The sequence below is a fragment of the Roseivirga sp. AWQ4_251 genome (genome assembly GCF_056158225.1).
The window spans coordinates 1,726,180-1,956,865 of record NZ_JBSWSW010000001.1 but is presented as its reverse complement, the minus strand read 5'-3'; the positions used below and the strand labels follow the sequence as shown (position 1 = coordinate 1,956,865).

At 39.1% G+C, this 230,686-nt stretch carries 183 protein-coding genes and 1 pseudogene (1 of these 184 cut by a window edge); 113 read left to right on the top strand and 71 right to left on the bottom strand.

The annotated features are described in order from the left end of the window. The 7 genes from ACXACJ_RS08535 to ACXACJ_RS08505 form a co-directional block, all read right to left on the bottom strand. A protein-coding gene (locus tag ACXACJ_RS08535) for an acyltransferase family protein (protein WP_475133936.1) crosses the window boundary here: on the bottom strand, positions 1–443 show its 5' portion. 727 nt of this gene lie to the left of the window's left edge; 443 of the gene's 1,170 nt are visible here — the first part of the coding sequence; the start codon lies at positions 441–443; the stop codon falls past the left edge of the window. A 3-nt stretch (positions 444–446) separates the two neighbouring features. After that, entirely contained in the window at positions 447–1,208 is a 762-nt protein-coding gene (locus ACXACJ_RS08530; protein WP_475133935.1) for a sugar transferase, read from the bottom strand. 159 nt (positions 1,209–1,367) lie between these two features. Next, positions 1,368–1,820 carry a DoxX family protein gene (locus ACXACJ_RS08525; protein WP_475133934.1) on the bottom strand — a complete coding sequence of 151 codons (453 nt, stop codon included), beginning with the start codon at positions 1,818–1,820 and terminating at the stop codon, positions 1,368–1,370. Between the two features lie 53 nt (positions 1,821–1,873). Further along, complete coding sequence (locus ACXACJ_RS08520; protein ID WP_475133933.1) at positions 1,874–2,440, bottom strand: Crp/Fnr family transcriptional regulator; 567 nt, start codon at positions 2,438–2,440, stop codon at positions 1,874–1,876. Between the two features lie 223 nt (positions 2,441–2,663). After that, positions 2,664–3,005 (bottom strand): hypothetical protein, encoded by a 342-nt coding sequence (locus tag ACXACJ_RS08515; RefSeq protein ID WP_475133932.1) that lies wholly within the window; start codon positions 3,003–3,005, stop codon positions 2,664–2,666. A gap of 149 nt (positions 3,006–3,154) precedes the next feature. Next, positions 3,155–5,221, bottom strand: coding sequence for an LruC domain-containing protein (locus ACXACJ_RS08510; RefSeq protein ID WP_475133931.1), 2,067 nt, complete (start codon positions 5,219–5,221; stop codon positions 3,155–3,157). 12 nt (positions 5,222–5,233) lie between these two features. Further along, positions 5,234–5,629, bottom strand: a complete 396-nt coding sequence (locus ACXACJ_RS08505; protein ID WP_475133930.1) for a response regulator — start codon at positions 5,627–5,629, stop codon at positions 5,234–5,236. 136 nt (positions 5,630–5,765) lie between these two features. Here ACXACJ_RS08505 and ACXACJ_RS08500 point away from each other — a divergent pair, with 136 nt between their 5' ends. From ACXACJ_RS08500 to ACXACJ_RS08475, 6 genes are all read left to right on the top strand, one after another. After that, a complete protein-coding gene (locus tag ACXACJ_RS08500) occupies positions 5,766–6,383 on the top strand; it encodes a nucleotidyltransferase family protein (protein ID WP_475133929.1) in 618 nt (205 codons plus the stop codon). Further along, on the top strand, positions 6,376–7,518 hold the full coding sequence (gene moeB, locus ACXACJ_RS08495; RefSeq protein WP_475133928.1) for a molybdopterin-synthase adenylyltransferase MoeB: 1,143 nt from the start codon (positions 6,376–6,378) through the stop codon (positions 7,516–7,518). The genes ACXACJ_RS08500 and moeB overlap by 8 nt, the downstream gene beginning before the upstream one ends. 4 nt (positions 7,519–7,522) lie before the next feature. Beyond that, complete coding sequence (locus ACXACJ_RS08490) at positions 7,523–8,284, top strand: sulfite exporter TauE/SafE family protein (RefSeq protein WP_475133927.1); 762 nt, start codon at positions 7,523–7,525, stop codon at positions 8,282–8,284. 9 nt (positions 8,285–8,293) lie between these two features. After that, positions 8,294–8,536 carry a MoaD/ThiS family protein gene (locus tag ACXACJ_RS08485; protein WP_475133926.1) on the top strand — a complete coding sequence of 81 codons (243 nt, stop codon included), beginning with the start codon at positions 8,294–8,296 and terminating at the stop codon, positions 8,534–8,536. After that, positions 8,533–8,952 (top strand): molybdenum cofactor biosynthesis protein MoaE, encoded by a 420-nt coding sequence (locus ACXACJ_RS08480; RefSeq protein WP_475133925.1) that lies wholly within the window; start codon positions 8,533–8,535, stop codon positions 8,950–8,952. The genes ACXACJ_RS08485 and ACXACJ_RS08480 overlap by 4 nt, the downstream gene beginning before the upstream one ends. A gap of 121 nt (positions 8,953–9,073) precedes the next feature. Then, positions 9,074–11,515 carry a glycoside hydrolase family 2 TIM barrel-domain containing protein gene (locus ACXACJ_RS08475; RefSeq protein WP_475133924.1) on the top strand — a complete coding sequence of 814 codons (2,442 nt, stop codon included), beginning with the start codon at positions 9,074–9,076 and terminating at the stop codon, positions 11,513–11,515. Between the two features lie 2 nt (positions 11,516–11,517). Here ACXACJ_RS08475 and ACXACJ_RS08470 read toward each other — a convergent pair whose 3' ends face one another. The 7 genes from ACXACJ_RS08470 to ACXACJ_RS08440 all read right to left on the bottom strand — a co-directional run bounded on the left by ACXACJ_RS08470 (position 11,518) and on the right by ACXACJ_RS08440 (position 17,407). Beyond that, positions 11,518–12,063 carry a hypothetical protein gene (locus ACXACJ_RS08470; protein WP_475133923.1) on the bottom strand — a complete coding sequence of 182 codons (546 nt, stop codon included), beginning with the start codon at positions 12,061–12,063 and terminating at the stop codon, positions 11,518–11,520. Between the two features lie 38 nt (positions 12,064–12,101). Then, positions 12,102–12,623 carry an acyl-CoA thioesterase gene (locus ACXACJ_RS08465; protein ID WP_475133922.1) on the bottom strand — a complete coding sequence of 174 codons (522 nt, stop codon included), beginning with the start codon at positions 12,621–12,623 and terminating at the stop codon, positions 12,102–12,104. A gap of 114 nt (positions 12,624–12,737) precedes the next feature. Next, positions 12,738–13,388: a protein-L-isoaspartate(D-aspartate) O-methyltransferase gene (locus ACXACJ_RS08460; RefSeq protein ID WP_475133921.1), complete on the bottom strand. Its 651-nt coding sequence runs from the start codon at positions 13,386–13,388 to the stop codon at positions 12,738–12,740. Between the two features lie 112 nt (positions 13,389–13,500). Continuing rightward, positions 13,501–14,787 (bottom strand): tyrosine--tRNA ligase, encoded by a 1,287-nt coding sequence (tyrS, locus tag ACXACJ_RS08455; protein ID WP_475133920.1) that lies wholly within the window; start codon positions 14,785–14,787, stop codon positions 13,501–13,503. 76 nt (positions 14,788–14,863) lie between these two features. Beyond that, positions 14,864–15,313 carry a bactofilin family protein gene (locus ACXACJ_RS08450; RefSeq protein ID WP_475133919.1) on the bottom strand — a complete coding sequence of 150 codons (450 nt, stop codon included), beginning with the start codon at positions 15,311–15,313 and terminating at the stop codon, positions 14,864–14,866. 24 nt (positions 15,314–15,337) lie between these two features. Then, positions 15,338–16,393, bottom strand: coding sequence for a ParM/StbA family protein (locus ACXACJ_RS08445; protein ID WP_475133918.1), 1,056 nt, complete (start codon positions 16,391–16,393; stop codon positions 15,338–15,340). Positions 16,394–16,534: 141 nt separating this feature from the next. After that, positions 16,535–17,407, bottom strand: a complete 873-nt coding sequence (locus ACXACJ_RS08440; RefSeq protein ID WP_475133917.1) for a TolB family protein — start codon at positions 17,405–17,407, stop codon at positions 16,535–16,537. A gap of 96 nt (positions 17,408–17,503) precedes the next feature. On the opposite strand from ACXACJ_RS08440, the gene ACXACJ_RS08435 reads away from it, so the two are divergent. Further along, complete coding sequence (locus ACXACJ_RS08435; RefSeq protein ID WP_475133916.1) at positions 17,504–18,574, top strand: oxygenase MpaB family protein; 1,071 nt, start codon at positions 17,504–17,506, stop codon at positions 18,572–18,574. A 69-nt stretch (positions 18,575–18,643) separates the two neighbouring features. Here ACXACJ_RS08435 and ACXACJ_RS08430 read toward each other — a convergent pair whose 3' ends face one another. Continuing rightward, positions 18,644–19,054 carry a hypothetical protein gene (locus ACXACJ_RS08430; RefSeq protein ID WP_475133915.1) on the bottom strand — a complete coding sequence of 137 codons (411 nt, stop codon included), beginning with the start codon at positions 19,052–19,054 and terminating at the stop codon, positions 18,644–18,646. Positions 19,055–19,253: 199 nt separating this feature from the next. Here ACXACJ_RS08430 and ACXACJ_RS08425 point away from each other — a divergent pair, with 199 nt between their 5' ends. From ACXACJ_RS08425 to ACXACJ_RS08410, 4 genes are all read left to right on the top strand, one after another. Next, positions 19,254–21,791 carry a PIG-L family deacetylase gene (locus tag ACXACJ_RS08425; RefSeq protein ID WP_475133914.1) on the top strand — a complete coding sequence of 846 codons (2,538 nt, stop codon included), beginning with the start codon at positions 19,254–19,256 and terminating at the stop codon, positions 21,789–21,791. 133 nt (positions 21,792–21,924) lie between these two features. Beyond that, positions 21,925–23,640 carry a sodium:solute symporter family protein gene (locus ACXACJ_RS08420; protein WP_475133913.1) on the top strand — a complete coding sequence of 572 codons (1,716 nt, stop codon included), beginning with the start codon at positions 21,925–21,927 and terminating at the stop codon, positions 23,638–23,640. Between the two features lie 102 nt (positions 23,641–23,742). Next, positions 23,743–26,982, top strand: a complete 3,240-nt coding sequence (locus tag ACXACJ_RS08415; protein ID WP_475133912.1) for a PAS domain S-box protein — start codon at positions 23,743–23,745, stop codon at positions 26,980–26,982. A 57-nt stretch (positions 26,983–27,039) separates the two neighbouring features. Then, the gene (locus ACXACJ_RS08410; protein WP_475133911.1) at positions 27,040–27,768 is read left to right on the top strand and encodes a LytR/AlgR family response regulator transcription factor; all 729 of its coding nucleotides are present in this window, start codon (positions 27,040–27,042) and stop codon (positions 27,766–27,768) included. Positions 27,769–27,859: 91 nt separating this feature from the next. On the opposite strand, the gene ACXACJ_RS08405 is transcribed toward ACXACJ_RS08410, so the two are convergent. Then, a complete protein-coding gene (locus ACXACJ_RS08405; protein WP_475133910.1) occupies positions 27,860–29,011 on the bottom strand; it encodes a glycosyltransferase family 2 protein in 1,152 nt (383 codons plus the stop codon). A 238-nt stretch (positions 29,012–29,249) separates the two neighbouring features. Between ACXACJ_RS08405 and ACXACJ_RS08400 the strand changes: the two genes are divergently transcribed. Together ACXACJ_RS08400 and ACXACJ_RS08395 are read left to right on the top strand one after the other, a co-directional pair. Continuing rightward, positions 29,250–29,666 (top strand): hypothetical protein, encoded by a 417-nt coding sequence (locus ACXACJ_RS08400; protein WP_475133909.1) that lies wholly within the window; start codon positions 29,250–29,252, stop codon positions 29,664–29,666. 93 nt (positions 29,667–29,759) lie between these two features. After that, on the top strand, positions 29,760–30,548 hold the full coding sequence (locus tag ACXACJ_RS08395) for a TIGR00266 family protein (protein WP_475133908.1): 789 nt from the start codon (positions 29,760–29,762) through the stop codon (positions 30,546–30,548). An 80-nt stretch (positions 30,549–30,628) separates the two neighbouring features. Here the strand turns inward: ACXACJ_RS08395 and ACXACJ_RS08390 are convergent, their stop codons facing one another. Next, complete coding sequence (locus ACXACJ_RS08390; RefSeq protein WP_475133907.1) at positions 30,629–31,165, bottom strand: YceI family protein; 537 nt, start codon at positions 31,163–31,165, stop codon at positions 30,629–30,631. 114 nt (positions 31,166–31,279) lie between these two features. Beyond that, entirely contained in the window at positions 31,280–34,201 is a 2,922-nt protein-coding gene (locus tag ACXACJ_RS08385; RefSeq protein WP_475133906.1) for a triple tyrosine motif-containing protein, read from the bottom strand. 325 nt (positions 34,202–34,526) lie between these two features. On the opposite strand from ACXACJ_RS08385, the gene ACXACJ_RS08380 reads away from it, so the two are divergent. The 10 genes from ACXACJ_RS08380 (at position 34,527) to ACXACJ_RS08335 (ending at position 49,058) form a co-directional block, all read left to right on the top strand. After that, positions 34,527–37,634: a SusC/RagA family TonB-linked outer membrane protein gene (locus ACXACJ_RS08380; RefSeq protein WP_475133905.1), complete on the top strand. Its 3,108-nt coding sequence runs from the start codon at positions 34,527–34,529 to the stop codon at positions 37,632–37,634. A 37-nt stretch (positions 37,635–37,671) separates the two neighbouring features. Continuing rightward, positions 37,672–39,204, top strand: coding sequence for a RagB/SusD family nutrient uptake outer membrane protein (locus ACXACJ_RS08375; RefSeq protein ID WP_475133904.1), 1,533 nt, complete (start codon positions 37,672–37,674; stop codon positions 39,202–39,204). A 26-nt stretch (positions 39,205–39,230) separates the two neighbouring features. After that, positions 39,231–40,079 (top strand): hypothetical protein, encoded by an 849-nt coding sequence (locus ACXACJ_RS08370; RefSeq protein ID WP_475133903.1) that lies wholly within the window; start codon positions 39,231–39,233, stop codon positions 40,077–40,079. A 128-nt stretch (positions 40,080–40,207) separates the two neighbouring features. Continuing rightward, positions 40,208–42,025: a cellulase family glycosylhydrolase gene (locus tag ACXACJ_RS08365; RefSeq protein ID WP_475133902.1), complete on the top strand. Its 1,818-nt coding sequence runs from the start codon at positions 40,208–40,210 to the stop codon at positions 42,023–42,025. Between the two features lie 95 nt (positions 42,026–42,120). Next, complete coding sequence (locus tag ACXACJ_RS08360; protein WP_475133901.1) at positions 42,121–42,972, top strand: carbohydrate-binding protein; 852 nt, start codon at positions 42,121–42,123, stop codon at positions 42,970–42,972. Between the two features lie 16 nt (positions 42,973–42,988). After that, positions 42,989–44,419, top strand: a complete 1,431-nt coding sequence (locus tag ACXACJ_RS08355; RefSeq protein ID WP_475133900.1) for a glycoside hydrolase family 30 protein — start codon at positions 42,989–42,991, stop codon at positions 44,417–44,419. A gap of 14 nt (positions 44,420–44,433) precedes the next feature. Further along, a complete protein-coding gene (locus tag ACXACJ_RS08350) occupies positions 44,434–46,737 on the top strand; it encodes a glycoside hydrolase family 3 N-terminal domain-containing protein (protein WP_475133899.1) in 2,304 nt (767 codons plus the stop codon). A 201-nt stretch (positions 46,738–46,938) separates the two neighbouring features. Then, positions 46,939–48,558, top strand: a complete 1,620-nt coding sequence (locus ACXACJ_RS08345) for a DUF6734 family protein (RefSeq protein ID WP_475133898.1) — start codon at positions 46,939–46,941, stop codon at positions 48,556–48,558. Between the two features lie 118 nt (positions 48,559–48,676). Continuing rightward, positions 48,677–48,850, top strand: coding sequence for a hypothetical protein (locus tag ACXACJ_RS08340; RefSeq protein WP_475133897.1), 174 nt, complete (start codon positions 48,677–48,679; stop codon positions 48,848–48,850). Between the two features lie 31 nt (positions 48,851–48,881). Next, the gene (locus ACXACJ_RS08335) at positions 48,882–49,058 is read left to right on the top strand and encodes a hypothetical protein (RefSeq protein WP_475133896.1); all 177 of its coding nucleotides are present in this window, start codon (positions 48,882–48,884) and stop codon (positions 49,056–49,058) included. A gap of 47 nt (positions 49,059–49,105) precedes the next feature. On the opposite strand, the gene ACXACJ_RS08330 is transcribed toward ACXACJ_RS08335, so the two are convergent. The 3 genes from ACXACJ_RS08330 to ACXACJ_RS08320 are packed head-to-tail and all read right to left on the bottom strand — an operon-like array spanning position 49,106 to position 53,413. Continuing rightward, positions 49,106–49,600 carry a hypothetical protein gene (locus ACXACJ_RS08330; protein WP_475133895.1) on the bottom strand — a complete coding sequence of 165 codons (495 nt, stop codon included), beginning with the start codon at positions 49,598–49,600 and terminating at the stop codon, positions 49,106–49,108. Then, positions 49,590–51,800: a peptidase domain-containing ABC transporter gene (locus ACXACJ_RS08325; RefSeq protein ID WP_475133894.1), complete on the bottom strand. Its 2,211-nt coding sequence runs from the start codon at positions 51,798–51,800 to the stop codon at positions 49,590–49,592. Before ACXACJ_RS08325 ends, ACXACJ_RS08330 begins: the two co-directional genes overlap by 11 nt. A gap of 11 nt (positions 51,801–51,811) precedes the next feature. Next, entirely contained in the window at positions 51,812–53,413 is a 1,602-nt protein-coding gene (locus ACXACJ_RS08320) for a thioredoxin domain-containing protein (protein ID WP_475133893.1), read from the bottom strand. A 262-nt stretch (positions 53,414–53,675) separates the two neighbouring features. On the opposite strand from ACXACJ_RS08320, the gene ACXACJ_RS08315 reads away from it, so the two are divergent. The 5 genes from ACXACJ_RS08315 to arfB all read left to right on the top strand — a co-directional run bounded on the left by ACXACJ_RS08315 (position 53,676) and on the right by arfB (position 57,232). Beyond that, positions 53,676–54,413, top strand: coding sequence for a ThuA domain-containing protein (locus tag ACXACJ_RS08315; protein ID WP_475133892.1), 738 nt, complete (start codon positions 53,676–53,678; stop codon positions 54,411–54,413). An 80-nt stretch (positions 54,414–54,493) separates the two neighbouring features. Continuing rightward, on the top strand, positions 54,494–55,162 hold the full coding sequence (locus ACXACJ_RS08310; RefSeq protein WP_475133891.1) for a GOLPH3/VPS74 family protein: 669 nt from the start codon (positions 54,494–54,496) through the stop codon (positions 55,160–55,162). 5 nt (positions 55,163–55,167) lie between these two features. Next, positions 55,168–56,376 carry an aminotransferase class V-fold PLP-dependent enzyme gene (locus ACXACJ_RS08305; RefSeq protein WP_475133890.1) on the top strand — a complete coding sequence of 403 codons (1,209 nt, stop codon included), beginning with the start codon at positions 55,168–55,170 and terminating at the stop codon, positions 56,374–56,376. Beyond that, on the top strand, positions 56,373–56,798 hold the full coding sequence (gene sufU, locus ACXACJ_RS08300; RefSeq protein ID WP_475133889.1) for a Fe-S cluster assembly sulfur transfer protein SufU: 426 nt from the start codon (positions 56,373–56,375) through the stop codon (positions 56,796–56,798). The genes ACXACJ_RS08305 and sufU overlap by 4 nt, the downstream gene beginning before the upstream one ends. Positions 56,799–56,812: 14 nt before the next feature. Further along, the gene (arfB, locus tag ACXACJ_RS08295) at positions 56,813–57,232 is read left to right on the top strand and encodes an alternative ribosome rescue aminoacyl-tRNA hydrolase ArfB (RefSeq protein ID WP_475133888.1); all 420 of its coding nucleotides are present in this window, start codon (positions 56,813–56,815) and stop codon (positions 57,230–57,232) included. 79 nt (positions 57,233–57,311) lie between these two features. Here arfB and ACXACJ_RS08290 read toward each other — a convergent pair whose 3' ends face one another. Further along, the gene (locus tag ACXACJ_RS08290; protein WP_475133887.1) at positions 57,312–58,865 is read right to left on the bottom strand and encodes a M20/M25/M40 family metallo-hydrolase; all 1,554 of its coding nucleotides are present in this window, start codon (positions 58,863–58,865) and stop codon (positions 57,312–57,314) included. A 92-nt stretch (positions 58,866–58,957) separates the two neighbouring features. Continuing rightward, the gene (locus ACXACJ_RS08285; RefSeq protein ID WP_475133886.1) at positions 58,958–60,502 is read right to left on the bottom strand and encodes a hypothetical protein; all 1,545 of its coding nucleotides are present in this window, start codon (positions 60,500–60,502) and stop codon (positions 58,958–58,960) included. A gap of 168 nt (positions 60,503–60,670) precedes the next feature. Between ACXACJ_RS08285 and ACXACJ_RS08280 the strand changes: the two genes are divergently transcribed. The 4 genes from ACXACJ_RS08280 (at position 60,671) to leuB (ending at position 64,996) form a co-directional block, all read left to right on the top strand. Continuing rightward, positions 60,671–61,834, top strand: a complete 1,164-nt coding sequence (locus ACXACJ_RS08280) for a 2-isopropylmalate synthase (RefSeq protein WP_475133885.1) — start codon at positions 60,671–60,673, stop codon at positions 61,832–61,834. A 4-nt stretch (positions 61,835–61,838) separates the two neighbouring features. Then, positions 61,839–63,233: a 3-isopropylmalate dehydratase large subunit gene (gene leuC / locus ACXACJ_RS08275; RefSeq protein WP_475133884.1), complete on the top strand. Its 1,395-nt coding sequence runs from the start codon at positions 61,839–61,841 to the stop codon at positions 63,231–63,233. 1 nt (position 63,234) lies between these two features. After that, a complete protein-coding gene (gene leuD, locus ACXACJ_RS08270; protein WP_475133883.1) occupies positions 63,235–63,822 on the top strand; it encodes a 3-isopropylmalate dehydratase small subunit in 588 nt (195 codons plus the stop codon). A 61-nt stretch (positions 63,823–63,883) separates the two neighbouring features. Next, the gene (gene leuB, locus ACXACJ_RS08265) at positions 63,884–64,996 is read left to right on the top strand and encodes a 3-isopropylmalate dehydrogenase (protein ID WP_475133882.1); all 1,113 of its coding nucleotides are present in this window, start codon (positions 63,884–63,886) and stop codon (positions 64,994–64,996) included. A 96-nt stretch (positions 64,997–65,092) separates the two neighbouring features. On the opposite strand, the gene ACXACJ_RS08260 is transcribed toward leuB, so the two are convergent. Continuing rightward, positions 65,093–66,280 (bottom strand): redoxin domain-containing protein, encoded by a 1,188-nt coding sequence (locus ACXACJ_RS08260; protein ID WP_475133881.1) that lies wholly within the window; start codon positions 66,278–66,280, stop codon positions 65,093–65,095. A 117-nt stretch (positions 66,281–66,397) separates the two neighbouring features. On the opposite strand from ACXACJ_RS08260, the gene ACXACJ_RS08255 reads away from it, so the two are divergent. From ACXACJ_RS08255 to ACXACJ_RS08235, 5 genes are all read left to right on the top strand, one after another. Further along, a complete protein-coding gene (locus ACXACJ_RS08255; RefSeq protein WP_475133880.1) occupies positions 66,398–67,867 on the top strand; it encodes a sensor histidine kinase in 1,470 nt (489 codons plus the stop codon). Beyond that, the gene (locus ACXACJ_RS08250) at positions 67,860–68,552 is read left to right on the top strand and encodes a response regulator transcription factor (protein ID WP_475133879.1); all 693 of its coding nucleotides are present in this window, start codon (positions 67,860–67,862) and stop codon (positions 68,550–68,552) included. The genes ACXACJ_RS08255 and ACXACJ_RS08250 overlap by 8 nt, the downstream gene beginning before the upstream one ends. Before the next feature lie 134 nt (positions 68,553–68,686). Further along, positions 68,687–69,412, top strand: coding sequence for a YebC/PmpR family DNA-binding transcriptional regulator (locus ACXACJ_RS08245; protein WP_475133878.1), 726 nt, complete (start codon positions 68,687–68,689; stop codon positions 69,410–69,412). A 167-nt stretch (positions 69,413–69,579) separates the two neighbouring features. Continuing rightward, positions 69,580–72,333: a S9 family peptidase gene (locus ACXACJ_RS08240; protein ID WP_475133877.1), complete on the top strand. Its 2,754-nt coding sequence runs from the start codon at positions 69,580–69,582 to the stop codon at positions 72,331–72,333. Between the two features lie 131 nt (positions 72,334–72,464). Then, the gene (locus tag ACXACJ_RS08235) at positions 72,465–72,872 is read left to right on the top strand and encodes a hypothetical protein (protein ID WP_475133875.1); all 408 of its coding nucleotides are present in this window, start codon (positions 72,465–72,467) and stop codon (positions 72,870–72,872) included. 64 nt (positions 72,873–72,936) lie between these two features. Here the strand turns inward: ACXACJ_RS08235 and ACXACJ_RS08230 are convergent, their stop codons facing one another. Then, positions 72,937–73,449 (bottom strand): TlpA family protein disulfide reductase, encoded by a 513-nt coding sequence (locus ACXACJ_RS08230; protein WP_475133874.1) that lies wholly within the window; start codon positions 73,447–73,449, stop codon positions 72,937–72,939. A 208-nt stretch (positions 73,450–73,657) separates the two neighbouring features. Here ACXACJ_RS08230 and ACXACJ_RS08225 point away from each other — a divergent pair, with 208 nt between their 5' ends. The 5 genes from ACXACJ_RS08225 (at position 73,658) to ACXACJ_RS08205 (ending at position 78,844) form a co-directional block, all read left to right on the top strand. After that, on the top strand, positions 73,658–74,695 hold the full coding sequence (locus ACXACJ_RS08225) for a sensor histidine kinase (protein ID WP_475133873.1): 1,038 nt from the start codon (positions 73,658–73,660) through the stop codon (positions 74,693–74,695). Then, positions 74,692–75,402, top strand: coding sequence for a LytR/AlgR family response regulator transcription factor (locus ACXACJ_RS08220; RefSeq protein ID WP_475133872.1), 711 nt, complete (start codon positions 74,692–74,694; stop codon positions 75,400–75,402). The genes ACXACJ_RS08225 and ACXACJ_RS08220 overlap by 4 nt, the downstream gene beginning before the upstream one ends. Before the next feature lie 58 nt (positions 75,403–75,460). Continuing rightward, complete coding sequence (locus ACXACJ_RS08215; protein WP_475133871.1) at positions 75,461–75,733, top strand: MoaD/ThiS family protein; 273 nt, start codon at positions 75,461–75,463, stop codon at positions 75,731–75,733. Positions 75,734–75,800: 67 nt separating this feature from the next. Then, positions 75,801–76,892: a WD40/YVTN/BNR-like repeat-containing protein gene (locus tag ACXACJ_RS08210; RefSeq protein WP_475133870.1), complete on the top strand. Its 1,092-nt coding sequence runs from the start codon at positions 75,801–75,803 to the stop codon at positions 76,890–76,892. A 224-nt stretch (positions 76,893–77,116) separates the two neighbouring features. Next, complete coding sequence (locus ACXACJ_RS08205; protein ID WP_475133869.1) at positions 77,117–78,844, top strand: DEAD/DEAH box helicase; 1,728 nt, start codon at positions 77,117–77,119, stop codon at positions 78,842–78,844. Positions 78,845–78,891: 47 nt separating this feature from the next. On the opposite strand, the gene ACXACJ_RS08200 is transcribed toward ACXACJ_RS08205, so the two are convergent. Further along, positions 78,892–79,440, bottom strand: coding sequence for a hypothetical protein (locus ACXACJ_RS08200; RefSeq protein WP_475133868.1), 549 nt, complete (start codon positions 79,438–79,440; stop codon positions 78,892–78,894). Between the two features lie 122 nt (positions 79,441–79,562). On the opposite strand from ACXACJ_RS08200, the gene nhaC reads away from it, so the two are divergent. The 9 genes from nhaC (at position 79,563) to ACXACJ_RS08155 (ending at position 99,685) form a co-directional block, all read left to right on the top strand. Further along, positions 79,563–81,017 (top strand): Na+/H+ antiporter NhaC, encoded by a 1,455-nt coding sequence (gene nhaC, locus ACXACJ_RS08195; RefSeq protein ID WP_475133867.1) that lies wholly within the window; start codon positions 79,563–79,565, stop codon positions 81,015–81,017. After that, the gene (locus ACXACJ_RS08190; protein ID WP_475133866.1) at positions 81,010–82,194 is read left to right on the top strand and encodes a trans-sulfuration enzyme family protein; all 1,185 of its coding nucleotides are present in this window, start codon (positions 81,010–81,012) and stop codon (positions 82,192–82,194) included. Before nhaC ends, ACXACJ_RS08190 begins: the two co-directional genes overlap by 8 nt. Positions 82,195–82,349: 155 nt before the next feature. Continuing rightward, positions 82,350–86,414 (top strand): hybrid sensor histidine kinase/response regulator transcription factor, encoded by a 4,065-nt coding sequence (locus tag ACXACJ_RS08185; RefSeq protein ID WP_475133865.1) that lies wholly within the window; start codon positions 82,350–82,352, stop codon positions 86,412–86,414. A 215-nt stretch (positions 86,415–86,629) separates the two neighbouring features. Then, a complete protein-coding gene (locus ACXACJ_RS08180) occupies positions 86,630–89,704 on the top strand; it encodes a SusC/RagA family TonB-linked outer membrane protein (RefSeq protein ID WP_475133864.1) in 3,075 nt (1,024 codons plus the stop codon). Positions 89,705–89,709: 5 nt separating this feature from the next. Continuing rightward, positions 89,710–91,314, top strand: a complete 1,605-nt coding sequence (locus ACXACJ_RS08175; protein ID WP_475133863.1) for a RagB/SusD family nutrient uptake outer membrane protein — start codon at positions 89,710–89,712, stop codon at positions 91,312–91,314. Between the two features lie 23 nt (positions 91,315–91,337). Then, positions 91,338–93,209, top strand: a complete 1,872-nt coding sequence (locus ACXACJ_RS08170) for a hypothetical protein (RefSeq protein ID WP_475133862.1) — start codon at positions 91,338–91,340, stop codon at positions 93,207–93,209. A gap of 90 nt (positions 93,210–93,299) precedes the next feature. After that, positions 93,300–94,799, top strand: coding sequence for a cellulase family glycosylhydrolase (locus ACXACJ_RS08165; protein ID WP_475133861.1), 1,500 nt, complete (start codon positions 93,300–93,302; stop codon positions 94,797–94,799). A gap of 21 nt (positions 94,800–94,820) precedes the next feature. Then, complete coding sequence (galB, locus tag ACXACJ_RS08160; protein ID WP_475133860.1) at positions 94,821–97,250, top strand: beta-galactosidase GalB; 2,430 nt, start codon at positions 94,821–94,823, stop codon at positions 97,248–97,250. Between the two features lie 26 nt (positions 97,251–97,276). After that, positions 97,277–99,685 carry a glycoside hydrolase family 31 protein gene (locus ACXACJ_RS08155; RefSeq protein WP_475133859.1) on the top strand — a complete coding sequence of 803 codons (2,409 nt, stop codon included), beginning with the start codon at positions 97,277–97,279 and terminating at the stop codon, positions 99,683–99,685. 190 nt (positions 99,686–99,875) lie between these two features. Here the strand turns inward: ACXACJ_RS08155 and ACXACJ_RS08150 are convergent, their stop codons facing one another. Beyond that, positions 99,876–100,676, bottom strand: a complete 801-nt coding sequence (locus ACXACJ_RS08150; RefSeq protein ID WP_475133858.1) for a helix-turn-helix domain-containing protein — start codon at positions 100,674–100,676, stop codon at positions 99,876–99,878. Between the two features lie 95 nt (positions 100,677–100,771). On the opposite strand from ACXACJ_RS08150, the gene ACXACJ_RS08145 reads away from it, so the two are divergent. From ACXACJ_RS08145 to ACXACJ_RS08120, 6 genes and pseudogenes are all read left to right on the top strand, one after another. After that, a complete protein-coding gene (locus ACXACJ_RS08145) occupies positions 100,772–101,398 on the top strand; it encodes a 3-keto-disaccharide hydrolase (protein WP_475133857.1) in 627 nt (208 codons plus the stop codon). Further along, entirely contained in the window at positions 101,395–102,339 is a 945-nt protein-coding gene (locus ACXACJ_RS08140) for a carbohydrate kinase family protein (protein WP_475133856.1), read from the top strand. The genes ACXACJ_RS08145 and ACXACJ_RS08140 overlap by 4 nt, the downstream gene beginning before the upstream one ends. A 25-nt stretch (positions 102,340–102,364) precedes the next feature. Next, positions 102,365–104,055 (top strand): annotated as a pseudogene (locus ACXACJ_RS08135) (GMC oxidoreductase). A 17-nt stretch (positions 104,056–104,072) separates the two neighbouring features. Then, on the top strand, positions 104,073–105,152 hold the full coding sequence (locus ACXACJ_RS08130) for a Gfo/Idh/MocA family protein (protein ID WP_475133855.1): 1,080 nt from the start codon (positions 104,073–104,075) through the stop codon (positions 105,150–105,152). 33 nt (positions 105,153–105,185) lie between these two features. Next, positions 105,186–105,737, top strand: a complete 552-nt coding sequence (locus ACXACJ_RS08125) for a gluconate 2-dehydrogenase subunit 3 family protein (RefSeq protein ID WP_475133854.1) — start codon at positions 105,186–105,188, stop codon at positions 105,735–105,737. Next, positions 105,737–106,444, top strand: a complete 708-nt coding sequence (locus ACXACJ_RS08120; protein WP_475133853.1) for a galactosamine-6-phosphate isomerase — start codon at positions 105,737–105,739, stop codon at positions 106,442–106,444. The genes ACXACJ_RS08125 and ACXACJ_RS08120 overlap by 1 nt, the downstream gene beginning before the upstream one ends. Positions 106,445–106,609: 165 nt before the next feature. On the opposite strand, the gene ACXACJ_RS08115 is transcribed toward ACXACJ_RS08120, so the two are convergent. Further along, positions 106,610–108,301: an FAD-binding oxidoreductase gene (locus ACXACJ_RS08115; protein WP_475133852.1), complete on the bottom strand. Its 1,692-nt coding sequence runs from the start codon at positions 108,299–108,301 to the stop codon at positions 106,610–106,612. Between the two features lie 292 nt (positions 108,302–108,593). Between ACXACJ_RS08115 and ACXACJ_RS08110 the strand changes: the two genes are divergently transcribed. The 13 genes from ACXACJ_RS08110 (at position 108,594) to ACXACJ_RS08050 (ending at position 127,951) form a co-directional block, all read left to right on the top strand. Beyond that, positions 108,594–109,337: an RHS repeat domain-containing protein gene (locus tag ACXACJ_RS08110; protein ID WP_475133851.1), complete on the top strand. Its 744-nt coding sequence runs from the start codon at positions 108,594–108,596 to the stop codon at positions 109,335–109,337. Next, positions 109,337–109,489, top strand: a complete 153-nt coding sequence (locus tag ACXACJ_RS08105) for a hypothetical protein (RefSeq protein WP_475133850.1) — start codon at positions 109,337–109,339, stop codon at positions 109,487–109,489. The genes ACXACJ_RS08110 and ACXACJ_RS08105 overlap by 1 nt, the downstream gene beginning before the upstream one ends. After that, positions 109,486–109,686 carry a hypothetical protein gene (locus ACXACJ_RS08100; protein WP_475133849.1) on the top strand — a complete coding sequence of 67 codons (201 nt, stop codon included), beginning with the start codon at positions 109,486–109,488 and terminating at the stop codon, positions 109,684–109,686. Before ACXACJ_RS08105 ends, ACXACJ_RS08100 begins: the two co-directional genes overlap by 4 nt. Continuing rightward, a complete protein-coding gene (locus ACXACJ_RS08095) occupies positions 109,679–110,047 on the top strand; it encodes an energy transducer TonB (RefSeq protein ID WP_475133848.1) in 369 nt (122 codons plus the stop codon). The genes ACXACJ_RS08100 and ACXACJ_RS08095 overlap by 8 nt, the downstream gene beginning before the upstream one ends. A gap of 247 nt (positions 110,048–110,294) precedes the next feature. Next, positions 110,295–111,002: a toxin-antitoxin system YwqK family antitoxin gene (locus ACXACJ_RS08090; protein WP_475133847.1), complete on the top strand. Its 708-nt coding sequence runs from the start codon at positions 110,295–110,297 to the stop codon at positions 111,000–111,002. A gap of 312 nt (positions 111,003–111,314) precedes the next feature. After that, positions 111,315–112,187: an RHS repeat domain-containing protein gene (locus tag ACXACJ_RS08085; protein ID WP_475133846.1), complete on the top strand. Its 873-nt coding sequence runs from the start codon at positions 111,315–111,317 to the stop codon at positions 112,185–112,187. A 1,064-nt stretch (positions 112,188–113,251) separates the two neighbouring features. Further along, positions 113,252–114,196 carry a leucine-rich repeat domain-containing protein gene (locus ACXACJ_RS08080; RefSeq protein WP_475133845.1) on the top strand — a complete coding sequence of 315 codons (945 nt, stop codon included), beginning with the start codon at positions 113,252–113,254 and terminating at the stop codon, positions 114,194–114,196. A gap of 165 nt (positions 114,197–114,361) precedes the next feature. Further along, positions 114,362–115,105, top strand: a complete 744-nt coding sequence (locus ACXACJ_RS08075; RefSeq protein WP_475133844.1) for a M90 family metallopeptidase — start codon at positions 114,362–114,364, stop codon at positions 115,103–115,105. A 15-nt stretch (positions 115,106–115,120) separates the two neighbouring features. After that, positions 115,121–115,234: an SEC-C metal-binding domain-containing protein gene (locus tag ACXACJ_RS08070; protein WP_475133843.1), complete on the top strand. Its 114-nt coding sequence runs from the start codon at positions 115,121–115,123 to the stop codon at positions 115,232–115,234. 218 nt (positions 115,235–115,452) lie between these two features. Then, positions 115,453–118,587, top strand: coding sequence for a hypothetical protein (locus tag ACXACJ_RS08065; protein ID WP_475133842.1), 3,135 nt, complete (start codon positions 115,453–115,455; stop codon positions 118,585–118,587). A 21-nt stretch (positions 118,588–118,608) separates the two neighbouring features. After that, the gene (locus tag ACXACJ_RS08060) at positions 118,609–125,808 is read left to right on the top strand and encodes a DUF6443 domain-containing protein (protein ID WP_475133841.1); all 7,200 of its coding nucleotides are present in this window, start codon (positions 118,609–118,611) and stop codon (positions 125,806–125,808) included. Further along, on the top strand, positions 125,801–126,337 hold the full coding sequence (locus ACXACJ_RS08055) for a hypothetical protein (RefSeq protein ID WP_475133840.1): 537 nt from the start codon (positions 125,801–125,803) through the stop codon (positions 126,335–126,337). The genes ACXACJ_RS08060 and ACXACJ_RS08055 overlap by 8 nt, the downstream gene beginning before the upstream one ends. A 327-nt stretch (positions 126,338–126,664) precedes the next feature. Then, positions 126,665–127,951 carry a hypothetical protein gene (locus ACXACJ_RS08050; protein ID WP_475133839.1) on the top strand — a complete coding sequence of 429 codons (1,287 nt, stop codon included), beginning with the start codon at positions 126,665–126,667 and terminating at the stop codon, positions 127,949–127,951. A gap of 53 nt (positions 127,952–128,004) precedes the next feature. On the opposite strand, the gene ACXACJ_RS08045 is transcribed toward ACXACJ_RS08050, so the two are convergent. Both ACXACJ_RS08045 and ACXACJ_RS08040 read right to left on the bottom strand, forming a co-directional pair. Further along, complete coding sequence (locus tag ACXACJ_RS08045; RefSeq protein ID WP_475133838.1) at positions 128,005–128,781, bottom strand: S1/P1 nuclease; 777 nt, start codon at positions 128,779–128,781, stop codon at positions 128,005–128,007. A 152-nt stretch (positions 128,782–128,933) separates the two neighbouring features. Next, on the bottom strand, positions 128,934–130,037 hold the full coding sequence (locus tag ACXACJ_RS08040; RefSeq protein ID WP_475133837.1) for an MBL fold metallo-hydrolase: 1,104 nt from the start codon (positions 130,035–130,037) through the stop codon (positions 128,934–128,936). Positions 130,038–130,299: 262 nt separating this feature from the next. Between ACXACJ_RS08040 and ACXACJ_RS08035 the strand changes: the two genes are divergently transcribed. The 7 genes from ACXACJ_RS08035 to ACXACJ_RS08005 are packed head-to-tail and all read left to right on the top strand — an operon-like array spanning position 130,300 to position 139,147. Beyond that, entirely contained in the window at positions 130,300–132,903 is a 2,604-nt protein-coding gene (locus tag ACXACJ_RS08035; protein WP_475133836.1) for an SLBB domain-containing protein, read from the top strand. Then, on the top strand, positions 132,903–133,970 hold the full coding sequence (locus tag ACXACJ_RS08030; RefSeq protein ID WP_475133835.1) for a Wzz/FepE/Etk N-terminal domain-containing protein: 1,068 nt from the start codon (positions 132,903–132,905) through the stop codon (positions 133,968–133,970). The genes ACXACJ_RS08035 and ACXACJ_RS08030 overlap by 1 nt, the downstream gene beginning before the upstream one ends. Positions 133,971–134,015: 45 nt before the next feature. Then, a complete protein-coding gene (locus ACXACJ_RS08025; protein ID WP_475133834.1) occupies positions 134,016–135,314 on the top strand; it encodes an O-antigen ligase family protein in 1,299 nt (432 codons plus the stop codon). Further along, positions 135,277–136,260, top strand: coding sequence for a glycosyltransferase family 4 protein (locus ACXACJ_RS08020; RefSeq protein ID WP_475133833.1), 984 nt, complete (start codon positions 135,277–135,279; stop codon positions 136,258–136,260). Before ACXACJ_RS08025 ends, ACXACJ_RS08020 begins: the two co-directional genes overlap by 38 nt. 37 nt (positions 136,261–136,297) lie before the next feature. After that, positions 136,298–137,227, top strand: a complete 930-nt coding sequence (locus tag ACXACJ_RS08015) for a glycosyltransferase family 4 protein (RefSeq protein WP_475133832.1) — start codon at positions 136,298–136,300, stop codon at positions 137,225–137,227. Next, positions 137,224–138,162, top strand: coding sequence for a hypothetical protein (locus tag ACXACJ_RS08010; protein WP_475133831.1), 939 nt, complete (start codon positions 137,224–137,226; stop codon positions 138,160–138,162). Before ACXACJ_RS08015 ends, ACXACJ_RS08010 begins: the two co-directional genes overlap by 4 nt. A 13-nt stretch (positions 138,163–138,175) precedes the next feature. After that, positions 138,176–139,147 carry an NAD-dependent epimerase/dehydratase family protein gene (locus tag ACXACJ_RS08005; RefSeq protein WP_475133830.1) on the top strand — a complete coding sequence of 324 codons (972 nt, stop codon included), beginning with the start codon at positions 138,176–138,178 and terminating at the stop codon, positions 139,145–139,147. A gap of 218 nt (positions 139,148–139,365) precedes the next feature. Here ACXACJ_RS08005 and ACXACJ_RS08000 read toward each other — a convergent pair whose 3' ends face one another. The 6 genes from ACXACJ_RS08000 to ACXACJ_RS07975 all read right to left on the bottom strand — a co-directional run bounded on the left by ACXACJ_RS08000 (position 139,366) and on the right by ACXACJ_RS07975 (position 145,226). Then, positions 139,366–140,598 (bottom strand): lipopolysaccharide biosynthesis protein, encoded by a 1,233-nt coding sequence (locus ACXACJ_RS08000; RefSeq protein WP_475133829.1) that lies wholly within the window; start codon positions 140,596–140,598, stop codon positions 139,366–139,368. A 55-nt stretch (positions 140,599–140,653) separates the two neighbouring features. Then, positions 140,654–141,505, bottom strand: coding sequence for a TauD/TfdA family dioxygenase (locus tag ACXACJ_RS07995; RefSeq protein ID WP_475133828.1), 852 nt, complete (start codon positions 141,503–141,505; stop codon positions 140,654–140,656). Between the two features lie 11 nt (positions 141,506–141,516). After that, positions 141,517–142,527: a glycosyltransferase family 2 protein gene (locus ACXACJ_RS07990; protein WP_475133827.1), complete on the bottom strand. Its 1,011-nt coding sequence runs from the start codon at positions 142,525–142,527 to the stop codon at positions 141,517–141,519. A gap of 10 nt (positions 142,528–142,537) precedes the next feature. Next, positions 142,538–143,281, bottom strand: coding sequence for a WbqC family protein (locus tag ACXACJ_RS07985; protein ID WP_475133826.1), 744 nt, complete (start codon positions 143,279–143,281; stop codon positions 142,538–142,540). A gap of 2 nt (positions 143,282–143,283) precedes the next feature. Next, complete coding sequence (locus tag ACXACJ_RS07980) at positions 143,284–144,387, bottom strand: DegT/DnrJ/EryC1/StrS family aminotransferase (RefSeq protein WP_475133825.1); 1,104 nt, start codon at positions 144,385–144,387, stop codon at positions 143,284–143,286. 164 nt (positions 144,388–144,551) lie between these two features. Next, positions 144,552–145,226 (bottom strand): sulfotransferase, encoded by a 675-nt coding sequence (locus ACXACJ_RS07975; protein WP_475133824.1) that lies wholly within the window; start codon positions 145,224–145,226, stop codon positions 144,552–144,554. Positions 145,227–145,275: 49 nt separating this feature from the next. Between ACXACJ_RS07975 and ACXACJ_RS07970 the strand changes: the two genes are divergently transcribed. Beyond that, positions 145,276–146,028 carry a YciI family protein gene (locus tag ACXACJ_RS07970; protein WP_475133823.1) on the top strand — a complete coding sequence of 251 codons (753 nt, stop codon included), beginning with the start codon at positions 145,276–145,278 and terminating at the stop codon, positions 146,026–146,028. 6 nt (positions 146,029–146,034) lie between these two features. Here the strand turns inward: ACXACJ_RS07970 and ACXACJ_RS07965 are convergent, their stop codons facing one another. The 4 genes from ACXACJ_RS07965 to ACXACJ_RS07950 are packed head-to-tail and all read right to left on the bottom strand — an operon-like array spanning position 146,035 to position 147,408. Continuing rightward, the gene (locus ACXACJ_RS07965; protein ID WP_475133822.1) at positions 146,035–146,358 is read right to left on the bottom strand and encodes a type II toxin-antitoxin system PemK/MazF family toxin; all 324 of its coding nucleotides are present in this window, start codon (positions 146,356–146,358) and stop codon (positions 146,035–146,037) included. Next, positions 146,355–146,597 (bottom strand): AbrB/MazE/SpoVT family DNA-binding domain-containing protein, encoded by a 243-nt coding sequence (locus ACXACJ_RS07960; protein ID WP_475133821.1) that lies wholly within the window; start codon positions 146,595–146,597, stop codon positions 146,355–146,357. The genes ACXACJ_RS07965 and ACXACJ_RS07960 overlap by 4 nt, the downstream gene beginning before the upstream one ends. A 32-nt stretch (positions 146,598–146,629) precedes the next feature. Beyond that, a complete protein-coding gene (locus ACXACJ_RS07955; RefSeq protein WP_475133820.1) occupies positions 146,630–146,836 on the bottom strand; it encodes a hypothetical protein in 207 nt (68 codons plus the stop codon). A 56-nt stretch (positions 146,837–146,892) separates the two neighbouring features. Next, positions 146,893–147,408, bottom strand: a complete 516-nt coding sequence (locus ACXACJ_RS07950) for a hypothetical protein (protein ID WP_475133819.1) — start codon at positions 147,406–147,408, stop codon at positions 146,893–146,895. A 609-nt stretch (positions 147,409–148,017) separates the two neighbouring features. On the opposite strand from ACXACJ_RS07950, the gene ACXACJ_RS07945 reads away from it, so the two are divergent. The 10 genes from ACXACJ_RS07945 (at position 148,018) to ACXACJ_RS07900 (ending at position 160,227) form a co-directional block, all read left to right on the top strand. Beyond that, positions 148,018–148,908 carry a branched-chain amino acid transaminase gene (locus tag ACXACJ_RS07945; protein WP_475133818.1) on the top strand — a complete coding sequence of 297 codons (891 nt, stop codon included), beginning with the start codon at positions 148,018–148,020 and terminating at the stop codon, positions 148,906–148,908. Then, positions 148,908–150,581 (top strand): dihydroxy-acid dehydratase, encoded by a 1,674-nt coding sequence (gene ilvD, locus ACXACJ_RS07940; protein WP_475133817.1) that lies wholly within the window; start codon positions 148,908–148,910, stop codon positions 150,579–150,581. The genes ACXACJ_RS07945 and ilvD overlap by 1 nt, the downstream gene beginning before the upstream one ends. A 1-nt stretch (position 150,582) precedes the next feature. Beyond that, entirely contained in the window at positions 150,583–152,310 is a 1,728-nt protein-coding gene (ilvB, locus tag ACXACJ_RS07935; protein WP_475133816.1) for a biosynthetic-type acetolactate synthase large subunit, read from the top strand. 1 nt (position 152,311) lies between these two features. Next, a complete protein-coding gene (gene ilvN / locus ACXACJ_RS07930) occupies positions 152,312–152,818 on the top strand; it encodes an acetolactate synthase small subunit (protein ID WP_475133815.1) in 507 nt (168 codons plus the stop codon). A 51-nt stretch (positions 152,819–152,869) separates the two neighbouring features. Next, positions 152,870–153,943, top strand: coding sequence for a ketol-acid reductoisomerase (gene ilvC / locus ACXACJ_RS07925; protein WP_475133814.1), 1,074 nt, complete (start codon positions 152,870–152,872; stop codon positions 153,941–153,943). Positions 153,944–154,057: 114 nt separating this feature from the next. Next, positions 154,058–155,329 (top strand): threonine ammonia-lyase, encoded by a 1,272-nt coding sequence (ilvA, locus tag ACXACJ_RS07920; protein WP_475133813.1) that lies wholly within the window; start codon positions 154,058–154,060, stop codon positions 155,327–155,329. A 138-nt stretch (positions 155,330–155,467) separates the two neighbouring features. Next, a complete protein-coding gene (thrA, locus tag ACXACJ_RS07915; RefSeq protein WP_475133812.1) occupies positions 155,468–157,900 on the top strand; it encodes a bifunctional aspartate kinase/homoserine dehydrogenase I in 2,433 nt (810 codons plus the stop codon). 72 nt (positions 157,901–157,972) lie between these two features. Beyond that, positions 157,973–158,896, top strand: coding sequence for a homoserine kinase (locus ACXACJ_RS07910; protein WP_475133811.1), 924 nt, complete (start codon positions 157,973–157,975; stop codon positions 158,894–158,896). A 40-nt stretch (positions 158,897–158,936) separates the two neighbouring features. Beyond that, a complete protein-coding gene (locus ACXACJ_RS07905) occupies positions 158,937–159,491 on the top strand; it encodes a PALP domain-containing protein (protein WP_475133810.1) in 555 nt (184 codons plus the stop codon). Further along, positions 159,430–160,227 (top strand): pyridoxal-phosphate dependent enzyme, encoded by a 798-nt coding sequence (locus tag ACXACJ_RS07900; protein WP_475133809.1) that lies wholly within the window; start codon positions 159,430–159,432, stop codon positions 160,225–160,227. Before ACXACJ_RS07905 ends, ACXACJ_RS07900 begins: the two co-directional genes overlap by 62 nt. On the opposite strand, the gene ACXACJ_RS07895 is transcribed toward ACXACJ_RS07900, so the two are convergent. From ACXACJ_RS07895 to hppD, 5 genes are all read right to left on the bottom strand, one after another. Further along, complete coding sequence (locus ACXACJ_RS07895; protein ID WP_475133808.1) at positions 160,224–160,550, bottom strand: hypothetical protein; 327 nt, start codon at positions 160,548–160,550, stop codon at positions 160,224–160,226. The two genes, ACXACJ_RS07900 and ACXACJ_RS07895, sit on opposite strands and share 4 nt — an antisense overlap. A 251-nt stretch (positions 160,551–160,801) precedes the next feature. Beyond that, positions 160,802–161,815, bottom strand: a complete 1,014-nt coding sequence (gene murB, locus ACXACJ_RS07890) for a UDP-N-acetylmuramate dehydrogenase (RefSeq protein ID WP_475135077.1) — start codon at positions 161,813–161,815, stop codon at positions 160,802–160,804. Then, positions 161,815–162,270, bottom strand: a complete 456-nt coding sequence (locus ACXACJ_RS07885) for a DinB family protein (protein WP_475133807.1) — start codon at positions 162,268–162,270, stop codon at positions 161,815–161,817. The genes murB and ACXACJ_RS07885 overlap by 1 nt, the downstream gene beginning before the upstream one ends. Continuing rightward, complete coding sequence (locus tag ACXACJ_RS07880; RefSeq protein ID WP_475133806.1) at positions 162,267–163,982, bottom strand: phospho-sugar mutase; 1,716 nt, start codon at positions 163,980–163,982, stop codon at positions 162,267–162,269. Before ACXACJ_RS07880 ends, ACXACJ_RS07885 begins: the two co-directional genes overlap by 4 nt. A 77-nt stretch (positions 163,983–164,059) precedes the next feature. After that, positions 164,060–165,154: a 4-hydroxyphenylpyruvate dioxygenase gene (gene hppD / locus ACXACJ_RS07875; RefSeq protein WP_475133804.1), complete on the bottom strand. Its 1,095-nt coding sequence runs from the start codon at positions 165,152–165,154 to the stop codon at positions 164,060–164,062. Positions 165,155–165,318: 164 nt separating this feature from the next. Between hppD and ACXACJ_RS07870 the strand changes: the two genes are divergently transcribed. Beyond that, positions 165,319–165,741 carry a hypothetical protein gene (locus ACXACJ_RS07870; RefSeq protein ID WP_475133803.1) on the top strand — a complete coding sequence of 141 codons (423 nt, stop codon included), beginning with the start codon at positions 165,319–165,321 and terminating at the stop codon, positions 165,739–165,741. A 193-nt stretch (positions 165,742–165,934) separates the two neighbouring features. Here the strand turns inward: ACXACJ_RS07870 and ACXACJ_RS07865 are convergent, their stop codons facing one another. The 11 genes from ACXACJ_RS07865 to ACXACJ_RS07815 form a co-directional block, all read right to left on the bottom strand. Beyond that, entirely contained in the window at positions 165,935–166,270 is a 336-nt protein-coding gene (locus tag ACXACJ_RS07865) for a hypothetical protein (RefSeq protein WP_475133802.1), read from the bottom strand. A gap of 268 nt (positions 166,271–166,538) precedes the next feature. Beyond that, a complete protein-coding gene (locus ACXACJ_RS07860) occupies positions 166,539–166,832 on the bottom strand; it encodes a hypothetical protein (protein WP_475133801.1) in 294 nt (97 codons plus the stop codon). A 95-nt stretch (positions 166,833–166,927) separates the two neighbouring features. After that, on the bottom strand, positions 166,928–167,572 hold the full coding sequence (locus ACXACJ_RS07855; RefSeq protein WP_475133800.1) for a hypothetical protein: 645 nt from the start codon (positions 167,570–167,572) through the stop codon (positions 166,928–166,930). Between the two features lie 141 nt (positions 167,573–167,713). Further along, positions 167,714–168,145, bottom strand: a complete 432-nt coding sequence (locus ACXACJ_RS07850; RefSeq protein WP_475133799.1) for a hypothetical protein — start codon at positions 168,143–168,145, stop codon at positions 167,714–167,716. Between the two features lie 220 nt (positions 168,146–168,365). Then, positions 168,366–169,154 (bottom strand): hypothetical protein, encoded by a 789-nt coding sequence (locus tag ACXACJ_RS07845; protein ID WP_475133797.1) that lies wholly within the window; start codon positions 169,152–169,154, stop codon positions 168,366–168,368. Positions 169,155–169,469: 315 nt separating this feature from the next. Further along, a complete protein-coding gene (locus ACXACJ_RS07840; RefSeq protein ID WP_475133796.1) occupies positions 169,470–169,724 on the bottom strand; it encodes a hypothetical protein in 255 nt (84 codons plus the stop codon). After that, positions 169,691–170,158, bottom strand: coding sequence for a hypothetical protein (locus ACXACJ_RS07835; protein WP_475133795.1), 468 nt, complete (start codon positions 170,156–170,158; stop codon positions 169,691–169,693). Before ACXACJ_RS07835 ends, ACXACJ_RS07840 begins: the two co-directional genes overlap by 34 nt. 393 nt (positions 170,159–170,551) lie before the next feature. Continuing rightward, positions 170,552–171,310 carry a LytR/AlgR family response regulator transcription factor gene (locus ACXACJ_RS07830; RefSeq protein WP_475133794.1) on the bottom strand — a complete coding sequence of 253 codons (759 nt, stop codon included), beginning with the start codon at positions 171,308–171,310 and terminating at the stop codon, positions 170,552–170,554. Next, a complete protein-coding gene (locus ACXACJ_RS07825; protein ID WP_475133793.1) occupies positions 171,300–172,430 on the bottom strand; it encodes a sensor histidine kinase in 1,131 nt (376 codons plus the stop codon). The genes ACXACJ_RS07830 and ACXACJ_RS07825 overlap by 11 nt, the downstream gene beginning before the upstream one ends. A gap of 86 nt (positions 172,431–172,516) precedes the next feature. Beyond that, positions 172,517–173,317, bottom strand: coding sequence for a nuclear transport factor 2 family protein (locus ACXACJ_RS07820; protein WP_475133792.1), 801 nt, complete (start codon positions 173,315–173,317; stop codon positions 172,517–172,519). A 131-nt stretch (positions 173,318–173,448) separates the two neighbouring features. Continuing rightward, entirely contained in the window at positions 173,449–174,378 is a 930-nt protein-coding gene (locus ACXACJ_RS07815; RefSeq protein WP_475133791.1) for a YybH family protein, read from the bottom strand. A gap of 251 nt (positions 174,379–174,629) precedes the next feature. Here ACXACJ_RS07815 and ACXACJ_RS07810 point away from each other — a divergent pair, with 251 nt between their 5' ends. After that, positions 174,630–174,947: a hypothetical protein gene (locus ACXACJ_RS07810; protein ID WP_475133790.1), complete on the top strand. Its 318-nt coding sequence runs from the start codon at positions 174,630–174,632 to the stop codon at positions 174,945–174,947. Between the two features lie 963 nt (positions 174,948–175,910). On the opposite strand, the gene ACXACJ_RS07805 is transcribed toward ACXACJ_RS07810, so the two are convergent. The 4 genes from ACXACJ_RS07805 to ACXACJ_RS07790 all read right to left on the bottom strand — a co-directional run bounded on the left by ACXACJ_RS07805 (position 175,911) and on the right by ACXACJ_RS07790 (position 178,019). After that, a complete protein-coding gene (locus ACXACJ_RS07805) occupies positions 175,911–176,204 on the bottom strand; it encodes a hypothetical protein (RefSeq protein ID WP_475133789.1) in 294 nt (97 codons plus the stop codon). Positions 176,205–176,274: 70 nt separating this feature from the next. Beyond that, positions 176,275–176,778, bottom strand: coding sequence for a YegJ family protein (locus ACXACJ_RS07800; RefSeq protein ID WP_475133788.1), 504 nt, complete (start codon positions 176,776–176,778; stop codon positions 176,275–176,277). Positions 176,779–176,816: 38 nt separating this feature from the next. Next, positions 176,817–177,053: a hypothetical protein gene (locus ACXACJ_RS07795; RefSeq protein ID WP_475133787.1), complete on the bottom strand. Its 237-nt coding sequence runs from the start codon at positions 177,051–177,053 to the stop codon at positions 176,817–176,819. Positions 177,054–177,350: 297 nt separating this feature from the next. After that, a complete protein-coding gene (locus ACXACJ_RS07790; protein ID WP_475133786.1) occupies positions 177,351–178,019 on the bottom strand; it encodes a hypothetical protein in 669 nt (222 codons plus the stop codon). Positions 178,020–178,169: 150 nt separating this feature from the next. Here ACXACJ_RS07790 and ACXACJ_RS07785 point away from each other — a divergent pair, with 150 nt between their 5' ends. Further along, positions 178,170–179,471 carry a M20/M25/M40 family metallo-hydrolase gene (locus tag ACXACJ_RS07785; RefSeq protein WP_475133785.1) on the top strand — a complete coding sequence of 434 codons (1,302 nt, stop codon included), beginning with the start codon at positions 178,170–178,172 and terminating at the stop codon, positions 179,469–179,471. Positions 179,472–179,631: 160 nt separating this feature from the next. Here the strand turns inward: ACXACJ_RS07785 and ACXACJ_RS07780 are convergent, their stop codons facing one another. Both ACXACJ_RS07780 and ACXACJ_RS07775 read right to left on the bottom strand, forming a co-directional pair. Beyond that, complete coding sequence (locus ACXACJ_RS07780; protein ID WP_475133784.1) at positions 179,632–183,162, bottom strand: hypothetical protein; 3,531 nt, start codon at positions 183,160–183,162, stop codon at positions 179,632–179,634. An 88-nt stretch (positions 183,163–183,250) separates the two neighbouring features. Continuing rightward, on the bottom strand, positions 183,251–183,685 hold the full coding sequence (locus ACXACJ_RS07775) for a hypothetical protein (RefSeq protein WP_475133783.1): 435 nt from the start codon (positions 183,683–183,685) through the stop codon (positions 183,251–183,253). Positions 183,686–184,681: 996 nt separating this feature from the next. On the opposite strand from ACXACJ_RS07775, the gene ACXACJ_RS07770 reads away from it, so the two are divergent. The 7 genes from ACXACJ_RS07770 (at position 184,682) to ACXACJ_RS07740 (ending at position 196,623) form a co-directional block, all read left to right on the top strand. Next, the gene (locus ACXACJ_RS07770) at positions 184,682–184,954 is read left to right on the top strand and encodes a DUF6471 domain-containing protein (protein WP_475133782.1); all 273 of its coding nucleotides are present in this window, start codon (positions 184,682–184,684) and stop codon (positions 184,952–184,954) included. Between the two features lie 2 nt (positions 184,955–184,956). Then, positions 184,957–186,702: a DNA cytosine methyltransferase gene (locus ACXACJ_RS07765; protein WP_475133781.1), complete on the top strand. Its 1,746-nt coding sequence runs from the start codon at positions 184,957–184,959 to the stop codon at positions 186,700–186,702. Continuing rightward, positions 186,695–188,134 carry a hypothetical protein gene (locus ACXACJ_RS07760; RefSeq protein ID WP_475133780.1) on the top strand — a complete coding sequence of 480 codons (1,440 nt, stop codon included), beginning with the start codon at positions 186,695–186,697 and terminating at the stop codon, positions 188,132–188,134. The genes ACXACJ_RS07765 and ACXACJ_RS07760 overlap by 8 nt, the downstream gene beginning before the upstream one ends. Beyond that, positions 188,134–190,122 carry a DEAD/DEAH box helicase gene (locus ACXACJ_RS07755; RefSeq protein WP_475133779.1) on the top strand — a complete coding sequence of 663 codons (1,989 nt, stop codon included), beginning with the start codon at positions 188,134–188,136 and terminating at the stop codon, positions 190,120–190,122. Before ACXACJ_RS07760 ends, ACXACJ_RS07755 begins: the two co-directional genes overlap by 1 nt. Beyond that, positions 190,106–191,083, top strand: coding sequence for a protein NO VEIN domain-containing protein (locus ACXACJ_RS07750; protein ID WP_475133778.1), 978 nt, complete (start codon positions 190,106–190,108; stop codon positions 191,081–191,083). Before ACXACJ_RS07755 ends, ACXACJ_RS07750 begins: the two co-directional genes overlap by 17 nt. Before the next feature lie 144 nt (positions 191,084–191,227). Then, entirely contained in the window at positions 191,228–193,966 is a 2,739-nt protein-coding gene (locus ACXACJ_RS07745; protein WP_475133777.1) for a S9 family peptidase, read from the top strand. 263 nt (positions 193,967–194,229) lie between these two features. Then, positions 194,230–196,623 (top strand): ABC transporter permease, encoded by a 2,394-nt coding sequence (locus ACXACJ_RS07740; protein WP_475133776.1) that lies wholly within the window; start codon positions 194,230–194,232, stop codon positions 196,621–196,623. 258 nt (positions 196,624–196,881) lie between these two features. Here ACXACJ_RS07740 and ACXACJ_RS07735 read toward each other — a convergent pair whose 3' ends face one another. The 3 genes from ACXACJ_RS07735 to ACXACJ_RS07725 all read right to left on the bottom strand — a co-directional run bounded on the left by ACXACJ_RS07735 (position 196,882) and on the right by ACXACJ_RS07725 (position 200,322). Beyond that, positions 196,882–198,078 (bottom strand): FG-GAP repeat domain-containing protein, encoded by a 1,197-nt coding sequence (locus ACXACJ_RS07735; protein WP_475133775.1) that lies wholly within the window; start codon positions 198,076–198,078, stop codon positions 196,882–196,884. 110 nt (positions 198,079–198,188) lie between these two features. Next, on the bottom strand, positions 198,189–199,421 hold the full coding sequence (locus ACXACJ_RS07730) for a hypothetical protein (protein ID WP_475133774.1): 1,233 nt from the start codon (positions 199,419–199,421) through the stop codon (positions 198,189–198,191). A gap of 10 nt (positions 199,422–199,431) precedes the next feature. After that, on the bottom strand, positions 199,432–200,322 hold the full coding sequence (locus ACXACJ_RS07725) for a phytanoyl-CoA dioxygenase family protein (protein ID WP_475133773.1): 891 nt from the start codon (positions 200,320–200,322) through the stop codon (positions 199,432–199,434). A gap of 320 nt (positions 200,323–200,642) precedes the next feature. On the opposite strand from ACXACJ_RS07725, the gene ACXACJ_RS07720 reads away from it, so the two are divergent. From ACXACJ_RS07720 to ACXACJ_RS07690, 7 genes are all read left to right on the top strand, one after another. After that, on the top strand, positions 200,643–202,553 hold the full coding sequence (locus ACXACJ_RS07720) for a hypothetical protein (protein ID WP_475133772.1): 1,911 nt from the start codon (positions 200,643–200,645) through the stop codon (positions 202,551–202,553). 172 nt (positions 202,554–202,725) lie between these two features. Next, positions 202,726–204,612 (top strand): asparagine synthase-related protein, encoded by a 1,887-nt coding sequence (locus ACXACJ_RS07715; RefSeq protein ID WP_475133771.1) that lies wholly within the window; start codon positions 202,726–202,728, stop codon positions 204,610–204,612. A 423-nt stretch (positions 204,613–205,035) separates the two neighbouring features. Further along, complete coding sequence (locus ACXACJ_RS07710; RefSeq protein WP_475133770.1) at positions 205,036–205,662, top strand: hypothetical protein; 627 nt, start codon at positions 205,036–205,038, stop codon at positions 205,660–205,662. Further along, positions 205,619–206,041: a hypothetical protein gene (locus tag ACXACJ_RS07705; RefSeq protein WP_475133769.1), complete on the top strand. Its 423-nt coding sequence runs from the start codon at positions 205,619–205,621 to the stop codon at positions 206,039–206,041. Before ACXACJ_RS07710 ends, ACXACJ_RS07705 begins: the two co-directional genes overlap by 44 nt. 62 nt (positions 206,042–206,103) lie before the next feature. Continuing rightward, on the top strand, positions 206,104–207,177 hold the full coding sequence (locus tag ACXACJ_RS07700; protein ID WP_475133768.1) for a glycosyltransferase: 1,074 nt from the start codon (positions 206,104–206,106) through the stop codon (positions 207,175–207,177). 19 nt (positions 207,178–207,196) lie between these two features. Beyond that, positions 207,197–208,801 (top strand): GMC oxidoreductase, encoded by a 1,605-nt coding sequence (locus tag ACXACJ_RS07695; RefSeq protein WP_475133767.1) that lies wholly within the window; start codon positions 207,197–207,199, stop codon positions 208,799–208,801. Between the two features lie 14 nt (positions 208,802–208,815). Further along, the gene (locus ACXACJ_RS07690; protein WP_475133766.1) at positions 208,816–210,450 is read left to right on the top strand and encodes a twitch domain-containing radical SAM protein; all 1,635 of its coding nucleotides are present in this window, start codon (positions 208,816–208,818) and stop codon (positions 210,448–210,450) included. A 7-nt stretch (positions 210,451–210,457) separates the two neighbouring features. Here ACXACJ_RS07690 and ACXACJ_RS07685 read toward each other — a convergent pair whose 3' ends face one another. Continuing rightward, positions 210,458–211,402, bottom strand: a complete 945-nt coding sequence (locus ACXACJ_RS07685; protein ID WP_475133765.1) for an aminoglycoside phosphotransferase family protein — start codon at positions 211,400–211,402, stop codon at positions 210,458–210,460. A gap of 96 nt (positions 211,403–211,498) precedes the next feature. Between ACXACJ_RS07685 and ACXACJ_RS07680 the strand changes: the two genes are divergently transcribed. Beyond that, positions 211,499–212,893, top strand: a complete 1,395-nt coding sequence (locus tag ACXACJ_RS07680; RefSeq protein WP_475133764.1) for a glycosyltransferase family 2 protein — start codon at positions 211,499–211,501, stop codon at positions 212,891–212,893. Here ACXACJ_RS07680 and ACXACJ_RS07675 read toward each other — a convergent pair. Further along, positions 212,833–214,128, bottom strand: coding sequence for a hypothetical protein (locus ACXACJ_RS07675; protein WP_475133763.1), 1,296 nt, complete (start codon positions 214,126–214,128; stop codon positions 212,833–212,835). The genes ACXACJ_RS07680 and ACXACJ_RS07675 overlap by 61 nt on opposite strands. A 12-nt stretch (positions 214,129–214,140) precedes the next feature. Beyond that, positions 214,141–215,196, bottom strand: a complete 1,056-nt coding sequence (locus ACXACJ_RS07670) for a TylF/MycF family methyltransferase (protein ID WP_475133762.1) — start codon at positions 215,194–215,196, stop codon at positions 214,141–214,143. Between the two features lie 430 nt (positions 215,197–215,626). Here ACXACJ_RS07670 and ACXACJ_RS07665 point away from each other — a divergent pair, with 430 nt between their 5' ends. Further along, on the top strand, positions 215,627–216,685 hold the full coding sequence (locus ACXACJ_RS07665; protein ID WP_475133761.1) for a hypothetical protein: 1,059 nt from the start codon (positions 215,627–215,629) through the stop codon (positions 216,683–216,685). Between the two features lie 30 nt (positions 216,686–216,715). Here the strand turns inward: ACXACJ_RS07665 and ACXACJ_RS07660 are convergent, their stop codons facing one another. Further along, on the bottom strand, positions 216,716–216,868 hold the full coding sequence (locus ACXACJ_RS07660) for a hypothetical protein (RefSeq protein WP_475133760.1): 153 nt from the start codon (positions 216,866–216,868) through the stop codon (positions 216,716–216,718). A 345-nt stretch (positions 216,869–217,213) separates the two neighbouring features. Here ACXACJ_RS07660 and ACXACJ_RS07655 point away from each other — a divergent pair, with 345 nt between their 5' ends. From ACXACJ_RS07655 to ACXACJ_RS07640, 4 genes are read left to right on the top strand one after another with little or no spacing between them, the layout of a single operon-like run. Continuing rightward, positions 217,214–217,795, top strand: a complete 582-nt coding sequence (locus tag ACXACJ_RS07655) for a hypothetical protein (RefSeq protein WP_475133759.1) — start codon at positions 217,214–217,216, stop codon at positions 217,793–217,795. Further along, positions 217,788–219,356 carry an ImmA/IrrE family metallo-endopeptidase gene (locus ACXACJ_RS07650; protein ID WP_475133758.1) on the top strand — a complete coding sequence of 523 codons (1,569 nt, stop codon included), beginning with the start codon at positions 217,788–217,790 and terminating at the stop codon, positions 219,354–219,356. Before ACXACJ_RS07655 ends, ACXACJ_RS07650 begins: the two co-directional genes overlap by 8 nt. After that, positions 219,346–220,995 (top strand): adenylosuccinate synthetase, encoded by a 1,650-nt coding sequence (locus ACXACJ_RS07645; protein WP_475133757.1) that lies wholly within the window; start codon positions 219,346–219,348, stop codon positions 220,993–220,995. The genes ACXACJ_RS07650 and ACXACJ_RS07645 overlap by 11 nt, the downstream gene beginning before the upstream one ends. A gap of 4 nt (positions 220,996–220,999) precedes the next feature. Beyond that, positions 221,000–221,635, top strand: coding sequence for a DUF7002 family protein (locus tag ACXACJ_RS07640; protein WP_475133756.1), 636 nt, complete (start codon positions 221,000–221,002; stop codon positions 221,633–221,635). Positions 221,636–221,845: 210 nt separating this feature from the next. Here ACXACJ_RS07640 and ACXACJ_RS07635 read toward each other — a convergent pair whose 3' ends face one another. Further along, the gene (locus ACXACJ_RS07635) at positions 221,846–224,230 is read right to left on the bottom strand and encodes a hypothetical protein (RefSeq protein ID WP_475133755.1); all 2,385 of its coding nucleotides are present in this window, start codon (positions 224,228–224,230) and stop codon (positions 221,846–221,848) included. 354 nt (positions 224,231–224,584) lie between these two features. Between ACXACJ_RS07635 and ACXACJ_RS07630 the strand changes: the two genes are divergently transcribed. Both ACXACJ_RS07630 and ACXACJ_RS07625 read left to right on the top strand, forming a co-directional pair. Next, the gene (locus tag ACXACJ_RS07630) at positions 224,585–226,651 is read left to right on the top strand and encodes a BspA family leucine-rich repeat surface protein (RefSeq protein ID WP_475133754.1); all 2,067 of its coding nucleotides are present in this window, start codon (positions 224,585–224,587) and stop codon (positions 226,649–226,651) included. A 367-nt stretch (positions 226,652–227,018) separates the two neighbouring features. Beyond that, a complete protein-coding gene (locus tag ACXACJ_RS07625; RefSeq protein ID WP_475133753.1) occupies positions 227,019–229,634 on the top strand; it encodes a BspA family leucine-rich repeat surface protein in 2,616 nt (871 codons plus the stop codon). Between the two features lie 163 nt (positions 229,635–229,797). Here the strand turns inward: ACXACJ_RS07625 and ACXACJ_RS07620 are convergent, their stop codons facing one another. Next, positions 229,798–230,346 carry a helix-turn-helix transcriptional regulator gene (locus ACXACJ_RS07620; protein ID WP_475135076.1) on the bottom strand — a complete coding sequence of 183 codons (549 nt, stop codon included), beginning with the start codon at positions 230,344–230,346 and terminating at the stop codon, positions 229,798–229,800. Positions 230,347–230,686: the final 340 nt, after the last annotated feature.

Genomic DNA, 230,686 nt, shown 5'->3' with positions numbered 1-230,686 from the left:
ACAATGCTGTGTGAATAGGTTATTGTAGCCAAATAGTGTTTAAATATTTCACCGAGCCCCAAATTACCTTGCAGTATGAGCACAAATGCAAAGCAACTCATCCAGAAGATAAAAGGAGGCTCGATGCGGGTAAGTCTTCTACCCAAATACTTTTTATAGCTAAAGTTTTGTGTGCCTTTAGCAAATGGTAAACTCAACACAAATCCGCTTAGGGCAAAGAATATGAATACCCCAATTGTACCTCGACTAATCAAAAACGAAAGCTGCTCTTCAAAGAAAGAAGCCGTTTGAACATGCGGGTTGTACTTAAACAACCTTTCATTGGCATGTTGAAAGATTACAGGCATAATGGCTAAAAAGCGAAGTCCGTCTACAAAAGGAATAAATCTACCTGAAGCTGGATTGCGCTCTAGCGAACGGATAAGTGTTTTAATTTTTTTCATGGCCTAAACATTTTCGTGTTGAAGGGCAGCGAGTGGAGTTTTGATCAGGATTTTCAAATCCAACCAGAAATTGTGTTTCTGGGCATACTCAATGTCGAGTTGGCAACGGCTTTCGGCATCCATTCCAGCCTTGCCGCGCTCTGTTACTTGCCATAAACCAGTTAAGCCTGCAGGTACTAAAAAGCGGCCAACGGTTTCATCAGTCGTGAGCTTTTCGGCTTCATACAAAGGCAAAGGTCTGTTGCCTACCAATGACATATCGCCTTTTAAAATATTAAAGAGCTGAGGCAGTTCGTCAATACTTGTATTTCTGATGAACTTGCCTACTTTGGTTATTCTTGGGTCGTTTTGAAACTTCACAAAGGCTTTGTCTTTTTCGCTCTCTTTGTATCTTTCATATTCTTCTTCCTGAATAAGCTCACCATCTTTTACCAACACGTTTTGCATGCTGCCATGCGCAATGGTGGTTCTTGTAAGTGGAGAAGATTTCAGTTCATCACCAGAAGATTGGCCATACTGACTTAGGTGCTTCATTTGATCTACCATTTGATCCGCATCGGTGCGCATGGATCTGAACTTGTAGAACTTGAAGATTTTGTAACCCATGCCCACTCTATAAGAGAAATAGAAGATTGGGCCTTTTGATTCTAAGCGGATTAAAAAGGCCACAATGAGCCAAAGTGGCGTTAGGCAGAGTATTAGAAAAGAGGAAACGAGAATGTCGATCGCTCTTTTATAAACTGGTACTTTTAATGAAGGTCTCATAGCTTTGCATTTTTCTTATTACAAAGCTATTCTTCTTCTTTGCTGAAGCTTTTTGATTTAGACGACTGTCAGTTTTTGTAAGATGACTGTCAAGGAATCAGCGATTTATAAAAAATGAAGTCCTAGGTTTTTAGAGAAGAAATAAATGAACAAAAGCGCTTATTTTTTTAACGTTGAAAGAAAAACCCAAGCGATAAATAGCGCTTGTAAGGGTATTCTGAACCATAAATAGGATAGACCTGGCCCGTTTAATTCACCTGTTTGATAGTTGATTTGTTCCATGGCAGCTTTGATATTGGCAGGCAAAATCAATAAGAAGAAAACTATCAATAGCCAGCCTGTTAGAGTTTTAAGTTGAGGAATTAAAAGCCCTATTCCGAAGATGATTTCCAAGAATCCCGTAGCCCAAACCATTTCAACTTTAAATGGAATAAAGGAAGGAACCATAGCCGTCATTCCCTTTGCAAAGGCAAAATGACCAATGGCAGTAAAGGTGAGCATAATGGCCATGGCTACTCGAGCCGCTAATCGATAGTCAACTTCCTTATGGATAAATAATAACACCAGAGAAGTAAGCACAAAGGAACCGAGTAAAACGTAAAGAGGTTTCATTTCTTTTTTCTCCAAAGTTCGATGGATTGAGGAAGCCAGACAATGAACCTAAGTTAAGTAATGCGTTTGCGGATTCGGCTTAGCGCTTGCGGAGTTATGCCAATATAAGAAGCGATATATTTCAATGGGATTTGGCGAACTACCTCTGGGCGTTCTGCAAAAAGCTTGAGGTAGCGTTCTTCAGCAGTTTCATTTAATAGAGAAAGTTCTCGTTTCGATTTGATTAAAAACAATTGTTCGCTGGCTTTTCTACCAATGAGGTTTCCTATTAAAGTATTTTCATAAATGGATTGAAGATCAGGATATGAGATTTGCCAGAGCTCAGTTTCAGTGAGTGTTTCAATGCCATATTGAGATGGCGTTTGGGTGATAAATAAGTCGTAAGCGCTCATAAATGAATTGGTGAAACCAAAGCCAAAGGTAAAGTCGTAATCTTCCTTTGGTATGAACATTCGCACCATACCGCTTTGTATAAACGATAAGTATTTTTCGGTTTCTCCAGGCCGAATAAGCGGAGCTTTTTTAGGAAGGTGCTTGAAAACCAGTTTCGATGAAAATGCTTCCCAATCTTTATCGGACATGTTTGCCCATTGCGATAAGGCCGTTCTAATTTGCTTCATGTAGCTAAAGTTCAAATGTAATTAAGCCTTCTAAAGCCTTTGTGATTAATTCGAAATCATTGGGAATTGGAGATGAGGTAATATCAACATTTTATGTTAAACAAGTATTAGGTCTTGGTTTATGTTTTCTGATTCTGTGCTCTCGTCATGAGTATTGAATTTAACCACTTTGGCATTGAATAAGGGGCTATCATATCCATAAATGATTCCGTTTTCAAAACTGTTAATATCTAAAACTGAAAATGATCTTTTGAATTTCTTTATCACTCCATTTCTTAAGTTCAATATTAAAAGCTTTTGGATGGTGCCATTGAGTTCTTTTATGTTCCCAAATCGGAACAGCAACTAATTCATAATTGGAATCCCAAACGGCAGGTCCCGCTGCCCAATCATGAATTTTAATTTTCTTACCGTTTTGGGTAGTCAAAAAACAATTTCCTCCCAGGGGAGAGCCCATCGCAATTTCATACAAATCACCATATTCAACTTTGAATCTATTGTCTTTAGATTTTAAAGATTTATCAGTATTGTTAAAATCCCATGGGTTCGGATATTTTAAAATCATTTCCTCCATTTTATCGATTAGTGCCTGTAAATTTTCTACTGTTAAAAAAGAAGAAGGTAGAAAGAATCTAATTAAAAATAGAAAAAAATAGCCCCGCGGAAAGCGGGGCTTGAGGCAACTGTACGATCACACTCACACACACTCCATAATCAATTGCCTCGGGAGTAAAGCTTGTTATTGTTTCTGTATCCTGTTTGATTGCGGTACCAGTCCATATAACTGTAACCGTAACTATTAGCCCACTCCGCAAATCTTAAGTGTCCACTTCGGATGTTTTGCTTTTCAAAAGGATAGGCAAAACTTTCTGGAAGATGGATGGCCCATGGCAAACTTGTTTTCGATCTGTAGTAAATTCCTGAAGCTGGGTCCGAACCATCATCACCCGTTCCGAAGAAGCTTTCGTCTACTAAATCGGTAGGAGCATAGCCTGGCAAATGCGCTTCCCTTCCTCTATTCTGAGATATGATAATGAAAGGGTTGTAAGGCACAGAACCTAATTCGGCCAGCGACTTTGGCGAAGTAAGATCAATGGTTAACGTTACCGTGGCAGGATCTACATACGTGGCATCACTTTCAGTATTTACAAAACCTGATACCGAGAAGAGATCGTGCACATTATCGGAAACGATGAACACTGCCTTACTTTGATTGGCTTCCGTTCCGTTCGCATTCTGCTTAATAATTCCTGAATTCAGAATTTGACCTTGAACACTGGCTATAGCGCTTGGAGCAATATCTAAAGAGAAACCAAAACCATTTCTATACCCCGCACCAACAGCTCTCACCACAAATTCAGACTCCATTTCGGTTACCTGATTACTGGCGTTCATTACATGCTTGAATCTGTAATCTACTACCATATCGTTGAAGTCAAAGTCGCCCATTTCAGGCCAATTGTCTTCAAAAGCGAAGGTTCCGTAAGTAGTTGCTGAAGGATAATAGCTATCAAAAGCTTTATTTGGATCGTTCGGATATTCATCAAAAATATCGTTTACGCCATCGTTATCAGCATCTAATGTGTTTGGCTTATCAATAGGGCTTACATTTTCAGTACTGATACCCGTTACCGGATTTGATGTAATAAACATGATTGCATCATTAAAATCCTGGTCGCAACCAAACGGAATATTATCTCTTCTTACATCTTCAAAACCAAGTAAGAACAATTCGTTTTCGGCATCCCACAACAAAACGTTGTGTTGTTTCAAAGTTTCATCTGGTTCTGGATTCAGGTTCTTATCGGCAAAAACCATGTAGCTGTAGCTGCCTATACCTGAACCATCCCATCCGTCAGACACTAATACAATGCCGATAGAAGTTCCTGGTGAAAAACGTCCGATGTTAACTTTATCTCCTGACACAAGTCCACCTCCGCTTCCGCTAAAAGAAAGGTTAGGGAAGGCGATGTTCACTTGATCGATGTCGGCTAATGATTGAGGAGGCGTTCCTGTTTGGTAGGTGTAAAAGCCTACAGAATTTCTCCAACCCGCACCTTCGTGCACAAAGGTTACCCAAACATCAGATTCTTCTACCACATCTATTGTTGTCTTTTTACCATTGGCCAAATACGTTGGGTGATACTGAGGAACTGGCTGACCTTCTGGTAATGAAGCGTTGATATATTCCAGAATGCTGGCAGAAACTACATCTCTTTCAGCTTCTAAATAATCAGGTACACCATTGTTGTCGTAAGAACCCATATAAACAATTGCAGGATCGGCATTTGCTCCGGCTTCAGAACTGGTTCCTGCCGCTGCACTTCTTAAATCCTGAGGTGCCGCTGAAGAGCTTTGTTTAGGCGCTTCCACCACTTGGCTTTCATCTACTTTTCCTTTATAGTCGAAAAGAATGCTTCCGTTTTCTACAGGTAGATAAATGGAATTTGGAATACCTATATAATGAGCTTCGAGCTTCAAAGTCTTGTAGCGATTCGCTAAAGTGAATTGCTCTGAAATTTGGCCCGATTTATTTGTGACAGCTTTAAAAACCGTTTCACCACTTTCGGTATCAAGCAGCTCTACCACCACACTTTTCAATGGATTGCCGCTTAAATCTTCAAAATTCATTTGAACCGCAGTGCTCTGCGTAGTAGAAAAGTCGAAATCTGTAGCGCTTTCCGTTGTCGGGTCTTCAGTTTCAACTTGGGCATCAAAGTCTGGCTCTTTAATACAAGAAGCCAAAATAAGTAGGGGTAAAAGGAAATAAAGCTTTTTCATGTCCACAAATGTTTAAGCTACTGGTCTGTACTTCAATTTTGCTTGTCCGTAATTCACGGCAGAATCCACTCTTAGGCTTAGCTCCACTGGATTGAAAGGCTTGCTTATTGAATCTGAAGCGCCAATTTCCAAGGCATGTATTCTTTGTTCGCTTTTATCATTATCAGTAAGAACTATGAAAGGAATGTTCGTCCAAGCGGTTAGTTCTTTTACCTGGCGAAGTTGATCGTGGGCTTTTGAACCTGGCTTCTGATAGTCTGCAACTACCAAAACAGGCTGATTCATTTTTAACCACTTCAAGGCTTCTTCAGGAGTATCAACAGCTACAACATCATGTTTTTTGCCTAAGTAGTTGGCCAAAAACAGCTTCATCATATTATTGCTCTCAACGATTAAAATCTTTTCCATAACACACATTTTTTTGTTGTCCACGTTTCAAAAGTAGTGGTGTGAACTGGTGATTTTTGAGTGTTTAGATGAATGGAACAATTTCAACGATAATCAGAACCGAATAAAAGATGGCCTTTGAGATAGCGCTTAAAAAATGGTATCATTGGAGAGTAAAATGACACGAATTTCCGCCATAGTTTTAGCCGCGGGGCTTTCTTCCCGAATGAATGGCCCAAATAAAATGCTCTTGCCTTGGGCTCAATCCACGATTTTCGAAACCACACTCCAACAGATTGAAAAATCTAAAGCCGATGAAGTTATTGTGGTTTTAGGGCGCGATGCTGAAGAATTGAAGACCAAAATACTGGCCGACTCTAGAGCTGAAGTGGTGCTTAACCAAGACTTTCAGCAAGGAATGACTTCTTCCATTCAAAAAGGAGTAGAAAAAGCCACTTGCGATTATCTGATGATTTGCTTAACAGACATGCCTTTTTTGAAAACCGAAGATTATAATGCGCTTATCGATCAATTACTACTATTGAAAGAGGCCGAGTCTATTTTGGTTCCTATGTTTAATAAGCAAAAAGGAAATCCCGTCATCTTCTCTCAAAAATATAGAAGTGATATTCTTGAACATACGGAATCCAATGGATGCAGCGCTATTGTAAAGAACAACCGCGCACATGTTTTTTTCTTTGAAACTGGAACCATACGACATACCTTAGATATTGATACTTTGTCGGATTTAGACCAGCTTAAAGATTTTGAATAAAGAAGAACTCGTTCGCTATAATCGCCAAATCATTTTGCCTGATTTTGGTGTAGAAGGTCAAGAAAAGTTGAAGGCTTCCAAAGTGCTGGTGATAGGTGCTGGCGGCTTGGGCATTCCCAATATTTTGTATCTCTCAGCTGCGGGTGTAGGCATGTTGGGCATTGTTGAATTTGATGATATCAGTTTAACTAATCTTCAACGGCAAGTAATTTATACAACCAATCAAACAGGGGAGAGCAAAGGTGAATCGGCTGTTGAAACCGTAAAAGCTTTGAATCCGAATGTGGAAGTTACACTCTACAAAGAGGCTATTACATCTTCCAATGCCATGCAGATTATTGCAAATTATGATTTGGTGGTAGATGGAAGCGATAATTTACCCACACGATATTTGGTAAATGATGCCTGTGTAATGCTTAATAAGCCTTTGATTTACGGAGCTATTTTTAGGTACGAAGGCCAAGTGAGTGTTTTTAACTCGGTCGAGTCAGATGGAAGTCGTGGCCCAAATTACCGAGATATTTTTCCTACTCCGCCACCGCCAGAAATGGTGCCCAGTTGTAGTGAAGGAGGTGTTTTTGGAGCTTTGGCTGGCATTATTGGTGCTATGCAAGCCAATGAAGCCATCAAGCTTTTGGCAGGTTTGGGTGAATCCTTATCAGGCAGACTGTTTATTTACGATAGCTTAGATTTCACCACCCGATTTCTCAACATTAAGAAGAACCCAGAAAATCCAGTTTCTGGAGAAAAACCTACCATTACCAAATTGATCGATTACGAAGCTTTCTGCGGAATTCATTCTGAACTAAGTGAGCAGGAAAATTCAATTTCTGTTCAGGCTTTGAATGCATTAATTCAATCAGGTGACAAACCTTTTATTCTTGATGTACGCGAGAGCTATGAATACGAAATATCGAATTTAAGTGGGGTCAATATTCCTTTGGCTGAACTGGAAGCAAGACTTGATGAGTTGCCTCAGAATGAAGCTATTGTAGTGCACTGCAAAAGTGGAATGCGCAGCAAACAGGCTATGGAAATTCTGCAACAGAAAGGTTTTTCGAATAATGTGCAAAACTTAGAGGGCGGCATTCTGGCGTGGCAAAAACAGATCGACTCAACTTTAACCGTTTACTGAATTAATGGATTACGAACTCATTATTTTCTTCTTTGTAATTGCCTTTTTGTATTCCTCTGTCGGTTTTGGTGGAGGCTCCAGTTATTTGGCAATTCTTTCGCTTTACAGTTTTGAATATCGGCTTTTGCGCACAATCGCGCTGGTTTGCAATCTTATTGTGGTTTCTGGTGGAACTTACTTGTTCGCGAAGCAAGGCCATATTAAATGGAAGAAAACGTTACCTCTGGCTATTCTGAGTGTTCCTTTGGCCTTTCTAGGCGCAAGAATTCCTTTTAGGCAAGAGACTTTCTTTATTCTGTTAGGAGCAACTTTGGTAGTAACAGGAATTATTATGCTGTTGGAAGATTATTTGAAGAAAGCCAGTGAGCGAAGTTCTGCTTCTAAATACAAAGAAAACCCCGTGATGAATGGAGCACTTGGCGGAACCATTGGCTTTGTGGCTGGCTCTGTAGGCATTGGTGGAGGGATTTTTCTTTCGCCACTGTTACACATTCTTCACTGGGACAAAGCTAAGACCATTGCCGGAACTGCGAGTTTCTTTATTCTTATCAATTCGATTTCGGGTTTGGCTGGGCAATTAAGTCAAGGCAATCTCACTTTCGATTATAAAATGATTATTTATTTGGGAATGAGTGTGTTGGTTGGTGGCCAGTTAGGTTCTAGACTAAGCGTTTTTAAACTCTCTCAAAATCGAGTGAAAATGCTGACGGCTTTTTTGGTTCTTTTTGCTGGAGGCCGTCTTTTGTTCAAATATTTGATTGCATAAATTCAACCTATGAAAGTTGAAATCATAGCATTTGGCATTGCTAAAGATATTCTGAAGGGTAAAAAACTGAGTTTGGATTTTAAGGAAGGTGTTTCCATTGCCGAAGTAAAGGCTGAGCTGATATCTCTTTACCCCGATTTTCAAAATTTGGCTTCATTGCAAATTGCAGTAAATGCCGATTACGTGCCAGATGATTATATAATTCAAACCAATGATGAGGTGGTGTTAATTCCACCGGTAAGTGGCGGATGATGGACTTGATTCATATTACAGCAAATAAAATCGACACAAAGGGGTGTATCGATCGCATGACATTTTCGGGCTGTGGCGGTATTGTGAACTTTGTGGGCACGGTACGCAATCAAACAAAGGGTAGAAAAGTTCTTCGACTTGAGTTTGAAGCCTATGAAAAGATGGCTCTCAAGGAAATGCAAAAGATCGCTGATACGGCCAAAAAACAATTTGGAGTTAAAGAAATCTTGATTCATCACAGAACTGGAGTTGTGCCTATTGGCGAAGAGGCTGTAGTAATTGTGGTTGCATCTCCGCATCGGAAAGAAGCATTTCAAGCATGCGAATTCTGCATAGATACTTTAAAACAGACTGTTCCAATCTGGAAAAAGGAGTTTTTTGAAGATGGCGAAGTTTGGGTTTCTGCCCACCCATAAATTCCCTGCGCCTTACATTATTATAAAGTAGCTTATATCAATTCGGGTTGTGTATCAAATGGGTTTTCCTTAATAATGCCCAAAATTTACTTCAGCCTAAAATTTCATACTGAACATATAAATGATAAAGAAAACCATTTTCACCCTTCTGATTTGCCTTTTTGTTCAATCGCTCGTAGCTCAGCAATCCACTACTTTGACGGATTGGGAATTTCAAAAGCAAGAATTGGGAGGGGTTTGGGAAGTTTGGCGCGATCAGCCTCACGAGCAAAGATTGTGGCAACCTGTAACTGTTCCTCATAGTTTTAACGCTTTCGATGCGGTAAATCCCGATGTTGAATATTATCAAGGTGAAGGTTGGTATCGCACTTACCTCAAAATCGACAATCCATATAAAAACGGCAGAACCATTTTGCATTTTGAAGGTTCTGGTCAGAAAACCACGCTTTGGCTTTTCGATAAAAAAATTGGTACTCATGTTGGCGGATATGACGAGTTCAGCTTCGATATTACAGAGGCTGTGGCCGAACTAAAAAATCATCCCGATTTTGAGAAAGTTTGGAAAGGTAAAATTCCAGTAGCCGTTGTGGCGGACAATAGCCGGGATTTAGAAATGATCCCTTCTGATTTAAGCGATTTCTTCGTTTATGGTGGACTTTACAGAAAAGTTCACTTGAAGTACACGCCTCAAATTTCTTTTGAGCAAGTTCATATTGCTAGCGAATTATCGGCCAATTTGAAAACGGCTGAAGTGGTAGTAAAATCCAATTTCAGCAATCCTGATTTTATCAATGAAGAATTGATGCTTCAGTTTGAAATTATTGATCCAACTGGAAAGAGTATAACGACTTTCAAAAAGCAGGTAAATCCAAATGTATTGGATGAAACCTCATTCACTATTAAAAAGCCTGTTCTTTGGACACCAAGCAATCCGAATCTTTACCGCTTAAAAGTTTCTGCCAATTGGAAAGGGGAGGAGTTAAGTTTTTCTGATTATTTCGGTTTGCGAAGTTTTGAATTCGCTCAAAAAGGGCCGTTTTACTTGAATGGAGAAAGGCTTTTGCTTCGAGGTATGCACAGACATGAGGATCATGCAGGTGTAGGGCCAGCTATGGACGATGCCACCATTCGCAAGGAAATGGAAATGATCAAGGGCTTGGGAGCTAATTTTATCCGATTGGGCCATTATCAGCAATCCGAACTGGTTTTGGATTTATGCGATTCCTTAGGCCTTTTGGTTTGGGAAGAAATTCCTTGGTGTAGAGGCGGTTTGGGTGGTCTGCAATATCAGCAACAGGCCAAGGATATGCTTACCAACATGATCAATCAGCATTATAATCATCCATCGATTATTCTCTGGGGCTTGGGGAATGAAAATGATTGGCCTGGGGATTTTGAGACTTTTGATGAAGAAGCCATCAGAACTTTTATGAAAGAACTCAATGCCTTGGCTCATAAGCTTGATAACTCTCGGAAAACAAGTATCCGTAGATGCGAATTCTGTGCAGACATTGTGGATGTATATTCACCTTCCATTTGGGCAGGTTGGTACCGTGGTAATTACACGGATTATAAGAATGTTTCCGAAAGCGAAAGAAAAAAGGTAGATCATTTTTTCCATGCTGAATGGGGCGCTAGCCAACATGCAGAAAGGCACTCCAAGAATCAAGATGAAGGTCTGTTGAATATTGCTTCTAGCAATCAAGCCGATGAACGTGATGGCGATTTTCTGATGACTGGTGGAGATCCGCGAGTTTCTAGAGATGGAAATTGGAGCGAATCTTATGCAGTGAATTTGATTGATTGGCATTTGAAAGAACAGCTCACCATGGATAGTTTAACGGGTGCGGCTTATTGGGCTTTCAAAGATTTTGCAACGCCACTTCGTCCTGAAAACCCAATTCCATTTATGAATCAAAAAGGGATTGTTCAGCGCGATTTAACGCCTAAAGAAGCTTATTATGTTTTTCAATCTTATTGGACGGAGGCACCAATGGTGCGTGTGTATGGCCATAGTTGGAAAATTCGTTCCGGAAAAGAAGGCGAGAAAAACGTGGTAAAAGTTTATTCGAATTGTGAAAAGGTAGAACTCTTCGTAAATGGTGTTTCCTATGGCATTAAGGAAAGGAATCCACAAGATTTTCCCGCTGCCGGATTAAGATGGGCAGTGCCTTTTAATGGTGGCAAAAACACCATCAAGGCTGCTGCCATTCAGAACAAAAAGCAAGTTGAAGACGAAATCGAAATTGAATATCAGACTGAAACTTGGGAAGATCCAGCTCAGATATTTGCAGAAGTTATCGAACGTAATGGCAACGAGGCTCTCGTAAGAGTTCAGCTTTTAGATAAAAATGGCGTTTTATGTTTAGATACTAGAAACCGAGTGCGTTTCTCAATTTCTGGCGATGGTGAGTTAGAAGACAATCTGGGCATCATCAAACACTCCCGATTGGTAGAAGTATCGAATGGTGTCGCCTACATTTATGTAGACACAAAAGGAGGAAATTCTATGCTGGGTGTAGCTTCAGAAGGTTTGAAAACCGTATTCGTGGAAATCGAATAGAATTACAGAAACATCTGTTTTAAACCTGCCCAAAGTGCTTTTTTAAGATCTACAGCCTTTTCAATGGCAAATAGATCATCGCATTTTAGGTAGGTTTTTTTCTGGTTTTCAACCAAAGTGTAAAGTTGAGCATTCGCCAAAATTTCAGGATAAGGCGAACCAAATGATAGCAGTTGTCTGTGGTTGTGCTCGTTGAGAATGGCTTCAATTTGTTCTTTAGAAGCATCTTTTACATTCACCAGAAGCACATCGTCAATACCTCTTTTAACAGAAGCCAATATTTTGAGCAAGAAGGTTTTTTGATCCAAATCCATTTGCTCACTGTCTAACTCAAAGAATATAAGGCAGTGTTTTAGGTTATTACCTTCGGTAGGAAGTGGCTTTAAATATATCGGTTCACTTTCTTCAACGGCTTGAACCGGAACCGTTTCTGTAGCGATTGTTTCTACTGGAGCTGCCACAACCTCTTTTTCCTTTTCAGGAAGTTCTTCCTTAATCAGGTAAACTTCTTCAGTAATGAATTTAGAAAGGAAAGAGAGGTCTGACATGGTTTAAACTATATGTTTCAATCTACAATTTTATTCAACTACTCAGGAAAAAAGATGCTCTTAAGTTCGGTTGCATCTTCTGGTTTCATGCGCTGAGCCAAAACCAATCTTAGTTGTCTTCTTCTTAATGCCCCAGCATAGTGCTCTTTTTCTTCATCCGTTTCTGGTAAAAGTTCTGGCACATCAATAGGTCTTCCACTTTGATCTACCGCCACAAAAGTGAAATAAGCGCTGTTACTTTTGAATTTCTTGCCTGAAGGAATATTCTCTGCCCACACTTCGCAATACACTTCCATAGAAGAATTGAAAGAACGGGTAACTTTTGCGGTAAGCGTAACCACATCGCCAAGGGCTATAGGCTTGCCGAACGAAATATTATCGGCAGAAGCGGTTACTACAATGCGGTTTGAATGTTTTTGAGCAGCAATCGCTGTAGCAATGTCTATCCAGTGCATCAGCTTTCCACCCATCAGATTGTTTAAAGTGTTGGTGTCGTTGGGTAACACCAATTCTGTCATGGTAACACACAACTCTTTACTTGTCTTTTGTTTTACTGCCATAGTTTGAAATTCAATGCAAAGTTAATAGAGCATTGTGGATTTGAAGATGTGAGTGAAAGGAAATTTGAAATGAAGAGGGGAAGAGTTCTGCTTCTATGATTACATATCTAAGAATTACTTCTTCCAACCGTCTTTTCCGAGAAGAGGAACAAATTTGAAATCGTGAAAAACTTCTTTCCTCAATTTGGTTTCGCCTACTCGTGTTAAGCGTAGCATTTGCTGCGTTTTTGCATTTCCCACAGGAATCACTAAACAACCTTCTGGCTTCAGTTGGTCGACCAGAGCGTCAGGAACCATGGGAGCACCAGCCGTTACAATAATCTTATCGTAAGGAGCATATCTTGGCAAACCTAACGATCCATCGCCTTGAAAGAAATTGGCTTGATAACCCATGTCAGGTAGTAGAAAACGGGTTCTGTCGTAGAGCTTTTGTTGATATTCAATGGTGTAAACTTCAGCTCCTAATTCTAACAGTACAATGGCTTGATAGCCAGAACCTGTCCCAATTTCGAGTACTTTATCTCCAGGCTTTACATTCAGTAATTCAGATTGAAAAGCAACCGTATAAGGCTGAGAAATGGTTTGTCCTTCACCAATAGGAAAGGCTTTGTCTTGGTAAGCATGCTCTACAAGGGCATTTTCGAAGAAGAAATGGCGAGGAATTTTACCAATGGCATCTAGAACGCGTTCGTCTTTAATTCCTTTGCTGCGCACTACTTTTACCAATTGCCTGCGCATGCCTTTATGCCTGTAACTGTCTTCCATTAAAAAGTGGACTGAAATGTTTTTGAGAAGTTAGTGAGATTCGTTTTAAAAAAGATAAGCACCCAAATATTTGATGGATTTGGGTGCTTATCAGAATATTTGATCAAGCAAATTAGCTTGCTACCGTAATCAAATAGTAATTTTTCTTTCCTTTTTGAACCAAGAAATATTTGTCTTGAAGCAATTTGATGGAAGGTTTCGTATTCATATCCTCAATTTTTGATTTGTTGATGCTAACACCGCCACCTTGTAACATTCTACGGGCTTCGCCTTTTGAAGCAAATACAACTTCTTTAGTAACTACAGAAAGCAGATCAATTGAGTTTTCGGCTTCATCTAACTCGCTTTGTGTAATTTCCACTTGAGGAACACCTTCAAAAACAGACAATAAAGTGTCTTCGTCAATAGATTCTAGATCTTCAGTAGTTGATTTACCAAAAAGAAGATTAGAAGCTTTAATAGCGGTTTCCAAAGCTTCTTCAGAGTGAACTCTCTTGGTAATGTCTTCAGCTAGCGCCTTTTGAAGAACTCTCAAATGAGGTGCTTCTACATGCTCTTTTTCCAAGGCTTCAATTTCTTCTTGCGAAAGTAAAGTGAATATCCTGATGAAGTTTGAAGCATCTTCGTCAGAAGTATTCAACCAGTATTGGTAGAATTTGTATGGCGAAGTCTTTTTAGGATCCAACCAAACGTTCCCTCCTTCAGATTTACCGAATTTGGTGCCGTCTGCCTTTTTAATCAGAGGAGCCGTCATGGCGAATGCTTCTCCCTGAGCTTTTCTTCTGATCAATTCAGTTCCGGTTACAATGTTTCCCCATTGATCGGAACCGCCCATTTGAATCTTGCAATTATGATTTTGGTAAAGGTGTAAGAAGTCGTAACCTTGAACCAATTGGTATGTGAATTCAGTGAACGACATTCCGCCTTCTAGTCTGTTCTTTACAGAGTCTTTCGACATCATGTAATTTACAGTAATGTGCTTGCCCACATCGCGAATAAAGCCCAAGAAACTGAAGTTCTTAAACCAGTCGTAGTTGTTTACAATTTCAGCGGAGTTATCTCCACAATCGAAGTTGAGAAACTGCTGAAGCTGCTTTTTCTGAGATTCTAGATTGTGATTTAGAATTTCTTCTGAAAGGAGAGGGCGTTCAGCTGATTTTCCTGAAGGGTCGCCCACCATACCAGTAGCTCCACCTACCAAAGCGATTGGTTTATGACCAGCTTTTTGCAAGTGAACTAATAACATAACTGGCACCAAGTTTCCAATATGCAATGAATCGGCAGTAGGGTCGAAGCCTACATAACCGGTGGTCATTTCCTTATCAAGTTGCTCTTCAGTACCGGGCATGATATCGTGGATCATACCTCTCCATTGTAATTCTTTGATTAGTTCACTCATGGTATTTTCAAAAATAGGAGGGCAAATATAGAATTTGAAAAGGGAGAGGAAAAGGAGAAAATAAAAAAGCCTGGATTTACCAGGCTACAGATCCGTAATTATCTTGTTTGTTAGGTATAGATCCCAACTTTCTTGTCCGTTCCTGATTAGATCGGGAAGGAGATGAAGAGCTGAGCTCAGGAATTTCAACCTCTTTACCCACGGTTACTTTTCCATTTAATTCGGCCCCCTTTTCTATAGAAATTTCCTTAGCATAGATTTTTCCATAAAGTCGGGCTGTTTTGGCAATGTGAAGAAGTCCTTTAGACACCACATCCCCATTCACGAAGCCTTCTACTGTAATGTCGCTGCCAGTGAGGTTACCACCAATTTCGCCATGGGCTCCAATGATAATACGCTCATCTGAATGCAGGTCTCCTGTAATATTACCATCTACACGTATACTCTGCTTCGACTTCATGTTGCCCGAAATAATAGAGCCTTGTCGAATTTGAGTGATATGTGTAGATGGAGTTACGTTTGCCATAGATGAAAGTGTGGTTTTGTTTTATTAGTATTCTGAAGGAATAGACGTTTCAATGTTGATATTGTTGTCATCAAACACAGAAACTACGGTAGTTGCGTTTCCAATATCTAATCCTACAGCGGTGCTTTTAACTCCTCCGTTTAATTGAGAAGAATTAATACAATAACCTCGGCTGGCCAATGATTGTGGTTCGTGAGCAACTTCAAGGTCTAGAATGTCCATGAATTCTTCTCTGAAACAATCTACCAAAGTACCGTAAGTAGCGCCACCCCCAGCTAAATACATGGTTTGGCTGGCTGTAAAGTCGTTATCGTTAAAGGCCTTTCTCATTGCTGGAGAAATCACGTCTTCATAGTATTGTTTTAATACTCTGTCGCGCATGCCTTTGATGTCAATTCTTTTTCTATTCAAAAAGATAACTCCCTTTTGGAAGGCAGCATCGATTTGATGTTCTGTTTTAAGCTCTAAATAATATTCTTTGGCCAGTTCTTTCTCAAGAAGATTGATTGCGTAACGCAAACCGTAAGTCGAAAGCGAAGTTCTTTGAACAATACCACCTTCTGTGCTCAATAAACCTTCTAAAGTTCCGTAACCCAAACTCATTACAAAGAAGTTGCCTTTGGCTTGAGTAATCCCTTTTCTGAGGGCGATAGTACAACCAATAACCTCAGGAATTACTTGAACGGCATCAATTTCAACCTGAACGTTCTTCTTAACTCCACCTCCAAATGTTGCTGCATCGTATTCAACAATATGTTGGCCATCGATTAATTTATGGGCAGTTTCCTTATACAATTGAAAAGTTGAGAAAGGGAAACCAGTTGTGATGGTGATGGGGTTACCCAATTTTTGGTTAGCTATTAAAAGGGCTGATTTTAATAAAAGTTGATAATCTAATTCATCCGGAGCACTGTTGATGTTTCTGTGTGGCGAAACACCTTCGGTAAGTGCCAGATTTCCAATTACGTAACCTTCTCCATTATGGAAAATTTTCAATCCATTAATAAGGTCAGGAGATACGTTTTTCAAGTCTGTATTGTTTCCTTCAAAGACACTAGGAAAAGTATATGTTTTGAACATAGTTAATGATTTGGGATGCAAATATTTAGTAGCCTATTAAACAAAAGGCAAGTATACGATTTAATAACGTTGTTACAGCTCAATGAGCCAAAAATTGATTGAATTTGTAAAAATCTTTTTGATTTCAAAACGTGAAAATGTTTACTGGTTAATCACCATGGCGAGCATGCTGTTATCTTCATTCACGGCCATTCTGGTTATCCCTTTTGAACCCAATTCTGACAGTTCAACTACCTCTTGCCATGCATTGTTCTGGTTTGGGTTAAAACTCATAATTTTTGTACCAACGCTTGTTATAAAAGTTCCTTCTTTTGTGATAGTCCAGTCGCTTGCATTTTTAGGTTTTGCAATGATTTTTTCGAAATCACCTGAAGAGGTTTCAAGCTTATAAATACTGGTTTCACCTTCTTCATTTGTTTTTTCGAATACAAAATCGGGTGTTCCTGGAAGAGCCCTCAGGGTTCTACCGATATGATCGGTGATTTTTCTATCGTGACGATTTTTAGCGTTTGTCAGAACTAAAGTGATCGGGTCGCCTAAAATGAAGGTTGCTACATCGGTTCCATTCCAAGCTTGGTAACCTACGGGAGCTAAATCTTCAAAAACCAATTGAGGATCCTTCTTTTTATTTAAATGGAAAAGCCATAATCGCTGAGTTTGGTCCTCTTCCACACGAATGGCTGAAAACGAATCGAAACCAGGTACCATTTCAGGAGAATATTCACTCTCTTTAGAATTGGTAAGATTGGTTTTCTTTTCACTTACCAAATCGAGAATCACAATATCGGTTTGCCCTTTTTGCTCTTCAGTATATAAAAGGTAATCTACACCATGAAAAAACGGCTGATTATCGTACCCTTTATGATTTGTAATATTCTTAGCTTTTCCTAAGCTGATCTTTCCTTTTTTCTCTTTTAGGTCGAATAAGTATATATCTGTGTCAGGAAGGTTTTGTGCTTTTGTATTAAAACTGCAAAAAATAACTAGGATAAACTCAAAAAAATGTATTTTCATATTTTGAATAACGTAGGTTAGAACAAACGTATTAGCCTTAAAAAGTTAGTCAAAAAACAGGAGAGAAGAGATAAAGTTTAAATAAAATTATTTTTCATGGGGTTAGACGAAAACCGATTAAATCATTTTAGAACATATGGAGACAATTTAGCGGATGAAGTAGTAAGTCATTATTTTCCTGATAGAAGAGATGAATTACAACACATATTAGAGAAATTAGAAAGCAACGGAAGTTCGTTGCCACAAGATGTTCACCCTTCCCTAAACAAATTATTCAAAGAAGTTTACCAACCTTTTTCCAAACAAGAAGAACAAACCATTGTTAACGGGCAGGCGATTTTTTCTGAATTCGCTTCGGATTTTATGCTGATGCTCGGATTCTATTCTTTGCCTTATTGTTATGCAGCGGCTAAAGGCGCAGAAGTTTTGGTTCGTTCTAAAAGAATTTTAACTGATCCTGAAGCTAGGCTATTAGAAACTGCCGAATTCGTTTTTGACATTACCAACCCTAAAGCTTTTTCAGAAAAGGGGCAGGGTTTTGTCAGTATTTTGAAGGTCAGGCTAATTCATGCGGTTTCGAGATGGTATATTCTGGATTCGAAAAAATGGTCGTTAAAAAAGTTTGATTTTCCTGTAAATCAAGAGGATATGGTTGGAACAAACCTGTCGTTTTCATTAATTCCGATTCGGGGATTGAGAAAAATTGGTTTGAATATTTTACCGAAACAAGCAGAGGCTTATATCAACTTTTGGAGCTTAATAGGGCAGCGTTTGGGTGTGGATAAAGAATTACTTCCACAAACTAACAAAGAAGCCTATTTACTAGAAAAGAAAATTAGAAAGCGACAGTTTGCTTATTCAAAAGCTGCAGAACAGCTTACAAAAACCCTATTGAGCTATTTCGATGAAATTACTGCGAACACTCCACTGGAAGGTAAAAGCAAAGCCTTTGTTCAATTCTTAGTGGGTGATAGCGTTTCAGAACAAATAGGCATTCAGGTAGATCCGTTTAAGCGCTGGTCGTTTAGGCCGATGCAAGAATTGATGAAGCTAAAGAATATTCTTCTGAATAAAGAAGACAATTACCTGGCTGCTTTTTATCAGTTTAGGGCTCAAAAAAATACACAGTTGGTTGAAAGGGCCGAGCTAAAGCTCCCCAACCCTTAATACAAAAAAACCTGATGTAATTTCTCACATCAGGTTAAACTAACTTACTTAAAAACTAAACTACTATAATTAATTTCCGCCTCCGCGTCTTCTTTGCATTGGAGGGTTGTCTTTTTTCCACGTTTCGTAAGCAGTCCACTGATCGGCAGAAAACACGGCTTTTAATTTTTTGTCTTGATCTTCTTGTAGGTCAGTGATAGCTTTTCTCATGGCTTCTCTATCCATGTTACCGCTCTCTCTGATTTCTTGCATTTTCTTGGTTTGGGCTTCATTTGTAGCTAATAGAATGTCGTAAACCTTTTTGTGCTGGTCGTCAGACAACCCAAACTTCTCTTGCCATTCGTTGGCTCTTTCAGTTGCAGCAACTTTTGGGTCAGGGCGTTGAAATCCTCCGCCACCATTTCCACCACCGCGCTGCGCGAATGATACTGTTGAAATTAACATCAACAACACCATTATCGAGAACAATTTTCCTTTCATAGGTCTTGTGTTTTTTGCTTTGATTTCACCTGCCTGAAAAGGTTTATTGCTGAATGCATAAATTTTTATGGTTTTACTTTTTATTATTTGGGAAAGAACTTACCGAATGATTCCGTTAGTAAAATTGCCTTCCATATAATTGAATATAACCTCATATCTTAGGCTTCGTATTAAACCCAAACTACTGACTTAGCCATTTATGAAATACTTCTGGAGGTTGTCTTCCTTTGCCCTCATTTTAACCTTGGGCCTTACTCAATTAAAAGCTCAAGCACCCAAAAAATTAAATGCAGCAGAAATCAAACAAGCCCTTAATAAGCTTGAAGTTTTGGGTTCAGTTCTTTATTTGGCAGCTCACCCCGATGATGAGAATACCAAGCTGATTGCTTACATGGCCAATGAAAAGAATTTTAGAACTGGTTATTTGGCCATGACTAGAGGTGACGGAGGTCAAAATTTGGTGGGTACTGAAATCCGCGAGTATTTAGGTTTGATTAGAACTCAAGAATTGTTGGCAGCTAGAAGAGAAGATGGTGGAGAACAGTTTTTTACAAGAGCCAATGATTTTGGTTTCTCTAAAAATCCTTTCGAAACTTTCACGGTTTGGGATAAAGACGATGTACTTTCTGATGTGGTTTGGAATATCAGACGTTTCAGACCGGATATCATCATCACTCGATTCGATACCACCTTGGTACCAAGCGGAACCATGCATGGTCATCATACCGCTTCGGCTCGATTGGCCATGGAAGCTTTTGACATAGCTAATGATCCTTCAAAGTTTCCAGAGCAATTGGCTTATGTTAAACCTTGGCAACCGACTTCTTTGTATTGGAACACCTATAATTTTGGTGGTGGCGGAGTTGATTATGGAGGCCAGTCGGGTTACTATTCAATTGATCTTGGTGCCTACAACGAATTGCTTGGCCTTTCATATGATGAGATTTCCGCACTTAGCCGAAGCAATCATAAGTCACAAGGATTTGGCAGCACAGGTAGAAGAGGAGAGAGCAAAGAATTTTTAATGTACTGGAAAGGCCAAAAGCCTTCTGTAGATAACATATTTCAGAACTTCGATTTTACATGGTCGCGTGTAAAAGGAGGAAATGAAATCGGGAAGATTATAGCTAAAGCGAACCAAAACTTTAACCCTGAAAAACCATCTTCAATAGTTTCCGACTTGTTATTGGCTAGAGAGAAAATTTTGTCTTTGGAAGACGATTATTGGAAGGCAGTTAAGCTGAATGAAATTGACCTCATTATCAAATCTGTTTTAGGTCTTTATGTAGAAGCAGTGGCAGATGATGCCATGAAGGTGAGTGGAGATAAAATCAATCTTTCCATTGAAGCGATTAATCGCTCTGCGGCCAATGTAACCCTTAATAGAATCTCTTTTCCTGAATTAAAAGTAAATAAAGCCATTGGTCATAAACTCAATGATAATCAGCTATATAATGAAAGAGTTGAGGCCACTTTGCCACAGTTTGAACCTTCTCAACCTTATTGGCTCAAAGAAGAAGGTTCTGTTGGAATGTATAAAGTAGAAGAGCAAAAGTTGAGAGGTATTCCGGAAAATCCAGCTGTTCTTAATGTTCAATTTGATTTAACGATTGAAGGAAAACCTTACACTTATCAAACGGCTGTTGTATACAAAGAAAATGATAGAGTTGAAGGTGAGGTATATAGACCTTTCGTAATTACGCCTCCGGTTTTTGTAAATATTGCCGAAAGCGTACTCATTTTTGCTAACAATCAGCCTAAAGAGGTCAATGTAGTTGTTAAAGCCGGAAAAGCCGGAGTAAATGGAAATGTGGCATTGGAACTTCCCAATGGATGGAGATCAAATCCAAGTTCTTTCCCATACAACTTGAAAGCAAAAGGAGAAGAAGCCCGATTTAAATTCAGTGTGTTACCTCCTAAAAATCAAGAAGAAGCCTACGTTAAAGCAATCGCCAGCTATAATGGACAGTCTTACGATAATGGCTTAAAAACCATCGACTATAAATACATTCCTTTTCAAACCATTTTTCCTGAAAGTAAGGCCAAAATTGTAAGGCTTAATCTTGAAAAGAAGGGGCAATATGTGGGTTATATCATGGGTTCGGGAGATGCAATTCCAGAGAGTTTAGAACAAATCGGTTACACGGTTTCAATACTTGATCCTCAAACAGTAACTGCAGAAAGTCTTTCCAATTTCGATGCTGTAATTGTTGGTGTGCGTGCTTTTAACACGGAAGAAAGAATGCCTTTTATTCAGCCTGAGCTGATGAAATATGTAAACTCTGGCGGAACCGCGATTGTACAATACAATACGAGCATGAGAGATCAGCCGAATATTGGTCCGTACCCATTCAGTATTTCCCGCGATCGTGTAACGGTGGAAGATGCCCCAGTTGAGATTTTAGCGCCAAATCATCCATTGATTGATGGACCAAACAAAATCACTGCAAAAGACTTTGAAGGTTGGGTTCAAGAAAGAGGCTTGTATTTTCCTAATGAATGGGATGAGCATTATACGCCAATTATTTCAAGTCACGACCCTGGTGATTCGCCAAAGAATGGTGGCTTATTGGTTACTGAATATGGCCAGGGCTATTTTGTTTATACTGGTTATTCTTGGTTTAGAGAGTTGCCTGCTGGCGTTCCTGGTGCATTTAGAATTTTCAGCAATATGATTTCACTTGGAAATCAGAAACCGAAGAATACAAAAATCAATCCTATAGAAAACAAGAATTAATGAGTTCTCCGAAAGAAGAAACAGAGGTTGAAAAGCCTCCATTTTTTAAAAAATGGTCTAGCATGTATTGGCTTTTGATGGTCACACTTGCTGCATTTATTCTTTTGTTTTATTGGTTTACAATCACATTTTCATGAATTGGATTGACTGGGTAGTTCTCTTCGGAACATTGATTTTTATTGTTGCCTATGGGGTTTATAAAACCAAAGGCGAAAAGAATATAGATAGTTATTTAAGGGGAGGAGACGACAATAAATGGTGGGCCATAGGCTTGTCAATTATGGCGACTCAAGCCAGTGCCATTACATTTCTTTCTACTCCAGGTCAGGCTTACACCGATGGAATGCGCTTTGTGCAGTACTATTTTGGCTTACCATTGGCCATGATCATCATTTCGATTTTCTTCTTACCTCTTTATTACAAGGCCAAAGTTTATACGGCTTATGAATATTTAGAATCACGCTTCGATTTAAAAACCCGAATGTTGGCAGCCTTTATTTTCTTGATTCAAAGAGGGCTTGCTGCAGGTATCACCATATATGCGCCTTCCATTATTCTAAGTTCATTGTTAGGTTGGCCGCTTCAGATTACAACTGTCGTAATTGGTGTTTTGGTGATTATTTATACAGTGACCGGAGGAACTAAAGCAGTAACCCAAACTCAGAAGCAGCAAATGGCTGTAATGATGGGGGGAATGATTGTAGCTGGGATTTTAGTAGTGTTCTCTTTGCCAGAAGGTGTAGGCTTTAAAGATGCACTTCATGTCGCTGGAAAAATGGAGAAGTTGAATGTCATTACCTTCGACTTTAATCTGAAAGATCGCTATAATATTTGGTCGGGAATGACAGGTGCGGTGTTTTTGTTCATGTCCTATTTTGGTACAGATCAATCTCAGGTTCAACGCTATCTTTCTGGTAAGTCATTGTCGGAGAGTAGGTTGGGGTTGATGATGAATGGGCTTTTAAAAGTGCCAATGCAGTTTATCATCCTGCTCATTGGAGCGATGGTTTTTGTGTATTATCAATATAACCAGCCTCCAATTTTCTTTAATGATAACCTAAGCGAACGCGTGCTTGAGACTGATTATGCTGACGATTTCAGAGAATTGGAATCGGATTATATGAATGTTTTCAACATCAAAAGAGAGGCTGTTCTTGCCTTAAACGAAGCTGTAGAATTGGAAGATGAAGAACTTATTCGTGATGCCAAAAATGAGCTTAATGAGCTTCAAAAGGAATCGGATGAGATAAGAAGCCAAGCCAAAGAATTGATCGGAGTGGCTTTGCCTGATTCAGAAACCAATGATAAGGATTACATTTTTATGACCTATGTGATGAAAGTTTTGCCAGCTGGAATTGTAGGTTTGTTATTTGCCGTAATTTTTTCAGCTGCCATGTCGTCCACAAGTTCTGAGTTGAGTGCCTTGGGAACCACAAGTACCATCGATTTCTATAAAAGGAAGATTAAACCAGGTCAAACGGACAATCACTACTTAAAAAGTTCGAAGTTATTCACATTGGGTTGGGGAGTTTTGGCTATTATTTTTGCCTCTACTTTAAGCCTTTTCGAAAACCTGATTCAAGCTGTAAATCTAATTGGTTCTCTATTTTACCCGATTGTATTAGGGATATTTGTCGTTGCTTTCTTCTTTAAAAGAATAGGCAGCATGGCTGTTTTCTTAGCGGCCATTATCAGCCAACTATTGGTGATCGGACTTCATCTTTTAAATGCTTATGAAATCGCTGGGCCATTAACCATGGGCTTTCTCTGGTATAATGCCGTAGGATGTATTTTGGTGATTCTTTTTAGCTTTTTATTTCAAGGCTTTCAACCTTCTTCTTCGCGCTAATTTTAAGGTATTTTCCAGTTATCGAAAAATACCGTCAGTTATCGAAGGATCAGGTCTAGTGGTCGAAACGCGATTTTTCTACACAAATAAAGGTGTTGCTTTGTGTTGGAAAACCTTGCACTCTTGAATTTAACGCCAAGATTAATCATAGATCGCCAGGGCATACTGGTAGACAAAAAGTTTGTGCCGAATAGCTGGAAGTCGTTACTCAATTTAGAGAATGGAGTAAAGGTGGCCTCTAGTTTATGGCGCGCCATTAATCCTTTGAATGGCGCCAAAACTGTAAAATTTCCTGTCAAAGAAACAATTTTTCACCTTATAGTTGAACCTTCGGGACATTTGTACCATATTTCATTTGTCTTGAAGACCCAAAAATCATACACCTCCCGATCCCGTTCCATTAACCGCTACCAAATGTTGGTAGAAGCGGCTAGCGACATCATTTACGAATCCGATTTAGAAGGTTTTTTTACCTACGTAAATCCCAAAGCGGTTGAAATTGTAGGCTATTCCAAAGAAGAATTGATTGGAATGAATTACATGGATCTCATTCGGGATGATCATAAAGAAAGGGTTCGCGATTTTTATAGAAATCAGGTTTTTGAAACCACTAAGTCTACCTATTTGGAATTTCCGATGCTTGCATCAAATGGCGAAACCAAATGGATTGGTCAGAATGTGCAAATTCTGGAAGATGAAGAAGGCATAATGGGCTTTATGGCGGTAGCCCGCGACATTACCGATAGGCACTTCTCAGAAAAAGCTTTAAAGCAATCAGAAGAAAAATATAGAGGGATTATTCAGAACATGGAGTTTGGATTGATGGAAGTTGATCTGGACGAGAAAATCATGTTTGTGAATGAAGCCATGTGTGCCATCACTGGTTATAAGCCTGAAGAACTTATGGGGCAGGTTGCTTCCGATGTTTTGGTTCCTGTTCAAACCAAAGAGATTATCAACAGACAACATGAAAAAAGGGAAAAGGGTGTAGCGAGTGTTTATGAGGTTGAACTTTCTCATAAGGATGGATCGAATGTTTGGGCTTTGATTAGCGGTGCTCCCATTTATGATGTAAGCGGACAACGCATTGGTTCTATTGGTATCCACATGGATATTACGGGCCGTAAAAAGGATGAGAACGAACTGCTCCAAACCAAAACTAAGCTAGATAAATACAAACAAGGTTTAACCTTGCTGAATGAGATTACTTCAAGTATTGGTCTTTCTGTTCATGAGCAAATCAGCCAAGGAATGAAGATTGCCGCAAACTATCTGAATCTGCCTTTCGGAATTGTAAGCAGAATTGAGGATTCAAGATATTTTGTTCAGCAAAGTTATTTAGAAGAAGGGGCAGGAGCGAATGGCGAAGAAACCGAGTTTAAACTAGAAGAAACCTATTGCGAAATTCCTTATAAAAGTGGGAATAAACTGGCAGTTAATCATTTTAGCGAATCGGAATATGCTAGTCACAAAGCCCATAAAAAGTTCGGTATAGAGACTTACATTGCTGCACCATATTCTGTAAATGGAGAAATCAGGGGTACGGTTAATTTCACAAGTAGAGACCCTAGAGAAATTCCGTTCGATGCCTACGATTTAGAATTTATTGGCTTATTGGCCCAATTTATTGGGTACATCATCAGTCAAGATGAAAACCTAAAAAGTTTGGCTGAGGAAAGAGAATTGTTGAGTCTTCAGAATAAGAAGCTTTCGGAAAATGAACGCTTTTTGAGTGCAATAAATGGTTTTGTGACCAAGCTCTTGATAAAGGAAGATATCCACGATATTGCTTGGGAACTGGCTGAAAATGTAATTGATGAGTTCGGATTTCAAGACTGCGTGATTTACGTTTGGAACGAAGCCACAAAAATGCTGGATCAAAAGGCAGCTTATGGCCCTAAACTAGCTAAGAATAGAGAACTGGTAAACCCTATCGAGATTTCTCTTGGAGAGGGAATTGTAGGTAGTGTTGCCCAATCAGGTGTAGCGGAAATCGTTTCAGACACTTCTAAAGATTTCCGATATGTGGTGGATGATGCCATTCGTTTTTCAGAAATCACAGTGCCGATTATTGCTGATGGAAAAGTGATTGGGGTGATTGATTCGGAACATCCCGATAAGAATTTCTTCAACAGTGAACACTTAGCCACTTTAACTACTTTGGCCAACTTAACTTCTGCAAGATTGAGAAGTGCCAAAATCAAGAGAAAACAACTCTTGGCTGAGCAAGAACTCAGGGAAAGTGAAACCAAATTACGCACCATTATTAATTCTGCTCTTGATGCCATTATCACAATTGATCAAGAAGGGAAAGTGACTGAATGGAACCCTCAGGCCGAAGCAATTTTTGGATGGAGAGAAGATGAAGTTCTAAACAAGCCACTGACGGATAGCATTATTCCTAAGCAGCACCATAAGGGGCACGATGAAGGAATGAAACATTATATGGCCACCGGTAAAGGACCAGTGTTGAACCAACGTATAGAAATTACTGCTATGCGTAAGTCTGGTGAAGAGTTTCCGATTGAATTGGCCATTATTCCGATTGTGCGAAAAGGAATTCACTCTTTTACTGCTTTTGCTCGAGATATTACGCAAGAGAAAGAGGTGAAAATAGAAATGGAAAAAGCTCTTAATAAGGAAAGAGAGCTTAATGAACTTAAATCTCGCTTCGTTTCCATGACTTCTCATGAATTCAGAACTCCGCTAACAACAATCAAGCAAAATACAGATTTAATCGCTTTTAAACTGGAGAGTAAGCTGCCAGAACATGCAGAAGGTTTTGATAGATATTTGAAAAGAATTGATTCCGAGATTGGCCGTGTAACCATGCTTATGAACGATATTTTGACACTTGGTAAGATCGAAGCTGGACGTATAGAAATTAAAAAGCAGCCAACCAATTTAATTCAATTAGTAAAAACAAATATTCAGCAGCTAGTTCAAACCAGAACTGATGGACGTAAGATTGAAACCGAAGTAGTTGGGGTTCCCTCTCATATAAACATTGATCCGCAGTTGTTCGAGCATATTCTCACCAACTTGTTTACGAACGCTCTTAAATACTCGGATGGCAAAGCAGATCCAGAGGTGAAAATCAATTTTAATCAATTTGATAAAGTTTTGATTTCAGTCAAAGACTATGGAATTGGTATTCCATTGAAGGATCAGAAGGGCTTATTTGCTTCATTCTATAGAGCTACAAATGTGAAAAATATCCAGGGCTCTGGACTTGGATTATCTATCGTAAAAGAGTTTGTAGATATGCATGGAGGTACTATTACTTTAGATAGTGATAAGGACCAAGGATGTGAGTTTACGGTAGAAATTCCGACAGAATAGCCCAAAAGCTTTTTCAATTCCCAATAATTCTTATCTTTCGTATTAAAGAATGTAAATATGGGGCAATTAAAAGTACTAGTTGTAGAAGATGATCCAATGATCGCAGAAAGTCTTCAGGATATTTTGGATTTATTGGAGCATGATGTGGTAGGAGTGGCAGAAAATGCCGATGAAGCCATTGATCTTTGCAACCAAAAAAATCCTCAAATTGCCCTGCTCGACATTCAAATTGGTGGAGACATTGATGGTGTGGATCTTGCAGAACTGATCAGCGATCAATTTGATATTCCCTTTATTTTTACGACAGCCTTTGCCGATAATACTACAGTGGCAAGAGCCAAAGAAAAGGGCCCTTTCGGTTATTTAGTGAAGCCCTATGGTGTAAAGGATATTAATGCTGCAATCGAAGTTGCCATTTCAGCTTTTGACCGATTGAAAACGGCTGAAAAGAAAGGTGGTATGTCTAAAATTGTAGACAACAGCCTCTTTTTAAAAGTGGATTCAAAACTTATTAAAATTAAGGTTGATGATCTACTTTATATTGAAGCGAAAGGTGATTATGCGCTCTTCAAAACTTCCGAAAAAGGGTATATTGTTCATACTACCATGAAGCGCGTTCAAGAAAGATTAGATGACTATAACTTTGTGAAAGTTCATCGTTCTTTTGTGGTTAATTTGGCTAAAATCGTAGATATAGAGGAGTCTAATCTTTTGATAGAAGACAAAGTAATTCCAATTTCAAGAGCCAATAAAGAAGGGCTAATTAAGCGTTTGAACCTTCTTTAATATTTATCTTATTTCCGTTTAAAAAACAAAGACCGGCCAGAGATAAACTCCGAGCCAGTCTTCTTAGCAATCTGCTTTAGTTGTTTTGTTATTAAGCTCTTTTAGCTTTTTCCCAGGTAACTTTTTGCTGACCTGTAAAGTATCTTAGCCATCCTTTTATTACACATAAGTGCATGTATGTAAAGTAATATGGAATGTGCAAAAGCTTATATGAAGTTTTCTGATCACGAATAACGAATCCCAGAAAGGCTAGCAGGTAAAATATGGATTGCAACCTGAAAGCTATGTTGTAAGTCCAGTGCGTTTCGGCTAACCAGAATGTGCTTAAATATGCTGTCAGTAAAGCCAAAGGCATTAAAGTCCACCTCAAAGCTCTATGAGAAATATACTGAAAGGTCAATTTGCCATACTTAATTGGGTTCAATAGGGGCAGAAGTTTGAATACAGCTTGAATGCCTCCCGCGCTAATTCGAATTTTACGTTTAGTTTCTTCAGCAATATTGGCAGAAGCAGTTTCGGAAGCTACCGCATTTGGTTCGTAAGCAACTTTGTAACCGTTAGCCGCTATACGCATAGTCATTACAAAATCTTCTATTAATGTATTTTCTTCTGTAGGCTCAAAAAGGTGCGTTCTTATGGCGAATAATTCACCAGCAGAACCTACAAGGGTATTCCATTCCGCATCCTTTTTCTTTAAATACGATTCGTACTTCCAGTAAAATCCTTCTCCAGAGCCACTTGCATTATCTTCCATTGGGCTAATAATTCTCTTTTCTCCTGAAACTGCTCCTACCAAATTCGATTGAAAATGAGAAACCAATGCCTTTATCGCGTTTGGATTCACCATTACATTGGCATCACTGAAAACAGTAATTGGACTCTTAATGCTTGGCATAACTCTATTAACAGCCGCAATTTTGCCTCTTCTCAAAGGTTTAAAATTCAAACTGAATTCATTATATGATTCTATAATAGCGTTGGTTGAATCTGTACTTCCATCGGTTACAAAAACTACTTTCAGTTTGTCAGAAGGATAGTCAATAGCTTGACAGTTTTGAATTTTTGAAGCAATAATTTCCTCTTCATTATAAGCCGCAATAAGCATTGTAACTTCTGGAAAATCCTCTTCTTCCAATTTGGCGTTTTCCTTCTTCTTTCCTCTGGCCAAAAGGGTGATGAAAACTCCATACCCTAAAAATGTATAGCCTACTATAACTACCGAAATCCAAAATAATGTTTCCATAACTGATTGATTTATAATCAAATGTAGCGATCAGTATTTCTGCTCATGGATCGATTCGATAAGTTGAATCATTTGGTCGGTGAATGGAAAGCTTTTGAACATGAACAGATTTTCTAAGTCCGAATATTTTGAAAATCCTATGCTATAGTTGGTATCTGTTTGTAGCTAAAATAATGAATTATAAATCTGTAAGTATTTGATAATTAAACAATTGATTTGGTTTTGGGTTTTATTAAGTATGTTAGATACAATTCAAAGTGAAATATTGAAGGATGAGCATGGAAGAGTTTTTTTCGAATCACAAGTGATTGAAAGCGAAGATTTGATCTATCTGAATTGGCATGGAAATGTTTCCATCGATAATCTTCAGAAAGGGGTTATGGCCTATTTTCAAATGCTACGCGAAACTGGTGCTCGAAAATTATTAAATGACAACCGTTGGTTCGAAGGTAATTTTGTGGCCTTAAACGATTGGATAACTAAGAACTTCATCCCTCTGGCAATTCATAACGGTCTAAGATATTTTGCACAGGTTTTATCAACGGAATTTAATGCGCGTTTTTCAGCCGTTGATTTGGGTTTAAGAATTAAGCCTGTTCAGTTTAAGGCATTTAAAAATATAACGGAAGCCGAAAATTGGCTTCAATCCAAATAGTCGACCTTTCCCCATAATTAGTTTCTGTTTTTTGAAATGCTGACGTATTTTAAAATCAATAATTTTAAGCATTAACTCAAAATATAGAATTGGATGAGATCTCACGAGATTGATTATGAATTGCATGGAGACGACATGCAAATGGTTGAAATAGAATTAGATCCACAAGAAACGGTAATTGCCGAGGCTGGAGCAATGAACTGGATGGAAGAAAACATTGATTTTCAGGCCAAAATGGGAGACGGTTCTGAGCCTAATAGTGGTTTTATGGGCAAACTAATGAGCGTTGGAAAGCGCGTATTAACAGGTGAATCCATTTTCATGACCCACTTTACTAATATGGGTTACGATAAACGCAGAGTCACTTTTGCAGCGCCTTATCCAGGAAAGATTGTTCCAATTGATCTTGCTCAGGTTGGCCATCAAATCATTTGTCAGAAGGATGCATTTCTTTGTGCTGCTTTAGGAACAAAGGTTTCCATAGCTTTTAACAGAAGATTAGGCGCTGGCTTTTTTGGTGGAGAAGGATTTATACTTCAGAAACTACAAGGAGACGGAATGGCTTTCTTACATGCAGGGGGAACCGTAATCAAAAAGGAATTGAACGGAGAAACACTTCGTGTAGATACGGGATGTATTGTAGGTTTCTCATCAGGCATAGATTATGATATTCAAAGAGCTGGAAATCTTAAATCCATGTTTTTCGGAGGTGAAGGCTTGTTCTTGGCTACATTAAGAGGAACGGGAACTGTTTATCTTCAAAGTCTGCCATTCTCACGTTTAGCAGATCGAATCATCCAACATGCACCTAAAATGGGAGGTTCTTCGAAAGGGGAGGGTTCTATTCTCGGTGGCCTAGGAAGAATGATTGATGGGGATTAAATAATAAAAAACCGAAGAGATAAAAGAAAGGGCTTCCGATGATGAATCGGAAGCCCTTTTCAATGCCTTAAGTCTTAAAATTAGGCTTTTGTAAGCTGAATGTTTAGGTGAAGTTTTACATTGTCACCAACAACTACACCGCCAGCTTCAGTTACCATACTCCAAGTTAAACCAAACTCTTTTCTGTTGATCGTTCCTGTAATTTCGAAACCAGCTTTGGTTTGACCATAACCGTCTACCATTACACCACCGTGCTCAACATTAAGTTCAACTTCTTTAGTAATATCTTTTACGGTTAATGGACCAACAAGCTTGTATTCGTCATCACCAACTTTTTTCAAAGAACCTTTGAAAGCAATGTTTGGGTGATTTTCAGAATCGAAGAACTCAGCACTTTTAAGGTGAGCATCTCTATCGGCTACATTGGTGTCGATACTTGCGGTATTGATGGTGAATGAAGCATCGGCTCCATCAAAATCTTCAGTAGATGATTCTAAAGCGCCATCAAAGGTTTTGAAAGAACCCGTTACAGTTGAGATTACTAAGTGTTTAACTTTGAATTGAACCTCGCTGTGCATAGGATCAACTTTCCATGTGGTTTTTGTTAAAGTTTCCATATTCAAATTGTTTTTAGTTCCTGTTTGAAGTGAAAACTATGTGTATGTACATATAGTTTCATAAACTGAATTTTTTTTCAATTTTTATGAAAACTAATTTGTCACAGTAGCAACCTAATAGCTTGAAGCTGTGTTGGCTCCAACGTTTTCGAGAAATTCGGTCAAGTTTTCTTCGTGTTCCAAGTTCAACTTCTTTCTAATTCTGTATCGAGCAGTTTCAACTCCTCTGACGGAAATATTCAAGAGAGGGGAGATTTCCTTATTAGAAAGATTCATTTTAATAAAGGCGCAAAGCCTCAATTCTCTTTGAGTTAAATCGGGAAACTCGTTTTTAAGGCTTTTGAAAAAATCGTGGTGGACTTGCTCAAAGTTGGTTTCGAAAACATGAAGGTATTCTTCGCCAATGGAATGCTGATTAAGTTTGCTGAAGATGTTTTGCAATTTTCTTCTGGAGATTTCATTCTTAACCAGCTTTCTTACTTCCTTAATATCATCCAGTATTTCGGTGAAAATCTCTTTCTTTTTCACCAACATCATTGTGTAATTGGCCAGCTCTTTACTTTTGTAAATCACGTCTTCTTCCAACATCATTTTGTCCTTGCTGATTTTTTCCTTTTCAGCCTTAAGCTTCAATTGGGTAAGCTCTAATTCTAGCAGCTTTTTCTTCTTTCGTTCTTCTTCTAACGTTTTAATATTTTCCTGCGCTATTCTCTTTTTTACAAGTCTGATAATTAGATAGATAGAAGAGATGGCGAGTAGGATGTAAATGATATATGCCCAGGTAGTTTGATACCAAAGTGGAAGAATTTCGAAACGAAAAATGGCTTCTTCGCCTTCCGTACCAAGCATGCTTCTGCTTTTCACTTTGAACTCATAACTTCCAGGTCGAAGATGAGCATATTCCTTATAGGCATCAAATTGCCAATCGGACCAGTTTTTATCAGCTTTCTCTAACTTATAAGCATATTGAACATCAACACCGTTTTGCATTCCCGGAGCGGAAAAGTTAAATCGCAGCGAGCTTGTTCTATTTCTTAGTGATAACTTTTCTCCATTTGTGATTGGAAGCAATTTGGGGTCTCCATCTTCGGAAGTGTATTTAGCACTAGAAATTATGGTAGGATTTCCCTTGTCGCTATTTCTATAAGTCAAATCGAATAGATAGAGGCCGGTTTTTGTTCCAATCAATACCTTGTCCATACTGATGGGCAGAATACATTCCATACCTCGATTGAAATCGCCTTTAAACTGAAGGAAATAACCTGTTTCTAATTTTGGGTTCTCGCTATTTGTAAGAAAGTAACCCGCTTCATCGTCTTGAACAAACCATGTTTTATCCAGATGTTCCTGAATGGTTCTTGTGTTCTTTGTAGGATCGAGAATGTTGTTGAGCTTCGGGAAAGGGATAAATTCATTAGATGCCCAATCGTAGGTATAAACACCATCGTTAGTAGTGAAAACGGTTTGGTTTTGCCATTTAAAAACATTCACATTATAAGGGAAAGAAAGCCCGTTTTGAGTGGTGAAGTGTTCAAAGGTCATCATCTTAGTGTAATCCTCATCTAGGCGAATTCTGAAAACACCCTTATAACCATGACAAACCCAGAATGTACCAGGTTTGTCTGATTCCATAATATCTCTTGATGACTCCTCAAAACCTTCAATTTGCCTCAGTACTTTCCATTCGCCTGCTTTGCTTCTGCTCACCAGAAATAAACCAGAATAGCTAGCCGCTAAATATTGCCCTTTTCTCTCCTTAATTGGAATTACCTTCCAGATACCATTTAGGTTACCTATCCTTGTACTAACCCCGTCTTTTACTGAGTAAAGCCCTTTGTTATGTCCTACAAGAATATCTCCTTCATATTTTTGAAATGTCCACGCTTGGCCTTCTAAACCTTTAATTTTCTGGAATTCAGGTTTTAACTGGCCAAGATTTTTTGAATAGAAAACGCCTTGGTTGGTAGCTAAGTAAATAGAATTGTCCTCTATTAAAACATCATAAATAGAAGCACCTTCAAAGATGGTGGTAACAGGAGAGGTGAGTGTGATCAGGTCAAGCCCATTATTAAGCAAGGCCCATATATCGCCCTTTTTGGTTTCAAATAGATTCAGAACACTGTTATCTTGTAAATTTTGGAGATTGGAATTGCCCTGAACAACATTCCCCATGTGATCAATCATGATAATCCCATGACCAAGAGTACCTAAGTAAAATATGCCATTTTTTGCCTTTATAGCTGATTCAACCTGGTCGAAGCCTCGCCCGCCAAAAAGGTCTTGAATTACATGGTTTGTCTTATTCTGAAGATCGATTTGAAAAAGTTTTCCTGATTTTGCAATTCCCATAACCTGATGCTTGTTATCTATTGGCAACATGTTTATGAGCTCTTCACGATCTAAATCATTTTTGGAGAATAGCTTATGTAGCTGCATTTCTTCAAGGTCTAACTTGAAAAGTCCTTCTACTTCATCTTGCACATAATACTGATTATCAACAAGAAAGGACTTAATGAAGTAGCTAGAAGAGGGGAGTGCTGTGACTTTGTTACCCCGCATAACAATCAGCTGACTGAAGCTTCTGTAGATTACAGTTTTACCTATGACATGAATTTGCCAAATATTAGCAATCGTAGGGTCGTCAAACTTTAAGGAATCGACCAATGACTTGTATTCATACCTTCCAAAATCATCTTTTTTGATCAACCCGAATTCATCGAAACCTCCGGCATAAATATTACCTACGGAATCGGTTGCCAAACTTCTAATTGATGATCGATTTGGTAAAACAACCTGATGCCACTCTTCTCCATCGAAAATCAGAGCTCCATCGTTATTTCCAAAATAAAGAACTCCGTTTTTATCTTCTGTAACGGTCCAAAACTGCGGATCTGCTTTAAAATCCTGTCTATTGTAGTGTACAATGCCTGGAGTTCCCTTAATTAATGCAGCAGGTTCTTTCAAATCTCCTTCCTGACCCATTAAAAATGAGGGATTCAACAACATCAACAAAGCTAAAAAGCTATACTTCTTCATACATAAATGATATACCACCTACCTCTTATTCTTCAATTTTGTGCAAAATCAACGTAAAAAGCAATCGATTTCGTAAGCACTTTTCTAAAAACTTAGAAATTAGTTTCAAATATATGTATTTATTAAAATACTGAAATACAAAAGATTATATCCTTTGGCGAGTTTTTGACGAGTGGTAAGGCAAATTTGATGTATTTGAAGTGTATTTCTTCTAGCGGCCTTTTTCTCTCAGAAAGATAAGTTGCAATATAAATTTTTGATCACCGCTGCAAACGTTCGCACTAACGATTGCAGTCAAAATTATTAATGCTAAAACCTAATTAATATGAGAGTAAAAAGTTACTTGCTAGTATGTCTCTTATTTTTTTCGAATTGGGCACTCGCCCAATCGGGGACAATCAAGGGCAAGGTTGTCGATGCTGAGACATCGGAACCAATTCCCACAGTTAGTATCCAGATTAAGGGTACTGGTAGGGGAGCAATTTCGGAAGTGGACGGTACATTTTCTGTGCAAGCAGCACCTACAGATGTATTGGTTTTCTCTTTCGTTGGCTATGTGAGCCAAGAGGTTACCGTTGGTAATCAAACAGACATTCAGGTTCTTTTGAGACCTAATGTTGAAACTTTAGATGAAGTAGTTGTAGTAGGTTACGGTACCCAAAAGAAAAAGGTGGTTACCGGAGCTATCACAAGTGTTTCGTCAGATGACCTTAAAACCTTGCCTATCAATAACGTAGGACAAGCGTTGCAAGGTAGAACTTCTGGTTTAACAATCGCTGCCAACTCAGGCCAGCCAGGATCAGGAGCTACAATTCGAGTAAGAGGTATTACTACTTTGAACAACAACGATCCTCTTTGGGTAGTAGATGGGGTTGTGGTTGACAATGGAGGTATTGGTTATTTGAACCAATCTGACATTGAGTTTATCGAAGTATTAAAGGATGCTGCTTCGCAAGCAATTTATGGTGCTCGTGCTGCTGCTGGTGTAATCCTTGTTACTACAAAAAGTGGTTCAAAAGGTAAGTTGACTGTTAACTATAGTGGATACTATGGTATTTCAGCTCCAGCTAGAAAGCTTGATCTTTTGAATGCTACAGAGTATGCTACGCTTAGAAATGAGTTTGCCTTAGCAGCTGGAAAAGGTATTCAATTCCAAAATCCTGCTTCTCTTGGTGAGGGAACAGATTGGCAAGAAACCATTTTCAACGATAATGCTAGAAGACAAAACCATGAGGTTAGCTTAAGCGGTGGAAATGATGTTTCTACTTTCTACCTTTCTTTCGGTTACTTAGATCAAGAAGGTATTGTAGCGACTGATATTTCGCGTTACCAAAGAACCAACGTTCGTTTGAACTCAACTCACAAAATCAACAACTGGTTGAAATTTGGTGAGAACTTGGGTTACACTTACAATAAAAGTGTTGGTTTAGGTAACACTAACAGTGAATTCGGTGGACCTTTGAGTTCTGCAATCAACTTGGATCCAACTACTCCAATTTATGAGACTGATCCAGCTAGATTGAACTCTTTCCCATTCAATCAAGATACTTTGGGCGCTGTTAGAGCTCCAAACGGACAGTATTATGCAATTTCAAGCCAAGTGAACCAAGAGATGGCTAACCCATTGGCTTACATCCAAACAAGATTGGGTAACTATAGCTGGGGTGATAACATTGTTGGTAATGCTTATTTAGAAGCTGAGCCAATCAAAGGTTTGAAATTCAGAACTACTATTGGTACTAAGTTAGCATTCTGGGGTAGCGAGTCATTCACTCCTGTATACTTCTTGAACCCTTCTACTAACACTACTCAAACTTCTTTCAACAGAAGTACTAATAAGAGAAGAGACTGGAACTTGGAGAACACTGTTTCTTATACCAAGTCTATCTCTAATCACAACTTCAGCGTATTGTTAGGTCAAGGTGCTTACCGTGACAACTTTTCTACTGGTGTTAGCTTAACTGTATTTGACATTCCTGTAGACAACTTTGATGATGCTTCTTTGAACTACAATGTTCCTGTTGCTTCTACTGCTCCAGGTGGATACGAAAACGCTCCTCACACTGTAAGTTCATTGTTCGTAAGAGCTAATTACAACTACATGGAGAAATACCTTTTCTCTGCTATTATGAGACGTGACGGTTCTAGCCGTTTTGGTTCTAATAACAAGTATGGTTACTTCCCTTCAGTTTCTTTAGGTTGGGTTACTTCTGGTGAAGATTTCTGGCCAGAAAACAACATCGTTAACTTCTTGAAAATTAGAGGTAGCTACGGTGTGGTAGGTAACGATAACATTGGTGACTTTGCTTATATCTCAACTATCGGTGGTGGTAGAAGCTACACTTTTGGTAACAATAACTACACTATCGGTTATAGCCCAGATGCACCTGCTAACCCTGATTTGAAATGGGAGCAAACTGCTTCAACTGACATCGGTTTCGAAGCTACAGTATTACAAGACTTCAGAGTTACATTCGACTGGTACAAAAAAGTAACTACTGGTATTCTTCAAAACCCACGTATCCCTGGTTATGTAGGTGCTATTGGTAACCCTGCTGCCAACGTTGGTGACATGGAGAACACTGGTATCGAACTTGAAATCGGATGGAATAAGCAACTTGGTGAAGTTAACTTCTCTGCTAATGGTAACATCACTCACTTGAAAAACGAAGTTACTTACCTAGGAGATGGTATTGATTTCAGAGATGGTGGCGTAAGCTTCCAAGCGAGTAGCGCACCTATTACAAGAACTGCAGTAGGTCAGCCTGTAAATGCATTCTATGGTTACCAAAGCTTAGGCATTTTCCAAACTGCTGAAGATGTTCAGAACTATACTAACTCTCAAGGACAAGTAATTCAGCCAAATGCTAAGCCTGGTGATTTCATGTGGGAAGATATGGATGATAATGGTGTAATTGATGAGGACGATCGCAAATTCATCGGTAGCCCAATTCCTGACTGGTCTTTCGGTTTGACCTTGAAAGCTGATTACAAAAACTTTGATGTTACTGTATTTGCTCAAGGTGTTGCTGGAAATCAAATTTTCCAAGGTTTGAGAAGATTGGATATTTCTAACGCTAACTACCAAACTAAAGCTTTGGGAAGATGGACTGGTCCTGGAACTTCAAACACTTACCCTAGACTTATCGATAGCGATCCGAACGGAAACTTTGCGAGACCATCTAATTTCTACTTAGAAGATGGTGATTATGTAAGAATCAAAAACTTCCAAATTGGATATACTCTTCCAGCGGCTACTGCTACTAAAATTGGAATGCAAAGCGCTAGATTCTACATCATGGCTGAGAACCTATTGACATTCACCAAATACACTGGTTACGATCCAGAAATTGGTGGTGGTGTAATGAGTATCGATAGAGGTATCTATCCACAAGCGAGGTCATTCATGTTAGGTGTTAACATCACTTTCTAAAACTTGTGAATTCAGGATTAAAATAAATTCTTAAGAAATGAAAAAATATATCAAATACTTGTCATTCTGTACTTTAGCGTTACTTACGCTAGGTGCTTGCTCTGACGAATTCTTGGAGGTTTCTCCCAAGGGTAGAAGTCTTGAAGACAATTATTATAAAAATGAAGCCGAAGCTTACAATGGTTTGGTTGCTGCTTACGATCCAGTGGGTTGGATTGGTGGTAACTTGATTACCAAAGTATTCGCTACAAACTCAGCTTCTGACGATCATTATGCTGGTGGTGGTAACTCAAATGATATTACTGCTGCTCAAGTATGGTCTAACTACACTGTAAGCCCAGCTACAGGACCTCAGGGTACTTTCTGGGGTAAAGGTTTCTCTGGTATTTTCAGATCAAACACTTTGATGGTGAAACTTCCAGATGTAGACATGGACGAAAACTTGAAAGCCAGATTTATGGCTGAAGCTAAGTTTTTAAGAGCGTTCTATTACTTCGATTTGATCAGATTCTTCGAAAGCATTCCTTTGTTGACTGAGCCTATCGATCCTGCTGAAATGTACAATGTAGAGCAAGCTTCTAGAGAAGAGGTTTACGCTCAAATTGAAGCAGATTTATTGGCTGCTATTCCTGATCTTCCTACTCAAGTAGTTAAGTCTACTGAAGCTGGTAGAGCTTCTGAAGGAACTGCAAGAGCGCTTTTAGGTAAAGTTTATTTACAACAAGAGAAATTCACTCAAGCTGCTGAACAATTTGCATTGGTAAATGGAACCCCAGGTTCAACTAGCCAGTTTGGTTATGCTCTTGTTGACAACTTCGCTGATCTTTTCGATTCAGAGAACAAATTCAATAGCGAAGCTATTTTCGAAGTATCTCACACTTCTCTTTCTAACGGAGGTTGGGGGTGTATCGGATGTACCGAAGGTAACGTGTTGAACATTATGTTGGCTCCTCGTGGATACAGCATTAAAGTTCCTGGTGCTGGTGCTCCTGATTACGTTTCAGGTTGGAGTTTCAATCCAATCACTCAAGGTTTAGTTGACGCATACAAATTACCTGGCGACAAATTCGATCCTCGTTACAAAGCAACTGTTTCAAACATCGATAGCTTAGAGCAAGCTGGTGTTGTTTCTTATGAGAAAGGTTACCAAAACACAGGTTATTTCTTGAAGAAGTTTGCTGGATTACAAAAAGACGTTTCAACTGGTGGTGGTAACTACGAATTGAACTTCTTCCAGGATACTTACGAAATCCGTTTGGCTGATACTTACCTTATGGAAGCTGAAGCTTTAGTAAGAGGTGGTGGTAGTGCCACAAGAGCTCAAGCTTTATTGGATGCTGTTCGTGCTAGAGCTGGTGTTGCTTCTGTTCCTGCGACTTTCGATAACATTATGTTAGAAAGAAGAATTGAATTAGCTGGTGAAGGCCACAGATGGTTCGACCTTGTTCGTACTGGAAGAGCTGCTGCTGCGCTAGGAGATAGAGGTTATGTAGAAGGTAAGCACGATAAGTTGCCTATTCCATTATTGGAGCTTTCTAACACCAAGTTAGTTCAAGATCCTAATTATTAATCGGTAGCGATTTAAATACGAAAACAATGAAATCATTTAAGAAATATTCATATCTAAAGTTAGGTTTATTTGCATTATTGTTAGGTGCTTGTACTCCAGAGGATCCAGACTTAAGTCTGGGTTCTCTACCTAGTGCTTCATTTTCAGTGGAGCCAGCTTCTCAAAACAACAGATACGTTTTAACCAATACTACAGAAGGTTCTTTTGCAACTTACTGGGATACTGGTAATGGTTTTGAAGTAGGAGATGATCAGCAAACCATCTTTTTGCCAGATGCTGGTACTTATGATGTAAGAATGATTGCTGTAGCTGCAGGTGGTGTTGATACTGCTTCAGTACAAACCATTAATGTAGCCACTCCTGATCCGGTTGCTGGTAATTTGGTTATGGGTGCTAGAATGGACGACCCAAGCGCTTGGACCTTTTTGAAAATCAACAATGATGATAACGTTACCTTCTCAATTGCTGATGGTAAAATGTTAGCTTCTGGTGGTAACTGGGGGCATGCTGGAATGTACCAAGCCATTGATGTTGAAGCTGGTAAAACTTACAATTTTGCAGCGAGAGTTTCTGGTGCAGGAGCAACTGATGTTTGGTTAGAAGTTTACTTTGGAAAGGTTGAACCAACTCAATTGCAAGATTACAGCGATGGAGGAAACATGATTGGTCTTAACACTTGGGGCGGTTGTGGAAACAGTGCCTTCAATGGTAATTTGGCCAATATTGGCTGTTCAGGAGCTTTGGTTGGCAAAGGTGGTGAAGTAACTTTTGCTGAATCAGGCACCATTTACTTGGTTATTAAGTCAGGTGGTGGAAACCTTGGTACTGGCGGAATCACAATTGATAACGTAGAACTAAGAGGAACCGCTGGTTAAGCCTTAGTTATATTGATATTAAGAAGTTACATCAGTAATAGCTTGCAAAGCATTTAAGCATGTAACCATCTATTATAGGTGTAACTTCTTTCCTTTTTTTCATCACACCTCATTATAAAATAACCCCAATGAAAAAACTGTTTTCGGTTTTACTCACTACTGTATTGCTTTCACTATTTTTTTCACAGGCCCAAGCTCAAGGATTTTTAAAGGCTGACGGACAGAAAATTGTCGATGAAGGTGGCAATGAAATTATCTGGAGAGGTATTGGCCTTGGTGGGTGGATGCTACAAGAAGGATATATGTTGGGCACTGGTGGTCCACAACACACTATTGAAGCAAGAATTGAAGCTTTGGTAGGAAAAGATAAAAAAGAAGAATTCTACGATGCATGGTTGGCCAACCACATGAGAAAAATTGATGTGGATTCAATGGCTTCTTGGGGTTATAACATGATTAGGCTCCCAATGCATTACAAACTTTTTACCCCTCCAATTGAAGAGGAACCAACTGCAGGTGAAATTACCTGGATTGACAAAGGCTTTGAAATGACTGACGCCCTGTTAGAATGGTGCAAAGCCAATAATATATACTTGATTTTAGACCTTCATGCCGCACCGGGTGGTCAAGGAGAAAATGCAGATATCAGCGACTACGATTCTAGCAAGCCTTCACTTTGGGAAAGTCAAGCCAACAAAGATAAAATGATAGCATTGTGGAAGAAATTGGCCGAAAGATATGCTGATGAGCCGAACATTGCTGCTTACGATATTATAAATGAGCCTAACTGGGGCTTTCAAAATCATGCTAATGATTTAAATGGTTGTGCTGAATCAGCTAACACACCGCTGTGGAATTTGCAAAAGGATATTACCGAAGCTATTCGCTCAGTAGACAAAAAACACATCATTGTTATTGAAGGAAATTGCTGGGGAAACAATTACAATGGTTTGCCAAGCCTTTGGGACAACAACATTGTGATTAGCTACCATAAATACTGGAATGCCAATACGCAAGGCGCTATCCAAGGTATGTTGAACATGAGAGCGGATAGAAATGCTCCAATCTGGTTGGGTGAAACTGGCGAAAATTCGAATACTTGGTTTACCAACGCGGTAAGACTTTTCGAAACCAATGATTTTGGTTGGTCATGGTGGCCTTTGAAGAAATTGGGCGGAAATAATCCTCTTCAAATCAAGAGAAATGCTGGCTACCAAAAGATTCTGAATTTCTGGGGGAATAATGGTGAGAAGCCATCAGTAGATGAAGCTTATCAAGCGCTGATGCAATATGCTGAAGACCTGAAATTAGAAAACAATATTTACCATCCTGATGTGGTTGATGCAGTTATCAGACAACCTCATACAAATGAGATCAAGCCTTTCAAAAAACATGAAATTACTCCTGAAGGCGACAATGTGATTTTCGCTTCAGATTTCGATTTGGGCCCAGTGGGTTTTGCTTACTACGACAAGGTTTCTAGTAACACTACAGGAAATGCCGGAGGAGCTACTTGGAACAGTGGTGGCGCATACCGTAACGATGGAGTAGATATTCAATCTACCGAAGATGAAATTACCAATGGTTACAGTGTCGGCTGGATTGAAGCTGATGAGTGGTTGAAGTTCACCGTAGAAGTTGAGAAAACGGGTACTTATCAAATGAATTTGAGAACCGCTTCTTCGGGTGCTAATGGAAGGGTTTCTCTATTTGTAGATGGAGTTCAGGCCACTGAAATTATTGAGCTTCCAAATACTGGCAGTTTCGACACTTGGGGTACAAAAACGGTTGAAGGAGTTTATTTAGAAGAAGGCACACATGTTCTTCAGCTTTACATGAACAAAGGTACTTTCAACCTTAATTATATGCAGTTCTCTGGGCCAAATGCCACTGCGAGTCAGCCAAAGCTGATCGACAAAAAAGGTACCCACGAAAAAAAAAGATAGAACTAACTTTTAATCAGCCGTTCGAAGAGATTCCTGCCGAGCACGGATTTTCACTAAAAGTAAATGGTGAAGCCGCTACTATTACAGGAGTTTCATTGGCTGAAGATTCGCCTCAAAAAATCATTATAGACTTGGAACACGAGCTTTTCTACCATGATGAAGTTTTACTAAGCTACGCTGGTGAAGGTATCAAGAGCAAAGAAGGAGCTGCACTTGAGCCTTTCACTGACGAAGTGATTGAGGTGAAGTTGGAAGGTGGTGTAATACCAACAGAAGTGCCCGGTAAAATTGAAGCCGAAAGCTTTACCGAAAACAATGGTTTTGAAACGGAAACAACTACCGATTCAGGTGGGGGATTGAATGTGGGGTACACCAATAATGGAGACTATTTAGATTTTATAGTTGACGTAACAAAAACGGGATATTATCAAGTTGACTACCGAGTTTCATCAGAAAGTGCTGGTGGTTCCCTTTCTCTGAAAATAGTGAGTTCTACTGGTGTTACTTCTGATATCAGCGAAGTTTCGTTCAGTGCAACTGGCGGTTGGCAGGCATGGAATACCGTAACCGGAACCATGGCTCAACTGGAAGAAGGACTCGCTACTTTAAGGCTACAAGCTACTTCGAACGACTTCAATATTAACTGGTTTAAACTTTCATTTATTTCTGAAGGGCCTCCAACTTCTATTCCTGAAGACCCTTTCGTAGATAACGTTCTGAAAGTTTACCCTAATCCGAGCGAAGGAAACTTCACTTTGGAGTTCCTGAATGGTTATTCCCCGAAAAAGATCACGCTACTTGATGCTTCTGGCAATCTGGTTTCAAATTTAACTCCTCCTGTAAAGGACAATAGCTTGAAAGTTGAGCAGAATTTGCCTACCGGATTTTATATAGTAGTGATCGAAAATGAGAAACAGAAAAACACCAAGAAAATAATCATTCACTAAACACGACTACAAATTAATGAGCTACTCAGCCATGAAAAGATCTTCATTTACATACGGTTTGGTTTTGTCGCTGTCCTTCAGTTTTTGGGGATGTCAAAGTTCCCAAAAATTTGAAGGCAGCGCCTTTTCTATGATCTCAACTGCCGATCAGACCGAACTTTTAGATGTAAAGAATATTGATAATAATCAACAGATTACCGCCAATGCTCCGGTGATTACTGTCGATCCAAGCAAGCAATTTCAGTCTATCGATGGATTTGGATATACGCTAACTGGAGGCAGCGCCATGCACATATTCAATATGGAGCAATCAGAAAGAACTGCGCTTTTGACAGAACTTTTTGGTGCTGGCAAAGATGATATTTCCGTGAGCTATTTGCGCTTGAGCGTTGGTGCATCAGACCTTGATCCTGCACCTTTTTCATATGATGATTTACCAGAAGGCGAAACAGATGAAGAGTTGAAGCACTTCAGTTTAGATAAGGATCAGCAGTATTTAATTCCTGTTTTGAAAGAAATCCTTTCTATTAATCCAAGGGTGAAGCTAATGGGTTCTCCATGGTCGCCTCCAAAATGGATGAAGGATAACAACGACACGCGAGGTGGTAGTTTGATGCCTAAATATTACGAAGCATATGCTCAATATTTAGTGAAATACATTGAAGGTATGGAGAAAGAAGATATCCATATTAACGCACTTACGGTTCAAAATGAACCACTTCATCCAGGGAATAACCCAAGCTTGTTAATGCTAGCCGAAGATCAAGCTGAGTTTATAAAAAATCATTTAGGGCCAGCTTTTGAAAAAGCAGGAGTTAAAACAAAAATCATTGTGTACGATCATAATGCCGATCGTCCTGATTATCCAATCACAATTCTGAACGATCCTGAAGCTAAAAAATATGTTGATGGTTCTGCTTTCCACCTTTATGGAGGAGAAATAGAGGCATTGTCTGATGTTCATAAAGCACATCCAGATAAGAATTTATATTTCACAGAGCAATGGATTGGTGCGCCAGGTAATTTTCCTGGAGACATTTCTTGGCATACAAAAGAGTTGATTATTGGAGCGACAAGAAACTGGTGCAAGACTGTTTTGGAATGGAACTTGGCGGCCGATTCTAATATGGAACCTCATACGGACAGAGGCGGTTGCGATCGTTGTTTGGGAGCCGTAACGATTGACGGTAATGATTTCGTTCGAAACCCAGCGTATTACATCATTGCTCATGCTTCTAAATACGTGAAGCCAGGTTCAGTTCGCATTGATTCTGATTTGCCAATTGGTTTGCCAAATGTGGCCTTTAAAACTCCTGAAGGAGAAATCGTAGTCATCGTTTTGAATGAAGGAGAAAAGGCACAAGATTTCACCATTTCGGTAAACGGTCAAACTATTCCTGGACAATTACAGTCGGGCTCTGTCGGTACTTTTGTGTGGAAGTCTTAATAAATCGATTATAAATGACCTTGAAAAAAACAATTTTAACCCTCTGTTTGATTCTGATCGGAGGATTTATGGCGAAGGCTCAACAGAGCACCGACCAGAAAATTGAAGCTTTAATCAAGCAGATGACCCTCGAAGAAAAAGTGGGTCAAATGGCACAAATTACATTGGATGTAGTAGGGAAGGGTGACAACCGTTATGCGAGTTATGAGCCTTTGCAACTGGATGCCGATGCACTTAAAAGAGCGCTTGTAGAATACCATATTGGTTCTGTTTTAAACACAGCCAACAACCGTGCGCTTACTCCAGAAAAATGGTTCAGCATTATCAGCGAAATTCAGGAAGTGGCTATGAGTGACACTCGCCTGAAGATTCCGGTAATTTATGGTGTTGATGAAATCCATGGAGCAACCTATACTGCAGGTGCTACAATGTTTCCTCAGCAAATTGCTCAGGCAGCTAGCCGAAATAGAGAATTAGTTAGAAAAGGGGCAGAAATTACAGCTTACGAAACCAGAGCCAGTTCTATTCCTTGGAATTTTTCTCCTGTATTGGATTTAGGAATGGACCCTCGCTTTTCTCGCATGTGGGAATCCTTTGGCGAAGATCCTTATTTGACTACTGAATTGGGAGTTCAAATGATCAATGGCTATGAGGGTGATGACAATAATATTGGCGACCCAACGCATGTGGCTTCTAGCTTGAAACACTTTTTGGGCTACCATGCTACTGTTTCAGGAAAGGATAGAACCCCAGCAACGATTTCGAATACCGCACTGAGAGAATATCATTTGCCTTCTTTCAAAGCTGCTGTTGAAGCAGGAGCTCATACCGTTATGGTGAATTCCGGAATCATTAATGGAATTCCGGTTCACGCGAATTATGATTTGCTTACAAAACTTCTAAAAGAAGAATTAGGCTTTAAAGGTTTAGTCGTTACAGATTGGGCAGATATTGAGAATCTTCAAAGAAGAGATAGAGTTGCAGAAACCAACAAAGAGGCAGTGATGCTGGCTATTAATGCTGGTATTGATATGTCTATGATTCCTTACAACTATGAGCCATTCTGCAATGATTTGGTGGAGTTGGTAAAAGAGGGTAAGGTGAAAATGAGCAGAATTGATGATGCTGTGAGAAGAATTTTGAGAGTAAAATTCGCACTTAATCTATTCGAAAAGCCAACTACCAACATCAAAGATTATCCAAAGTTTGGCAGTAAAGAGTTTGAAAAGGCCTCATACGATATGGCTGCCGAAGCCATTACCTTATTGAAGAACGAGAACAGTGTTCTTCCTCTAAAGAAAAACGCTAAAGTGTTGGTTGCTGGCCCAAATGCTAATTCTATGAGAACCTTGAATGGCGCTTGGACTTACTCTTGGCAAGGTGAAAAAACTCCTGAGTTTGCCGAGCAATACAATACAATTTTAGAAGCCGTTCAGAATAAAGTCGGAAAAACAAACGTGAGTTATGTTCCTGGTGTGAGCTATAAAATGTCGGGTAACTATTACGAAGAATTTGCAGACAAAATGGAAGAGGCAGTAGCCAAAGCCAAGGATGCAGATGTCGTAATTCTTTGTTTAGGAGAAAATACATACACTGAAAAACCAGGAGATTTAAATGATTTGTATATATCCGAATTGCAAACTGAATTAGCTCATAAAATTGCTGCCGTAGGTAAGCCAGTAATTTTAGTGTTGAATGAAGGTCGCCCTAGAGTGATTAGTCGTTTTGAAAGAGAAATGACAGGAATCGTGCAGGCTTACTTACCAGGTAATTTTGGAGGCGATGCGCTAGCCGATGTTTTATATGGGGATGTCAATCCATCAGGAAAATTGCCTTATACCTACCCAAGGTACCCTAATGCAACGATTTCTTACATTCATAAACCTTCTGAAGAGCAGAAAAAGGCTGAAGGGGTTTATAATTATGAGGCGGATTATAACCCTCAATTCCTATTTGGACATGGTTTGAGCTATACAACTTTTGAGTACAGTGATTTAAAACTGGAAAAGCAAAAATATAAGAAGGGAGAAAAAGTTAAGGTTTCTGTTAAAGTGAGCAACACTGGTAAAATGGCAGGTAAAGAAACGGTTCACTTGTTTGTGAGCGATCTTTATGCTAGCAGTGTTACACCAGATGTAAAAAGACTCAGACGATTTGAGAAAATCGATTTGGCTCCAGGAAAGAGCCAAACTTTAACCTTTGAGTTGAGCGATGACGATCTTAGCTATTTCGATAGAAATGCTAAAAAGATTGTTGAAGCAGGAACCTTTGAGATCTTAATTGGCGGTCAGAAAGTGCAATTCGAGCTTGCCAATTAGGCTGTAGTTTTCACAGTCAATCGGCCTTCCTAAGCCCCAGGTTTATTGGCAAGGCAAAATAACGCCCCATTCTACCTCTTCATACAAGGTGGATGGGGCTATTTTTTTAATATCACTTCAGAATCGACTTTTGATTTCATGCTACTGGCTTAATTGAATAAAATATTGATGCTATATTGTTATTTTTAATAAATAATAATTATGAAAATTGTTCAGACTTTCTGGACCGGAAATCATCAAGGTAAACCTTTGGCATTAAGGGCGGGTTGGCTTTCAGCAGAATTACACTGGATGTCTTGGGCTTTAAGCTGCAATCTTTTGAGACGTCATTATGATCGGGTAGAACTCTACACTGATAAGCTTGGAAAACACATTCTCATAGATGTTTTGAAACTTCCATACACTGCAGTTCATTTAGTTTTTGACGACTTTCAAGTACCACATTCCGATTTGTTTTCTTTGGCTAAAATAAAAACGTATAGCCTCCAAACCGAACCTTTCATCCATATAGATGGCGATGTGTTTTTATGGAAAGCCTTGCCCAATCGATTGCTGAGAGCACCATTGATTTCTTCGAATTTGGAGGAAGATTTATACTTCAATGAAAATATTCTGAGAGATATTCAGGAGCACTTTAAAAATGTACCCTCACATCTAATTGACGTATTGAATCAAACGAAAATCCATTCTGCCAATGCTGGAATCATTGGAGGGTATGATTTGGCTTTTATCAAAGAATATACGGGCACTGCTTGGAAGATTGTAAATGAAAATCTGGATTACCTTTCACAGATCAATGTAAAGGAACTGAACTTTCTCATTGAGCAGGTTTCGTTGTTTTATTTGGCAGAAAAGAAAGGAATGACAATTCATTATTTGATGGAAGAGCCAGTAACTCATCCTTTATATGAGGATTATCTGAGGTTTGCCGATGTGCCTGATGTTGAAATGATTCATACGGTAGGAGGGTGCAAGCGAAATGTATTTGTATTGGACCACCTTTTCAATAGACTTAGGTTGGAATTTCCTGGGAGTTATTTTCGAATAATTCAAGAATGTAAAAGGGCGTCTGTTCCTTTGTATGTTAAGCTTTACAAAGCCTTGAATTTGGATGGGGCTGCCGATGAACTAGAAAATAAGCTGAAGACTCCTTCTTTATTTGCTCAAAGTTTTGATTCTGAAAGTGAACTCAAAAGAGAATTAGATTTCAAAAGTGCGTTTTTTAGGTCCATTCGATTGGCAGAAATTCTTTTCTCAGTTCAGGTTACTTGTCTTGATGATTTAATAGACATTGCAAATCATCCTGATTGCTTACCTCAGTTCAAGGAGGTTTTTCTTGTAGAAAATAAAAGAGTGGAATTTTTTAATCTTCAGATGAAATATTTGTCTTCAGGATTCATCTATTCAGATTACATATCGAATTATAAAAGAACGGCTGCTTTGACTTGCTTTGAAGATTTGAAACAATGTACGTTTCAGCAAAGTAGCCAAGCTTCCTTTCTCAATTTGGGATGGGTATGGGCCGATAATACTAAAAGTGTTGAAGAAATATTGAGTGATAATTTAAAAGCAGCACAAAGTGAGATACTTGGCAGCTTTCAGTTTAACCCAGTTTCAGTTTCTATTCAAGAGGCATATCATGATGATCTTGATGCTATAATTCTCAATCACCTTTCCACTAGTAAAACAGCCATGCAATTGGCGGACGAAATTCTTCAATATTTTGAAGGTGAGATTAGTGTTGATAATCCTCAATACCAAGTATTACTGTTCGACACGATTAAAAGATTGTTTTTTGGAGGTATGATAATGTATGTATAGGCATTTATTTTGTATATAAAAATAATTATGATGTTGATTTGATTATAAATTTTGAATTTAAACATTTAGTGTTTAGATTAAATGAAGTTTTTAATCGTTAACCTTAATAATTTTTGCTATGAAAAAGTTAAACCTAGGGAAGGAACTCTCGAAAAATGAACAAAAGAAAGTAATAGGTGGAGTGAAAATCTACTGTGAAAACGGAGATGTCATTACGGCTGGCTCTAGTTGCGATGGCCAATATGCCTATTGCCCAGCTACAGGAAGAGGTGCAACTCTTTATTGCGGCTAATTTTTAAATATCACACTCAAAAATCAATTGTATGAAAAAGTTAAATCTTGGAAAAGAGCTCTCTAAAAACGAGCAGAAAAAAGTGTTAGGTGGTGCCAGAGTAACATGTTCTAATGGCGAAGTTTTCTATATTGGAACAACTTGTGAATCAGTAGCTGGCTATTGTGCAGGAACTGGTAGAGGTTATATGGCTAGTTGTTCCACTTGATAAATTTGCATTAAGATAGAGTATTAAGGGGACTAGAAATAGTCCCTTTATTTTTGTTCCAAACCTTTTGATATATTCAAGTTTCTGCCAATGTCCTCTAGAAGTTTAACGATAAATCTTTCTCTTTTAATTTCGACTTTTAAAACGATCTCTTTATCTGGATTGAAAGATGGAATGAAATCTTTTTCAATAAATATTTGATGGTTATTGTCGATACTCAAGATGACAGAAGGATGATCCTTAAACTCAAAAACCACGGATTTTATTTCTGAACTGGAAAGACCACTAATATTTCCTAGTTCATAGAAATAACCGGACTCTGTCCGATTCAAATCGGATGTATTGAGAGTAATAATTTCTTGTTCAGGGATTCGAACAAACCAGCCGAGTAAGCATAGACCAAGAATACAGCTAATGAGAATAGGTACGGCATAAAAGGAAACAAATTTGTTTCTGTAAGAAACAACCTCTTCATAGGCCACAGATTTTAGTAATGTTCTTTTCGGTTCTTCTTGCAAGCTTTCAGGCATATCAATTTCCAAGTTCAAGTTGGTTTTTCACGAGTTCATAATACCTTCCTTTTATTTCAGTAAGATATTGATGGTTTCCTTCTTCAATAATTTCTCCGTGTTCTAGCACAACAATGTGGTCAGCGTTTCTTACGGTGCTTAGTCGATGAGCTACTACAATTACAGTTCGACCTTCAAAGAAATGATTGAGTTTTTCAACAATGGATTTTTCATTATTAGCATCGAGTGAATTTGTAGCTTCATCAAAGAAGAGGAACTGAGGGTTTTTATAAACAGCCCTAGCGATCAGTATTCGCTGTTTTTGGCCTTGGCTAATGCCTTGACCTTCGGAACCCAATAAAGTATTGAAGCCATTCGGTAATTCATCAATGAATGAAAGAATGTTGGCTATGTCACAAGCATGCCTTAATTGTGCTTCGTTTGGATTTTGCTCTCCAACCGCAATATTTTTCGCTACGGTATCATTGAAAATGAAGCCGTCTTGCATAACCGTTCCGCAATGCCTTCTCCAGAAAGAAGGACTTATTTTATGCAAATTGCTATCGCCAACCTCTATTTTTCCATCGTACTGTTTGTAGAATTTTAGTAAGAGTTTTAACAGGGTAGTCTTGCCGCTTCCGCTAGAACCCACAATTGCGGTAACCTTTCCTTCTTGAATGTTAAGATTGATATTCCTCAAGACAGGATCGTGATTTCCAGGATAGGTGAAAGCTAGGTTCTGAACAGAAATGCTTTTGTTTTCAGGTAAAACTTTAATAGGAGCCAGTGAAGAATCTTCTTCGTCTTGAATAGCATGAACTTCGTTGAGCCTTTCCATGCTGATCTTTGCTTCTTGTCCTTTTTGAATAAAGCTAATTAATTGCTCAATCGGGCTGCTCAGTTGACCTATTATATATTGGATGGCCAACATGGCTCCGAGTGTGAGTTGACCTTCTATGACCAGCTTAGCTACAAAAAATGTGATAAAAACGTCTTTCCCCTGATTTATAAGAGTGGCACCACCTTGCTGTATTTGAGTATATGAAAGGTTTTTGAAACTCAATTTGAAAATTCTGGACTGAATTGCTTCCCATTCCCATCGTTTCAGGTGTTCGGCATTGTTCAGTTTAATTTCCGGCATACCTTCAATCAATTGAAGAGTAGCACTGTTCTCCTTGGAAGACAAATAGAAATTCTGGTAGTTGATTTTTCTCAACACTTTTAAGAATATCTGAATCCACAGAAAGTATAGAGTGCTCCCTGCCATGAAAATGAAAAAGAGCCTATGGCTATACAATGCCAGAATGCAGGCGTAAATCAAGAAATTGAAGATGGAGAAAAACGTGGTCAGAGCAGAACCAGTAAGAAAGTTTTGAATCGTTTTATGATCCCCAATTCTCTGCATAGTATCTCCAACTTGCCCTTTGCTGAAATAGCTAATCGGTAATCTTGTAAGCTTGATCCAAAAATCAGATAGAATTGACAGGTTTAAAATGGAAGAGACCTGCAGCAGTAATCTATTACGAATAAAGTCAGCCGCATTGGTACTTAAAACCAGCATCAGTTGAGCTACTAAAACAATGGATATGAATGATAGATTTTGATTTCTGATTCCAGTATCCACAATGCTTTGGGTAAGAAAAGGAAACGCCAACTGGAGGATGGAAGTAATCAAAAGAAGGAAGAAAACCTGACTGAGTTCCCAAGTGCTTTTCCTTAAATATCTCAAAAGCCACTTCCAACTTAGACCTGTATTCGATTCACTTTTTTGATCGTAGAACTTAGAAGATGGATCCAGAAGTAGGGCAGATCCCACAGGTTCATCGTCAGAACTGTATTGTGTACTGATCCAATGTTCAAGAAATTCCTTCTTTGAAAGTGTTAAAACACCCTTTGCCGGATCGGCTATCTTTATCTTTTTATCGCCTTGAAAAGATACTGCTACTGCATAATGGTTTTGATCCCAATGTAAAATACATGGTAGAATAGCATGTTTTGAAAGTTCCTTATAAGTAAGGTGAGCACCTCGAGTTCTGAACCCTAATTCTTCAGCGGCTTCGCTCAACCCTAAAAGCGTAACCCCTCTTTTCGACTGCCCGGAAAGCTCCTTAATAGTTTCTAAGGTAAAGTGTTTGCCGTAGAATTGTGAAATCATGCGTAAGCATGTTGGCCCACAATCCATGGCGTTTAACTGTTTATAAAAAGGGAATTTCTTAAATAGATTACTTTTCAATGCTCTAAAAATTATTGAGGAACAAGAACGCTTTGCTTTTGGCTTTTCAGAATTTCAATAAAGTCTGAAGCAAATAAAAACAGGTCTTTAAAAGTGTGTGGGTTGGGCATTTCGTACCCATTAATGAAAAACGCTGGGGTTTGCTTGATCTGCATTTGGTTACACCAAATAATGGATTGAGAAATGAGCTGATCGTAAAACTCAGGTGGTCTGAGTTTATTCTTATTGTGCGTGTTCCATTTTTGAATGTCATTTGTTTCAAACCAGTCACTCAAAATCTGGTGTATCCCCATATTTGAATTTGAGGCTAAACAAGCTTTGAGAATTTGTTCTACGGCCTGATGTTTTTTGCTCGCTCGGTCAAAATTTTTCAATCTAAACCTAATTGTAACTCCAATGTCCTCACGGTGCTTGTAAAGAATTTTATCCAGTTCAGCATGAGCAGTTGCACAAGCAGGGCAGTAGGGGTCGCTCACCATCAAGATCTGCAAAATTCCATTAGGGTTTCCATAGGTCAAATCATCATCCCATTTTCTAACATCTATCTTCTTTTCCAAAGGAAGGAGGGCGGCAAACCACTGCGGGTTTTGCCTCCATTTTCTGATTTTTACTCGTTGTGGACGCGAATATCTGGCATCTAGAATAAAGGGCTTTAATAAAAGCCAGCATGAAGAAATTAATACACTCATGCCAAATAATAACAGGGAATTCAAGCTAGGAAAACCGAAGAGTTCACTCTGAAGGGGCAAGGTTTGAAATGCTAAAAATCCCAGTTGTAACCAAATAACCAAGGAAATCATCAAACACATTTTGCACCATGATTTGATTTTTAGTTGGTAGCCGAGAGATACTAAAGACATTGAGGCAGCGACCACGTAAGTGAAACTTAGAATCCCTAAAACTTCCGTTTCAGGAATTGAAGTGCTTAGTAAAAGAAATAGTGTGAGGGAGAAAAAGTATACGCCAGAAAGGTCTGCTAGACCGATATCTCCTGCAACTTTGGCAAGTTTAGAAGAAAGAACTTTGTTGCATCCATCATCATCCACATTGCAAAAAGTATCTGAGATGCTGGTTGTAATGCCTATACTATAAAAGACGATTGATGCCGAAAAAGCTAATCCTAGGAGTGCAAAAATCAGATAAACAAGTTGGTGAGTTGAACTGGCGTTTATTCCTGCTGAAGTTAATACAGTAATGCTCAGAAGTAGCAGAATACCTGAAGTAAGTTTATGAGTGTGTTCTCTTTTTAAATAAGCTGAATGTTCTTCATGATCGATTTTTTGGTTTTCCTCTAGCATCAGAAAAACACCACTCCATTCATTTATAAAAACTGATTTTGGCTCGTCCTTGGGGTGTTCTTTTATGATTTTAAATGCTTCTCCATTTTTGTCATCAAGCATGTGAGCTAAAAAGGGAGGATCAATTTCATTAATTCTCTTTTTGTCGTCTATCTCTGCTGCGTAGTATTCAAGTTGAAATTCATCAAGTAAGTCTGTAAGACTGTTCAGTGCTGGGTAGTTCGGGTGCGATTCCAACCTTTCTCGAACATATACTTTACTGGCCTTAATTCCCGAAGCTTTTAAAAATTGAAACGAAGTGAGGTGAAAGTCCATTTCAGTGCTTTAATATTTGATTTTTCAAATTTTGATTTGTTTGAAGTAGATAAACTAATAATTAAATAAGTGTAAAGCTACTTTTTGCTTTTCTTTTAGTTATTAATTTAAATGTGATTTGCAATCGTATGCGTTTGGAGAGAATTACAAGAAATGAGGTTATTCAATCTTTACATCAGATAAGCTGCGACCATGTAAAAATTGCGTTTAAAACGGGGATGTTTTGGTAATTTAAAATCTAGCCTTTTAGATAATTAGCTCCATGAAAAAACTTTCAATTCTACTATCAGCATTCTTATTAATCACATGTTTTTCTTGCCAAACTGATTCAAAAAGTGGAAAGGAAAAGGTCGTATTGGTTTTTTCAAAAACGGCAGGCTATCATCATCAGTCTATACCAGATGGTATGGAGGCCGTTCAGAAACTGGGAATAGAAAATGGTTTTAAAGTAGACACCACTACCAATGCTGCTTTATTTACTGCGCAAAACCTAGAGAAGTATGATGCAGTCATTTTTTTGAGCACAACGGGAGATGTGCTTAATTCAGAGCAGGAGAAAGCTTTTGAAAACTACATAAAATCAGGAGGCGGCTATGTAGGTGTGCATGCTGCGGCTGATACCGAATATGAATGGCCATGGTATGGCAAGTTGGTTGGAGCTTACTTTCTAAGTCATCCCAAAATTCAAGAAGCCGTGTTTCAGATTAAAGACCATGACTTTGCTGCTACGAGCTTTTTGGAGTCAGATACTTGGGTGAAAAAGGATGAACTTTATAATTATAAAGACATTAACCCAGATATCCACGTGGTAATGACTATAGATGAAAGTTCTTATGAAGGAGGCGAAAATGGAGATTTTCACCCGATGAGTTGGTATCATGCTTACGATGGCGGACGCGCTTTTTATACGGCAATGGGCCACACAAAGGAAAGCTATACAGATGCTGATTTCCTCAAGCATTTCTTAGGGGGAATTCAATACGCAATGGGTGAAAAATAAGGCTCTTGCTTAACTTTCTGCTTTATCTTATTTCGAACTCAGTAAATCTTTCCTAGTTTGGTATTTCTAACAGAAAAATCATGCAGCTCAATCTTATTGAAGAGTTCCTTCTTATAGCCTTAGATGATGATAAAGGTCAGTTTGTAATTGATTCAACACACCTTTATCATGGGTTTGCGGGGGCAATTCTTCTAGAAATGGCCTTGCGTGAAAAGATTGATGTTACAGGAGAAACAGTTAAGCTAATCAATAGCGAATACGAGATTGAGATGGCTATAAATAAGGTCATTGATCAAGTTAAAGATTCAAAGCCGAGGAAAGTAAAGGAGTGGATTGAAGTTTTGGCTAGGCAAGCGGGTGAGCTAAAAGAAGACACACTTTTAAGGTTGATTAACAAAGGGATTCTGCGAAAAGAAGAACACAAAATACTGTGGATCATTCCAAATAATAAATACCCAACTTCGAATATAACACCTGAAAACAAAGTTCGTCAACGATTGAGTGATGTGATGATTCGCGGGGCCAAATCTGAAACACATGACATCATGTTGCTCAGTTTGATTAATGTTTCTGATTTAACCAAAGAGGCTTTTCGAGATAAAGAAGAATACAAGGTGGTGAAGAATAAGATTAAAGAGGTAACGCAAGACATCAAAATTAGCCAAAGCATTAATAAAAGTATTCGTGAAATTCAGGTGGCTATGATGTCTACCATTATTGTCACTACAGCTGCCTCGGGTTCTAATTAATCTCTATGTTGGATGTTCGTGACCAATTCCCAATTTTTCAGAAATCAATAGAGCGCGGAAAACCGCTGATATACTTAGATAACGCATCTACGGTTCAGAAACCGAAAAGGGTAATTGATGCAATTTCAAATTTCTATAGCTGTGAATATGCCAACGTTGGTCGAGGAATGTATTGGCCAGCTACAGCGACAACCCAAAAATATGAAGCTGTTCGAAAGCAAGTTCAAGCATTTATAGGTGCGGCTTCTTCAAAGGAAATCATTTTTACATCGGGAGCTACAGATGGTATAAATAAAGTAGTTCAATCGTGGTTACTGCCTTGGCTTGAAGAGGCTGATGAAGTGATGGTAACCGAAATGGAGCATCATGCAAACTTTGTTCCTTGGCAACAAGCCTGTGATTTGAAAGGAGCCTATTTTAAAGTAATTCCCCTGCTTGCAGATGGATCGCTGGACTTTGAATTCTTTAAAAAGGAAATCAATGCTAAAGTGAAAATTCTGGCGATTTCAGGCCTATCAAATACACTTGGGGTAAGAAATGAGCTAACGGAAATCATTAAAATTTCCCATTCACATGGCGTGAAAATATTGGTCGATGCCTCTCAACTCATATTACATGAGAAACTGAATGTGGTAGATTGGGATGTTGATTTTGTGGCATTTTCAGGTCATAAAATGTTTGGTCCTACTGGTATTGGCATATTGTATGGTAAGGAAGAACTTTTGAAAGAAGCTAGACCTTTTGCTTATGGTGGGGGCATGGTTCAAGATGTTGACTTGAGTAAAACTAAGTTTGCTGACTTGCCAAATAAGCACGAAGCGGGAACTCCCAACATTGCTGGTGTGATTGGTTTGGGAGGAGCTATCACTTTTATTGATTCAATTGGTGTAAATGCGATGAGTTCGCACTGTGCCAAATTGAAACAATATACAGTTGCTCAATTAACTGAAATTGAAGGGATTGAGTTGTATACTCCAAATCACGATTCATCAATCTTATCTTTCAATCTTAAGAATATTCATGCTCACGATGTGGCAGCTTTTTTGGCAAATTCCGGAATTGCCGTTCGAGCGGGGCATCATTGTACTCATCCATTGGTTAAAAAAATGGGTGTTGCGGCAACGGTTCGTATTTCATTTTCCATTTACAATACAATAGAAGAAGTGGATAGGTTAAAGGAAGTTTTGATGGAAGTAAAAGCCTTTTTTGAATGAGTGAAGATATTCAAGCTTTGTATAAGATCCATATTTTGGCTCATGCAAAGAATCCTTTTCACGAAGGGATTTTGGAAGAATATTCACTTGAAATTAGGGCGTACAATCCTATGTGTGGAGACCAATTCGATTTGTACTTACAGCTAAAGGATGAAAAGGTTGTAGATGCATCTTTTAAAGGAATGGGCTGTGTAATTTCCAAGGCTTCTACCTCCGTTTTGGTGAAGCACATTATAGGCAAAACAAAATCTGAAATTGGTGAGTTGGTTGATTTGTTCCTCCAAATAATTGATGAAAACTCTACCGTGAAACCTGAGGAACTGACAGATGATTTAGAGCTTTTGGCCTTTGCAGCAGCTCGTCAATTTCCGGAAAGAAAAACCTGTGCTGATTTGGCATGGCAACAGCTTAAAAATTTATAATTGAGAATTGAACCGTGTTTGACCCCAAAGAAATATCGCAAAGAGACTTTACTCCTGAATTTGAATTTCAAACTTCGAGGAGTTCTGGGCCTGGTGGTCAAAACGTGAATAAGGTAGAAACTCGGGTAAGCCTTAAATTTCATGTAGAAAACTCTCAATTGCTTTCAGATGAAGAGAAGGAGCGTTTATTGAAAAAGTGGGCTTCTAAACTTTCTAATGATGGTTTTCTTTCTATTCATTCTGAAAAACATCGAAGCCAACTTCAGAATAAAGAGGAGACCATTTCGATTTTTCGTGAGTTGATTGAAAAAGCTTTCACAGATCCCAAACCCAGAAAGAAAACAAAACCTTCGAAGGCTCAAGTTCAAAAACGGATTGATGGCAAGAAAAAGTTAGGAGAGAAGAAGGCGATGAGAAAGCCTCCAAAGTTTTAAAGAAAGTGTTGTTTGCGACACATGTTTAAAAAAATCTGAATCTAGTTCAGTGCGAGCACAAACAACACTTTCCTATGTATTAATCCATTCCGCCTTTACGGTTAGCATTTCTTGGAGAAGGCCATTCCATTTGTCTTCCAGAACGTGGATTTACAGGTAATACAGCTTTATCTCTAGGGAAAGTTTGATCGTCTTCGCAAGCCATGTAAACCAAAATTGCAGTTAGGATAGCGTTGCTTTGAACATCGTCAAAAACAATTTTATCATAAGTGTCTTTGTTGGTATGCCAAGTGTAAGTTCCATAATCCCAGCTCGTTGAGCTTAAGCTGAAACCTGGAGCACCAGCAGCTACAAAAGAAGCATAATCAGAACCGCCACCGCCTGGAGCACCAGGGAAGTTAGTATTGATCTGACGAGTGATTTCGCGAGGAACTGCAGACAACCATCTGGTGATGAATTCATAAGAATGCAAGAAACCTTGACCGCTGATGTTTACAACTCTACCAGTTCCGTTATCTTGATTGAAAAGCGCTTGAAGGCCTTTAATAACTTCTGGATGATCTTCCACAAAAGCACTAGAACCGTTTAAACCTTGTTCTTCGCTGCCCCAATGGCCTACCATGATAGTTCTTTTTGGATTTGGATAAACCTTTTTCAAGATTCTCATAGCTTCCATCATTACCAAAGTACCAGTTCCGTTGTCAGTTGCTCCAGTTCCACCGTCCCAAGAATCGAAGTGAGCAGAAAGCATTACGTATTCATCTGGCTTTTCAGTGCCTTTGATTTCAGCAATGGTATTGTAAGTTGGCATTACGTCTAAGTCTTTAGAAGTAACTTTTACCGTGATTTTTGGCTTATCGCCATGCTCAGCCATTCTGAACAAAGTTCCGTAATCTTCTAAACCAATGTCGATGGTTGGCACTTTTGTAGTGTAAGCACTGAAAATCTTGTTCGCACCGAAACCTCTAGACCAGTTTGAAATCAAAACGCCAGCTGCTCCAGCTTCTTCAAGGGCAGGAGGAAGGGTTCTTGTATTCAAACCTGTGTTTCTTACTCTGTCTCTCCAAGCAGCAGTCAATTGGTTTCTTTCCTCTTTCATTTTTTCGAAAGATTCTGGCGTACCGTTTTTCTCCCAGTTGTAATCAGGGCGACCAGTAGGCTGGGCCATATCTACCAATACAAACTTACCTTTGATGGTTTTCAACCAGTCTTTAAATTCAGCTTCATTGGCAACATCGCCTAAAACAACCACTTCGCCAGTTACTTCTTTTCCTTTGGTAGAAGGGCTCCAAGCCAATTGCATAGCTTCAAGAGATTTTATGCGAGGCTCAACCATGTCAACGTGGGTGATTCCGCGTTCCCAGCCTTTCCATTCGCCCCACTTTTCGTTTTCAGCATCAATACCCCAGCTTTTGTATTTAGCTACCGCCCATTGGTTGGCCGTGTTCATTTGTGTGGTTCCTACCAAACGAGGCCCGTTTTTGTCTAAAAGTTCGTAGGCCAATTCTTTCAATTGCGAGTTTTCCGTGGCCTCCTTCACAATTTGATCAACAACAGCTTTATTGTCTTGTGCGTAAGCCGAAAAGCTCAAACAGAAGGCAAAAAGCATCAAAAATGTAGATGTTCTTTTCATTACGATAGTTTTGGATTATGCCCGAAGATATTAACTAAAAGTCAAGCAACACTGACCGATAGTGTAAAGGTTTTGGCAGGAAACCAGGTGACTTACTTCAAGCCCTTAAACTTATCTTGAACTACTTGCTGCACAGGCCTATTTTCAATTTTACTCTGAAGCCAGGAAAGAATGTCGAGATATAAGAAAGGCCTACGTTCGTACAAGTCATCATTGAGCAGCGAAAGTCGATCGTGTAAAAGCTGAAACTCTTGTTTGAGCTCATCAGGTTTGATCTTTCCTGATTTTCTCAAAAACTGAAAGATTTCCTTTTGAACGGCTTGCTGATCGTTCATTTTTCCAATGAATTGAAAAGTGGATTTGATTTGGTATTCCAAATGAAAATCTTGCCCATCTTCAAAGTGAGCGATCAGGTTAAGGATTCTAGCAAAACAGTGAATGTCTTCCCTAAGGCTTAAATCTTTGAAATAGATAATTTTGTTTAAATAGAAGATCGCCTTTCTGTAATTACCGTTTCCAAAATAGAGAGAAGCAATTTTATAATAGAACATCAACACGCGTTCCGCATCGATTTTTCCTTCATAATCATCGAGCTTTTTCAGCAATTTAGGAATCAATTGAACCCCAGCTTCAAAGCTGCCTTCCATAAAATGCTTATTGATTTTAGAAACGTATAAAAACTTGAATATCAATATTTCAGTGTTCAAGTCTTTAACAATGTCTTTGTTTTTGGAAAGCTGTTCTACTTCATTTAAAACTTCGCAGAAAACCGAATAATACTGAAGTTGAAAGAGCGCTGCTAAAAGGTTGCGATAACCTTTGATGAATAGAGCAGGTTGCTTTATCGCCATATTTGGGTTTTGCTTAAAAAGGTCTACCCAAGCTTTTGCATGTTTATACGAATTAGGGAAATTCTGAACGATTTTATTATACCAAACATGACTTTGATGGTAATAGAGTTGCTCATAAAAGCTCAGATTTTCAATGTTTACCTTAGGCAAATTCTGCCGAAAATATGAGCTCACTTCGTTAAAATCGGCTTCGTTTTTTGCGTAACCTTTATGTAAAAATAGGCTATAAAGGTTGAGCGTTAAATTTGAAAGTTTATGTGCTGAAGTAACAATTTCAGCCGTTTCGTTTACCTCATTGGTGAGTTCTTCAGCTCGGTTTTCAAAGCTTCTTGTAATGTATTGAGACTCGATCATTTTCTCGAATTCCATGATTTCGAGCGCAATGGTGAAATGCTTTGCATCCTTCGCCTGATTCTTTGCGCGTTCGAGCAGTTTTAGGGCTTGCTTATAAAAACCCTTGTTATAAAGCACTTTTGCGTGGTCGAGACTTTCACGAAGTTGAATATCTATATTATGTCCAATATGGAAATGGCGTAAACTGCCCAAAATTTGTTTGTAAAGGTTGGCTTTTTGATTGGAGAACTGTTCCTTTTTAATGCTCTTCACTTTTTCCAAAATCGCCTTGTCATCGTAAGCTTTCATGGATTCCATGGCATCGAAAAGTTTTACAAACTTCACATCCTCAGAGCTTCCGCTTCGGTTAACGAACATTCTAAAATGCCTCTTCTCAGATTTCGTCAGCGATTTAATCAGCTCGAAAAGTGGATCGCGTTTTTGATTAGCCATTGTATTTTCTTTCTCCCAATGATTTGACTGTCAGTAATATAAGTCTATTCGAAGCTTTTTGGAAATAGTAGAAGCTTCGCCATAGGTTTTGGCCTCACCTTAGGCCAATCATAATTTCAATAAAGAAAGAAGAAGAATTAAAGATTACGCAAAGAGATCAAATAAACAATGGATCAACAAAAAATACAAATCTTCGATACTACCCTTCGGGATGGTGAGCAGGTACCTGGCTGCAAGCTAAACACAAAGGAAAAGCTTGAAGTAGCGGAAAGACTTGAAGCCCTTGGAGTAGACGTAATTGAAGCCGGTTTTCCTATTTCCAGCCCTGGAGATTTCGAATCGGTAGTTGAAATTGCCAAACTGGTGAAAAATGCAACGGTTTGTGGACTGAGCCGCGCTGTTGAAAAAGATATTATTACAGCTGCTGAGGCTGTAAAACTGGCTAAAAGGCCGCGTATTCATACAGGAATTGGCACTTCTGAATCTCATATAAAATATAAGCTGAATAGTACAAGAGAGAAGATTGTAGAAAGAGCAGTTGCGGCTGTTACTTTAGCCAAAAAGTATGTTGAAGATGTTGAGTTCTATGCAGAAGATGCAGGAAGAACTGATAACGAGTTTTTGGCTTACATCTGCGAACAAGCTGTAAAAGCAGGAGCAACCGTGCTTAATATTCCTGATACAACGGGGTATTGCTTGCCTGAAGAATACGGAGCCAAAATCAAATATTTGAGAGAAAATGTAAAAGGGGTAGAGAATGTTACGCTTTCTACTCATTGTCATAATGATTTAGGTTTGGCTACTGCAAACTCTATTGCCGGAGTGATTAACGGAGCTATGCAAGTAGAATGTACCATCAATGGGATAGGAGAGAGAGCTGGAAATACAGCTTTGGAAGAAGTGGTGATGGTGTTGCGCCAACATCCATATTTGACTAAGACAACCAACATTGATACTAAGCAGCTAACAAAAATTTCGCGCTATGTTTCTGAAACCATGAGAGTTCCAGTTCAGCCAAATAAAGCGATTGTTGGAGCCAATGCTTTTGCACATTCATCTGGCATTCACCAAGATGGCGTAATCAAAAGAAGAGATACTTATGAGATCATCGATCCAAGAGATGTGGGTGTAGATGAATCTTCAATTGTACTTACTGCGCGTAGTGGGCGAGCGGCTTTAGCTTATAGAATGAAGAACATTGGTTACGAACTAACCAGAGACGAGTTGGATATTGTTTATGCTAACTTTTTGAAAGTAGCAGACGCAAAGAAAGAGGTGTTGGATGACGATTTGCACGAATTGGCAACCATAAAGCATAAAATGGCGGTATAAGGGTATGGCAAAAACACTTTTCGATAAAGTTTGGGACGCCCATGTGGTGAAACAACTTGAAGGCGGAATCGATGTGCTTTACATAGATAGACACTTGATTCACGAGGTAACCAGTCCGCAGGCTTTTGCTGAATTAGAGAGCAGAGGCCTTCCTCTTTTTAGGAAAGAGAAAATGGTGGCTACGCCTGATCACAACGTACCTACCAAAGACCAGCATTTGCCGATTAAGGATGCGCTTTCTAAGCATCAGGTAGACACGCTTCTTGCAAATTGCGACAAATTTAATGTAGAACTTTTCGGTCTTGGACACCCTTTTCAAGGGATTGTTCACGTAATAGGGCCTGAATTGGGCATAACATTACCAGGAAGAACTATGGTTTGTGGTGATTCTCACACTTCTACCCACGGAGCTTTTGGAGCCATTGCCTTTGGTATAGGAACCAGCCAAGTAGCACAAGTAATGGCCACTCAGTGTTTGTTGCAAAGCAAGCCAAAAACCATGCGAATCACCATCGATGGTGAATTGAATAAGGGCGTTTTGGCCAAAGATATTATCCTCTACATCATTGCGAAGTTAACCGCTGCAGGCGGAACTGGTTATTTTGTTGAATATGCAGGTTCAGCTATTCGTTCGCTTTCAATGGAAGCCCGAATGACCATTTGTAATATGAGTATTGAAATGGGAGCAAGGGGTGGAATGATTGCGCCTGACGAAACCACTTTCGAATACATCAAAGGAAGAGAATTTGCTCCTAAGGGCGAAGATTTCGAAAAGGCGGTTGACTATTGGAAAACCCTTTATTCTGAAGATGACGCTACTTTTGATTTAGAATATACCTACGAAGCTTCTGATATTGAACCTATGATTACCTACGGAACCAATCCAGGTATGGGAATCAAAATCAAGGGCAATATTCCTGAAAAATCACTATCTGCGAGTGGAGATAGCTTTGCCAAATCTTTGAAATACATGGGCTTTGAAGCAGGAGAAAGCTTGCTTGGCAAACCAATCGACTATGTTTTCATTGGTAGCTGCACCAACTCTAGAATTGAAGACTTGCGCATTGTAGCCGACTATGTAAAGGGCAAAAGAAAGGCAGAGAATGTAAACGCTATGATTGTGCCTGGCTCTAAGCAGGTTGAAAAACAGGCAATTGCAGAAGGCCTTGATGTAATTTTAAAAGAAGCCGGTTTTGAGCTTCGTGAACCTGGTTGTTCCGCTTGCTTAGGCATGAATGAAGACAAAGTACCTGCTGGTGCTTATTGTGTGTCAACTTCTAACAGGAATTTTGAAGGAAGGCAAGGCCCTGGAGCTAGAACATTATTAGCGAGTCCTTTGGTGGCTGCTATTACTGCAGTGGAAGGTAAAATTGTAGACATTACTGATTATTTGAATTGAGATGGAGAAGTTTGAAAAAGTAAAAAGTACGGCAGTGCCTTTAGCGATAGAAGATATCGATACCGATCAGATCATTCCAGCTCGTTTTTTGAAGGCTACTTCTCGCGAAGGTTTCGGAGATAATCTTTTCAGAGACTGGAGATACAATGCTGATAATTCGCCCAAACCAGATTTCGTTTTAAACGACAATACATTCTCAGGTTCTGTGTTGGTAGCGGGTAAAAACTTTGGCTGTGGTTCTTCCAGAGAGCACGCGGCTTGGGCACTTTACGATTATGGCTTTAGGGTAGTTGTATCGAGCTTCTTTGCCGATATTTTTAAAGGAAATGCCCTTAATAATGGTCTATTGCCTGTTCAGGTTAGTGAACCTTTCTTGCAAGAACTTCTTGAAACCGTTAAGCAGAACCCGGAGACTGAAGTAACTGTGGATTTGGTCGATCAACAGATCACTTTTAATGGTAAATCAGAAGAGTTTGAAGTGAATGCTTATAAGAAGGAGTGCCTGATTAATGGCTATGACGATATCGATTATTTAGTAAGTATAAAAGAAGAAATTGAGGCCTTTGAGGCCAACGCTATAACCATATAATTGCCTGATTATAAAACCATTTGTGTTTTAAAGGCTTGTTAATAAAACGAAATAGTAAGAAATGGGAGTTACCAAAAAAATAGGATTGCTTCCTGGCGATGGAATTGGGCCGGAAGTAGTAGCGGAAGGAAAGAAAGTATTAGACGCCATTGCTCAGAAATACAATCACAAATTTGAGTATAAAGAAGCCTTGGTTGGTGCTGTGGCTATTGATAAAACAGGAAATCCTTTACCCGATGAAACATTGGAAGTTTGCGAAAATTCCGATGCGTTTTTATTCGGAGCCATCGGTGATCCAAAATATGACAATGATCCTTCGGCCAAAGTTCGTCCAGAACAAGGGCTGTTAAAGTTGAGAAAATCGCTGGGTTTATTCGCTAATATTCGTCCGGTTACGGCATATGAAAGTCTTTTGCATATGTCTCCGCTAAAAACGGAAAAGATTTCAGGGGTTGACTTTGTAGTTTACAGAGAGCTTACTGGCGGAATTTACTTTGGCGAAAAAGGTAGAACTGAAGATACAGCTTACGATAACTGCACCTATTCTTATGAAGAAATTGAGCGTATTGCACATTTAGCATTCAAAGCGGCTCAAAACAGAAAAGGTAAGCTCACTTTGATTGATAAGGCCAATGTTCTAGAAACATCTAGGCTTTGGAGAGAAAAAGTAACCGCAATGGCTAAGGAATATCCTGACGTTCAATTGGATGCTATGTTTGTAGATAATGCAGCTATGCAATTGATTCAGAATCCAAAGCAATTCGATGTGATTCTTACGGAGAATATGTTTGGCGATATCATTTCCGATGAAGCTTCTGTAATTGGTGGTTCTTTGGGCTTATTGCCTTCAGCTTCTGTAGGTAATAAATCAGCCATGTTTGAACCTATTCATGGTTCTTACCCTCAGGCAGCTGGTAAAAATATTGCTAATCCAATTGCCACCATTCTTTCCGTGGCTATGCTTTTAGATCATTTAGATATGATTGACGAAGCCATTGATGTTCGTCAAGCTGTTAAATCTTCGTTGAGAAATGGAGTGGTGACAGAAGATTTGGCGAAAGAACACGGTTATGGAACTGACAGAGTGGGAGATTTTATTGCGCACCACATTTTAGATGGAGAAGAGTCTGGCTCACAGTCCAATATAGAATTGGGCTTGAGTACTATAATATAAATTCCGCTTATATTTTGTTTAATTATGGTTAGAGCAACCTGCCCCTTAAAGGGCAGGTTGTTCGTTTTTATAGTTTTCCGAAAGGTGATTCTAGGCTTATTTGCTGCCAATTCTAAGTACTTCGATCTTTCGTTTTCCCTTATAAACTTTCAAACCAATAGCTTTAAGTTGGGCTTGAAAATCCCCCTTTTTCTCTGGAGAATACTTTAGGTCAAATTGATAAAAGCCTTGAATATTGGTTTCGTTAACTACCGGAAAACCTACAATACCATGATTTTCGAGATATTTTCTGAAGTCATCCAAGCTGGCTCCTTCACTTTTAAATTCATCTCCTCTGGCCGAAAAATGAGCCTGTTTTTTCGCTTGAGGTAGATTGAAAATGGTTGAATCCGCCCTTTCAAGAATTACGACATCCATTTCGACTGAATCTAAATACACATTGTAATCCAAAGCATTTTCTAACTCCTTCTGCATGATTTGATGAATTTCTCCAGTGTCCTTAGGCGCAATGATGATGTCCAACATAAATCTGTTTTTCGGGTCATTGTAATCGAACTGAGATTCGTCTATGTCATAAATTTGTCGGTAGGAGCTGATTTGAAAGGCTTCTCTGTACATACCAGGCACCGTGGTGTTTAGCATACTAATCCTTCGATCCTTAAAAATCCCTTTTTGATACAAAACAGTAAAGCTTGGTACATCTGGATTGCCCGGCTGAATCACAAAGTATTCTGTTGTGGTGGTATCGCGTTGAAAATAGTCACTGTACATATCAAATTCAGTGTTTTCGGATTTTAGGGGTAAATCAATTTCTTCTCCATTAATAACTTTTTCAATGACTTTATGCGTAAGATTTTCAGGTCGGGTAATGGCGACAACTTTTCCCGTTTTATCTATTAGAACAGTGTGAGGAATGATTCTATGCGGAAAAGCTGAAGCAAATTCTTCGTTTTTATCTATACCTAAGCTAAAGTTTTGAGGGCGGTTTTTTGAGAATCTTTCGATGCGTTCTTTAGTTTCATGACTAAGCGCTAAAACCTTTAGGTCGTCTTTATATTGCTGTTGAAGTGAATCAAGATGGGGCATACCTACTATGCAGGCTCCACACCAAGTTGCCCAAAAATCGATTAGAATGACTTTGTTCTCGAAATCGGCCAATTCTGTTTCGGTTCCATTCACCAATTCAAAATTCAGATTTGAAATTTGATCTCCGATTTTGAGTTCTTGTGCCGAAAGTCTAAAAGTGTAAATCAGTAAGATTAATGCAATGTATTTCCGTTTCATCTTTTTAATTCGAAATTAGATTCTATCAATCCAATGAATAGTTAATTCCATTCTTAAGAAGTGTAAATGTTTGTTAATGGGGTTTTTAGATCGCTTAAAGCCACATACTTTTGATTTATGATGAAGCGACAGAAAGGAACAAATTTCTATATATCGGCTGCTCTGATTTCACTGGTTTTACTTCTGATTTATTACAGTTATAGAGAATACAGGCTGCGAGCTTTAGAGTTTGAAAACCAAGCTAATTTGGCTTTTCAGCTTGCAATAGATAAATCCGAAGCGGATAGGAAACAGCGTGTAAAGGAGTTATGGCTGAAGGATATGGAAGATCCCAATTTGGTAAAAGTAAAGTCTGAGGGTGATGAGACGGGTGGGCTTAGAATCAGTATAATTAATCCTAAGACCAACGAAAAGGAGCTTACATTCCATTTAATGGATATAAAAAATCCTGATACAGTTTCTGCCGACTACATCAGAAAACAACTCAAAGAACTTTTGATTTCTATGGGAGGAGATTATGTCTTTTTTCAGGATACGCTCAATGCACGTTTTCAGGTTTATCAAGATACAGTTCGAACAAGTGAAGAAGAGTTGAAACGGAATTTTGAAGATCAGCTTTCTGCTTTTGGAATTACTTCTGATTTCGAGGTCTATTTTTCCTCAGATAGTGTTTCTACTATTGAAAGCACTGCAAATTCAATTTCGATTGAAACCATCAAAATGAACAAAGAAGATTGGAGCCCTTATGCTTATGCTTATGCTTCATTTTTCAGCCCCAAATGGGAGATTTTTGATGACATAAAACTGATTCTAATCATCAATTTTTTCGTGCTGTTATTCATCATATTGGTATTCTGGCAAATGTTGAAAATCATAAAAAAGCAAAGGCAACTTGTTCAATTGAAAGACGATTTTATCGATAATGTCACACATGAATTATTGACTCCTGTTTCTACATTAACGGTTGGTATAGAAAGCTTAGAAAACTATTTGGAGCAGGGCCAAACCGAGAAGGTTCGCACTTATGTTGCAATTGCAAAACAAGAAGTTTCCCGTATTTCCAATTTAGTAAAAGGAGTGCTTCAGTCTAGCATGGCTTATCAAGGGCAAGTCAAATTGAAAATTGAAGCTTTCGAATTATTGCCAATTCTAGAATCCGTACGCCACTATCATCTGCAAAAATCAACTTCAGCATTGAGTATTACTTTAAAGTGCCCAGAAAATTTGAAGGTGTGCTTAGACAAGCAGCACATTGTGAATGTATTTCACAACCTGATAGACAATGCTTTAAAATACGGAAATGCAAATGAAACTCGAATTGAAATTGAAGCCAAAATGGATGACAAGAACTTAGAAATTTCTATTCGGGATAACGGAAATGGCATTCCAGAAAGTGATTCAGAACGTATTTTCGAGAAGTTTCATAGAGTGAGTCAAAACGATGTTCATAATGTGAAAGGGCTGGGGATTGGGCTATATTATGTGAAAACCATTTTGCAAAGAATGAATGGTAGTATAGTTTTATCTCAATCGTCTTCCGAAGGAAGCACATTCAAAATTTCCATAGATTCAACCAAGAATGCATAACACTAAGATTTTACTGGTGGAAGACGAACCTTCTTTGGCGATGGTTATAAAGGATAGCCTTCAGGAACACCAATTCGAAGTTGAAGTTGCATCGGATGGAGATGATGCGCTTAAAACCTATCATGCTTTTGAACCGCATTTGGTAATCTTGGACGTTATGATTCCAAAGTTGAATGGTTTCAATGTTTCTAAAACCATTCGAAACTTAGATCGAAAGACCCCAATAATATTTCTATCAGCTAAAATTCAGCCTAAAGATGTTGTAAAAGGTTTTGAGTCAGGTGGTAACGATTATCTCCGCAAGCCTTTCAGCATGGATGAGCTCTTGGTGCGAATCAAAGTCTTGCTTAGTAACTCTGGTTTGCTGGAAGAAGTAGGTAAGGCCGATACTTCATTTTTCGAATTTGGAGGCTTTCTTTTCGACTGCAAGCGTTTGGAACTTAAGTTTGGTGATGATGTGCAAAAACTGACTTCTAAAGAAGCAGATTTGCTCCAGCTATTCTGTGAAAACCAAAATCAGTTGCTTACCAAAAAAGCCATTCTGCATGCCATTTGGGGTGACGATTCCTTTTTCAATTCTCGAACCATGGATGTTTTTATTTCGCGCTTGCGCAAATATCTGAGTGGCGATCCGAGCATTACGATCATCAATGTTAGGGGAGTGGGCTACAAGCTTTTAGTGTAAATCGAAATTAGAATGGCTTCTTCTTTGAAAAAAGAGTGGAGCAGATTGATTGTAAATAGCGAATCTTCTTATTTTTGGCACTTATTTTAAATTTCCTCATTCCAATGGGAATTTAAATACGAACTTCAAAAACTATGGGAAGAGCATTTGAATACCGAAAAGCCGCTAAAATGAAGCGTTGGGACAAGATGTCCCGCATATTTCCAAAACTGGCAAAGGCCATCACTATGGCTGCAAAAGAAGGCGGGGGCGATCCTGTTATGAACTCTGCTTTGCGTACTGCCATCCAAAACGCCAAGGCTGAAAACATGCCAAAGGACAACATTGATGCCGCCATTAAAAGAGCGACTAGCAAAGATGTTGAAGCCTATACTGAGCTTAATTATGAAGGAAAAGGCCCTCACGGTGTTTTGGTATTTGTAGAATGCGCTACCGATAATTCTAACAGAACTGTAGCCAATGTGAAGTCATATTTCAATAAAGCTGGTGGCGGTTTAGTACCGAGTGGTTCTTTGGAATTTATGTTCACTCGCAACGCTGTTTTTGAAATTCCGAAGACCGAGGGCATGGACATTGAAGAAATGGAATTGGAATTTATCGATGCAGGTCTTGAGGAAATCGAAGAGGTGACCAATGAAGAAGAGGAAACCATGATCTACATTTATGGCGACTACACCAATTTCGGTTCTATTCAAAAGGCTTTGGAAGAAGCTGGAGTTGAAGTGAAAAGTTCAAGCCTTAAGCGTTATCCAACGAGCCCGGTAGAATTTACTGACGAGCAAATGGAGGAAATCGAAAAGATGCTTGATAAAATTGAAGAGGATGATGATGTTCAAGCGGTTTACACCAATATCGCTTAATATTTATCTTAAAATATTATTTACAGAGGAAGCTCCAACTATGAAAATGGTTGGAGTTTTTTGTTGGAAGAAATCTCAATTGAAACCATTGCACGGACTTCTACACAATCGGTAAATCATTTTATCAAATAGGTTGTAGATTCATGAATTGAACAAAACTCAACAACATGAATTTACTTTTTCCCTCTTTCAAGAGACTTTCATTTTTCCTCCTTTTCATCTTATCACTCAATATTCAGGCTCAAAATGAAGCACTGAAACATTTGGGCGTTGAAGATTATGGCAAATGGGAAACCCTCGGCTATAGCAGTACTTTTTCTCCCGATGGGAAGTGGTTTTTGTATGACATTCGTAGAAATAACGATAAAAACGAAATTCGCCTCCATAACCTGAATGATAACTCAGTAAAAATTTTGGAAGAAGCCAGCAGAGCCCAGTTTTCTTCTGATAACCATTGGCTAGGCTATTTTATCAACCCAACAGCTGAAGCTCGAAAAAAGAGCAAAAAGCCATTAAGAAGTAAGTTTCGATTGCTCAATCTGACAAATAAAGATAGCCTTACCATTGAAGATGTAAATGCCTTCGCTTTTAGTGATGATGGCCAGTTTTTAACGATGAAACACTATGGTGCTTCGGGAAAGAAAAGTGATGGAGCAGATTTGATCGTTCGGAATTTGAAAATCGGAACGGAATTCAACTTTGGAAATATCTCAGATTTTGAATGGCAGGAAGATGGAAACCTTCTAGCAATGATTATTGATGCTGATGGAAAAGCTGGAAACGGAGTGCAACTTTTTAATGCTGAAACAAACGTTATTCAGGTTCTTGATAGTAAAGAAGCTATCTATACCGGGCTTAATTGGAGAGAGAAAAGTGATGATTTATCCGTTTTTCGTTCTTCAAAAAACAAAGAATATGAGGATAGCACCTACCAAATCCTTGCTTGGAAAAAGTTGAGCACTAAAACGCCTACAGCTTCAGTTTTTGATCAAAGTGCCGATGCCAATTTCCCTTCCGATTTCAGAATCGTAAATAACCGCTCTTTACGTTGGTCTAATGATGGCAATTCGCTGTTCTTTAATATCACAGCTTGGGAGAAAAAACCTGTTAAAAACGATTCTACCAAAAGCGACAAAAAGGATTATCAAGACTTAACCGATGAAGCTCCGGCCTTGCAGATTTGGCATAGCACAGATGTACAGGTTATTCCTGAACAAGAGCAATTGGCCAGAAGAAGGAGTGAGGATCAATTCCTTTCGATTTGGCACATTGACAATAATAAGTTCGTTCGTTTGACCGATGACCTTACAGAATCCGTTCGTGTTCAGTCTGATGCTAAAACCTTATTGGCTTTGGATGCATCACCTTATGAGAAGGAGGCTATGTTCGGCAGAGGAAATGTGGATGTCTACACAGTGAACACCGAAACAGGGGCAAAGAAGAAAATTCTTACTAAGTCCAATTATGTTTCGAGTGTAAGTGCCGATGGTCAATTTGTGCCTTATGTTGACGGTAAAAACTGGTTGGTTTTCAACACTAAAACTGGAGAAGCCAAAAATCTAACGGAAGGCGTTGATGCTTCTTTTGTGAATCTAGATGATGATCATCCCACAGCAGATCGTAGACCATACGGTTTTGTTGCTTGGGAAAAGAAAGGCAAGTCCTTCTTCGTGCATTCAAAATTCGACCTTTACCAGCTTTATGTAGACGGGTCAAAACCCAGAAGAATTACAGACGGAAAAGCAGATCAAATTAGACATCGCTACAGCTATTTGGACTTCGAAGATTACATCGATGAAAAGCAGCCAATGTATGTGAGTTTGTTTGGAACGTGGAGCAAAAAATCTGGCTATGGAAAAGTAACTCCTGGAAAAGCGGTGAAACAGCTTGTTTATGAAGATATGGCCATTGGCCGTTTGAATAAAGCCGAAAATTCCGAGAAATATGCTTTCAGCAAAGAGAGCTTCAGCGATTCTCCAGATTTCTTTTTGGCTTCAGCTGATTTAGCCGATGCCAAACAAATCTCTAATACCAATCCTTTTCAGAAGGAGTACTACTGGGGCAAATCTGAGATTATTGAGTACACCAATGCAAATGGTAAAAAACTTCAGGGTGCACTTTTCTACCCAGCGGATTACCAGCCAGGTAAAAAATATCCAATGATTACGTACATCTATGAACTGCTTTCCGATGGTGTACATTCTTATTCGGCTCCTTCTCAACGAAACTATTACAATCAAACCGTATTCAGTTTGGAGGGTTATTTTGTATTGAAACCAGACATCGTTTTTGATGCTGGAAATCCTGGAATCTCATCTGTAAGAACCATGGAGGCCGCAGTAAAAAAGGTTGTTGATATGGGATTGGTCGATGAGAAAAAAGTAGGTTTGGTTGGCCACTCTTGGGGAGGTTACCAAGCGGGTTATGCCGTTACTCAAACCGATATTTTTGCTGCTAGCGTGGCAGGCGCAGGACTTACCAACCTTACCAGTATGTGGGGTATGATTGCTTGGGCTTTCGGAGGAGCTCCGGAAAGCGAGCATTTTGAGGTAAGTCAAGAGCGTATGATGGTTCCTCCATTTAAGGATGTGGAAAGCTATGTTAGAAATTCTTCAGTTTTCAATATCGAAAAGCTGAATACGCCATTACTCTTTGAAGTTGGAGACGCTGATAAAAATGTAGATTGGCGACAAGGAATAGAATATTATAACGCGGCAAGAAGAGCAAGAAAGCAGTTTGTGCTTTTGGTTTATGCCAATGAAGGTCACGGATTGGCACAGGATAAAAACCGAGCAGATTATCAAATGAGAATTTTAAAATGGTTCGGACATTACCTCAAAGGAGAACCTGCTGCACCATGGATAAATCAAGGTATTCCTTACGAAACTCAAATGAAGAACCTAGAAAACTGGAAGAAATAAGTTCTGAAAAGCTTAATGAAATTAAAATAAAGCACTGAATTTCAGTGCTTTATTTTTTTTTGATGGTTTGTGGTTTCATTTTTGGCACGTTTTTGGAAAAACTACTATCAACAACCAAAAACAAGGTCACTATGAAAAAAACTCTACTCGGTCTATTTGCATTACTTCTACTTTCAAGCTGTGATATAATATATGTAGAAGAGCCAATTGATTCTCGTGACGCGTTCACAGGAAGATATAAGATGGAAGAATACAGCGAAACCTACGATGAAACTACGTTTTACAATTTGAGGGTGAGCAAAGAAAACAATCCGTACAGCAGCGTTGTTTTTTTAGAAAACTTCTACGCAGCCAACATCGATGTAATTGCAGAGGTGTATGGAAATGAATTCAAAATACCAAGTCAAGAAGTGAATGGGTATAGAATTCAAGGCGTGGGCCATATAGAATATGGTGATTTGGTAATGACCTATTCAGTTGAAGATATGTACAGCAACGGTTATGTAGACTTCTGCAATACCGTAGCTTATCGAAGATAAATTGTTGTTTTGAGTTTTGATTGGGGTCGGCTTCCATACGGGAAGCCGGCCTTATCTTTTTTAATCAGTTTGCATTTAAAATATCAACGATTACTTTTTCTATGGTTTCCTCTGGTTTTAACCTTTCTATAAACCGACCTATTTCTTTTCCATTTCTATATAAAATTAAAGTCGGTACTCTGGTAACCTGATAAGTGTCTTGTTCATTGTTTGGCCCTTGTTTTCTCAGGTCTAGAGCCCATACAGAAAGATTCCTCTCATTAAAACCTAAAGCATCTAAGCTCTTATAAATCTTAGGGACATTTCTTTTGCTATCAGGGCACCAAGTAGCCATTAATAGTTTTGCAGAAACTCCTTTCAAACTCGTTTTTTCACTCGGAAGAGTAGGAGAGTATGCATCATATCGTGGATTGAACCATTCGCCATAACTGCTATTTTTCAAGCCTTCTCTATTGATTTCGCCATAAAGAAAGGTTCTGCCATTCACTGTAATTTCTTTATTCAATTCGGGTTCAGGTTGAAAAGTTGAACTGAAAAATCCGGATAGAAGAAGTACGGTGTAAAAAAGTGATTTCATAATTCGTTTGGTTTATGAAATCAAGAAATCATGGAAATTTGTACCGAAATAAGATATTCTACTGAAGACCTATAAAGTAAAACCAACCACTTCTGCAAAGCGATTAAGCGTATTTACTTTTTAACAAGGTCGTTGGTATAAACCAAACTGTCGATAGTCGATATGATATTGTCAGTGCGCCAAACTTCAGTATTTTGGTAAACTTTTTATGGCGGTTTCATCCTTTCAAAAAATCATAACCCATCGTGTCAGCTTGAACATTTTGTTTTGGCTAAGTTATTTCATTTACCCTTTTCTTCGATTTCGCTATACTGGCGAGCACACCATTACTTGGCAGGAAGTGGTTTTTTACATTTTGTTCTATGGAGCGATTTTATATGGAAACACACTCTTTTTGCTTCCTAGGTACTTGAAAAGTAGAAAGTTCAAAGAATATGCCTTGATCATCATTCCTATAGTTTTGGCGGCAGCTTTTGTAGAAAGTTATGTCAACAAGACATTACTGAAAACCTGCAGTTGCGAGGGGCCAAATTCTACTTACGCCATTTATAATTTTATCCATTTGGGCAGTTTGTTGGTGATGTTTGCTGCGGTTCACATGTTCCGAACTTACAATTTAAGCCTGAGAGCCTACGAAAAGTCTGAAAATCAAAGGCTCGAAACCGAACTCAAGTTTTTAAAGTCGCAGGTTAATCCTCATTTGTTATTCAACAGCCTCAACAGCATTTATGCTTATGCTCTAGAAAATTCTACACAGGTGCCTGGCATGGTAGTGAAGTTGTCAGAAATTTTAAGGTACATGCTTTATGAATGCGACAAACCCTTTGTAAAGCTGCAAAATGAGATTCAATACATTGAAGATTATATAGCGTTGCAGCAAATGCGATTGGAAGATGTAAATGTTACATTTCAAGTAAATGGGAGCGTAAAACAGCAAGAAATTGCGCCAATGATTTTGATTGCTTTTGTGGAAAATGCTTTCAAATATGCTTCCATTTCCGACAATGAACATCCTCAAATCAATATTCAAATCGACATTCAAGATTCATCTTTAGGTTTCTCCGTAACGAATCCATATAGAGTACAAAATGACCTTGGATATACGATGCCTAGGGAAAATGGAGGTTTGGGTATTAAAAATGCAAAGGCTCTTTTGGGAATCAGCTATCCACAGAAACATGAATTGGAAATTACTGATAGTGAAGGCCTTTTTGCTGTTCATCTGAAACTAAATTTGAGAAAATGAACTGCATAATTATTGAAGATGAAAAGCCCGCTCAGCGTATACTTCAGCAGTTTATTGCTCAGTGTCCTAACTTGAAACTTCAAGGAACGTTTAAAACAGCCATGGAGGCTCAATCAATGTTGAACTCTGGTCAAGTGGATCTTTTATTTCTTGACATCAATCTTCCTTTAATCTCAGGAATTGCTCTTTTGAAGTCCCTTTCCAATCCTCCATTAGTAATTGTTACTACTGCATATTCGGAATTTGCATTGGAGAGTTTTGAGTTAGATGTGGTTGATTACCTGCTAAAGCCATTCGCTTTCGATCGCTTTTTGAAAGCTACAAACAAGGCTTTTCGACTGAAGCAAATTGCACAGAAAACGGAAAGTCCAGTACCTGAATCAACTAGTGAACACCTCATTCTGAATGTGGACAAAATATTGCATAAGGTTTTGCTTTCTGATATTCAATTTGTGGCTTCTGATAAAGATTATGTGCGTTTTGTAACTTCTACCAAAAAGTACATGCTGGTAGGAAGTTTAAAATCTTATGAAGAAAAGTTGAAAGCAAAAGGCTTTGCCAGAATTCACAAGTCCTATTTGGTTAACCTTTCTCAAATTTCAAAAGTGGTGGGTAATACTGTTCAGATTGCCGAAAATGACTTACCGATTGGACGAATGTATCGTTCACAGTTTTTATCGGAATTCACTAATCCTTCAAAAGCTTAAAAATTTCCGTTGTAAGCTCAATTTTGAATTTCTATATTAGAAACACTGAAAACATGAAATGCCAACAATCAAGTTCACATCTAATCTAAAGCGGTTTTATCCAAGTCTTTCAGCCATGGAAGTTCAGGGCAAAACCGTAGCAGAAATTCTGTTAGAAGTAGAGAAAACTCATAATGGTTTGCGAGATTATATAGTGGATGAAAATGGAGCACTGCGTAAGCATGTGAATATTTTTATTGGCAATAACATGGTCAATGATAGGCAAGGGCTAAAGGATGAATTGAGCGAAAAGGACGAGGTGTATATTATGCAGGCCCTTTCTGGCGGTTAGCAGAGTTCATTGATTTTGGGCTGAATTCAAAAATGATAGTCGCAAATCGACTTTTAACAATACACCTATGGCTCAAAACATACTTTTAATGGGAACCAGAAAAGGCTTGGTTACCTATCGACAAAACAACCAGGGCAATTGGGAATATGCTGATACCCAGTTTTTGGGCGTTCCCGTTTCAATTGCTTCTTACGACAAAATTACTGGCACTTATTGGGCTTTATTAGATCATGGCCATTGGGGATGTAAAATTCACAGATCTAAAGATGGAAAGGAATGGGAAGAGCTAGAAGCTCCGAAATATCCTGAAGGGGAAGAAATTAAAGACGGAATCCCTGCCGCAACCAAATTGCTTTGGGCATTTGCCAATGGGGGAGAAGATAGACCGGGAACGATTTACATAGGCACCGAGCCAGGTGGATTATTCAAAAGCACGGACAATGGCAATTCCTTTGAGTTAGTTCGGGGTTTGTGGGATCATTCTTCTCGAAAAACGAATTGGTTTGGCGGAGGTAGAGATCATCCAGGTATTCACTCCATATTGGTTAATCCTAAAAACTCGGATCACATTTATGTAGGAATAAGTTGCGCAGGGGTTTTTGAAACCCTTGACGGAGGTAAAACATGGAATCCTAAAAACCATGGTTTGCAGGCTGAATTTTTACCTGATCCTGCATCGGAAATTGGCCAAGACCCGCATTTGGTCGATTGGTGCAAAGCAAATCCTGATGTAATGTGGCAACAGAATCATTGTGGTATTTACAGAACTGTGGATGGTGGTTCTAATTGGACCGAGATTTCTGAAAAAGAAGGCCCTGCTAATTTTGGCTTTGCAGTGGCTGCCCACGAAACAGATCCAGAAGTAGCTTGGGTTGTTCCCGGAATTAGCGATGTAATGCGCGTGGCTGTAAATCAATCATTATGCGTGTCAAGAACTGAAGATGGCGGAAAAACTTGGAAAGCTCTGCGAGAAGGGCTACCACAAAACACAGCTTTCGATATTACTTATAGACATGCTTTAGATGTTATGGGAGAAACGCTCGCTTTCGGTACAACAACGGGAAATGCCTACCTTTCACACAACAATGGCGATAGCTGGATAACGTTAAACTCAAACCTTCCCATGGTTCACAGTGTAGCATTTGCTCAAGTTGAATAGTGAATATCTAACTCAATATTTAAAAGAAAATTGAATTTTAGAAAGGCCATCTGAATCTATAAAAGGTGGCCTTAATTTTTTCATCAATTGCCTTTGCTGCCACCTGCATGGCAGGAATGCCTTAATTTCTACTTCAAATTTATCCTACCGAGCTAATTTCTAATTAATTAGCCCAGTTTCCGAACTTATTCAACTACCTTTGCGGCTCATTTAACATTTATTGATTGAATAATTTCAGCAAACTAGGACTTTCCCAATCTATTATTGAAGTCCTTGATCAAATTGGGTTCGAAAACCCAACACCAGTACAATCCCAAGCCATTCCGATGTTGTTGAGCAATGACCCAACAGACTTTATTGGATTGGCTCAAACCGGTACGGGTAAAACCGCAGCCTTTGGTCTTCCATTGATCGATTTAATCGATTTGGACGACCCATCTACTCAAGCTATTGTAATGGCGCCAACACGTGAATTGGGCCAACAAACTGGACAACAGCTTGTAAGCTTTTCACAGAATAATAAATCACTTAATGTAGAAGTTGTGTATGGAGGTGCTCCGATTACTTCTCAAATCAGAGCGTTAAAAAGACCAACTCAAATTATAGTAGCAACGCCAGGCCGTTTGATCGATTTGATCAATCGTAAGGCGGTAAACCTTGAGCAAGTTCGTTATGTAGTGCTCGATGAAGCCGATGAAATGTTAAACATGGGCTTCAAAGATGATATCGATGAGATTCTATCTTACACTTCTGGTGAAAGGGTAACTTGGTTGTTTTCAGCCACTATGCCTGCAGAAATAAGAAGGATTGTGAACAAATACATGAACAATCCTTTAGAAGTAGCTGTAAATACCGAACAGAAGAGTAATAAGGACATTTCTCACAAATTCGTTATTACGAAATCTTCCAATAAAATAGCTGCCATTAAGCGTTTCTTGGATATTCAACCAGATATGCGTGGTATCATGTTCTGTAGAACTAAGCGCGAAACGCAAGAGATTGCCGACCAGTTAGGCGATTTGGGTTATGGAGTAGAAGCTTTGCATGGTGACCTTTCTCAAGCGCAAAGAGAGGCCGTAATGAAGCGTTTCAAAACACGTTCAATGCAGCTTTTAATTGCCACTGATGTAGCAGCTCGCGGTATCGATGTGAACGACTTGACGCACGTACTTCACCATAGTTTCCCTGATCAATTAGAGAGCTATACTCATAGAAGTGGTAGAACGGGAAGAGCAGGTAAAAAAGGAGTTTCACTTATCTTCATAAATCCGCGTGAGGGTCGAAAAATCACCGACTTGGAAAGAAGAATAAAGGTGAAATTCGAAAAGATTGAAGTGCCAACGCTTGAAGAATTGAAATCTAGCAGAATCAACAACTGGGCAAACCTAATTGTAGGTACCAAAGTTGACGATCAGGCTGAAGATATTTTGACTGAGTTGAAAGCTAAGTTCGATCATTTAAGTAAAGAAGATTTACTTAAAAGATTGATTACTACGCAATTGGATCATATCATGACACCTCAAGATGAAGAGGCTGATTTGAATGAAACTCACGGTGGAGCAAGAAGAGATAAGAGCGGTTTCAATCGCTATTTTATCAATGTAGGTTCTATCGATGGCATGACCAATGCCGATTTGATTCACTTCTTATCTGATGTTTCAGGAATCAATCGCAAATTCTTTGGAGATTTGTCGCTGCAAAAGAACTGCTCTTACTTTGATGTTGACAATGGTAAAGATGATGGCTTAAGCGATAGCTTTAAAGGTGTTGAGATTGAAGGCAGAAGCATCCGTGTAAACAGAGATGATGAAGGGCGTCCTAAAAGTAGAAGAAGAGATGGCGATTCTTTCTCTAAACCAAAATCAAACTTTGGTCCTAAAGGAGGAGGTCATTCTAGAGGCAAGCGTCCAGATAGAGATAAGGGAGGCAGAGCCAAAAGAAGAAGAAGATAATTTTCAGTTATAAAAAACAGAAACCCGTCTCATTGAGTTGGGTTTTTTTATCTCAATTTACCTAATGATAGACTTAATCCTGGTACATAAATGAAACGTTTGGCGTTTGCTACCAGCTGAAGATTAGTTTCTAAAGCCATCCATTTCAGAGGAGAATATCTTAAGTTGGCTTTTGCGGTAACGCCCATTCTAAACGTTCTATCATTAAAGCCCATTGTTGCTTCGCTTAATCCAGGAACCCAGAAACCAGCCGGCCCTCCTTGATAAATAAAGCTGAATTTTTCTGAATTCAACATAGGAATAGATTTCCCAATAGTTATGGCCAATTGCTCGGAAACAATGTTTTCTGAAGTGAATACAGGATCTGGATCTACGAATGAAGTAAAATCAACAGAGAAAACGGTAGCTCGATTTCTAAATGTAAATGCCAAGCCTGAGTTGTGACCTGTTTGTTCCTTATTCGTGTTGTGTAATCCTACTTTAAAAGACATACTGTATTCATGATCCGATTGAGCGTTCAAACTGAATGAAGTAGAAAATCCTAAAACCAAAAAAATGATCAATAGAAGTGAATGGTTTAAACTAGAGTGTTTCATGTTGAGATGGTTTGGGTTTGCATAAAAGTTATAGAATATAACGAATAATTTACATTTTTATTGAGCATTTTGTTTTTCCAATTCTGGACATCTCTGCCTATATTCTAGCGACTTTTTAGACTATGAAAGAGCAGAAAAACGTAGAAGTTAAATTTTATCATGCCGTATTACCTGTAGCCTTTTTATCACTTTTGATAGGTTATGGGCTTATTCTCAGACCGCAATTCCTTGGACAAGAGCCCTTTCCATTAGAAATGGTTTTTCTTATTGCCTCAGTATTTGCCATTGGTCAGCTTTTAATAATGGGTTTTGAATGGGATGATATTTTAAAAGCTATAGTCAAGAAACTAGGAAAGGGATTACCGGCTATTCTCATTTTATTGGCCATTGGTGTAATTATTGGCTCCTGGATTATCAGCGGAACCATACCTATGTTGATTTACTACGGCATTAAAATGATCAACCCCGATTACATTTATGTGCTTTCATTTTTAATCCCCATCATCTTTTCTACACTCACAGGAACGTCTTGGGGTTCAGTAGGAACTATAGGAGTGGTGTTGATAGGAATGGCAGGCGCAGTAAATGCCGACTTAGCCATTACCGCGGGAGCCATTGTGGGGGGAGCTTATTTTGGAGATAAGATTTCGCCCTTGAGCGATACCACAAATTTAGCGGCCATGGCTGCTGAAACGGATTTATACGCCCATATCCGTTCTATGATGAATACCACGATTCCTTCCGCTTTGATTTCCGCGATTATATTTTTTCTAATGGGCTTTATTCAACCCGTTAGTGATGGCGTAGTGGATTCAAACCAAATAGAAACCACTTTGACTGCGATTGAAAGCATGTTCAATTTCAATGTTTTTCTGTTTATTCCACCGCTAATCGTTCTGTTCGGATCTCTCACTAAGAAAGGAACTTTGCCAACACTTTTAGCCTCATCAATGGTAGCGGCAATTTTAGCATTGATTTTCCAGCGTTTCACAATGTTCGATGTAATCAATACACTAAACAAAGGCTTCGATCCTGCCATGGCGCCTTGGGTCGCTTCAGTGCCTGAAAATGTGGCTGTGTTGTTTACTCGTGGTGGTTTATACGAACTGAGTTTTGCGGTCATTCTATCGTTTGTGATTTTTACGTTCGTGGGAGCTATCGATATGATTGAAGCCATGCCACGTTTGGTAAATCGAATTTTTGCTTTTGCGAAAACACGAGCTTCTGTGATAATTTCTTCCTTATTTGCGGCCGGTTTTACCAATGTCACAACTTCTAACCAAAGTGCTACCAGTTTCATAATCGGAGATGCTTTTGGGAAGAAATATGATCAGTACAAAATTCCGAGAAAAGTGCTTTCAAGGTCAATTGAAGATTATGGCACTATGATCGAAAATATTGTGCCTTGGACCACAACGGGTGTGTTTATGGCGGCTACTTTAGGTGTGCCTGTGGAAGACTATTGGCATTGGCAACTGATGACCCTTTGCAATCTGATTATTGCTCCACTATTGGCAATTACAGGAAGGGGCTGTTTTTACCACGAGATTGATTTGAATAAAGAAGTTAATGAATAAGAAAGCGATTTCAGCTGAAACTTTACTTGCTCATGATGAGCAAAGAAACCCTCATGGAGCAGTAGTTCCTCCAATTTTCCAGAACTCTCTTTTCACTTTTGAAAATTGGGATGCTATAGATGAAGCATTCGACACGCGTTTGGACAGCTTTATTTATGCTCGCGGAAAGAATCCAACGGTAAAATTGGTTGAGCAGAAATTGGCTGCATTAGCCGGAGGCGAAAAAGCCCAACTGTTTCCATCGGGAATGGGCGCTATTTCTGCGGCTGTTTTGCACTGTGTAAAATCAGGCGATCATGTAATTGCGATTAAAAACCTTTATGGCCCAGCAAACAACTTTCTCACTTCTTACTTAAAGCCGAAATTCGGTGTAGAAGTCACTTTTGTAGAAGGGAAGGAGCTGTCGGATTTTCAAACGGCTATTCAGGAGAACACCAGTCTTATTTATTTAGAAAGTCCGTCTTCTGCAGTGTTTTCTCTTCAGGATATTCAAGGGGTTTGCGATTTGGCAAAATCGAAGGGAATCAAAACCATCATCGATAATACATGGGCTACACCTATTTTCCAGCGTCCGATTGCTATGGGAATTGATCTGGAAATTCATTCTTGCTCCAAATACATTGGAGGCCATAGCGATGTGGTGGCAGGTGTGGTAATTGGTAAGGCTGAGGAGATTGATTCTATTTCGCTGAAGGAATATGAATGGATCGGGGCTAAAATGGCTCCATTTGAAGCTTGGTTGCTCTTGAGAAGTTTAAGGACGCTGCCAGTTCGCATGAAACAGCACCAAGAAAATGCACATGCAGTGGCCGAATTTTTAGAGAATCATCCTAAAATCGAACTGCTGAGATATCCAGGATCAAAGACCTTTGATCAAAAGGATTTGGCTCAAAAGCAAATGTCTGGCTTAACAGGTTTGATGAGTTTTAGAGTGCAGTCTGATGATTTGAACAAAGTGAAGGCTTTCGTAAATAATCTCAATCTCTTTCAATTGGGTGTAAGTTGGGGTGGACATGAAAGTCTGATTTATGCTCCTGCCATCAGCTATTTAAAAGAGCTAAGCCCTGAACAGTTTAAAGGAATGGGTATTTCACTGGGAGATATGCGCATTTCTGTAGGGTTAGAAAACAAAGCTGATCTAATTGCTGATCTTGAAAATGCATTGGAATTGGTTTAAAGTTGTTTTTCTCTGCTGAAAATCTAGTTTTTCAGTTTGTCACATAAGCCTGTATACTTCTTTCAATTTTTAATAAATTGGAAATTAGTCATTGAGGTATTATGTGTAAATCAAGATATTTCAGGTTTTTATGGGTTCTTTTAAACTGTGTGGCATTGACTGCTCACGGACAGAAGACCTATAACTTTGAATTGCTCGATGTCACCGATGGCTTAACCCATGGCCAGGTCAACTGTATTTTAAAGGATTCAAAAGGGTTCATTTGGATTGGCACTTCTGCCGGACTGAATTTATACAATGGCTATGCGATCAAAAATTTCACCTATGATCCTCGAGATTCCACTTCAATAAATTCTTCAGAAATACTGAGTTTATTTGAAGATCCTAACGGAAATGTTTGGGTGAATACGACTAGTGGGCTCAATATTTATGATCAAAATCTGCAATCGTTTGCTAATAACTTAGAGCCTTTATATCAACAGTTTAGTTTACCTAATACTTCTGTTGAAAATATTGTAAAAGGGGGAGGTGATGTCTATTGGTTTGTGAGCGATGGACAAGGTCTTACCAGATATGATAAATCAACCAAACAGTCAGTTCATTTTACTTCAAGCAGTAAAAGCAATAAAATCTGGTCCAATTACATTTCTGCTTTACAGCCAGATTTAGCGGGCAATATTTGCGTGGTTTATGATGATGGCACCATTGAAAAAATCGATGGTTCGTCTTTGCAAGTCGTCCAAAAGTGTACCGAATTATCTCAAATTATTGATAACCCAACTCAGGTGTATCGTTTGATAATCGATAGCGATGGGGATTTGTGGATTTACACACCGAATGCCAATCGTGGCGTTTTTTATTATAACGTAGCAGATCGAAAGCTGAGCAACTACACGAAAGATTCACAGGGAATTAGCCTCAATACCGATTTGGTAAGGGGAGTTGTAGAAGGGCCTGACGGTAAAATATGGGTGGGTACCGATCATGGCGGAATAAATCTTATAGATAAAGAAAATGGCAAAGTTGATTTCATCTTACGTCACCCTGAAGTTGAAAACAGTTTAGTTCATAATAGCATCTACTATTTGTATAAGGATAGCGATGGTTTTATTTGGGCTGGCACTTATAAAAATGGGGTCAACTATTTCCATCCAAGTCTGAAGCGTTTCGAGCATTACCTCCACGTTTCTTCTGACGAAAAAAGTCTTCCTTTTGATGATGTAAATGTATTTGTTGAAGATAAAAAAGGGAACCTCTGGATAGGAACAAATGGGGGAGGTTTACTCTATTTCAATCGACAACAAAACACATTTAAACAGTATAAGGCTAACCCAAACAATTCAAAAAGTTTGAGCAGCAATGTGATTGTGAGCCTCTTTCTTTCCGAAGAAAATGAATTATGGGTAGGTACTTATTTGGGCGGTTTAGAAAAGTTCAATGGCAATGACTTCGAGCACTACGTTAATCAGCCATCGAATTCAAATAGCATTTCAGATAATAATGTTTGGGAACTGTTCGAAAACTCACAAAGTAATTTTTGGGTTGGAACTTTAAATGGTGGCCTCGACAGATTTGATAGAACCACCAATAGCTTTGCGCATTATCCTTTAATCCCTAATCAATCGGACAGCACCTTAATGGTAAGCTATATTTTGGCTATTGAGGAAGATCAGCAAGGCAATTTATGGGTGGCTGGAGGTGGCGGAATCGACCTTGTTAACATTCAATCTGGAAAAGTCAGTAGAGCAGATCAAGAAATTTTAGATGCGATCAGCGGTAACAGCATTTTAAGTTTGCATCGTGATTCACAAAACAGAATGTGGATTGGGACGCAAGAAGGTCTTTATGTTTATGCGGATAATGAGGTGAAAGTATTCACCAAAGATGATGGTCTTCCACACAATACGATTCTAACCATTCTGGAAGATGACGCTCACAATCTTTGGTTTAGTACGCCAAATGGTATTTCTAATTTTCAGATTGAACCTAATGCCGAATCTCTTTCAGGAAGTTTTATGAATTATGATGAAACTGACGGATTACAAGGAAAAGTCTTTAATGAGAATGCTGCGCTTAAAACGTCAAATGGTGAGTTGATTTTTGGAGGAGCAAAGGGCTTCAATGTTTTTGATCCACAAAAGCTTCAATCGAATGAAAAACAGCCCCAAATAGTTTTTACAGATTTTCAGCTATTGAATAAAAGCTTAAAAGTAGGCGAAGTTCATAATGGCCGAGCGATACTTACTTCAAACCTAAATCAAATTGATGAAATCACTTTAAAGCACAAGGAAAACGTATTTTCAATTGAGTTTGCCGCTTTGAATTTTCTTCATCCTTCTAAAAATGAATACAAATATATGTTGGAAGGATTCGACCGTGAATGGAGAACGGCCGATCAAACGAGAAGAGCCACTTATACCAATTTGGATGCCGGTCATTACACGTTTAGAGTAAAGGCCTCTAACAATGATGGTGTTTGGAATAATGAGGGGATTTCTTTGAAAATCGTGGTTAAGCCACCTTTCTACGCTTCTTCATGGGCGTATATTGGCTATACCATTCTAATTGCTTTAGCCCTTTACCTTACTAGGCACATTATGTTGGTGCGTGAAAGGGTGAAATATCAAATTGAGCACGAGCGTAGAGCTGCCAGGCAAATGCACGAACTCGATTTGCTCAAAATTCGATTCCTAACCAACATTAGTCACGAATTCCGAACGCCCTTGAGTTTAATTCTGGCCCCTTTAGATAAACTGATTGGTAGTCCTTTTGAAGATGATCAAAAGAAGCAATTCTTAATGATTAAGCGGAATGCAAAGCGTTTATTAAATCTAGTAAATCAGCTTTTAGATTTTAGAAAGTTAGAAGTAGATACAGTCGATTTGAACACTTCTGAAGGCAACATCATCAAATTCATTGAAGAGTCGGTGAACTCGTTTGCAGATTTATCCGAAAACAAGCGAGTTAGGTTGTCCTTTAAAGCAGATAGAGATGAGCTGTACACTTCTTTTGACATGGATAAGCTCGAAAAAATCTTGTTCAATCTATTGTCAAATGCCTTTAAGTTTACGCCTGAAAGTGGTGAAATTCAGGTGATTACTAGGTGCGTTGGAGAAGGAAAAGCAAATGAAAGAACGATAGAAATCAAGGTGAAGGACACTGGAATTGGGATTCCGAAGGAAAAGCAAGCCCGTGTTTTTGAACGTTTTTTTAGAAACGATGTACCAGGCAGTGTTGTAAATCAAGGCAGTGGCATAGGCTTATCCATTACCAAAGAGTTCGTAAAAATTCATGGAGGAACCATTGAACTTGAAAGTGAGCCGGGAGTAGGGTCTTGCTTCACCGTGCGCATACCTGTGAAAGAGCTAAATGCGCCACAACTTTCGGAATTACCGATTGTCAAAGAAGAAGGCAGATTAATGGTAAGTGAACGTCAAACGCACATCATCCATAAAGCCGATACTCCTCGAATACTTTTGGTAGAAGATAGTGAAGACTTCCGTTTCTATTTAAAGGACAATCTGGGTGTCCATTTTAAAGTTGAAGATGCTCGAAATGGAAAAGAAGGCTGGCAAAAATGCCTTTCCCAATTACCAGATTTGGTGGTTAGCGATTTTATGATGCCAGAATTGAATGGTATGGAACTTTGTAAGAAAATCAAAGAGGATAGTCGTACTTCTCATATTCCTGTAGTGCTTCTCACGGCCGATAGCACCGATGATAATAAACTGAAGGGCTTAAATATTGGCGCGGATGATTACATCACCAAACCCTTCAACTTCGAAATATTGCTTTCTCGAATCAATAACTTGATTCAGAAATACCAGACCATGCAGGCTACTTACTCTAAAAAGATTTCCGTAGAGACGAGCCAAATAGAGATCACTTCTTTAAGTGACAAACTTGTTCAGGATGCAATTAGAATTGTAGAAGCTAACATTTCGAATCCTGATTTTTCGGTAGAAATGCTTAGCAAAGAATTGGGGATGAGCCGGGCTCACCTCTACAAAAAAATACTCTCCCTAACGGGAAAAACTCCCGTAGAATTCATTAGAAAGATAAGATTACAACGGGCCGTTCAATTTTTATCTAAAAGTCAGTTAACCGTTTCAGAGGTGGCTTACAAAGTTGGCTTCAATAACCGCAAATATTTTACAAAGTACTTTAAGCAGGAGTATAATATGTTGCCTTCTGTTTATGCTGCCCAACAAAATTCTTAAAAGAATTCCCTCCAAAATGGGCTTATCTAACCAATTGAGCCCACATTTGAAACATTTGATACCCTTCTAGGATTCGTTTTTCCCATACCTTGATCCAGATTTCAAACGTTTGCATTTAATTTTTTTGATCGCTTGAATCTTCTGTCTGTTCCACGTCAGGCTTCTCGGAAGTTTTTTGAGGAATACACAGAGCAGTTCAAATAAACTCAAATTGTATGAAGAAAATCTTACTACTATTAATGCTGTTCGGTACATGCGGAATAGCATATGCACAATTTCCTGTCAAGGGAAGGGTTACGATAGCCCCGGGTGGTGAAGGCCTACCTAATGCGAGTGTCGCGGTAAAAGGCACAGCAGTAGGAACCACCACCGATGCCGATGGTAATTATTCTCTAAATGTTCCTAGCGGAGATGCCATTCTCGTTTATTCCTACATCGGTTTTGTCACTCAAGAAGTTGCTGTGAGTAACAGAAACACTATTAACATCACCATGCAAGAAGACCTTACTGAACTGGGTGAGGTTATTGTAATTGGTTATGGTGTGCAACAAAAGAAGCTTGTAACAGGGGCCACTGTAAAAGTGGATGGAGAAAAGCTGGAATCACTCAGTAACACAAATGCGCTTCAGGCTTTGCAAGGCCAAACGGCTGGAGTAAACATTACTTCCACCTCAGGTCAACCAGGAGCGGGATTCGATGTCGTAATCAGGGGAGTAGGCACCAATAACAATTCAAGTCCACTATATGTGGTAGACGGATTGCCGGTTGGTGATATCAGTTACTTGAACAATGCGGATATCGCTTCTATCGATATTCTAAAAGACGCGGCTTCTTCCGCCATTTATGGTTCTCGAGCAGCGAACGGTATTGTTTTGATTACCACGAAACAAGGCTCATCAGGAAAGGCACAACTTTCATTCGATTCTTATGTAGGCGTTCAGCAAGTAGCCCGAAAGCTCGATTTGTTGAATGCCAAGGAGTATGCTACCATCATGAACGAGCAGGCCATTAACTCTGGAAAACTTCCTTATTATACCAATGCTCAAATAGATGCAATGGGAGCGGGTACCGATTGGTTGGATGAAATTCTAGTTGATAACGCGCTCACTCAAAACTATGCCTTGGGGCTTCAGGGTGGAAGCCAGAATTCGATCTATTCTTCTTCACTTTCATATACACAACAAGAAGGAATTGTTGGTGGCTCTGATTATTCGAATTATGAAAGGTTTGTAGTTCGCCTCAATTCAGAGCACAAACTTTATAATGATGTAATCACTTTAGGCGAGAATTTAACTTTCAGCTACAGAGACCAAATCGGTATTCCTGACGGAGGTCAGTATTACAACAATTTCAGAGGAGCTTTTAACACACATCCTTTAATGCCTGTATATGATAGCGATGGAAATTTCTACAATAATGCACCGCAGAACGGAATGCCAGCTGCATTTATTGATCAAGGTACTCAAGCCAATCCATATGCTTCTTTAGTTTACACCAATCAACGCGAAGGCGGCAATCAAAAATTGGTGGGTAATGTATATTTAGAAGTAGAGCCTATTAAGGATTTGGTTTTCAGAACTAGCATGGGAGTCGAAAATTCTTCTGGCCAAGGAAGAAGCTTCACGCCAGTTTATCAACTCTCACTTTATAGTTTTGCCGATACATCCAGTGTGTCACAATCATTCAGCAAAGATTTAAACTGGAACTGGCAGAATACGGTGAACTATAAGAAGTTCTTCGGAGAACATCAGTTGGACTTTTTAGCAGGTTATTCTGCTCAAAAATGGAAAGGATCTTCCATGTCGGCTACCAATGCTAACCTCGCTTTCAAAGATTTCAAATTTGCCTATTTAGGAAATACGACTTACGCGAATGGCCCTAGAATGAGCGTTAGCGGAAGCGGCTACGTAAGTACGTTGGCTTCTTATTTCGGAAGGGTGCTTTACAACTACCGCGAAAAATATATGTTGAATGCCACTTTTAGGGCAGATGGAACTTCAAATTTTGCCAAAGGAAATCGCTGGGGTTACTTTCCTTCCGTATCAGCGGGTTGGTTACTTTCTAGCGAAGACTTCTTTCAGGCTGGCCCATTAAGCTTCTTCAAATTGAGAGCCAGTTGGGGACAAAACGGAAACAATTTTGTACCTGCATTCAGGTATTTAGCGCCTATTGCCGTAACAAATGCCAATTACACCTTTGGAAATCAAGAGGGACAACTTTACCCAGGAGCCAATCCAAGCAGAATTTCCAATCCAAATTTGCAATGGGAAACTTCGGAACAATTAGACATTGGTTTCGATGCCGAAATGTTCAACGGAAAGCTTTACGCCAACTTCGATTGGTATAAAAAGACGACCAAAGATTGGTTGATTCAACCACCAATTTTGGCAACCTCAGGTGCTGAAGCTCCTTGGGTAAATGGCGGAAATGTGGTTAATACTGGTGTAGAATTGGTTTTAGGATGGCGAGAAAAACGCGGTGAATTCAATTATTCGGTAACTGTAAACGGAGCTCTAAACGACAATGAAGTAAAAGAAATTCCTACCGAAGGAGGTATTATCCATGGTCAATCCAATGAATTATGGAACAACGCTCCTGAATTCTACAGAGCTCAAGAAGGCTTTCCTGTTGGCTACTTCTGGGGGTATCAAACGCTGGGCATTTTCCAAAATGAAGCTGAAGTGAGCGCCTACAGAAATGGTGAAACACTGATTCAACCTGACGCAAAACCAGGAGACCTGATTTTTAAGGATGTAAATGGAGATGGTGCAATTACCAATGATGACAAAACTATGATTGGTAACCCGAACCCTGATTTGGTTTATGGCTTCAACATTACCATGGACTACAAGGGCTTCGATCTATTGATCAACGCGAATGGAGTGGCAGGCAATCAGCTGGTTCAATCTTACAGGGCAGTTACCGATCAGTATTCCAATTATTCAAAAGAGATTTTGGGTAGATGGCATGGTGAAGGTACTTCTAATGACATTCCAAGATTGACCGAGAACGGAAAGAACTACACGGTTTTCTCTGATATATATATAAAGGATGGAGACTTCTTGAGAATCAACAACATCACTGTAGGCTACGACTTGGCTAGAATCATAAACAACAAAAACTTCAATAAAGTGAGGTTTTACATCACAGGTCAGAACCTTTTCACTTTTACCAAATACACGGGTATGGATCCTGAAATTGGTTATGGGCAAACTTTCGCACGCGGTGTTGACATCGGTTATTATCCACGACCAAGAATTTTTATGGCTGGCTTGAACGTAAAATTTTGATTGAGATGAAAAAAATAAAGCATATAAAACTATTCATTCTATCGGCCGCAATTGCCTTTACAGGCTGCAGCGATGAGTTTTTAGATTTGGAACCACTGGGTGAAAAAACTGAATCGAGTTTTTACGCTACCCCGGAAGATGCCGCTTTGGCTGTGATAGGTACCTATGATGGTCTGCAAAGAATTTGGCAAAACTACCCATCATTTCCGTTTGCCACTGCCGTTCTCTCCGACAACTGTTTTGGAGGCACAGGCGCTTCTGACGGGTTTGGCGCTCAAATGATCGATGAATTCGATAAGTCATTATCACCCTCTGATTTGGATTTCTATGGAAATTTCTGGGCTGATTATTATGCCGCCATTTTTAGAGCCAATAAGTTCTTACAGGAAATCGAAAATATCGATTGGGAAGGCTCTGAAGATTTAAGAGCTCAATATGAGTCGGAAGTGAAGTTTATCAGAGCATTCTGTTACTTCGATTTAGTTCGCATGTTCGGTCATATTCCGCTATTGGAAGAACCAACTACCGATAATATTCCGCAAGCTGATCCTGCAGATGTTTACGCATTGATAGCATCGGATCTGAAATTTGCATCGGACAATTTACCTGCTGATGCTTACACACAAAGTTGGGCGGCTTCTAATGATGGCAGAGTTACCAAATGGGCTGCAGAATCCTTATTGGCTAGGGTTTTCTTATACTACACAGGTTATTATGGTTCGGGTGATTTACCAACCAAAGACGGCTCCATTACCTCAACACAAGCTCTTCAATATATAGAGGATGTGGTAGCCAATAGCGGTCACGATTTGGTTCCGAGCTACGCCAGTCTTTGGCCTGCGGCTTCTCTTGATGGCTTTGCTGGTGAAGGCAATGTAGAAACCATTTTCTCTATAAAGTACACATACACCAGTGATTACAATGGAAATACAGATGGAAACCATTGGATGGTAATGCTTGGCATGAGAAACCTCAATGCTTACCCATACGGTCAAGGTTGGGGAGGAGCTACCGTTACTTCAGAACTGTACGATTTATACCCTGATGGTGACAGCCGAAAGCTTGCTTCTATTGTGTCCATTGAAGATGAAGAAATCGATATTGATATTTCTTCTCAGCGGGAATACACGGGCTACTATGTTAAAAAGTATACACCAATGTCTAACGAAGCTAATTCCAGTTTGGCAGTTGCTTTAGGGGGTGTAAACTTCCAAATCGGGCAATTTCAAGACTTCGTCTCTATCCGATTTGCCGATGTGCTTTTAATGGCTGCCGAACTCGGTAGCCCAAATGCGCAGACTTACTATAATCGAGTGCGCCAACGCGCCATGGGCGATAGTTATTCGGAACTCCCTTTAACTTCAGAAAGGCTGATGACGGAAAGAAGACTTGAATTAGCGTTTGAAGGAATCCGCTATTGGGATTTATTGAGACAAGGAATGTCGGTTGCGTCTAATGCTATTGATGTTTCTGGTGTGGAAGTTAAAAACGCTGGCCAATCTGTAAGCAAGAGTGTGACTTTCAATACTTCAACCGAAGGTTTACAGCAAATTCCTTATACACAAATTACGCTTTCCAACGGAACGCTTAAACAAAATACAGGCTGGTAATCACAAAACTTAACATGAATGACATGAAGAAGATTAATTATCTACTGATCATATTTTCGATGTTCTTTGGCGTGATGTCATGCCAAGATGAACTTGCAGAGTTAGGAGAAAGACCTGACAAGGCTGAACTTCAATTTGAAATCACACAAAATCCAAACGACCCCAATATGGTGATTTTGGAGAGTTTGACACCCAATGTAATTCCTCTTTGGACAACACCACTGGGCAGATCTACCCGAGTTAAAGACACCGTACGTTTGGCTTTCGAAGGCTCTTACAAATTCGTTTACAGTGTAAGCGGTCAGGGCGGAATGGCTAGTTCAGACACTGTTACTTTGGAAATAGCCACAAACAACCTTAGCTATGTAAATGATCCATTGTGGGAGAATTTGACAGGTGGCGTAGGAGAAACTAAAACTTGGGTTTTGGATATTGACGCAGAAGGCAATACCAAATACTGGGAAAGCCCATTGTATTTTTCTGGCGATGTTTGGCGCTGGCAAGGAACCTGTAGTGTAGATGATGACCGCTGCTGGATTTGGGAGGCCACTTGGAAAGGCAACGAATGGATTTCGGCCGCTCAAGATTTTGGAACGATGACATTTAGCCTTAAGGGGAATCCCGTAATTACAGTAGATCATAAAAACACACCTGGCAGAGGCATGGAAGAGGGGACTTACTTCCTAGATGTAGATAGTAAAACTTTATCGCTATCCGATGCAGCTCCTTTAATGAATGAGTGGGTAGATGGAGCGAATATTGAAGATTGGAGTATGGGCTATATCATTTCCCTTACTGAAGATGCTATGCAGCTTGGCTACAAAGACAAGGGCAAGACAGAATTCATCATTTTCAATTATATCACTAAGGAATATAGCGACAACTGGGTTCCTGAAGATTTGCCCGATCCGAACCCACCAATTGATTTGGGCGGAGGAACAGTTTCAGGATTAATTTCTGTGAGCTCATCTAAAACATGGTCGTTGAGCCCTGATTCTCCCTTCGATTGGACAGACTTGAATGGTACACTTCTCAACGGATGGACAAGCCCTGATGAATATCCAGATTGGGCTGGTTTCGATGCTGCTGATCAAGCTGCCGTAGCCGGAAATACCATTACCTTCTATGCCGATGGTAAGGTTTCTACCAAAGATTCAAATGGTAATTCATTGGAAGGAACTTACACCACAAACGAATCTACCAATACCATTTCATTCGCTGATATCATTCCAAACTTTACAATGGGCGATTGGGCAGTAGCGACCACTACAGAAGCTAATGAATGGAAAATTGTGAAAACCGCGACCACAGGCTCTACGGTAACCGATATTTGGTTTGGTAAGCGCGATCCTGAAAAACCAGAATACATGGTGTTCCACTTTGTGTTAGGTGCTTCTGGTTTCGATCCAATAGAAGCCAATCGTCAGTTGATCATTGAGTCATTGACGGGTGGAAGTTCAAGAACATTTAAGGTTTCCGATACATGGCATGTCGATTGGCTCAACCCTGATTTATCAGGCGGTTGGACAGGCCCAACAACATTTGCTGACGACTTTACCTCAAATTCTTGGGTATGGACTCAAGCTGTAAAAGACGGCCTGCAAGATCCAACATTGACTTTCACATTAGATGGCGGTGTGGTTACAGCTACTAAGGTACAAGATGGAGCAACCACAAACGCGACTGTAAATATTGACGCAGAAAACAACACCATCAGTATCGATATGGATTTGATAGCCTTTACTGATGCGGCCAATTGGCTGCCTATCTATGGGCCAACATGGTACTTTGCCAAAACCAGTTTAACCAATATCGCTAGCGAAGGAATGTGGCTAGGGGTATTGAACGGAGATGGAACTGAGGTCACAGCAATTCATTATGTCATTGCAGAATAATTAGTTAAACATTGAAGTACATACAATCTGCAGGTGTCGCAAGTTGAAAGGCTTGCAGCCTGTAGATTGTATGTGTTAATCATCCATTCTATGATTAAAAACACCATGCTTTTTATGATTATTAGTTGTCTCTTTGGGCTTTTCGCCTGTAAGGGTGATGATCCTGGTGAGCAACCTATTGTAGTCGAAACCGAGTTGAGTGTAGATGTAAACTCTTTTTCCTTTCAGTCGGAGGGAGGCAGTTCTTCTCTTCAGATTACAAGCAATACCATATGGAAATTTCAGGTACAATCTGATGCTTGGGCGAAGCCATCGATTCAAACGGCTAAAGGTAATGCTACGGTTCAGGTGATTGCTGAAGAGAACGAATCTACTGAAGCCAAAAGTGCAACCCTTGTACTTGTCAGCGAAGGAGTTGATGATATTGCCATCACTATCCAACAGGAAGGCCGAGAACCAGACCCAGTAGAACCTGAAAAGCCAGATTACATCGATCCAGATCAAACAGATATGCGAAATCTGACTTCGGTAGAACTCACAGAGTTAATGGGTATTGGCTGGAATTTGGGGAATTCTCTGGAAGCGATTAATGTAGATGGCGATGTACTTTCTGGAGGAGAAACCTCTTGGGGAAATGCCAAAACCACCAAAACATTGATTGATGCAATTAAAGCAGCCGGTTTCAATACTTTGAGAATTCCCGTTTCATGGTCGCATATGATGGAAGATGATGGTTCATTCTACATCAAATATGAGTGGAAACAGCGGGTGGAGGAGGTAATTAACTATGCTTTGGACAATGACATGTTTGTAATGATCAATGTGCATTGGGATGGCGGTTGGTTAGATCATCCGACTTATGATAAACAAGATGAATTGAATACCAAGTTGGCCGCTATTTGGAAACAATTGGCAAAGTATTTCAGGGATTATGATGATCGACTGCTGTTTGCAGGAACAAACGAGGTACATATAGAAGGCAATTATAATGCGCCTTCAAATGAAAATGCTGAGGTTCAAAATTCATTCAATCAAACTTTTGTGGATGCGGTTAGGGCCACAGGTGGCCGAAATACGTATCGCCATTTGGTGGTTCAAACCTACAATACCAATATAGAGCACGGAGAAAACTATATGGTTATTCCAGAAGATGAAACCGTGAATAGACTTATGGTTGAAGTACATTTTTATGATCCTTATCAATTCACTTTGCAAGAAGATGGCGTAGCACTTTGGGGACAGCAGTACGCTGGCAGTGCAGCGCATGCTGGTTGGGGAGATGAAGATTGGGTGGATGAGATTTTTGGTAGGGTGAAATCCGAATGGGTAGATCAGGGGTACGGAGTGATTTTGGGAGAATACGCGGCCAGTTTGAGAACACAACCTGAAAACACATCATTTGAAACACATGTGGTTGCCAGAAATCATTATCTGAATTATGTCACTAAAGTGGCATTGCAAAACCGAATGGTGCCCGTGTATTGGGACAACGGCCATACTGGAGATATGGGGTCAGGACTTTTCAACCGGGCCACTGGAGCACAAGAACATGCTGATGCTATTGAAGCCATTATTTCAGCTCAAAATTAATTTTCAGAGAACCACAAATTGATGCGTTACTATTTGTACACTTTTTTAACGATTCTGCTGCTTTTTTCTACTTCCTGTGAAAAGAAAGAAGAAGTAGGGAGAAAAGTGATTGACTTTAATCGAGATTGGTATTTCACTTTGGCCGATAGCTCCTTTGTTGCCAGTCAGCCCAATTTCAATCATAGCGAATGGCGCCAACTGAACTTGCCCCACGATTGGAGCATTGAAGGTGAATTCAATGAAAATAATCCAGCTGGAGTAGGAGGCGGAGCTTTGCCAGGTGGAATAGGTTGGTACCGAAAAACATTCACACTTTCTGAAGAAGAAAAGGATCAGAACCTGTTTATCGATTTTGATGGCATTTACATGAACAGCGAAGTCTGGATCAATGGTGAATACCTTGGAAAAAGACCGAACGGCTATATTTCTTTCCGATATGAATTAACGCCTTTTCTAAAATATGGAGAAGAAGAGAACGTAATTGCTGTGAAAGTTGATAACGGCAAACAACCCAATTCAAGATGGTATTCTGGTTCTGGCATTTACAGAAATGTTAGGCTAATCAAGTTGAATGATGTTTTTGTGGATCATTGGGGAACGCAGATTTTAACGCCTGAGGTTTCGCAAAAGGCAGCACAAATCGACCTAAAGCTGAACATCGAAAATCGTTCTGATTTTAACCGCGTAGAAATAACCCACACCCTAATTGACCAAAAAGGAAAGCAATGGGAACAGATTTCAAATCCAGTCGATTTGTCAATGGGTTTGAATGAAATAGCTGCCAACATGAACATTCAAAACCCTGAATTATGGTCGGTGGACAATCCCTTTATGTACAAAGTTATAACCACTATTGAACATGACGGGCAGTTATTGGACCGATATGAAACACCTCTTGGCTTAAGATATTTCAATTTTGATGCTGAAAAAGGGTTTACGCTAAATGGGCAGCAACTCAAAATTTTGGGAGTTTGCAATCATCACGATCTGGGTGCATTGGGCGCTGCGGTAAACACTCGTGCCCTGCAAAGGCAATTGGAAATAATGAAGGATATGGGGGTGAATGGCATCCGAACTGCTCATAATCCGCCAGCTCCTGAGTTACTCCAGTTGTGCGATAGCATGGGTTTTATAGTAATGGACGAGGCTTTCGATATGTGGGCTAAGCCTAAAAGCAAATTCGATTATAGTGTAGAATGGGATGAATGGCACACGCAAGATTTAGAGGATTTGATCAAACGAGATCGAAATCATCCGAGTGTATTCATTTGGAGCATTGGCAATGAAATTCTCGAACAGTGGGACTCTACGGGAATTACAATTGCCAAAGAATTAGCTGATAAAGTACGAGAATTGGACCCCAGTAGACCAATTACATCGGCTCTAAATGATCCACAGCCACACAATAACATTTTCAAATCAGGTGCTTTGGATTTGGTGGGATTCAATTATCACCATGATCAATTTGAGCAGTTTCCAGAGAATTTCCCAGAAGAGGTATTTATGGCAACAGAAACTACTTCAGCTTTAGCAACCAGAGGACATTACGATATGCCTTCGGATACGCTTAAAAGATGGCCAATTCGTTGGGATCTACCCTTTACAGAAGGAAATGCCGATCATACGGTTTCTGCTTACGACCAGGTGAGTACACCTTGGGGTTCTACCCATGAAGAAACTTGGAAGGTGATGAAAAAGCATGATTTTCTTTCAGGAATGTACATTTGGACGGGTTTTGATTATCTGGGAGAACCCACTCCATATGGCTGGCCTTCAAGAAGTTCCTACTTCGGAATTGTAGACTTGGCCGGTTTTCCAAAAGATGCCTACTACATGTATCAGAGCGAATGGACAGATCAACCTGTGTTGCATGTTTTTCCCCATTGGACATGGCAAAAGGGACAGACCGTTGATATCTGGGCTTATTACAATGAAGCCGATGAAGTAGAACTTTTCTTAAACGGAAAAGGCCAAGGCAAGAGAAGCAAGCAAGGTGATGAATTGCATGTGATGTGGCGACTTCAGTTTGAGCCAGGAACATTAAAAGTTGTTTCCAGAAAGAATGGGGAGGAGGTTCTAAGTAAAGAAATACACACAGCTGGGGAAGCTTCTCAAATAATTTTGGAAACGGATAGAGCTAATCTTAAGGCGGATGGCTACGATCTTGCTTTCATTACGGCTAAGGTTTTGGATGCCGATGGAAATCTGGTGCCGAACGCTGATAATCCTATTCACTTTGAAATAGAAGGTGAGGGAGAAATTATTGCTGTAGACAATGGTGATCCAACAAGTATGGAACCTTTTAAAGCCAAGCAGAGAAAGGCCTTTCATGGACTGGCTTTAGCTATAGTTCAATCCACACAGGAAGAAGGCGAACTGAAGATTACTGCAAATTCGGAAGGATTGAAATCCTCTACCATTTCGCTTAAATTAAATTCTTATAAACAATAGATAGTCAGTAGTTTAAATAAACTGATATGAAGAAAAATTTAGCAACTTTAATATTGTTATTGTTCACTTACTCTGGCTTTGCACAGTTGCAAAATTCGGGGGTACTGAATGAGCCGCCAGATATCAGTGGCGATTTTCGTGACATGCGAAATACTTTTTTTGTGGCGGAAAACCTTACTGCTTTTGATCCCAATTCTGGGCAAGGTAAACTACGCTTTGTAAGACACAATCTGGCCACCAAACAGGCTTTCGACAATATGTTGATGGGCTTAAATCCAGCGCCAGCCAACGAATTTCCTACTACTGAATACGAGGCCTCTCCAGAACATCCGTTCTCAATTCAATTTATTTCTGATAGAACCATCCGCATAAAAATGACTTCTGGCCCTCAATTCAATGCGCCAGAAGAATCGCTGATGTTGGTGAATGGAAAAGCGGTGGAAAATCGGTCGGCATGGACTTATTCAAAATCTATCGAAGGACACGAATACAAAAGTGATTTCGGCCGAATTTTAATCACTGAGAAGCCATGGCATATTTTCGTCTATGACGCACAGGGCAAATTACTCACTCAAACCATTCATAAATCTGATGTGAGTAATACTTATACGCCTGTAGTGCCATTCTCTTACATCAGACGGGCTTCAGACTATTCCAGAAGTATGGATGCGGTTTTTAGTTTATCACCAGGGGAAAAAATCTTTGGAACAGGTAAGTCATTTCAATCTTTCAATAAAAGGGGAGAAAAGGTGGTTCTATGGACGGATGATGCCAATGGCGTTCAAAATGAGACCATGTATAAGCCTATTCCTTTTTATATGAGTAGCAGAGGGTATGGCGTTTTTATGCACCATTCTAGCCCAATTACAATTGATTTTGGCAAGTATTTCAGTGGTACCAATAGCATGATGATAGGGGACGATGAACTGGATTTATTTCTGTTTATCGGTGAACCCAAAGATATTTTGGATGAATACACGGATTTAACGGGAAAAGCTCCGATGCCGCCTTTATGGTCCTTTGGATTCTGGATGAGCCGCATTACCTATTTTTCCGAAAAGGATGGAATGGAAGTAGCCGCTAAACTTCGAGAGAACAAGATTCCTTCCGATGTGATCCATTTCGATACAGGTTGGTTTGGTGTGGACTGGCGAAACGACTACACTTTTCCGAAAGATCGTTTTCCTGATCCTAAAAAGATGTTAGCGTCTTTCAAAAACCAAGGTTTTGAAATCTGTTTATGGCAGTTGCCTTATTTTACGCCACGTAATACACTTTTCAATGAGTTGGTGAGCAATAACCTTGTGGTGCGTGATAAAAAGGGGAATATTCCTTATGAAGATGCTGTGCTGGATTTCAGCAATCCTAAAACGGTAGCTTGGTACCAAAAGAAAATTGGAAAGTTATTGAACGATGGAGTTGCTGTAATTAAGGTCGATTTTGGTGAAGCTGCTCCTGCCGATGGCATTTATCATTCTGGGAGAACTGGATTCTATGAACATAATCTTTATCCTTTGCGCTACAATAAAGCTGTGGCCGATATAACCAAAGAAGTTACGGGAGATGCCTTTATTTGGGCCAGAAGTGCTTGGGCTGGAAGCCAGCGTTATCCTGTTCATTGGGGTGGAGATGCTGCAACGTCTAATACCGCAATGGCTGCCACTCTGCGAGGTGGTTTATCATTTGGCTTATCAGGTTTCTCTTTTTGGTCGCATGATATTGGAGGTTTTACGACTGCCGCTCCTGAAGGCTTATATAGCCGCTGGACACCTTTTGGAATGCTTTCATCGCATGTAAGAAGTCATGGAAATCCCCCAACTGAACCGTGGGAATACGGTAAAACCTTTATGGATGGTTTCCGATTGGCCGATAATATGCGATATCAGTTGATGCCGTATATCTATGCCCAGGCAAAGCATTCAAGCGAAAACGGGTTGCCTATGGTTCGCGCTCTATTTGTGGAATATCCTAACGATCCCGGCTCATGGTTAATCGATGATGAATATCTTTTCGGTTCCGATATTCTTGTGGCCCCATTGTTTGAAGATGTTTCTTCCAGAGATGTTTATTTACCGCCAGGCCAATGGATAGATTATCAGACAGGTTTATCATATTCTGGTGGGTGGCATCAAATTGAGGCTGGTAAAATTCCAGTGGTAATGCTAGTGCGCGATGGGGCTGTAATACCTCATATGAAATTGGCGCAATCCACTAAGGATATGGATTGGACAGACTTAGAATTGAAAGTGTTCAGTACAACAAATAATGAAGTAGCAGGTATGGTCTATTTGCCTGGAAGAGATAAAGTTGAATCAATTAATATGAGAAAATCAGGTAGCAAATATACCCTCGTTTCTGACCCATATGCTCAGGAAGTGAAATGGAAAATAAACACTCCAAAACAACCTAAAGCTATCATACAACCAGGAAAATAGGTTTTACATTTTAGTGCGGGTGTTAAAGAATACATCCTGAAATATTCTTTACACAATTTTAACCCAGTAGAAAGTCTCTGCTGGGTTTTTATTTTCTCAAGCTTTTCTTTCTGTATAGCTAATGTCGAAATGATGGTAAAACAGGTTTCTACAAATAGAGTGTAATACCAATTCTAAAATGTCCACTTCACTAACTGCGATTCAGATATTTGTGAAGGTGGCTGGCATCTGTAAATCCCCAATTGATGGCTACGGCTTCTTGGGTAAGTTCGGAGTTTTTGAGTTGAGCGGCAGCTCCTTTTACACGATACTGCAATGCAAATTCAGAAAAAGTAGCGCCCATTAAATCTTTGAATTGCTTTCTGAAATTCGTTACCGACATATGGCAAACAGAAGCGGCTTCTTCAGTAGTGATCAGTCTTCTTTCATCAAAAATGAGCTTTAAAGCCTCATGAATTGACTCTTTTGAAAGACGTTCTTCTTGCTTCTCAGGCACCTTCCAACCTTCCATAAGCAAGAGTAGGATTTGGAACAGATAGAGTTTAGCCCAATCTACTTCTCCGTGCTTGTTCAAATGCTGATTCACCTTGTTTGCCAATTCTAAAACCTCAGCTTTTACCTTTTCAGAAGCTTGTGGTCGATGATTAGGATGTGCCAAAAAAGCGGCCATCACATCTTGATTCAAAAATTGATTATGCGCTAAATACCTTGGGTCAATAACAAAAACCACGACTTCGCAAGGGGCTTCAGAAATTTCAAAACCATGTGGTTCCCACATATTGCAAAGCCAAACCTCGCCAGCACCAATTTCCATTTCATGCCCAAAGAATTCCCGCTTCATTCTGCCTTTGGTGATAACTCCCAGCTCAAGCTCATAATGCATGTCAAACCATCCTTCATCATCTCTTCCGTGTTGATTTACAATGATTTGAATGGGTTTTTGGTCATTCAGTTCAAAATAAAAGCGTTTTAGATCAAGTTGGTTTATCATGCTAGTTCAATACGATCTTACAAGAATTATGGAGGAATTTACAAAAAGAAGCTGATTGTATATGAAGATATTTGATAAGCATCAATATGGAAATTATGAGAGTATTACTTACAAGCCTTTTAATGTCCGTTCTGGTTTGTGCTCAAGCGCAAGAATGGAAACCTCTTTTTAACGGTAAGGATTTTACCAATTGGGAACATGTGGGCGATGGTTCCTTCGAAATTGAGGATGGCATGCTGAAGACTAAAGGAGGCATGGGACTCTTATACTACACGCCCAAAAAGCTCGGAAACGTGCAAATCAAAATTGTTTATAAAGGCGCTGATAAAAATAATGCGGGAGTGTTTATACGCATCCCAGAGAAACCAACTGAAGCCTGGATGCCCGTAAATAAGGGGTATGAAGTGCAGATTGACGATCGTGAAGATGAATACCATAAAACGGGCGTCCTTTATTCTTTAACGAAGGCCAAGGCGGCTCCTGGCAAACCTAACACCTGGAATGAGATGATCATAACCCTAGACGGAAAACGTACAATGGTTACCGTAAATGGGGTTATGGTCACTGATTTTTCTGAAGGTGATGAAGTGCCAGAAAAGAAATTGGACTACGAGCCAGACAGAGGTCCAAGGCCGAAAAAAGGATATTTCGGTTTGCAAAATCACGGTGGTGACGATGTAATTGTTTTCAAAGAAGTAAGCATTAAACCACTGGGTAAATGAAATACGATTTGGCCATAGTTGCCGATCTGTGTATCGATTTACTTGTTTCAGGAAACGAGGCACCAGAATTTGGTCAGGTAGAAAAGTTTGTAGATGACTATCACCTTGGCTTAGGTGGCTCTGCCGCCATATTCGCTTCTCAATTTGCTAAACTGGGAGGGAAACCTGCCTTCTATGGCCTGATTGGAAATGATGCATTTGGTGAAATGCTTCATAATCAGTTACACGAATCAGGGATTGAAACCAATTTCCTTTACAAAGTACCTGATGTAAAAACTTCGCTTGGCCTTGGTTTAATCAAAAATCAAGATCGGGCCATGCTTACTTATGCCGGTGCGATGGAAAGTATAACAATGTCCAGAGTACTTTCTTCGGGAGTTTTCCAGAACGCCAAACACATTCATATCTGTGGGTTTTACTTGCTCAGTCATTTGATTGACGACTGGGCTACGGTGATCAAAGAATTCAAGATGAATGGTGGAACGGTTTCTTTGGATACCAACTGGGCTCCCGAAGGCAACTGGCAGGAGGTGCATCCTATATTACCATTTGTAGACGTTTTCGTGCCTAACGAGCAGGAAGCCATGCATATTTCTGGCCAATCAAGCATAAAAGAAGCAGGGCTTTGGCTCAGCAATCATTGCGATTTAGTAGTGATTAAAATGGGAGAAAAAGGTGCGAAGGTTTTCGATAAAAAGGGTTCAAAACAATACACAATACCGGAAAGACTTTTACACCATTTGGTGATTAAAGATACCACAGGCGCTGGTGATAATTTTTGTGCTGGTTTTGTATTCGGCTGGCTCCAAGGGCAATCTGTGAAGGAATGTATGGAGCTAGCCCTTACCTGCGGAACCTCTAGCTTAAATGCTATGGGAGGAATTGACGGTCAATGGGTTCCGAAGAAAAAAGGAGTGACCAGCTTATCAGAATTGGATTAAGTTTTTTGCTAAAGAAGGAGAAGAAATGGAAAATCAGTTTGACGCCATTGTTATTGGATCGGGAATTTCTGGAGGATGGGCAGCCAAAGAGCTTTGCGAAAAGGGGCTTAAAGCCTTGGTTTTAGAACGAGGAAGAGATGTAAAACACATCAAAGACTACCCAACTGCAATGATGAAACCTTGGGAATTCAAACACCGAGGCCGAATGACCAAAGAATTCTACGATGAAAATCCACTGATATCTAAAGCAGCAGGTTTTGGAGAAGATACCGCTCACTTCTTTATCAAAGATTCCGATCACCCCTATGTTCAAGAAAAACCTTTTGAATGGATCAGAGGCTATCAAGTAGGGGGAAATCCCTGATTTGGGGACGAGCTTGTCAGCGTTGGAGCGATTATGAATTCAAAGCTCCTCAAAAATATGGTTATGGTATTGGCTGGCCAATTGGCTATAATGATGTAGCACCTTGGTACAGCCATGTTGAAAAATTTATTGGGGTTTGTGGAAATAAGGATGGCATAGAAGCCATGCCCGATGGAGAATTCTTGCCTCCTTATGACCTCAACTGCGTGGAACAACACATGCAGGATACCCTAAAGACGCACTTTCCAGACCGCTATTTGGTTCAAGGGCGCTGGGCTCACATCAGCGAACCGAACCAAATACATTTAGACCAAGGTAGGGGCAAATGTCAATGCAGAAATCTATGTATGCGTGGCTGCCCCTACGGAGGCTATTTTAGCTCAAATACTTCCACTTTGCCTTGGGCGGAGAAGACCGGGAACCTTACTGTAAGACCATTTTCAGTTGTGCATTCGATTGTATACGATGAAGCTACAGGTAAAGCTTCTGGTGTAAAAATTATCGATGCAAATACCAAAGAAGAAATCGTTTATAAGGCCCGTATCATTTTCGTAAATGCTTCGGCTTTAAACAGTACTCTAATTCTGCTCAATTCTAAATCCGATCGTTTTCCAAATGGCTTGGGCAACGACCATGATATTTTGGGTAGATATGTCAGCTTTCATATTTATAGAGCGGGAGCAGGAGGAAAGATGCCCGGTTTTCAGGATAAATACTTCTACGGAAGAAATCCTTCTGAATGCATCATCGCTAACTACAGAAATCTAAAAGAGCAAGACACAGATTTTGTGGGAGGCTATACAATTTTCACAGGAGGTTATAGAAACAGAGCCGATCAAGTTGCTGAAAATGAGCCTCAATTGGGTACTGACTTTAAGCATAAATTAAGTAAGCCTGGCGATTGGCGCGTGTATATGTACATGCAGGGAGAAACCATTCCTAAGCCAAGTAACCGCGTTTATTTGAGTCCCGATAAAACTGATGATTGGGGAATTCCATTGCTCGTTACCGATGTAGGATATGACGATAATGATGAGAAAATGATCAAGGATTTCTTACAGGAAAGTCGTAAAATGCTTGAGAAAATGGGCTGTGAAGAGATTGAAACCTACGATAATCATCAGGCACCAGGTTTGGATATTCACGAAATGGGAGGCGCAAGAATGGGTGCTGATCCGGCAACTTCTATGTTGAACGAACATAACCAATTGCATGCCTGTAAGAATGTTTTTGTAACGGATGGTGCCTGCATGGCAAGCACAGGAAATCAAAGTCCTTCAATTCTTTATATGGCCCTAACAGCTCGCGCTGCCAACTATGCGGCTGAGCAATTCAAGAATGGAGTATTGTAATCAAATTGAAAAACACCATGGATAAAAAAGTTGGAGTAGGCCTGATTGGCTCTCAATTCATATCGAGTATTCACGCAGAATCATTAAAGCATGTGGCTGATGCCGAAATATTGGCGGTAATGTCGCCAACCGAAGGTAACGCTCAAAAATTTGCAGAACGCTTCAATATTCCGAATCACTTCACCAACCTTGACGATATGCTGGCCATGCCAGAAATTGATATGGTTGTGATTGGCGCTCCTAATTATTTGCACTGTGATATTACACTAAAAATAGCCAAAGCGGGCAAACACGTAGTGGTGGAAAAGCCGCTATGTATGAATTTGGAAGAAGCTGATTTGATGATTAATGCCTGCAAAGAAGCCAATGTAAAGTTGATGTATGCTGAAGAACTTTGCTTCACGCCAAAGTACGTGCGTTTGAAAGCTCTGCTCGATGAAGGTGCACTAGGAAAACCCGTTCTTTTCAAGCAATCAGAAAAGCATGATGGCCCGCATGCTGATCACTTTTGGGATGTGGAACGTTCAGGCGGTGGCGTAACCATGGATATGGGTTGCCACGGAATTCAATTTTTCAGATGGCTGCATCCGGGCAAGGCCATAAAGTCGGTTTATGCACAAATGATGACGGGTGTTCATGCCGATAAAACCAAAGGAGATGATAACTCCATTGTGATTATCGAATTTGAAGATGGCGTTGTGGCTATGATGGAAGAAAGCTGGACTAAACTGGGAGGAATGGACGATAGAGCCGAAATCCACGGTTCGGAAGGTGTGGCTTATGCAGATGTGCTTCAGGGTAATTCTATTCAAACATATAGCAATAAAGGTGTTGGTTATGCGGTTGAAAAGGCCGGCAACACAATCGGTTGGAGTTATACTATGTATGAGGAAAACTGGAATTATGGTTTCCCTCAAGAGTTCGCACATTTTGTGGACTGCGTTAAAAACGACAAACAACCTTTGGTAACAGGCGAAGACGGAAAAGCAGTCTTGGAAGTTATTTACGCAGCTTATGAGTTGGCCGGAACAGGTAAAAAGGTGATGATGCCTTTCAAGCCAACGGTAGACAAGCCATACAAAGGCTGGAAGAAATAGACATGGTTCTAAATTAAATCAAAGGGAAAGATTATGGAAAGAAGAGAAGCATTAGGTTTAACGGCTACCTTTTTTGGAGCTGCTTTAATCGGCTCGCAAGCCTTTCTTACGGGCTGTTCTCCGGCTCAAAAAGTGCAAAGCTTGAAGATAGAAGATAGTGATGTGGCTTTACTGGACGAAGTGGGCGAAACCATTTTACCAAACTCAGATCTTTCCCCAGGAGCCAAAGCGGCTCATATTGGTGATTTTATGAAAACCATGGTGAACGATTGTTATGATGAAACTGAAGCCAAGATTTTCAAAAACGGAATTGCTGAATTGAACCAAGCTTCCAAAAAAGAATACGACAAAGAGTTTATACAAATATCACCACAACAGAAGTTCGAATTGCTCTCCAAATTCGATCAAGAGGCTAGGGCAGGGCAAAGCTCTGGTCAGCCTCACTTCTATAGAATGATGAAAGAACTGACCATATGGGGTTATTTCACTTCAGAACCTGGAACAACCAAAGCCTTACGCTACAACCCGGTTCCTGGCCGTTACGATGGCTGTTTGCCTTACAACAATGAAAACGCTTGGGCCTAATGCGCATTCAACATTTTGATAGTTATGAAGCCATGAGCCAAACGGCTGCTCAATGGGTTTTGGAAGAAATTGAAAGAAAAAGGGACCTTTTGCTTTGCGCAGCAACAGGCAATTCGCCTACTGGACTTTATGCTTACTTGGCCGAAGCTTATAAAACTCAAAAGCAAACCTTTAGCCAGCTACGCATTCTGAAGTTGGATGAATGGGGAGGCCTTTCTGCTACGCATTCTGGCTCTTGCGAATATTATCTTCAAAAGCATGTAATTGAGCCTTTGGCGATTTCTAACGATCGCTATGAAGGCTTTCAAACAAAGCCTGAAAATGCCGATGAAGAATGTAAAAGGGTTCAGTCCATCATCGATAGCCAAACCATCGACCTTTGTATTTTGGGCCTGGGCAAGAATGGACATATTGGTTTTAACGAACCCGCACAAGCTTTAAAGCTGCATTGCCATGTGGCTGAACTTTCTGAAGCATCGAAACACCATGGTATGGTAGCTGATATGGATGAAAAACCCACTTACGGCATGACTCTCGGCATAAAGGACATTCTTTCGGCCAAACGAATTCTTCTGATTATTTATGGTTCAGGGAAAGAAGAAGCCATTCAAACGCTGCTTTCGGAACAACTTACTACGGAGTTTCCGGTAAGCATGCTTTGGTTACACAATCATGTGGATTGCTTAATAGTAAATCAAAAGCATTAAGGAAATCAAGGGTAAAGAACGCACCCTTGAGATTGTAATAGGTAGATTTTAAAGCCTCAGATAATTCTGGGGCTTTTATTTTTGGGTGATATAGAAGACTGCGAAATAGATAAAAAATAGCCCACACTAAATGCATGGGCTAAGTAATTTGAACTTACGATTACGTTAGATAATACTCTTTCTAATCCTGAAATGGTTTAATGGATCTAGTGAGTATTCCTCTTTAATTTGAATCAACTCTTCATAATTCTGAGCAAAGTAAGTTTTGGTAGGAATAGAACTATCCTTAAAGCTGATAAAAGCGCCAGAGGTTTTTGGAATATCATAATCCCGAGCTACTTCCATCCAGTCTAAAGCCCTATTGGTTCTGTCATTTACAAAACTGTCTTGGCCAATAAGCTTCTGAAAAAGTTCGGTATTCCACCAAGTCTGATATTGTATGGTGTACAGTTTGTCCTTATAAGGGAAAGCACTATCTCCACCCTCAGGGTTGGCCATATAATAATCGCCAACTATTGCGCCTAAGGTTACATAGGTAAACAATCCGAGTTTTCGGTTTCCTTCTAAAATAAGGGGAGAAGTGAGGCTTTCTAATAGTGCTTTATAACCCTCTCCATTTAAACCTTCATGATCAACCAAACGGCTGGTGATTTTGTGTGGTGCTGGATCATCGTAATCAGGAGGAAGTGGTTTTCCTTCCGCAATAAGGTTTGCTCGGTCATCACTCACGGGTAACGATTTGCCCTTTTTATGCAATTCTTCTAAAATCTTGTTGTGCGATTCTCTCGCCCAATTACTCATTAATTTATCACCATAAGGAATGTCGTTATCAGCACCTGTTCCACCATGATTTTCATTAATATCCAACACATAATCGGGCACTTCAGCAAACCATTCCTTTAGGCATTCTACCATCTCATCTTCTTCACCTTCCCAATAGCCATACATTTTCGCATTGTGATACACATGATTCATGTCGAAATCGCCTTTGGCCGGTTGCCCATTTACCTGTAGGTTGGTTCCTATTAATTGGCTGGTTTCTTTGGAGCAAATAACCCGTTCCCATGCTTTTAAAACTTGAATTGTAGGGTAAACGTGGGTGGGGAAATCATCAAAATTATTTTCGTATGGATTCCAAGTAATAGAGAAACGAATCAAAGTCTTTGGCAAATCGAAAGTTTGAATTCTGAACTCTGTAACGAGCCCATAACTCATTCCACCACCACCACGCAAAGCCCATAAAAGGCGGGGTACTTCGCCATTTTCAACATCTACAGACGTTGTTGAGCCATCGCCTAAAACGAGGTCGGCACCAACCAAACGTTCGCAACACATTCCGTATTTACGAGTCCAAGGGCCCCAGCCGCCTCCCATTACAAAACCAGAAATACCAACCGTGGCACAGGTTCCGTGAGGTATCATAACATCCTCTTTTGCTAAATCAGTAGTAAGTTTTTTGAAAATATTACCTGGCTGAATTCTGGCAATTTTTGTTGTAGTGTCTACATCTACATCATCCATTTGAGAAACATCAATCAAAATGGTGTTGGTGCCAGTACATTCAGCTTCGTGATCATGACCACCGGCTTTAATTCTAATGGGAAGGTGATTCTTGATTGCACATTTATAGGTGTTTTGAACATCATCCTGGCTTCTGCAATAAACGATTAGCCATGGCCTTTCTTGAAACCTTCGGTTGAAAACCATACAATGCAGGGTATAGCTGGTTTGAACAGCCCAATCACCGTTTCCGGTTACAATTTGAGATTCAGGTTCTGGGAGCTGCGTTTTTATTTCCTCCGTAAAGTTTAAAAGATTGCGTAACAGTGGGTTAGTAATAAGAATTGGTTTTGACATATCAGAAATTTTTAAAAAATAATTATCCGGTTAATCAGAAAAGTATTTTATCAATTTAAAATATACTATTCAAATAAACTACTGTAATAAAAAAATGTAAAAATAAATTAAGGAAGGTGTTGAATTAGAGTTACTTGGTTTGCTTGTTTCTGGTGGAATTGAATTTTAATAATTGCCAAATTGGGTGTATCTATACATTACAGGCTAGTCGCCCTCTGGCCCTCACTTGGCCACTGCGGTAACCGGTGCTTGCCTGTGGCGAGTACCTAATCAAATGAGATGAATAAAAAGATTGAAGAAAGGAGTGGTAATCAAGAAGATTAATAGTTTGATTTTCGAACAGAAGGAGATATATATGAAGTTTGGTTCTGATATTATAGAAAGTCCAGATGACCAGAGTGATGTGTACGTCTCCAACGAAACGGCCTACGACCTGAACGTGTACTTCGATGATTTTACCATAACCCATACCAAAAGCAAGGTGCTGCAGGAAGATCACAATTATCCATTCGGATTAAACATTTCTGCGCTCAGTTCAACGGCTCCGCTGAGTAAGCCCAATAACTTCCTATATAATGGTAAAGAGCTAAATAAGGAGTTTGATTTAGACTGGTATGACTATGGGGCCAGAATGTATGATCCGACCATAGGCAAATGGAATGGTATTGATATTAAAGCTGATAAATTTGTTACTGTAAGTCCGTATAATTATTCGTTAAATAATCCGATCATTTTTGTTGATCCTGATGGACGAGAAGTTAAACCAGCAAATAGAGCAGCATTAAAAATGATTGCTAATACTCTATCAGCTGAAGATGCTGCGTACGTCCAACTTGATAAAAATGGAATGATTGATAAAAACCTCATTAATCAGCGTAAATCCGAAAGTAGTACGTTTCAAGCTTTGCAAACTTTGGTTAATGATGATCGTACCACTCATATTGAAATACCCGATTCTTATAGTTTAAAGATTCAGAAGGCAATACTCAAACAGAATCATTTAGTGAAATTGATTATAGGAGTGAGTTTGAGCTGATGCTCGAATTTGGTTACATCAAGGAGGAAGCTGAAAAGCTGGATTTAGCAAAGAAAAAGAAGGAGCAGGTATTTTTGGAATTACCATTTTACCAGGAGGAGAAAATGAAGAAGACGGAGATGGAAGGGGTGCAGTTAATGGTGATATTATGATTATTGTCAACCCAAGTGCTACAGATAAGGACAAAGCGAGGTATAACACTCATGAAGCTTATGGTCACGCGCTTTTCTTTATTTTAGGTAAAGACCCTGATCATGGCGGCAGTGATGATAAAGATTTGACAGCCCAAATACTCAACGTGATGGCAGAAGCAGCGAAAAACTATGATGAAAGAGAGAACAATGAATAGATGGTATAAAGCTTTTTTTACCTCGACTATTTTGACGGTTATTCTCTTTGGCTGTGCAAAAGTTGACATAAGTGAGGCAAGTTTCCCATCTGGGAAAGATGGGCTTGATAATTACTTACGAGAAAACTTTAGTTGGAAACAAGGCCAATTATCTATTGAAGGTAAGGTGTATGTGAAGTTTATTGTTGGTAAAGAAGGTGAAATATCAGGTGTAAGTGTAATTAGAGGTTTGTGCGAATCATGTGACAAAGAAGCTATTCGGCTAGTTGAGGATATGCCTAAATGGCTTCCTGCTAACAAACGTGGTAAGCCATTTAGTTCTGAAGTGATTATACCAATAAAGTTCCCTTATGGAATGTGATGTCAACCCACTGGTCTTAGCGTCAGGCTGAGACCAAACAATAGTATAAAACCAACTTCAGCAATGGAGTTGGTTTTTCTACTGGCGCTCACTTGGCCACTGCGGTAACTGGTGCTTGCCTTTGGCGAGTACCTAATCAAATGAGATGAATAAAAGGATTGAAGAAATGAGCGGTATACAATCAGCGTTTTAACGGTAGAAGTAGGAATAACCTAAGGAGAAACAATAAAGCAAGAAAAGGAGGTGGATGATGAAAAGGATATGTGTGTTGGTTTTATTGTTGTTGTCGCATTTTTTGTCCAATGCTCAGAATAAAAAAACGTCCGAAATCATCATTGGGTCGGACACTTTTAAAGTGTACCCTATTATTCTTCCAAAAGAAGAGCCGATAGATTATTCTGGGATGGACTTTTTGTTTTTTCCTGACTCTTTAAGTGATGGTAATTGGGTTCAGTTTTATATAGGAGAGGATAGCTTAGTCGCCAAAAAAGGAAAGTACTCGAACTTTGTTAAGCATGGTGATTTTCTTAGTTATGATATATCAGGGAATCTTTTTGAATCTGCCAGTTATGAACAAGGGAGATTGAGGCAAAAGAGTACTTATTACCGCAATGGCGTTTTGCGGACAAGAGAAGAGTATTCAGAGGAAGGAGGGTTTTTAGTTTACGAGGCTTGGTCTGAAAACAGGCTTATCAAGGTTAGGAGAATACCAGGCTTATATCAGGAATGGTATGAGAATGGTCAAAAGCGAGTTGAAAGACCTTCCGTAAATCGAGAGCTAGATGGGGAGGTTACTATTTGGTTTTCTAACGGAGATATAATGTACCAGGCTGAATGGGATGAAGGAAAGCAGGTAGGTAAAGCACAATATAGCAAACGGCCAGGTGGTAAGTACAAGTACCTGACTTACAAAAAGTTGCCTGATAAGGTTTTAAAACAGCTTAAAGGCTACTAATATTTAAAAACCCTGGGTTTACAGTCAGGATCTTTTATTGCTGGATGATGTTCTGTAGGCTTTCTTTCATGCGCTTGTTGGAGATGGCCAGGGCAAGGTAAGTGAATATTGAAACCTTTTGCTATTTGGTGAGCCCATTCACTAAAGCAACCCACTGGTGCCCCCCTGGTCTTAGCGTCAGGCTGAGACCAAACAATAGTATAAAACCAACTTCAGCAATGGAGTTGGTTTTATACTGGTGCTCACTTTTCCGCTACTGAAACTGGAGCTTGCCTTTGGCGAGTACCTAATCAAAGGAGATGAATAAAAAGATTGAAGAAAGGAGTGGTAATCAAGAAGATTAATAGTATAATTTTCGAACAGAAGAAGATATATATGAAGTTTGGTTCTGACGTTATAGAAATTCCATATGACCAGAGGGATGTGTACGTCTCCAACGAAACGGTCTACAACCTGAACGTGTACTTCGATGACTTTACCATAACCCATACCAAAAGCAAGGTGCTAGAGGAAGATCATTACTATCCCTTCGGATTAAACATTTGTGCGCTCAGTTCAACGGCTCCGCTGAGTAAGCCCAATAACTTCCTATATAATGGTAAAGAGCTAAATAAGGAGTTTGATTTAGACTGGTATGACTATGGGGCCAGAATGTATGATCCGACCATAGGCAAATGGAATGGTATAGAAAGAAAAGCAGAAGATTATTATTCACTAAGTCCTTATAATTACGTATCCAATAATCCTGTGATTTTTATTGATCCGAATGGCGAATTTATTGGGACCTTAATAGGTGGTATAGTTGGAGGGGTTAAAACTGCAATTAAAGGGGAAAGTATTGCCAGAGGGGCAGTTGAAGGAGCTATTACAGGAGGAATAACTGGAGCAGCAATTGATTTAACCGTTGCAACTGGTGGAACTGCAGGAGCAGTAATACTTGCGGGAGCAGCAGGTGGTGGACTTGATGGGGCTTTAGGAGATTTGGCTGGTCAAGTTACTGAGAATTTAATGGCTGGTCAGGGTTTAGAGAAAGCAGTAACTAATGTTAATTTTGATAACACCTTGGATAAAGCCGCTGATGGAGCAATGGCCGGTGCAATAGGTGGTCCTGCTGGGGTTGTTGTTGCTAAAGTAGGTCACCAAATAGAACATAAGATTAAAGCTCCATCAGGAATACTGAAATAATGAAATACTTAATCAAGTATGTTTCAATTGCAGGAATTATTTTTTCAATTGGAATAATATTTTACTCTTTGTATCAACACCTTATGTTTAATGCTTACACTCAATATTTTATATATGAGTGTGTTGAAGTGAGTGACATCAATGTAATTGAGTTATAGAATGATAACTTGAAAGTTCAGTATACTTTTAAAAATAATGGAATTTAATATTCAAATAGGTATATAATTTATAAAGATATTTACTTCGATAACAATCCAAAAATGGCTTGTTTTAATCTCTCCAATCCTGAGTTTAACTATCTAGATGGTATTAGCATTAATAGGAGGATAAATAATGTTCAATTAGTTGTTGGACTATTTATTTTATTGATGGCTTTGTTACTTCGTTCTATTCCAAATGATAAAGTGGAGAGATATGAGAAAAAGCTTGTGAGGTAATGATATCAATTATCTGCTAAAACATAAAACCCTCTTCGGAGGGTTTTTTTTGGTTGTTAACCAGTAAATCCTTCACACTTATCTTCAAAAATCTGCAATCCCCTCTAGCACTCACTTGGCTACTGTGATAACTGGTGCTTGCCTGTGGCGAGTAACTATATTCTTCAGGACATGTTGTGCTAATAATTAGAATTAGGTCAGTCAGCGCTACAAGTATTAACAAGTACGCCATATTAAAACGTTTTCGTATTTATTGGTATTCTTTACCAACAAACAATCCCAAGCATTCTTTCCCTAAAAGGTGATGGGATTTGCAAAAATTTACCATAAGAGGCTCATTGGTGAAAAATATCCAATAATAAAGGAACTGCCTTCAAAGCTGCGTCAACGAGTACTTTATCAGGTTCAATAGAAGAAATCATAGAACTCGATATTTTTAAAGGAGTCAAATTCTTTCCCCAGCAGAATTCATACGCCCATTCAATTGATCTACCTTTTTTCCTCCATTTGCAACTTTTCCTCTTTCCATATCGACTACTAATAAGGTTTAAGGAGGTGATGGTCATAAAAGGTCAACCTCTTTGTTAATTAAAGCCCAATTGGGTATTGGTACAAAAACACAGATTAATGAAACAACAACACAAAACAACTGGTCAATTTTACACTTCAAATTCAAAATACATTAAAACTGGACTCCTGAGTTTGGCTTTGACTCTCCTCGGTTTGTCATCATGTTCAAACGATGACCCTGAACCAAGCAATTTATTTGTAGAGATTCCTGATGAACACTTCGAATCTATTTTAATAGAGCATGGCATCGATTCGGATGGTATTGTAAATCAACAAATTTCCGTGTCGGATGCTCAAAAAGTAGACCGTCTCGACTTGAATTTTTTCGATAATCACGGAGAAATCTCTGACTTGAGTGGTATCGAAGGCTTTACCAATCTGACCTTCCTTTCTGCTGCCAATCAACAAATTGAGTTGGTTGATTTATCCTTCAATACGAAATTGGACACACTCATCTTTTTTAATAATTACTTAACTGAAATAGACCTGAGTGGGAATTCAAAACTGATTTGGGCCGATCTTAATTTCAATGAACTAAGTTCCATTAGTGGGCTTTCAAATGCAGAAAACTTAAAAATTCTCGATCTGTCAAACAACTTTTTTGAGAGTTTGACCATAGAGAATGGATCAGTTGAAACCCTCTTTTTGATGCAAAATCAGCTGACCGATATCGATGTGAGCGCAGCCGGCAACGTAAAAAGTTTGCTGTTAACCAGTAATCAGCTGACGGAAGTTGATCTTAGTTCTAATATCAAACTCGAAACATTGGTTCTTTCTGATAATCAAATTCAGGATATTAATCTCACACAGAATTCAGCATTGAACTATCTATTCATTTCATCAAATTCACTGACAGGCTTGGACATTAGCCAAAACGCTGAGCTTATTGATTTGAGAGTGGACAGAAACCCCGATTTAAGCTGTATAAAAATCGGTGATGGACAAAATATTCCAACCGTTTCTCTATCTGCTCACCAACAATTAAACACTAACTGTAACTGACTAGTGAGCTTATTATAGTTCTTAAGACCGTTGGCTTTTGATAAAGATCAATAAGACTCTTTGCCTTGAGAAGTAACAGAAGCGGAGATTATAGTCAGGAATAAAATTTCTCTTTCTTAAACTCCACAATTAGGCGTATCTATACAGGCTAATTACTCGCATAATATGATTTTCAGCATTCTCTTGGTGGCCATTGTACTGGTGATCATTTTGTACTACAAGAAAGAAAGAGTCACAGTTGACTTCTCCCAAACTCCAGAAAAATGGAGAAAAATACTGATCGAAAAGGTCAATTTTTACAGAAACCTAAATGAGACCGACCGAAAGCGGTTTGAGACTGAAGTGCAGGGTTTTCTATCGCATGTGAAAATCACGGGTGTTCAAACGGAAGTTGATTTAGAAGATCGTATGCTGATTGCCAGCAGTGCTGTGATTCCTCTGTTTGGCTTTCCAAATTTCCATTACAACAATATTGAAGAAGTACTGCTTTACCCTGGTTTATTTGATAGCGAGTACAATATAAATAGTGGCAAGGAACATATTGCAGGAATGGTAGGCACAGGAGTAATGGAAGGGAAAATGATTCTTTCAAAACCTGCGTTGCGAAATGGATTCGAAAATTTTTCCGACAAGCGAAATGTTGGCATTCATGAGTTTGTGCATTTGTTCGACAAAGAGGATGGGAGTGTGGACGGAATTCCTCCCGGTTTTCACGATAAAGCTTATGCTTTGCCTTGGCTGGATTTTGCCAGAAAGGAAATTGCGGCCATAAAAGAGCATCATTCCGATATTGATGAATATGGCGCTACCAACATGCAAGAGTTTTTTGCCGTGGCCAGTGAGTATTTCTTTGAGCGTCCACATTTATTAAAAGAAAAGCATCCTAAACTATATGAGCTTTTGAGTTAGGTTTTCCATCAAGATATGACCAAAGTTATTGACAAGGACTCATTTAAAAAGAAACCAAAGCTTGGCCGTAACTCACCTTGCCCATGCGGAAGCGGCAAAAAATACAAAGAGTGTTGTGGGGACGTTTGATTTGAGATCGGATTTCTAAGATGCTAATCAAACATTAAATTTGCCCTTTATAAAACACCAAAAAAAAATAGTCTTTTTTGGTTTTATAATTTGATTTAAAATCTGTAATTGCTTTTGCTAGTTGAGAACTAGAATTAATCAATTAAAGTATTTTTTATTTTTAAGATAAAGATTTCTTAATTCTTATTTTTTTGAATTCACCATTAAGTCTTTTTCACATGTTTCTTGTAATTCATGATCTAACAGCCAAAATAGGTAGGCTGTTCTGTTTAGCCATTCTTTTTTCAGGCATTAGTCTCGGTAGTTTGGTATCACAAGACCTTCCAGAGCTGATTCCTCCCAATCCAGATCAGGCAGCTATAAATAAGTTTGGTGATATACCTGTGAGTTATAGTTCTGGAATCATAAGTACGGATATTTCAATTTTTAATATTACAGCGAAAAATGGCTTCTCTTTACCAATAAGTTTAAACTATCACGGAGGAGGAGTCAGGGTAGATGAGATAGCGAGTAATGTAGGCCTTGGATGGGCTTTAAGTTTGGGTAATTCTATTTCAGCATCAGTAAGGGGGGCTCCTGATTTTTCTTATAACGGTGTAGCATCATCCTCTATTGACACAACCTTGCCTGATAGAGACTCCTTTAAGCCAAATGGTACAACAGGGCAATATGCTTCACAAGTTTTATTGAGTGATGATTACGATTTAGCAAATAATGCGGCTAAGAATATAGTTGATACTCAATTTGATTTCTACCATATCAATTTTGGAGCTAGGAGCTCTAAATTTGTAATAGATCAATCAAGGAACGCTCAGACCATACCATTTGAACCTATTAGGATCGATGTTTTAACCGATCAAGGGGAAGACTATTTTGTGGTTTATGATGAGAATGGAAATAAATTCACATATGATGTGGTTGAAACCTCAAAAGTAACCAGTAGCTGCGGATCAAAATGGGACTTGTCAGCTGAGATATTTAAGGATATGCCCCAGGTGTGGTACTTGAGGAATATAACTACAACTGACGGGGAGCAAATTAATTTCCACTATACCGAAATGCCATTTTGGTATTCATATGATTTATCTAAAACACAAACTTTCGACCTAGCTATTTCACAATCTCCAGGAGGCTGCTATTCTGATAATTATCGTACCGAATGCGATGCAACAATGGAGATTCGCAAAGGGCAAAGACTTGATAGAATTTCCTTCTCTAATGGAGAAGGTGAGGTTTTGTTTAATTATTCGAGCAGAAGTGATTCAGGTAGTCCTAAAATAAGCTCTATTCAGGTTAATTTCAATAATGAATTAATTAAAGATTATGATCTTACACATACTTATTTTGGTTCATCAAATTCGGATCCAGATGATGATAGACTGAAATTAAATTCCGTAGTAGAAAATGTATCACATCAAAGATGGGAATTCAACTATTATGAGCAATATATTATGCCAAAAAGGTTTTCTACAAGTCAAGATCTGTGGGGCTATTACAATGGAAAATCAAATCTGGGTAAGGGGCTAATTCCTAGTTATTCAAATTCCGTATATAACGTAAGCTACAATGGATCGGATAGGTCCGTGAATGGGAATTATAGCCAGACATATGCCTTGAAATCAATAACTTATCCTACAGGAGGTAGCTCTGCTTTCGAATATGAGCCACACAGCTATTATGGTGAGCATTATTTGACAGGGCAAATGGGAAATCACCAAGTGGGGGGGCTAAGAATAAAAAAAATAACCACTGACCCAGGAGATAATTCTCCAGCAATGATCAAAACTTTTTCTTATGAAAACCCAGACTTAGAACTCCAACGTTCTAGTGGACGGCTAATAGATAAACCTAAGTATGAATCGAGGAAAAGAGAAAGAATCAAGATGTTTATTAATGGAGGTGTTAGTTTTGATACCTATGCATTTTGCGATAAAATCACACTTTCCTCAAGTAGCTATAATACCTTGGGTAGGTCAAATGGCATAGGCGTAATATATGAATACGTTTCTGAATCAATAGGAATAGGAGGTGAAGGGGGGAGGAACCTTTATAAATACAGTACCTTCATAGATTTTGAAAACAATCCTCAGTATAGTGATTTACCCGACCATATCTTGCTATATACAGGCAGTAATTCACTGCCTACAATTTATTACAGTAACTATGATTTAATAGAGCTTTTTAACGAAACAACTTCCTTTTCCTTTAAAAGGGGCTTGCTTTTAGAGAAGAGCGTTTTTAACAGTAGTAATTCTATTCTTTCGAAAGAGGAATATACTTATGACTTTGATTATGATTTAAAAGAGGATGTCTACAATCATCCGGAGGGCAATGACTCTTTTATATTGAATGATATTGTAATTAAGCAATTATACCCTGAGGATCAGGGTATGTATATAGATAATATTTCTGAACAGCCAGCCGTTCGTCTAATCCCTGCTGTATTCCTTTATGTGTATGGTGAAATTACTTCTGCTTGGGTACAACTTACTCAGAAAAAAACCACACAGTATTTCTCCTCTGGTGATCAAATTGTTACTACAAATTATATATATGGCAACAAAACACATCAACAGGTTACCGAACAAAGTTCTGTTGATAGCAAAGGCCAAACGATAATTACAAAAAATTATTTTCCTGATGACATTCAAGGTTCTGGTGGATTGCCTGGTGAATTACTTAATAATGAAGAGCTTACGGCTGTCAATAAAATGAAAGCGACTCTTAATCATCAGATCGCTTCTGCCATTCAAACAGAATCCTATTTAGGTACAAATTTATTAAGTAGACAAAGGAACAATTTCAAAAACTGGACAGGGAATTTTGTTGCTGCCGAATCTATTGAAGCCGCTAAAGGCAACAATGACTTGGAAAGAAAAATCAACTTCCATAGTTACGATAACTATGGAAACCCCACTGAACTTTCAAAAGAAGATGGAATCCACATCTCCTATATTTGGGGATATGAGGGTCGATATCCCGTTCTGCAGGCTTTGGGTCTTTCGGTTTCAAATCTAACGTCAGCAGTTACAACAACAATTGCCGCTGGATGGACTTCTAAACCATCTAATGTTCAGGATTTAGAAGGATTGTTAACTGTTGTAGGTAATATGACTACCTCATTACAGAAGCAGATTTGGAAAGATTTTTTAGGAGAGCTTGAAAGTAATCTTGGTGATGATGTGCAGTTTACAGCTTTGACATACTCTTTGCCTTTTGGAACAACATCCAAAACGGATTCAAACGGAATATCATCTTATTATGAATATGATGAAGCAGGAAGAGTAGTGGTGATAAGGGACAATGATAGCAATATCATTAAGACCTTTGAATATCATTACAAGGAATACTAGTATCTACTTTTCAATTTAGAAATGATGATTTTTTTTAGAAAAAATATTTTTAAATCACTTTTTGTTTTAGCCTTCACTGTGTTCTGTAATACCTTGTTTTCTCAAAGCAGTATTTCAGGTGAGCAGGAGCCTTTGTATGGAGGAATATATACTTATAGCCTATTTGGAGGAAATGGGACTATAGATTGGACTGTTTCTGGTGGTGAAATTATAGGAGGTAACGGAACTAGTTATGTCGATGTGAGATGGACAAGCTGGGGACACCAAACATATTTAAATGCTTCATGGTATGGAGGGTCGGAACAGTTTAATGTCATTGTTGATGCTACTCCAGCCCCACCGCCCAATCCTACAGTAACAGATTTAACTTGCGGGAGAGTGACCGTAACTAAGTATGGAAATCCAATGTCGGGTATTGTTTGGTATTGGCAAACTTCACCTTATGGAATGAGTACATCTTACTCGACCTCCAGTTATTCAAGCAGGCAAATTACAGGGGCTGGACCGAGCTCTTATTACTTAAGAGCTTTTGATACTGACAGATCATTATGGAGTGAAGCGGCTAGTGTTAACTTCACTATTCCGAACCCTTTGTCTGCTGGTTCGATAGGCGGAGCCTCATCTATATGTAGCGGAGGTGATCCTGGTACCATTTCTAATGTACAATTAGCAAGTGGTTGTTCCGATCCTATTCAGTATCAATGGGAATACTCAGATAATTCATCGAGCTGGAGTACAATTTCTGGAGCCACTTCAAGTACTTATAATCCTCCCGCAGGTCTTACAAATAGCCGGTGGTATAGAAGAAAGGCCTACGTTGATGGATTCGAGGAATATACGGCTCCAGTTAAAGTAACAATTTATAGCGATGTTACTGCCGGAAGCATCAGCGGCACCCAGACGGTTTGCTACAACGGAGACCCTAGTACTTTGGGCAGCTCTGTTTCCCCGAGCAACGGTAACGGCAGCTACACCTACCAGTGGCAGGTCTCTTCTAACAACAGCAGCTGGAGCAACATAAGCGGTGCTACATCAAGCACCTACAACCCACCTTCCGGGCTGACATCGGACAAATGGTACCGCAGGGCTGTAAGTTCCTGCAACGAGACTAGGTACACATCTAGCATCAAGGTAACGGTTCGGGCAAGCCTTTTGGCCGGAAGCATCAGCGGTACCCAGACGGTTTGCTACAACGGAGACCCTAGTACTTTGGGCAGCTCTATTTCCCCGAGCAACGGTAACGGCAGCTACACCTACCAGTGGCAGGTCTCTTCTAACAATAGCAGCTGGAGCAACATAAGCGGTGCTACATCAAGCACCTACAACCCACCTTCCGGGCTGACATCGGACAAATGGTACCGCAGGGCTGTAAGTTCCTGCAACGAGACTAAGTATACATCTAGCATCAAGGTAACGGTTCGGGCAAGCCTTTTGGCCGGAAGCATCAGCGGTACCCAGACGGTTTGCTACAACGGAGACCCTGGTACTTTGGGCAGTTCTGTTTCCCCGAGCAACGGTAACGGCAGCTACACCTACCAGTGGCAGGTCTCTTCTAACAACAGCAGCTGGAGCAACATAAGCGGTGCTACATCAAGCACCTACAACCCACCTTCCGGGCTGACATCGGACAAATGGTACCGCAGGGCTGTAAGCTCCTGCAACGAGACTAAGTACACATCTAGCATCAAGGTAACGGTTCGGGCAAGCCTTTTGGCCGGAAGCATCAGCGGTACCCAGACGGTTTGCTACAACGGAGACCCTGGTACTTTGGGCAGCTCTGTTTCCCCGAGCAACGGTAACGGCAGCTACACCTACCAGTGGCAGGTCTCTTCTAACAACAGCAGCTGGAGCAACATAAGCGGTGCTACATCAAGCACCTACAACCCACCTTCCGGGCTGACATCGGACAAATGGTACCGCAGGGCTGTAAGTTCCTGCAACGAGACTAAGTACACATCTAGCATCAAGGTAACGGTTCGGGCAAGCCTTTTGGCCGGAAGCATCAGCGGTACCCAGACGGTTTGCTACAACGGAGACCCTGGTACTTTGGGCAGCTCTGTTTCCCCGAGCAACGGTAACGGCAGCTACACCTACCAGTGGCAGGTCTCTTCTAACAACAGCAGCTGGAGCAACATAAGCGGTGCTACATCAAGCACCTACAACCCACCTTCCGGGCTGACATCGGACAAATGGTACCGCAGGGCTGTAAGTTCCTGCAACGAGACTAAGTACACATCTAGCATCAAGGTGACGGTTCGGGCAAGCCTTTTGGCCGGGAGCCTCAGCGGCACCCAGACGGTTTGCTACAACGGAGACCCTGGTACTTTGGGCAGCTCTGTTTCCCCGAGCAACGGTAACGGCAGCTACACCTACCAGTGGCAGGTCTCTTCTGACAACAGCAGCTGGAGCAACATAAGCGGAGCGACCTTGGAGGCCTACAACCCACCTTCCGGGCTGACATCGGACAAATGGTACCGCAGGGCTGTAAGTTCCTGCAACGAGACTAAGTACACATCTAGCATCAAGGTGACGGTTCGGGCAAGCCTTTTGGCCGGGAGCCTCAGCGGCACCCAGACGGTTTGCTACAACGGAGACCCTGGTACTTTGGGCAGCTCTGTTTCCCCGAGCAACGGTAACGGCAGCTACACCTACCAGTGGCAGGTCTCTTCTGACAACAGCAGCTGGAGCAACATAAGCGGAGCGACCTTGGAGGCCTACAACCCACCTTCCGGGCTGACATCGGACAAATGGTACCGCAGGGCTGTAAGTTCCTGCAACGAGACTAAGTACACATCTAGCATCAAGGTGACGGTTCGGGCAAGCCTTTTGGCCGGGAGCCTCAGCGGTACCCAGACGGTTTGCTACAACGGAGACCCTGGTACTTTGGGCAGCTCTGTTTCCCCGAGCAACGGTAACGGCAGCTACACCTACCAGTGGCAGGTCTCTTCTGACAACAGCAGCTGGAGCAACATAAGCGGAGCGACCTTGGAGGCCTACAACCCACCTTCCGGGCTGACATCGGACAAATGGTACCGCAGGGCTGTAAGTTCCTGCAACGAGACTAAGTACACATCTAGCATCAAGGTGACGGTTCGGGCAAGTGGCGAAATTGATCCGGGTAACGAAAATTATAGCCTTAGTAATACAGTTTTGATCTCAGGTGTTACTCAAGTATCTCAGGTTTCAGGATTAAGTTCGGAAGAAAGAAATGTGGATGTTAGCTTCGCAGATGGACTTGGAAGGGTTATACAAAATATATCCGTTAAAGCCTCTCCAGATTATGGAGATATTGTTCAGCCTATAGTTTATGATGAATTTGGTAGGCAGACAAAAAGCTTCCTTCCTTACGTATCCTATGACAATTGTAATATCCTTGAGGTAAATAGCGTTGGTAGCCTAGCGAATAATTATACTGATTATACATCAAGCCCGCAGTATCTTTTCTACCAGAATACCGCCAATGTAGCTCATGACACCAACCCATTTGCTGAGACTGTATTTGAAGATTCACCGTTAAACAGAGTGTTAAAACAAGGTTCGCCAGGTAGTGATTGGCAGCCAATAACAAACTCCACCACGGACCATGTTCAAAGATTAAGTTATAACGTGAATGAAGCTAGCGATGAAGTGCTTTGGTTCGATATTTCTAACAGTAGCCCTGTATTAAACTCATTAAATTATTATCCAGTAGGAAGTTTGCTGAAGAATGTTTCGGAAGACGAAGAAGGAAATAAAGTGATTCAATTCACTAATAATACTGGTCAAGTTCTTTTGAAAAGAATGGAAACTGGTAATGTAGTGTCCCCATGGGCCGATTCTTATTATGTATATGACGACTATGGTAATTTGAGCTTTGTTTTATCTCCAGAAGCTTCTAAGGAAATATCAAATAATCTGACTACCACTATAGATCAAAGCTTTCTTCAAAAATGGGCTTTTCAATACCGTTATGACGATCGCAACCGCATGGTAGAGAAAAGGGTGCCGGGCTCAGGCTGGGTTTATATGGTCTACGACAAGCTGGACAGGCTGGTACTTACTCAAGATGCCAATCAGCGTATTCTTGATCAATGGACGTTCACTAAATATGATATTTTTGAACGACCTGTCCTTACAGGCTTCTACAATAATACTGTTACAATAGGGCAGGAGAATATGCAAGATTTGTTGGAAGCATTTAGTGGTCCGTCTTATGAAGAGTTTGGAAGTGGTCCTATTCAAGGCTATACAAATCTTGCTTTTCCGAATGTGACGGGACTGAGCAACTATTTGAGCATTACTTTCTACGATGAATATGTGCCTGCCATTCTTAATCTTTACCCATATGTTCAGGAAATAGGACTGCCATCTACTTACTCTACTAAAACAAAGGGAAGAGCGGTGGCTAGCATGACCAAGATTTTGGGAAGTACCAACTGGCTCAAGAACCTTATGTATTATGATGACAAAGGACGTGTTATACAAACACATTCAGATAATCATATTGGTGGAGTAGACAGGACAAGTAGCCTATTTGACTTTGCCGGAAGGGTGCTAGAAACTAAAAGCAGCCATAATGATGGAACCACTACTACAACAATAGCTCAGGAGTTTACTTATGACCATGCCAGTAGGCTTTTACAGATCGATCATCAGGTGAATACGGATGATGCTGTGGTGCTAGTTAAAAACACCTACAATGAACTGGGTGAATTGATAGAAAAAGACCTGCATTCCACCGATGAGGGAACCAGTTTCGAACAGTACGTGGATTATTCCTATAATATTCGTGGCTGGCTAACATCCATCAATGATCCATCACTGACGGACGATCGTGATGACACGGGCTATACCAATGGCGACTACTTTGGGATGGCCTTGGCCTATAATACCGACCTTGATGGCCTGGGCAACCAACACCTTTTCAACGGCAATATTTCCGCTCAGCAATGGAGCTCGTTCGGTATGGGGAACCCGAAAATAAATGCCTACGAGTATGGATATGATGCCATGAACAGGCTGGCAGGTGCCGACTACCAGTTCAAGTCAGGGGCGGCCTGGAGCAATACCAATACCTTTGATGTCAATAACCTTTCCTATGACCTCAACGGCAACATACTCAGCCTAACCCGCTACCATTCGAATGCGAATGCGCCAATGGATCAGCTGGAATACAGCAGCTACAACGGCAACCGGTTGCTGATCGTGGACGATCTTGGGGATATTACTGAGGGCTTTAAGGACGGCAATACCACCAATGATGACTTTGGCTATGATGCCAACGGCAATATGGAATTTGACCGGAACAAGGATATCACTAATATAGATTACAACCATCTCAACCTGCCTACCAAGGTGACCTTCAGCGGTAACCGCGAGATCAGTTACCTGTACGATGCTGCGGGAATAAAACTGGCCAAAACCGTAAATGACAATGGTAATGAAACTACTACCGAATATATAGGTGGGCTTATATATGAGGAAGGAGAGCTGCAGCAGATTGCCACTGCAGAAGGAAGGATAAGGGCAAAGGAAACAGGAGGGTTTGTTTATGACTACTACCTCAAAGACCACCTTGGCAATACCAGGATCACCTTTACCACCGAAAACGAAGAGGTGATTTACCGAGCCACTATGGAAACGGACACCACAGCAAGCGGGGTTGACCTTAAGGCTTACGAGGAGAGCATTTTCCTGAACTTTGAGGATTCACGGGACTCTACAGGCGTGAACCATTACGAGATTGCAGGAATAGCAAACAGTAATGAAGCAGTAAAATTGAACGGTAGTGCCCCAATCAGACGCATTGGGCCTGGTAGAATGCTACAGGTAAGAAGAGGAGATCAGGTCGATATGGAGGTTTTTGCGCGCTATTTAGAGGACATGACAAGCAGCACCCCAAATGGAGAGAATAACCTTGTTAATGCACTGGCTGCGGCCTTCAGCAACGCGGTAGGTGGGCCTACTGGGGAGGGCGCCTTACATGATATGTTCAGCGGAGCCAGGTACGATATGTTGGCCTCCCAACAAGATGGCAACACCGCTAGCAGCACGGTTCCCCATGCTTACATGACCTATGCGCTGTTCGATGAGAACTTTGACCTAGTAGAAGAAGCTACGGGCTACAGGAGTGTGGACATAAGTGCACGCACGGCATGGCAGCAACTGGCCGCCTCGGTTGATATACCGGTGAACGGTTACCTGTACGTGTACGTCTCCAATGAAACGGCCTACGACCTGAACGTGTACTTCGATGACTTTACCATAACCCATACCAAAAGTAAGGTGCTTCAGGAAGATCATTACTATCCTTTTGGGATGAACATTTCTGCGCTTAGTTCCACAGCTCCGTTATCTAAACCAAATAATTACAAATACAATGGCTTCGAGGAACAGGCAGACTTCGATCTAGGTTGGTATGATTATCAGGCAAGGTTCTATGATCCTCAACTTGGAAGGTTTATGCAAGTGGATCCTGCGGCCGACCTGATGAGAAGGCACTCACCTTATAACTATGCTTTTGATAACCCCATTAGGTTTATAGATCCTGATGGTATGATGCCTAGTATGGCTGGTGGTTGCCCTCCTGGAGTGAATTGTCAGGCAATCGAAAGGAAGACACAAGAAATTGTTGATAATGTAAATCGAAAGATTAATAAAGTCTCAGGTTCTATAAAAGAGTTTGGAAATTCAGTAGTACAAGGAGGTGCTAAATTGCGTGAAAAGTTAGGAGCTTGGTTAGATAGAAATAATCCGTTTCCTTCGGAGGGAGAAAATACTCAGCATACTGGAGTTCATTATTTTGTAGGTGATGGTAGTGGTGGCCCTGGTTCTAATACGAATGGCGAAGTAACGGACAGAATAGACGTTACAGGTGTTAGCACACTTCTGTCAGGGGGTAAGAATATGGGCGGGAGCACACCTAAATTCACTTTGGAAGGGGGAGCCGCTACAGCTGGCAAAGTAAAGAAAATCATTGATAAGGCTAATGGTAATGGTTCTGATAAAGATAATCCAACGGGTGATAAAAAGAGCGAAGCACTAACGGTTGAGTTCATAAGGAAAATTGAAAGAACTGATGGTTCGTATATTGATGATACTCTACATTTAAGCCCAAGTGATGTAAAATTCCATACGGATACTATATGGACAAATGAAACACTTATGAAAAAAGGATTAGGATTTAGACCTGGAGGAAATTGGTCAATCCAAGAAGTAGAAAAAAAGAAGAAAAATGAATAAGTCAAAAATTGTTTTATTCTTGATTTTGCTTGGGTTTTGTGAATCCTGCCGTGATCATAATGATAGACCGTTTAAACTTGAAGAAGTTATCAAAGTAATATTAACTGAGGTTACGGACTTGGATAGTTTGAACGGGAAAATGCTATATCTTGACACATTGGGGGACCTCGAATTAGCTGAGCGCTATCTCGATTTATACGAACAGCAGGTAGAAGGCAATGACAGAATGATGGTAGATTTGTTGCTGGAAACTCTTTCATTTGAACAAAACAATTATCTAAGTCCGAAACTGAGGGACTATGTTACTGGGATTAAAATTTCTTGGGATGAGACGGAGTTGGAAGAATTGAATGATGACTTTGTTGGTATGATAAGAGTCTCCCAGCCTGCTATAAATAAAGACTTTGCTTATTTATACTTTAGTATTCTTTGTAGTGAGTTGTGCTCAGGGGCTGGTTATTTTGTTAAGTTGAAAAGAAATTCGAAGGAGTGGAAAATTGAAAAATTAGAAAGGCTTTGGTACAACTAGTACTGTATCAAATTATCCCCCACTGTTCTTAGCGTCACGCTGAGACCAAACAAGGATAACATTAAATCCAACTTCAGCAACGGAGTTGGTTTTTCTACTGGTGCGCAACTGGTGCTTGCCTTTGGCGAGTACCTATCTTCTTCAGTACATTTTGTGCTAATAATTAGAGTTAGGAATAATATCAGTCCGCACTACAAGTGCGAACAAGGATTTATCGCTTGGGTCGAGATGACAGAAACCAATATGGATTTTATTATTAATTTCCTTGTACAGCGGTTATTAAAATGAATTCAGCTATATTTCTACCATATTAAAAACACTATAATTTTGAGCCGATTAATTCTATTTTTTGCTCTACTCAGCTTTCCTTATTTCATTCACGCCCAAGATTCAGATATGGAGAATTTTGAGAAGTTGAACGCTAAAATTGAAAAAGCGAATAAGGCAGTTCAGAAACAAATCAAAAAAGTTGAGAAGAAACTTAGAAAGCTAGACCCTCAAAATGGGGTGGAAAAAGTGGATTCTCTGGTTACTTCTAAAACCTCAAAATTAAAGGAAAGCCTAGCTGCAGATTCCGTTTATCAGCAATTGGAAAAATGGAAACAGAAATTGGCCAAAGATTTAGAGTTAACGCCTCCCAAACTGGATGTTACTGAAAACCTTCAATCTTCAATCAAAGAGTTAGATCAACTCCAAGGTTTATATAGCTCAGTAAAGGCCAAAACCTTAAATCCTGAAAACTTGATGCAGAGTTTTTTAAAGAAATCTCAAATTTCTGGGCTGACATCAAAAATGACAGAGCTGCAAAAATTAACATCAAATTATAAAAACTTCTTTAAGGGCTGGGAGGGTAAGCTTTTAGAAAAGGCCACAAATATTGAAGAAATAAAAGTAATTAAGGATCAGCAGAAGCTGATGGCTAATTACAAGCCTCTGCCGGAAGGTTACCGAAAGAACATGAAGGGTATGCAAACCAATGATTTTGTTAAAAAGCAATTGGAGGCCAAAGCAAAAGAGTTGGAAAAACTTGGAAAGGAAAGTTTGCAGGAAAAATTTGATATGGCTCAAGAAAAGATTGCTGAGGCAAAGGAGAAGTTTCATGATTTAGACAATTTAAAGGATAAACCCAAAAGAGTGCCCAATCCATATCAGGGTACTTCTTTTTTGAAACGGTTAAAATGGGGAGGTAATTTTCAAGTTAATGAGAAAAAGCCATTGGTAATAGATGCAGCTTTGCAAGTTTCTTATCTATTGAATAGGCGATCTCGATTTGGGCTAGGGGGCTCGTATAGGGCTACTTTTGGAGATGTAAAACAGCCTAGCCCCACTATGAAACGAGATGTGATCGGTTCAAGAGCTTTTGTAGATTACACTGTTTTTAAATCTATATTTTTTGAAGGTTCGGGAGAGAGAAATAGCTATAAACCTCTATCTGTTACAGGTGAAAAAATGGACAAGAGGATTTGGAACACAGCAGCTTTGATAGGCGCTGGGAATAGATTCTCAATCACTCCCAAAATCCGAGGGAGCATTACCATTCTTTATAACATTCTCCACAACACAAAAAGTGTATATCCCAAACCTTTTGTGATCAGAGCAGGTTTTGAATTCTAAACAAAAAGAGCCAGCAATTAGCTGGCTCTTTTTGTTTCAGGAAGAACTTTCTTCTATTTATAAATCTCATTGATAACTCCAGCTAAACGAACGCCAGCCTGAGCTACTCTTAACTCAATAATGTCGAAATACTGATAAGAATATTGATAGCTGATACGACCATTTTCAGGCACATCGTAAACTTCATCTCTATATTGCATCGATTCTTTAGCCCAATCACGTACCGTAGCATTTTGCCAATCTTTTACTTGCTGTTTAGTTGGGTGATTTACTAAATCTGCAAACTCGGTGTAACTGTATTGTTTTAAGTCAATCAACTTGCTGTCCCAAACGCTGTGTAAATTTGTATTTCCGCCAAAATATTGAACTTTCACATCGTTTCCACCTTTGTCTTTTCCGTTACCAACATGCAAAGGCTGATGAACATCGCCAACCATATGAACCAAAAACTTAAGGTTGATCGCTTCTTGTTCAGGAGTTAATCCTCCTTCTTTCAATTCTTTGATCACCTTTTCCAAAGCCCAAACTACATCTCCACCTTCTTGTTTTGGAGCAGTTTCGTAAGTCATGCCATCAGGAATGGTGCAATAGTGCCAAGTGTTAGCGTAGTCAAAAGTATGATCCGAACGAACCTCATCCATCCAAGTGCTTACATCTGCTAATGTCTCGTATCCAAGCACTCTTTTTACATTTTTCTGAGCCTTTTTGCTTAACATGCCATCGGCAATATGCCCAATGGCTCTGTGTCCAATTTGGCCCCAAACCACCTCATCCTTCAAATTGTTATGGCCAAAAATGAAAAGGCTGGCCAACAGAATTAATTTCTTCATATCAGTTTAATTATGGAAAAACGAAGATTGATGAAAATGCCTTACAATTTCCGTTCCTTCCCTTAAGTTTTTGTTAATGATCGAAGGCCAAAGTTATGATAAAGTTGTTTTACATCGATGGCGAAGGGCAAGTCAATTCAGTAAAGCTTATTTTACTTCAGCTCACTCCACCAATCTTGGGTTGTAATGGGCTGATTCATGAATATAATTTCTCCCAATTTTGGGGTGCTTAATTGAACTCCCAACCTTTCAGCTTCAACTACACATCTTTCAATAGGATCCTTCCAAGCATGAAGTGCCAAAGGAAAACCAGCCCAGTGAACAGGAGTAACGGTTTTTACATGAGCATCAATAGAAGCCTGAACCGTTTCTTCCGGATACATATGAATGGCGTGCCAAAGCTCATTATACTGACCACATTCCATAAATCCCCAGTCGAATGGTCCCAATTTTTCACCTACGGTTTTAAAATGTTGGTCGTAACCGCTGTCTCCACTCCAATAGATGGAATATTCATCGGTTTTTAAAACATAGCCACCCCAAAGTGATTTAGCACGATCCGTCAATCCACGGCCAGAAAAATGGCGCGTAGGGGTAAAAGTAAGTTGAATGCCTTCAAAAGTAGCAGAATCCCACCAATCCAATTCTGTAATGTTTTGGGAAGGAATACCCCACTTAGTTAAATGCCTTGCAACGCCTAGGGAAACAAACCAGGTATTTACTTTGGCCTTTAGCTTTTTGATGCTCGCTAAATCGAGATGGTCGTAATGATCGTGGGTAAGTAAAATGGCATCTATTAAAGGAAGTTGATCAATAAGTTCTAGTGTATTTTCACTGAACCTTTTGGTAGGAAATGGAGCAATAGGAGCTGTATCTGGCCCAAACATGGGATCGATCAATAAATTTTTGCCATTCAATTGAAGCAGGGCTACGGAATGTCCATACCAAACAAACTTGGGTTGTGTTGGATTTTCATTCCACAATGCTGAATTGAAGGGAACAATCGGAATGGGGCTCTCTGGTATTCTCACCTGTCTATCGGTGAATTGCGCTTTCAACAAACCCGGAAGTGTTTTCAGATTCACATCCATTTCCGTTACCGATTGATTTACGAATTTTTTGCCATCCCACTGTTTTGATTCGGCATATTTTGCCTTGTTATCAGCCGATACTTTTTCCCCAAATTGAGGGTTGAAATTGAGAAATAAGATAAAACCGAGGGCTAAAACAGCCAAGATGCTCAGGGTGATAACCATTTTTTAAAAAAACTTAAAGAATTCAATATGCCCTTAAGGTAAAAACGGGGTAATAAGTTCTGAGAAAGTGCTCAAATTTCAGATTAATTGAAGTAGAAGTCATTTAGATTTAGCTATATCATTAAACAGTAAACTTAATGATGGCGATTAATAAGTGTCAGCGCATCAGATACATGTTAATAACGTCAGTTTATTAAACATTTTTTTATCTTTGCGCCTCATTCTTCATCCGGGCAGTCAAAATAAACAAACAACTCAGTTAATGTTAAAGAACTTTATTGTGCTGATCAGCCGATGCTTGATTTTTTCTCTTTTAATGGGAGCTTTTTTTGCTCAAGCACAAAACTCATCACTCGTAGACGTAAGCGGAATTAATGTCGATCAACTCTCTGATCAACAGGTGATTCAATATTTTCAACAAGCTGAGGCACGGGGCTTTTCTCTTTCTGACTTAGAAAGTTTGGCCATTCAGAGAGGTATGTCTCCAGAGGAGATTGGTAAACTTCGTCAACGCATTTCCTCATTACAATCTGAAAAGAAGATTGTTGCTGGAGAAGCCAAATCTGGATCTATCCAAATAACCGACCAAGATATTTTCGGATTGTTAACCACTTCTACAGATAAACTCAATGCCACAGAAAGTAAGGTTTTTGGCTTATCACTTTTCAGAAAGAATAATTTGTCATTCGCACCTAATTTGAGTTTACCAACCCCCGTAGATTATGTTCTTGGCCCTGGCGATGTTTTAGTACTTGATTTGTGGGGGGCTTCTCAAGAATTATTCAATCTAGAGGTTTCGAATGAAGGGTCGGTAAGACCACAAGGAATTGGTGTTGGGCCAATATATGTTAATGGGTTAACCATAAAACAGGCAGAACAGAAGATTATTGATAGAATAAGCCAAGTTTTTGGAGGCTTGAAGGCTAAGGATGACAAACCTCAGACGGTATTTTATCAAATGAGTTTGGGACAGATTAGGAGTATCAATGTAGAAGTTGTAGGCTCGGTGGAACAAGCTGGACTTTATACGCTACCCTCGTTAGCCACTGTTTATACCGCTTTGCACGCTTCAGGAGGGCCATCCTTTTTAGGTTCTTTCAGAAATATCAAACTTATCAGAAATAACAAGTTAGAAACCACTATCGACATCTATTCCTTCTTGACTTCGGGTATTAGAAATGATGACGAAAGACTTAGGAATGGAGATGTGATTATAGTTCCTTCATTTTCGATCCGTGTAAACTTAACTGGTTTGGTAAAACGCCCTGGTTTTTATGAATTGAAAGAAGACGAAACCTTATCCGATCTAATTGCTTTTGCAGAAGGCTTTAGAGACACTGCTTTTGAAGAAATTATTACAGTGAAAAGAAACGGGGCGGTGGAACAAGAGATTTTTGATGTGACTGCCAGTGAGTTCAATAGCTTTAAATTAAAAAGTGGAGATCAAGTAGAAGTTGGAGCTATTTACAACAGATATGGTAACAGGGTTGTTTTGAATGGTGCAGTTTTCAGACAGGGTGAATACCAATTGACCGATGGACTTTCAGTGAAAACATTGATTGAAAAAGCAGGAGGTTTAAGAGGCGATGCTTATACAGAAAGAGCTAATCTATTCCGATTAGAGACGGATTTTTCTCAGACGATTATTCCTTTAAATATTTCAGCCATAATGGCTGGTACAGAGCCTGATATCACTTTGCAAAAAGAAGATGTAATTAACATCAATTCAGTTTATGATATTCAAGAAGAGCAATATGTTCAAATAGGAGGAGAAGTACTTAAAAATGGTGTTTTCCCTTATTTCGATGAAATGAATCTTCAAGATTTGATTGTGCTTTCTGGTGGTTTAACTCAAGCTGCAAGAGGTTCTTTTATAGAAATATCCAGAAGAAATATGGGAGACCTTCAAAATCAGTTGGCAGAAATCGTTTCATTCAATATTCCTGCTGATGGAGTTTTGGCCAACCAAGATAAAAATTTTACGCTTCAGCCTTTTGATCAGGTCTACATCAGAAAATCTCAGAATTACTCCATCCAAAGCCAGTTAACGATTGAAGGAGAAGTAGTAGCGCCAGGTTCTTACACCATAAGTAGAAAAGATGAGCGTATTTCAGATATTATAGCAAGGGCTAAAGGCCTGACAAGCTATGCATATCCTAAAGGCGCTATTTTAATCCGTAACACAGAGTTTATTAAAGGCGAAAGTGGCGAATTGATAAGTATTGATGAGTTGAACCGACTGAGACAAAAAATTCTGAGAGGTCAATCACAAGTTAAAAATACAGCTGAAAACCAGTTGCTTGAGAGAGTTGATCTTTTAAAAAGTAAACTTGAAATTTCTAATGGTGTAGATGTTGAAGGAAGCAAATTTAAAGGGGGTCTGATAAACAGTCAGATTAAAAGAGATTCTTTAATTGATGATGTAAATCTGCCTAAACAAGAGCCAGTTACTCTTTATTTAGATGAAATCATGAGTCAGCCTGGAAGTAGATATGACATCGTGGTAAAACCAGGTGATATCATTTCAATTCCTGCAAAAACGGAAACGGTAAGAGTTTCAGGCGAGGTGAGTACCCCAATCAATCTCCTGTATAACAAGAATAGCAACTTCAAAGATTACATCGAATTATCTGGTGGTTTCTTACAAACTGCTAAAAAGGGTAGAAGTTTTGTGCAATATCCGAATGGAGAAAGAAGAGGGGTTAAACGTTTTCTCTTCTTGAAGCATTACCCTAAAATTGAGCCGGGCTCATCTATTGTAGTGGCCCGAAAACCTGCTCGAAGACCTGCCAATATTCAGTCTATTTTGGCTGTAACATCATCATTGGCCACAATTGCATTATTAGTGAATAACATCAGTAAGTAATGAGCCAAGACAAAGAAATTTCGATTATTGATCTTCTAAAGCATATTTGGAGGAATCTTCGATTGGTGATCTACATTGCTTTCGGTTGTGTGGTTGTTGGTGCTATAGTGGCTTTTACTACTCCAAAGGAATGGCGAGCAACTACTAAGGTAGTAATGAATTCATCATCTTCTGGTGGCGAGATTAACAGCTCATTGAACAGACTTGCTGGGTTGGCTGGTATCAATTTACCTGACCCGACCTCATCTAGAGTAAATTTGCAGGTTTTAGAGCAAGTAGTGAAAGAAGACGACTTTATCTTCACCTTAATGGATCAAAAGTTCTATTTGACAGAAATTAATGATTCAATTCAGTTTAGGGATTATTGTGCTGAGTATTTAAAGCCTGACCTGATGAAAAGAGTTCTCTCTGTTCCTGGTAAAATTATAGGTTTTTTAAGGGGTGGTGGAGATGATAAAGGCCCTTCAAATACTAATAATGATTACATCTTTGTTAGCCAAGACCAAAGCAAGCTCTTTGAAGCCATAAAGGACAGAATTACTGTTATTCCAGATCCGCAAACCAGTATTACTCAGGTAAATGTAGTGATGCAAGACCCTTTCATCGCGGCTCAAATCACACAATATGTTCGTACTTTCATTGAGAAGTATATTATTGATCTAACCTCAAAAGAGGATAAGAATTTACTTGAATTTGTTGCAGCTCAATTAGCAGAGAAAAAGCTAGAGTTCGAAAAGGCTCAAACGGAGTTGAATAATTTTAGAGATACCAATATTCGTTTGGTTACGAACAGTTCTAAAGCGGAAGAACAAAAAATATTGAACGAATACAATATGGCTTATCAGCTTTTTATTGGTATGGAACAAGCCTATGCTGACGTACAAATCCAGCTTAAGAAAAAGCTTCCGATCTTTCAGGATTTGAGCCGGATTACCGTACCTACAGAGGCTATTAAACCTAAAAAGTTAATCATTCTGGCAGCATCATTTTTTATGGGGATTGTATTTGCTTGCCTTTATCTGATTGTCAGAATGCAATTTGAAAGCGTCAACAATGAAAAAGCCTAGAGAAAAGGCTAATGATAGTCAATTGATGATAAGGGTCTGCCAATAATGAACAGACAGTTTTTTCTTCTGGCTCAAGTTGTTATAACCTCTCTTTTGTTCTTTTCAGTAGAGGCTTATTTGATTGCCTTCTTTGCTGTATTAATCCTTACCCTGGACTTAAAGGACAATAGGTCTTGGATAGTGATGTTGCTTTTTAGCACGAGTTTAGAAGCATTTAGTCTTTTTGGGTTTAAGGTATATGATTTAATTGTTTTAATTGTTCTTTTCTTCAACCTGAAAAAGGGACTTCATAGCAAAGTATATTTTCAGTTTATAGGCTTTTTAATTGTTCTCACCCTTTACATGGTGGTTTCTATTCGAAAAGGAATAGGCTTTTCAGAACTTTATGCAGATTATTTAAGGTATTTCTTCTGCTTCTTTTGGCTGATTGCGGGCTACGATCTAAAAAAAAATGGAGTTAGCCAGAAGCAGTTTGATATACTTATGCTGATTCCATGGGTAATGGTTATCCAAGGCGGCTTTTATTTAATTTCCAATAATTTGAACCTTGGTTTTGCGACCCATTCATTCCTAGTTACATCTGAATTGAGTGGCTCACGAGAAGGTGAAGTTCGTGTTGCGGGGCTTTTTACCGACCCGAATAAATACTATATCACATGGTTTTATCTCTTAGCTATTTTTCTGGTTCTTTTTAAAGGTCGGCTTAGTAATAAGTCCTTATCTGTTTTATTGGCCTTTACGGTGTTGGTTGCTTTTGTTTCATTAAGTAGAACCGCCATTTTGGTCGCGGCATTATTTGTAGTGATTACAATCTTCCTTGATCTCTATTATCGCATTCAATTCAGGGAAACCTTCGTTTTACTTCCTCTAATTTTAGTCAGCTTGATTGCCTTTTTTGTAATCGATTGGAACCAACTTTTTTTTGAAATGACTTATTCGTTGAGAGGAGAAAGGGTGAGCCAATTTAGTGGTTCGCTGGAGTCGGAAAAGCGATTTTTGAATTGGATATTGATTCTGAATGATATGACATTCAGCAATATTTTAATAGGGAATGGATTAGCCACAAAGGATTTTTGGAGTAACAATTTTATGCAGCCACCGCACAACACATTGTTGGGTGTTGCTTATCAATTTGGAGTGATTTTTACGCTATACTTCTTAGGTTTTTTCTGGGTGCTGATCAAAAAATATAAGCGCTTAATCATACCTGTTTTGTTTTTAACAATAGCGCCAATGCTGGTTATCGACTTGTTCGGTTTCCGCTTGCTATGGTTCCTTTTTGCTGTACTCTATTTAACTAACGAGAATGAGGATAATTCTATTTACCAAAAATTTTGGGCCTAGTTTTACAGGAGCTACAAAGCACACTTACACCTTATTAAATCAACTATCTAGATACTTTGATATCATAGTTATTTGTAAGCACGTAAGCTCAGGAATAGAAGAGGCCGATTTCAAAATTGTGAGGTTTACGAATGTATTCTCGGCAATAAGCGCATTGCTTAAAAACTCAAGTAGAAATGACTTATTCTATAATGACGATCATTTAGTCTATCTACTTTCTTTGACCAGAAGAAGGTTTATTCATACCTATCATGGCAATTGGCCAGATTTGATGAAGATTTCTTTTGGTTATTTTATCAAAGGTCTCTATTTCATTCCTTTGTACATCATTGGTTTTTTTGGTAGTAAGAGAGTTGTGCATGTTTCTCGTTATATGTTGAATAAATGGAAATGGGCCAATAGAAATTCACGGGTTATCTATAATGCTACTTATGATGTCACTACCCAATATCAACCTGTGTCCACCAAAAAAACGCTTAAGGTTATTTGCTTGGGAAATGTAATCCCTCGAAAGTATGGCTTGTTGCTGAAGTTGTTAAAAAGTGGCAATTCGAACCTTTTGGATTTCCATATTTTTGGTAATTTAGAGCACTCAATCCTCATTCAAGAGCTTAGGAAATACCCTAATGTTTTTTTACATGGGTTTTCCAATTCCATCAATTTTTCTGATTACGATCTGTTAGCATGCTTTAGTGAAAGTGAAAACATTCCTTTGAGCATTATAGAAGCTATGGCTTCGAATTTACCGGTTGCTTCAACAGGCGTAGGAGGTATTTCAGAGGTAATCAATGATAGTAATGGGGTCATTATAGATCATATCAAGAATTTAAGAGAATTAGAAGCCTTGGTGAGCCAAAGAACTTTTTCATTCAATGATATGGAAGTGATCAATCAATTTGTAAAAGCACACGCATCAAATAAATATGCCGAACTCTTTAAAGGATAAACATTTCATTCTCGCTGGCCCTACCCAAAGAGGTGGTGTGGCATCCTTTAATAGGCGTTTGTATAATGCGTTGTCGGAGGAAGGATTCCAGGTAAGTTTTCTTTCTTTAAAGGGTGGGCAAAATAGCATATCCCTTTCAAAATTGATTTTTTCAAAAAAGAGTGATTTGGTATTTATATCATCGCTTTATACATGCTATCTGCTGCTTTTTTCTTTTTATAAAAAAGTATTCATTCTACATGGATTCAGACCTTTTAATCAGGGAGTGATAAAGGCAATGTTTTCATATTATTCAATGTATTTCGGAGGTAAACGAGCTGAATATGTGATTGCTAACAGTGAACTGACAAGCTCGTTTTACAAACGTTTCATGAATATTGATTCAACTGTGTTTCCATTGATTTTTGACTCCGAAAAGCTGAAAAAAGAAAATGGGCAAGAGAGTATTATAAAAGATATTGATCTGCTTTTTGTTGGGAGATTAGAAAGTCAGAAAAATGTAGATGTCATACTCAAAGCTCTTGCAGAATTTAATCTTCATTCATCACACCCAATCAATTTCCATATAGTAGGTGATGGAGCAGAGCTTAATAAGCTTAAGAAACTTACCAATGATTTAGGGCTTCAAAACTATGTTCATTTTGCAGGCTATTTACCAAGTGATCATGTCGAGAAGTATTATCAAAGGGCAAAATGCTTTGTTAGTCTTGGCCTTCTAGAACCGTATGGTTTGGTATTTGAAGAAGCCATTAATCATGATTTACCTATGATAATTCATAGATACTCTGGCATTTTGGAGTTTTATAAGACTCCAAAATTCTTTCCTGTAGCTTTAAATAAAATCGATATTCTTTCTGCATTACGAGCAGTATTCATAGATAGTTCATACGCGAATTCAGCTAATGATTTGGCATATGATAGCCAGAAAATATATTTCCATAATAACCTTTTAGAATTACTAAAGTGATTTCAATTACCTTCATTTCAGGGCCATCTCGCTGTGGTTCTACTTATTTAGATTACAAATTAGGCCTAATGGAAAATGCGTTTTCTTTAGGTGAATTAAGGCAACTAGTAAAGCGTTCGATCAAGTTAAATGAGAAGTGTGGTTGCAATGTTTATTTTTCAGAGTGCGATACTTGGAATGCCATCCTAAAGAATTTTTCTCAGAATAATGACCTTGAAAGGTTGATGGAATTGGATGCTAAAATGAGGTCGTCTGTCCATTACTTTTTGCCTTTTCTATTTACGAAGGAAAGGTCGGAGTATCGCCAATTGATGAAAGGTCTTATTTATAGTATCCATGAGGTTACTGGTGCCAATCATATCATTGATTCTTCTAAAACTGGTTACTTCGCCAGCTTGGTTTATGACGATCCCGATTATGATGTGAATTACATTATGCTTTATCGCAATCCATTGGGTACAATATCTTCAATGGGAAAAACGAGAGAGAGATTTGAGCATAATCCTAACAATGAAGATAGTCTAAAAACTATGCGCAAAACGGGAGTTTTAGCTTCGGCCTTATTGTGGAATTTGAGATCTTTTGAAAGTATGCTGCACAGTTTTAGCTTTCAAAAGAAGTTTCTTATTCAATATGAAGATATGGGCAGCCCTGAGATGGAAATTTTCTTCCAAAGAAATTATCCACCCAAAAAAACGAATACTGCGGTACATCATTCATTAAGCGGAAACCCCTCTAGGTTTAGTAAAAGTTTCTTGGTGTTTCAACCTGATTTAGGGTACAAGAAAAAGAGCCCTTTATGGAAGCTCACAACACATGTTTTAGTAAGTCCGATAAATATACTCTTAAAGATCTATGCCCTATCAGCCTCTAATCCACAGCATGCATTAAAAGAAGAAATGGAGCAGTCTTCACAAGTTTTTGTTAAATCATAATTCAAGTTTAGAGATGAAAGTTATAATCGGAGGGTCTGGATTTATTGGCACAAAGCTGTCTGACATTTTATCTGAGAATGGAGATTCAAATTTTGTGATTTTAGATAAAGAAGAGGGAAGCAAATACACCAAAAGCACTACTGTAATAAATGTTCTGGATTATGAGGCGCTAAAGAGCTCATTGAAAGGAGCAAAGCAAGTCATCAATCTTGCTGCAGAACATAAGGATAATGTAAGCCCGATTTCGCTTTACTATGATGTGAACGTAACTGGAGCCGAAAATGTGTGTAAAGCCTGCGTTGAAAACAATATTAATAAGATTGTCTTTACGAGTTCAGTAGCCGTTTATGGACTAAATAAACCCAATCCCGATGAAGATTTTCCTGCGGATCCTAGCAACCATTATGGGAAAAGTAAATACGAAGCAGAGCTGGTTTATAAAAAGTGGTATGATGAAGATCCTGAAAATCGCTGCTTAATTATAATTCGCCCTACAGTTTGTTTTGGAGAAGGGAATAGAGGTAATGTATATAATCTCTTCAAACAAATGAGCAGTGGTAAGTTTTTGAGAATAGGGAAGGGAGAGAACAGAAAATCTATGGCTTACGTAGGGAACTTAGCTTCGTTTCTTCATTATTCGGCTGAAAACTTCAATCATGGGCTTCAAATTTATAATTATGTAGACTCGCCTGACCTTACCACTAACAACATTATCAAAGTTTGCGAAGACAGTTTAGGTTTAAATATTTCCAAAGTTAGAATTCCATATAGGTTAGGTTATATGGCAGGATTAGGCTTCGATTTGTTATCAAAAGTGAGTGGAAAAGAATTGCCTATAAGTTCTGTAAGAATTCAAAAATTCTGCGCTACTACTCAATTTAATGCTCAAAAGGCACACGGTACAGGATTTAAAGCCCCATATACCTTATCTGAAGGCATTGCCAATACTTTAAAACATGAGTTTGTAAATTCTACGGAAGACTAACTGGACTTTCTATTCAATAGAAATAGAAAGTACTTTTTGAATTCAAAGAATGAAGGATTTCTGATGAGAAGGTTCAGGGCTAAATAGCAAGCCATCATTAAAATGGAGATTAAAGGGATTTGTATAAAGGCTGAATATTCTGCTAGATAATTCAATATGGCCCATCCCAAAAAAGCTGATATTCCAGCGGTAAGCCAAGTAGGCAACATGTCTTTTAATTAAGTCAGGGTTCCGTATCCAATTAGTTTCTGGCTATAGTAGGTGTTGATGAACAGGGCTATGTAAGAGATTGAAACCATTCCCCAGAGTATAACATATATGCTTGAAAATAAGCCTATAATGATTACTAAAGAGACTAACATCTGTCGAATGAAAGCTAGTTTAAGGTACAAGTCTGTTCTACCAAATACCTTATAAACATTCAAGTTGAAATTATGAATGGGGTAGAGAATTGAAGATAAAGTAAGGATTTGGAAATAAGGAACAGCTGGAAGCCACTTTTCAGTGAATAAAGTAACGAATATGGGTTTGGCTAAAACGCAAAGCACAAACATGATAGGTGTTACCAGAAAAAACAATGACCTAAGAATGGCTCTATATGTATTGGACAAACTTTCTTGGTTGTCTTTTATTTTGGAAAGAAGAGGGTAAGTAACCTTAGATATGATTTGAGAAATAAGATCGGAGGGATAGACATTATAAGTTTTTGCTCTATTATAATGTCCCACCAAGTCAACTGTAAATCGCTTACCAATTACCACTGAATATATTTCATTAAAAATCACATTGAAAACTCCTGCTACCATCAGTTTCGAACCGAAGTTCCAATGGTATTTGATTTTCTCTTTACTATAGTGCCATTTAGGAATCCAATCAGATTTGAGCCAAATGAGTACAGATGTGATGGCCTGTGTGGTCAGTTGTAATGCAATCAAACTCCAGACACCGTAATTATTGTAAGCCATGTAAATCCCAACACTGGAGCCTATAATTACGCCAGGCATACTTAAAAGTGTTAATCGTTTGAACGACAATTCTTTGATTAATATACTCTTCTGAATAGATGAAAAGGCTGTGATCAATATGATGATGCCATACACTCGGAGAATATCTTCAAGAATAGGTTGCTCAAAATAACTAGCTACCAAAGGGGCACTGAAAAAGATAATGGTATAGAGAACTATACTAATTGCTAGGTTGGTATAGAATACGGTGGAGAAGTCCAAAGAATCTGAGTCATTGTCTCTTATAATGGAATTTCCCATGCCGCTGTCCACAAGAACGTTTCCCAAAGAAATGAAAATCATGATCATTCCCACCAAACCAAATTCTTCAGGACTAAGAATTCGGGTCATAAGAATTGCAGTTAAAAACATGCAAAACTTAGTAAAGAAACTATCTATGAGGGTCCAGAGAATACCGTTTCTGGCCTTTGTTTTAAGTGATGTCAAAAGCTCAAATCCAATTTAGACAATAGACACTTGATTTTATAGAGCAATTCTTGGGTCATACGGTTTCAGCCAATTCTGATGAATCAACAATATTCTCTTCCTTTTTAAGATTGAATCGAACTCTTAATAAGTGTCTATTTTCATCCTTAAATTCACTTCTGCCATGAAGCATTGTCAGGTTATTAATGAAAATTAAATCCCTATTCTCCAAGTAAAAATTAAGAGTATTGGCCGAACTCAATATTAATTCTTTCAAAAACTTATAAGCTTCAACTTGTTCTTCAGAGCATAAATCTGGTCGAATATCTAAAGCCTTCTCCAAAGTATCTACTCTAAAACGAATTCTTCCATCTGAAAGAATTGGACCAAAATTAAACTCTACTTCTTCAGCACTTCTTTTGAAAACATTAGGCACAATAAATGGAAAATCAGTTTCTCTAAGCGCCTTTTCAATTCTTATTCCTTCTGGGCTCGACCTTAACTCCATAAGAATATGCTCCATGCTTAGCAGAAAGGATTCTCCACCACCACAGTTGGCCTTTTTAAGTGTAAGCAAAGCAAAGGCTTCTTCTGGGCTATAGCTGTATTGGCTGTCGGTATGCAATTGTGCTTCATGGCTATGCTCTGAATAGGTAACTACACCTTTGTTCATGGCTCCATTCGATTTGATATCCCAAACTATGGAGTTGTTAACATCATGAGAAATTGGATCTCCGATTAGATTGGTAGTTTTCAGGATTAATTCATGAGCAGAAGGAATATCATTAGGATCAAAATCACAATTTCTAATCACCAAATAACCAACCTTGTTCAGTTGATCTTTGATAAACGGAGCTAATTCAAAAATGCTCAATTCACTTTTTGCAAAGTCAAAAATATTGAGTTCTGGAGAAGAGTTTATATTCATGATTTATAATGTTATCCTTTTACTTTTTCTGATAGCCAATACTTAAATATTTGTGGCATAGAAGTTCCACTGCGTTTTGCGTAGTACTTTGATTCTTTTAAAAATTCGAATTTCAAGCGCTTTTCAAATTTTATCATACCGAAGAAGTAACCCATATATTTGAGAGCCAAACTCCTTTCCATACTAATTCTCCTTTCTTCGGTGTCTGCAATATGCGATATGAGGAATTTTCTGGTTTGAAAAGTTAAATTCATACGTTCAGCTAGAGGTAAGGAGCTGTAGCTGCTTGAATCGTGATAGCGGTAAACTGATGGCATTACATCATGGAGGTAACGAGCTTTGCCAAAAAGGCTTAGTCTTGCGCGTAATAACATGTCACCCAAAACCACATTTTCCATTCCTTCTTCAAACTTGTCGAAAAGGTGGTTCTTATATACTATTGAAGCTGTTGGGATGACCCTTTCTATCATTTCTTCTCCTTCCAAAGTTGTGTCCTTATCGTAAGGCAAGAAATTGCTTCCTTCTTCAATATTCTGACCAGGTCTAATACCAATGGCGTCATGAAAACTCATGACATGGTCAGGGTTATTTTCTAAAAAGGTTACCCTCTTTTCTAACGCATAGGGATCTCTCCAGTAATCATCCGCCTCACAAATAGCTATATACTTCGCACTTTGAATCATATAGTTGGTGTAAAAGCTATTAAAGAGGCCCGTTGGCTTATTATTCACTCGAATATTATTCTCTCGAGTGTGTAAATAAAGTCTAATCTTATTCGGATACCGCTCAGCATATTCAATACATAGCTCCCTGGTTCCATCAGAAAACTCATCTTCACCCAAAACAATATCGAAATCGAATGATGTTTTTTGCATCAAAATGGAATCCAAGCAATCTTTTAAGTATTCTATATGATTGTAAGCCAATACCTTAACCGAAACAAGAGGAGTGGAGCTCACCTGATTCGGATATTCTATAACTTCCTTTTTTTGATATTTCTTCTGAAAAGTCTGTAAGTCCATTTTACTCAGATTAAACGAGCTTGTAGTTTTTGATTTTTGATTGTACAGTTGGTATTCCTTGGTGCATCAGCTCATCTATAATTGAGAGATAAGGCACAAAAGGATGTTTGAATTGAGCATATGGATCACTCTGTTTTGAATGAATGAAAAACAGGTTTAAGCCATTATCAATAAATTGTTCTTTGTCGTAAAGCTCAGTTCCCCCAATTGGGTTGATGTAAGTATGCGCTCCTTCTTTTCGGCAAATATCAATTACTCGCTGGGTTTTAACTTCTAATCCCGATTGATGAGCATTGGCTTCCAGATTCACCTCAAGTTCATTAAAAGCCGAGTTTTGGAATGAAATTTCAGTTTTGATCTCAAGAATATTACAGAGCGCAATGATCAATTGAGAATTCAGCCCTTGAATGGTTGTATAAACCTTACATAAATTACTTTCTAAAAGACCGAAGACTTCAGAAAAGTAAGAGGCTCTTTTATAGTCGAAATAGATTCTTTTTAAAAGTTGAGAAGCCCAAGCATTGGAATTGTCAATTTCTATTTCGCTAATCAGTTTGTTTGAACTAGCATCTTGAACGGGCACATTGATAAAATACGGCTCTCCAGTCGAATTATTCAACAGACGATTTCTTGTAATCCAACTTCTCTTTCTAAATGTTACGCGATCATAAATAATAAATTTGTCCACCGAATCGATGAGCTGAAAGTACCCTATGTAAGGGAAGAAATATGCCTGCATGATCCCTAACTTCATTTTTAAGCTTGAACTTGAGCTCGATTTAGTTCACATACATTGTTAACCACTGATGATATTTGTTCAACCGAATCGAGTTGCAAATCAGCAAATAATGGTAAGCAGAGAATTCTTTTAGAAATGGACTCTGAAATAGGCATCACTTGCCCCTTTAGGTACTCAACTGTATTTAGAGAAGGGTAGAAGTAGCGCCTAGGGAAAATTCCTAATGCATTTAAGTCACTTATGGTGTTTAATAGATCTTCTTCTTGATCAAATATTATAGGGTAGTAACTGTAGTTCCATTCTGTATTTTCTCGGATTTTGATTTCGCAGATCGTCTCAAAGTTTAGGCATCTTCGATAATGTTCTACAGCCCGCTTTCTCCCTGATTTTATATGATCAAATTCACCCAAAACTGAAAGCCCCATCGCAGCATGTAACTCACTCATTTTGGCGTTGATGCCTAAACCATGAAAATCATATTGTCCACTATGTCCAAAATTCCCGAGCTGTTTTGATTTTTCGAAAATCTCAGGCGATTGACAGATTAAAGCTCCTCCTTCGCCAGTATGAAATAGTTTGGTAGCATGGAAACTACAAGTGCTGATATCGCCATAGTTAAATATAGATTGGCCTTTGTATTTCACATCAAAAGAATGCGCGGCATCATAAATTACTTTGAGGTTGTGTTTCAAAGCTATGTATTCAATTGCCTCAACATTACAGGGGTTCCCAAAGACATGAGTGGCCAAAATTGCCGTGGTTCTTGGTGTAATAGCTGATTCTATTTTAGATTCATCTATGCTTAGGTATTCTGGATGAATATCTACAAAAACTGGCTTTAATTGCTCCCAAACAATAGCAGCAGATGTGGCAATATAACTAAAGGGTGTGGTGATAATCTCTCCCTCAAGAGCCAAAGCTTTAATCGCAATTTGAATCGGAATGGTCCCATTAGATGTAAGCATTAATTGCTCTACTTTTAAAAAATCAGAAAGTCGATCTTTTAAAAGTATAGATAAGGCACCATGATTCGTTAACCATCCATTTTGCCAAATTTGCTTCACATAATTATTGTAAACCTCTTCTGATGGGAAAAAGGTTTTGGTAACATTAATGATCATATATTCTTATTCAACCTCATAAAAATGAAAAAATCGCATTGATTCTGATATACGATGATTGGATAGACTATTGGATGGGTGATCAAAAATAGACAAAAGCTTTTTAAAAACACAGAAGCAAATATCACTTAATGAAAACAAAATCCTGACTTGTTGGTTGCGGTTTAGGTTTTGTTTTCCCAAGGAATCTCAGTCAGGGTAAAGGGTAAGCTTAAGAACTCGGTAATGAGCTGAGGAGCATCTTTCTGAGACAAGTTTATTACAAGCAATCTTTCTGGGGTTTCTTTAAAATAGGAGATAACTTCTTTATTGTGTCGATTATAGTCACTCACAAGAATTTCTTTATTGTAAATATCATCGTCAGAAACATTGTGAAGATGTTTATATGTTTTCCAAATCCACCCTTTGCCATTATAATCTGCATCCATCAAAACTTCTTTGGTTGGTAATTGTCCATTACCAAAAAATTTTGTGTGAAAGTTGATTAACGAGTTGTACCATATATCACCAGAATCTCTTACCGTTAGAATGAATTTGGCATTGGGAAAGCTTTCCGCCAAAACCTTGTAAGTGTTTGGCCAACTAAAAGGCACATCTTGAAAAGCTTCTCCACCGTACTTTGCGAACTTGATTATTTTATTGAAATCACCGCGAGCCCAATACTCCATTAGGCTTTCTCCGATTGATTGTGAACCCACCTTATAGCCAGCCATTTTAAAGATTTGCTCCATACTTGTAGTACCCGTTTTATTTCTACCAATGCAAAAAATCTTTTGGCTATTTTTATATTCATTTGATAGATATATCCGCTTTAAGGAAGCCTTTAGGTCGCGTATCATTTGAGCACTTTTTAAAAAAATGTTCACAAAATTAATAAGTTAAACTCTCATGAAAACATGGTTTAAAGAAATCTTATTGGAGAATGATAGAGAAAGCTATTTTGTGAGGAAATCCTTCCTGTGTCTAGCCCTATTCCTTTTATGTTCGGTAACATTCGCCCAATATGGCAATGGTCGATACACTTTTGTATTCTTGAATACCAATCCGGATAGGGCAGATCTTCCACAAGCTCAAGTAGATTCGTTGCAAGCTGGCCATATGGCGAACATCAACAGACTGGTGAAAGAGCAAAAGATGATAGCGGCAGGGCCGTTTTATACTGGAGGCGGCATTTTTATTTTCGATACGGACTTGGAAGCAACCCAGGCCGTTTTGGATTCCGATCCTGCCATTGCTGCTGGAAGATTCATTTTGGAAGTTTTCCCAGCAGATGTCATCACAAATAATAAAGGCAATAGAGAATTATGTACACTTTGGCATTTGAATGAAGCCGATGTTGAAATGACTTCCTATTATTTCGTTCACTATAAAACGGACGCAACCAATGAAGATGTAGTCGCTGCTAAAACGAATCGATTTACTGAAGACTTGATTAGCAAAGTGAAGAAAAATAGACCGCCTGATTTTATTGTTGGTGCGCTTAACTTTAATGACAATCAAGGTCAGGTTATCATATACAAAAGTGACAAAGAAGGAGGTCTTGAATCTGAATTTGCCCAACACGACTTGGTAAAAAAAGGATTAATGACCTTTGAACATAAGCGGATCTATTTTCCAAAGGGTGTTTTTTGCGAGAAGTAGAAGGTATTAGTCGACAAATATTTCCTTTATCACAGCCTTTACTTCTGTGATTTCAGTTGAATTGATCTTACCAAGATTTCGGATAATCCTCGCTTTATCGATGGTTCTTATTTGATCAAGAACCACCCAACTATCTTGGTTATTAAGGTAGATTTGAACTCGCGTAGGGTAAGGCTTACTCGTAGAAGTCAATGGAGCAATGGTGACTGTTCTAAGATTGTAGTTGATTTCGTTGGGAGAAATAAGCAAGCAGGGTCTCGTCTTTTTAATTTCGCTGCCTACTGTGGGGGCTAAGTTTACCAGTAATATTTCATATTGGTTAATAATCATTGCTCTTCAAAATTTTCATCTTCGAAGACATCATCAATTAGCAATTGATCATCTCCTGCTTCATGCATTTGCTGAAAAGCTTCATGCCAACCAGCTCTCACCTTTTTGATCGGCTTGATAATTAAAACGTCATCTTCCATCAATAACTCTACTTTATCTTCAATTTGATATTTTTCTAAAACGGTTTTAGAAAGTCTGATACCTTTTGAATTGCCTATTTTAATAATCGGGAGTTCCATATTCGAATATACGAAATGTAATTACAATGTGTTTACATAATCTCAGGAAATTCAACTTCCTCAAGATTCAAACCGTAGGAGTTCTGAGAAGGTTTGGATAAATAATATTTCAAATTTGGATATCTTTTAAAAGTCCGTTTTACCACATTTTCAATGAATCCAGACTCGCTTTTCATACCGAAGATTATACCAACCAATGCTTGATTTGGTATAGTTATTTTTCCTGAATATTCTTTCATAAGCCTTAATTCCTGCTCAACATTCCAGTTTTGTGCCTTTGTATAAAAAAGATGATCTAATATGGTTTGATCTTTTCAAGTTTGAATTTCTTTACTTCAAAATGGTCTACATATCTGACTTGCTTCAAATCCTTAAAGAAATGCGGGGCCTTAGATATATCATACCTTAGGCATAAACCCTTATGAAAATTAGAATAGTGAGACCACATGAGAATGTTAGCGGGATTGACAGTGAAACAGGCTATACCTATTGAGTTTATTATGCGAGAAAAACTTCCATCAATAACTTCCTTAATTTCATTTCCAGTTAGCCTTGCTTCCCTTTCTCTTACCCGCCTTTCCTTTCGATTTAAGCTTTTAAAACGATTTGATATAATTCGTTTATTTATGTCCCTGATATGCTCACTAGACATATCAAAATCAAGAAGTTTTAGATAACAATCGAATGGATCGTTAAGCTGTGTTCTATTAGGGAAATACACATAGGAATTTTCTAATTCATCTAAGGTGAAAGAACTATTATTTCTATACCTGAATAAATATGGTGGATTATGAAAATTATCATCTTTCATAATGAGTGAGTTTGAAGTCTTAATATTCTTATAATTTCTCAAAATTCCCTTTGACCCCAAAAATAAACTTCCTTCCTTTGAAGCAATGAAAATGATCAACACCATTATCACAACCATTATTACTGTCGTGAAAACATGACGGGAGGCTGTGCTATATGTGAAAAATATTAGAAAAGGCCTTCCCGAAACGGAAGGCTTTTTTATTGCGTCATCCTGAACTCGTTTCAGGATCTATGAATTAAAGTCACTTAAATAAGTCCAGGGGACGAATTGTTTAGAAATGAAACTAAATAACAACACCATTACAGTAGTCATTATTACCGGCCCATCGGGGTGAGGGAGCGACTTCTGTATGCATAAATGAAGGCCTTTCTCACTCCGTGGGAAGGGCCTTTTTTGTTGTATCGTTATCCGGAAACTTGGTTCAGGATCTATTCAAGTAAAACAGTAAAAGCGCTAATGTTTAAGTCTTAAAACTGTAATTGAATATTTGTAAATAATTGATTTTTAATCGTTTAAAAAAATAAAACTCGGTTTTAAAAATTGTAGCAAATGTAAAATCTCCCTGTTAAGGGCCATAAGGAAAGTATAAGTTTAAATATCTGAAATATGTATTACGGACAAGAAACCATAGTTTTTTTAGATGGAAAATGGCTAAAAGCCAGCGAAGCAAACGCCAGTTTGTACAGCCAAAGTATGCACTACGGTAGCGGTGTCTTTGAAGGCATCCGCTCTTATGATTGCGATGGAGTTACCGGTGTTTTCAAAGCCGAAGAGCATTACGAAAGGTTACTGCTTTCGGCTGAAAAAATGCACATGCCTTTTAACTATTCAGTCGAACAACTCACCGAAATTACTTACGAATTGCTTGAGAAGAACGGGCTTAAGGATGCTTATATCCGGCCGTTAATTTTTCTTGGGGAAAACATGACCCTCAGCACAGTTGAAGATTCTCATCTTTTTATGTGCGCTTGGGAATGGGGTAAATACTTGGGTGATAAGCAGCTGAATGTAATGGTTTCTTCCTATGAGAGACCAAATCCGCGCGCTGTACCGGTAGAAGCCAAAGTAACTGGTCATTACACCAATTCCATTTTGGCAACTACCGAAGCCAAAAGCAAAGGCTTTGACGAAGCTTTACTGCTAGATGAAAATGGTTCTGTTGCTGAAGCTAGCGGAGCTAACTTTTTCTTCGAAAAAGATAAAGTGCTTTACACGCCACCATTGGGCAATATTCTACCTGGAATTACACGCGCCACAGCGATTGACATTGCCAAAGACTTGGGCTATGAAGTTGTAGAAGCTTATTTCCCTCCAGACAAGGTTCTGGGTGCCGATGGCGCATTCTTTACAGGAACAGCAGCGGAAATTGCGGGTATTAACCAATTAAATGGTGTGTCTTTCAAACTTCCTTGGGAATACACAATCGGATTTCAGATTTCAAAAGAGTATCAAAAAATCATTCATAAACTTTCTGAAAAGAGACTACAAACCGCATAATGGAACTGAATAAATACAGCAAACGACTTACACAAGACGAAACCCAACCGGCTTCGCAGGCCATGCTTTACGGCATTGGCTTAACGGAAGAAGACCTGAAAAAGGCTCAGGTTGGGGTGGTAAGTACGGGCTACGAGGGAAATACCTGTAACATGCACCTTAATGGCTTGGCCGAAAAGGTAAAAGCTAGTGTATGGAAAAACGATTTGGTTGGCTTGATTTATCATACCATTGGTGTCAGCGATGGCATTGCCAATGGTACCGAAGGCATGCGCTATTCATTGGTAAGTCGCGAAATCATTGCCGATTCCATCGAAGCTGTGGCGGGTGCTCATTATTACGATGGCCTTGTAACTGTCGTGGGCTGCGATAAAAACATGCCGGGCGCACTAATTGCCATGGCGCGCTTGAATCGCCCATCGATTATGCTGTATGGAGGAACCATTGCTTCGGGTTGCTACAAAAACAAAAAACTGAATATCGTTTCTTCTTTCGAAGCCTTGGGGCAGAAGTTTGCGGGTGATATTTCGGAAGAAGATTATAAAGGGGTTATCAAAAATAGCTGCCCAGGAGCAGGGGCTTGCGGTGGAATGTACACCGCGAACACTATGTCTTCTGCTATTGAGGCCTTGGGGATGGCTTTGCCATATGGGGCTTCCAATCCAGCTTTAAGCGCAGATAAGCAGCAAGAGTGCGATAATATCGGGGCTGCTATCCGAAATCTCTTGGAAAGGGACATTAAGCCAAGCGATATTCTGAGTAAGAAATCATTTGAAAATGCCATCCGATTGGTAATCGTTTTGGGTGGTTCAACAAATGCTGTAATGCACTTAATCGCGATTGCTCATAGTTGCGACATCGATCTTACCCTTCAGGATTTTCAAAAATTCTCTGACGAAACTCCTTTGCTAGGCGATTTGAAACCCAGCGGAAAATACATGATGGAAGACCTTTTTGAGGTAGGTGGAATTCCAGCAGTAATGAAGTTTATGTTGGAAAATAACATGCTCCATGGCGACTGTTTAACCGTTACTGGCAAAACCGTTGCTGAAAACCTGGCCGAAGTTCCTGCTTTGAAAGAAGGGCAAGATGTAATTCGTCCGTTAGAAAACCCAATCAAATCTCAAGGCCATTTGCAAATGCTTTTCGGGAATTTGGCCGAAGAAGGAGCTGTAGCGAAAATCACAGGGCACGAGGGTGAAAGATTTGAAGGCAAGGCCATTGTTTTCGACAATGAATATGAAGTAATCGGTGGAGTGAGAGAAGGCCGCGTAAAGCCTGGCCATGTGGTGGTGATTCGATATGAAGGCCCGAAAGGCGGACCAGGGATGCCGGAAATGCTAAAACCTACTTCGGCTATTTTCGGAGCTGGTTTGGGTAGTTCCGTAGCTTTGATCACAGATGGTCGTTTTTCAGGCGGAAGCCACGGATTTGTAGTGGGCCATGTGACTCCCGAAGCCCAAGTAGGAGGCACCATTGCCATTGTAAAGGATGGAGACCCTATCACAATTGATGCAGTGAACAATACCATTTCACTGGATATTCCCGAAGAAGAAATTGCAGAAAGAAAAGCCCTTTGGAAAGCTCCTGAGCTTAAAGTAACCAAAGGAGCATTGTATAAATATGCCAAAACGGTGGCTTCGGCTTCCCAAGGCTGTGTAACCGATTTATAATATGTATTTAGAAGCTACACTTACCCAACCTGTTAAGGAAAAACTTAAAACCACTGGCGCTGATGCAGTGATAAGATCTTTGGTTGCAGAAGATGTCGATTTAATTTTCGGTTATCCTGGTGGCGCAATTATGCCGGTTTATGATGCTCTTTTTCATTATCAAGATCAAGTGCATCATGTGCTTTCAAGACACGAACAAGGAGCTATTCATGCTGCTCAGGGCTACGCGCGCGCTACGGGAAAAGTAGGGGTGGTAATGGCAACTTCTGGCCCTGGCGCCACAAACCTTATCACCGGAATTGCCGATGCCATGATTGATTCTACACCTTTGGTTTGTATAACAGGCCAAGTGGGATCAAGTTTGTTGGGCACAGATGCTTTTCAAGAAACAGACATCATCAGTATTTCTATGCCTGCTACCAAATGGAACTATCAGGTAACAAAGGCTGAAGATTTACCAGCAGCTCTGGCGCGTGCCTTCTATATTGCAAGGTCTGGCCGTCCTGGACCCGTTTTGATTGATATTACAAAGGATGCACAGTTTCAAGAACTCGATTTTGAATACAGAAAGTGTGAAGAAATCAGAAGTTACAAACCTGTTCCTGCTATTGACGAAAATCAAATTGAAAAAGCAGCTGCGCTAATCAACTCGGCTAAAAGACCTTTTGTTCTTTTTGGCCAAGGTATCATTTTGGGCAATGCTGAAGAGGAATTCAAAGCCTTTATTGAAAAAACAGGCATTCCTTCAGCTTGGACTTTGCTAGGACTTTCCGCACTTCCAACCGACCATCCTTTGAATGTGGGAATGCTGGGCATGCATGGCAACTACGGTCCAAACAAACTCACCAATGAATGCGATGTGCTCATTTCCATCGGTATGCGCTTTGACGATCGGGTAACTGGCGATCTAAACACTTATGCCAAGCAAGCCAAAATCATCCATTTGGATATTGATCCTGCGGAAATTAATAAAAATGTAAAGGTAGATGTACCAGTGTTGGGTGATTGTAAGGATACGCTTTCAATGCTTACGGCTAAAGTGAAAGTGAATTCGCACCCAGAATGGCTTTCTCGATTCAGAGCGTTTGATAAAATCGAAAAGGAAAAAGTAATAGATGCGGAATTGGCTCCTGAAGACGGTCCCATTACCATGGGCGAAGTGATTAATCAGGTCAACAAGTTGACGAATGGTGATGCCATTTTGGTTACCGATGTAGGACAGCATCAGATGATTGCTTGCCGCTATTCGCACTTTAAAAAGACAAAAAGCAATGTGACTTCTGGCGGATTAGGTACCATGGGATTTTGCTTGCCAGCCGCTTTGGGGGCAAAATTAGGCGCGCCTGAAAGAGAAGTGATTGCTGTGATTGGCGATGGCGGTTTCCAAATGACCATTCAAGAGTTAGGAACCATTTTCCAAACCAAAGCTGCAGTGAAAATCCTGATTCTCAACAACTCATTTTTGGGCATGGTGCGTCAATGGCAACAGCTTTTCTTCGATAAAAGGTATTCTTCTACCGAAATGGAAAACCCTGATTTTGTGACCATCGCTAAAGGTTATGGCATTAAGGGTAAGTCAATTACAGATCGGGAATATCTAGCAGATGCTGTCAAAGAAATGATTGAACATGATGGCAGCTACTTGCTTGAAGTGCATGTGGGCAAGGAAGACAATGTTTTCCCGATGGTGCCTACAGGAGCTTGTGTGTCAGATATAAGATTAGAATAAAATGGAACAAGCATATACCATATCAATATTTTCAGAAAATAGCGTGGGGCTGTTGAATCGGATTACCTCCATTTTCACGAGGAGACATTTGAATATCGACAGCATCAATAGTTCTGAATCGGAGATGCCAGGCATTTACCGTTTCACGATTGTTGCGCATACCACACACGATCAAATTCAGAAGTTGGTGTTACAAATCGAAAAGCAGGTGGAAGTATTGAAGGCTGTTTTTCATGTAGACGAAGACACTGTTTTTCAGGAAATCGCCCTTTATAAGGTTTCTACTAACACAGTGGCTGAAGGCAATTTGGTAGAGAAACTCATTCGGGATAACAATGCCAGAATTCTTTCCATGGAACAGGATTTTATGATCATTGAAAAAACGGGACATAAAGAAGAAACCCAAGAACTACTCGAATTCCTGAGGCCTTATGGCGTGTTGGAATTTGTCAGGTCGGGAAGGGTTTCGGTAATCAAACCTATGAATGAGTTAGAAGAATTGAAATAACCCGTCAGATCGTACGGAAAAGAAATAATTAAATCACTAAAACTAAATAAAATGGCTTTAATCAATTTTGGAGGCGTTGAAGAAAACGTAGTAACCAGAGACGAATTCCCATTAGAAAAAGCACAGGATGTGCTTAAAGACGAAACCATCGCTATTATTGGCTATGGCGTTCAAGGACCAGGACAATCACTTAATCTTAAAGATAATGGCATCAATGTTATTGTAGGGCAAAGACAACCGTCTAAGTCTTGGGACAGAGCCGTTGAAGATGGTTGGGAGCCAGGCGTTAACCTTTTCTCTATTGAAGAGGCGTTGGAAAAAGGAACTATCATCTGCTATTTGCTTTCAGATGCTGCTCAAATTCAGCTTTGGCCAACCGTTAAAGAACATTTGACAGCTGGCAAAATGCTCTATTTCTCTCACGGTTTTGGTGTGGCTTATTCTGACAAAACGGGCATCGTTCCTCCAGCCGATGTAGATGTGGCACTTGTGGCTCCTAAAGGTTCTGGAACTAGTTTGAGAAGACTTTTTGTAGAAGGAAAAGGCTTGAACTCGTCTTTCGCAGTGCACCAAGATGCTACAGGCAAAGCTAGAGATAGAATCCTTGCTTTAGGAATTGGTGTAGGTTCAGGATACCTTTTCGAAACCACATTCATTAAAGAAGTTACTTCTGACCTTACCGGTGAAAGAGGAACTTTGATGGGCGCTATTCAAGGTTTATTCCAAGCGCAATACGAAGTTTTGAGAGCCAACGGACACTCACCTTCAGAAGCATTTAACGAAACAGTGGAAGAAGCAACTCAATCGCTTTATCCTTTGATTGCAGAAAATGGAATGGACTGGATGTATGCCAACTGTTCTACTACAGCCCAGCGCGGTGCCTTGGACTGGAAAGATCCTTTCTACGAAGCAACCAAGCCTGTTTTCGAGAAACTTTATGCTTCAGTTAAAGCGGGAGTAGAAGCTCAAAAATCAATCGATTCAAACTCTCAGGCTGATTACAGAGAAAAGCTTCAGGTAGAATTGGACGAGCTTAAAAACTCAGAGATGTGGCAAGCAGGAAAGGCGGTTCGCGCACTTCGCCCTGAAAATGCCCCAGCTGTTGAGAAGGAAGAGCTAGTTTAGTTTCTGAACTCATAAAATAATTGAACGTCACCCTGAACTTGCTTCAGGGTCTCGTTTTTTTAGCCCTTAGGGTATTTAACCCAAAGCATTGTAACGAAACGATTAAATACAAACATGGAATCAATGCAAACCACAACACATTACATTCCGCAACTGGCAGATATTGAAAAGGCTCAAGAGAGACTTCAAGGAGTTGTTCAAAAAACGCCATTGATGCCGAACCTTTCCTTTTCGGAGAAATACGAAGCGAATATTCAGTTCAAGCGCGAAGACTTACAAGTAGTTAGATCTTATAAAATTCGTGGAGCTTATAACCGAATCAGCCAGTTAAGCGACATTCAAAAAGCGAATGGTGTAGTGTGTGCCAGTGCGGGAAACCATGCGCAAGGAGTGGCTTATTCTTGTCGTTTATTAGAAGTGAATGCAACGATTTTCATGCCTTCTCCAACTCCAAAACAAAAGGTTGATCAGGTCAAATTCTTTGGAAAGAACTGGGTGGACGTGGTTTTGATCGGGGATACCTTTGATGATGCCTATCATCTGGCGATGGAATTCTGTGAGAAGCAAAAAGCAACATTCATCCATCCGTTTGATGATGAAGCTGTTATTGAAGGTCAAGGTACGGTTGGCTTGGAAATTCTTGCCGATGCTGAAGAGCCTATCGATTATTTATTTCTGCCAGTGGGTGGCGGTGGACTTTCCGCTGGTGTTTCTACGGTTTTCAAAAAGTTAAGTCCTAAGACTAAAATCATAGGAGTGGAGCCAGCAGGCGCTCCAGCCATGCTAAAATCCATTGAGGCTGGCGAGAATGTGGTTTTAGAAAGCATCGATAAGTTTGTGGATGGCGCTGCAGTTCAAGGGGTTGGGCAAAAGACTTTTCAGATTTGCCGTCAGTCTTTGGATCAGGTAATCACGGTTCCAGAAGGATTGGTTTGCACCATTATGCTCGAACTCTATAATCGAGAGGCTATTGTGGTTGAGCCAGCAGGAGCGTTGAGCGTTTCAGCCTTGGAGTTGTTCAAAGATGAAATCAAAGAAAAAAACGTGGTTTGTGTGCTTTCTGGAAGTAATAATGATATTTCAAGGACTGAGGAAATCCGTGAGCGATCATTACTTTATGAAGGCTTGAAACACTATTTCATCGTTCGCTTTCCGCAAAGGGCAGGAGCTTTAAGGGATTTCTTGGTAGAAGTGCTCGGGCCAAATGACGACATTGTTCACTTTGAGTATTCAAAGAAAACCGCTCGTGAAAAAGGGCCTGCTTTGATCGGCATTGAGCATTTGAGCAAGGACGATTTTGAGCCGCTTTGGGAGAAAATGAAAACGCGCAATTATCAGGTAGAATATCTCAATGAAAAGCCCAATCTCTTCGGGTTTATCCTCTAATTTTGAACATCAGCCTGTCTCGATTATTTGGGATTGTTTCAGTGGCAGATCCCTTTTCAAAAGACCTTGAAACAAGTTCAAGGTGACGATGAGAAAGAGTTGTAAATAGTTAATTAAATATCATAAATCAGCGAAGCCATGAAGGTTTTGAAATTTGGTGGAACATCCGTAGGAAGTGTAGAAGCAATGAAGAAGGTTGCTGAAATACTTAAAAATGAATCAGTTAATGAACAGTTGGTTGTGGTGGTTTCTGCCATGAGCGGAGTCACGAACACCCTGATTTCAATTTCGGAGAAAGCCGCCAAACGAGACGCTGGATATGAAGCTGATTTACTCGCGCTCGAAGAAAAACATTGTTCCGCTTATCAAGAATTGACTGGTAAATTTACTTGTGAAGAAATCGCGAAACTTTTCGTTCGGTTGACAGAGATTTGTCGTGGAGTGTATTTGCTTCGCGAATTGACACCTCGCACCAGCGATTATGTCCAGTCTTGTGGAGAAAGGCTTTCCAGTTTCATCATCAGCGAGTTTTTGAAGAAAGAAGGCCTTCAAGCAGAATTGTATGACAGTCGCCAATATTTGGTGACGGACAAGAAGTTTGGCGGTGCAAATGTACTTTGGCAGTCCACCAAATCTGCTCTAAATGAACTGAAACCTCAGCTGTCGCCAATCAGTATTTTTCCCGGTTTCATCGCTTCTACCAGCGACAATGAAACGTCTACTTTAGGTCGCGGTGGTTCGGATTACACGGCTGCTGTTCTGGCCAACGTTTTTGGCGGCACAGAACTTCAAATTTGGACGGATGTAAACGGCCTCATGACTGCCGATCCGAGATTGGTTCCTTCTGCACATTTACTTCAGCATGTTTCGTATGAAGAAGCCTTGGAACTGTCGCATTTTGGTGCAAAGGTGCTTTATCCGCCAAGTATTCAACCTGCATTGGATGCTGAAATTCCGATTTGGGTAAAGAATACCTTCGATGCTTCTGGCCCAGCAACTTTGGTTACCAAAGAATGGGATGATGAAAAACAGGCCATTTGTGGTATTTCCAGCATTCAAGATATCGCTTTGGTGAACCTTAGCGGAGCTAGTATGGTGGGAATTCCGAGTTTCTCTTTCAGACTTTTTAAAGCCTTGAGCGAAGCTGGAATTAATGTGATTATGATTACGCAGGCTTCATCGGAGCACTCCATTTGCGTGGGTATTTCAAAAGCTGATGCGGCCAATGCTGCTGAGGCAATCAATTCGGAATTTGAATCAGAGATTTCCATGAAGAAAATTGACGAAGCCGTAATTGAAGAGGACTTGAGCGTGATTGCTTTGGTGGGTTCACATATGAAAAATCAAGTGGGCATTTCAGGTAAAATGTTCAATACTTTAGGCCGAAATGGTATCAGTGTAAAAGCAATTGCCCAAGGTTCTTCCGAAAGAAATATAACCGCAATTATTGCCAAATCAGATTTGAAAAAAGCTCTAAATACGCTTCATGAAAGCTTTTTCCTTTCAGAATTGAAAAAGGTCAACCTTTTTGTGGTAGGCGTTGGAAATGTTGGAAAGGCCTTTTTGAGTCAGGTAAAGCGCCAACAAGCCATGCTGGCCAAGGAATTCAGAGTTGATATTCAAGTGGTTGCTGTAGCGAATTCGAAGAAATCATATTTCGAAGAAGAGGGTATTGATTTAACACATTGGGAAGAACTACTGCAAAATGGAAATCCTTCTACCATAGAAGCTTTTATTGCCCAAATGGAGGAGCTGAATTTACGGAATAGTGTGTTCATAGACATTACGGCTTCTAAATCCATTTCTGAAGTATATCAGCAGTTGCTGGAATTGAGCATTTCTGTGGTGACTCCGAACAAGATTGCGGCTACGAGAGAAATGTCGAAATACTTATCGCTGAAATACGCGACCAAGAAATATGGCAGCCAGTTCCTGTTTGAAACCAATGTAGCCGCTGGGCTTCCTGTGATTTCTACCATGAACGATCTTTTTAAATCGGGAGATAGAATTCATGCAATCCAGGCGGTTTTAAGCGGAACCCTCAACTATCTTTTCAATAATTATGATGGCACCAAACCCTTTTCAAGCATTGTAAAAGACGCCAAAGCTCTAGGACTCACTGAACCTGATCCACGTTTGGATTTATCGGGTGAAGATGTGATGCGCAAGCTCTTGATTCTGATTCGAGAAAGTGGAAGAAAATGGGAAATGGATCAAATTGAGCTGGTTTCTTTCTTACCAGAAGCGTGTGAAAATGCATCGGATTTGGATTCGTTTTATCAGTTGCTAGATGAAAATGAAGATCATTTTAAAGCCATTTATGATGATGCAAAATCTGAAGATGCACAGTTGAGAGTAGTCGCCAGTTTCAAAGATGGAATTGCTAAAGTTGGGCTTGAGAAGGTTCAGAAAAGCCATCCATTCTATTTTCTAGAAGGGAAAGACAACATCGTGTTGTTCTACACCGATCGCTATGAAGAGCAGCCATTGGTGGTGAAGGGAGCAGGAGCAGGAGCTGAGGTTACTGCTTCAGGTATTTTTGCAGATGTATTACGAATTGCTAATCAGTAAATTGGTCAATGGTCATTTGTCAGTAGTGTTTTTCAAATGACCAATTGCCAATGACTAATGTCTAATCCACTAATGACTAAATCAATAACCATTTTCGCTCCAGCTTCGGTATCAAATGTAGGTCCGGGTTTCGATATTCTTGGCTTTGCTTTAGAAGGTATGGGCGATGTTATCACGCTTTCCAAACGAGAAGATCAGGAATATGTGATCGAAGCGATAGGTGCTGACTTACCATTGAACCCTGAGAAGAATGTGGCGACAGTAGCCCTTAGGTCATTTTGTGATGACATTGGCTACAAAGGCGGCTTCACCATTCGAATCGAAAAGAATTTTACGCCAGGAAGCGGTTTGGGTTCTTCAGCTTCGAGTGCGGTCGGAGCCGTTTATGCGGCCAATGCCTTGCTCGAATCGGATTACTCCAAAGAAGAATTGATCAGCTTTGCCTTGGACGGAGAAATGTTGGCTTCGGGAAACCGACATGCCGACAATGTTGCGCCATGTATGTTGGGAGGTTTTGTTGCCGTGAAATCTTGTGATCCATTTGACGGCTTTCAAGTGGCTTATCCAAAGGATTTAAAGGTGCTGATTGTTTTTCCCGATGTGGTGATTAAAACTGCTGACGCACGAAACATTCTACCAAAGGAACTTTCGATGTCAACAGCCATTCAACAAGCCGCAAATATGGCCGGACTAATCAATGGTTTGACAACTTCGAATTACCCGTTAATCACCAATTCACTTCACGATGTGCTTGCCCAGCCTTTTAGAAAAACGCTAATTCCGAATTATGATGAAGTTGAAACGCTTTGTAAAAAGAGAGATTCTATTGGCTTCAATATTTCGGGTTCAGGGCCTAGTATGTTTGCATTTTTCAAAACCGACCAAGATTTAACTGAGTTGAAAAACTCGATTCAGAAGCTTTATGCTGCTCAACAAATCAATTGCAGATTTCATGAATCGGGCGTAAATGGGAGAGGAGTTGAAGTTATTAGCTAAGAATTTTGGATAGAGACTTGAATTGAAACACTGACATCAAATGCATTATTATTCAACCAATAGATCTTCTTCTAAAGCAAGTTTCAAAGAAGCGGTTTTAAACAGTTTGCCAGCCGATAAAGGTTTGTACTTTCCTGAAAGTATTCCTCTGTTGGGTAAGCAAACCATTGAGGAATTGAAAGGCGCGAGTTTGCCTGCGATTGGTTTCGAAATGATGAAGCAGTTTGTGCAACCTGACATTTCTGAAACTCAACTTAAAGACATTTTGGAAGATGCCTTGAGTTTCGAAATTCCATTGGTTCAGGTTGAAGAAAATATCTTCAGTTTAGAGTTGTTTCATGGCCCAACTTATGCCTTTAAAGATGTTGGAGCTAGATTTTTGGCGCGATGCTTGGGCGAATTTGCTAAATCTGAAAAACGCGAAACCACGATTCTGGTGGCTACTTCTGGTGATACAGGGGGAGCTGTGGCGAACGGATTTTATGGTGTAGAGGGAGTGAGGGTGATCATTCTTTATCCATCAGGGAAAGTGAGTGATTTGCAGAGAAAAGCAGCTCACCACCTTAGGCAGAAATATTACTGCTTTAGAAGTTGATGGTGATTTTGATGATTGTCAGGCTTTAGTGAAGCAAGCCTTTCTGGATCAAGACCTTAATGCAAAACTCAACTTGACTTCAGCCAATTCTATCAACATTGCGCGTTGGATGCCACAGTCGATTTATTATGCAAGCATGGCCTTGCAAATGCAGGATTCGGAAGAAGCGCTTATCGCAGTTCCATCGGGGAATTATGGCAATGTAACCGCTGGAATGTTGGCTAAAAAAATGGGTTTTCCCTTGGGTAAATTTCTGGTTTGCTCCAATTCCAATGACATTGTGCCTCGCTATTTGCAAAGTTCAGCATACGAAATTCAACCAACTGTTCCCACTTACGCGAATGCCATGGATGTTAGTAATCCCAGTAACTTTCCGAGAATGCAGGAGCTTTATGATCATTCCTTTGAAACACTGACACAAGATGTTTCTGGCTTCACTTTAAACGATCAGCAAATTCTCGAGACCATTCAAGAGTGCCATGCTAAAATAGGTTATTTACTCGATCCTCACGGAGCAATTGGCTATGCGGGGCTTAAAGAAAAGCTGAAACCTCAGCAGAATGGTGTGTTTTTGGAAACCGCGCATTCCATCAAATTCTCACCTGTAATGGAAAAGGCTTTAGACCAAAAAGTAGAAATGCCTGATTTTGCTCACGAATTGATGAGCCAAACCAAGCATTCCATTATGATGAATTCAGATTTTGAGCGGTTTAAGAATTTCCTGTCGACCTATTAGTGGCTAGCCTGCATTTGATATTCAAGGTCAGCGCCATCGCAAGCTCCCCAGTTATTGTAAAGCCTGTTTTCCTTATAATTAGTAATGAGCTCTTCTATATCCGTAGGACTACAATTCACATTGATATTTTCCCCCGTCTCATAGGTGAGAAGGTACACCGTTTTTCCGTCTTTATTTTCGATAGTATAAGTGCCCGAAGCTTCTAAATATTCAACGTCTGTGGTTCTTTTTTTATCAAATTGGCCGCTGGCATGAAAAACATAATATTCCTGCCACGACATTTTGGAACCAGTAAGCCCATCTCCCGACCAACTAGATGTCATTTTTACAAGTTTCCATACTTGAGGAAATTCGTTGAAATTCAGATCGTTCTTGGAACAGCTGACGAGGCAAAGGCTAATGAATATGACAATAGAAAAAACTGGCTTTAATTTCATGAGTGAGTGTTAATGTTCGTCTCTTTGACACAGACCCGAAAAGAAGCGTTGTAATGTTTTGTTGAAAAATAGTCTTTTTAGCTGAAGTTTAAGCCCTCAACTGATTTTATTAAAACCATTTGAAGGCATAACACTCCTCAAATCATATTCACTTCGGGAGTCAATTCCACTCCGAATTTAGCAGCTACAGAGTCTTTGATTTCGAAAGCTAAGTTTTTAAGGTCTTCACCTTTTCCATTTCCATAGTTGACGAGAACCAAAGGTTGGTTTTTATGAACTCCAATTTCTCCAAACGTTTTCCCTTTCCAACCGGCCTGTTCTATCAGCCAAGCCGCAGGGATTTTTACTTTCTCTCCAGGTTGTTTATAGCCAGGAATTGATGGGAATTCTGCTTTTAAACCTTCGAAATCCAACGCGTCAACCGTTGGGTTTTTAAAGAAACTTCCTGAGTTTCCAATTTCCTTTGGATCGGGTAATTTACTTTGCCTAATACTGATTACAGCATCGCTTATGCTTTTGATAGAGAGTTCTTTAACTCCCATTTCATTAAGTGTTTGCTGAATGGCTCCGTAAGAAGTGTTGAAGACAGGTTCTTTACTTAATTTGAAGACCACAGAAGTAATAATAAACTGACCCTTGAGTGTGGTTTTAAAAACACTTTCTCTATAACCAAAGTCGCATTCTTCTGCTGTGAACTCTTTGTACTTTCCAGTTTCGATTTCTACAGCTTCCAACGAATGGAAAACGTCTTTAATTTCTACGCCATAAGCCCCAATGTTTTGCATAGGAGCAGCCCCAACAGTGCCTGGAATCAAAGATAGATTTTCAACGCCAGCCCAATTATGATCAATGCAATGCATGACAAACTGATGCCAGTTTTCTCCTGCCATGGCTTTGACATAAACATGATTATCGTCTTCTTTAATCACTTCAATGCCCTTCAATTCGTTTTTGAGCACCAAACCCTCAAAATCTTTGGTAAGAAGAATATTACTTCCTCCTCCCAAAATCAAGAGTTCTTGATTTGGTTCTCTCAACTGAAGGGCCTCAAGTAAGCCTTCAATGCTTTGAAAAGTGATAAAATGGCTGGCCAAGGCCTGAATGCCAAATGTGTTGAATGGTTTTAACGAAACGTTCTGTTCTACTTTGATCATTGATCGAGCAGCCTTCTATGGTAATTAATTTGGCCTAAATGATAGTTTAAATGGCCTTGTAAGTGAATTAAGAAAAATACAGTGCTCATATCTTTATCGCCAAATACGCGGATAGGATATGGGTAATTGAGAGATGATTCGGGTAATCTCTGAAGCGTTTCTGTAACTGATTTTTTGGTGGTTTTTACCAATTCCAATAGTTCAGAGCGGCTGATGCCCTTTCCTGAAAATTCAAAATCACGGTTTCTTTCATAACCTGTTTTACCCAAAACAGCGCCTATAAAATGTTGCAAGTTGCCGCAAAGGTGAAGCGCTAAATTGCCTGCTGAATTGGTTATGGCGCCTTGTACTAACCATAATTTGTCTTCAGAAGAATAGGATTCAATTTCGGTTGAAAGTCTATCGAGGTCGCGATCGATAAGTTCTGAAATGGAAAGGGCAGTTATACTCATAGATTTAAATCGGCTTTAATGTTTTCAATTCTGGTTTCAAGCTCGGCTTTAGTGTTTTCAAAATCATCGGTCGAAGCCAAGCTCTTATTAACACTAATGTAAAATTTGATTTTTGGTTCCGTTCCCGAAGGTCTGGCCGATATTTTTGTACCATCTTCTAACACGAATTGTAATACATTTGACTTTGGAAGCTTAATTTCCGAAGTCGCGCCTGTATTCAAGTCTTTGCTTTCTGAGTTTTGATAATCGTAAGACTTCACCACTTTGCTACCCGCAATAGTTGCAGGAGGGTTTTGTCTCAAGTCGATCATCATTTGCTTAATTTCTTCAGCGCCCTTCATTCCTTTTCGGGTCATTGAAGTCAACGATTCCAAATAGAAGCCGTATTCCTGATAAATCTGCTTAAGCAAGTCGAAAACACTTAAGCCCTGATCTTTAGCCCAAGCACACATTTCGGCCAGCATAGCGCAAGAAGCAATGGCGTCTTTATCGCGAACAAAATCGCTGATCATATAACCGTAGCTTTCCTCACCGCCACCGATAAAGGTTTTCTTACCTTCCAATTCTCTAATAAGAGCAGCAATAAATTTGAAACCAGTCAACGTTTCTGGGCAATCAACCTCAAAACTCTCTGCTATTTGGGCAAGCAAATCCGTAGTTACAATGGTTTTCACAATCATCTGATTGCCATCCAGCTTTCCGTTTTCCTTCCATTTTTTCAATAAGAAGTAGATCAACAAAGTAGCAGCTTGGTTTCCATTCAGCAGTTCGAATTCGCCATGAGCGTTTTTAGCAGCGATTCCTACACGGTCAGCATCTGGGTCGGTTGCCATGATCAAATCAGCATCCAATTCCTTAGCTTTATTGAGTGCCAAAGTCATGGCTTCTTTCTCTTCTGGGTTTGGGTAAACCACCGTTGGGAAATCACCATTAGGTTCAGCTTGTTCTTCTACTACAAAAACATTTTCGAAACCCTTTCTTTTCAGAATTTCAGGCACTAAGGTAATTCCAGTACCATGAATAGGGGAGAATACGATTTTTAAATCCTTTTGACGATCAATAGCATCTTGAGCCAAAGTCAAGTTTTCAATTGCAGAAAGGTATTTTTCATCGATTTCAGCGCCAATGGCCGAAATTTTAGATTCGTCTTTATCGAACTTCACAGCTTCAACCCCAGAAATAGCCTGAACCTCAGCAATGATGTTTTTATCGTGAGGAGCAATTACTTGAGCACCATCGTCCCAATAAGCCTTATAGCCGTTATATTCTCTTGGGTTGTGTGAAGCTGTAAGTACCACACCACTTTTACAACCCAATTCGCGGATAGCGAAAGAAAGCTCAGGCGTTGGGCGTAAGGCTTCAAAAAGGTAAACATGAATACCATTGGCAGAAAATACAGCGGCAGTTGTTTCAGCAAAAAAACGGCTATTGTTGCGACTATCGTGAGCTATAGCCACTTTTATATCTTCGCCCGGGAAAGCCTTTAGTAAATAATTGGCCAAACCTTGGGTTGCCATGCCAACAGTGTACTTGTTCATGCGGTTTGAGCCTACACCCATAATTCCGCGAAGCCCACCAGTACCAAACTCTAAATCTTTGTAGAATGAATCGGCAAGATCGTCTGGAGAAAGTGCCTTAATAGCAGCTTTGCTTTCGTCATCTATGGCGCTGTTCAACCATAAATCTACTTTGGCTTGTATTTCTGTATTCATGCTTTGGTTGTATATTCTAATTGTAGGTTTTGAAATTCAGGTTCAAAGCCATAAAGCCTGAACCTGAAAGTTTAATTTTATAGATTTCCTCTTAATTCTTGTTCTCTTTCAATGGCTTCGAACAAGGCCTTGAAATTACCTTTTCCGAATGACTTGGCGCCCTTTCTTTGAATAATTTCGTAGAAAACAGTTGGTCTATCTTGTACTGGTTTGGTGAAAATCTGAAGCAAATAGCCTTCATCGTCTCTATCTACCAGAATGTTAAGGTCTTTTAAAGGCTGAAGATCTTCGTCAATTTCTCCTACACGTTCTAATAAATCATCGTAATAAGTAGTTGGCACGTTTAAGAATTCTACGCCTCTTCTACGCAATTCGCTTACGGTGTGGAGAATGTCATCGGTAGCAATAGCAATATGTTGCACGCCAGCACCTTCATAAAAATCGATGTATTCTTCAATCTGAGATTTCTTCTTTCCTTCAGCGGGTTCGTTAATAGGGAATTTGATGTAGCCATTTCCGTTGCTCACCACTTTGGACATTAAGGCTGAATATTCCGTAGAAATATCACTATCATCGAAAGTGATAAGCAGCTTAAAGCCCATTACATCTTCATAGAATTTTACCCACTTGTTCATTTCTCCCCAGCCTACATTGCCCACGCAATGGTCTACATATTTCAGGCCTATAGGAACAATAGGAATCAGGCTTTCCTTTTTGATATAACCCGGCAAAAATGGGCCGTTGTAATTCTTTCTTTCAACAAAGGTGTGGATGGTTTCTCCATAAGTTTGAATAGAAGCTACTTTCACTTCGCCAAATTCATCATGAAGGGTTTTAGGCGCTTCTACAGCTTCTGCACCTCGGCTGGTGGTTTCTTCAAATGATTTTGTGGCATCGTCTACCCAAAGTGCCAAAACTTTGACGCCATCGCCATGCTTTTTCACATGTTCGGCAATAGGGTGGTCTTCTCTTAAGGCAGAAGTCAAAACCAATCTGATTTTATCTTGCTTCAGCACATATGAGGCGCGGTCTCTTACACCGGTTTCTGGGCCAGCGTAAGCCACCAATTCATATCCGAAACAGGTTTGGTAATACATGGCCGACTGCTTGGCATTACCTACATAAAACTCCACATAGTCGGTGCCCAGCAAAGGCAAAAAGTCTTGTTCCATGGTGATTATTCTTTTCTAGTTTACTTATATAATTTCCACAGGTAAAGTTATGTTTTCTGCTAGCGATAAAAAATGAAAAAAGAACATGGCAAACGTTTTTTCGCAATGCCTTGGATGTTTTATGCGAACTTGCATTCTTTGTGCCACGCCCAGTGATAAAGATTATGAATGTAAACAAACTGAATGAGGATTTTGCGGCCATTGCGGATAAGATCAATGAGCTGGATGATATGGATTATAACGATGAGCGTTATGACGATGTAGAAGAGGAACTTCATGATATGGAAGATGCCTTGATGGAAGAATTTGGTACTGAATTGGAAGAAGCCATTGCTTTGGTACACGATGAGTTTTGCCCAGACAATGACGTTTTGATGCCAATTGCGTATTTCGCCAAAAACTACATCCGCTTGCAAAAAGATAGAGAAGGAAGATTTACGTACGATGTTGAGTATGGAGAAGGTGTTCCTGTAGAAGTGGACGATTTTCCAGATCAGGAAGTGCGTTTGGTGCTTGTGCCTGGCCCTACCCGCCTTTTGGTAACGGTAGGGGAGAGCGCTAAGCAAGAAGCTTGGAGAGCGAAATAATCTTCACCCAGAAATAAAGTTAAAAGGCCCCTTTTGGGGCTTTTTTGGTTTTTGGGTGGTGGGATTGTGGAGAGTGCTAAGTAGAAAGCAGATAAGTTTCCTCAGCGGCTGATTCATGGTGAAGTTTACTCCAAAGCTTGCAAAGAGGCAGTTGGCGCATTCGTGCTAGTGATTGTGGAGTGTAGTCTTTTATTTACCGAATTTCAGTTGGCTTTTGAGTGTTGAATTCTAGTTGCAAATATTTTTCAAACTTGGCTTTCGTTGGAGGTTCAATTGACAAGTTCATTCGATATTCAGCACCACCTTCAGCTACCCAAATAAGTTCGTTCCCTTCAACTTTGTCTGGGAAAATGATTTGACTCGTATAATATCCAAGGTATTCTTGGTTTTCAAAAATCAGCGTTCGGAAGATTCCTGTACAGCTAATCCCAACACCTGATGCTAAATGAATAATAGTAAAACTTGAATCAAGTGTTGTCCCGATCTCCTTAACCGTTTGTTCACAGATTCCTTCTTTCGTAAAAGTCACATCTGGTCAACTCTTTCTTAGAGGTTCTATTAATTCGGTTAGCAGCAGTTCGTTACCAATCAATTTTATCTCATGAGTTGAGCGGTCATAGTCAGATTGTTTGCTTTGTGCAGAGCAAAAAGTTGATAGGAAACAGAGAAATATTGCGATTCGCATGATTACACTCAGCACGTTTATATTCGGAATTTGCCGAAAATTTCTTCAATAACCTACTTTGGTAAAGGATATTGCTCTAGCATTTCATGAATTCATCATGTTTTCCGAGCACTCAATCTCCGAAGGCAATTAACCCAAATTCACTATTCATTGCCTTGTTAATGATTTCTTTGAGTTTAGTAACATCTGAATCTGAATCAATTTGATTTGCTTTAGATTCAATTTGTTTGACAAACTGATTTCCCCACCTAAAATCTGAGTAATAATCAAATCTTGGATCAATTATTCCCTTTCGTATCAAGCGATCAAATACAGCAGATTCTAAACCTCCTGCATAAACAAGTTTTTCCAAATCTGCTGGATTTGGTTTTCCCTCAGAATCTGATATTACATAAAAGTCAAGCATAACCTCCGAGCTAATGACAAATAGTTATTAAGTTAGAAATAGCATAGTCGTGACTTTAAATATAGGGTTTGAAGCAAAGATGTCGGTTAGCATTTTTATTCAATTGCAGCAGAAAATTTCGCACCGTTGGAGGAAAATTTAAGTGTTATTTTAGATTCACTTTCATCAATGTTCACAATAAAGCTATTGTCTCTAAAATTGAGATCGCTTTTCAAATCCAAAAAGTTGATTTTATGAATGGCCTTCTCAAATGGTAAATAGTGGTATTCTCTATATGTCTCAAAAGTATATCTAGTGTCGTCCAAGGTAGGAAAACCAAAGCTATATCTTCTTGTTTGATAGTTCTTGCCATTTGAATCTATGTTATATACTCTATCCGCTTCATAGTCCTGCGACACAACAGCAAACATTAGGATACCGATAGCACCTTGTAGAAAGCCAATAGTTAATATAATTGTCCCAATGACCCTTAAAACTTTGGAATAAAGGGATGTTGACTTATAGAGAAGAGCTGTTGTAGTACATAAAAATAAATACTCCAACGAGAAGACAAAATAGTCTGGATAGTCTCCTTTGATTGAAAAGCCTAGAAAAAATAAAACGTTATGAATTGTAAAGACTATAATGACCCATTTTATAGCCTTTTTACTTTTCTCAATTTCTAGATGCTTAGAAATTACACGACCTAGAATTGGAAATGCTAAGAATGTTAAAAGATATAGTATGTAAGTTAGGTTCATAAATTCCTACTAAAATTTAGCTCTTAGTCACGCTTGATAAATTTAAAACTTATGGCGCACTTTCCTCCCGAAACTTCGGGACTCCGTGAAAATATCCTGACAGATAAAACCCCATTCAATCATAGCATATGCTCTAGGGCGTTATTTTATCTTAACTATTGTTATTCTTAAAGGCTTGTGTTTGAGTTCAATATTAAGATCCTCATTTGTTTGTTCACCAATAAGAGTGTTTTTAACGCCATTCTGCTTGTATGTTACGGTTTTGAAAGGCATTCCAATAGTTGAAGGTGAAATTAGAACCTCATTGTTTGGATATAGTCTAAAAAAATAATTCAAAAAGTCTCTGATTTCTATATTCAGTTTTCTGCTAAAATAAGTAGAGATTGAGTTCAACTTGATTAGTTCGTCAGGAATCAAGCTATCTGCAACATGTAAAGACTCAAAAGTTATTGGTCGAGTTGTGTTCACTGAAAATTCTAGGGTATCACCAGTTCTATTTTCAACAATTAGAACGTTCGGTGGATCACAGGAAACGACTGCAATCAAGCTAAAGATCAGAAGAAGTCTATTCATTGAGTTTTCAATGCGCTACAACGGTTTGGCTATGCGCAGTGCGTGATTCAAAAGCGCTGGTTTTCAATCGAGCACGGACGATAGCCAAAGCTGTAGTTTAAGTTAATTTTCATTTTTGTATATGTCAAAGTGCAAAGTGCAGCTTTGGCTGGAGGTATATAGAGAAACTTCGGTATCACCATTATTAGCGTTGCTTATAGGTTTGTTGGTAGTAGTTAATCTATTCTAAATACTCTATTTTTCTTTTAAAGTGCCTGTTCTTGGTCTTTCTACGATTTTTCAACTTGTAAATAGTTACTGATGTCCAATTACCAAAGTCATCGTACTTCCATTTGTAAGAATATTCAGTAGTTGAAACGAGGTCGCCATATTCGTTGAATAAATCACCCTCTTTGGGAATAGCCATTCTTTTTGAGAAATCAATGATTGAGTTATCTGTTGAAAGTGTTTTGCCATTTCCATTTCTCACCTCAGTGGTTACTTGGTTTTGTTCATAATTATAGATTCCAATTTCTGTTCCAATCAAGCTTCCAGAGCCATCAAAAAGCTCCAGTTTTAAAGGGTGGCCATTTTGGTTATTGGTTAGGATTGCTTGTTGAGTAATTTCTCCATTTGAGTTATAATCGGTCATTTTGATGAGGAAATCATTTGAATCATACTTATAAATACTCATCTTAATACTGTAATTATTTGAATTCCAAATCTCAAACTTTCTTGACAAGATTCTTTTTCCTGTTTCGTCTAATTCTCGAGTCAGTCTTTGTTGAAGCTTTCCTTGTGCATCAAACCTTTCCTCTAGAGTTACCAGATAATTATTATTAACAGATTTATTTACTACTCTTTTTTCAACACCGTTAGAATTGAAAAACGTGTTTGTCTCAGTAATACTCGCAATGTGTTTGTCTTGCCTTACATCTTCTGGTCTATTCAAATGTAGAGCAGTATAAATATTCTGACCGAGAAGCAAGTTTGATGATGATAGAAACCATAATAATAGGAGTGTTTTCATAGCTCGGAGAGATTTATATTGTATTCCTTTTTCAAATCATTTCTTATTGAAAGTACGAAAATGATATTTGTTAAATAGGTAAAAAGTATAACCAGAAAATTCTAAGAATAAGACTTAGTAAAATGCTCTGATGTGTGAAAGGTCACAAGGTCTGGAGAAATTGCAAGCAATGCTGCTCAAAAATTCTGACACCTAAATAAGACACAACTAAGAGGATAAAATATTTTTAAAGCTCTTTATAAAATTTGCCATGTTTGTTAAGTGCTAGTTGTTCTCTTTGGTTTGTATACTTTGCTAAAAGCTGCTTTTCTCTCATCACTGTTTCCGTAATCCTTCATCTCCAATAGTTTTTTTGTCTATCATCAATGTGTCAATCTTATAGTTTTTTACGGTCAAAACTGTTGTATAAATAGCATTAAATGTTCCATTATGCCATAGTCGCACAAATTTGAAGTCATTAATCCCATCTGTGTTGAAGTCAACAACTTCAATTTCAGGTGTCATGATTTCAAAGTCTGTTTTTAGTTTTGTTGAAGTTAATTTTCCGTTCTCATAGTCGTATAAGGCCATATATTAAAGTCAAATACGTTGTCTGCAAATTCTTTCTTTTGATTGTCGTAAAATAAGACTCTACTATTAATTTCACCTGTAGGATAATGCTTTAAAAGGACTAAAAATATAGTCTGAAGACTATCGCGTAGTCGAATCGTGTTTATATAAAAGTCCTTATATGTTTGAGTGCTGTCATAAAATTCAAAGTCTTTCACATAGATTTTGACCGTTTGTTCAATTATAGAATTAATTCCGTCATTCAACTGAATTGAATTGTTGTTATTTTCAAGATTATACTCGTCTAAACGCAATGGTAGATTACCGTCAATTGCTGATATTTCAAAAGCATTTGTAGGCTCGTGATTGTGGTTAATACCTTCGCCCTTTGTCGATTTTCTGTCAGAGCAACCATGCAAAATTGTCAGAAAAAATATTGCTGTTAATGTTCGCATTGTCGTCTGTTTATTGTTGCTTGTAACAAGCTTCTATCCGGAATTTGCCAAAAATTCCCACAATAACCTACTTTGGTAAAGGGTATTGATTCAGTATTTCCTGAATTCTTCATGTTTTTCGAGCACTCAATCTCCGAAGGCAATTAACCCAAATTCCTATCTTTTTAGCCTAGATAGTGCTAGATATTTATTCAAATCTTTGTCAATAGATGGAATAATTCTGTTTTTAGCTCATGGAGTCTTGACATTTGTTGTTCACCTTCAATCCAGTAGTCAACTACAGAACTAGTACCTCCAAGGGATTTGTGTAAATACCTGGAAATAAAGAGATTATGTTTAGTGAACAAGCAACCGGTGGTTGAACCACGTGGAGTGGTCTAACGACTTTTAAATTCAAGAATTCTCTCCAGACTTTGTCCAAAGTTTGCTGTTGACTACTTTTTCCAGAACCTCTGTGCGGTAATTTCTGCCAATTGGGATTTTAGAAGAGCCCACAAAAATTTCATTTCCTTCTATGGCATCAATCTTAGAAATCGAGACAATGTAAGATTTGTGTGTCCTGATAAAGTCTCTTTTACTCAGGTTTTCCTCAACATTCTTAAGGCTCAATAAGGTCATGTACTTCTTTTCTCGTGTGTGAATAGTTACATAATTCTGAAGTCCCTGAATGAAAAGGATGTCTTCGAAGTAGATGCGTTCGTATTTGTATTCACATTTCACGAAGAAATAATCAGAGGCGTCTTTACCCTCGCCCTTTGTTCCAGCTCTTGAACGGCTGAGTAGCTTACTATAATCCTGAGCTTTGGTTGCCGCCTTAAAGAAGCGCTCAAATGTAATGGGCTTCACCAGGTAATCGAGTACATCTAACTGAAAGCCCTCTAAGGCATAATTTGGATAGGCTGTGGTGATAATTACCATTGGAGGATTAGAAACAGACTTTAGGAATTCAATGCCTGTCATGATGGGCATTTGAATATCCAGAAATACCAAATCTACACTCTGTTTATCCAACAGGTTTTTCAATTCCAAGGGATTGGCCCCGGTTCCTACAATTCTCAAAGAATCTAACTCATTGACATAATTGACAATACACTCTCTGGCAAGAGGTTCATCATCGATGATTACGCAATTGAGAGGGGTTTTATGAGACATTGGTTAAAGGTAAAGACATTTGCATTTCTTTATTCCTCAGATTAATACTGAGCATAATCTCGTAAAGATTATTGGTATGCTTGATTTTCAAATCATGATTTTCAGGATACATAAGGTTTAGCCTACGTCTGACATTTTCCAGCCCTAAACCTTTATGCTGGTTATAATCTTTCACAGCATATTCTGGTGAACAGGTATTTACAACTTTGAATCTGAGCTCATCATTCACTTGTGCAAGCGAGATATCTATAGAATTGGGCTGACCTTTTGTTTTAGAAACATGTTTAAAGGCATTTTCAACGAATGGGGTAAGAATGAAGGGGGCTATTCTAAGCTCATTTTGAGGATGTCTCTGTAATTCGATATTGACAGATACAATGTCTTTGTCCAGCCGCAACTGTTCCAATTCAACATATCCTTCCAGATAAGCTAGTTCCTGATTAAGGTCTATTTCATGGTCATTACATTCATATAGTTGATAACGCAGCAAATCTGAAAAACGGGAGAGTGCTTCAGAGGCCATGGCCGGATTCTTCTTGATCAGTACAAAAATGGAATTGATGGTGTTGAACAGAAAGTGTGGATTGATCTGAGCTCTGAGAAATTTCAGTTCGGTTTCAATTTTCTCTTTTTCTAGTTCTCGTTGTCGCTGACGGGCACTGATCCAGTTTTTGGTGAGTTTGATACTCATGGCCAGAGTCATTGCAGCAGCAGTGGAGGGTAAAGCACCGCTTTCGAAAAGAGAATAAAAGTTACTTGGTTCAACTCCCCAGAGTTCCTGAAACGTAGACTCTGAAATGGCTGCACCAAAATAATATCCACTAACGATAGCACAGGCCGTTGCTATAATTGTAGTCAGAAAAAGGAGAGTGTAAGTGATGTATTTGCCCTTCTCCAGAAATCGTGGAATCAGAAAATAGAGGTTGAAATAAACTCCCATCATCTGAAAGAGGAGGTAGGACAGGAATTTCACTCCTGCATGTGGGAGAAATATGCTATTGACTACATCAATCGGGCTGCCAATCCTTAACCACCACCAAACAAAATGGTAGCCGATCCAGAAAGGGATATGGTGTAGCTTGTATTTAAATACCCAATTGAACCTAGATTGATTTGACATGCAGAAGAAATCTATTCAATGTTGAATATAAACATGCCTGATTCTTTTACCTAGCCTAAAGAGGTGTGAATGAAAGAGATTCAGGCCTAATAATCATACATGGCAATTGATCTGAAGAGTTTTAGAGTGTGGTCGGGTTCTCTTCTCCAGATTCTGATATTCTTTCCGAGACCAACACCGCTGGAGTTGCCATTTCTCCAACTGGCAATGTGACTGGCATATTCAATGATAAAGGTCCCTAAATTATCGATTCTGTCGCTGCGGATATCAAGCTCCTGAAATACAGGGAGCTCATTTACATGTGTTTCTATATACTGACTGATTTCTTCTTTCCCTTGGAGCGGGCGATGATAATTGGGGATCAGCATAGCGTCATCGGCATAGTAGCGTGCCCATGCATTGGCATCATGTTCGGTTACCGTGGCATCAAGCAATCTATTGTATGCCGTTAGTTCAAAACTGATGTTGTCAGTAATATTCACATTGGGCAATAAGGCGATATGTACTCCAGGGAGTTGGTCAAATGCCAGATGTGGGTGCAATTCAGCATAATACTCATGGTAATTCCAGCATTGGGTGATCAAACTCAGATTCCCATTTGGTAATTCCTTCCACAGATCAAAGTAGTTGCCTTTTATTTCGAATTTTTGTCCGGAAATCTTCAATCTGAGGGTCATTGAAATTTCTCCTATTTCAAGTATTTGTTCACCCAAATCAGAAATCTCTATTGACGATCTTTTGTAATTCTTTACTTCGAATCTCTCAAGAAATGCTTGGTTATAAGCCGTAGCGTTGACTTTACCTAAGAGTGTTTTTTGCAATTCAGGCATCATTCTCAGGCTGTCTGCATAGAAAGATTCAAGAATTTCCGGTCTTAAGTCGGTCATTGCCGAGATGGTTTTTTCTCTGAAGCCCTTGAGGTACTCCAGGGTCTTGTTGTTTGAGGTTAAAGTACTTTGAGCTAGAAGGTTACTGCTCTCAAAAAATAAGAGCAGACAAATAATCAAGTTGAGCTTTTTCATTTTATATAATTATGAGTTCCAGTTTCCCGATAGAGCTTTAAGGAATGATCGGGCATTCGCTTCCAAAGTCTGATGCCATTTCCCTCAGTTCGGCCTTCATTGTCTGGTGTAGACCACTTTACCTTGAACATGGCATATTCGAGCATGTAACCGTCAAAGTATTGATGGTCATAAGTATAGCAGGAGATTGAATCTATGTTGACCTCACCACCGCTTGAATAATCCATGAGATATGGCCGAAGATTTTCCATACCGGCAACGGGTTCGTGAGCAAATGGCATAAACAGCCCATCTTCAGCGAAGAAATCGGCTCTCAGATTGCCATTTCTTGTTCTGACCCCCTTTTCCATTAAGGCATTGTAAGCCTTCAGTTCAAATGGGATTTCTTTTTGACTTAAGATATCTGATTCATCCGGTTGGGTGAGACACATTTCAACAACCAGCCTTTCAGGGTTCTCAATAGGATGGAAGAAACCGAAAGTTTCGGCTTTGATTTTGTAATCTCCATTGGAATCAATCTCCCAAATCCGACAATATTTACCTCTTTGCTGATGATCAGATCCGTTATCAGAATACTTTTTTTCAAAGGAACCAATCTCCATCAAGGTATTACCCAGATCAATTATTTCCAGTGTGTCACTTTTAAGGAATTCTACGGATTGCCTTAGGAAGATTTCTTTGTAAAAGGCTTTTATTCGATCCTTTCCAACCAGCATGAGTTGAAATTCAGGCATGCTGATAGCGTCATCTTTATAGTAAGAGAGATAGGCTTGAAGGTCATCATTTTTTTCGGCTGTAGATATGGACTGTGATATTTCGTAGATCAGGTTCTTCTGAGTCTTGGCTGTTTCTTCCGATCCTGATTGGCATGAACATGTTATACAAGCGATGAATGCAAAGGCAATAAAGAGGTAAGGATTTTTCACTTTGATCAGTTTTGAATTCATCAAAGATGTTGGTGAAACATGACCAGGGAAAATGAATTTGACGAACTACATGTATAGATAGATAATCATGCGGACTGAATTGACAAGAAGCTAAGCTACGTCTAGTTGTTTAGCCCTTAGGAGGGTATTTCACCTGTTTTTAAAATGGGGTTATTGAGCCTGTATTTTATGTTCTACCAAGGCATAGCTTTACTATAGTTTAAAACAATCACACATAAACAGTTAAAATTATGGCAGCTTATAGAGTTGATTTACAAGAAAATGTCAATTGGCAGAACGCTGATTTTCCAGTGGCCACCGTTTGGGGCAATGGCAATAATGGAGCGGATCTTTGGGGGTGGACGGGCGGAGCACCATTACAGGTTTCGAACCCCGTTTACGATCAAGGTGACAAGGTTTGGTACATTGTGGTAACCTTATCTAATCCTGACCCTACTGAAGAGGAGGTTTTAGGGTTCCTGTCCAGATATGTTTTGGATGATGATAAGGCAACGCCCGGAGTAGTTTGTTCCATGCTGACCCTGAATAATATGATCGAAGCTAAATGAAAGTAGCGAGCTTATGGTTGAGAATCCAAAGTAAGAATTCCATTAGCCCTTCTTACTTTGGATTGCCTATGATAAAATGATTATCTGATACTCTTGAGCTTCTAATGGGTTAGAAATATTCTCTCTCTGAGCAATAGTACTGTTCCCGAAAAGTCATTCAAGGTGTTGACAATAGTATTTTTATTTAATGTCTTTTTGAATATTTAAAAATTGATCTGTTAGTTTAGAGTCAACAATGTCATAGTTTTTAACAAGTCCATTCTTCTGAACATATATTTTATCAAAAGCTTTCCAGAATGGCTTTTTTTGACAGAAAAAGAGCCCAATTCCGCTTTAGAATATTTTAGTTCTTTATTTTTTCCAATTGGGTTAATCAAATACAGAGTTAGATTGTCATTTTAACTGTCGATGGAATAGATATAGGAAGGTCGAAAATGAAAAAGAAAAATCCGGATAAGAGTTCCTAGCCAAATTCCAATAATGACCCCATAATTGTCTGATAGAGGAACTTTAAAGAAAAGATAGACAAACACAGCAATTATGGTTGTAAAAATTGGAGGTGAGAGGTAATATTTTATAAGTTTAAACCTAAACTCCCTCTTTTTCTTATTCAAAAATTCAATTTCCATGTTTTACTAGATATCATTGCCAACGTTCTGGCTATGAGTAGTGTCCCGAAGGGGTATGCGTATAGGTTTTGTTGTGGGCTGGCTTTATTTTATTGTTTTCATTTAAACTCTTAAAAATAGTGTGCATAAGTGACCTTGCTCGAATCACTTAGTCCGTTTTGTTCGGTAAATGATTTCCACTTTTCAGAAATTTTCTTCCAATTCATAGGTTCTCCTTTTTACTTGCACACAACACATTTATATGCGGAATTTGCCGAAAACTTCTGCAATAGCCTACTTTGTTAAATGCTTCTTGCTCTAGCATTTCATGAATTCATTATGTTTTGGAGAGCGCTCAATCTCCGAAAGCAATTAGCCCAAATTTGCTATTTATTGCTTTGTTAATGATTTCTTTGAGTTTAGTAACATCTGAATCAGAATCGAATTGATTTGCTTTAGATCCAATTTGTTTGACCAACTGATTTCCCCACCTAAAATCGGAGTAATAATCAAATCTTGGATCAATTATTCCCTTTCGTACTAAGCGATCAAATACAGCAGATTCTAAACCTCCTGCATAAACAAGTTTTTCCAAATCTGCTGGATTTGGTTTTCCTTCAGAATCTGATATTACATAAAAGTCAAGCATAACCTCCGGGCTAATGACAAATAGTTATTCATTAAAATTCACAGCGTTGACTCACTCTATTAACGGGTTTCTATTCAAAAATAAGCCCGGTTTCAATATCGAATGCTTCACGCTCGGCTGCTGTCATTTCATCTCTTATGGCTCTAATAGTAAAACCGCCTTTTACTACGCCCTTATCAAGATACATCCAATCACTTATTTTATTTTTGTCTATAACTATTGAATCACCCAAGCTCAATCCTGTTATATCGACAGGAATATTAGCTAAAAACCCAAAATATAAAGAGTCACTCAATTCGATTTCTTGAATCCAAATATGCTCTCCGCCTTCAGGGGTATCAAACTTTTGTTTTATTGAAAAAAGTTCGTAATCAGGATTATGACTTGCTAGTGCATTAAAGAACAAGTCAACCGAATTTTTGGCTTTTTCAATTGCACTGTTCATTTTGGCATCTGAATCGGCTACATAATAAATGTCAGGTTCACCCTCTCGTTCCATTTTAGACTTTGATGATTGACCACAAGAGGAAATTAGAAATAATAAAGAGACTGTAAGCAGAGATGTCTTTTTCATGCGTTGAAGAAGGTCTTGATTAGGATGTAAGATTGATATCAATTCAAATTGATTTTTTTGTCTTCAAAATCATACTTCAATTTTAAATCTGGATTTATAATCTCAATTATCTCCCCAAAACCAATTATACGACTACCTTCATAAAATTTAAATTTCATTTTTTCATATAGTCGATTTGCGAAATATTCAGTTCCTAAAATTGAAATTTCCGCTTTCACTTTTTTCCCCATTTCAGCACTTTTTTGCCCTATATAGATCTGTTGCCCTGAAGTCAAATACTCTGGGTAGTTTTCAAATTCTATATGCGGGCGGTAACCAGAATGAGAAGGGCTTTTCCTGCCACTTTTTCTGTGGGTAAAAATTCTAAGTCAGCTATAAAATCGGTCTGTTTCATTATAGTACTTCAATCTATAACATGGTTAGTTTATTGTCGTCACATAACCAAATTCTTTAATCCTTAAGAATTACCTTCAAATTCAAATAAAATTAGAAAGCCCCATTGGGGCTTTAGTAACTATTGTGTGAAAAATAAGAGTAAGAGTGATCGCCACTCCTCAAAACCCAAAACGTTTCTATTTTGTATACACGTAGGTTTTGGAATTGAGCGTAGCGGTTTCGTCTAAAACCAAGGTGAGTTCTGCATCTTTCAAGCCTTTCTTCATGCCGTCAAAATTGACTTTTGAAATTTTAACTGATGGAATTACAAGGTCATCTTGAGGTTTTATATGGAAAACTGTCCCATAAAGTTCATAGATTTTCTCTGCAAGCATAGAGAGTTTCACGCAAGTGCCTTTCCAATACTTTTCGGTTTCCTCTTGCTTGTCAATCACACCCGATTCATAGCAACCCGATTCTCCCTTAAAGTCAAAGGTGTAAATTTTTGTTTTTTCTGATGATAATTCCATTGAAATAGAGAGATCGTTTTTTAAGGCGGCATTCAATTCGTTCAGCACTTTCTGTTTATCACTTAAATCACCGCGATACTCAAAGTCAAATAGAGTTCTTTGTAAAGATTTGGAGTCCAAGATTGTGCCGGCATGTGGGTTGATCAAATGAACGATCTCGGGCAAGGTATATCCTCTTAGTTGAAGTAAACGATCACCACTCGCAAAACCTTTATCCGCACCATTTTGAGCAAATGACACTTTTAAGCCTTCACTTTGAAAAGCAAAAGATGAATGGATAGAAAGGGTAATCAATAGAAAAAGAATGGAGGTTCTGAATAAAAAAAGTTTGTACATAAGAAAATGAGTTAAAGACCAATTATGATACTATTTTAATAAAAAATATTCACATAAAATAAAATCAGTTAAATGATTTAAAGCCTTATTCAATCCGAACCTTAGTTGCCATATTTTTTCTTTCTTTGGTAGCCTTAACAAAATGTAAAAATGCGATCTAAAACACCTTTCATTCTCACTCTTTTGTGCTTCATTTCTTTGAGCACTTTTGCTCAGTTAGACCGAACCGAAAAGAAATTGGTAAAATATGTTGATGAATACAACGAAGAATATTTAACCCTTCTCAAAAAACTGATCAACATTAACAGCGGCACCATGAATTTTGAGGGTGTGAAAAAGGTTGGTTCAGTTCTTATGAAAGAATTTGAAGCTTTGGGCATGGAAACCGAATGGGTTGATGGTTCATCATTCAATAGAGCTGGACATTTGGTAGCAAGAATAGAAGGAGGAAAGGGAAAGAAAATCTTGATGATTGGTCATTTGGATACCGTTTTTGAGTTGGACAGTCCAAACCAAGAATGGAAACAACTAGATGAAAATACGATTCAAGGCCCTGGTATTGCCGATATGAAAGGCGGAGATGTAATTATTCTTCAGGCTTTAGCCGCGCTTAAAAATGCTGGATTATTGGATGAAATGAACATTACCGTGGTGATGACGGGTGATGAAGAACATTCAGGCCATCCGCTTTCCGAGTCGAAAAAGGCTTTGGTAGAAGCCGCTCAATGGGCGGATATTGCTCTAGGTTTTGAAAATGGAGATGGAAATCCTGCAACGGTTACTGTGGCCAGAAGAAGTTCATCTGGCTGGACTTTAAAGGTGACGGGTAATGCTGCTCATTCTTCTCAGATTTTCAAACCTAAAGTAGGTGCTGGCGCTATTTATGAAGCTTCAAGAATCCTTTATCAATTCTATGATCAGCTTTCAGAAGAAGAATTTTTGACTTTTAATCCAGGAATGATCGTAGGGGGAACCGAGATTACACATGCCGATGCTGAAAACTCAGGAACTGCTTTTGGAAAGAGTAATGTAGTTTCGAAAGACGTACTTGTAACGGGAGACATCCGCTGTTTGACGCCTGAGCAGCTAAAGAAAGCGCAGGCTACTATGACCAAGATTGTTTCTGAACATTTGCCTCAAACGCAAGCAACCATTACATTTTCAGAAGGTTATCCACCGTTTGCTCCAAAAGAAGGAAACTATAAGTTGATGGAAACTTTCAGTAAAGTGAGTCAAGATTTAGGTTTTGGAGAAGTGAATCCAGTTAATCCAGCCGATGCGGGAGCTGCTGACATTTCCTTTACCTCAGATTATATCGAAATGGGAATTGATGCGATGGGTATGTCGGGAGCCGATGATCACACTATTAATGAAACAGGAGATGTTAGGGCTTTACCTAAACAATCGAAACGCGCAGCCGTGTTGATTTACAGGTTGTTGAAATCGAAATAGCGAGTTCATTTTGCACTTATATTCATAGTCAAGAAGGGTTCCTTCGCACGGCTCAAGATAGAATTAGGAGCGATGTACTCTTGTTAATTGATAAATTAGAAATATAGAGAAACCAGAAAAGCCCACTCAGTGGGCTTTTCTGGTTTCTAAAAGGAGATTTTTAGCCCTCGCTAAGTTCTGTACCACTGATAACCCAAGCAATCACTTCAAAAAGTAAACTCACAGGAAATTCCTTAGCTTCTAATGCTACGTCTCCTATAAAGTCTATTGTTGGGTGAATGATTTTTAAAGTGTCTTCAGCTTTGTTTTTGGAGAATGCAAAGCCTGCAAAACAAAGAAGTGCAAAAACTCCCTTAATTCCAGTAAGAAGAGCATTACCGTCTTTATCATCTTCCGCAGGAGAAACAAATTCCAACATGCCTTGAACGGCTTCCATTGCAGTTAAAAACCCAGTAACTGCTTTTTCATCGCTGCTCGCATTGGCTAAATCGAAGCTTCCATTGATACAAAACAGAACGAATCCGCCAACTTTAAAACCGTATTGATATTTGCTAGGAGGTGTTTCTTCAACAGAAACTTTTTCCAAAGCAAAAAGTAAATAGCTAAGTATACTATTTGCTAAGCCTGCAATACCGAAACACAGTGCAAGTTCATCCGCGGTAGAATCCGAATCATTATCAGAAGGCGCTTCTGCGAGCATGGTTTCTGGAGTTGTGAAAATGTTACTCGAAACGAAAGGCAACAGTGTAGATATACCTGAGGCATTGCTGTTTCCTTTAAAAAGTGTGGCTATCATTTCATCGAAGGAATTGATAGTACTTAAATCTAGGTCACTAAATGGCGTTTCAACATCTCCCGTTTCAATGGCTTTAATTACACCGTAGATTACAGCTGTAGGAATTGCAAAGATCAAAGAAACTAAGCTGGTGACAGATAGATTATCCCCAACAAGGTCTTCATAAATATCACTTAAAATAGGAATATCGATTTCAGCAGTCAAGGCATCGATCAATTTAGCTATGGCTTCGGCTATGGCTTCAAAAAGATCCAAAATCAATTGATCTAAGTCTTTCAAAAGCGTTTCTAAGTCATTGTCCAATTTGGTAGAAAGCATTTCAACTTGATTGTTGAAATCGTCTAAATTAGTAATGACATTGTAGATACCGTCAATTGCATCTGTCACTGTTTTGATAGCATCTTCTGCAAAATCTAGAGCATCTTCTGCGAGATTGATCTCGATGCCATCATCAGAATTACTTCCTAAAAGCTCTTCAATATGAGAAATGATCCAATTTATAGCCGAACTGCCAAAAAAGGAATTATGAACTCCATCACCCTGTTGGCTCGTTTGAGCATTTGTATTATCAGTACGAAGAGAGTTTGGCATTTGTCCCGTTAAATCAGCGATGAAATTTGCCACATTGGTTTTCATCTGATCAGAAGTTAGATCTGCAGAAAGCTGATTTAGAGAAATAGTAAACACTTTATTGAGCGCCTGGGCGGTAGGTTTAATCGATTTCAAAATATACCAAAGCGCTCCTAAAAAGTTAATGATGTCTTCTACAACATCTTTAAGGGCATCGTACACAAATTTGATAGCCTTCCAAACGTCTTCTACCGTATTGAGAAAAACTTCAACACAGTTTTCAGCAAAATGAACTACCATTTTACCGGCATCGATAACGATATCGGTAATTTTATCGAGGAAATTCTCGGCTGAAGCGCAGAACTTACTCACGTCTTTTGCGAGATCATTCCAGGCTGAAACGAAATCGTCATAAAGGTCATCAAGAATATTATCTCCCAGTAATCTAGGCTGGTGAGCACTACTTAGTTTTAAGGAATCAAATTCTTCCTTAGAAGTACTTACATGAACCCCAGTTTGAAGAAATGAAAAAGCTGTATAAGTGAGACTACTAGGGTTGCCGGCTTTCAAGGTTGAAGAATCCGGTGTAATTGAATTAACCACACTCAATGTGATCAAGTCCTCACCATTATTTTTGTCCTTAATGGTTTGAGCAAGTTGTTGGTTTGCGGTATCTAATTGAGGATTATCGTTGGGCAGTTTTCTGGTGTAGAGGTAATTTTGGGCATTTGCGCGTGTAACTACTTTCAAATAATCGCTGTTGCCTGAAGCTTGAATGTAGAAGTCTTCGCCTTCCAAACCGTTTACTTCCCTGATAATCTTCAAACGCCCTTTTATATCGGTTTGAATGGCTGTTTGATTACCTGGACTTAAGCAGAACGCTTGGCCATTTATTTTTAGATAGGTAAGACTTGAGGCCGTGATGGTTAAATCTATCGGATAGTTCTGTGAATGTGCATCGTTAAAAGTAAAGTTCAGATAGGTTGCTGAAGCATCGAACTTGCGCACTGTGGTTTGGGGCAAACAGATGGATTGAGTATTTAGAGCCTTGGTTTCTGGGTCAATCCAATAATGCGTCATATCATTGGAACCATTGTTAGGAGTCACAAATACACTGGTTACGCCTGAGATTCGGTCACCTAAGTAGAGATAGCGAGAGATAGGAGTGATAGGGAATGGTTTGCTCCATGTACTATTTTCAAACAATGCGTTCATCAAAACTGAATCAGGCAGACCTTTTAAGCTTATGCTTCCCCAAAATTCTAATGAATTCAAATCGTTTTGAACTACTTCTCCAATGTTGAATTGGTTTAGGCTTCCAACCGATGTTGAAAACAATGGCTGAGTGCTGGCGCTTAGGCTATTTGTATCAGGATTGAAATCATAATTTAATTCATAACAAGCATATCCACCCTGATCTAAATTTCCACCAAGATATAATTGAGGAAATCCTTGGTCATCCTGACTGCTGGTTAAACAGGTCGGATTAAATGAATCATCATCTAATTTCAGAGTAAAAGATATTGCCGATTGCCCTGCGTTATCCTTCCTGTTATAAGCCATCAATGACACAATGTTCTTCATGTCACTTTGATCCGTTTTTGAAATAACCTTGAGGATAAAGGCAACAACTAAGTAATCAGTACCTGTTTTGTCTTGGTAATATGAATAGTTGAAATCCTGTACATCGGACAAATAGAAATTTTCAAGTAAATATTGGTTGTTGGATAAAGCAAAATTCTGGGGATCATTATTCTCATCCTGAAAAAAGATTTGAATCAAGCCGTCCCCACCTCCATCTAACCGATTACAATAAGCGGCAGCATAAGTCGGAAAAAAGCCTTTGATAGATTTGATTGGAGGAAGAGTACCCTTTTCAGGGCCTATTTGAAAGGCTGGATAAGCATCTACAGAATTAGAAGATAAAGGATCGGATTTGAAAAATACCTTATGAGAACCATCTGGCTCATCAGAATAAACTATAAGGTGCGTTTGAGGCTCGTCACTCAAAAAAAGTCCTGGGTTTTGAACCACATCAAAACCTCCAACTTGAATGGCCTTTAATACAGGGTCAGTATCAGTGATATCAATCTTATTAAGAGAGTTGATATTGTTATTTTTTTGATTTGGTAGTTCAAATCCAAAAATACTTGTGGCATTTAAATTATCAGTAGAAGCGGAGAAGAGCTGAATACTAGAGTTATTGAGACCAACCGCAGTATGTTCATTGGCTTGGAAAATTTCAGCACTTTCATATTCTTGGAGAAAATCAGAGTTACCAAGAACCGACAAATCTCCAAATTGAATTTTTTCTGAATTGTTCATATTGAATAGTGTTTGGGAGTTGGAAAAAAATAACCCTGCCCATGAAAAATGAAGGAGAGCAGGGTTTTATATAAACTGGAAGTGTGTTCTATTTAGGAACTACAGACAGTTCAAAGTTAATTGTACCTTGAGCCCATTCTTTATCCGAGTTGTTTGAACGAGTAAGTGTTGGAATAATTTCTACTTTTTGATCATTACTCTCAGAAACTAAAGCCGGAGTGTAGCTTTGAATCGAAACCGTTCCATATGGATTTTGCGCACTGGTTGATTTGTCAAAATTCAGGGTAACGGAACCTTTACTTCCTGCAACAGTTGCTTGCGTAGGATTAAAATCGAATTCCCTAAGACCATTGTCGCATAAGGTGCGCACTTCGGCATAATAATAAGTACTCTCATCTCCAGCTCCAAGAGGAGAATCTATACCGCTGATTTCATCAATACAATCGTCTTGATTTGATGGGTCTGACAAGCTGATGGCTTGGTTGGTTTCATTGTTAAATCTAAATTGAAATCCTTGTGACATTTTCTTAAGTGTTTTGTGTTTAAAAAATGATTTAGAGAAGTGGATCCTTGATGGTAGACCTCTTCAAAAGAGCAAGGCAAGAAATCTAAAGGGGAGAAAAGGCTACTATCAGTTTCTGGAAAATTAAAAATGATACTGAAGTCTAAAAAAGTAGCAATGAACAACCGAAGAGACTAGTACTTCTTCAGTTGATCGTATCACCCCAAATGAATTTTCTGCTTTCTCATGATTCAAAGTTGTGGCATTGGCAGTGGCCATTCAAGGTCATTTTTACGCCTTTTTTAACATTAGGTATTTTTACCTATAAGAGGCCTTTCTTGAAAAACGCACCATTCGTCAATCTAAAAATTAGGTTATAAAATGCCCTGTTTGTTTTGAGATATTATAAAGTATCTTTAGAATTATTCCATTTCAGGTATGAAATGGAATTTTAACTGAACTTAGTGTGCATGCAACATGGCAACTCACAAAGCGGCAAAGCAGGAGAGAAGGCCGTTATTGAGGAGTAGGAAGAGTGATGGGGTTTTGATTGAATCATGCTGTCAATGGCAAAGAATCAAAAATGCATGTACAGAATAACTAGATAGGAGTTATTCACCTGAATCATTCTTATTACATTTCATTAATCGATATTGCCCGTCATCAAGACGCTAAAGAACTGATTATATCCTTCAAAACTGGATGTGTTCTCGTAGCATTAATGAATTTCTTGGACTATGGTAAAAATTTTACAATCCTAATTTTAATTCCATCGAATTCGTTGGGTTTAAAAATTAAGCAGGATCAAACAGCTTTAGTCTAACTCCAAAGAGATGCATTCAAGCCATGTAGGCGATAGGTATTATTTCTAAGGCCGGAAGGATGGGGTTTAGGTTTATGCGAGTTTGATCTTTTTCCTATAATTATAAATTATTAGGAATTTAATTTTCATAAATTCATTTTTAATTTCATATATGCTTCATAATTCTCATATTTGAGAATTAAGATTTTAAAGAAATGAATACGTGGAATAGATATGCCAAAAGGTTAATCAAGGCAGAGCTTTTAAAAAGAGAGGTAAGTACCGAAGACTTGATCAAGCTTCTGGAAAATATAGGTATTCATGAAACTAGGTCAAGCATTAACAGCAAAATTAGCAGAGGTACTTTTTCTGCCTCCTTTTTGTTTCAGGTGCTCTCTGTCATTGGATGTAAGAACTTGGAAGTCTTGACACCAATAGACTTGAAGTTATCGAAGGATTTAAAACACCAGATCAAACTTAATCTGTGAATATGAACGATAAAATCAAGCCATTACAATCTAATACACCATCTGTAATTGACTTTTTTTGTGGTGCGGGTGGCTTTTCAGAGGGATTTAGACAGGAGGGATTTAATATAATTAGAGGTTTTGATTATTGGTCTCCGGCAATTGATACATTCAATTTCAATTTTGGCCTCAATGAGAAGCCATTTGATATTTTACAATTTTGGGATGATGTAGATTTAATAGAATCTATTCCAGACTCTGAAATAATTATTGGTAGTCCTCCTTGTATCAGTTTTTCAAATTCTAACAGATCCGGAAAGGCGGACAAATCTCTAGGACTTAAACTAACAGAGGTTTTTCTAAGAATAATTGCTGTTAAGAAATTCAAAGAAGGTTCTATACTTCAAGCTTGGTATATGGAGAATGTTACCAATTCCTTAAATTATCTGGCCAGATCTTACAAATTTAGGGATTTGAACCTGTTTAATTGGGCTAAAGATAATGGATATAGCCCTGATAAAGTAGTAATCACTATTGAGGGAAATAGTGCAATTATTAATTCAGCTGAGTATGGATCCCCACAAGCCAGAAAAAGAGCAATAACTGGGGAGATTATTGCTCGCAACAAGTTTATTGAACCTGCAAAATCACATACAATAAAGCCAGGTAGAGAGTTACCTATGGCGAGAACCCTTGGCTCTATTAAATCGAAACTCCCTAAGCCAAATGTTAAAAATAGTTCTCGTAGAATTTCAGACCCTTCAAACCCGTCTTTGAGTATTCCATTATCTCATTTAACAGATCATTTTTATGACACTGGATTGTATGAAAGTCAATGGAGGAATTCTTATTTCATGAAAAAAAACCACCCTTATATGGGTAGAATGTCTTTTCCAGAAAACCCGGAAAAACCTAGTAGGACATTAACTGCGACTAATATTGGTACTTCTAGAGAGGCAATCATTTATAAATCAGAATATAATCGCAAGGGTCATGGAGAGTATAGAGTGCCAACTGTACGAGAAATGGCTTGCCTGATGGGTTTTCCCATTACATATCAATTTATAGCGAATAGCGAAACTTCTAAATGCAGGTTAGTCGGGAATGCAGTTTGTATATCGGTTAGCAGAGCATTGGCACGAACAGTCAAAGAGAGTCTCCTCCTAAGTAATCAAATGTCATTACCAGATTTCACGAATAATGTGAATTTGAAATCATTACCGAATCTCAATAAGTTCTCAGAAAAAACCTTTAATAAGCCTCCAGTTAAAAAACCTGGGTCAAGATTTAGGAGACATCCTTTCAAGTATGGAAATATTACGGTAACCCTTTCGAACTACGATGTAACCAGTGATTCACCGACTGACAAATGGATGACTTCAGTTCAATACGGTAATGGAGAGGGCTATCCCTCAAAAAACTATGAAGATGGTTTCTACAAGGTTGTTGAGCCTGTTATTCTGTCCTTTGAAGAAGGTGAGAAGTTCGTGCGGTTTATTAATAATGGATTTTCTGAGAAGATTGCAAAATCAAAGGAATTTCAAAAAATGTATGAGCTTCAGAAATCAGAATCAGTCTTTCTTGAGCCTACCAGATTAATAGAAGAGGTTGCTAAGGAAATTGATAAATTCAAGTTCGACATACCGAACTTGAAACAAAAGGGCACTTTGATTTTTGATAAAAAGAAAATTGTACCCAAAAAGCAGATTATGGCATTATATGCAATCAATAAAATTGCCTCTTTAACCAACTCCACAGACAATGAATAAACAGACAAGAATTGAAAAAATTCAGGAGTATCAAGACAATCATAAGCCTATTGGTAGAATTGAAATACCATGGGACGACAAACTTGAACCAATGGATATTTATAAAATCCCGTTGAAGCTTCTGATCTACAATAAGTACAATGGTAGGATATTAAGTCGAACTAAATCGATAGAACGACAGCAGAGACAAATTGATGCAGAGTCAATGGAAGGCTCTAAATTGATTGCAGATTTATTATATGCTTCCAAACCTAAGAAGAATGATGAAACATTGATCAGCCTTGATAAATATGGTCAGGAAAAGGTTGGTATCATAACTAAAGACGGTATTATCATAGATGGTAATAGGAGGGCTATGCTACTAAATAGAATTACAAAATATGATACTTTCAAAACCGTTATACTCCCTATTGAATTTGACGGAGATCCTATAGCAATTGAGAAATTCGAAACAAAATATCAATTAGGTGAAGAAAGGAAACTTGATTACAACCCAACTGAGATTTATTTAAAAATACAGAGGCTTTACCTTCAACTGAGCGGCCAAAGTAGGTTTCCCAATGATACTGATAAGAAAAATGGAATTAGAGTGGATAAGGAAGCCATTAAGAAAATATACGAGTGGGTAGGAAACTATAAGACAATTAGTAGTGAGCGGGACATTGAATACACACTTGAAGTCATGAATGTGATGGAAGAGTATCTTGATTTCACGGAATATAATGGGATTTACACTGCTTTGGATGATAGGGAAGAACAGTTTAGAGATTTGGCCAGTTGGCTAAAAAGTTTCTATGGTGAAAGCTCCGTAAAGCCATTCGATGGATATTCTGATAGTGATGTAGATGATCTCAAATCAGGTGCCTTTGATTTAATCAGGATCAAATTAAAAAATGAAAAGTTTAGGTATTTAGGAAGAGGACAGAGACCAAATCACTTTTTTGGAAATAAAGATTTGTGGAGTAGTTTTTTTAACACTCATTTAGAAATTCTCGCCAGTTATACTGAAAATCCAATTGACCTTAATACTAAGGACATTGAAAAGCATCTGAATGGAAGGGACAATGACTTGAAAGAGTTTATTGGCCAGGAGCTAGTAGATAATGTGGATAACCATTACCAACGACTTAGAAATAGACAGTCGCAGGATGAACCTGTTAAGCTCTTGAACAAGGCGATTGATTCGGTCGACTTAATTAATGTAAATAGTAAAAATTTTAGGAACCCCGAGGCCCAGGATTTGCTGAATAAACTAGGTGAGAAGGTAGAAGCCAATCAAATTCACAAGTCACCATCAAGGCTACTTGATAGAATGGTTAAAATTTTAGAGAAAGTTGAAATTGATCGATTATCCGAAAATGAAGTTGAATTAGTGAGAAATAGCACTAAAAAGATTCAACAAATATGCTATCAGATTCATAAGCATCTGTAATGGCCGAAATTGATATTGAAATAGTCGGACAAGACGGTAATAATTATTATCAAATAAAAGGTCAAATCAACGGCCTATTGGCTAATAGGCGGCTGATGCTTTCACTCAACAGGATGGGAGCGATTAAGAATATGAATGAAATCTTAATCCCTTTTGTTTCAACTAATGAAATTTCTGTTTTTCAAAACCTTCAACAAACATTTAGGAAGTTCCAAATAGTATCAAGCTTATCGGAAGAAGTTGTAGTAAAGGTTGAGAGTTATCATCGAGATGATGAATTATTTGATGAGTTTTCTAAGAAAGCAAGTTTAATAAGAAATGATCAATTTAAGGATAATCCTGAGCTAGTAGAGGATTTCAAGAACTTCAAAAGCGTACTAGAGAAAGAACTTAGTAGGACATTATACCCACTCCAATTGCTTTCTTCCTTTCATATGGCATTTGCTCAGAACGCTTGCAATTTTGCTGTACCTGGAGCGGGAAAAACATCCATTGTCTATGGAGCATATGCTTTCTTGAAAAACTTGCCTGACAATGATCCAAGGAAAGTGGATAAGCTATTGGTTATTGGACCATTATCATCATTTTCTCCTTGGGAAAATGAATATAGATCATGCTTCAATAGAGAAGTTAAAAGTGTTCGTTTGTCAGGTAATTCGGATATTTCCAGAGAGCGAAAAGAAGAAATGCTCTATTCTTCAAATCCGGCCGAATTGACACTCATTTTTCATGGCGGAATAAGTAGCCTTCAGCAAGAAATTTTGGACTTCCTAAAGTCAAATAAAGTAATGGTGGTGGTGGATGAAGCTCACAGGATCAAAAATCCAGATGGGGTATGGGGAAGGAGTGCTGTGGAAATTTCAAGGGAAGCAATTTCGCGTATCATTTTGACAGGAACACCAGTCCCAAATGGATATGAAGATCTGTATAATTTATATCAGTTCATTTATCCATTTAAGTTTAAAGATATACTAGGTTTTCATTATGCCAACTTATGTGATCTAACAAACAATAGTTCGCCAGAGAATGAGAGGGTAAAAAGATTCACAGAAAATATTTCACCCTTTTTTATTAGAATTAAAAAAGAGGATTTGAAACTACCCGGTGTAGAAGAACATGTATTAAATGTTGAAATGAACTATGGACAAAGAGAGATATACGACTTCATAGAATCAAGATACATAAACTTTTTCAAGGAGAATTCTGGAGGAACTGTGAAAGACGTTTTGAATCGAGCTAAACTTATTAGGTTAAGACAGGCATCAACAAACCCAAGTCTACTAGCTCGTCCACTAAAAGAGGCTTTGCTTGATAGTCCCGAGTTTGGCGAATTTGATCCAAACATTGCTTTTACTTACGATTCTGACGAGTACATTGATGACTCTGAGTTTTTCGATAAAATCTGCAATTATTCAGAATTTGAGACACCCCAGAAATTTATTGAAGTAAGGAATATTGTTGAAAAAGATATAATAGCGAAAAGTGGAAAAACACTGATCTGGACAATCTTCATTCAAAATGCAAAGGAACTTCAACAGTATCTTGAAGAGTATGGCATTAGTTCAAGGCTTTTGATCGGTGAGACTATTCAAAGTGAAAGAGAATCAATAATCGAAACCTTTAATGATCCAACCAATAAGGAATTCTCGGTCGTTATCGCCAACCCATTTGCTGTTGCAGAATCTATTTCCTTGCATAAAGGATGTCACAATGCTATCTATCTTGAAAGAGACTACAATTGTTCGAACTTCATTCAATCTAAAGACAGGATACACAGGGTTGGATTAGATGAAGATCAATTGACTACCTATTATTATGTGATATCGATCAACTCAATTGATTCCGTGATCGATAGTAGACTTAGACAAAAGGTAGAGAGAATGGAGGCAATCATTGATGAAGATATCCCATTGTTCAGTCGGATAGATGATAATGATGAAACTGATTTGATTAAGGCTCTGATGATAGATTATGCTAAAAGAACTTAGTCAATTTCAAAATCTTGGCACTCCAAAAGTCCACTATGAAATTCTAACAGTAATAAGTGAATCTGAGGAAATGACTTGGCTCGAATCTGATATAAGAGATAGATTCAGAAACAGGAATATAGATGGTAGAATCCTATTTGACGGTTGTCTCCCTCTGCTTCATAAATTGAATCTTACTCTGACGTTGGAAAATGGAAGCGTTCAAATTGATGATGGCTTTAAGGAGTCATTAAGAAGTGAGAATTTAATGATTGATCGTTTTGTAGAACGTCTCCTATTGAATTTACAGAATGACAATTTTTTTCATGATATTTTTTGTTCAGAATACATCTCATGGGATATTATTTACAATACACTGCAAATTGACAATTCCGCCTTTCCTCTAAAATTTGCTTCGTTCAAGCAACTGTTGATCGATTTTAATGTTATAAGCGACCACCCTACTAGAGAGTTTAACAGGTTTATTATTAATGGTCGTTACAAGAAAATCTTTGATAAGATTGTACTTCCAGAAATTAGAAAAAGGAAAGTCGGAGTACAAGAATTGATGAAGTCTCTAGAACAGAAAAGACTAAACGGAGAAGAAGCCGAGCTATTTGTTCGAGATTTCGAGGAAAGACGATTAAAGGGTCAAAAGGAAGTTGACTGGGTAGCTGAATACTCAGCAGCGGAAGGATACGATATTGCAAGTTTTGACACTGAGCGCTCAAAAAAGCATGACAGGTTCATAGAGGTTAAGTCATATGAAAGTACCCCTTACTTTTATTGGAGCCGAAATGAAATGGATATTGCCAGAATTAAAAAGGGAAATTATTTTCTATATCTAGTTGACAGAAAGAAAATGAATCAAGAAGGCTATGAGCCATTGATGATACAAAACCCCTATTTAAATCTAATTGATAACCAAAATGGACAATGGAGAAGTGAGGTTGATAAAATTAGATTTGACTTTATTGGTTGATGGTAGAGAAGAAATACACTGCTCTAAAATAACACCACTAACACCGCTTAAAACTACTTCAGTATAAAAGGTGCTGAGGCTGTAGCTATTAAATGTATATTGAGTTCCAATCTAGAATACAGATTTACCAATTAACTATTAGCTATGAAATCCTTAACTCAGTTTCAGCGACTCACTTTTTTAGCCGCTCTTTTCTTATTCGCCATTCAGGCCAATGCCCAAGAAAAGAAAGCCTTAACCCTAGATGATTACGGCCAATGGAGCAGTATCAGAAACACAGCCATTTCTCCTAATGGCCAGTGGATGACCTATTCTTATGAACCTAATGATGGAGATGGAAAACTCTTTATCCGCAAAATCGATGGAGACACTGTTCATTCCGTAATCAATGGAAAACGAGTAGCCTTTTCGAACGACAATCAATGGGTTGCCTATCTCAAGGATCTCCCTGAAAAGGAAGCCGAAAAGCTTAAGAAACAGAACAAACCTACCACTAGCACTTTGGAGCTATATAACTTAGAAAACAACAGTGTGGTGAATATTGAAAATGTTAGCTCCTTCGATTTTTCAGATAATTCTGCTTATGTGGCCATCCATAAAAACCCTGCAGATCGTAAGGCAGAACACAAAGGAAGCGACCTTATTCTTAAAGATTTAAAGGGAAATCAAACCTTGAATATCGGTAACGTTTCAAGTTTTGCTTTCAATGATTCTGGCTCCTTATTCGCCTATTTGGTAGATGCAGATGGAGATAGTGGTAATGGAATTTATGTGATAGACTTGAGCAATCACCGTTCTTGGCCATTGCATACGGGGTCGTTTTCATACAGCCAACTTACTTGGAATGAAAAAGGTGACCAATTAGCAGCTCTTTTTGGAAGCACTTCCGAAGAAGAAGTAGAACGAAACAACAGTCTCTATTGGGCGAGTAAACTCGAAGCTGGAATGTCATCTGTCAGTGTACAGAATACTTACGCTCCAGAAGGTGATGCTCAATTTCCTGAGAATATGGTGATCAGTGAATACAGCAGATTGACTTGGAGTGATGATAATTCTCAACTTTTCTTAGGAATCAGGGCTCAGGAAGCCAAATTCGACAAAAAGGATGAGTTGAAAGCGAATGTGGATGTTTGGCATTGGAAAGATGAGCGCGTGCAATCTGTTCAAATGATTCAGGCAGGAAGAGATCGCAGATCGACCTTAACTTCAGTATTGAACCTCGCTGGCAAGAAGTTCTTCCAATTGGAAAATGATGATATGCCAAATGTAAGTTATAGCCAAAAAGGCCCGTGGGCTGTTGGTCAAAACAACACCAAATATAGAGGCGATGTAAGCTTGCCTGGCAATTATGCAGATATATACAGCATCAACACTCAAACTGGAGAACAAAAGTTGATAGCTGAAAACATTTACTGGAAGCTTGGCATTTCTCCCAACGATCAATGGACACTTTATTCAAAAGATGGTGAGGTTTTCGGTTATCAATTCAAAAGTGGGAAAACGACTAACCTAACTGCCAAAACGGGTCAAAAATTCGAAAATCAGGAATTCGACACGCCAGTTGAAAAGCCTACTTATGGTGTGGCAGGCTGGTCTGAAGATGGCAACTGGGTGCTTTTCAACAACAAGTATGACATCTGGGCTGTCGCTCTCAATTCTGATAAAGTTGAAAACTTAACTAAAGGAGTTGGTGATGAAAATGAGATTAGGTTCAGATTGACACAATTAGACCCTGAGGCAGAAGGCTATGATTTGAGCAAAACATTGTTGCTTTCGGCTTATGGCGAATGGACCAAAAAGTCTGGTTACTATTCAGTGAAAATGGGGAAAGCACCGAAAGAGTTGATCTACGAAGACAAAATGATTGGCAGGCCAACCAAAGCCAAGGATGCTGATAAGGTTTATTTCACAGAAGAGACTTTTGTGGATTTCCCAGACTTTTATGTAGCTGACTTGTCTTTCAAGAACCCCATTAAAATCACGGATGCAAATCCTCAGCAAGCGGAGTATAAATGGGGTAGAAGAGTTTTGGTGGATTACACAGATAAGCGAGGCAACAAACTTCAGGCAACTTTAGCTTTGCCAGCTGATTATGAGCAAGGCAAAAAGTACCCAATGGTGATCTATTTCTATGAGAAAATGTCTCAAAGACATAACCAATACTCAATGCCAACTTATGACGATAGACCACATATGTCGACCTACGCAAGCAATGGTTATTTAGTGCTGATGCCGGATATTGTTTATGATGAAGGTAAACCAGGAACTTCTGCTTTAGATGATGTAACAAGCGCTGCTCAAAAGGTAATTGACTTGGGTTATGCTGACCCTGAAAGAATTGGTTTACAAGGACATAGCTGGGGTGGTTATGAGTCTTCCTTTATCTTAACACAAACGGATATGTTCGCCTGTGTGGTAACCGGTGCACCGTTGACCAATTTGATCAGCATGTACAATATCATTTATAAAGCCAGTGGTAGTTTCAATGGACCCATCATTGAGTGGTCTCAAGGAAGAATGGGAACAACCCCATACGCAAACTACGATCTTTATGTGAGTCAGTCGCCTATACATCATGCGCAGAATATCAGCACACCATTCTTGATTTTGCATGGTACTGCCGATGGCGCTGTTGACTGGAACCAAGGCTTGGAGTACTATCAAACTGCTCGAAGACTGGGCAAAGAGGTAATTCTATTGTCTTATCCTGATGAACCACATCACCTAGGAAAAGAGGAGAACCAGAAGGATTTCCAGATTCGAATGAAGCAATATTTCGATCATTACCTAAAGGGAACTGAAGCTCCACTTTGGATGACAAATGGTGTAAAACACTCAGACAAGAAGAAAATAAGCCCAGAACAAATGGGAGAAGGGAAATAAAAAGTAAATATCAGGGCTGATCAATGAGCAATAATTAATTGGTCAGCCCGAGTTAGAATTTAGGTCATTAAAAATCAGCTTTAAACAAGGGTTAATTTCGCAGGCAGCAACTTGACAAGTAAAAGAGCGTAAAGATTGTTTGTGTCGGAATACAAGTTTTAAGCGAATTATAGGTTAATTTACGTAATGGGTTACTTATATTTAATTATGAAATTGTAACCAGATCAACTTTTCAAAGGTCAAAATCAAAAACAACAACACACATGCTAAAAAATTACATCAAAGTAGCTTTTCGGAGCCTACTTAGGCAGCCAGGCTACACAGTGCTTAATATCATAGGTCTCACGGTTGGTATTGCCTCTAGCTTAATTATTCTTCTTTATATTTTTCATGAAACGAGCTTCGACAAGCAGCATTCAAAAGCTGATCGGATTTATCGACTTTCCACAGAAATAACGGAGCCAGATAACTCATTTAGATGGGCCAGCATGACTTGGCGAGCCGCTATGACCATCAAAAATGAGAACCCAGAGGTTGTTCAAGCGGCACGTTTATCCCAAGTCAGTGGTCAGGGCGGAATGCGCTTCACTTTGAATCAGGTAGACTACTTCCAAGAAAATGTCTATGCAGCCGATTCTACGGTATTCGATATTTTCGATTACGATTTCATTTCTGGCGACCCAAAAACAGCATTAGAAGCACCAAACTCCATTGTTATCAATGAATCGATGGCCAAAAAGATTTTCAAAAACGAAAATCCAGTAGGCCAAACCTTACAAAGCGGGGGAAACAGAGAGATGTCTTTGCAGGTTACTGGGGTTTATAAAGACGTTCCAAAGAGTTCTCACCTTATTGCAGATGCTTTAATTTCTTGGAAAACTATTTTTCAGGGAGAAGATCCTGGTTGGGGTAGCTGGGGAACCAACTCCTATGTTCTCGTAAATGAGGGCGTGAGCAAAGAAGCCTTACAGGTAAAGTTGGATTCGACAGTTTCAAAATATATAGCTCCAATTTTCTCTCCAATTAATATAAAGGTGGAGATGATTCCTGTTCCATTGCTAGACATTCACCTGAAGTCTGATTTTGAAGGTGAGCCTGTGCCCGCAGGAGATATTCAATACGTAAGAATATTTACAGCCATTGCTATCTTCCTGATCATTATTGCCAGCATTAACTATATGAATTTAGCCACCGCTCGATCAACAAAAAGAGCTATGGAGGTAGGTTTAAGAAAAGTAATGGGTGCCCAGAGAAGGGGACTCGTTGGTCAATTTCTCACAGAGTCCATCATCATTACCTTGATCTCACTCATATTAAGTGTAATCATCATTATTGCCGTTGTTCCGAGCATTAACAATTTAGTAGGAACAACTCTGGATATTTCTGCGCTTCTAAATACCAATGTAGTTCTAGCCATTATTGGAGTTGTGTTTATCACCGGATTTATTGGCGGAAGTTATCCTGCCTTTTTCTTGTCTTCATTTCAACCGGCTGCGGTGCTAAAAGGTGGAAAAGGAAAATCTGGAAGCAAAATTTTAAGAAAGGGATTGGTAACGCTTCAATTTGCCATTTCCATGTTTATGCTAATCGGCACTTTGGTCATCTATGGTCAAATGCAATATGTAAGAACCAAGGATTTGGGCTTCGATAAGGAGCAAATGATGCAAATAGATTTCAGGAGTAGGGCAGATGTTGAAAAATGGAATGTATTGAAAAATGAATTGCTTCAAAATCCCAATATCGCTGGTGTAGGTTCTTCAAGTACAACCCCAGGAAATGGCTATGGCAAGAATGTTTTCAATATTGAAACTGAAGAAGGCCCAATGGACAATAGAGGAGTAGACAACTATAGAGTTGACTACGACTTCTTTACTACGCTTGGCATTGAAGTGGTAGAAGGCAGAAACTTCTCCTTGGATTATCCATCAGATACTTCTTTAGCGGTGATGGTGAATGAAGCGATGGTTCGAAGAATGAATTGGACGAACCCGATTGGTAAAAGAATCAATCTTTCTGGTAACGATTCACTGCCATCAGCTAGAGTTATTGGAGTTGTAAAAGACTTCCATCAGCAGTCTTTGTACGATCCAATTTCAGCCTTAATGTTTTTACCTAGCCGTTTGAATCCTTCTGCCATTGTGAAAATCACGGGCGATGTGAATGCAACAATCAACTTTATTGAAGCTGCATGGGAAAGAACCTACCCGACAACTGCATTTGAATACACCTTTTTGGATGAACAGTTCATGGAGAATTATGAGTTAGATCAAATTCGTGGACAGCTATTCCTTGGCTTCTCAGCCATGACCATACTGATTGCCTGTTTAGGTCTATTAGGTTTAGCTTCTTACACTGCTGAACAACGCTCTAAAGAAATCAGCATTAGAAAAGTGCTGGGAGCAAACACAGGTGGCTTGGTCAACTTGCTAATTAAAGACTTTGTGATTCTTATTTTAATTGCCGCTGTACCGGCTTGTATATTGGGCTATATCTCTATGATGAATTGGCTTGAAAGCTTCCAATTCCATATTACACCGGGAATTTTGATTTTCTCTACAGTACTTATAGGTACGATTTTGGTTACAATTCTGACAACCGGGTATCATGCTCGAAAAGCTGCAACTGCCAATCCAGCTCAGAAGCTTAGAAGTGAATAGGATTCCGAAACAAGTTCGGAATGACGAACCAAAGCAAGATTAACGTCATTCTGAGGTAGTAAACTTGCCGCGAGGCAAAGCTTACGACCGAAAGAATCTGTTCATTGAATATACCATATATAACGGGCAGATTCTTTCGGTTAACCATTTCTGTAAGGAGAAAATTTCTCCCTCAGAATGACGAAACCACTGTTAATAAGTATTAAAGCAGCCCTTCTTTACCCTCGTTGGTGTTATGGCCTGTGAGAGTTTAAAGTTTCATTTGTTCAACCCAAAAAGAAGAAAGTCTTGTGAGCCTCGGTTACTGAGGAACAGGTCTTTGATGCCATCTCCATTGAAGTCAGCAAAGTCAATATCGAAACCTCTTCCCTTTATGCTTTCAGGAAGAATATTGTCTGAATTGGTAAACATGCCTTTGCCATTATTCAAATACACACTAAAAGGAGTCTCTCCACCAAAACCATCTCCATTGGTGTTACCTGTTACAATATCCATATCACCATCATTGTCAATATCTAGGAAGGCTACACTAAAACAACGATTGTCATCATTTGGTAAATGTGTATCAGTTATATCAGAGAAGAAGCCCTTGCCATCATTAAGCAATAGTCGGTTCTGTCTTGGTGCATTTGCCACGAAAGCCTGAACATTGCCATACAGAATGTCCAAATCACCGTCACCATCAATATCGGCTACATCTACTTCTCTGGTTTCTTCAGGAGAGTTTCTATAGACAAGCCTTTTCGATGATTCATCTTTGAAAAAACCTTTGCCATCGTTGATCAAAATGCGATTCGCATCTTCATTTCCGATCAACAAATCCTGGTCTCCATCATTGTCTATGTCGGCCAAAGTCAGATCCTGGGTAACATCAATAAATTCCCCAAAACGTTGGATGGTCTCATCTTTAAAATACCCCTTTCCGTCATTGATCAGAATGTTGTTCTGACCGTTGTTACCTATTAAAATATCAGGAGCACCATCGAGATTAATATCAAAAACCACCACGGAATTTGAAGTGCCTGTCACCGGAATTCGATCTCCAGCATCTGAGAATGTACCATCTCCATTATTCAAATACATTTCGTTGGTCTTGTCGTCCTCACTCACAACGATAATATCCAGGTCACCGTCACCATCAAAGTCAGCGATACCAATATCCTCGCTATCATGATTCACTTGCGGAATGCGAGCGGCACTTTCATTAGTAAATTTGCCAGTTCCATCATTAATCAACAGAATATTGGAGCGATGTTCATTAGCAATGAGAATATCCAAATCACCATCATGATCCAAGTCCGCAACAGCTGCGTCCATTGAAAGTCGTTGTAGGTCTTTGTAAGGTAAATGAGTTATTGTCATATCCTCATAAAACCTGGTAGTTCTATTAGGCTCTTGACCGTAACAGGTTTGAAGTATTGCCAAGGCAGTAATCAATAGAAAGGGTTTTCTCATAGATTCAGAATTTATCTCAAGCTAACTTAATGCAGTTTTAGTCCTGTTCATGATGCATTTATATGTTCGGTTAACAAATAGATAAAATGGACTCCGAAAGCTCATTTTCATTATCCAATGAAAGCCAAAACCTCTTCTTCATTAAGGTTCTCAGGGGATTCATCGAGGGCTAAACCACCAATTTTCCTATCGTCCACAACGTTGGTAACGGGGAAAGAAGAAGTTCTAAATGGACCTAAACCGAAATAATGGTTATTGAAGAAAAGTAATGTTCCTGTTACAAAATCTTCAAAACTTTGTTCTTCAATTTTTCCTTTATAGGTTTTCTGTGGAATCCATTCTTGGATGATAAAATCAGAGATTTCATCTGATTCAAATACTTTGGCCCAGTCTTCTTCTGAAGTTACCAAGCCCGCGTAAATGCTCTTGCTTTTGCCTTTTGCCCTGTGTTTTAAAATCCATTTTTCTTTATGCTCTTTGGCATCAGCCCACAAATCAGGCCCATCGCCATATGAGTAAGTTGGGATGTAGAACTTTTTGAAATCTTCAATTTCTTCAGTTGTTAAGGCTTCTGAAAGAAAATCTTCATTCCCGAGAACACTAAAAAAACGCTTATCATGGATCAACAAAGCTGTTCTAAAATCATTGGTTAGGTTAGACTGTGCCAATTTTGATAAAATCTGTTCCGATAAAGATTCGATTTCTTCAATGGTAAGTTCACTGATCAACCATGCTTTCTCTAATCGATCTTCAAATGAATGCAATTCATCATACCTTACTTCAGTTACTTTCATTCCTGTGTTTTCAAAAATGCCTTTGAAAATTCTTGAAGCATTCTTAAGGTCATCACCTTTTAGAATAATGATTTCCTCAGCAGATTCATAGAACTTTTCGAGGTAAGGGAAGATTGAATCATAGCTTCTGTCAAAGCTAAATTCCTGAAGTTTGTTTGATGCGTATGCGTTTGCTATTGAATCATAAATTGCTGTTTCGAAAACTGTATTGAGGGAAAAGCGACAAGTGATTTCAATAATTTTGACTTGATGATTCTCATCATACACAAAGTCAGTACGATACGTACCGGGAGAGTAGGGTTGTTGAGAAAAGATGTCGATTACCTTTTTTGCACTGTCTGAAACAGGCATAAGATTAAAGTAATCGTCATAATGATTAACAAAATGAGTAATCATCTTAAACATGAGCCTTTGCAATTTCTGCAAAGATTTGTGTTCATTTTGACTGATCACTATGGGCTTGTTAAAGACCCATTGACCATAATAAGATGACTTTTCTTGAATGAATTGAGAAACGCTCGAATAGAGCGATGATCTATTTTCTTCCATTAATTCTTATCTATACAGACCAAAGCACTGGGAAAAACTCAGGGTCTCTGTAATCCGGGTTCCCTTGCTCATCTCTTCCACACATTCTTTCATATCCAATCAAAAGTCGTTCGCCATTTTCTCTATAGGTTGGAGAATAGCTGTTCTTTTTGTCTTGCATGTGAATGGTTAGCGTCATTCTGATGGTGTCGCTATTGTTGGCCGGACTGCCATGAAACACATTGCCATTGTGAAAACTCAATTGCCCTTTTTTAAGCGTCATTGGTACACTTCTGTATTCATAATTATTTTGATCAAGAAACTCTTCCAGCTCCATCAAATTTTGATTCCCATGTGCGCAATATTTTCTCAATTCACCTTCTAATTTCCATTTATGGCTGTTTTCAATAACATACATTGGCCCCATTTCAACCGTAGTATCTTGAAGAGGAATCCATGCAGTAAGCATATCATTTGAAGTGCATGAAGGCCAATAGGCCTTATCGGTATGCCAACCGAATGCTCCATTATTATGAGATTGAGCTGGGAATTTACACATCAATGCATCTGCAAAAAGTCGAATTTCATCTGTTCTACTCAATTTAGCGGCAATGGCCGAAACAATTGGAGCAAAAATCAAATCCCTAATTTCCTTCTTTTGAAGAGACACAAACTCATTGTTCAATAATACTTTAGCCGTATCATAAGCATCATTTGCAGGACCTTCAATTTTTGGGTGATTATAATCCCTTTCTCCCCTGTAGAAAGCTTTAGCACCCGTAACAGCACTATCGAGAAGTTCTTCTGGAATTACCACAGGAGAGATATAATAGCCCTTTTCTTCGTACTCCTGGATGTCCTTTTCGTTTGGAAGTAAATCCATTTGCCAAGGCAATAGATCTTCAAAAGTGTTTGGTTTCATGATTAGGTTTAATGAATTCGCGAATTTAAAAAAGTAGATTCGTTTTAAAGACAAGGTTACTTAAAACCCGTAAAAAGTTAATAAACAATGTTACGAAATTAATGAATTATGACATTAAGGTTTGTTGATATGTAGATATTTGAAGTTCTAGTATTTTTCAACTTGCAATAGAAAATAGGGGATTCACCCCGGCTGCAGAATTCACTAAAAAGTGGTATTGATGCCCCTAGCTTGAACTCTAATTTAGGCCTAGAATTAATTTGTAAAATCTTAATTCTTTAGTTTTAATTTATTTCTCATTTTTTTAATCAACTAAAATTATGTCTACCCCAAGTTTTTCTCAAACCACACGATATGGTGATTTTTTATCAGCGCAGATGAAATCACTACGGAAATTCGGCTACGGAATGTTTGTTTGTAAAATGCAAGCGGCCAAAGGAGCTTCTTGTTCTACTTTTTGGCTGTATTCTGATGCACCAGCACCAGGTTGTATGCCCGAAATAGCCCAGCTGTGGAGATGGAATGAATTCGATTTTGAATTTGTGCCCTTTACACAAGCAACTCAAAACTCTTATGCAAAATTGTCGGGTTCATTTCCTAAGCCTACTGTAGATTTTTATGGTAGCCAATTGGAGATAGATCAAATGCCCAATGGTTCTATTAATCAAAACTCCCCTTATGTAAAGTGGGTAGAAGGCAGATCTATGACCGATGATGTCGTAATGGGAGATATGCAAAAGTATTACAACCGCTGGATGACCAATGGAAAAACTGATACCCAAATCTCTTCATCAGATTTTAACTTGGCAGGGGCAAAGGCGACTACAGGCCCTGGTCATCAAATCGGTGGAAATGGCTCTGCTTCTTCAAAGGATCAACCTGGTTGGCCCAATGCAAGCGTATGGAAATATCCGCTTACAGCCACAAACAATACTCCTGCTGATTGCGACATGAGCAAAATGCTGGCATTGAATGCATGGAGAACTCCAGCGGGCGGTCAAAGTGTTGAGGTTAATTTGCCAACTGCTACTTCTGGATCGCCAAACAAGCAAACCTATTCATGTATAGAAAAGCTGCCCAGCATCGATGGTTCTTCTGCTAAGGATTCAATAACTGCCGCTGTATTGAACAACGAAACCTATGTATTTCCCGATAGCAAAATTGGTTTTGATCCTTACAGCGATTTGAATACTTATACGCTTGTCTGGACAAAAGAAGGAGTGGATTTCTACATCAATGCAGGAGAGGATGGAACCGATATAGAGAATGCCACGGCCGTTTTGAGCTACAGCACAAAGGATTATCCTTCTCTTAAACAATCTGGCACTCAAGCTGATCAAGGAGAAATCACTTGGGCCGATACAAGTTTGGATGATAAATTAGGTCACGTATCCATCAATTTGGCCAATTACGTAGCCTATAAGGCGGCCGCTAATTTACCAAACGATCAACTTTCTGCAACGACCTATGCTGGCGATGGTTGGTCTGGGGCTCCTCCTGCGGATGATTGGGGAGGCGATGATGCATTATTTAGAAGCTTGAAATTTTACACTTTGAAAGATCCTAGCGGTTCTGGCAAAAAGAAGAGTGATTTTGACATGACTGAAACCGAAGTTTGGGGCTTCGATTTAAGTGATGGAACCTGGACTGAGGAGAATTTCCAATCTAAAATCAATCAATTCTTCGGAATCTTGTACGCTCAAGACCATATACACGATTGGACTAAATCTAGTGCTCCGCTTAGAGATTCCAAAAGTCCATTGGCGGTAACTTTTGATACTGCTGCGGATGGGAAACCAGTCATGAAATTGAGCTGTGGTTTATCTACCGATACCCCTAAGAGGAATTTCTTTAGAATAGCTACAAACATGAACACAGGAACTGCTATTTCTTCTACCAACCCATTTATGTTTGTTACTTGTGAGTACAACGGAAATACAATTCCTTGCTCGGGAGCTTCAACACCTTTGGCATTTTTTGCGCCCGCTGTGGGAGAAACCGCTACTGCTACCATCAATTTATATATGAGTGAAACGTTCCCAGGGGCTTTCCCAGCTGGAAGTGTTCCTACATCTCCTGATGCCACAGCAACATTAGAACTTAGTAATTCGGCTTCAGGCGATATTTCATGGACAGTAAAGGACGATGCAGATGGTATTATTATCGCTTTCCAATCTGAAAACCCTCATTTAATTACTGTTCAGCAGGGAAGTGCTACTCCGGGTAGTTGAAAGTTTTTCTGGATTATAAACGTTTAGTAGAAGCCACCTCAAAGGGTGGCTTTTTGCTCTTAACCAAGTTAAGAAGGTAATAAAACCGTTAAACAGATTTATAAAAATTATAAACCGCTAAGTTTGTCTCCTATGGTTTGGAGCCATAATTTCGATTTTTAGAAAGTGAAGAATGTCAAGAAATTTTTGTGGGTTTGTCGATCTATCTGGCGACTTAAATCCAAGTATTACCAAACAGATAGCCTCTAAACTGAACATTAATAATCATTACAGCCCCTCATCAATAAGGTTTAGTAAAGCGCACCTCGAAAATCTTTATTCACCCAGGTTCCCAAAACCTGTCAACAACTCCTTTGTCGATGAGCTCAAGGATAAATATGGTATCGTATCATATTCAATGTTGATTAACCGAAAGGAATTGTCTCAACAACTTGAAATTGGTAATGAGCTTAATCGCCCTGACGAAGAATTTATTTTAAGAGCGTTTCTAAAATGGGGAAAAGAACTGGTTCATCATTTACTCGGAGACTGGGCTTTTGCCATTTGGGATAATGAAAACCAAGAACTCTTTATCGCTAGAAATGCCCATGGTGATGCTACTCTGTTCTATTATCAGAAAGGCAGCAAAATATACTTTTCTACACTGCTTACAGGTCTAGTTAATATTGAGGGCATTCCTGTTGAATGGGATAAGGAAAAGTTTTTCATGGAAAGCATGACTTTATCTGGTTTTAAAACTAAAACTATTTATAAAGACATACACTTTTTGCAGCCAGCACATACTTTGTCGTTTTCCAGCCGTGGTATAAAAACTCATCAATATTGGCACCCATTTGAGCTTCAAAAAAGAATTTTTAAGAATGACGAAGATTATTTTGAGGCCTATTTTGAAGCCTTTGACTTGGCAGTAAAAAAGAGATTAGATTTAAGAGATAAATGGCGACTCTCAATAAGTGGTGGCTTAGATTCTTCAGCCATGCTGAGTGTAGCTTCTGATTATTACAGACAAAAAGGAGGGAAGGTAGATGCGATGTGTTATGTTCCCACGGATACCTCTTTTAAAGAATATAATTCTCAAACGGAGTATGGCAATGAAAAGGAATATGCTCAAGAAATAGCTAATTTTAATGGCAATGTAGATCTCAATTGGGTACAAAAAAACTCTTCGATTTGGGAGTGTATGATAAGCTATACAAGAGATTTTGATACGCCCCCTCACACACAAAATATTTGGTTTGCCGATGCTCTCATTCAAAATGCTTCTGAAAGCAATGCCAATTTTGTAATGATCGCCCAAGGAGGCAATCAAGGGCTTTCTTTTGAAGGAGTGCCTAGCTCTACCAGCTGGAATCAATTAAGAAGGGATATACAAAACGGACTTAATTTAACCTCAGAAGAGCATTTAAAGTTTGCCTTAAAATCAGTGGTAGGTTCAGGCAAAAGAGTACTTGTTCAACAGCCTATTGCTAGAAAAAGAAGAATTCAAAACTTCTTAGAAAACAAATCGCTGCTCTCTAAAAGCTTTATTGATGAGGTGCAGGGTTACGATCTTTTGGAAGAACATTTCTATGGAAACGCCAACAAAGAAGTCAATTATGGAGAATTTCAATTGAAAAATAGGCTACAGCCAGGGCAAGATTGCAGATTGGGTACTTGGGGTCTAATTGCAACACGATACGATGTACTAATTACCGATCCGACTAGAGATAAAGCATTGTTGGAGCTATTGGCCTCTTATCCCAACCATATTTTTAATAGAAAAGGAGAACCTAAATTTCTTTATAAAAAAACTTTTGAAAACAAGGTGCCTTCTAAGATTCTGTACAATAAGCGAACAGGCATCAATCTTTCTGACTTGGTGAAGAGGTACCAAAAGGATATTGAGCTTATAAAATCACTGGTTAATTCAAGATCAATCAAGTTTGACAATGATATGCTTGACGCAGAAAAAGTATCCAAGCTCTGTAATGCTTTAGAATATAATACCGAGTTCTCGGAGCAATTCGTAAAGGAATTGAGGGCAAAAAGCTCGTCACTTTTCCATGCGCTGTTGATATAGCAAAACCCAAACAGTTTAATATCCTCACCATATTTAAAGTAAATGATCATTGATGAAGAATCGAGTTTTTGAAATGTTTCTTCAGCATTATGATTCTACTTTAGAATCGGTGTAGCATAAATGGTGCTTTGATATTTATTAGAATGGGCATTGATCCTATAGATATTTTTTTGTCAAGAATTCTTAAAAATCAAATAATCAATCACTTATTTTTTCAAATTCATGTATTGTAATTCTGTCTATTTAATGAAATAGTATTCATTTTTAGAAGTAAACATTTTATTATTCTTATTAATTAATAAATTGACCTATATTTATAATCAACAATTTAAATAGCGAAGATATACTCTTATAGTCTTTCTATTTTTTGCATCGAATCATTTAATCGAAACATACTTTTTCAACTTTAAACAAAAGAAGATTATGGCAGATATGACTCCGACCACCACCTTCATCAGTACGCTAACGCAAACACCCGTAATAGCGGCTGAGCTGAACACTAGTCTGCAACGCTTAAAAGATGACCTCGATGAGATCATTAAAGTGTTGACTTACACCAAAACCCTTTATGACGATCTGAACAAGCTGAATACCGCATTGAGCGATGCTTCTGAATTATTGACATTCGTGTCAATTATACCAGAAGTTGGCGAAGCGGCTGCTCCTTTAAAAGAAGCAATAGCGGCTATGCAACCAGAAGTGAAATCGGCATTGGCAGCGGCAAAGGATTTAGAAGATTTAGTGAAGCCATTACGTGAGGCTTTACAACAATTAGATCCAGTTTTGGAAGACCTGATTAACGCTACCCAAAAAGTAGAAGATACTTCTAAAGAGTTTTTGGCTGACTTCACTGCAGTTTATAACTGTGTTGAAAGCTTACCTGCAGGGAGTGCCAAAGAAACTTCTGAGGCTTACTTGAACGATTTTTCAACTACAGCAGAACCATTAGTATCGGCATTGAACACGACCATGAGCGATGCCAACACTGCAATCAATGATTTCTACAATGCGCTGCAAGAACATTGTGGATGCTCTGAATCCATTGGCTGACATTATCGATGATATCAACGATGTGCTTAATGTGCTTAATCCAGTGATTGACCTATTGAACGAATTGAAACATGATCTTGAATCCATCAAGATTACAATTCCGATTCCTGGTTACCCTGTTGAAGTGACTTTATATGATGTTTTCAAAGATTTCTCAGAGTTTATTGATGAAGCTATGAAGCCAATTCAAGATTTGGTTGATGAGTTGCTTAAAGCGCTAGACATCACATTACCGTCTATTCCAGGCCTTGACGATATCATCAATATCCACATCACTATTCCGGATATTCCAGATTTCGATCAATACCTTGAGGACATAACCAATGAATTGAACGCAATCATTGCAGAGTTCGCCAAATTCGATTTGAAATGCCCTTGAGATAGAGGATGAGCTCATCTCATAGGGTTTTATTTTTACCTCTTAGTAACGTACTGGGTCATTTGACCCGTACGTTTTCTCTTGTTGAACAGCTTTTGGATTGCGGAGTTGATGTGCATATCGCTATGAATCATCATTATGATGATCTTTTTGAAATCTTGCCTGAGGGAATTGCTAAGCATAGCACAATCGAAATACCGCAAGCTAGCACTAGATCATTCGGAACGATAACTTCTTACCAAAGTGGTGCTGAACATGACTTAGTCAATATTGAAAAGGCGAGTAATATTGGCCAGAAAGAACTACAACTTCGAAGTCATTATTTGAAACAAATGCTGGTTGAGGACAGAAGAATCGTTCATCATACAAACCCTGATCTGATCATCACAGACTATCGATATACCACTTCTTTGATGCCTGAATTTTCTTCAGAGAAAGTATTCCACATCAGTAATATTTTAGGTTGCCCTTCATTTTATAAAAGAACCCGAGGAAAATATGCCGCGCCTCTTGATAAGGGGAATTTACTAGTGCCTGGAATTCGTTCGATTGAAGAAGCGGATAACGGGGAAGGCAGTGATTCGAGAATTCATTGGTGTGGCCCATTTCGTTGGAAAGGCTGGGAACGGCTTCAATCAAGTGATTCTGAAGAAACTTCTTCCGACATTTTTTTATGTTTTGGAAGCACAGGCAACAGTTCTAAAATTATCCCTTGGCTTCTCGAAAATATCTCAGGCGATTATCAAATTTCAATGGTGGGGGATGCAAAGGAACATGAGAACAGTGAGGCGTTCAATTTTGGTTCTCTGGAACAATGCCTTACCAAAACTAAAGTGGTTTGTTGCCATGGAGGGCATGGCACCGTGATGGAGTGTATTCGACACAAAAAGCCAATGATCATTTTCCCGCATAACATCGAGCAACTTGAAATCGGCAGAAGAATACATGATTTAGGGCTTGGTATTTTGATTGCGCAACCATTCGAAACACTTCACAAGTCAGACCTTAATGAATTGATAAACAGTCTGTTTACAAATGAAACCGTAAAGCAAAATTTAAAGGATTTTTCTACCCAACTAAAACAAGTGGATGGGCCAAAAATCGCCTCATCCATCATTTTAAATAGTCTACAATAAAGAAAATACAGAAGTGAATTTGTCAGATCACATACCTGATGACCCAGAACGTTACGAATCGGATGTTATCGTAATTGGCACCGGAATGGGAGGAGCCACCATTGGCTTTGAACTCAGCCGACTGGGTAAAAAGGTGCTTTTTATTGAAAAAGGGAAATTCTTACAAGGTCCACCTTGGTCTGTTAAACCGCCTAAAGAAGGTTGTGATGAAGAGCAAGCAAGGTTGTTCAAAGGGCGGTGGCCAAATCGTATTCAAGGCCAAACCACTTTTGGTGCTGTTGAGTTTTATGGGCCAGTAGGATGCGGCACAGGAGGTTCGACATTGTTGTATGGCGCACAATTGGAGCGCTTTCAGCCTTCAGACTTTACTCCGAAGCTTTATTCCAAAAATGTTCAGCATACGACATTGCCTGAGCAATGGCCGATCTCTTATGAAGAGCTGGTTCCTTATTATAGAAAGGCCGAAGCGCATTTTAAGGTTTGCGGAACTCAAGATCCTTTGAATCCGGATTTGGAGGCTCCGTTACTTGAGGCTCCTGAGCTTAGTGAAAGAGATGAGTTTATCTTCTCTTCGATGAAAACTTTGGGTTTAAATCCTTATCGATCTCACGTGGGATACCATAATTCGAAACCCTGCTGGGAGTGTTTGGACCAATGTTTTAAAGGCTGCAAGAGTGATGCGGGTACACGTTCACTTCTTCCCGCAATTCTAAATCACAATGCCAAAATTTTGCCAGAATGTGAGGTGAAGGGATTAGAAGCTGATGACAGAAGCGTAAAATACATACATGCTACTAGAAATGGCCAATCGATAAAGCTCAAGGCTAAAATGGTGGTTTTGGCAGCAGGAGCTTTCGCGACTCCTACTTTGTTACTTCGTTCAACTTCGGCAAAATGGCATAATGGACTGGCGAATGGTTCAGGTTTGGTAGGGCGCAATCTCATGCTACATACCAGCGACTTTATTATGTTGAATCCGAAAGAAAACCGTGACCCAAAGGGACCTGTAAAATCCATTACACTCAATGATTTTTATATTCATAATGGCGAAAAATTGGGTGCTGTACAGTCAGTGGGTTTACGGCCAGAAGCGCCAATCATATTGGGTTATCTTCAGTATTTAGAAGAAAAAGACTCGAATTGGTTTCGAAAACGGGTAAGTCCTTATTTGCCTAAAGTGGCTGAGTTGGCTGGTAAGCATTTCCAGCGAAGTTCTTCCTTTAGTACCATTGTAGAAGACTTGCCATATCTGGATAATGGGATTGCGCTGGATAATAACTCTCCTAATGGGTTTCGTTTTCATTATAGCTATTCCAAAGAACTGAAACAGCGAAACCAGCAACTTGTAAAGCTGGTGAGAAGGACTTTGAAGCCAAGTTTGGCCAGCACAGTGGTGACAGGCAGCAAGAACAACATCAATTATGGACACGTTTGTGGCACTTGCCGCTTTGGGGACGATCCCCAAACTAGTGTTTTAAATAAAGACAACAGAGCGCACGAGCTAGACAATCTTTATGTGGTGGATGCGTCATTTTTTCCTTCTAGCGCAGGAACAAACCCAAGCCTTACCATAGCAGCCAATGCTTTAAGGGTAGGACAGATTATTAACGATCAACTTAACTAGCCAGAGCATCGAGTATGATAGATCAAGAAATCTTAAAGGAATACAACCATTTTCGTCAAGCTACAAGCCGGGAAACCTTATGCCCGGCACCTTCAATGAACTTGCATTTTTCTCAACTGGGAATTGTTACCGCTTGCTGTTTCAATCGCAGCCAGCAATTGGGGGTTTATCCTGAAAATTCACTGGATGAAATATGGACGAGTTCGGTTGCACAAAAAATGCGTAAGGATTTAAAGGAAGGCATTTTCCCGAAAGGTTGTGAAAAGTGTTGTGAACAAATTCTATCCAAAGATTTCGGGGGGTCTCATGCCAATTTTTATAGTCAGCAAGCGAAAATATTTAAAGCGAAGCAGGAGACAACGTTTCAATCTGGTGCATTAAATGCGCTCGATCCCATGCCCATGAAGCTGGAGTTCAATATTCATAATGCCTGTAATTTGCAATGCGTCATGTGTCATGGATTGGCCTCGTCTTCAATTCGGGCGTATCGCGAAGGACTCAGGGCCATGCCCAACCCTTATGATGACGCATTTGTGGAGCAGCTAAAAAAATACCTTCCCTATGTGATTGAAACAGATTTTATGGGAGGTGAGCCCTTTATGATCACTTCATATCAGAAGATTTGGCAGGCCATCAGTGAAATCAATCCGGGTATTAAAACCTGCATTCTCACCAATGCTACCATCTTGAACGATTCCATAAAATCGCTTTTGGAAAGTTTCAATTGTTGGATTCACGTTTCCATCGATTCTTTCAAAAAATCCACTTACGAAACTATCCGAAAAGGGGCTTCATTTGAAGTGGTAATGGATAACTGCAACTATTTCAATCAGTTGATGAAGTCAAGAGGAATGTCACTGGTTTGGCGTTATTGCCCTATGAGAATCAACTGGCACGAAATACCCGAAACTGTGAGTTACTGCACAGAGCAAGGAATTAAGCTTTTCTATAATCAGGTGGATTCCCCGATTAACCTCTCGCTGACTACACTTCCCGTAAACGAGTTAGAAAAGGTGGTTGAAACACTCAAAGCCAATGAGCCTAAAGTGCCTATGACGGAAGTAGGTTTAGAGAACATCGGAAATTATCGAGAGCTGGTTCACCGATTGAGCGGTTTTGTTCATCAGGAAAACAGGAGGAATGCGTTGCAATCGCGGCTTCAGGTGGGAAAAGCGGTGGTGAACAACTATACGCCTTCAAGGGAGAATATGATAAAATTGCGTTCAAATAGAGATGCTTTAGCAGAACAACTTTCCACAATTGTTAGAAGCTACCTAATCAACAGATTGAACATTTCGCAAGCTAAGCAGACCCAAACAGAGGTTGACCAAAATGCTTTATCCATTTTATCTGAGTCACATGAAGAAGTTATTGAACTGGCCAAAATTGCGGGTTTGGAATTGTTCATTAAGGTTTATCTGAAAGAAATAATGCGCGTAATTTCAGGAGTTTGGGGAGTGACAAATACGCACCAAAGAGATATTTTTAATGCGATTGATGGATTGTCAATTCATGAAAGTCAGGAAGATTTTTCTCTCTCAAATGATGGCTTTCAAAAGCTTTTCGAACCAGAACCATTACATGTTTACGAAGTTGTGTCGCAGTTCGATTCAACTGAATCATTGTACAGTTGGCTAAAGACGCTGTGAGAATAGATTAAAAAACTCTTAAAGTAGAAACAGCATCGGCTACACGCAATGTAGCCATTGCGCGTTTCGTCTCACCTAATTCCAAAAGCGTTAGGCCAATAACCAAGCGCCCTAAATAGCCCCACTGCCAAATTGAATCTTGATCTACTTCGGTAAGATTGGCTATAAAAGTACATCGTTTCTGAAGCATTTTCTGTGTGTTCCCCTTTAACAAAGGCTCGCTCCAGTCGCGCATCATACACATCAGATCAAGACCTTTATCCGCCAATAAACCATCTGGATCAACCAGCTTATAATTTCCATTTTGGCTTTTTAAAGTATTGAATCCGTGCGCATCACCATGAATCAAAACGCAGTTTTTGGGATCATAAGCCTTTATTCTGGCTTCAAAAAATTCATAGGCTAAATTGAGGGTTTGAGTAGAGAAAGGTTGGTTGAACTGAACCCATTTTTCTTCAATGAAAGTTATCATTTGCATTGCTTTGTGAACGGAGGTGGGAAGATTCAGGGTGCTTTCTGGGCTTACCCAAGCCTCTTTCAATGTTTGGCAGATGATTTCAATATGCTGTTTGATGTTTTTCGAACTGGCGCTTAACGGACTACCCAGTTTTTCCAGCAATAACGCTTCATTTTTGTAGTCTACTTCATAAAGCTGTGCATAACCTTTTCCATTAGCGGTTTTCAAGGTAAAGGCTTCAGAAAAAATACTACTGCTGCCAGGCAAGGCCACTTTCAGTATAGCTGATTCACCATTTTCTCTTCTGGCTTCCAGTATCAGATTTTCTGTTCCACCCTTGAGCACATTGCCGAGCGTTAATTTCCATTTCTTGGCAAGTAACAAAACCCTTTCATCCAAAGACTTCTTCCAATCCGTTTCCATTTCTGCTCGATTAGAAGCCTTTATTTGCGCTATTTGAGGCAATTTCTGGAAGTAATTTCCTTCTTGTTTCAATGAAAGATTCAGTTTTAATTATGATTACAAAAAATTAATATTACTAACCTAAAATCAAATGAAATAGGATTATATTAAATATTTCAACTCACTTTTATGATCGTTTCCATCGAAGTCCCTGTCTTTAAAGGGCATTTTTTGCAACAGTGCATCAACTCGGTTTTAAATCAAACAAGTTCGGCTTGGCAACTCTCTCTTGTTTGGGATGGGGGAGATCAGTTATCCCGCGAAATTCTAGAGCGAATCAATAGTAAAAATCACCCTAATATCGATGTTTACTTTACTCCAAATCAGGGTATTGCGCGCGCCAGAGCCTTTTTGAGTGCCAAAACACATGGAGAATATATTTTGCCTTTGGATGATGATGACGAACTGGCGCCCAACGCGGTTGAAGTTTTTCTTGAAGCCGCAAAAGCCAAGCCTTGGGCAAGCCTTATCAGGGCACAACGTGACTTTATCGATCAGCAGAGTGAGGTTGTAGAAGAGAATCAGTGGTTTCCTTTTGGTCCACGAAACTATTATAAAGGCATGGTCAGAGATGTGTTCAACCAAGCTCAACCCTATTTGATTCGGAGAAGTGCTTATGAAAAGACTTTAGGTTGGCGTGGTTTCGATGATTTTATGCAGGCCGGGGAAGACTGCGATATCTTTCTTCAACTTGAACAAGTTGCTCATTTCGAATTGATAGACAGTGTTTTATATCATTACAGATTGCATAATGAGCGCGCCAGTGATGCCTTAACTTCTGCAGCTGCTTTTGAGATGTGGAGAAGGTTAGCTGACGATACTTTGCAGCGAATTGGGCTACCCTTGGAGAGAACCAACGATAGTCCACCGTTCATGTACCGAGTTAAAGAACAGCCGGAGATCTTATTGAAAGACCTTCAGTTTGTCGTTCAAAATCATAGTCCGTTGGTAGAAAAACTCGAGGAATTAGGAAGTGAAAAACACGCCATTATTGAAGCTCCTGCAAACTCAAAGAGCCGCAATTGGAGAATGGCAGGCTTTCAAGCCACGAATGCTAAGGTGGTCTGTTTTATAGACGATACTGTAATGATCAGTGATTCAAAAGCTCTAGATCAACTGATAGCAGCTTTCAATCATTCCAAGGCAGATGTGCTCAATCTTTCTTTCAACCAACTTCCTAAAGAAGAGAGCCAACTGGATAAAAGTTCTTCGACAAGTGAGATAGAAAATTGGCTACATTGTGCTTGCCTTTTGGTTAGGAGACAAGTAATACTAGCCACGGGCGGCTTTGATGAAATCTTTATTCCAGAAGCAGTTCAGGATTTCGACTTTTTTCTTCAGGCGCAATCGAAGGGATTTAACTGTTCTGAAACTTCAATATCTGGAATTCAAACAAGCAAGCCGTTCAATATCACTTTGAATGATGAAGACGTTTTCAAACTTCAACAGAAATGGCAAAGTCATCAAAGTTTGTCCGATGTGATCAGCTCTTTGAGTAAATTTTCTGGTGTTGGAGCCCGTTGATATCGCTTCATCAATCCATGTTTGTGCTGTTCATATCCGCTCTTGAACTGGGCGAGTTGCTCTAAAGAAGGCGGTTCATTATGATCGAAATAGGGTGGTTCCCAACCTTGGTAATACCAAGCAATAACCCGATCATAAAGCGAGTGAATTGATCGGGCCAAATGACCTTTATCTAAAAGCACGACAGGTTTTCCATTCCAAAGCTGGATCAGAATGGTGTGAGAAACCACATTCCAATAGAAGCTATATTCGGCCGTTAGCAAAGAAGCCATTACATTTTCAAAAGCCCCAAAATTGAACAAATGGATATCTTCATTTTCTAAGGACTGTTTTGAAAGAAGCAAATCAATCAAAATTGTTGGCCCCAGAAAGATCATTTTTCGACCTAATTGGGCACCATGAAGAAGCAAATTGATAACAGAAGCCGTGAACTTGGCGACTCCCACATGCATGACTTGCGTTTGAAAATCGACTTCAGAAATAATAAAGACCCAATGCGGTTTATGATCGGAAGGATTGGTTTGTAGCGACTCAGGAATAAGCAATTTGGGATTGAAAAAGCTTCTGTTTTTTGAATCGGAAGCAGCGGTTTCAATGCCCTCCGTATCGGTGAAGGTAGGATAAAGGTGAAGGTGATCTCTCAAAACGAAGTTCGCTGCGGCCAATTCCTTGTGCAATTTGGCATCGGCTATGCGTTTAATTGCCGAGAGTTGATCATTGGCATTGGTGGGAATATCAATCGAAATGATGTGTTCCAAACCTTCATCCGACCACTGGGAAATCAAGCCTAAAAATGGATCGGCCGTCATCACCTGAATCTCTTTTGCAGAAGCAAACTGACAAACACGATCCAGTGCTTCACTACTCAGTAAATTATGTACGGGCAGCAGATAACCTGCCGCAAACACAAGCACTTGTGGCTCATAAGCCCGAATTTCTTCCAACAAACCCTGCTCATTCTCCCATTGCCCAATGCGACCAGGAAGAATATTTTGGTTGAATTCATAGACCCGAGGCGTCAACAAGATCTTCGATTCCCTAAAACAATCCTGTCCCAGCATCAGGTACAATAATGTGGTCAGTTCTCCATAATCGTTATCCAAAACGAATAGCACTTTTGGTGCTATGGCCGTTACATTATCAGCATCTGACGTATTGATTTCCGTCAAGCTCAATAACCAAGCTTTCATTTGTTTTACCGCTTGCGATTCTATTTTATCCCAATTTCCCTTCATGTCCTTCTAATCTTAATCTGCCAATTTCTGCCAGAATACACCCGTCCAGTCAACGGCAATAATTTCCTCTGTGATGTTATTTTCTTCTCGGAAATCGTCAACGGCCTGCTTGCAAGGTGGGGCGCAATGGTAATCATCAATGATTATAAAACCACCCGGTGACAACTTTGGATACAGATGTTTTAAGGCATCCATAGTAGACTCATAAAGGTCGCCATCCAAACGCAAGAGCGCCAACTTTTCAATAGGCGCATTGGGCAAGGTTTCGGAAAACCAACCTTCCAAAAATCTGACATTGTCATCCAAAAGCCCGAAACGCACAAAGTTTTTGCGAACATCTTCAGCCGAAACCGCCAAGGTTCGCCACATCGATAGATCAAACTTTTTATCGGCAGGGTAGAGGCTTATATTGGGTTTCGGCATTCCTGAAAACGAATCGGCTACCCACACTGTGCGTTGTAAATCGCCATAGGTTTTTAGCAGCGCCTTCATAAAAATGGTACAGCCGCCTCTCCAAACACCTGTTTCGATCAAATCACCCGGAATTCCTTCGCGGATAATCTGCTCAACGCAAAATTGAATATTATCCAACCTGGCTTTGCCCACCATGGTAAATGCCTTTGCAGGCCAGTCCAAGCCAAACTCTCTTTCATGAGAAGAAGGGGGTTTGAAGAATTTCTTCAGCGATAAAACCAAACGGGAAAAACTGATTTTGGGCTTGGAAATATTAAGCTCCATAGCTTGTCCATCGCTGGCTCCCCAGAGCTGATAGGTGAGGCAATCTTTTAAAAGCGCTAAATAATTGGCGGCAATATCTTCTTGCAGCGACCTTACGGGTGAAGATGCCTCGGACTGGTTTTGATGCTGCCTTAATTCCATCGCACGCCTATAAGACAATGACGCACCAATATGGTCTTTACAATGACGCTGCAAATCGCCCAACTTTTGATAAAGCCGAGGTTCTAGGGGATTATCCGCAATGGCTTTTGAATAAGCATGTACCGCAAGTTGCCATTCCTTTTCGGTTACATATTGGTCAGCAATCTGCTCTTTTTCTTCAACAGACATAAAAATCAATAAGAATCAAAAAATGATATAACTCAATACTGAAGCTATATTTATATCTGTTGAAATTTAACTTAAAAATATGGTATTACACCAAAAATAAAGGTGATTATTGGGTGGGAATTAGGGGTAAAGAATTTGACATTGATTAATAAAGTATTACTTATTTACCTGTATTAGGTAAACTATCTTATGGTTACCAAAAACAGAATTGTTTTATAATGTCCACAGTTTTATGTTAAGCAGCTTGGTCCCGAAGTCTCGGGGCAGCAGGGGTTTTTATTCTAAGCAGCGTCTGGCCAATTAGCCACGCAGGAGGGAAGACATAGCACACTTATGTGACACGCTTTGCTGGCGCATGTGTGTGGCATTAAAAGTGGGAATTAGAGTCTTCTTTCACTAAATTCTTCCATTAACAGCAAACTATCTTCACATGGAATACTCGAACCCGAAAGAATTTGCGAATCACATAAAAAGAGAACGGTTTCAATTTGAAATTGAACCTGATGACTTGGAAGAGAGAATTAAGGCTCTAAAAGCCCATTACGGAAGTAAAATCGCTGATTCAAGGTATGAGAAAATACTGACATATGATGAAACAAATACAAAGTTTCAACCTGTCATTGATGCAATAGTTGAAGAATTCAAAGCTGTATGGCCCAAAAATATTCGAGACTTATTTGAGAAGCATTTCTATTTTTCAACAATTGACAATAGATCAATAAATGCAAGCGTCTTTAAATCTCCCAATGGATCATCATTTGTAGCTGTTTTAATCAATTCTTCTTTAATAAACCTCTTAACCAAACTGGGAAAACTTGACGTAGCATTAGAACATCCTGATAGCATTGTCTTTTGTAATAGATTTCCTAACTCCAAACCGACCAGAGAGGAAGTGAAAGTCATGAGAAATGAAATGTACAATTACTTTCAGGAGTTTAAGATGTCTCATGGCCCCTTCATAATCCTTGATGAAATGGCATCAATTTATCATTTCAATAAATTAGATATTCAAGAGAAGCTTATTGTTTTTCACGAGATTGGGCATTTTATAAATGGTGATCTATTCCAAAGTCGAGATGATCAAGAAGTTAATCCGAACATTCAGAATATTCACCATCAAAGAGAAATAATGGCAGACCTAATTGGATTTGGTCTGCTTTTGAAGGTTGAAAAGAAAAGCGGAAACATTTCATTAGAACGAAGAATGTCTATTCTTCTGGCAGTAATAAGCTTGTTTGACGTAATGTATGGATTACAAAAGGAAGAGACAGATAAATACCCGCTACCGCTTAATAGAATGAACGCCATAGTGGAGTACTATTATGGTATTGAAATAGCTGATATCGTAGAAAAAACATATACGGATAGGGGGGCATTTGAATTCCTACTCCCTGAGAACTGCCCTACAATTAAATCACAAGAAGACACGATGGATGCTGCAATTGAGAAGGCACTTGAAAGTCTATCGATCCCAAAAAACTGGAAATAGAAAAGAAAGCCGGTTAAACCGGCCTTCTTATCAGTCATTAATTGCTTTAACAATACCTACAACACTAACAATCACAGCAGTAGCAGTTGCTATTGAATTGATCAATTTTGCGTTGTCATCGTAGAGCTTCATACAGAAATCTTTAAAGCAGAATTCTGCATGACTTTCATACACTTTTTCCATTTTCAGATATTTTGATTTTAAGGTCAATTTTTCTTTCCGGTACTATCGGATCTGTTACTCCTGATATGTGGCTTAACTTCAATGGTTTTGCCTCCCACTTTTTTAGTGTAACCAGGTATTCTATTGAATTTTCTTCCTTGACTATCCTGCGCCATAAATAAACACCTCCTTTCTCAGCTTTAGATTATTTTTCATATAATTAACATTCAGATTCGATGTTGGAATTCTACAGAACCTCTTTAACATCGATCTCTTGAATGTTATGCTCACGTGTAGGTGGTATTTGCCACACAAAAAGAAAAAATGCAAAAAGTTGCTTGACGTGAGCATATAATATAGACACATATGAAGGATAACGTGCTGCGTGTACTGTCCGAGCAGGACTGGGATTCTATTGGACGAAAAATGTATGCTATGGCAATACATTGGGCAAAGTTCTCTTTTGGAGAGAAATGGAAAAATCTACCTGAAGGCCATACACTGGATGATATAGTTCAGGACTCCATTAGAAGAGCATTTGATCACGAATGGGAAGATATCAATTCGGAAGTCTTGCTTAAATACTTATTTGGCTCAATTCGGAGTGTGATTTCGAATTTGGCTAGGAATTATAACAATCGAGAAACTCACACTTTCACCAACCTTTCAATAAAGGGAAATGAAGGCGAGAGTTACGATTTTGATGCAGGGGATTCCAATAAAAATTCAGAAGGAATTGAGTATTCTATTGACTATAACTATTATCTAGATAAAATAAGTAAGAAGATTGAAGGAGACGACAAGTTAGTGATCGTATTTGAAGATATTCGCCAAGGTTTCCTGCCTCGTGAGATTTCTAAAAAGAGGAATATCGATATTAAGGAAGTATACAGCTTGAATAGGAAGCTGGTTAGGTTGATTGAAGGTATAGCATTGAAAGATGAGTAATAAGAACGAAAAAATGTCCGGTGAGCTTTCAGATAGAATGATTAGAGCCTTTGAGGATCAATTGATCAATGATGAGTTTTTTATAGATGAGTACCTAGCGGAAAATGGTTATAGCTCGAGTTCATTGGGAAAAAAGACAGCCAGTTTTGTGGCGGATTTGATTCGAGAAAAATCGAAAACACCACAAAAGCAACCAAAAAAGAGCTGGACTCATATCTCTGTCCTAAGATTGATGGACGAATATGAAGACGATGATCCCATTGAAATAGTAAAAGAGCGAAGTCGAAAAATGGTTTTGGATGCCTTTACTAAAGGTTGGGATGGACCTCCTTTTGACTTAGTGGCTCTGGCTAAACTAAATGGACTAATAGTTAAGCCATCTGAGTCAGTTGTAGATGCGAGAATTGTACCAGAACAAAAAAATCAGTTTAGAATTGAGTATAACCCATTTCAAAGCCCAGCAAGAATAAACTTCTCAATCGCACATGAAATAGGTCATACGTTTTTCTCCGACTGTGGAGAAACTATTCGAAACAGAGAGGAAAAGCTTGAGGATGAATCTTGGGAACTTGAGTTCCTGTGTAACATAGCTGCCGCTGAATTATTATTGCCTTATGCGGAATTCTCGAATGAAGCTAATGAAGTTGAATTGACATGGGAAAGTCTTTATAATCTCACTAAGAAGTATAAAGCTTCAGTTGAATCTGTATTTCTGAGGTTTTGTGAAGTAGTAGACAAGCCTTGTTCAATAGCTATATGCTCTTTTTCAGAAAATGAAAAATTGGCAGTGGACTACTTTAAGAATTCAAGTAGATCTGATCTGGCTCTCCGAAAAGGTTTTGAAATTCCGACTAGTTCAGTCGCATATGAATGCATAAAACCGAGATGGACGAGAAATAAAAAGGAGTCATGGCAGATTTTTAATAATCAGCCACATAGAGTTTATGCTGTTGGGCTATCTCCCATTAAGAAGCAGACTATTTCAAGAGTTGGCTTATTTATAGTACCGGAAGTATATGATTCTAAGCCCTCTCAAGCAATTTACGTGGTTTACGGTGATGCCACTGACCCAAGGGTAAAAGGAGTTAAAATCATTGCACAAGTCATTAACACAACCGGTGCACTAGGCTTTGGGTTTGGTAGAGCCATGTCTACAAAATATCCAGAGTCCAAGAAAGCCGTTCAACAATGGAAAAAGAACAAAGAGACATTCTATTTAGGGAATTCACAATTGGTAAAAATAAGAGAAGACTTATATGTATACCAGATGTTAGCTCAAGAAGGCATTAGACCTAAACATGGAAGTATTCCACTGAAATATGAATGTCTACGAGAAGGACTTGTCGGGTTATGCAGCCATGCTCAAGAACTCAACGCTTCTGTACATATGCCAGCAATTGGTGCTGGACAGGCTAAAGGAAACTGGAATGTTATAAAAGGGATGATCTACGATGAACTTGTTTGTAAAGGAATAGAAAGTACCATTTATCTTCTACCAGGCTCTAATATGAAACCGAATCAATCTAGGACATTAACGCTTTTTAAAGAGAATGAGAAATAAGAAGATAATTGTAATTCTCAGTGGTGAAATATCAAGTGGTAAGAGTGCTATTCGAGAGGGTTTAGAGGAAACGCATGGTTTCAAGGTCTTAGAGACCAAAGAAGCCCTTAAAGATATTGCCAGGGAACGACATAAGGGTAAAATTCCAGATAAACGAAATTTCCTTCAAGATTTTGGTAGAAAGATGGACAAGGAAACCAATGGATATTGGCCTGTGAATCATTTCCAAACAGAAATTAATAACAATGATAAAGTCATTATTGACTCTGCTAGAATAGAAGAACAGATAGATGAGTTTCGAAGAGCTTATGGACAATCAGTCTATCATATTCACACAATTGCCCCGGAAGATGTAAGGCTCAATTGGTTTATTAAACGTAATAGAACTAGTGATGATTTCACTAGTGAATCAGATGCTATTGAAAAGTTCAAAGAGTACTCCCAAGATGAAACTGAACAACAGGTACACAAATTAAAGGAGGTAGCTGATTTGGTCATATATACCAATGACACAGCAAATCCGGCAGACTATGTAGTTAGAGTAGCTGGGTTCCTAAGAATTCTTCCAAAAATACATACAAAGAATGTAGACGTAGTTATTGGTGGTCAGTTTGGTTCCGAGGGAAAAGGTCAGGTCGCTGCATATTTATCAAAAGAGTACGATTGTCTTGTTAGAGTTGGAGGACCTAATGCCGGTCATAAAGTATACAAAGAGCCAGAACCAGATGTGTTTCACATTATACCTTCAGGAACAACAAAAAACCGCGATGCCATTTTGATTGTTGGCCCAGGAGCAGTTATTAGTGAAGACGTATTACTCAATGAAATTCAGAAGTATAATCTAGATCCTGATAGATTAATCATAGATGAAAACGCAAGCGTAATAAGTGCAGAAGATAAAGAGGCTGAAAAGAGGTTAGATATGATAGGCTCCACAGCTCAAGGAGTTGGAGCTGCTACAGCCAAAAACCTTTTTACTTATAGGTTGAGTGCGGTTGACGCACACAAGGCTAAGAACAAGTTTAATCTTAAACCTTTTATCGGGTCGGCACATGAATTCTATGAGAAAATAAATTTGGCCAACAAAAAGATATTGCTCGAAGGAACTCAAGGTACTTTTTTAAGCCTTCATCATGGCTTTTATCCACATGTCACTTCCAGGGACACTACTGTCAATGGGTGCTTATCGGAAGCCGGAATTGGTGTCAATCGAGTAAGAAAAATTGTGATGGTAGTCAGAAGATACCCAATAAGGGTGCAAAACCCTCATAATGGAACATCTGGTGACTTTATGAGCAAAGAAATTTCTCTTGAAGATGTCTCTCAAAGGTCTGGCTATCCATTGGAAGACTTGAGAAAAATCGAACGTACAAGCACAACAGATAAGGAAAGGAGAATAGCGGAGTTCAATTGGGGTTTGTTTAGAAGAGCTTGTGAATTGAATACTCCTACCGATATAGCCTTCACCTTTTCTGATTATATAACTTATGAAAACCAAAAAGCAAGGCGATATGATCAATTGTCAGAAAGAACTACAAAGTTTATTGATGAGCTCGAACGTTGCGCTGAAGTACCAGTCAGCCTAATAGCCACTAGATTTCAGCATAGAGCAATCATTGATCGTAGAAATTGGATATAAAACAATGGAAATCAATAAGTTAATAAGCAATAGAGAGTTCATCTATCATCTAACTTCTAGGGAAAACCTCGATTCTATTCTAGATCATGGTATCATCTATAGTACTAACAGGATTATAGAACATGCAGAGCTAACACCTCAAGAGAAAGAATCAGCAGTCATTGGAAGAAGGCCTAGTCATCTATTCGTGAACTCTATGGGCAGCGAGATGATGATAAGAGATCAAAGACCAATTTCTATCAAATCTCTCAATAAATGTCTCCTAGGCGGTATTACTGCAGGCGAATTCATAAATCATCTGAACGATAGAGTATTTTTCTGGCCAACTTTAAAAAGGCTTAGAATACACTTTGAAAGATATAGAAGTGAGCAACCTAAAATCATTCGATTACAGACGAGTGATGTAATTCAAATAAATGAGGAAAGTCTAAGGCTTTGTAGATGGAATTCAGGAGCTACTCGGTGTTTACCGCATTATGGAGGAGCCCCACCCCCAAGAGGATTAGAGTCATTTATGAAAATAGAAGATTATGACCTCAGTGTTGGTAGCATAGCTGAAGTTACTTTCGAAAAACAGTGTATTCTTCCAGATAGAATATGGGTTGCTGACATGCCTGACGATCCGTGGGAGGAACTGTAAAACGATACAACTAGATTCTCAGGTAGAAGAGAGGCTTGGTTTTTGAAGACGGGTTGGATGAAGGAATCGCGGTTATGTATCCGCCTTGTGAAGCTGGCCGATTATTCCTTCTTAAATTTTTGTTCTCTTTACTTCTTAATACAAAACCAAAAGTCCAACTCTTTATGGAGCTGGACTTTTGGCTAATTTGATATAGTGGAGATTATGTTTTTACAAGTGTAAGAAATGTTTTACATCATCCCAGCTATTCTTAATGTCTCCCCATGCTTTTTCGGCATCATCTATCGCGCTTGAAATTTCATCAGCGGGATATTCAGCTGCACTTAAAACTACATTAAGAACCGCTGGAACGGCAAAAGCTGGAAATTCATTACGAATAAAACCTACCGCCAAATTTGCAGGAAGTTCGAGTGACTTAAATGCAGGAGCAATCTGATTGGGATCAACAATCCCTAAGGCATTCTTTACAGTACCCAGCGTGGCAAGTTTATTTAAGCATGGCACCACCGCATCAGGAACTGGTAATTTCGGCATAATTGATTCAGCTGCTTTAGCAATTTCGCCAATATTTCCGTGGGTGGCAGAGTCCATTGCTTTTATCAGATTATTGACTTCATTATAGCCTAATCCCTTTATCGTTTTTAGAAATTCTGTTGGGTCGGCAATATTGTAAGCTTCTCCTGCGATTGCCCCTATATCCTGAGCCGTCAAACTTCCATAAAAACTATGAAGAAGCGGTAAGGCATCCGCTAAAGGAACGCTGGAAATAATTTTAGACAAGTCCGAGAGGTCAGTGCCCGCCAGCCCCATGCTTTGCGCCTTATTCAATACATAAGCTAAAGTATTGCTGACGTTCGGGGGAAGGTGGATATATTTGCTCATTACGGCCTCCGCCCAGGCTGCAGGAGAGGAGAGCGCATTTCCCAATATGTCTGCGATATGAGATTCTATATAAGGAAGTACATTGGTCAACACCGCACCCAAAGTAGTCATGCTGGCATCCAGCTCAAAGGAGAGGTCTACTTCGGAATTGATGACGGGAAATATTGTAGAGAATTTGAAGGTGCCGGTGCCATCTGCGTTGATGTTAAAACCTGCTTTGAAATTATCACCCAGACTTATTGAGCCTAGGCCTGTTTCAGAACTCAAATCATTGATCAGGTCGTCAGGTAAAGCTATTGTCCAAGCTGGCGTAGGCTGAAAGCCGAATACCGCTCCCAGGCTACTGCTGTTCAGGTTGCAGTTGATATGATTGTCCACGAAATTAATGCCTTCAACGGATGCACCAAAGCTGAGATTGAAGATGATGCTATTTGAGGCAATGTAGCCTTGGATGCTGCCCGAAAGATCAAGAAATTTCACAGTGCCATCAATCTTTCCACCAACCTCAGTGCCCATCTGGTTTGAAAAACTCAATTCCGCACCACCCGGATTTACCAATTTCTTGGTTTTGGCATTCTTCAGCATGTTATTAATGCTTTGAAAGTCTTGAGAGGACTTAGGCATTTTGTTGGTCTTGACGGGATCTCCATTATCATCCACCTTAATTGAATAGCCTGCACCATCGCCATTGAGACTAAAGATGCTGCCGAAGGAGAGTGGATCCATACATAATTTGGCAGAAACACCTTGTGAAATCACGATTCCGGCTCCATTTAAACTCAGAGCACCGTAAAAGCTCCAACCTAACAAATCCACCACGCCTTCAAAGCTATAGCCAGGATACACTTTATTGCCATCGGGTAATACAAGACTTTCTTTAAGCTCAGGATTATACCATGAACAGCTGACATCAGTCATGGTGAGTGGCATGTCCAGGTTCAATGAAACATTGGTAAACATGGTAAAGAGTTCACTTAAAGAGGCTGACGCTAAATAAAAGCTGATGTATTGAGGAATAGGAAGGTCTCCTTCCATAATAAAGGAAAAGGCGAGGTTGTCATCGTCTACCTTTACATTCTGTACCTCCTGACCAATGAAGAATTGCGTCTGAATACCGATCACAAACAAGTCGAGCGGTTTGAAAAGTACACAGCCATTAAGACCTACTTCCTGAAAATGAATGCCTTTTGGTGTCATCGGCAATTGCAAGGTCTGGCCATTGGGAGAAGAAAGAATAGCACCTATTTCCATTTCGGTGGCGCTTAGCATCATGTTTACCTGGGCAGTCAGGTCATTACTGAAGGCTGTGAAAGAGAAAGGCCATTTAACCAAAACACTGGCGGAGTTTGATGCAGGGGCATAATCTATTTCAATGGAAACATTAGTCAATGTCACATCAGGCACCGGAGTTATTTTAGGCGGGTTGAAAACAAAGCTCACAGAAGTGAATTTTGGATCGGGTTTGATTACCACAGTTACCGTAACAGGTTGTGTCGACTGACCTCCAAGCATACTCAGAAAAACAGGCATTATTCCTGGAGCCAGACTCAACGATGTTAGGTCTAGATCTCCTTTGAATGTGAAGGTGTGCTCGGTATTGTTGTTCTGGGTGCTTTGGGCGCTAACATTAGAAAACGCTGCTTTAAAATCGGGGCATGTAATATCATTTTGCTCGCAAATAGACGCGAGACTTTGTGATGTTGTAGTACTCATTATAAAGTGTGTGTAAAAAATTGATGGTTTAAAAAATGATAAGATAGTAAAAATGAGGAAATGGAATCTTTCATCGAGAGACAATTCCATTTATATAAAACATGACATTATCGCGGTGGGATGAGTATAATGGATCTTATACAAACCGCTTCGAGGAGATAAAATTAAAATATAGCTTATAGTTTGATGATCTGTTCCTATGTGTTTAGGACTTACAATGCTTGGCTCTGGATAAGTGATAGAAATAGCAAATACATAAATCAAATGCTGATTAAGTTTCATTAAAATAGCATTTAAAGAATTATAATTATCATTTTTTGTGATCCTTAAAAATTTCGGTGTTATTTTTACTTAATGAAAAATGTTGCTCCTTCAAAACTACTGTTTGTATTATTATTAATACTAGTTCTATTTGTTTCGGCCTGTGGCAGTGATGATGAAAAAGTACCGGAAAATAAAGCTCCTACAATAACCAATCAGTCCTTCTCTGCAGCAGAGGACATTGATGACAATATTATTATTGGTGTAGTGCAAGCCAGTGACCCCGATGAAGATGAAATTAGTTTTTCCATTACAGAAACGGTAGAAATAAATGGCGACAGAGATTTCTCGGGTTTATTTGAAATAGATGAGAACACTGGAGAATTAAGCCTTGCAGATGGTAAATACTTGGACTTTGAAGACGCTTCTGGCTTCTCGGTGACTGTTTCAGTTTCCGATGCAGAATTAACTGCTTCAGCATCAATCACCATCTCGGTGACTGATGTGGACGATACTCCCTTTCTTACTACCTGGAGAACCACTGAGGCCAATGAAACGATTAGTTTTCTCACAAATAGTAGCCTTACATATGACTACAAAGTGGATTGGGGTGACGGGGCAATAGAGAGTCACCTAACCGGTTCGCCCGTGCACACCTATGCCACTCCAGGAGATTATCAGGTAGCGATCACAGGCACCTTTCCAGCTATTTTAACAAATGGGGCAAAACAAATCATATCCATTGATCAATGGGGCGATATTGAATGGGAAACCATGAACCTTGCCTTTGCATCTTCTCCAAATGTGTTAGAAAATGCTTCAGATGCGCCCGATTTGTCCAGGGTAACCAGTATGGCTGGCATGTTTTCCCGCTGCCTGAATTTTAACGGTGATTTAAACAACTGGGATGTGAGCAACATCACTGATATGAGCGAGACCTTCCATTATGCTAACCTTTTTAAAGGAGATATTAGTGATTGGGATGTGAGCAACGTAACCAATATGAAAGGTATGTTCAAAATGAATTATTATTATTGGATTCCTTCTACTCTTAGTGGAGACCTAGGGAAATGGGATGTTAGCAAGGTCACAAATATGAGCTATATGTTCAGTGGTGTTCGAGTTGTTAATGCGAATATCAGCAATTGGGATGTTGGCAATGTTACCGATATGAGCTTTATGTTCAGTGGTGTCAAAAGTTCCCGTCTGGAAATTGGGGATTGGGATGTGAGCAGTGTCACCAATATGCGGGGTATGTTTAGTGTTAGTGATTTTACTAAAGACCTCAGCAATTGGAACGTCAGTAATGTCATTGATATGAGCGAAATGTTCTATAATGCTACTTATTTTAATGGAAATATTAGTGATTGGGATGTGAGCAATGTCACTAACATGAGCAGCATGTTCTCCGATGCTATCGCTTTTAATGGAGGTATAGGGAGTTGGGATGTGAGCAACGTCACTCATATGGGCGGAATGTTCTCCCAGAAAGGTATTGCAGGTGCTACTTCAGCATTCAATCAAGATATTGGGGGCTGGGATGTGCACAATGTCATTGATATGGGAGGTATGTTCAATGGTGCTTCTGTTTTCAATCAGGATATAGGGGGTTGGGATGTGAGTAATGTTACTAACATGAATAATATGTTCTATGAAGCTGTAGTTTTCAATCAAGACCTGAGCCAGTGGAGTGTAAGCAATGTGACCAGTATGAATAAAATGTTCAGTGCTGCTATAGCTTTTAATGGCGATATAGAGGGTTGGGATGTAAGCAATGTCACTGATATGAGCAGTATGTTCAGTTTTGCTCAAGGTTTTAATCAAGATATAGGGGGTTGGGATGTAAGCAATGTCATTGATATGAGCCAAATGTTCTGGGATGCTAAAGCATTCAATCAAGATATTGGGGGCTGGGATGTGCACAATGTCATTGATATGGGAGGTATGTTCAATGGTGCTTCTGTTTTTAACCAGGATTTAGGGAGCTGGAATGTTAGCAATGTCACTAAAATGAGCGACATGTTCGAGTCTGCTTTATCTTTCAATCAAGATTTGAACCAGTGGAACGTGGTAAAGGTAATCTATTGCTCAAGATTTTCAGAAAATTCTGGCATGTTAGACGCTCATAATCCTAACTTCACTAATTGCAGTTCTAATTGAGTAAATATACTTTCCGGATTACTGGAAATCCTAAGTGTGGGAAATAAAGAAATTGCGGCCTAATCCTTGACTAGTGGAATAAATTCAAATCCGATTAATTAAGGGTTTTTGCATAAAATCCACAGTTTTGTGTTACATAGTCTAGAGATTGAGAAAGGAACTGATCACTTTTCCTTATAAGAGGAAGAAAAGGTTTTCCCATTGGGCAAGGGAGACGTATTCTTTTTACATCTTAGGGTTGGCCAAGGATTTGAGCCAATGGCAAAGCATAAATCAAATGCTGATTAAGCTTCATTCAAATGGTATTTAAAGAATTATAATTATCATTTTTTGTGATCCGTAAAAAATTCGGTGTTATTTTTACTTAATGAAAAATGTTGCTCCTTCAAAACTACTGTTTGTATTATTATTAATACTAGTTCTATTTGTTTCGGCCTGTGGCAGTGATGATGAAAAAGTACCGGAAAATAAAGCTCCTACAATAACCAATCAGTCCTTCTCTGCAGCAGAGGACATTGATGACAATATTATTATTGGTGTAGTGCAAGCCAGTGACCCTGATGAAGATGAAATTAGTTTTTCCATTACAGAAACAGTAGAAATAAATGGTGATAGAGATTTCTCGGGTTTATTTGAAATAGATGAGACCACTGGAGAATTAAGCCTTGCAGACGGTAAATACTTGGACTTTGAAGATGCTTCCGGCTTCTCGGTGACTGTTTCAGTTGCTGATGCAGAATTAACTGCCTCAGCATCAATCACCATAATGGTAGTAGATGTTGAGGAAAATAAAGCTCCGACAATAACCAATCAGTCCTTCTCTGCAGCAGAGGACATTGATGACAATATTATTATTGGTGTAGTGCAAGCCAGTGACCCTGATGAAGATGAAATTAGTTTTTCCATTACAGAAACAGTAGAAATAAATGGTGATAGAGATTTCTCAGGTTTATTTGAAATAGATGAGACCACTGGAGAATTAAGCCTTGCAGATGGTAAATACTTGGACTTTGAAGACGCTTCCGGCTTCTCGGTGACTGTTTCAGTTGCTGATGCAGAATTAACTGCCTCAGCATCAATCACCATCTCCGTGACTGATGTGGAAGAAGGCAGCATTCCTTTTATTACTACATGGAGAACCACGACAGCCAATGAAACGATTAGTTTTCGCATTCATGAAGGCCTGACATACGACTACCAAGTGGATTGGGGTGATGGAATAAGAGAGAATAACCCAACTGGTTCATACTACTCGGACATAAGTCACACTTATACCAGTCCTGGAGATCATCAAGTAGCGATCACAGGCACCTTTCCAGCCATCTTAACAAATGGGGCAAAACAATTAATATCCATTGATCAGTGGGGTAATATTGAATGGGAAACCATGATTCGTGCATTTCTTTCTTCTCCCAATGTGGTAGAAAACGCTTCAGATGCGCCCGATTTATCAAGGGTAACCAGCGTGGCATGGATGTTTGCTGATTGCCCGAATTTTAATGGTGACTTAAACAATTGGAATGTAAGCAATGTAACCAATATGAATGATATGTTCCGAAATACTCCTGTTTTTAACGGAGATATTAGTGATTGGGACGTCAGTAAAGTCTCTCTTATGAGCCATATGTTCCATGGTGCTTCTGTTTTTAACAAGGATATAGGAATGTGGGATGTTGGCAATGTTACTCTTATGAGCCATATGTTTCAAGAAGCAGAAGCTTTCAATCAGGACATAGGGAATTGGAATGTTAACAATGTCACTGATATGAGCAGCATGTTCCAAGAAGCTTTAGCCTTTAACGGAGATATTAGTAAATGGAATGTGAGCAAAGTCACCGATATGAAGAATATGTTCTTGGTAAGTGGAGCTGCTAGTGTTACTTCACCTTTCAACCAGTATATAGGGGATTGGGATGTGGGCAGTGTTACTAACATGAGGGGTATGTTTGCTAATGCCAGAGTATTTAATCAGGATATAGGAGGCTGGGATGTGAGCAATGTCACTGATATGGGAGGTATGTTCTTTAATAATTATGTATTTAATCAGGATATCGGAAGCTGGGATGTAAGCAATGTCACTGATATGAGCGGTATGTTCAATAGTGCTACTGTTTTTAATCAGGATATAGGAGGCTGGAATGTGAGCAATGTCACTGATATGAGTGGTATGTTCATTGGTACTTCTGTTTTTAATCAGGATATAGGGGATTGGGATGTGAGCAATGTTACTGACATGAGTGACATGTTCTATAGTGCTGCTTCTTTTAATCAGAATATAGGAGGCTGGAACGTGAGCAATGTTGCTGATATGAGCGGTATGTTTGTTGGTACTTCCGTTTTCAACCAGTATATAGGGGATTGGGATGTGAGCAGTGTCACTAACATGATGAGTATGTTTTTTAATGCCAGAGTATTTAATCAGGATATAGGAAGCTGGAATGTGAGCAATGTTGTTAATATGAGCGGTATGTTCAATCAAGCCGTAGCCTTTAATCAGGATATAGGAGGCTGGAATGTGAGCAATGTTCTTAATACGAGCGGTATGTTCAATCAAGCCGTAGCCTTTAATCAGGATATAGGGGGGTGGGATGTGAACAACGTTACTAAGATGAGGAATATGTTTTCTAATACCAGAGTATTTAATCAGGATATAGGAGGCTGGAATGTGAGCAATGTCACTGATATGGGCGGTATGTTCTTTAATAATTATGCATTTAATCAGGATATCGGGAGTTGGGATGTGAGCAATGTCTACACTATGAGCAGTATGTTCCGTAATGCTTCCGCTTTTAATCAGAATATAGCGAACTGGGATGTGAGCAACGTCAATGAGATGTTGTATATGTTCGAAGGAGCTTCTACTTTTAATCAAGATTTGACTGGATGGGATGTGGCTGGTGTGTTCAATTGTTACGAATTTTCAAATAACTCTGGCTTAACGGACGCTAACCGCCCTAACTTCACTAATTGCAGTTCTAATTGAGTAAATATACTTTCCGGATTACTGGAAATCCTATGTGTGCGAGAGAGAAAAGAGTTTTTTAATGGGCTAAGATAAAACACTCTTTTGGCATCCTTGGATTGTGTGGGGCTTTGAGCGGATGACAAATGTGTGTGGAATTTTGGGCTGGGTCTTGTAAGTACTATCATTCATTATTGGTTTCATAAACACCAACAGCTGTTTTGAGCTTTGAGAGAATTCGGCTTCTTAATTTCTCTGGTTTGATCACCTCAATGGATTCCCCAAAGCCCAATATTTCTCTTTCCAACTCAAAATTGATCTGAACGTTTATTGTAATTTCAATCCCCAGTTTAGAAGTAGAAATCACCTCTTGAGAACTATGTAAGGGTTTGGTAATCAAATAGGGAGCATTTTTACGATCTACTCTCAAATGAATTTTCTGAGGTCTTCTGTTACGTTCAACTGTAACGCCAATTACATCCTTGTAATAAGTCTCAGGATCAAATTCCTTATTCTCATCATATGTGAGATTCGCAGCAATTGAAATGTCTTTTATTCTGTCCAATGCCAAAGTAATAAGTGGCTCACTTGCACCCTTCTTACCTAGAACAAACCATCGGTTTCTATACTCTTTAAGCAGGTAGGGATGCAGGTTTATTTTATTTGGGGTTCTTGCTTTAAAAGATTGGTAGCTTAGTTCTAAAACCTGCTTTTTGTGAATCGCTTGATAAATATCATCAAGATAGGATATGCCTCGAAGGTTCTCGTTGGTCTCAAGAAGTACAATTGACTTTTGCTTACTTTTTAGCAGACCGAACTTTGTCTTCCAAAGACATCATTGTGTTTGACTGCTTGAGCGGAAGCCAAGCTTATGGGGGGACGAGCGTTAAAAATTGATCTGGTAGATCAATTTAGCCAGTAGCCAGCCCGCAGGGAAGGTTGCGCACTTATGTGACACTGCTGGTGTATATGGCGCCATTAGTTGGTTTTAATCGCTATCTATTAACTCATGCACTATCTGGTAATAATGTATCGGAAGGATGTGTTTCAATTCCAAAGTGATGTTCATTCAT

Coding starts and splice junctions, on each gene's coding strand:
- leuC (WP_475133884.1), top strand. CDS start 61,839: ATGGCAAAAACACTTTTCGATAAAGTTTGGGACGCCCATGTGGTGAAA.
- ACXACJ_RS07660 (WP_475133760.1), bottom strand. CDS start 216,868: ATGGAAAAAGTGTATGAAAGTCATGCAGAATTCTGCTTTAAAGATTTC.
- ACXACJ_RS07770 (WP_475133782.1), top strand. CDS start 184,682: ATGAATACGTGGAATAGATATGCCAAAAGGTTAATCAAGGCAGAGCTT.
- ACXACJ_RS08320 (WP_475133893.1), bottom strand. CDS start 53,413: ATGGACTTTCACCTCACTTCGTTTCAATTTTTAAAAGCTTCGGGAATT.
- ACXACJ_RS07745 (WP_475133777.1), top strand. CDS start 191,228: ATGAAATCCTTAACTCAGTTTCAGCGACTCACTTTTTTAGCCGCTCTT.
- ACXACJ_RS08355 (WP_475133900.1), top strand. CDS start 42,989: ATGAGCTACTCAGCCATGAAAAGATCTTCATTTACATACGGTTTGGTT.
- ACXACJ_RS08525 (WP_475133934.1), bottom strand. CDS start 1,820: ATGAAACCTCTTTACGTTTTACTCGGTTCCTTTGTGCTTACTTCTCTG.
- ACXACJ_RS07845 (WP_475133797.1), bottom strand. CDS start 169,154: ATGAAAACACTCCTATTATTATGGTTTCTATCATCATCAAACTTGCTT.
- leuD (WP_475133883.1), top strand. CDS start 63,235: ATGGAGAAGTTTGAAAAAGTAAAAAGTACGGCAGTGCCTTTAGCGATA.
- ACXACJ_RS07750 (WP_475133778.1), top strand. CDS start 190,106: ATGCTAAAAGAACTTAGTCAATTTCAAAATCTTGGCACTCCAAAAGTC.
- ACXACJ_RS08420 (WP_475133913.1), top strand. CDS start 21,925: ATGAATTGGATTGACTGGGTAGTTCTCTTCGGAACATTGATTTTTATT.
- ACXACJ_RS08100 (WP_475133849.1), top strand. CDS start 109,486: ATGATTATTGTCAACCCAAGTGCTACAGATAAGGACAAAGCGAGGTAT.
- ACXACJ_RS08370 (WP_475133903.1), top strand. CDS start 39,231: ATGAAATCATTTAAGAAATATTCATATCTAAAGTTAGGTTTATTTGCA.
- ACXACJ_RS08090 (WP_475133847.1), top strand. CDS start 110,295: ATGATGAAAAGGATATGTGTGTTGGTTTTATTGTTGTTGTCGCATTTT.
- ACXACJ_RS07895 (WP_475133808.1), bottom strand. CDS start 160,550: ATGACATCTAGTTGGTCGGGAGATGGGCTTACTGGTTCCAAAATGTCG.
- ACXACJ_RS07625 (WP_475133753.1), top strand. CDS start 227,019: ATGAAAAATGTTGCTCCTTCAAAACTACTGTTTGTATTATTATTAATA.
- ACXACJ_RS07800 (WP_475133788.1), bottom strand. CDS start 176,778: ATGAAAAAGACATCTCTGCTTACAGTCTCTTTATTATTTCTAATTTCC.
- ACXACJ_RS08020 (WP_475133833.1), top strand. CDS start 135,277: ATGAGGATAATTCTATTTACCAAAAATTTTGGGCCTAGTTTTACAGGA.
- leuB (WP_475133882.1), top strand. CDS start 63,884: ATGGGAGTTACCAAAAAAATAGGATTGCTTCCTGGCGATGGAATTGGG.
- ACXACJ_RS08385 (WP_475133906.1), bottom strand. CDS start 34,201: ATGAAGAAGTATAGCTTTTTAGCTTTGTTGATGTTGTTGAATCCCTCA.
- ACXACJ_RS08025 (WP_475133834.1), top strand. CDS start 134,016: ATGAACAGACAGTTTTTTCTTCTGGCTCAAGTTGTTATAACCTCTCTT.
- ACXACJ_RS08040 (WP_475133837.1), bottom strand. CDS start 130,037: ATGGTTATCACCCTGAGCATCTTGGCTGTTTTAGCCCTCGGTTTTATC.
- ACXACJ_RS08060 (WP_475133841.1), top strand. CDS start 118,609: ATGATGATTTTTTTTAGAAAAAATATTTTTAAATCACTTTTTGTTTTA.
- ACXACJ_RS07840 (WP_475133796.1), bottom strand. CDS start 169,724: ATGGCCTTATACGACTATGAGAACGGAAAATTAACTTCAACAAAACTA.
- ACXACJ_RS07955 (WP_475133820.1), bottom strand. CDS start 146,836: ATGAAAGAATATTCAGGAAAAATAACTATACCAAATCAAGCATTGGTT.
- ACXACJ_RS08250 (WP_475133879.1), top strand. CDS start 67,860: ATGCATAACACTAAGATTTTACTGGTGGAAGACGAACCTTCTTTGGCG.
- ACXACJ_RS07710 (WP_475133770.1), top strand. CDS start 205,036: ATGGCAGATATGACTCCGACCACCACCTTCATCAGTACGCTAACGCAA.
- ACXACJ_RS07905 (WP_475133810.1), top strand. CDS start 158,937: ATGCATTATTATTCAACCAATAGATCTTCTTCTAAAGCAAGTTTCAAA.
- ACXACJ_RS08245 (WP_475133878.1), top strand. CDS start 68,687: ATGGGAAGAGCATTTGAATACCGAAAAGCCGCTAAAATGAAGCGTTGG.
- ACXACJ_RS08435 (WP_475133916.1), top strand. CDS start 17,504: ATGGGGTTAGACGAAAACCGATTAAATCATTTTAGAACATATGGAGAC.
- ACXACJ_RS07820 (WP_475133792.1), bottom strand. CDS start 173,317: ATGACCGACTTAAGACCGGAAATTCTTGAATCTTTCTATGCAGACAGC.
- ACXACJ_RS08220 (WP_475133872.1), top strand. CDS start 74,692: ATGAACTGCATAATTATTGAAGATGAAAAGCCCGCTCAGCGTATACTT.
- ACXACJ_RS07675 (WP_475133763.1), bottom strand. CDS start 214,128: ATGAAGGGAAATTGGGATAAAATAGAATCGCAAGCGGTAAAACAAATG.
- ACXACJ_RS08410 (WP_475133911.1), top strand. CDS start 27,040: ATGGGGCAATTAAAAGTACTAGTTGTAGAAGATGATCCAATGATCGCA.
- ACXACJ_RS08005 (WP_475133830.1), top strand. CDS start 138,176: ATGAAAGTTATAATCGGAGGGTCTGGATTTATTGGCACAAAGCTGTCT.
- ACXACJ_RS07960 (WP_475133821.1), bottom strand. CDS start 146,597: ATGGAACTCCCGATTATTAAAATAGGCAATTCAAAAGGTATCAGACTT.
- ACXACJ_RS07785 (WP_475133785.1), top strand. CDS start 178,170: ATGCGATCTAAAACACCTTTCATTCTCACTCTTTTGTGCTTCATTTCT.
- ACXACJ_RS07740 (WP_475133776.1), top strand. CDS start 194,230: ATGCTAAAAAATTACATCAAAGTAGCTTTTCGGAGCCTACTTAGGCAG.
- ACXACJ_RS08065 (WP_475133842.1), top strand. CDS start 115,453: ATGTTTCTTGTAATTCATGATCTAACAGCCAAAATAGGTAGGCTGTTC.
- ACXACJ_RS08105 (WP_475133850.1), top strand. CDS start 109,337: ATGCTCGAATTTGGTTACATCAAGGAGGAAGCTGAAAAGCTGGATTTA.
- ACXACJ_RS07810 (WP_475133790.1), top strand. CDS start 174,630: ATGGCAGCTTATAGAGTTGATTTACAAGAAAATGTCAATTGGCAGAAC.
- ACXACJ_RS08365 (WP_475133902.1), top strand. CDS start 40,208: ATGAAAAAACTGTTTTCGGTTTTACTCACTACTGTATTGCTTTCACTA.
- ACXACJ_RS07860 (WP_475133801.1), bottom strand. CDS start 166,832: ATGCTTGACTTTTATGTAATATCAGATTCTGAGGGAAAACCAAATCCA.
- ACXACJ_RS07765 (WP_475133781.1), top strand. CDS start 184,957: ATGAACGATAAAATCAAGCCATTACAATCTAATACACCATCTGTAATT.
- ACXACJ_RS07755 (WP_475133779.1), top strand. CDS start 188,134: ATGGCCGAAATTGATATTGAAATAGTCGGACAAGACGGTAATAATTAT.
- ACXACJ_RS07985 (WP_475133826.1), bottom strand. CDS start 143,281: ATGAAGTTAGGGATCATGCAGGCATATTTCTTCCCTTACATAGGGTAC.
- ACXACJ_RS08335 (WP_475133896.1), top strand. CDS start 48,882: ATGAAAAAGTTAAATCTTGGAAAAGAGCTCTCTAAAAACGAGCAGAAA.
- ACXACJ_RS07735 (WP_475133775.1), bottom strand. CDS start 198,078: ATGAGAAAACCCTTTCTATTGATTACTGCCTTGGCAATACTTCAAACC.
- ACXACJ_RS08190 (WP_475133866.1), top strand. CDS start 81,010: ATGAATAAGAAAGCGATTTCAGCTGAAACTTTACTTGCTCATGATGAG.
- ACXACJ_RS07635 (WP_475133755.1), bottom strand. CDS start 224,230: ATGAGTACTACAACATCACAAAGTCTCGCGTCTATTTGCGAGCAAAAT.
- ACXACJ_RS08350 (WP_475133899.1), top strand. CDS start 44,434: ATGACCTTGAAAAAAACAATTTTAACCCTCTGTTTGATTCTGATCGGA.
- ACXACJ_RS07870 (WP_475133803.1), top strand. CDS start 165,319: ATGAATGTAAACAAACTGAATGAGGATTTTGCGGCCATTGCGGATAAG.
- galB (WP_475133860.1), top strand. CDS start 94,821: ATGCGTTACTATTTGTACACTTTTTTAACGATTCTGCTGCTTTTTTCT.
- ACXACJ_RS08030 (WP_475133835.1), top strand. CDS start 132,903: ATGAGCCAAGACAAAGAAATTTCGATTATTGATCTTCTAAAGCATATT.
- ilvD (WP_475133817.1), top strand. CDS start 148,908: ATGGAACTGAATAAATACAGCAAACGACTTACACAAGACGAAACCCAA.
- ACXACJ_RS08075 (WP_475133844.1), top strand. CDS start 114,362: ATGATTTTCAGCATTCTCTTGGTGGCCATTGTACTGGTGATCATTTTG.
- ACXACJ_RS08260 (WP_475133881.1), bottom strand. CDS start 66,280: ATGAAACGGAAATACATTGCATTAATCTTACTGATTTACACTTTTAGA.
- ACXACJ_RS08345 (WP_475133898.1), top strand. CDS start 46,939: ATGAAAATTGTTCAGACTTTCTGGACCGGAAATCATCAAGGTAAACCT.
- ACXACJ_RS07970 (WP_475133823.1), top strand. CDS start 145,276: ATGAAAACATGGTTTAAAGAAATCTTATTGGAGAATGATAGAGAAAGC.
- ACXACJ_RS08255 (WP_475133880.1), top strand. CDS start 66,398: ATGATGAAGCGACAGAAAGGAACAAATTTCTATATATCGGCTGCTCTG.
- ACXACJ_RS08055 (WP_475133840.1), top strand. CDS start 125,801: ATGAATAAGTCAAAAATTGTTTTATTCTTGATTTTGCTTGGGTTTTGT.
- ACXACJ_RS08430 (WP_475133915.1), bottom strand. CDS start 19,054: ATGAAAGGAAAATTGTTCTCGATAATGGTGTTGTTGATGTTAATTTCA.
- ACXACJ_RS07645 (WP_475133757.1), top strand. CDS start 219,346: ATGAGAAATAAGAAGATAATTGTAATTCTCAGTGGTGAAATATCAAGT.
- ACXACJ_RS08460 (WP_475133921.1), bottom strand. CDS start 13,388: ATGGAAGACAGTTACAGGCATAAAGGCATGCGCAGGCAATTGGTAAAA.
- ACXACJ_RS07910 (WP_475133811.1), top strand. CDS start 157,973: ATGACTAAATCAATAACCATTTTCGCTCCAGCTTCGGTATCAAATGTA.
- ACXACJ_RS07830 (WP_475133794.1), bottom strand. CDS start 171,310: ATGTCTCATAAAACCCCTCTCAATTGCGTAATCATCGATGATGAACCT.
- ACXACJ_RS08395 (WP_475133908.1), top strand. CDS start 29,760: ATGAGATCTCACGAGATTGATTATGAATTGCATGGAGACGACATGCAA.
- ACXACJ_RS08290 (WP_475133887.1), bottom strand. CDS start 58,865: ATGAAAAGAACATCTACATTTTTGATGCTTTTTGCCTTCTGTTTGAGC.
- ACXACJ_RS08115 (WP_475133852.1), bottom strand. CDS start 108,301: ATGTCAAAACCAATTCTTATTACTAACCCACTGTTACGCAATCTTTTA.
- ACXACJ_RS08470 (WP_475133923.1), bottom strand. CDS start 12,063: ATGTCAGACCTCTCTTTCCTTTCTAAATTCATTACTGAAGAAGTTTAC.
- ACXACJ_RS07880 (WP_475133806.1), bottom strand. CDS start 163,982: ATGAATACAGAAATACAAGCCAAAGTAGATTTATGGTTGAACAGCGCC.
- hppD (WP_475133804.1), bottom strand. CDS start 165,154: ATGGAACAAGACTTTTTGCCTTTGCTGGGCACCGACTATGTGGAGTTT.
- ACXACJ_RS08130 (WP_475133855.1), top strand. CDS start 104,073: ATGGATAAAAAAGTTGGAGTAGGCCTGATTGGCTCTCAATTCATATCG.
- ACXACJ_RS08070 (WP_475133843.1), top strand. CDS start 115,121: ATGACCAAAGTTATTGACAAGGACTCATTTAAAAAGAAACCAAAGCTT.
- ACXACJ_RS08285 (WP_475133886.1), bottom strand. CDS start 60,502: ATGGCTAATCAAAAACGCGATCCACTTTTCGAGCTGATTAAATCGCTG.
- ACXACJ_RS08425 (WP_475133914.1), top strand. CDS start 19,254: ATGAAATACTTCTGGAGGTTGTCTTCCTTTGCCCTCATTTTAACCTTG.
- ACXACJ_RS08485 (WP_475133926.1), top strand. CDS start 8,294: ATGAAAGTTGAAATCATAGCATTTGGCATTGCTAAAGATATTCTGAAG.
- ACXACJ_RS08490 (WP_475133927.1), top strand. CDS start 7,523: ATGGATTACGAACTCATTATTTTCTTCTTTGTAATTGCCTTTTTGTAT.
- ACXACJ_RS07825 (WP_475133793.1), bottom strand. CDS start 172,430: ATGTCAAATCAATCTAGGTTCAATTGGGTATTTAAATACAAGCTACAC.
- thrA (WP_475133812.1), top strand. CDS start 155,468: ATGAAGGTTTTGAAATTTGGTGGAACATCCGTAGGAAGTGTAGAAGCA.
- ACXACJ_RS07690 (WP_475133766.1), top strand. CDS start 208,816: ATGATAGATCAAGAAATCTTAAAGGAATACAACCATTTTCGTCAAGCT.
- ACXACJ_RS07855 (WP_475133800.1), bottom strand. CDS start 167,572: ATGAACCTAACTTACATACTATATCTTTTAACATTCTTAGCATTTCCA.
- ACXACJ_RS08450 (WP_475133919.1), bottom strand. CDS start 15,313: ATGGCAAACGTAACTCCATCTACACATATCACTCAAATTCGACAAGGC.
- ACXACJ_RS08095 (WP_475133848.1), top strand. CDS start 109,679: ATGAATAGATGGTATAAAGCTTTTTTTACCTCGACTATTTTGACGGTT.
- ACXACJ_RS08155 (WP_475133859.1), top strand. CDS start 97,277: ATGAAGAAAAATTTAGCAACTTTAATATTGTTATTGTTCACTTACTCT.
- ACXACJ_RS07760 (WP_475133780.1), top strand. CDS start 186,695: ATGAATAAACAGACAAGAATTGAAAAAATTCAGGAGTATCAAGACAAT.
- ACXACJ_RS07720 (WP_475133772.1), top strand. CDS start 200,643: ATGTCTACCCCAAGTTTTTCTCAAACCACACGATATGGTGATTTTTTA.
- ACXACJ_RS08475 (WP_475133924.1), top strand. CDS start 9,074: ATGATAAAGAAAACCATTTTCACCCTTCTGATTTGCCTTTTTGTTCAA.
- ACXACJ_RS08045 (WP_475133838.1), bottom strand. CDS start 128,781: ATGAAGAAATTAATTCTGTTGGCCAGCCTTTTCATTTTTGGCCATAAC.
- ACXACJ_RS08310 (WP_475133891.1), top strand. CDS start 54,494: ATGCAGCTCAATCTTATTGAAGAGTTCCTTCTTATAGCCTTAGATGAT.
- ACXACJ_RS07975 (WP_475133824.1), bottom strand. CDS start 145,226: ATGATACGCGACCTAAAGGCTTCCTTAAAGCGGATATATCTATCAAAT.
- sufU (WP_475133889.1), top strand. CDS start 56,373: ATGAGTGAAGATATTCAAGCTTTGTATAAGATCCATATTTTGGCTCAT.
- ACXACJ_RS08200 (WP_475133868.1), bottom strand. CDS start 79,440: ATGAAACACTCTAGTTTAAACCATTCACTTCTATTGATCATTTTTTTG.
- ACXACJ_RS08145 (WP_475133857.1), top strand. CDS start 100,772: ATGAGAGTATTACTTACAAGCCTTTTAATGTCCGTTCTGGTTTGTGCT.
- ACXACJ_RS08240 (WP_475133877.1), top strand. CDS start 69,580: ATGAATTTACTTTTTCCCTCTTTCAAGAGACTTTCATTTTTCCTCCTT.
- ACXACJ_RS08500 (WP_475133929.1), top strand. CDS start 5,766: ATGGTATCATTGGAGAGTAAAATGACACGAATTTCCGCCATAGTTTTA.
- ACXACJ_RS08440 (WP_475133917.1), bottom strand. CDS start 17,407: ATGAAAATACATTTTTTTGAGTTTATCCTAGTTATTTTTTGCAGTTTT.
- ACXACJ_RS07980 (WP_475133825.1), bottom strand. CDS start 144,387: ATGATCATTAATGTTACCAAAACCTTTTTCCCATCAGAAGAGGTTTAC.
- ACXACJ_RS08380 (WP_475133905.1), top strand. CDS start 34,527: ATGAGAGTAAAAAGTTACTTGCTAGTATGTCTCTTATTTTTTTCGAAT.
- ACXACJ_RS07730 (WP_475133774.1), bottom strand. CDS start 199,421: ATGGAAGAAAATAGATCATCGCTCTATTCGAGCGTTTCTCAATTCATT.
- ACXACJ_RS08315 (WP_475133892.1), top strand. CDS start 53,676: ATGAAAAAACTTTCAATTCTACTATCAGCATTCTTATTAATCACATGT.
- ACXACJ_RS07715 (WP_475133771.1), top strand. CDS start 202,726: ATGTCAAGAAATTTTTGTGGGTTTGTCGATCTATCTGGCGACTTAAAT.
- ACXACJ_RS07705 (WP_475133769.1), top strand. CDS start 205,619: ATGCGCTGCAAGAACATTGTGGATGCTCTGAATCCATTGGCTGACATT.
- ACXACJ_RS08340 (WP_475133897.1), top strand. CDS start 48,677: ATGAAAAAGTTAAACCTAGGGAAGGAACTCTCGAAAAATGAACAAAAG.
- ACXACJ_RS08530 (WP_475133935.1), bottom strand. CDS start 1,208: ATGAGACCTTCATTAAAAGTACCAGTTTATAAAAGAGCGATCGACATT.
- ACXACJ_RS07950 (WP_475133819.1), bottom strand. CDS start 147,408: ATGAAAGATGATAATTTTCATAATCCACCATATTTATTCAGGTATAGA.
- nhaC (WP_475133867.1), top strand. CDS start 79,563: ATGAAAGAGCAGAAAAACGTAGAAGTTAAATTTTATCATGCCGTATTA.
- ACXACJ_RS07655 (WP_475133759.1), top strand. CDS start 217,214: ATGAAGGATAACGTGCTGCGTGTACTGTCCGAGCAGGACTGGGATTCT.
- ilvC (WP_475133814.1), top strand. CDS start 152,870: ATGGCTTTAATCAATTTTGGAGGCGTTGAAGAAAACGTAGTAACCAGA.
- ilvB (WP_475133816.1), top strand. CDS start 150,583: ATGTATTTAGAAGCTACACTTACCCAACCTGTTAAGGAAAAACTTAAA.
- ACXACJ_RS08215 (WP_475133871.1), top strand. CDS start 75,461: ATGCCAACAATCAAGTTCACATCTAATCTAAAGCGGTTTTATCCAAGT.
- ACXACJ_RS07885 (WP_475133807.1), bottom strand. CDS start 162,270: ATGAGTATAACTGCCCTTTCCATTTCAGAACTTATCGATCGCGACCTC.
- ACXACJ_RS08520 (WP_475133933.1), bottom strand. CDS start 2,440: ATGAAGCAAATTAGAACGGCCTTATCGCAATGGGCAAACATGTCCGAT.
- ACXACJ_RS08305 (WP_475133890.1), top strand. CDS start 55,168: ATGTTGGATGTTCGTGACCAATTCCCAATTTTTCAGAAATCAATAGAG.
- ACXACJ_RS07850 (WP_475133799.1), bottom strand. CDS start 168,145: ATGAATAGACTTCTTCTGATCTTTAGCTTGATTGCAGTCGTTTCCTGT.
- ACXACJ_RS07780 (WP_475133784.1), bottom strand. CDS start 183,162: ATGAACAATTCAGAAAAAATTCAATTTGGAGATTTGTCGGTTCTTGGT.
- ACXACJ_RS08225 (WP_475133873.1), top strand. CDS start 73,658: ATGGCGGTTTCATCCTTTCAAAAAATCATAACCCATCGTGTCAGCTTG.
- ACXACJ_RS08125 (WP_475133854.1), top strand. CDS start 105,186: ATGGAAAGAAGAGAAGCATTAGGTTTAACGGCTACCTTTTTTGGAGCT.
- ACXACJ_RS08400 (WP_475133909.1), top strand. CDS start 29,250: ATGTTAGATACAATTCAAAGTGAAATATTGAAGGATGAGCATGGAAGA.
- ACXACJ_RS08175 (WP_475133863.1), top strand. CDS start 89,710: ATGAAAAAAATAAAGCATATAAAACTATTCATTCTATCGGCCGCAATT.
- ACXACJ_RS08035 (WP_475133836.1), top strand. CDS start 130,300: ATGTTAAAGAACTTTATTGTGCTGATCAGCCGATGCTTGATTTTTTCT.
- ACXACJ_RS08230 (WP_475133874.1), bottom strand. CDS start 73,449: ATGAAATCACTTTTTTACACCGTACTTCTTCTATCCGGATTTTTCAGT.
- ACXACJ_RS07665 (WP_475133761.1), top strand. CDS start 215,627: ATGGAATACTCGAACCCGAAAGAATTTGCGAATCACATAAAAAGAGAA.
- ACXACJ_RS08375 (WP_475133904.1), top strand. CDS start 37,672: ATGAAAAAATATATCAAATACTTGTCATTCTGTACTTTAGCGTTACTT.
- ACXACJ_RS07790 (WP_475133786.1), bottom strand. CDS start 178,019: ATGTACAAACTTTTTTTATTCAGAACCTCCATTCTTTTTCTATTGATT.
- ACXACJ_RS08180 (WP_475133864.1), top strand. CDS start 86,630: ATGAAGAAAATCTTACTACTATTAATGCTGTTCGGTACATGCGGAATA.
- ACXACJ_RS07995 (WP_475133828.1), bottom strand. CDS start 141,505: ATGAATATAAACTCTTCTCCAGAACTCAATATTTTTGACTTTGCAAAA.
- ACXACJ_RS07945 (WP_475133818.1), top strand. CDS start 148,018: ATGTATTACGGACAAGAAACCATAGTTTTTTTAGATGGAAAATGGCTA.
- ACXACJ_RS07775 (WP_475133783.1), bottom strand. CDS start 183,685: ATGTCACAAGGATTTCAATTTAGATTTAACAATGAAACCAACCAAGCC.
- ACXACJ_RS07680 (WP_475133764.1), top strand. CDS start 211,499: ATGATCGTTTCCATCGAAGTCCCTGTCTTTAAAGGGCATTTTTTGCAA.
- ACXACJ_RS08515 (WP_475133932.1), bottom strand. CDS start 3,005: ATGATTTTAAAATATCCGAACCCATGGGATTTTAACAATACTGATAAA.
- ACXACJ_RS07835 (WP_475133795.1), bottom strand. CDS start 170,158: ATGCGAACATTAACAGCAATATTTTTTCTGACAATTTTGCATGGTTGC.
- ACXACJ_RS08445 (WP_475133918.1), bottom strand. CDS start 16,393: ATGTTCAAAACATATACTTTTCCTAGTGTCTTTGAAGGAAACAATACA.
- ACXACJ_RS07650 (WP_475133758.1), top strand. CDS start 217,788: ATGAGTAATAAGAACGAAAAAATGTCCGGTGAGCTTTCAGATAGAATG.
- ACXACJ_RS08080 (WP_475133845.1), top strand. CDS start 113,252: ATGAAACAACAACACAAAACAACTGGTCAATTTTACACTTCAAATTCA.
- ACXACJ_RS07640 (WP_475133756.1), top strand. CDS start 221,000: ATGGAAATCAATAAGTTAATAAGCAATAGAGAGTTCATCTATCATCTA.
- ilvA (WP_475133813.1), top strand. CDS start 154,058: ATGGAATCAATGCAAACCACAACACATTACATTCCGCAACTGGCAGAT.
- ACXACJ_RS08465 (WP_475133922.1), bottom strand. CDS start 12,623: ATGGCAGTAAAACAAAAGACAAGTAAAGAGTTGTGTGTTACCATGACA.
- ACXACJ_RS08210 (WP_475133870.1), top strand. CDS start 75,801: ATGGCTCAAAACATACTTTTAATGGGAACCAGAAAAGGCTTGGTTACC.
- ACXACJ_RS08165 (WP_475133861.1), top strand. CDS start 93,300: ATGATTAAAAACACCATGCTTTTTATGATTATTAGTTGTCTCTTTGGG.
- ACXACJ_RS08120 (WP_475133853.1), top strand. CDS start 105,737: ATGCGCATTCAACATTTTGATAGTTATGAAGCCATGAGCCAAACGGCT.
- ACXACJ_RS08510 (WP_475133931.1), bottom strand. CDS start 5,221: ATGAAAAAGCTTTATTTCCTTTTACCCCTACTTATTTTGGCTTCTTGT.
- ACXACJ_RS07725 (WP_475133773.1), bottom strand. CDS start 200,322: ATGAAACCAAACACTTTTGAAGATCTATTGCCTTGGCAAATGGATTTA.
- ACXACJ_RS07670 (WP_475133762.1), bottom strand. CDS start 215,196: ATGTCTGTTGAAGAAAAAGAGCAGATTGCTGACCAATATGTAACCGAA.
- ACXACJ_RS08235 (WP_475133875.1), top strand. CDS start 72,465: ATGAAAAAAACTCTACTCGGTCTATTTGCATTACTTCTACTTTCAAGC.
- ACXACJ_RS07965 (WP_475133822.1), bottom strand. CDS start 146,358: ATGATTATTAACCAATATGAAATATTACTGGTAAACTTAGCCCCCACA.
- ilvN (WP_475133815.1), top strand. CDS start 152,312: ATGGAACAAGCATATACCATATCAATATTTTCAGAAAATAGCGTGGGG.
- ACXACJ_RS08405 (WP_475133910.1), bottom strand. CDS start 29,011: ATGGAAACATTATTTTGGATTTCGGTAGTTATAGTAGGCTATACATTT.
- tyrS (WP_475133920.1), bottom strand. CDS start 14,787: ATGAGTGAACTAATCAAAGAATTACAATGGAGAGGTATGATCCACGAT.
- ACXACJ_RS08150 (WP_475133858.1), bottom strand. CDS start 100,676: ATGATAAACCAACTTGATCTAAAACGCTTTTATTTTGAACTGAATGAC.
- ACXACJ_RS08505 (WP_475133930.1), bottom strand. CDS start 5,629: ATGGAAAAGATTTTAATCGTTGAGAGCAATAATATGATGAAGCTGTTT.
- ACXACJ_RS08480 (WP_475133925.1), top strand. CDS start 8,533: ATGATGGACTTGATTCATATTACAGCAAATAAAATCGACACAAAGGGG.
- ACXACJ_RS07805 (WP_475133789.1), bottom strand. CDS start 176,204: ATGCTTGACTTTTATGTAATATCAGATTCTGAAGGAAAACCAAATCCA.
- ACXACJ_RS08170 (WP_475133862.1), top strand. CDS start 91,338: ATGAAGAAGATTAATTATCTACTGATCATATTTTCGATGTTCTTTGGC.
- ACXACJ_RS08140 (WP_475133856.1), top strand. CDS start 101,395: ATGAAATACGATTTGGCCATAGTTGCCGATCTGTGTATCGATTTACTT.
- ACXACJ_RS08280 (WP_475133885.1), top strand. CDS start 60,671: ATGGATCAACAAAAAATACAAATCTTCGATACTACCCTTCGGGATGGT.
- ACXACJ_RS07630 (WP_475133754.1), top strand. CDS start 224,585: ATGAAAAATGTTGCTCCTTCAAAACTACTGTTTGTATTATTATTAATA.
- ACXACJ_RS07990 (WP_475133827.1), bottom strand. CDS start 142,527: ATGGACTTACAGACTTTTCAGAAGAAATATCAAAAAAAGGAAGTTATA.
- ACXACJ_RS08390 (WP_475133907.1), bottom strand. CDS start 31,165: ATGGAAACTTTAACAAAAACCACATGGAAAGTTGATCCTATGCACAGC.